The organism is Paenibacillus sp. MMO-58, assembly GCF_037146255.1.
Classification (GTDB): Bacteria; Bacillota; Bacilli; order Paenibacillales; family Paenibacillaceae; genus Pristimantibacillus.
In genome coordinates, this window is record NZ_JBBCVY010000003.1 from 115,343 (window position 1) to 346,028 (window position 230,686).

216 protein-coding genes, 5 pseudogenes, 1 riboswitch and 1 other annotated feature (2 of these 223 cut by a window edge) are annotated in these 230,686 nt (G+C 48.7%); of the genes and pseudogenes, 179 read left to right on the forward strand and 42 right to left on the reverse strand.

Translation table 11 applies throughout. From position 1 onward, the window contains the following. On the forward strand, positions 1-484 hold the 3' end of the coding sequence (locus WFJ73_RS11555; RefSeq protein WP_336773198.1) for a GerAB/ArcD/ProY family transporter. 626 nt of this gene lie to the left of the window's left edge; 484 of the gene's 1,110 nt are visible here — the last part of the coding sequence; its start codon lies off the left edge, out of view; the stop codon is at positions 482-484. Continuing rightward, positions 465-1,571, forward strand: coding sequence for a Ger(x)C family spore germination protein (locus tag WFJ73_RS11560; protein WP_336773199.1), 1,107 nt, complete (start codon positions 465-467; stop codon positions 1,569-1,571). Before WFJ73_RS11555 ends, WFJ73_RS11560 begins: the two co-directional genes overlap by 20 nt. A 73-nt stretch (positions 1,572-1,644) precedes the next feature. Here WFJ73_RS11560 and WFJ73_RS11565 read toward each other — a convergent pair whose 3' ends face one another. Continuing rightward, positions 1,645-2,070 carry a hypothetical protein gene (locus tag WFJ73_RS11565; RefSeq protein ID WP_336773200.1) on the reverse strand — a complete coding sequence of 142 codons (426 nt, stop codon included), beginning with the start codon at positions 2,068-2,070 and terminating at the stop codon, positions 1,645-1,647. A gap of 154 nt (positions 2,071-2,224) precedes the next feature. Between WFJ73_RS11565 and WFJ73_RS11570 the strand changes: the two genes are divergently transcribed. From WFJ73_RS11570 to WFJ73_RS11635, 14 genes and pseudogenes are all read left to right on the forward strand, one after another. Beyond that, positions 2,225-3,421, forward strand: coding sequence for an MFS transporter (locus WFJ73_RS11570; RefSeq protein WP_336773201.1), 1,197 nt, complete (start codon positions 2,225-2,227; stop codon positions 3,419-3,421). Positions 3,422-3,488: 67 nt separating this feature from the next. Then, positions 3,489-4,286 (forward strand): DUF2935 domain-containing protein, encoded by a 798-nt coding sequence (locus WFJ73_RS11575; protein WP_336773202.1) that lies wholly within the window; start codon positions 3,489-3,491, stop codon positions 4,284-4,286. A 121-nt stretch (positions 4,287-4,407) separates the two neighbouring features. Beyond that, positions 4,408-5,094, forward strand: coding sequence for a hypothetical protein (locus WFJ73_RS11580; protein ID WP_336773203.1), 687 nt, complete (start codon positions 4,408-4,410; stop codon positions 5,092-5,094). A gap of 12 nt (positions 5,095-5,106) precedes the next feature. Continuing rightward, positions 5,107-5,820, forward strand: a complete 714-nt coding sequence (locus WFJ73_RS11585; protein WP_336773204.1) for an AAA family ATPase — start codon at positions 5,107-5,109, stop codon at positions 5,818-5,820. Between the two features lie 26 nt (positions 5,821-5,846). Then, positions 5,847-6,392, forward strand: a complete 546-nt coding sequence (locus WFJ73_RS11590) for a GrpB family protein (protein WP_336773205.1) — start codon at positions 5,847-5,849, stop codon at positions 6,390-6,392. A 12-nt stretch (positions 6,393-6,404) separates the two neighbouring features. After that, the gene (locus WFJ73_RS11595; protein WP_336773206.1) at positions 6,405-6,803 is read left to right on the forward strand and encodes a hypothetical protein; all 399 of its coding nucleotides are present in this window, start codon (positions 6,405-6,407) and stop codon (positions 6,801-6,803) included. After that, positions 6,800-7,708, forward strand: a complete 909-nt coding sequence (locus tag WFJ73_RS11600) for a LysR family transcriptional regulator (RefSeq protein ID WP_336773207.1) — start codon at positions 6,800-6,802, stop codon at positions 7,706-7,708. Before WFJ73_RS11595 ends, WFJ73_RS11600 begins: the two co-directional genes overlap by 4 nt. A 101-nt stretch (positions 7,709-7,809) precedes the next feature. After that, positions 7,810-10,098, forward strand: a complete 2,289-nt coding sequence (metE, locus tag WFJ73_RS11605) for a 5-methyltetrahydropteroyltriglutamate--homocysteine S-methyltransferase (RefSeq protein ID WP_336773208.1) — start codon at positions 7,810-7,812, stop codon at positions 10,096-10,098. A gap of 178 nt (positions 10,099-10,276) precedes the next feature. After that, complete coding sequence (locus tag WFJ73_RS11610; protein WP_336773209.1) at positions 10,277-10,795, forward strand: sigma-70 family RNA polymerase sigma factor; 519 nt, start codon at positions 10,277-10,279, stop codon at positions 10,793-10,795. 28 nt (positions 10,796-10,823) lie between these two features. Continuing rightward, on the forward strand, positions 10,824-11,987 hold the full coding sequence (locus tag WFJ73_RS11615) for a hypothetical protein (RefSeq protein WP_336773210.1): 1,164 nt from the start codon (positions 10,824-10,826) through the stop codon (positions 11,985-11,987). Further along, on the forward strand, positions 11,984-12,946 hold the full coding sequence (locus WFJ73_RS11620; RefSeq protein WP_336773211.1) for an ABC transporter ATP-binding protein: 963 nt from the start codon (positions 11,984-11,986) through the stop codon (positions 12,944-12,946). The genes WFJ73_RS11615 and WFJ73_RS11620 overlap by 4 nt, the downstream gene beginning before the upstream one ends. Further along, positions 12,943-13,836: an ABC transporter permease gene (locus WFJ73_RS11625; RefSeq protein ID WP_336773212.1), complete on the forward strand. Its 894-nt coding sequence runs from the start codon at positions 12,943-12,945 to the stop codon at positions 13,834-13,836. Before WFJ73_RS11620 ends, WFJ73_RS11625 begins: the two co-directional genes overlap by 4 nt. 500 nt (positions 13,837-14,336) lie before the next feature. Further along, positions 14,337-14,435, forward strand: a pseudogene (locus WFJ73_RS33375) (family 1 glycosylhydrolase); the annotation flags it as partial. 115 nt (positions 14,436-14,550) lie between these two features. Next, positions 14,551-14,652, forward strand: a complete 102-nt coding sequence (locus WFJ73_RS11635) for a family 1 glycosylhydrolase (RefSeq protein ID WP_336773214.1) — start codon at positions 14,551-14,553, stop codon at positions 14,650-14,652. A 58-nt stretch (positions 14,653-14,710) separates the two neighbouring features. Here the strand turns inward: WFJ73_RS11635 and WFJ73_RS11640 are convergent, their stop codons facing one another. Next, positions 14,711-15,268, reverse strand: a complete 558-nt coding sequence (locus WFJ73_RS11640; protein WP_336773215.1) for a DUF420 domain-containing protein — start codon at positions 15,266-15,268, stop codon at positions 14,711-14,713. A 267-nt stretch (positions 15,269-15,535) separates the two neighbouring features. Between WFJ73_RS11640 and WFJ73_RS11645 the strand changes: the two genes are divergently transcribed. Beyond that, positions 15,536-16,081, forward strand: coding sequence for a hypothetical protein (locus tag WFJ73_RS11645; protein ID WP_336773216.1), 546 nt, complete (start codon positions 15,536-15,538; stop codon positions 16,079-16,081). Positions 16,082-16,417: 336 nt separating this feature from the next. After that, entirely contained in the window at positions 16,418-20,557 is a 4,140-nt protein-coding gene (locus WFJ73_RS11650; protein WP_336773217.1) for a carbohydrate-binding protein, read from the forward strand. 138 nt (positions 20,558-20,695) lie between these two features. Here WFJ73_RS11650 and WFJ73_RS11655 read toward each other — a convergent pair whose 3' ends face one another. Further along, positions 20,696-21,898, reverse strand: a complete 1,203-nt coding sequence (locus WFJ73_RS11655) for an MFS transporter (protein ID WP_336773218.1) — start codon at positions 21,896-21,898, stop codon at positions 20,696-20,698. A gap of 80 nt (positions 21,899-21,978) precedes the next feature. Continuing rightward, the gene (locus WFJ73_RS11660; RefSeq protein WP_336773219.1) at positions 21,979-22,260 is read right to left on the reverse strand and encodes an ArsR/SmtB family transcription factor; all 282 of its coding nucleotides are present in this window, start codon (positions 22,258-22,260) and stop codon (positions 21,979-21,981) included. Between the two features lie 268 nt (positions 22,261-22,528). On the opposite strand from WFJ73_RS11660, the gene WFJ73_RS11665 reads away from it, so the two are divergent. Further along, positions 22,529-23,545, forward strand: a complete 1,017-nt coding sequence (locus WFJ73_RS11665) for an aminoglycoside phosphotransferase family protein (RefSeq protein WP_336773220.1) — start codon at positions 22,529-22,531, stop codon at positions 23,543-23,545. A gap of 85 nt (positions 23,546-23,630) precedes the next feature. On the opposite strand, the gene WFJ73_RS11670 is transcribed toward WFJ73_RS11665, so the two are convergent. Continuing rightward, positions 23,631-24,605, reverse strand: coding sequence for a tRNA dihydrouridine synthase (locus WFJ73_RS11670; protein WP_336773576.1), 975 nt, complete (start codon positions 24,603-24,605; stop codon positions 23,631-23,633). 329 nt (positions 24,606-24,934) lie between these two features. Between WFJ73_RS11670 and WFJ73_RS11675 the strand changes: the two genes are divergently transcribed. Next, positions 24,935-25,252 carry an alcohol dehydrogenase catalytic domain-containing protein gene (locus WFJ73_RS11675; RefSeq protein WP_336773577.1) on the forward strand — a complete coding sequence of 106 codons (318 nt, stop codon included), beginning with the start codon at positions 24,935-24,937 and terminating at the stop codon, positions 25,250-25,252. Between the two features lie 92 nt (positions 25,253-25,344). Here the strand turns inward: WFJ73_RS11675 and rpmG are convergent, their stop codons facing one another. Beyond that, positions 25,345-25,494 (reverse strand): 50S ribosomal protein L33, encoded by a 150-nt coding sequence (gene rpmG / locus WFJ73_RS11680; protein WP_015844858.1) that lies wholly within the window; start codon positions 25,492-25,494, stop codon positions 25,345-25,347. 421 nt (positions 25,495-25,915) lie between these two features. On the opposite strand from rpmG, the gene WFJ73_RS11685 reads away from it, so the two are divergent. The 6 genes from WFJ73_RS11685 to WFJ73_RS11715 all read left to right on the forward strand — a co-directional run bounded on the left by WFJ73_RS11685 (position 25,916) and on the right by WFJ73_RS11715 (position 30,089). Further along, positions 25,916-26,368 (forward strand): hypothetical protein, encoded by a 453-nt coding sequence (locus WFJ73_RS11685; protein WP_336773221.1) that lies wholly within the window; start codon positions 25,916-25,918, stop codon positions 26,366-26,368. 135 nt (positions 26,369-26,503) lie between these two features. After that, on the forward strand, positions 26,504-26,764 hold the full coding sequence (locus WFJ73_RS11690; protein ID WP_336773222.1) for a hypothetical protein: 261 nt from the start codon (positions 26,504-26,506) through the stop codon (positions 26,762-26,764). Positions 26,765-27,540: 776 nt separating this feature from the next. Then, complete coding sequence (locus WFJ73_RS11695) at positions 27,541-27,717, forward strand: hypothetical protein (RefSeq protein WP_336773223.1); 177 nt, start codon at positions 27,541-27,543, stop codon at positions 27,715-27,717. A 246-nt stretch (positions 27,718-27,963) separates the two neighbouring features. Continuing rightward, a complete protein-coding gene (locus WFJ73_RS11700; RefSeq protein ID WP_336773224.1) occupies positions 27,964-28,425 on the forward strand; it encodes a GNAT family N-acetyltransferase in 462 nt (153 codons plus the stop codon). Between the two features lie 170 nt (positions 28,426-28,595). Further along, complete coding sequence (locus WFJ73_RS11705; RefSeq protein WP_336773225.1) at positions 28,596-29,135, forward strand: AAA family ATPase; 540 nt, start codon at positions 28,596-28,598, stop codon at positions 29,133-29,135. A gap of 573 nt (positions 29,136-29,708) precedes the next feature. Then, positions 29,709-30,089, forward strand: coding sequence for a hypothetical protein (locus WFJ73_RS11715; protein WP_336773226.1), 381 nt, complete (start codon positions 29,709-29,711; stop codon positions 30,087-30,089). A gap of 122 nt (positions 30,090-30,211) precedes the next feature. Here the strand turns inward: WFJ73_RS11715 and WFJ73_RS11720 are convergent, their stop codons facing one another. After that, the gene (locus WFJ73_RS11720) at positions 30,212-31,186 is read right to left on the reverse strand and encodes a LysM peptidoglycan-binding domain-containing protein (RefSeq protein WP_336773227.1); all 975 of its coding nucleotides are present in this window, start codon (positions 31,184-31,186) and stop codon (positions 30,212-30,214) included. A 397-nt stretch (positions 31,187-31,583) separates the two neighbouring features. Here WFJ73_RS11720 and WFJ73_RS11725 point away from each other — a divergent pair, with 397 nt between their 5' ends. The 12 genes from WFJ73_RS11725 to WFJ73_RS11780 all read left to right on the forward strand — a co-directional run bounded on the left by WFJ73_RS11725 (position 31,584) and on the right by WFJ73_RS11780 (position 44,260). Next, entirely contained in the window at positions 31,584-32,693 is a 1,110-nt protein-coding gene (locus WFJ73_RS11725; protein ID WP_336773228.1) for an N-acetylmuramoyl-L-alanine amidase, read from the forward strand. A 438-nt stretch (positions 32,694-33,131) separates the two neighbouring features. After that, on the forward strand, positions 33,132-35,210 hold the full coding sequence (locus tag WFJ73_RS11730; protein ID WP_336773229.1) for a serine hydrolase domain-containing protein: 2,079 nt from the start codon (positions 33,132-33,134) through the stop codon (positions 35,208-35,210). 923 nt (positions 35,211-36,133) lie between these two features. Beyond that, positions 36,134-36,649 (forward strand): hypothetical protein, encoded by a 516-nt coding sequence (locus WFJ73_RS11735; protein WP_336773230.1) that lies wholly within the window; start codon positions 36,134-36,136, stop codon positions 36,647-36,649. Positions 36,650-37,048: 399 nt separating this feature from the next. Further along, positions 37,049-38,083: a LacI family DNA-binding transcriptional regulator gene (locus WFJ73_RS11740; RefSeq protein WP_336773231.1), complete on the forward strand. Its 1,035-nt coding sequence runs from the start codon at positions 37,049-37,051 to the stop codon at positions 38,081-38,083. Between the two features lie 79 nt (positions 38,084-38,162). After that, positions 38,163-39,620, forward strand: coding sequence for an extracellular solute-binding protein (locus WFJ73_RS11745; protein ID WP_336773232.1), 1,458 nt, complete (start codon positions 38,163-38,165; stop codon positions 39,618-39,620). A 112-nt stretch (positions 39,621-39,732) separates the two neighbouring features. Then, entirely contained in the window at positions 39,733-40,608 is an 876-nt protein-coding gene (locus WFJ73_RS11750) for an ABC transporter permease subunit (protein ID WP_336773233.1), read from the forward strand. A 5-nt stretch (positions 40,609-40,613) separates the two neighbouring features. Continuing rightward, positions 40,614-41,483 (forward strand): carbohydrate ABC transporter permease, encoded by an 870-nt coding sequence (locus tag WFJ73_RS11755; RefSeq protein ID WP_336773234.1) that lies wholly within the window; start codon positions 40,614-40,616, stop codon positions 41,481-41,483. A gap of 11 nt (positions 41,484-41,494) precedes the next feature. Continuing rightward, a complete protein-coding gene (locus WFJ73_RS11760; RefSeq protein WP_336773235.1) occupies positions 41,495-42,988 on the forward strand; it encodes a CehA/McbA family metallohydrolase in 1,494 nt (497 codons plus the stop codon). Positions 42,989-43,112: 124 nt separating this feature from the next. Further along, entirely contained in the window at positions 43,113-43,364 is a 252-nt protein-coding gene (locus WFJ73_RS11765) for a DUF7667 family protein (protein ID WP_336773236.1), read from the forward strand. Positions 43,365-43,557: 193 nt separating this feature from the next. Continuing rightward, positions 43,558-43,782 (forward strand): hypothetical protein, encoded by a 225-nt coding sequence (locus WFJ73_RS11770; RefSeq protein ID WP_336773237.1) that lies wholly within the window; start codon positions 43,558-43,560, stop codon positions 43,780-43,782. A 32-nt stretch (positions 43,783-43,814) separates the two neighbouring features. After that, positions 43,815-43,967 (forward strand): hypothetical protein, encoded by a 153-nt coding sequence (locus tag WFJ73_RS11775; RefSeq protein ID WP_336773238.1) that lies wholly within the window; start codon positions 43,815-43,817, stop codon positions 43,965-43,967. 98 nt (positions 43,968-44,065) lie between these two features. Then, positions 44,066-44,260: a hypothetical protein gene (locus WFJ73_RS11780; RefSeq protein ID WP_336773239.1), complete on the forward strand. Its 195-nt coding sequence runs from the start codon at positions 44,066-44,068 to the stop codon at positions 44,258-44,260. 113 nt (positions 44,261-44,373) lie between these two features. Here the strand turns inward: WFJ73_RS11780 and WFJ73_RS11785 are convergent, their stop codons facing one another. Next, positions 44,374-45,084 (reverse strand): class I SAM-dependent methyltransferase, encoded by a 711-nt coding sequence (locus WFJ73_RS11785; RefSeq protein WP_336773240.1) that lies wholly within the window; start codon positions 45,082-45,084, stop codon positions 44,374-44,376. Positions 45,085-45,307: 223 nt separating this feature from the next. Between WFJ73_RS11785 and WFJ73_RS11790 the strand changes: the two genes are divergently transcribed. The 11 genes from WFJ73_RS11790 (at position 45,308) to WFJ73_RS11840 (ending at position 55,327) form a co-directional block, all read left to right on the forward strand. After that, positions 45,308-45,697, forward strand: a complete 390-nt coding sequence (locus tag WFJ73_RS11790; RefSeq protein ID WP_336773241.1) for a hypothetical protein — start codon at positions 45,308-45,310, stop codon at positions 45,695-45,697. A gap of 21 nt (positions 45,698-45,718) precedes the next feature. Continuing rightward, positions 45,719-46,228 (forward strand): hypothetical protein, encoded by a 510-nt coding sequence (locus WFJ73_RS11795; RefSeq protein ID WP_336773242.1) that lies wholly within the window; start codon positions 45,719-45,721, stop codon positions 46,226-46,228. A gap of 169 nt (positions 46,229-46,397) precedes the next feature. Next, positions 46,398-46,766, forward strand: coding sequence for a hypothetical protein (locus WFJ73_RS11800; RefSeq protein WP_336773243.1), 369 nt, complete (start codon positions 46,398-46,400; stop codon positions 46,764-46,766). Between the two features lie 122 nt (positions 46,767-46,888). After that, on the forward strand, positions 46,889-47,284 hold the full coding sequence (locus tag WFJ73_RS11805) for a VOC family protein (RefSeq protein WP_336773244.1): 396 nt from the start codon (positions 46,889-46,891) through the stop codon (positions 47,282-47,284). Positions 47,285-47,661: 377 nt separating this feature from the next. Further along, positions 47,662-48,390 (forward strand): amino acid ABC transporter ATP-binding protein, encoded by a 729-nt coding sequence (locus WFJ73_RS11810; protein WP_336773245.1) that lies wholly within the window; start codon positions 47,662-47,664, stop codon positions 48,388-48,390. 68 nt (positions 48,391-48,458) lie between these two features. Continuing rightward, positions 48,459-49,307 (forward strand): transporter substrate-binding domain-containing protein, encoded by an 849-nt coding sequence (locus WFJ73_RS11815; RefSeq protein WP_336773246.1) that lies wholly within the window; start codon positions 48,459-48,461, stop codon positions 49,305-49,307. Positions 49,308-49,382: 75 nt separating this feature from the next. Continuing rightward, positions 49,383-50,036, forward strand: coding sequence for an amino acid ABC transporter permease (locus tag WFJ73_RS11820; protein ID WP_336773247.1), 654 nt, complete (start codon positions 49,383-49,385; stop codon positions 50,034-50,036). 64 nt (positions 50,037-50,100) lie between these two features. Further along, positions 50,101-50,751 carry an amino acid ABC transporter permease gene (locus WFJ73_RS11825; protein WP_336773248.1) on the forward strand — a complete coding sequence of 217 codons (651 nt, stop codon included), beginning with the start codon at positions 50,101-50,103 and terminating at the stop codon, positions 50,749-50,751. Positions 50,752-50,828: 77 nt separating this feature from the next. Beyond that, entirely contained in the window at positions 50,829-52,082 is a 1,254-nt protein-coding gene (locus WFJ73_RS11830; RefSeq protein ID WP_336773249.1) for a sensor histidine kinase, read from the forward strand. A 5-nt stretch (positions 52,083-52,087) separates the two neighbouring features. After that, complete coding sequence (locus WFJ73_RS11835) at positions 52,088-52,987, forward strand: response regulator (RefSeq protein ID WP_336773250.1); 900 nt, start codon at positions 52,088-52,090, stop codon at positions 52,985-52,987. Between the two features lie 285 nt (positions 52,988-53,272). Then, positions 53,273-55,327: a hypothetical protein gene (locus WFJ73_RS11840; RefSeq protein ID WP_336773251.1), complete on the forward strand. Its 2,055-nt coding sequence runs from the start codon at positions 53,273-53,275 to the stop codon at positions 55,325-55,327. Positions 55,328-55,445: 118 nt separating this feature from the next. Here the strand turns inward: WFJ73_RS11840 and WFJ73_RS11845 are convergent, their stop codons facing one another. The 3 genes from WFJ73_RS11845 to WFJ73_RS11855 all read right to left on the reverse strand — a co-directional run bounded on the left by WFJ73_RS11845 (position 55,446) and on the right by WFJ73_RS11855 (position 58,543). Further along, positions 55,446-56,270, reverse strand: a complete 825-nt coding sequence (locus tag WFJ73_RS11845; RefSeq protein WP_336773252.1) for a carbohydrate ABC transporter permease — start codon at positions 56,268-56,270, stop codon at positions 55,446-55,448. A 14-nt stretch (positions 56,271-56,284) separates the two neighbouring features. Then, positions 56,285-57,199: a carbohydrate ABC transporter permease gene (locus WFJ73_RS11850; RefSeq protein WP_336773578.1), complete on the reverse strand. Its 915-nt coding sequence runs from the start codon at positions 57,197-57,199 to the stop codon at positions 56,285-56,287. 84 nt (positions 57,200-57,283) lie between these two features. Beyond that, positions 57,284-58,543, reverse strand: a complete 1,260-nt coding sequence (locus tag WFJ73_RS11855; RefSeq protein WP_336773253.1) for an ABC transporter substrate-binding protein — start codon at positions 58,541-58,543, stop codon at positions 57,284-57,286. A gap of 337 nt (positions 58,544-58,880) precedes the next feature. On the opposite strand from WFJ73_RS11855, the gene WFJ73_RS11860 reads away from it, so the two are divergent. Genes WFJ73_RS11860 through WFJ73_RS11870 form a run of 3 tightly spaced genes read left to right on the forward strand, consistent with a single transcriptional unit; the run spans position 58,881 to position 60,248 of the window. Next, a complete protein-coding gene (locus tag WFJ73_RS11860) occupies positions 58,881-59,267 on the forward strand; it encodes a DinB family protein (RefSeq protein ID WP_442955943.1) in 387 nt (128 codons plus the stop codon). Between the two features lie 24 nt (positions 59,268-59,291). Further along, complete coding sequence (locus WFJ73_RS11865; protein WP_336773254.1) at positions 59,292-59,852, forward strand: hypothetical protein; 561 nt, start codon at positions 59,292-59,294, stop codon at positions 59,850-59,852. A gap of 24 nt (positions 59,853-59,876) precedes the next feature. Then, a complete protein-coding gene (locus tag WFJ73_RS11870) occupies positions 59,877-60,248 on the forward strand; it encodes an NUDIX hydrolase (protein WP_336773255.1) in 372 nt (123 codons plus the stop codon). A 74-nt stretch (positions 60,249-60,322) separates the two neighbouring features. On the opposite strand, the gene WFJ73_RS11875 is transcribed toward WFJ73_RS11870, so the two are convergent. Together WFJ73_RS11875 and WFJ73_RS11880 are read right to left on the reverse strand one after the other, a co-directional pair. Continuing rightward, positions 60,323-61,414, reverse strand: a complete 1,092-nt coding sequence (locus WFJ73_RS11875; RefSeq protein WP_336773256.1) for a PRK06851 family protein — start codon at positions 61,412-61,414, stop codon at positions 60,323-60,325. 249 nt (positions 61,415-61,663) lie between these two features. Next, entirely contained in the window at positions 61,664-61,855 is a 192-nt protein-coding gene (locus WFJ73_RS11880) for a hypothetical protein (protein ID WP_336773257.1), read from the reverse strand. A 110-nt stretch (positions 61,856-61,965) separates the two neighbouring features. On the opposite strand from WFJ73_RS11880, the gene WFJ73_RS11885 reads away from it, so the two are divergent. From WFJ73_RS11885 to WFJ73_RS11960, 16 genes are all read left to right on the forward strand, one after another. After that, the gene (locus WFJ73_RS11885; RefSeq protein WP_336773258.1) at positions 61,966-62,376 is read left to right on the forward strand and encodes a MarR family winged helix-turn-helix transcriptional regulator; all 411 of its coding nucleotides are present in this window, start codon (positions 61,966-61,968) and stop codon (positions 62,374-62,376) included. A 372-nt stretch (positions 62,377-62,748) separates the two neighbouring features. Next, the gene (abc-f, locus tag WFJ73_RS11890) at positions 62,749-64,500 is read left to right on the forward strand and encodes a ribosomal protection-like ABC-F family protein (protein ID WP_336773259.1); all 1,752 of its coding nucleotides are present in this window, start codon (positions 62,749-62,751) and stop codon (positions 64,498-64,500) included. A gap of 190 nt (positions 64,501-64,690) precedes the next feature. Beyond that, positions 64,691-65,116, forward strand: a complete 426-nt coding sequence (locus WFJ73_RS11895) for a macro domain-containing protein (protein WP_336773260.1) — start codon at positions 64,691-64,693, stop codon at positions 65,114-65,116. A 76-nt stretch (positions 65,117-65,192) separates the two neighbouring features. Next, positions 65,193-65,678, forward strand: a complete 486-nt coding sequence (locus tag WFJ73_RS11900) for a DUF5412 family protein (protein WP_336773261.1) — start codon at positions 65,193-65,195, stop codon at positions 65,676-65,678. Positions 65,679-65,832: 154 nt separating this feature from the next. Next, positions 65,833-66,612 (forward strand): class I SAM-dependent methyltransferase, encoded by a 780-nt coding sequence (locus WFJ73_RS11905; RefSeq protein ID WP_336773262.1) that lies wholly within the window; start codon positions 65,833-65,835, stop codon positions 66,610-66,612. 286 nt (positions 66,613-66,898) lie between these two features. Then, positions 66,899-67,909, forward strand: coding sequence for a LacI family DNA-binding transcriptional regulator (locus tag WFJ73_RS11910; RefSeq protein WP_336773263.1), 1,011 nt, complete (start codon positions 66,899-66,901; stop codon positions 67,907-67,909). A gap of 35 nt (positions 67,910-67,944) precedes the next feature. After that, a complete protein-coding gene (locus WFJ73_RS11915; protein ID WP_336773264.1) occupies positions 67,945-68,769 on the forward strand; it encodes an ABC transporter permease in 825 nt (274 codons plus the stop codon). Positions 68,770-68,897: 128 nt separating this feature from the next. Next, positions 68,898-69,923, forward strand: coding sequence for an ABC transporter ATP-binding protein (locus WFJ73_RS11920; protein WP_336773579.1), 1,026 nt, complete (start codon positions 68,898-68,900; stop codon positions 69,921-69,923). A 54-nt stretch (positions 69,924-69,977) separates the two neighbouring features. Further along, positions 69,978-71,168: an extracellular solute-binding protein gene (locus tag WFJ73_RS11925; protein WP_336773265.1), complete on the forward strand. Its 1,191-nt coding sequence runs from the start codon at positions 69,978-69,980 to the stop codon at positions 71,166-71,168. Further along, entirely contained in the window at positions 71,168-72,010 is an 843-nt protein-coding gene (locus WFJ73_RS11930; RefSeq protein ID WP_336773580.1) for an ABC transporter permease, read from the forward strand. Before WFJ73_RS11925 ends, WFJ73_RS11930 begins: the two co-directional genes overlap by 1 nt. Beyond that, complete coding sequence (locus WFJ73_RS11935) at positions 72,010-72,474, forward strand: hypothetical protein (protein WP_336773266.1); 465 nt, start codon at positions 72,010-72,012, stop codon at positions 72,472-72,474. The genes WFJ73_RS11930 and WFJ73_RS11935 overlap by 1 nt, the downstream gene beginning before the upstream one ends. 4 nt (positions 72,475-72,478) lie before the next feature. Beyond that, a complete protein-coding gene (locus tag WFJ73_RS11940; protein WP_336773267.1) occupies positions 72,479-73,474 on the forward strand; it encodes a CehA/McbA family metallohydrolase in 996 nt (331 codons plus the stop codon). A gap of 42 nt (positions 73,475-73,516) precedes the next feature. Continuing rightward, complete coding sequence (locus tag WFJ73_RS11945; RefSeq protein WP_336773268.1) at positions 73,517-74,284, forward strand: glycerophosphodiester phosphodiesterase; 768 nt, start codon at positions 73,517-73,519, stop codon at positions 74,282-74,284. 104 nt (positions 74,285-74,388) lie between these two features. After that, positions 74,389-74,682 carry a thiamine pyrophosphate-binding protein gene (locus WFJ73_RS11950; protein WP_442955947.1) on the forward strand — a complete coding sequence of 98 codons (294 nt, stop codon included), beginning with the start codon at positions 74,389-74,391 and terminating at the stop codon, positions 74,680-74,682. A gap of 8 nt (positions 74,683-74,690) precedes the next feature. Continuing rightward, positions 74,691-74,855, forward strand: coding sequence for a hypothetical protein (locus WFJ73_RS11955; RefSeq protein ID WP_336773269.1), 165 nt, complete (start codon positions 74,691-74,693; stop codon positions 74,853-74,855). A 215-nt stretch (positions 74,856-75,070) separates the two neighbouring features. Then, positions 75,071-75,262: riboswitch (Lysine riboswitch) on the forward strand. A gap of 167 nt (positions 75,263-75,429) precedes the next feature. Then, the gene (locus tag WFJ73_RS11960) at positions 75,430-76,821 is read left to right on the forward strand and encodes an amino acid permease (RefSeq protein ID WP_336773581.1); all 1,392 of its coding nucleotides are present in this window, start codon (positions 75,430-75,432) and stop codon (positions 76,819-76,821) included. Positions 76,822-76,860: 39 nt separating this feature from the next. Here WFJ73_RS11960 and WFJ73_RS11965 read toward each other — a convergent pair whose 3' ends face one another. From WFJ73_RS11965 to WFJ73_RS11980, 4 genes are all read right to left on the reverse strand, one after another. Continuing rightward, complete coding sequence (locus tag WFJ73_RS11965) at positions 76,861-78,534, reverse strand: DUF11 domain-containing protein (protein WP_336773270.1); 1,674 nt, start codon at positions 78,532-78,534, stop codon at positions 76,861-76,863. Next, on the reverse strand, positions 78,531-85,244 hold the full coding sequence (locus tag WFJ73_RS11970) for a DUF7507 domain-containing protein (RefSeq protein WP_336773271.1): 6,714 nt from the start codon (positions 85,242-85,244) through the stop codon (positions 78,531-78,533). Before WFJ73_RS11970 ends, WFJ73_RS11965 begins: the two co-directional genes overlap by 4 nt. Before the next feature lie 161 nt (positions 85,245-85,405). Further along, positions 85,406-86,653 carry an MFS transporter gene (locus tag WFJ73_RS11975; RefSeq protein ID WP_336773272.1) on the reverse strand — a complete coding sequence of 416 codons (1,248 nt, stop codon included), beginning with the start codon at positions 86,651-86,653 and terminating at the stop codon, positions 85,406-85,408. Between the two features lie 98 nt (positions 86,654-86,751). Next, complete coding sequence (locus tag WFJ73_RS11980; RefSeq protein WP_336773273.1) at positions 86,752-87,621, reverse strand: AraC family transcriptional regulator; 870 nt, start codon at positions 87,619-87,621, stop codon at positions 86,752-86,754. A 137-nt stretch (positions 87,622-87,758) separates the two neighbouring features. On the opposite strand from WFJ73_RS11980, the gene WFJ73_RS11985 reads away from it, so the two are divergent. The 5 genes from WFJ73_RS11985 (at position 87,759) to WFJ73_RS12005 (ending at position 93,982) form a co-directional block, all read left to right on the forward strand. Beyond that, positions 87,759-89,054 carry a Gfo/Idh/MocA family protein gene (locus tag WFJ73_RS11985; protein ID WP_336773274.1) on the forward strand — a complete coding sequence of 432 codons (1,296 nt, stop codon included), beginning with the start codon at positions 87,759-87,761 and terminating at the stop codon, positions 89,052-89,054. 12 nt (positions 89,055-89,066) lie between these two features. Next, positions 89,067-90,518: a glucuronate isomerase gene (uxaC, locus tag WFJ73_RS11990; RefSeq protein WP_336773275.1), complete on the forward strand. Its 1,452-nt coding sequence runs from the start codon at positions 89,067-89,069 to the stop codon at positions 90,516-90,518. Then, positions 90,515-92,023 (forward strand): tagaturonate reductase, encoded by a 1,509-nt coding sequence (locus WFJ73_RS11995; RefSeq protein ID WP_336773276.1) that lies wholly within the window; start codon positions 90,515-90,517, stop codon positions 92,021-92,023. The genes uxaC and WFJ73_RS11995 overlap by 4 nt, the downstream gene beginning before the upstream one ends. Continuing rightward, the gene (locus WFJ73_RS12000) at positions 92,020-93,555 is read left to right on the forward strand and encodes a UxaA family hydrolase (RefSeq protein WP_336773277.1); all 1,536 of its coding nucleotides are present in this window, start codon (positions 92,020-92,022) and stop codon (positions 93,553-93,555) included. Before WFJ73_RS11995 ends, WFJ73_RS12000 begins: the two co-directional genes overlap by 4 nt. 118 nt (positions 93,556-93,673) lie before the next feature. After that, positions 93,674-93,982 carry a hypothetical protein gene (locus WFJ73_RS12005; RefSeq protein WP_336773278.1) on the forward strand — a complete coding sequence of 103 codons (309 nt, stop codon included), beginning with the start codon at positions 93,674-93,676 and terminating at the stop codon, positions 93,980-93,982. A 49-nt stretch (positions 93,983-94,031) separates the two neighbouring features. Here the strand turns inward: WFJ73_RS12005 and WFJ73_RS12010 are convergent, their stop codons facing one another. The 4 genes from WFJ73_RS12010 to WFJ73_RS12025 all read right to left on the reverse strand — a co-directional run bounded on the left by WFJ73_RS12010 (position 94,032) and on the right by WFJ73_RS12025 (position 97,531). Beyond that, complete coding sequence (locus WFJ73_RS12010) at positions 94,032-95,255, reverse strand: CynX/NimT family MFS transporter (protein ID WP_336773279.1); 1,224 nt, start codon at positions 95,253-95,255, stop codon at positions 94,032-94,034. After that, positions 95,218-95,955, reverse strand: a complete 738-nt coding sequence (locus WFJ73_RS12015; RefSeq protein WP_336773280.1) for a FadR/GntR family transcriptional regulator — start codon at positions 95,953-95,955, stop codon at positions 95,218-95,220. Before WFJ73_RS12015 ends, WFJ73_RS12010 begins: the two co-directional genes overlap by 38 nt. A 117-nt stretch (positions 95,956-96,072) precedes the next feature. Continuing rightward, complete coding sequence (locus WFJ73_RS12020) at positions 96,073-96,975, reverse strand: sigma-70 family RNA polymerase sigma factor (protein ID WP_336773281.1); 903 nt, start codon at positions 96,973-96,975, stop codon at positions 96,073-96,075. A gap of 106 nt (positions 96,976-97,081) precedes the next feature. Further along, on the reverse strand, positions 97,082-97,531 hold the full coding sequence (locus tag WFJ73_RS12025) for a carboxymuconolactone decarboxylase family protein (protein ID WP_336773282.1): 450 nt from the start codon (positions 97,529-97,531) through the stop codon (positions 97,082-97,084). Between the two features lie 480 nt (positions 97,532-98,011). Between WFJ73_RS12025 and WFJ73_RS12030 the strand changes: the two genes are divergently transcribed. Further along, on the forward strand, positions 98,012-99,199 hold the full coding sequence (locus tag WFJ73_RS12030; RefSeq protein ID WP_336773283.1) for an MFS transporter: 1,188 nt from the start codon (positions 98,012-98,014) through the stop codon (positions 99,197-99,199). Between the two features lie 79 nt (positions 99,200-99,278). Beyond that, entirely contained in the window at positions 99,279-100,808 is a 1,530-nt protein-coding gene (locus tag WFJ73_RS12035; RefSeq protein ID WP_336773284.1) for an FAD-dependent oxidoreductase, read from the forward strand. Between the two features lie 61 nt (positions 100,809-100,869). Here the strand turns inward: WFJ73_RS12035 and WFJ73_RS12040 are convergent, their stop codons facing one another. After that, the gene (locus WFJ73_RS12040) at positions 100,870-101,484 is read right to left on the reverse strand and encodes a TetR/AcrR family transcriptional regulator (RefSeq protein ID WP_336773285.1); all 615 of its coding nucleotides are present in this window, start codon (positions 101,482-101,484) and stop codon (positions 100,870-100,872) included. Positions 101,485-101,613: 129 nt separating this feature from the next. Between WFJ73_RS12040 and WFJ73_RS12045 the strand changes: the two genes are divergently transcribed. From WFJ73_RS12045 to WFJ73_RS12060, 4 genes are all read left to right on the forward strand, one after another. Next, the gene (locus tag WFJ73_RS12045) at positions 101,614-102,180 is read left to right on the forward strand and encodes a cysteine hydrolase family protein (protein ID WP_336773286.1); all 567 of its coding nucleotides are present in this window, start codon (positions 101,614-101,616) and stop codon (positions 102,178-102,180) included. Between the two features lie 38 nt (positions 102,181-102,218). Beyond that, positions 102,219-103,424 (forward strand): multidrug efflux MFS transporter, encoded by a 1,206-nt coding sequence (locus WFJ73_RS12050; protein ID WP_336773287.1) that lies wholly within the window; start codon positions 102,219-102,221, stop codon positions 103,422-103,424. Positions 103,425-103,481: 57 nt separating this feature from the next. After that, positions 103,482-103,746, forward strand: a binding site (T-box leader). A 118-nt stretch (positions 103,747-103,864) separates the two neighbouring features. Continuing rightward, complete coding sequence (asd, locus tag WFJ73_RS12055) at positions 103,865-104,950, forward strand: aspartate-semialdehyde dehydrogenase (protein WP_336773288.1); 1,086 nt, start codon at positions 103,865-103,867, stop codon at positions 104,948-104,950. 83 nt (positions 104,951-105,033) lie between these two features. After that, on the forward strand, positions 105,034-105,987 hold the full coding sequence (locus tag WFJ73_RS12060) for a D-2-hydroxyacid dehydrogenase family protein (protein ID WP_336773289.1): 954 nt from the start codon (positions 105,034-105,036) through the stop codon (positions 105,985-105,987). A 36-nt stretch (positions 105,988-106,023) separates the two neighbouring features. Here WFJ73_RS12060 and WFJ73_RS12065 read toward each other — a convergent pair whose 3' ends face one another. The 3 genes from WFJ73_RS12065 to WFJ73_RS12075 are packed head-to-tail and all read right to left on the reverse strand — an operon-like array spanning position 106,024 to position 107,708. Further along, a complete protein-coding gene (locus WFJ73_RS12065; protein WP_336773290.1) occupies positions 106,024-106,839 on the reverse strand; it encodes a DUF4097 family beta strand repeat-containing protein in 816 nt (271 codons plus the stop codon). Continuing rightward, a complete protein-coding gene (locus tag WFJ73_RS12070) occupies positions 106,829-107,392 on the reverse strand; it encodes an HAAS signaling domain-containing protein (protein ID WP_336773291.1) in 564 nt (187 codons plus the stop codon). Before WFJ73_RS12070 ends, WFJ73_RS12065 begins: the two co-directional genes overlap by 11 nt. Beyond that, a complete protein-coding gene (locus tag WFJ73_RS12075) occupies positions 107,379-107,708 on the reverse strand; it encodes a PadR family transcriptional regulator (RefSeq protein ID WP_336773292.1) in 330 nt (109 codons plus the stop codon). Before WFJ73_RS12075 ends, WFJ73_RS12070 begins: the two co-directional genes overlap by 14 nt. Before the next feature lie 221 nt (positions 107,709-107,929). On the opposite strand from WFJ73_RS12075, the gene WFJ73_RS12080 reads away from it, so the two are divergent. The 19 genes from WFJ73_RS12080 to helD all read left to right on the forward strand — a co-directional run bounded on the left by WFJ73_RS12080 (position 107,930) and on the right by helD (position 124,211). After that, positions 107,930-108,703 carry a gluconate 2-dehydrogenase subunit 3 family protein gene (locus WFJ73_RS12080; protein WP_336773293.1) on the forward strand — a complete coding sequence of 258 codons (774 nt, stop codon included), beginning with the start codon at positions 107,930-107,932 and terminating at the stop codon, positions 108,701-108,703. Positions 108,704-108,722: 19 nt separating this feature from the next. Beyond that, positions 108,723-110,444, forward strand: a complete 1,722-nt coding sequence (locus tag WFJ73_RS12085) for a GMC family oxidoreductase (protein ID WP_336773294.1) — start codon at positions 108,723-108,725, stop codon at positions 110,442-110,444. Beyond that, the gene (gene tatC, locus WFJ73_RS12090; protein WP_336773295.1) at positions 110,441-111,184 is read left to right on the forward strand and encodes a twin-arginine translocase subunit TatC; all 744 of its coding nucleotides are present in this window, start codon (positions 110,441-110,443) and stop codon (positions 111,182-111,184) included. The genes WFJ73_RS12085 and tatC overlap by 4 nt, the downstream gene beginning before the upstream one ends. Before the next feature lie 15 nt (positions 111,185-111,199). Continuing rightward, entirely contained in the window at positions 111,200-111,403 is a 204-nt protein-coding gene (gene tatA / locus WFJ73_RS12095; RefSeq protein WP_336773296.1) for a twin-arginine translocase TatA/TatE family subunit, read from the forward strand. Positions 111,404-111,425: 22 nt separating this feature from the next. Next, a complete protein-coding gene (locus WFJ73_RS12100) occupies positions 111,426-111,863 on the forward strand; it encodes a cupredoxin domain-containing protein (protein WP_336773297.1) in 438 nt (145 codons plus the stop codon). A gap of 92 nt (positions 111,864-111,955) precedes the next feature. Next, positions 111,956-112,522, forward strand: a complete 567-nt coding sequence (locus WFJ73_RS12105) for a methylated-DNA--[protein]-cysteine S-methyltransferase (RefSeq protein ID WP_336773298.1) — start codon at positions 111,956-111,958, stop codon at positions 112,520-112,522. A 32-nt stretch (positions 112,523-112,554) separates the two neighbouring features. Then, entirely contained in the window at positions 112,555-113,280 is a 726-nt protein-coding gene (locus tag WFJ73_RS12110) for a class I SAM-dependent methyltransferase (protein ID WP_336773299.1), read from the forward strand. A 101-nt stretch (positions 113,281-113,381) separates the two neighbouring features. Next, the gene (locus WFJ73_RS12115) at positions 113,382-113,654 is read left to right on the forward strand and encodes a hypothetical protein (protein ID WP_336773300.1); all 273 of its coding nucleotides are present in this window, start codon (positions 113,382-113,384) and stop codon (positions 113,652-113,654) included. A gap of 116 nt (positions 113,655-113,770) precedes the next feature. Continuing rightward, on the forward strand, positions 113,771-114,196 hold the full coding sequence (locus tag WFJ73_RS12120; RefSeq protein ID WP_336773301.1) for a DMT family transporter: 426 nt from the start codon (positions 113,771-113,773) through the stop codon (positions 114,194-114,196). A 38-nt stretch (positions 114,197-114,234) separates the two neighbouring features. Beyond that, entirely contained in the window at positions 114,235-114,939 is a 705-nt protein-coding gene (locus tag WFJ73_RS12125; RefSeq protein ID WP_336773302.1) for a Crp/Fnr family transcriptional regulator, read from the forward strand. Then, a complete protein-coding gene (locus WFJ73_RS12130) occupies positions 114,939-115,415 on the forward strand; it encodes a DMT family transporter (protein WP_336773582.1) in 477 nt (158 codons plus the stop codon). Before WFJ73_RS12125 ends, WFJ73_RS12130 begins: the two co-directional genes overlap by 1 nt. After that, complete coding sequence (locus WFJ73_RS12135) at positions 115,402-115,857, forward strand: GNAT family N-acetyltransferase (RefSeq protein WP_336773303.1); 456 nt, start codon at positions 115,402-115,404, stop codon at positions 115,855-115,857. Before WFJ73_RS12130 ends, WFJ73_RS12135 begins: the two co-directional genes overlap by 14 nt. 72 nt (positions 115,858-115,929) lie before the next feature. After that, positions 115,930-116,655 carry an AzlC family ABC transporter permease gene (locus tag WFJ73_RS12140; RefSeq protein ID WP_336773304.1) on the forward strand — a complete coding sequence of 242 codons (726 nt, stop codon included), beginning with the start codon at positions 115,930-115,932 and terminating at the stop codon, positions 116,653-116,655. Continuing rightward, a complete protein-coding gene (locus WFJ73_RS12145; protein WP_336773305.1) occupies positions 116,646-116,972 on the forward strand; it encodes an AzlD domain-containing protein in 327 nt (108 codons plus the stop codon). The genes WFJ73_RS12140 and WFJ73_RS12145 overlap by 10 nt, the downstream gene beginning before the upstream one ends. 134 nt (positions 116,973-117,106) lie before the next feature. Next, the gene (locus WFJ73_RS12150) at positions 117,107-117,775 is read left to right on the forward strand and encodes a transglycosylase domain-containing protein (protein ID WP_336773306.1); all 669 of its coding nucleotides are present in this window, start codon (positions 117,107-117,109) and stop codon (positions 117,773-117,775) included. Positions 117,776-117,780: 5 nt separating this feature from the next. Next, positions 117,781-119,139 (forward strand): transglycosylase domain-containing protein, encoded by a 1,359-nt coding sequence (locus WFJ73_RS12155; protein ID WP_336773307.1) that lies wholly within the window; start codon positions 117,781-117,783, stop codon positions 119,137-119,139. Further along, positions 119,126-119,731 carry a dienelactone hydrolase family protein gene (locus WFJ73_RS12160; RefSeq protein WP_336773308.1) on the forward strand — a complete coding sequence of 202 codons (606 nt, stop codon included), beginning with the start codon at positions 119,126-119,128 and terminating at the stop codon, positions 119,729-119,731. The genes WFJ73_RS12155 and WFJ73_RS12160 overlap by 14 nt, the downstream gene beginning before the upstream one ends. Before the next feature lie 281 nt (positions 119,732-120,012). Then, positions 120,013-121,491, forward strand: coding sequence for an Lsa family ABC-F type ribosomal protection protein (locus WFJ73_RS12165; RefSeq protein WP_336773309.1), 1,479 nt, complete (start codon positions 120,013-120,015; stop codon positions 121,489-121,491). A gap of 281 nt (positions 121,492-121,772) precedes the next feature. Next, on the forward strand, positions 121,773-124,211 hold the full coding sequence (gene helD / locus WFJ73_RS12170) for an RNA polymerase recycling motor HelD (RefSeq protein ID WP_336773310.1): 2,439 nt from the start codon (positions 121,773-121,775) through the stop codon (positions 124,209-124,211). On the opposite strand, the gene WFJ73_RS12175 is transcribed toward helD, so the two are convergent. Beyond that, positions 124,196-125,095 carry a LysR family transcriptional regulator gene (locus WFJ73_RS12175; protein ID WP_336773311.1) on the reverse strand — a complete coding sequence of 300 codons (900 nt, stop codon included), beginning with the start codon at positions 125,093-125,095 and terminating at the stop codon, positions 124,196-124,198. The genes helD and WFJ73_RS12175 overlap by 16 nt on opposite strands. A gap of 122 nt (positions 125,096-125,217) precedes the next feature. On the opposite strand from WFJ73_RS12175, the gene WFJ73_RS12180 reads away from it, so the two are divergent. The 4 genes from WFJ73_RS12180 (at position 125,218) to WFJ73_RS12195 (ending at position 129,095) form a co-directional block, all read left to right on the forward strand. Further along, on the forward strand, positions 125,218-126,687 hold the full coding sequence (locus tag WFJ73_RS12180; RefSeq protein ID WP_336773312.1) for a carboxylesterase/lipase family protein: 1,470 nt from the start codon (positions 125,218-125,220) through the stop codon (positions 126,685-126,687). A 3-nt stretch (positions 126,688-126,690) separates the two neighbouring features. Beyond that, the gene (locus WFJ73_RS12185; RefSeq protein WP_336773313.1) at positions 126,691-127,455 is read left to right on the forward strand and encodes a sulfite exporter TauE/SafE family protein; all 765 of its coding nucleotides are present in this window, start codon (positions 126,691-126,693) and stop codon (positions 127,453-127,455) included. A gap of 62 nt (positions 127,456-127,517) precedes the next feature. Then, complete coding sequence (locus tag WFJ73_RS12190; RefSeq protein WP_336773314.1) at positions 127,518-128,051, forward strand: cysteine hydrolase family protein; 534 nt, start codon at positions 127,518-127,520, stop codon at positions 128,049-128,051. Between the two features lie 78 nt (positions 128,052-128,129). Continuing rightward, positions 128,130-129,095 carry an acetylxylan esterase gene (locus WFJ73_RS12195; RefSeq protein WP_336773315.1) on the forward strand — a complete coding sequence of 322 codons (966 nt, stop codon included), beginning with the start codon at positions 128,130-128,132 and terminating at the stop codon, positions 129,093-129,095. A 56-nt stretch (positions 129,096-129,151) separates the two neighbouring features. On the opposite strand, the gene WFJ73_RS12200 is transcribed toward WFJ73_RS12195, so the two are convergent. Next, positions 129,152-130,900 carry a fibronectin type III domain-containing protein gene (locus tag WFJ73_RS12200; RefSeq protein WP_336773316.1) on the reverse strand — a complete coding sequence of 583 codons (1,749 nt, stop codon included), beginning with the start codon at positions 130,898-130,900 and terminating at the stop codon, positions 129,152-129,154. Positions 130,901-131,168: 268 nt separating this feature from the next. On the opposite strand from WFJ73_RS12200, the gene WFJ73_RS12205 reads away from it, so the two are divergent. The 7 genes from WFJ73_RS12205 (at position 131,169) to WFJ73_RS12235 (ending at position 137,072) form a co-directional block, all read left to right on the forward strand. Beyond that, positions 131,169-131,735, forward strand: a complete 567-nt coding sequence (locus tag WFJ73_RS12205) for a TetR/AcrR family transcriptional regulator (RefSeq protein WP_336773317.1) — start codon at positions 131,169-131,171, stop codon at positions 131,733-131,735. A 137-nt stretch (positions 131,736-131,872) separates the two neighbouring features. Next, on the forward strand, positions 131,873-132,478 hold the full coding sequence (locus WFJ73_RS12210) for a pentapeptide repeat-containing protein (RefSeq protein WP_336773318.1): 606 nt from the start codon (positions 131,873-131,875) through the stop codon (positions 132,476-132,478). Between the two features lie 233 nt (positions 132,479-132,711). Continuing rightward, entirely contained in the window at positions 132,712-133,095 is a 384-nt protein-coding gene (locus WFJ73_RS12215; protein ID WP_336773319.1) for an Rrf2 family transcriptional regulator, read from the forward strand. 111 nt (positions 133,096-133,206) lie between these two features. Beyond that, a complete protein-coding gene (locus WFJ73_RS12220; RefSeq protein ID WP_336773320.1) occupies positions 133,207-134,118 on the forward strand; it encodes an NAD(P)/FAD-dependent oxidoreductase in 912 nt (303 codons plus the stop codon). Positions 134,119-134,190: 72 nt separating this feature from the next. Continuing rightward, positions 134,191-135,216: an ion channel gene (locus tag WFJ73_RS12225; RefSeq protein WP_336773321.1), complete on the forward strand. Its 1,026-nt coding sequence runs from the start codon at positions 134,191-134,193 to the stop codon at positions 135,214-135,216. 12 nt (positions 135,217-135,228) lie between these two features. Next, a complete protein-coding gene (locus tag WFJ73_RS12230; protein WP_336773322.1) occupies positions 135,229-135,855 on the forward strand; it encodes a class I SAM-dependent methyltransferase in 627 nt (208 codons plus the stop codon). An 80-nt stretch (positions 135,856-135,935) separates the two neighbouring features. Beyond that, positions 135,936-137,072 carry an NAD(P)/FAD-dependent oxidoreductase gene (locus tag WFJ73_RS12235; RefSeq protein WP_336773323.1) on the forward strand — a complete coding sequence of 379 codons (1,137 nt, stop codon included), beginning with the start codon at positions 135,936-135,938 and terminating at the stop codon, positions 137,070-137,072. Positions 137,073-137,123: 51 nt separating this feature from the next. Here WFJ73_RS12235 and WFJ73_RS12240 read toward each other — a convergent pair whose 3' ends face one another. Then, positions 137,124-137,903, reverse strand: a complete 780-nt coding sequence (locus tag WFJ73_RS12240; protein ID WP_336773324.1) for a phytanoyl-CoA dioxygenase family protein — start codon at positions 137,901-137,903, stop codon at positions 137,124-137,126. 128 nt (positions 137,904-138,031) lie between these two features. On the opposite strand from WFJ73_RS12240, the gene WFJ73_RS12245 reads away from it, so the two are divergent. From WFJ73_RS12245 to WFJ73_RS12255, 3 genes are all read left to right on the forward strand, one after another. Further along, positions 138,032-138,919, forward strand: coding sequence for an AraC family transcriptional regulator (locus WFJ73_RS12245; protein ID WP_336773325.1), 888 nt, complete (start codon positions 138,032-138,034; stop codon positions 138,917-138,919). Positions 138,920-139,011: 92 nt separating this feature from the next. Next, positions 139,012-139,983 (forward strand): glycoside hydrolase family 43 protein, encoded by a 972-nt coding sequence (locus tag WFJ73_RS12250; protein ID WP_336773326.1) that lies wholly within the window; start codon positions 139,012-139,014, stop codon positions 139,981-139,983. A 38-nt stretch (positions 139,984-140,021) separates the two neighbouring features. Beyond that, the gene (locus WFJ73_RS12255) at positions 140,022-140,342 is read left to right on the forward strand and encodes a hypothetical protein (protein WP_336773327.1); all 321 of its coding nucleotides are present in this window, start codon (positions 140,022-140,024) and stop codon (positions 140,340-140,342) included. A 41-nt stretch (positions 140,343-140,383) separates the two neighbouring features. On the opposite strand, the gene WFJ73_RS12260 is transcribed toward WFJ73_RS12255, so the two are convergent. Then, positions 140,384-141,259 (reverse strand): AraC family transcriptional regulator, encoded by an 876-nt coding sequence (locus tag WFJ73_RS12260; RefSeq protein WP_336773328.1) that lies wholly within the window; start codon positions 141,257-141,259, stop codon positions 140,384-140,386. Between the two features lie 183 nt (positions 141,260-141,442). On the opposite strand from WFJ73_RS12260, the gene WFJ73_RS12265 reads away from it, so the two are divergent. Next, positions 141,443-144,130: a family 78 glycoside hydrolase catalytic domain gene (locus WFJ73_RS12265; RefSeq protein WP_336773329.1), complete on the forward strand. Its 2,688-nt coding sequence runs from the start codon at positions 141,443-141,445 to the stop codon at positions 144,128-144,130. A 49-nt stretch (positions 144,131-144,179) separates the two neighbouring features. Here the strand turns inward: WFJ73_RS12265 and WFJ73_RS12270 are convergent, their stop codons facing one another. Continuing rightward, positions 144,180-145,604: a catalase gene (locus WFJ73_RS12270; protein WP_336773330.1), complete on the reverse strand. Its 1,425-nt coding sequence runs from the start codon at positions 145,602-145,604 to the stop codon at positions 144,180-144,182. Between the two features lie 208 nt (positions 145,605-145,812). Between WFJ73_RS12270 and WFJ73_RS12275 the strand changes: the two genes are divergently transcribed. From WFJ73_RS12275 to WFJ73_RS12305, 7 genes are all read left to right on the forward strand, one after another. Further along, on the forward strand, positions 145,813-146,064 hold the full coding sequence (locus WFJ73_RS12275; protein WP_336773331.1) for a YolD-like family protein: 252 nt from the start codon (positions 145,813-145,815) through the stop codon (positions 146,062-146,064). Positions 146,065-146,082: 18 nt separating this feature from the next. After that, positions 146,083-146,976 (forward strand): LysR family transcriptional regulator, encoded by an 894-nt coding sequence (locus tag WFJ73_RS12280; protein WP_336773332.1) that lies wholly within the window; start codon positions 146,083-146,085, stop codon positions 146,974-146,976. Positions 146,977-147,146: 170 nt separating this feature from the next. Continuing rightward, positions 147,147-148,337, forward strand: coding sequence for a M20 family metallopeptidase (locus WFJ73_RS12285; protein ID WP_336773333.1), 1,191 nt, complete (start codon positions 147,147-147,149; stop codon positions 148,335-148,337). A gap of 4 nt (positions 148,338-148,341) precedes the next feature. Next, positions 148,342-149,751 carry a YfcC family protein gene (locus tag WFJ73_RS12290; RefSeq protein WP_336773334.1) on the forward strand — a complete coding sequence of 470 codons (1,410 nt, stop codon included), beginning with the start codon at positions 148,342-148,344 and terminating at the stop codon, positions 149,749-149,751. 161 nt (positions 149,752-149,912) lie between these two features. Then, positions 149,913-151,061, forward strand: coding sequence for a galactonate dehydratase (gene dgoD / locus WFJ73_RS12295; RefSeq protein WP_336773335.1), 1,149 nt, complete (start codon positions 149,913-149,915; stop codon positions 151,059-151,061). Then, positions 151,055-151,774, forward strand: coding sequence for an HAD family hydrolase (locus WFJ73_RS12300; protein WP_336773336.1), 720 nt, complete (start codon positions 151,055-151,057; stop codon positions 151,772-151,774). The genes dgoD and WFJ73_RS12300 overlap by 7 nt, the downstream gene beginning before the upstream one ends. Before the next feature lie 10 nt (positions 151,775-151,784). Next, complete coding sequence (locus tag WFJ73_RS12305) at positions 151,785-153,512, forward strand: right-handed parallel beta-helix repeat-containing protein (RefSeq protein ID WP_336773337.1); 1,728 nt, start codon at positions 151,785-151,787, stop codon at positions 153,510-153,512. Positions 153,513-153,555: 43 nt separating this feature from the next. Here the strand turns inward: WFJ73_RS12305 and WFJ73_RS12310 are convergent, their stop codons facing one another. Next, positions 153,556-155,274, reverse strand: coding sequence for a glycoside hydrolase family 2 TIM barrel-domain containing protein (locus tag WFJ73_RS12310; RefSeq protein WP_336773338.1), 1,719 nt, complete (start codon positions 155,272-155,274; stop codon positions 153,556-153,558). 162 nt (positions 155,275-155,436) lie between these two features. On the opposite strand from WFJ73_RS12310, the gene WFJ73_RS12315 reads away from it, so the two are divergent. Beyond that, a complete protein-coding gene (locus WFJ73_RS12315) occupies positions 155,437-156,303 on the forward strand; it encodes a helix-turn-helix transcriptional regulator (protein WP_336773339.1) in 867 nt (288 codons plus the stop codon). 290 nt (positions 156,304-156,593) lie between these two features. On the opposite strand, the gene WFJ73_RS12320 is transcribed toward WFJ73_RS12315, so the two are convergent. Continuing rightward, a complete protein-coding gene (locus tag WFJ73_RS12320; protein WP_336773340.1) occupies positions 156,594-161,726 on the reverse strand; it encodes a DUF7507 domain-containing protein in 5,133 nt (1,710 codons plus the stop codon). A 226-nt stretch (positions 161,727-161,952) separates the two neighbouring features. Between WFJ73_RS12320 and WFJ73_RS12325 the strand changes: the two genes are divergently transcribed. From WFJ73_RS12325 to WFJ73_RS12425, 21 genes are all read left to right on the forward strand, one after another. After that, positions 161,953-162,693 (forward strand): hypothetical protein, encoded by a 741-nt coding sequence (locus WFJ73_RS12325; protein WP_336773341.1) that lies wholly within the window; start codon positions 161,953-161,955, stop codon positions 162,691-162,693. A gap of 14 nt (positions 162,694-162,707) precedes the next feature. Continuing rightward, positions 162,708-162,932 carry a hypothetical protein gene (locus WFJ73_RS12330; RefSeq protein WP_336773342.1) on the forward strand — a complete coding sequence of 75 codons (225 nt, stop codon included), beginning with the start codon at positions 162,708-162,710 and terminating at the stop codon, positions 162,930-162,932. Positions 162,933-163,137: 205 nt separating this feature from the next. Beyond that, complete coding sequence (locus WFJ73_RS12335; RefSeq protein ID WP_336773343.1) at positions 163,138-164,910, forward strand: SgrR family transcriptional regulator; 1,773 nt, start codon at positions 163,138-163,140, stop codon at positions 164,908-164,910. A 149-nt stretch (positions 164,911-165,059) separates the two neighbouring features. Beyond that, on the forward strand, positions 165,060-165,923 hold the full coding sequence (locus WFJ73_RS12340) for an imm11 family protein (RefSeq protein ID WP_336773344.1): 864 nt from the start codon (positions 165,060-165,062) through the stop codon (positions 165,921-165,923). Continuing rightward, a complete protein-coding gene (locus WFJ73_RS12345) occupies positions 165,913-166,839 on the forward strand; it encodes a YwqG family protein (RefSeq protein WP_336773345.1) in 927 nt (308 codons plus the stop codon). The genes WFJ73_RS12340 and WFJ73_RS12345 overlap by 11 nt, the downstream gene beginning before the upstream one ends. A 232-nt stretch (positions 166,840-167,071) precedes the next feature. Further along, positions 167,072-168,112, forward strand: coding sequence for a phosphodiester glycosidase family protein (locus WFJ73_RS12350; protein ID WP_336773346.1), 1,041 nt, complete (start codon positions 167,072-167,074; stop codon positions 168,110-168,112). Between the two features lie 153 nt (positions 168,113-168,265). Continuing rightward, positions 168,266-168,730, forward strand: coding sequence for a DinB family protein (locus tag WFJ73_RS12355; RefSeq protein WP_336773347.1), 465 nt, complete (start codon positions 168,266-168,268; stop codon positions 168,728-168,730). 232 nt (positions 168,731-168,962) lie between these two features. After that, a complete protein-coding gene (locus tag WFJ73_RS12360) occupies positions 168,963-170,069 on the forward strand; it encodes a BMP family ABC transporter substrate-binding protein (RefSeq protein ID WP_336773348.1) in 1,107 nt (368 codons plus the stop codon). A 27-nt stretch (positions 170,070-170,096) separates the two neighbouring features. Next, complete coding sequence (locus WFJ73_RS12365; protein WP_336773349.1) at positions 170,097-171,074, forward strand: aromatic ring-hydroxylating dioxygenase subunit alpha; 978 nt, start codon at positions 170,097-170,099, stop codon at positions 171,072-171,074. Between the two features lie 154 nt (positions 171,075-171,228). Then, positions 171,229-171,921 (forward strand): response regulator transcription factor, encoded by a 693-nt coding sequence (locus tag WFJ73_RS12370; RefSeq protein WP_336773350.1) that lies wholly within the window; start codon positions 171,229-171,231, stop codon positions 171,919-171,921. Then, a complete protein-coding gene (locus WFJ73_RS12375) occupies positions 171,918-172,988 on the forward strand; it encodes a sensor histidine kinase (protein WP_336773351.1) in 1,071 nt (356 codons plus the stop codon). Before WFJ73_RS12370 ends, WFJ73_RS12375 begins: the two co-directional genes overlap by 4 nt. 107 nt (positions 172,989-173,095) lie before the next feature. Further along, entirely contained in the window at positions 173,096-173,641 is a 546-nt protein-coding gene (locus WFJ73_RS12380; protein WP_336773352.1) for a YdhK family protein, read from the forward strand. Positions 173,642-173,841: 200 nt separating this feature from the next. Next, complete coding sequence (locus tag WFJ73_RS12385; protein WP_336773353.1) at positions 173,842-174,870, forward strand: ROK family protein; 1,029 nt, start codon at positions 173,842-173,844, stop codon at positions 174,868-174,870. A gap of 60 nt (positions 174,871-174,930) precedes the next feature. Further along, complete coding sequence (locus WFJ73_RS12390) at positions 174,931-176,130, forward strand: MFS transporter (RefSeq protein WP_442955948.1); 1,200 nt, start codon at positions 174,931-174,933, stop codon at positions 176,128-176,130. A gap of 173 nt (positions 176,131-176,303) precedes the next feature. Continuing rightward, positions 176,304-177,056, forward strand: coding sequence for a hypothetical protein (locus WFJ73_RS12395; protein WP_336773355.1), 753 nt, complete (start codon positions 176,304-176,306; stop codon positions 177,054-177,056). 55 nt (positions 177,057-177,111) lie between these two features. Continuing rightward, positions 177,112-178,383, forward strand: a complete 1,272-nt coding sequence (locus WFJ73_RS12400; protein ID WP_336773356.1) for a metal-dependent hydrolase — start codon at positions 177,112-177,114, stop codon at positions 178,381-178,383. Positions 178,384-178,554: 171 nt separating this feature from the next. Beyond that, entirely contained in the window at positions 178,555-180,003 is a 1,449-nt protein-coding gene (locus WFJ73_RS12405) for an SWIM zinc finger family protein (RefSeq protein WP_336773357.1), read from the forward strand. 13 nt (positions 180,004-180,016) lie between these two features. Further along, complete coding sequence (locus WFJ73_RS12410) at positions 180,017-181,825, forward strand: hypothetical protein (RefSeq protein ID WP_336773358.1); 1,809 nt, start codon at positions 180,017-180,019, stop codon at positions 181,823-181,825. Next, entirely contained in the window at positions 181,801-182,895 is a 1,095-nt protein-coding gene (locus WFJ73_RS12415; RefSeq protein ID WP_336773359.1) for an AAA family ATPase, read from the forward strand. Before WFJ73_RS12410 ends, WFJ73_RS12415 begins: the two co-directional genes overlap by 25 nt. Next, a complete protein-coding gene (locus tag WFJ73_RS12420) occupies positions 182,853-185,192 on the forward strand; it encodes a DUF5682 family protein (protein WP_336773360.1) in 2,340 nt (779 codons plus the stop codon). Before WFJ73_RS12415 ends, WFJ73_RS12420 begins: the two co-directional genes overlap by 43 nt. Positions 185,193-185,195: 3 nt before the next feature. Continuing rightward, positions 185,196-186,431 carry a VWA domain-containing protein gene (locus WFJ73_RS12425; protein WP_336773361.1) on the forward strand — a complete coding sequence of 412 codons (1,236 nt, stop codon included), beginning with the start codon at positions 185,196-185,198 and terminating at the stop codon, positions 186,429-186,431. Positions 186,432-186,525: 94 nt separating this feature from the next. Here WFJ73_RS12425 and spoVB read toward each other — a convergent pair whose 3' ends face one another. Beyond that, the gene (gene spoVB, locus WFJ73_RS12430) at positions 186,526-188,073 is read right to left on the reverse strand and encodes a stage V sporulation protein B (protein ID WP_336773362.1); all 1,548 of its coding nucleotides are present in this window, start codon (positions 188,071-188,073) and stop codon (positions 186,526-186,528) included. 109 nt (positions 188,074-188,182) lie between these two features. Between spoVB and WFJ73_RS12435 the strand changes: the two genes are divergently transcribed. After that, positions 188,183-188,665, forward strand: coding sequence for a tetratricopeptide repeat protein (locus WFJ73_RS12435; RefSeq protein WP_336773363.1), 483 nt, complete (start codon positions 188,183-188,185; stop codon positions 188,663-188,665). Between the two features lie 96 nt (positions 188,666-188,761). Beyond that, entirely contained in the window at positions 188,762-189,742 is a 981-nt protein-coding gene (locus WFJ73_RS12440; RefSeq protein ID WP_336773364.1) for an aldo/keto reductase, read from the forward strand. Between the two features lie 51 nt (positions 189,743-189,793). Here the strand turns inward: WFJ73_RS12440 and WFJ73_RS12445 are convergent, their stop codons facing one another. After that, the gene (locus tag WFJ73_RS12445; RefSeq protein ID WP_442955944.1) at positions 189,794-192,142 is read right to left on the reverse strand and encodes a glycoside hydrolase; all 2,349 of its coding nucleotides are present in this window, start codon (positions 192,140-192,142) and stop codon (positions 189,794-189,796) included. Positions 192,143-192,318: 176 nt separating this feature from the next. On the opposite strand from WFJ73_RS12445, the gene WFJ73_RS12450 reads away from it, so the two are divergent. After that, complete coding sequence (locus tag WFJ73_RS12450) at positions 192,319-192,969, forward strand: response regulator transcription factor (RefSeq protein WP_336773365.1); 651 nt, start codon at positions 192,319-192,321, stop codon at positions 192,967-192,969. Further along, positions 192,962-194,347, forward strand: coding sequence for a sensor histidine kinase (locus tag WFJ73_RS12455; protein ID WP_336773366.1), 1,386 nt, complete (start codon positions 192,962-192,964; stop codon positions 194,345-194,347). Before WFJ73_RS12450 ends, WFJ73_RS12455 begins: the two co-directional genes overlap by 8 nt. Here WFJ73_RS12455 and ant(6) read toward each other — a convergent pair. Beyond that, positions 194,317-195,182, reverse strand: a pseudogene (ant(6), locus tag WFJ73_RS12460) (aminoglycoside 6-adenylyltransferase). The gene WFJ73_RS12455 and the pseudogene ant(6) overlap by 31 nt on opposite strands. An 82-nt stretch (positions 195,183-195,264) precedes the next feature. Here ant(6) and WFJ73_RS12465 point away from each other — a divergent pair. The 6 genes from WFJ73_RS12465 to WFJ73_RS12490 all read left to right on the forward strand — a co-directional run bounded on the left by WFJ73_RS12465 (position 195,265) and on the right by WFJ73_RS12490 (position 200,813). Continuing rightward, the gene (locus WFJ73_RS12465) at positions 195,265-195,939 is read left to right on the forward strand and encodes a hypothetical protein (RefSeq protein WP_336773367.1); all 675 of its coding nucleotides are present in this window, start codon (positions 195,265-195,267) and stop codon (positions 195,937-195,939) included. A gap of 1,052 nt (positions 195,940-196,991) precedes the next feature. After that, complete coding sequence (locus WFJ73_RS12470) at positions 196,992-197,168, forward strand: hypothetical protein (RefSeq protein ID WP_336773368.1); 177 nt, start codon at positions 196,992-196,994, stop codon at positions 197,166-197,168. A 210-nt stretch (positions 197,169-197,378) separates the two neighbouring features. Continuing rightward, positions 197,379-198,155: a DeoR/GlpR family DNA-binding transcription regulator gene (locus tag WFJ73_RS12475; protein ID WP_336773369.1), complete on the forward strand. Its 777-nt coding sequence runs from the start codon at positions 197,379-197,381 to the stop codon at positions 198,153-198,155. Then, complete coding sequence (locus WFJ73_RS12480; protein ID WP_336773370.1) at positions 198,148-198,957, forward strand: HAD family hydrolase; 810 nt, start codon at positions 198,148-198,150, stop codon at positions 198,955-198,957. Before WFJ73_RS12475 ends, WFJ73_RS12480 begins: the two co-directional genes overlap by 8 nt. 16 nt (positions 198,958-198,973) lie before the next feature. Next, positions 198,974-200,173: an MFS transporter gene (locus WFJ73_RS12485; RefSeq protein WP_336773371.1), complete on the forward strand. Its 1,200-nt coding sequence runs from the start codon at positions 198,974-198,976 to the stop codon at positions 200,171-200,173. Between the two features lie 271 nt (positions 200,174-200,444). Then, the gene (locus WFJ73_RS12490; protein ID WP_336773372.1) at positions 200,445-200,813 is read left to right on the forward strand and encodes a YrdB family protein; all 369 of its coding nucleotides are present in this window, start codon (positions 200,445-200,447) and stop codon (positions 200,811-200,813) included. A gap of 188 nt (positions 200,814-201,001) precedes the next feature. Here the strand turns inward: WFJ73_RS12490 and clpP are convergent, their stop codons facing one another. Then, positions 201,002-201,586 carry an ATP-dependent Clp endopeptidase proteolytic subunit ClpP gene (clpP, locus tag WFJ73_RS12495; RefSeq protein ID WP_336773373.1) on the reverse strand — a complete coding sequence of 195 codons (585 nt, stop codon included), beginning with the start codon at positions 201,584-201,586 and terminating at the stop codon, positions 201,002-201,004. Positions 201,587-201,752: 166 nt separating this feature from the next. Here clpP and WFJ73_RS12500 point away from each other — a divergent pair, with 166 nt between their 5' ends. Both WFJ73_RS12500 and WFJ73_RS12505 read left to right on the forward strand, forming a co-directional pair. After that, positions 201,753-202,472 (forward strand): RNA polymerase sigma factor, encoded by a 720-nt coding sequence (locus tag WFJ73_RS12500; protein WP_336773374.1) that lies wholly within the window; start codon positions 201,753-201,755, stop codon positions 202,470-202,472. 12 nt (positions 202,473-202,484) lie between these two features. Next, entirely contained in the window at positions 202,485-202,682 is a 198-nt protein-coding gene (locus tag WFJ73_RS12505; RefSeq protein ID WP_336773375.1) for a hypothetical protein, read from the forward strand. Here the strand turns inward: WFJ73_RS12505 and WFJ73_RS12510 are convergent, their stop codons facing one another. Beyond that, the gene (locus WFJ73_RS12510; protein ID WP_336773376.1) at positions 202,683-203,225 is read right to left on the reverse strand and encodes an NAD(P)H-dependent oxidoreductase; all 543 of its coding nucleotides are present in this window, start codon (positions 203,223-203,225) and stop codon (positions 202,683-202,685) included. Between the two features lie 169 nt (positions 203,226-203,394). On the opposite strand from WFJ73_RS12510, the gene WFJ73_RS12515 reads away from it, so the two are divergent. From WFJ73_RS12515 to WFJ73_RS12535, 5 genes are all read left to right on the forward strand, one after another. Then, positions 203,395-203,790, forward strand: a complete 396-nt coding sequence (locus WFJ73_RS12515; protein WP_336773377.1) for a winged helix-turn-helix transcriptional regulator — start codon at positions 203,395-203,397, stop codon at positions 203,788-203,790. 107 nt (positions 203,791-203,897) lie between these two features. Continuing rightward, entirely contained in the window at positions 203,898-204,371 is a 474-nt protein-coding gene (locus tag WFJ73_RS12520) for a hypothetical protein (RefSeq protein WP_336773378.1), read from the forward strand. Between the two features lie 173 nt (positions 204,372-204,544). After that, positions 204,545-205,243, forward strand: a complete 699-nt coding sequence (locus tag WFJ73_RS12525; RefSeq protein ID WP_336773379.1) for an FHA domain-containing protein — start codon at positions 204,545-204,547, stop codon at positions 205,241-205,243. A 21-nt stretch (positions 205,244-205,264) separates the two neighbouring features. Then, entirely contained in the window at positions 205,265-206,554 is a 1,290-nt protein-coding gene (murA, locus tag WFJ73_RS12530) for a UDP-N-acetylglucosamine 1-carboxyvinyltransferase (protein ID WP_336773380.1), read from the forward strand. An 83-nt stretch (positions 206,555-206,637) separates the two neighbouring features. Beyond that, on the forward strand, positions 206,638-207,258 hold the full coding sequence (locus WFJ73_RS12535) for a hypothetical protein (RefSeq protein WP_336773381.1): 621 nt from the start codon (positions 206,638-206,640) through the stop codon (positions 207,256-207,258). Between the two features lie 42 nt (positions 207,259-207,300). Here WFJ73_RS12535 and WFJ73_RS12540 read toward each other — a convergent pair whose 3' ends face one another. The 3 genes from WFJ73_RS12540 to WFJ73_RS12550 are packed head-to-tail and all read right to left on the reverse strand — an operon-like array spanning position 207,301 to position 210,768. After that, complete coding sequence (locus tag WFJ73_RS12540; protein WP_336773382.1) at positions 207,301-208,356, reverse strand: Ger(x)C family spore germination protein; 1,056 nt, start codon at positions 208,354-208,356, stop codon at positions 207,301-207,303. Next, positions 208,353-209,447, reverse strand: a complete 1,095-nt coding sequence (locus WFJ73_RS12545) for a GerAB/ArcD/ProY family transporter (protein ID WP_336773383.1) — start codon at positions 209,445-209,447, stop codon at positions 208,353-208,355. The genes WFJ73_RS12540 and WFJ73_RS12545 overlap by 4 nt, the downstream gene beginning before the upstream one ends. A 1-nt stretch (position 209,448) precedes the next feature. Further along, the gene (locus WFJ73_RS12550) at positions 209,449-210,768 is read right to left on the reverse strand and encodes a spore germination protein (protein ID WP_336773384.1); all 1,320 of its coding nucleotides are present in this window, start codon (positions 210,766-210,768) and stop codon (positions 209,449-209,451) included. Between the two features lie 133 nt (positions 210,769-210,901). Here WFJ73_RS12550 and WFJ73_RS12555 point away from each other — a divergent pair, with 133 nt between their 5' ends. From WFJ73_RS12555 to WFJ73_RS12580, 6 genes are all read left to right on the forward strand, one after another. Then, a complete protein-coding gene (locus WFJ73_RS12555) occupies positions 210,902-211,465 on the forward strand; it encodes a TetR/AcrR family transcriptional regulator (protein WP_336773385.1) in 564 nt (187 codons plus the stop codon). Positions 211,466-211,778: 313 nt separating this feature from the next. After that, positions 211,779-212,660, forward strand: coding sequence for an oxidoreductase (locus WFJ73_RS12560; RefSeq protein WP_336773386.1), 882 nt, complete (start codon positions 211,779-211,781; stop codon positions 212,658-212,660). A 50-nt stretch (positions 212,661-212,710) separates the two neighbouring features. Continuing rightward, positions 212,711-212,896 (forward strand): antibiotic biosynthesis monooxygenase, encoded by a 186-nt coding sequence (locus tag WFJ73_RS12565; protein ID WP_336773387.1) that lies wholly within the window; start codon positions 212,711-212,713, stop codon positions 212,894-212,896. 538 nt (positions 212,897-213,434) lie between these two features. Continuing rightward, positions 213,435-214,973, forward strand: a complete 1,539-nt coding sequence (locus tag WFJ73_RS12570; RefSeq protein WP_336773388.1) for an MDR family MFS transporter — start codon at positions 213,435-213,437, stop codon at positions 214,971-214,973. Between the two features lie 298 nt (positions 214,974-215,271). Continuing rightward, positions 215,272-215,409 carry a hypothetical protein gene (locus WFJ73_RS12575; RefSeq protein WP_336773389.1) on the forward strand — a complete coding sequence of 46 codons (138 nt, stop codon included), beginning with the start codon at positions 215,272-215,274 and terminating at the stop codon, positions 215,407-215,409. Positions 215,410-215,528: 119 nt separating this feature from the next. Continuing rightward, positions 215,529-216,446: a tyrosine-type recombinase/integrase gene (locus tag WFJ73_RS12580; protein ID WP_336773390.1), complete on the forward strand. Its 918-nt coding sequence runs from the start codon at positions 215,529-215,531 to the stop codon at positions 216,444-216,446. Here WFJ73_RS12580 and WFJ73_RS12585 read toward each other — a convergent pair. After that, positions 216,443-217,081 (reverse strand): cysteine hydrolase family protein, encoded by a 639-nt coding sequence (locus tag WFJ73_RS12585; RefSeq protein WP_336773391.1) that lies wholly within the window; start codon positions 217,079-217,081, stop codon positions 216,443-216,445. The two genes, WFJ73_RS12580 and WFJ73_RS12585, sit on opposite strands and share 4 nt — an antisense overlap. A 179-nt stretch (positions 217,082-217,260) precedes the next feature. Here WFJ73_RS12585 and WFJ73_RS12590 point away from each other — a divergent pair, with 179 nt between their 5' ends. The 7 genes and pseudogenes from WFJ73_RS12590 (at position 217,261) to WFJ73_RS12620 (ending at position 222,559) form a co-directional block, all read left to right on the forward strand. Beyond that, entirely contained in the window at positions 217,261-218,481 is a 1,221-nt protein-coding gene (locus WFJ73_RS12590; RefSeq protein WP_336773392.1) for an NAD(P)/FAD-dependent oxidoreductase, read from the forward strand. A gap of 189 nt (positions 218,482-218,670) precedes the next feature. Next, positions 218,671-219,373: pseudogene (locus WFJ73_RS12595) on the forward strand (metal ABC transporter ATP-binding protein). Beyond that, positions 219,358-219,474: pseudogene (locus WFJ73_RS12600) on the forward strand (GTP-binding protein); the annotation flags it as partial. The pseudogenes WFJ73_RS12595 and WFJ73_RS12600, both read left to right, overlap by 16 nt. A 114-nt stretch (positions 219,475-219,588) precedes the next feature. After that, positions 219,589-220,098, forward strand: a complete 510-nt coding sequence (locus tag WFJ73_RS12605) for a GNAT family N-acetyltransferase (protein WP_336773393.1) — start codon at positions 219,589-219,591, stop codon at positions 220,096-220,098. A gap of 16 nt (positions 220,099-220,114) precedes the next feature. Continuing rightward, entirely contained in the window at positions 220,115-220,576 is a 462-nt protein-coding gene (locus tag WFJ73_RS12610; protein ID WP_336773394.1) for an SRPBCC family protein, read from the forward strand. Between the two features lie 75 nt (positions 220,577-220,651). After that, positions 220,652-221,675: pseudogene (locus WFJ73_RS12615) on the forward strand (AraC family transcriptional regulator ligand-binding domain-containing protein). Positions 221,676-221,764: 89 nt separating this feature from the next. Next, the gene (locus tag WFJ73_RS12620) at positions 221,765-222,559 is read left to right on the forward strand and encodes an SDR family NAD(P)-dependent oxidoreductase (RefSeq protein WP_336773395.1); all 795 of its coding nucleotides are present in this window, start codon (positions 221,765-221,767) and stop codon (positions 222,557-222,559) included. A gap of 55 nt (positions 222,560-222,614) precedes the next feature. Here WFJ73_RS12620 and WFJ73_RS12625 read toward each other — a convergent pair whose 3' ends face one another. Continuing rightward, positions 222,615-222,872, reverse strand: a complete 258-nt coding sequence (locus WFJ73_RS12625) for a hypothetical protein (protein WP_336773396.1) — start codon at positions 222,870-222,872, stop codon at positions 222,615-222,617. A gap of 333 nt (positions 222,873-223,205) precedes the next feature. Here WFJ73_RS12625 and WFJ73_RS12630 point away from each other — a divergent pair, with 333 nt between their 5' ends. The 7 genes from WFJ73_RS12630 to WFJ73_RS12660 form a co-directional block, all read left to right on the forward strand. Beyond that, positions 223,206-224,192, forward strand: a complete 987-nt coding sequence (locus WFJ73_RS12630) for an ABC transporter substrate-binding protein (RefSeq protein ID WP_336773397.1) — start codon at positions 223,206-223,208, stop codon at positions 224,190-224,192. Next, on the forward strand, positions 224,185-225,834 hold the full coding sequence (locus WFJ73_RS12635; protein ID WP_336773398.1) for an AraC family transcriptional regulator: 1,650 nt from the start codon (positions 224,185-224,187) through the stop codon (positions 225,832-225,834). The genes WFJ73_RS12630 and WFJ73_RS12635 overlap by 8 nt, the downstream gene beginning before the upstream one ends. A gap of 89 nt (positions 225,835-225,923) precedes the next feature. Next, the gene (locus WFJ73_RS12640; RefSeq protein ID WP_336773399.1) at positions 225,924-226,481 is read left to right on the forward strand and encodes a DUF4062 domain-containing protein; all 558 of its coding nucleotides are present in this window, start codon (positions 225,924-225,926) and stop codon (positions 226,479-226,481) included. Continuing rightward, positions 226,472-227,110 (forward strand): hypothetical protein, encoded by a 639-nt coding sequence (locus WFJ73_RS12645; RefSeq protein ID WP_336773400.1) that lies wholly within the window; start codon positions 226,472-226,474, stop codon positions 227,108-227,110. The genes WFJ73_RS12640 and WFJ73_RS12645 overlap by 10 nt, the downstream gene beginning before the upstream one ends. Then, complete coding sequence (locus WFJ73_RS12650; protein WP_336773401.1) at positions 227,107-227,382, forward strand: hypothetical protein; 276 nt, start codon at positions 227,107-227,109, stop codon at positions 227,380-227,382. Before WFJ73_RS12645 ends, WFJ73_RS12650 begins: the two co-directional genes overlap by 4 nt. Positions 227,383-227,468: 86 nt before the next feature. Beyond that, positions 227,469-229,397 carry a PAS domain S-box protein gene (locus WFJ73_RS12655; protein WP_336773402.1) on the forward strand — a complete coding sequence of 643 codons (1,929 nt, stop codon included), beginning with the start codon at positions 227,469-227,471 and terminating at the stop codon, positions 229,395-229,397. Between the two features lie 193 nt (positions 229,398-229,590). Then, positions 229,591-230,686 carry the start of a glycoside hydrolase family 2 TIM barrel-domain containing protein gene (locus tag WFJ73_RS12660; protein ID WP_336773403.1) on the forward strand. Its footprint extends 1,709 nt past the window's final position, so 1,096 of the gene's 2,805 nt are visible here — the first part of the coding sequence; the start codon lies at positions 229,591-229,593; its stop codon lies off the right edge, out of view.

Genomic DNA, 230,686 nt, shown 5'->3' on the forward strand with positions numbered 1-230,686 from the left:
TCAGAGGACGAAATTTGTAAAGTCTGCTTTGATCGGCAACGGCATGACAACTTTGACTTATTTCTATCTCTCCATTGTTACATTTGGGATCTTTAGTCTCGAGCAGTTGAAAAACAAGGCTTTTCCCGTGCTGGAAATGTTAGCCTATATCCGGTTTCCCTTTATTGAAAGGATGGAAAATTTACTGTACGGTTTTATTCTGTTCACCGCCTTGTTCTCTATTGTTATGTATGAGTGGTGTGCATTGGAAATGGTCAAGCAATCCTTCCCGAAGCTGAAAGGCAATTTCCTTGCGTTTGTACTAGTGCTGACATGTTACCTGATCGCCTTCATACCGGACACGCTTAACGAAGTGGGGGATTGGCTCAGTACGTTAAGTTTGATTGAATGCGGCATTGCATTTGGCTTGCCGGTATTATTGCTTATAATACTTATGTTTCAGAATATGGGGAGTCGTCCTGCTCATGAAAAAAACGCAAATTAGGTTGCTGGCGTTGGTTATGCTTATTGTGCTTCCCGGCTGCGATTACCGGATCTTGGAGAGAATCGGCTTTACCTATGCAGCCAGCTATGACACCGCTGCGGAAGATCAGGTGGAGGTTACCATCAGTATACCGAGGGCGGAACCAACGGTTAAATTAAAGAGGGAAATCCATTCCGCGGTTGGCAGAAGCTCAAAGGATGCGAGAATCAAATTTTCCAACGAGACAGACTTGCTCCTTGTTAACGGTCAGATTCGCGTACTGCTTTATTCGGATGCCCTTGCACGCAAAGACTTGTCCAATGAAATCAACAGCGTCCTAAGGGATACGTCTATATCGCCGCTCGTTAAAATCACATTGGTAAGCGGCAGCGCAAAAGAGTTGCTGGGGAAGGACTACAAGCAGCATCTTTCCACGGACAAATATATTAACCGCCTATTGGAAAAAGAGAGCAGCAACCATCGTACTCCGAAAACAACGCTTTATGAGTTTGAAAGGGATTATTACGATGACGGGATTGATCCCGTTGCTCCCATTCTGAAGGAAGTTGGCAATGATATTTCGGTCGATGGCATCGGGTTATTTCGGGATTATAAATACGTTGCCAAAATCTCGAACAAGGATTCCTTGTTATTTGCTATTTTGCGGGGGAATTTAAAGAAAGGGGACATGAGCCTGGATCTCGGGAGCAGCGAAGAAGCAAGTTCACATGAATATATTATGTTTTCATCGGTTATAAGCGATCGGAAGGTTCACGTCGAACATAAAACAGGCGGGACCATTCATGTGACAATCGACGGTCATCTAAGAGGTTCTGTTCATGAATACATCGGGAACAAGAAGTTAAGCAATGATGCACAGCGGCATGAGGTGGAGAGCAAGGTTTCGGAAATTTTGTCGGCTAGAGCAAATCGACTGATCAAGCAGCTGCAGCAACATAAAGTGGATAGCCTAGGCATTGGCATTTCTGTTCGCAACAGCATGAAATACGAGGCGTGGAAGAAGCTGGACTGGCGCGAGGTATATCCCAAAGTCGAAGTTGACTGCAAAATCCATTTTAAAGCGAAGGATTATGGTAAAATAAGGTAGAATTAAGGTGTGTCCGCTAAAATAAACAGCAAACCCGCTGCAGGAACCAGCCTGCAGCGGGTTTTTTTGTGTCTTATTGCATCGAGCGGTATGGCGTCGAGTGCATGCCTTCGTTTTGGGAGTTGAAGTTCGAATAGGAATGTTGTGCCTGTTGCGATGCATATCCCGTGTTGTAGGACGGTGTATGGGTATTAAAGGATTGCGAAACCGAGGAGTTGAATTGCGTATGAATCATGCTCTCCACTTGTCTGCAAATTTGCGATACTTGCTGAAGCTGTTGAATAGCGGTTTGGTGGCCTTGAAGAGCTGTTTGGATGATTTGGGCTGCTTTTTGCTCGCGTGCCGCAAGTTCTTCAAGACGTTGCGCATTTTGCTGTTCTTGCTGAAGCAGCATTTGATAATTTTGGCTGGCTTGTTGCGTTTGGTTAACCAGCTGTTGAATCACTTGCTCACATTGATGAAGGGATTGGCTTGCTTGATTGTTATTTGCGAATTGCATGTTCTGAATTCCTCCTTTGATTTGACGAACACGTATAGAATCCCTTCCGGGACAATTACTATTCAATTTTTTCGTCCGTTATAAATTGAGCTGGAAGGGACATTCTAATAAGCGGTGCTCGACTTAATCCCGACTTGTTTACTTGGAGGAAGTAATGGAGAAGAAGAAGCAATTAGACCTGGCTTCCATCGCAACAATTCCTTTAACGATGACTTTAGCGAACTCGATTTTGATCCCTGTCCTTCCTTCCATGCAGAAAGCGATGGGAATAACCGCGGTGCAATCCAGTTTGTTGATTACGGCGTATGCGGCTGTAGCGATTTTGTTTATCCCGATTGCCGGTTATCTTTCAGACCGCATCGGCAGGAAAAAAGTGATTTTGCCCGGGCTGCTGCTGGTTGCGGCGGCAGGCGCCTTTTGCGGCTTTGCCGCTATATCGTTCAATAAACCTTATGCTCTTGTCATGACAGGGAGGTTGTTTCAGGGATTGGGTGCTGCAGGCTGTTTCCCGGTAGTGCTTCCGCTTGTCGGTGACTTATTCAAGAAGGAAGAGGATGTAAGCAATGGACTTGGCCTTGTCGAAACGGCCAATACGTTCGGCAAAGTGCTTGCCCCAATCATTGGATCTGCTTTGGCTATGTGGACCTGGTACATGCCGTTTTGGTTTATCCCGGTATTCAGCTTGATATCGTTTATTCTTGTAGCCATATGGGTTAAGGCTCCCAAAGATAAAAAGCCGGCTGTTCCTTTTGGCCAATTTGTTCGGGATGTCATCTCTTTGTTCCGAGAAAAGGGAAGATGGATATGGGGCGTGTACGTAGCGGGCGGAATCAATATGTTCGCTATTTTTGCCTCCTTGTTTTATTTATCGGAGATTCTGGAGGAACGGGGAAGTCACGGGATCCTGAAGGGATGTCTCGTTGCTATTCCGCTTGCAGCCTTATGCTCCACCTCATGGGCGATTGGCAAATGGATCGGCCAAAATAAAAAGCTGATGAAATGGATCAGCGTAATTGGCTTTATTGAAGCTGCGGGCAGCCTTATTTTTTTGGCATTTGGGGGAAGGGATTCTATTTGGTTCATTATTATCCTCCTCTTCGTTGGCTCTATTGGCCTTGGGGCCGCTTTGCCGAGTCTCGATGCCCTGTTGACCGAGGGAATCGAGAAGGAGCAGCGCGGCACGATCACTTCCATTTACAGCAGTATCCGATTCCTTGGTGTAGCGGCGGGACCTCCCTTATCCGCGTTGCTGATCGCGCATTCGAAATCTTCATTATTCTGGCTGTTAACCGCTTGCTGCGTTGCCGCCGCTCTCATAGCTCTGTTTACGATTAAGCCAAAGCAGGCTTAAAACGTTATATCCCGGCAGAACCCTTCATACCTTCTAAAAGAATGGAACCGGAGGAGGGATCAGCGTTTTGGCCAAGTCTGAATGGTATGAGCATCGCTTCTGGCTGCAGATTTTGGGAGATCATGGCAGATTTATTCTAAATACCTTGTCGCCTGTCGAGAGCAATGATATCAAGCTTGCCAATTATTTTATAACGGCCTTTGATCAGTTACTCGAGTATGCCAGACAGTCTTCATCGGAGACGGATTGTTTGTCCATCAGCAGACAGGCGCTTGATTTGACGATCGAGATGCGGTCATTCAAGCTGAGCTTGCTGGAGAGAGCCTTGTTAGGAAAAGTAAAAATCATGCTGACTCCGACTTTTCTGAACCATATGGTCAACGAGCTGGAGGAATATCTTCGTATATTGAAGGAACTTGTTGCAGGCAAGCCGGTTCCCGTATTTGATGCCCTTCACCATGACTTCTTATGGCTGCCGGATGCGGCCGGTCATGCGGCTGCTATTGGCAGTGACCTGGATTTTGTTGAGAAGCTGCTGATCAAGCAGACTCAAATATTCGAAGAACGCTTTAACCAGCTGTATTTGAAAAGTATCGAAATGGCGGGTTACATGAGAACGGAATTGAAGGATTTTCCCGCGTTTCGCAGGCTTCATAAAGAAGTGGATGTGGAGATGAAGCTGTTTGTAGCTTTCCTGAAAGAGCTCGAGGAGCTTGAGGTAACCGATGAGGTGCTTGACCGGATCAGCCCGTTAATGCCCGATCATATGATGCGGGAAGAGTGCTATTACCTTACGAAGCTGGCTCAGCTAGGACTTGTACCGAATCCGAACTGCCAGGCGGATAAACCGAGGGTTCAACCCTGACGATGCGATGACTATCTCGTGATGAGATAGTCATTTTTTTGTGGGGAATGAAACAAAGACAAAGCATGGCCCGTTTGAGGTATATGTTTTTATTTTCCATATGAAGGAGTCTGAAGGGCTAATGATGAAACAAATGATACTTGCTGCGGCGTTTGTTACGCTGTTAAGCGGCTGTGGTTCCAATAACGGGGATCATGCACAGAAAGTTCGTTATTCCATAGGTGATCAAGAGGTTATGCTCACAGGATTGCAGGATATCACGTTATCCGGCCAAAAAGAAGAAAACGGCTTATTTAATGAGATTTCGGTAAGCACCTTAACGGTATCCAAATCGTTCACTTGGTCCAATGTCACCAATCCTGCGTATTATCCGGCAATAGAGGTTGCTGATCTGAATGAGGACGGCGATAATGAAATTATAATTGTCTTGACGAAGGGGTATGGGACAGGCGTTAATGCGCAAGAGCTCCATATCTTAAATGAAGATGACCTGTCGGAGTTAACGGTCGAGAATCCCCTCTATTACATTATCAAGCATTCTCATTCCAGTATTCAGAGCATAGGCGATAAGGTAAGAGTCACGATTGAAGTTGACGGACAAACCTATTACAAGGACTATGCGAAGTCTATCGCCGGAACCTGGAATGATAAAATAGAGTTTGGAAACGTCTTGAATTATGCGGTGTTGGATAACAAGCTGGTCGCTTTGGTACCCGGTAACCTATCTCCTGCTGAATACCCGGTTACGGTTAAGCTTGAATACGGGAAGGATTTTAAGGTAGCGAAATCAAGGATAATAGAGCAGTAGGAGCTGAAGCTTGTGTTTCTAAGAAGCGTGGAGATCAGGCGGGACGAGCATAGAAACGAACGGGAATATCCGTTCACGATTCCGGCGATTAAGTCGATGGACAGGCTGCATTTCCGTTCAAACGTAACGTTTCTGGTTGGCGAGAACGGCTCGGGCAAGTCGACCTTGCTTGAAGCAATCGCTTATCAATGCGGCTTCCATACGGCTGGCGGGGGCAGGAACAACGCTTATGAGGTGGATGCTTCATCGGCGATACTGGGCAACGCCATCAGGCTGGCTTGGATGCCAAAGGTGACGAACGGGTTCTTCCTGCGTGCGGAAACCTTTTATCATTTTGCTTCTTATATCGACACGCTTGAACCCGATGTGTTAAGCAATTACGGAGGCCGCTCCTTGCACAAGCAATCGCATGGGGAAGCTTTCCTGTCGCTGTTTAAGCACCGGTTCGGCAAAAAAGCCATCTATCTTCTCGATGAACCCGAGGCGGCATTATCTCCGGCCAGGCAGTTGGCGCTTATGCGCGTTATTAAAGATTTATCGGGGGATGCCCAATTTATAATCGCAACGCATTCCCCGATTCTGCTCGGGTATCCCGAGGCGCAAATCTATAATTTTGACGAACAGCCCGTTGAGGAAATTGCTTACGAAGATACGCTGCATTATATTTTGACGCGCAGATTTCTCGAGAACCGAAAGACGGTGCTTAAAGAATTGTTTGAAGACTAAAGAACAGTAGGGGGAAGATTGCAATCGTGGAGGACCAATGGAGAATTGCTGAGCATAATCCGCTGTGGCCTGACATGTTCCAAAAAACAGCCGCAAGACTGCGTGCAGCCCTAGGCGATATCGCATTAAGAATTGATCATATCGGATCAACTTCGATCAGCGGTTTGGATGCAAAGCCTATTATCGATATTCAAATTTCTGTCTCCCGATTGGACGAGTTGGATGGCTATAAATCCAAGATAGAAGAGCTCGGATTCGTGTATAGGGAAGACAATCCCGACATGTCAAAGCGATACTTCAGAGAAACTCCCGGCAACCACAGAACCCATATTCACGTAAGGCAGGCAGGAAGCTTCTCGGAGCAGATGAACCTGTTGTTCCGGGATTATTTGCGGCAGCATCCGGAGGATCGCCTGCGTTACGGTCAAGAGAAGCACCGCTTGATGGAGCTGTACAAGCATGAACGGATCAAATATGTTGAAGGTAAAGGACCAATCGTATGGGACATTCTGCAAAAAGCGCATCTTTGGTCGCAAAGCGCCGGCTGGCAGCCGTGTTTGTCGGACATATAGAGGAGGGCTTTTTTGAAGTTATTTATTGGCTATATCACTTTAATATGCTCCTACGTACTAGCATCACTCATTTTAGGAGCAAGATTTGACGAGTTTGATTATTCCTATATAGTGGGATATGCCATCGTATTTCTAATTAGTTTTCCCAACGCCTATATATCGAGAAAGCATAATAAAACCTATTGCTTATGGTTAGGTTGTTCCATCATACCGGGCATATCATTCATGATTTATGCAAAGCTGCATGGGGATTCATCCGGCCTGATGATGCTCCCTTGGGACTGGGGGTTATTGGAGCTGTTCATTCCGGTCATTTTTATTGTGGCGCAAATTATTTTCTTTTTGGTTCAGCTAGGCATACGCGATAGGAAGAGATTAAGACTCAATAGAATTCGGGAGGAACAACATTGACCTTAACCCAACTGAAATACATCATTGAAGTCGCGAATCGCGGCTCCATCAATGAAGCGGCGAAGAGGCTGTTTATTTCGCAGCCAACGCTGTCTAACGCGATCAAGGATCTGGAAGAAGAACTGCAGCTGGCGATCTTCGAGCGTTCGAATAAAGGAATTTCACTTTCGAAGGAAGGAGTGGAGTTCCTCGGCTATGCCCGTCAAGTGGTGGAGCAGGCGGAGCTGCTGGAGGGCCGATACTTGAACAAAAAGCCGTCTCCGCAGCATTTTTCCGTATCCACGCAGCATTATGCTTTTGCCGTAAATGCTTTTGTTAGTCTGGTGCAGGAATACGGACAAGAGGAATATGAGCTGTCGCTTCGGGAGACGAAGACCTACGAAATTATCGAAGACGTAAAAAGCCTGCGAAGCGAGATTGGCATTCTTTATCTGAACGAATTCAACGGCAAAGTCATCAATAAGCTGCTGAAAGACTCGAACCTGCATTTCACGAGCCTGTTTACGGCCAAGCCGCATATTTTCATCAGCATTAAGAACCCTTTGGCGAAGCAAGCCAAGGTAACGATTGACCAGCTGGACGAATTTCCGTATCTGTCCTTTGACCAAGGGGAGTACAACTCCTTCCACTTCGCGGAGGAGATTCTCAGTACGTTATCGCATAAGAAAAGCATCCGGGTCAACGACCGCGCGACTTTGTTCAACCTGCTTATCGGCCTGAACGGATATACGATATCGACCGGCGTTCTAAGCGCGGACCTCAACGGAAACGAGATTATTCCGGTACCGCTCGATACGGACGAGACGATTAACGTAGGCTGGATTGCGCACCGGAGCACTGCGTTATCCAAGCTTGGAACCGCCTATATCGAAGCCCTGCATCAGGCGATACCGCCGGCTCCATGATATAGTTTTTGGCTATAGCTAGATATAGTATTTTCCAGTTACACTATAACTCGAAATCCGTGATATCTTTCTTGTAACAAATATTGAGGAGTTGTTGCAAGATGGCAAAGAGCAGTGTATTGGGGTACCCTCGAATCGGTGAAAACCGTGAATGGAAAAAAGCGCTTGAAGCATTCTGGGCAGGAAAACTGGAGGAATCCGAGCTTCACAAACAGCTGCAGGAAATTCGCTTGAACCATCTGCGCAAACAGCTGGACAAAGGCATCGACTTCATTCCGGTGAATGACTTCAGTTACTACGATCAAGTATTAGATACAGCCGCCATGTTCGGAATCGTTCCGAAGCGGTTTTCTTATAACGGCGGTCCGGTTCCGATTTCCGTCTATTACGGTATCGCCCGCGGCACGAAAGACGCTGCAGCAAGCGAAATGACGAAATGGTTCAACACGAATTATCATTACATTGTTCCGGAGTTTTATGGCGCTCAGCCGGCTCTCATGGAAAATAAACCGCTTATCGCTTACCGCGAAGCGAAAGAAAAGCTCGGCATCGAAGGCAAACCGGTTATTCTTGGACCGTTCTCTTTCCTCAAGCTGTCGAAAGGATACGGCCGTTCCGAGGTTGATTCCTGGCTCTCGATCCTTCTTAAGCTGTATGTTCAAGTTCTTCAAGAGCTTGAGGCGGAAGGCGTTCAATGGGTGCAAATCGATGAGCCCGTGCTTGTGACGAAGCTGAGTAATGATGATTTGGCCCGTCTGAGAACGGTATACGGCAAAATTGCCGAAGCAGTACCAGGGCTCAACATTATACTGCAGACTTACTTCGAATCGGTTGAGCAGTACAAGGAAATCGTTAACCTGCCTGTACAGGGTGTTGGCCTAGACTTCGTGCATGGTTTGAAAGGTAACCTGTCCGCGATTCGCCAATACGGCTTCCCGGCAGACAAAGTGCTTGGCGCCGGCGTGATTGACGGCCGCGGTATTTGGAAGGCACCGCTTGGGAAGAAGCTGGAGCTCTTGAAGGAGCTGCAAGGTCTTGTACCGGCTGACAAGCTGCTTGTTCAAACTTCCTGCAGCCTGCTGCATGTCCCTGTCACGACAAAGCCTGAGACCAAGCTTCAGCCTGAGCTGAAGAACGCGCTTGCCTTCGCGGATGAAAAGCTGGACGAGGTTGTTCTGCTTACCCAGGCCTTGAACAATGGCGAAGCATCCGTTGCTGAGGCGCTTCAGTTGAACCAGTCGGATGTTGGGGCTTTAGAGCAGTCCGCTTCCCGGAACCGTTCCGATGTTCAATCCGCGGTAGCGCGTATTGAAACGCAAGTACCGGCAAGAAAATCTCCGTTTGCGGCACGCAATACGGCTCAGCAGGAGAAATGGCAGCTGCCTTTGTTCCCGACTACAACAATCGGAAGCTTCCCTCAATCGACGGAAGTACGCAAGGCGCGCCAATCGTGGCGCAAAGGCGAATGGAACAACGAGCAGTATTCGAACTTTATTCAAGACCAGATTGATGCTTGGATCAGCTATCAGGAAGAAATCGGCCTTGATGTACTGGTACATGGCGAGTTTGAACGGACCGATATGGTTGAATTTTTCGGCGAGAAGCTTGAAGGCTTTGCGTTCACTCAAAACGGCTGGGTGCAATCCTACGGCTCCCGTTGCGTGAAGCCTCCGGTTATTTTCGGAGACGTCGCTTTCAAGGATGCGATGACGGTCGAAGAAACCGTGTATGCGCAATCCAAAACAAACCGTCCGGTAAAAGGCATGCTTACGGGTCCAATTACGATTATGAACTGGTCCTTCGTTCGTGACGATATCGAGCGCGAGCAAATTGCTTATCAGCTTGCTTATGCTCTCCGTCAGGAAGTGGAGGCGCTTGAGAATGCCGGCATCGGCATGATTCAGGTGGATGAGCCGGCAGTTCGGGAAGGTCTTCCTCTGAAGGAAGAGGAGCAGAAGCCCTATCTGGATTGGGCGGTTAAAGCGTTCCGCATGACAACCTGCACCGTTCAGGACACGACGCAAATTCACACTCATATGTGCTATTGCGAATTCCATGACATGATTGATTCCATCGAAGAGATGGATGCGGATGTCATCTCCATCGAGACTTCCCGCAGTCACGGCGAGCTGATCCATAGCTTTGAGGTGAATACGTACAAGCATGGCATCGGCCTTGGCGTTTACGATATTCATAGCCCTCGCGTACCGGATGTTCAGGAAATGACCACCATGATTGACCGCGCGCTTCAGGTTCTTGATCCTAAGCTGTTCTGGATTAACCCGGACTGCGGATTAAAGACACGAGGCAAGGAAGAAACCATCGCTTCGCTGCGCAACATGGTCGAAGCCACCAAGCTGGCGCGCGACAAGTTTACCGTTAAGGCATAAGTTAATTCCAGAGACTCTACCAGCTCGATTGGTAGAGTCTCTTTTTGTGTTATTTTATCTTTTTTTTCATATTTGGGCTTAAGGTGTTACAAAATAGAGTTGATAGCCGTCTTATACATGTCAACGTTAAGCCCGGGGCAAGCGTTAAGGCAATTGAATATCAGGGAGGCAATGGAGAATGAACATTTCCAATCCGGCGCCGGATTTGTTTAAAGATATCTTTCATAAGCATTATCCGTCGGTACTTCGAAAATTAATAGCACTCCTGCGGGATCAATCGGCAGCAGAGGATTTAGCCCAGGAAGTATTCCTGAAACTATACAAGAATCCGCCGTCAAGGCCGGAAGCCGTTGGGGCTTGGCTGCATCAGGTTCTTACAAGAAGCGCCTACGATTACTTGGATCAGAAGGCAAGAGAACGAATGCTGGTGCAGCGGCAGGAGAAGCAGCTGATGACAGAGCCGCAGTCTTTCCAATCCGGGGAGCAGGCCGTAATCAAGCAGGACGAGGAAGAGCAGGTCCAAGGCTGGCTGAACTCATTGCCTGAAAGGGAGAGAGATTTGCTGCTGCTTCGTTACTCGGGATACAGCTATTCGGAAATCGCTCAGGAATTAAATGTACAGCAGCCTCAAGTAGGCATGCTGCTGAAGCGGGCGGGGGAACGATTAAGAAAGCAAGCGCTAAAGCATGAAAATTAATGGTCGCATGAATAAGGAGAGAGAGCAGATGACAAATCATCCAATCGATGAACGGAAGCAAGCCGACTTGCGGGCTTCGGAAGAGACGAACGACGCTTGGGCAAAGCTTGAGCTTAAATTGAAAGAACAAGAAGGTTCTCCGGTGTGGGGAGCGTGGATGAAGGAAGGCGTTACTGCGGAGGATACAGAGCATAAAGCCGCTGGTCTAGCGCCCATGCTTGGAGAGGAACCCGACTCTTATAGAGAGAAAGTCGGGGAGAAGGAACGCCTCGTTGCGAAGCCGATACCTTCCCCTTATCGCAGCTGGTTGAAGAAGCATGGCATAAAGACAGGCGTCGCCGCTGCTGCCGTATTGATCTGCGCGGCAATCGCAATCCCGTCTACGAATGAAGCGCTGGCATCGATTCTCGGCAAGTTTAAGATGAATCAGGTTGCGGTTGTGCAGGAGGATGATCTCAATACGGCATTGGAGGGCTTCTTCGGAGCCAATGCGTCCGTGGAATCGAGCAACAAGTTTGGTCAATTCGAGCGCACCTTTTCCGGTGAAGACGCCTCCGATCTAACGGTTGCGCAAGTACGCGAGAAGTACGGGATCGAGCTTAAGGAGAAGCTGGACCTGCCGACGTACGGGAAGCAAGCCGAGCTACAAATTTACGCACAGCAAGGGCAGGCTATTACTCTTCGTTTAGACGTGGATAAAATAAACGATGTGATGAAAAAACTCGGAGCGCAGCAATTGCTGCCGGCGTCCGTTGACGGCAAAGCGATCACGCTGCGGATGGGCGAGGGAATAAACGCCGATTACAGCTTTGTGGATTCAAACGGTAAATCGCATTATGTGGGAGTCAACGTCATCCCTGTTCCGGTGGTCGAAATGGACCCGTCTATGGAGGCGAAGGACGCGTATGAAGCTTTGATCCGATTCCCCGTTCTGCCGACTAACTTGAAAAACGTATTGATGCAAAGTACCCGGATTTCCGAAGGAGAGGTTCCTTTCCCGATTATTACAAACGGCAATGTGACGAAGTCGATCATGAACGGTTCGGACGTCTATTTCGAGAACAGCAAAAACGTTTGGAATGGCTGGAACGCCACTTGGCTGAAGAACGGAAAAGTCACGCAAGTTCAAATGTATGATGCCGATTCGCGCGAAGAGGCCGAACAGATAGTGAAGGAATTGATTGCGCAATGAGTTATGCCATTGAAACATTCAGCTTGACGAAAAACTACGGGAACGGACGCGGCTGTCACGATGTCACGCTCCGCATTCCTGCCGGGGAAGCCTTTGGCTTCCTTGGCCCTAACGGGGCCGGCAAGAGCACTATTGTTAAGATGCTGGTAGGACTGACGACGCCAACGGAAGGGAAAGCCTTATTGTTTGGTCAACCTGCGGGATCCGTGGAAGCTAGGCGGAGAATTGGTTATTTGCCGGAATTATTCCGCTACCCGGGATGGCTAAGCGGAGAAGAGGCTATGCGTTTTCATGCCAAGCTGTGCGGTATGAAAGGCTCCGAAGTCAACCGCCGGATTAACCGATTGCTGGACGAGGTAGGAATCGGACAGCGAGGGAAGGATCGGATAAAAGGCTATTCCAAAGGGATGCAGCAGCGGCTGGGTCTCGCCTGCGCGTTGTTGGCCGATCCGGACATCGTATTTCTGGACGAGCCGGCATCCGCCTTGGATCCCGTTGGCCGTCATGAAGTACGCGAGCTGCTCCAGCGTTTGCGCAAGGAAGGAAAAACAATTTTCCTGAACTCCCATCTATTGGAGGATGTGGAGCTGTTATGCGATCATGTGGCACTGCTGAACAATGGCAGAATTCTGGCGGACGGGCGTGTATCGGATGTGCTCCGGGCTTCGACCCGCTGGCGCTTCCGGGTGGGGGGCATGACTCCGGAGCTGCTGGACTGGCTTCGCGAAACGATGATTGCACCGGTCGATATCATTCCTTGGGAGGGCAGCGAAACGCCTGCTTGGGGAGAGCATTGGCTGGAAGCCGAGCTTGCCGAAGACGAGCAGGTAGGCTATTTTAACCGTCTGCTGATGGAACAGGGACTGACTTTATACGAGACACGGAAAGTGAAGTCAAGCCTGGATGAATGGTTTTTGCAGGCAGTATCGGGATTGGAGCATAGGGGGGAAAACCGGTGATTGCCGTATGGATGTTAACCTGGAAAGAGCTGATACGCAAAAAAGTCACCTTGATGACTTTGCTGCTTACGGTTTTGTTTTGGATCGCTTTTTATTTTATCGCGCGAAGCGCGGGAGCTTCGGTATCGCATTACGAATCCGGCATCATAAGCCTGGATAATTTAATTGACCGCTTCAGGGGAAGCGCTATTTTACTTTGGATCGGCTTTTTCTTTGCTTCGTTCGCGACGGGCTTTCTTGCGATATTCAGCTCCGTGGCTGCCGTAACCGGCGAAGCGGAGCATGGGGTGCTGCAATCGGTATTCGCAAGACCGATTAAACGCACGCACTGGTACTTAGGCCGTTGGCTCGGTTTTGTTACGTTTTGTCTTGTTTATGCGCTTATTTTATTCATATCCATCATTGGTATCGTAACTTACGCGACGGGTGTTCACCCAGATTGGCAGGCAATCTGGCCGGCGCTTGCTTTGTTTGTTACCCCGGTATTGCTGATGGTTACCCTGACGATGCTCGCCTCCTGCTGGCTTGCTCCGCTTGGCAATGGGGTAGCGATGGTGATGCTCTTTGGGATGGGATGGCTTGGTACCATGCTCGACCGGGTTGTTGCAGCCGGCATGTTTGCATCCAATGATTCAACGAAAACATCCGATACCATGGAAACGGTGTCGGGTCTGATCCGTCTTCTTATTCCAACCGATGCTCTGCAGCAGCGAATGTTATCGGACTTATTCCAGGTCAAAGACCTGGGCCAGTCGTTCACCTCCAGAGATTCCTTGGGTTATTTTTCAATCGTAAATCCGCCGTCAGACGCTTTCCTATATTACACGGGCGTTTATTTCTTGTTTTTCCTTGCGGCCGGTTTGTACGCCATCCGAAGAAGAGACTTTTAAACAACCGTATAGGGGCAACAACGAATCGGAAGCCGCATACTCTGCGGTTTTTTTTTGCATGCGTTTAATGGTTAAACCGCGGGAGCAGAGGAAATTATTCTGGGAATGAAACGACAGATAGAAAGGAAGGTATCTACAGCGCTATGTATAGCATAACAACAACAGGATTTTTACTGGTTGACCCTTATAATGATTTTCTAGCAGAAGAGGGAAAGCTGTATCCCAGGACAACAGAAGTGTCGGAATCCGTTAACGCCATTCCTAACTTAAAAGCGATAGTTATCGGGGCTCGTAAGGCCGGAATACGTATTTTCTATGTGCCGCATCATAAATCCGAGCCTTCCAACCTCAAGCATAGGATATCATCGTTAAAGAGCATTGGGCTAGCAGCGGATTCGCAAACACGGATCTTGATCATCGGCTTAAATTCTCACTACGGAAGAGCTTCTAGCAAATCTTCAATATTTGAAAGCGGTTGCATAAAAAGAAGACTGGCGGCGATGTTTTCTCAGTTCGGAAAAGATTTTATATTTGGAACCGCTACAGCAGCTTATCAGATCGAGGGAGGTTGGAACGAGGACGGCAAGGGGCTGTCGATCGATCGGGGACAAGTTCGCCCATACTCCGGGCAAAATCCGAGACGGCACTACCGGGGATCTGGCTAGCAATGCGTATCATGACAATTTCGAATGGCATTCGGGTTTAGCTTGTCGTATGGGACTTATTCATGTCGATCATGCAACCCAGAAGCGGACCATTCGCGAGAGCGGCTACTGGCTGAGGGATCTGATCGCAAATCAGGAAAGCAGAAGATAAAACAAAGAGGGTTATTGAAGATTCGATCTTCAATAACCCTCTATTCGTTAAGATTGCCTTAATAATAGGGTGCCATCATTAGAAATACGACAACCCCGGTTAAGCTGACGTAAAGCCAGATCGGCATCGTCCAACGGGCGATTCTGCGATGTTTGCGCAGTTGGTTTGTCCATCCCCATACGAGAGTGAACAAGGCTAATGGCACGATGACGGCAGCCAGAATGCTGTGAGTGATCAGGATGAAGAAATAAATCGGCCGGACTACGCCTTCTCCGCCAAAACTCGCCGTCTCCGACGACAGGTAATGAAACGTTAGATAGGAGACAAGAAACAACAACGTTGAAGAGAAGGCGGCGAGAATGAACCCTTTGTGGAGCTTTACGTTTTTCCGCAGGATCGCGATCAACGCGGCTAGCAGGAAGATGAAGGTAAAGCTGTTCAACAACCCATTGATTCTGGGGAAGATGGTAAGGTCGAAATCGATATTCCCCTTGTAGCCAATCGGCGAGAAGAACAAGAGTAAAATAACGATATTTGCGATCAGCGAGATCGTGACGATAGCAGCCGTATAGTTTTTGTTGCTAGCTTGCTGCGTTATATTCTGTTTTTTGCTCATTAAACCGCAGAACTCCTTTCCAACCACATGGTAATGGCTTCATTATAGACGGGTTTGGCAGAACATTAATCAAGCTTTGATGTCGAAATAGCGAATTCTTATTGACTATTTCGAGGCGATAGAATTTGACCCTAAATTTCGCGGTCGTGAATGACGGAATATGGGGCAATGTCATAACGCAACAAGGAGTCGACCTTTTACGTCTATATGGCTGAATGAACTTGAACTGGAGAAACAACACAAACAGATGTTTTGGAGAGGATAATATTGAAACAAATATTAGCTATCATCCTATTAAGTATGATTTGCATAACGGGCTGTTCATTTGACAATGAAGCTAAAGGAATAAAGCCGATTCTATATAAGAAAACGGTTGGAGATTTGGCCTATGAAATTAAACTGGACAAAAACAGGTATGGAATGAATGATGATATTGTAGTGAAGACAAAAATAACAAACCAGGGAGAACATACGTTAACCTATGTTTCAGGCAGTTCTAGTTGTCCTAACCATGCAGTCGTGAATATCATACATGTGAAATCCAATAAAAGATTGGAAATTAAACCTTACGGGCCTTGCACGGCCGATTTAGGCAAATCGAAATTGAAGCCAGGTCTAACGGTCGAAGACACGGACAGTTATATGACGAAAATTTACGGGAAATCCGGACAAGAGAATGCACCGCTCGGAAAATACGATATAGAGGTAGCGTTGCTACCGGAAGATATAAGATCGACTGAAAATAATCATTCTGTTCCAATAGAACAACGTCAAAGTGTAAAAACGCAGATCGTTCTGGTTAAATTTACCTAGTTTCTTTCATTTGCTGACTAACGATTGTGGAGGAGCTGTCTCGGGCAGCTCCTTTTTATATTTGCTGCAGTCGCTCACCTAGCGATTCACTAACTCATAGTTAAATGAATAGTTACATAAATATTGTATCAAAAAGTGAAAAACCAAAAATTTCATTGAATGATTCAAAATAATTGAAATAAAACGTTGACTTCTTTTGGAAAATGCCGATATAATCTCGATATATTGGATTAAATGAATGAATTGAGGTGATTAGGACAACGGTGGCAATGGAAGATCATCACAGTCAGTCATTGTTGAAAGCGCTTTAATAAAATCGATGAGGTGATAAGTTTGATGTTGAAACGAAGTATAGCGGCTATGTTGTGCGTACTGCTATTGTTAGCCCCTCAGGCGGCATTCGCCTATAAGAATCCGACGTCGCTGCCGGACGAATGGGGACAATATGGGCTTGGCGACCCTTACGTACTGAAGTTTAACGGTAATTATTACTTATATGTTAGCACTAGAGATACAGATATCGGTGTAAAGGTGTGGAGCTCGCCAGACCTTGTCAATTGGAGCTATGGAGGATTGGCCGCAACCGATCCGGTTACGAAGGGGGCCTACGCTCCTGAAGTCGTTTATTGGAATGGATATTTCTATATGTATACCTCACCTGCCGGCAATGGCCATTACGTGCTGCGCAGCGAGAGTCCAACCGGTCCATTCACGGTGCAGACGGGTAATTTGGGCCATTCGATCGATGGAAATGTCTTCATCGACGATGATGGCAAGTGGTATTTCTATCATGCGAACGGAGCGGGAATTCTCGCGGCTACGATGCCTACCCCGACTACGATCGGCAACAGCGTAAATACAGGCGCAAACATGAACGGTTGGACGGAAGGTTCTACGTTGTTCAAGCGAAACGGAAAATACTATATGACGTATACCGGCAACCATGTATTCAGCAAAGGGTATCGGGTCGACTACGCAGTCAGCACAAACCCGCTAACGGGATTCGTGCCTGATATGGATAACCCGATTCTGATCAGTACGGAAGGCCCGACAGTTGGTCTCGGCCATAATACGGTAGTCGTTGGACCGAACCTGGATGCCCGCTATATCATCTACCATAATCTCGAAGGACCTGGCATTGTTGGACCTCTTCGCCATATGGGGATGGACCGGATCGTATTCAACGGGGATAAAATGTCGGTACTTGGACCAACGACATCCGAGCAGCCGGATCCGGAGATGCCGGATTTCGAGGACCGGTTCAATGGCGCGGAGCTCGGCACAGCTTGGACGAATACGGACGGTGGCAGTTGGAGCGTTGTTTCCGGTCTTCTGCGCCAGCAAGCCGTCGGTACGAGCAGACTGGTAACTACAGCTGTGGCAGAAAACAGCTATACGGCAGAATTTAATCTACAGCTGGCTGAGCCTAGCGATACCGACAGCACGCAGCTCGGGGTCGTATTTTCCTACAAAGGCGCTAACGATTTCGGCACAGCAATGTTAGATCCGGCGAGCAATTCGGTGAAGACGCAGTTCCGGGTGAAAGGCGCCGATCTGGGATGGGTTTCGAGCACGCTGCCGGAAGGGTACGATTATACGAAGCTGCACAATATCCGGGTTGAGAAAGCCGGAGACACGTTCAAGATCTATGTCGACGGCATGTTAAAGCAGACACGCAGCGTGATGCTAGGCGGTGGCAGTATCGGCTACGCCACGGAAAACGCGAAGGCTAATTTCGGTTATGCTGCTTTCAGCAACAACGTGAACGGCAGCAGCGACTTTGACGCTGCGAAACCGGTTCCGGGTCAAGTCGAGGCCGTTCATTACCTGTCCGGCGGCGAAGGAGCCGGTTATCACGACCAAACGCCGGATACAATCGGTGATTACCGAGGAGAAGGCATGGATACGGGCAAAGCAGATGATGGCACCTCGCATATCACCGCTTTCGAAAAAGGCGAATGGCTGCAATACCGGTTAAACATTTCGGAAGCAGGCAAATACGATATCGATCTTTCTTATGCGGATGCAGTCATGGGCAGCAAGGTACAGCTGACTCTGGATGGTGGACAACCGCTGGGCGAGTATGAATTGGCAGGAGACACTGATGCTGCTGATAAAGGATGGCAAACAGCACAGCTGAATGGGGTAGAACTGCCGGTAGGCGTGCATACCTTGAAGGTCGCTGCTTTATCAGGCACTGCGTCGATGGATAAGCTGGAATTCCACAAGCATGTGGACGTTCCGGTTCTCTATGATAACTTCGATGATGGCCAGGATGACGGCTGGAAACGGTATGAAGGTTTCTGGAGCGTAAAGAGCGACATTGCCGAAGAGGAGCAGCCTTACGACGCTTATCATCCGATTCCGGGCGCGATTGGTACGGTACACTATATCTCCGGCGGCGAAGGTGTCGGTTATCATGAGAATACACTCGAGAACATCGGCGGCCAGTACCGGGGAGATTCGGTCGACATTCGCTCCAATCCGGTTGGCGGCGGTTACAATGTCGGTTGGAATCAGACAGGCGAGTGGCTGAAGTTTAACATTGATGTGGCGGAAGCCGGATCTTATAACGCGGAATTCAAAGTAGCTACTACGCTGGATGGAGGTCAGATCCGGCTTTGGCTGGACGATACAACGGATCTTACCGGCATCGTAGACATTCCGAAGACCGGTGACTGGAACATCTGGAATGTGGTGCGTAAATCCGGTGTTACGCTGCCAGCAGGCAAGCATACCCTGAAAGCCGAGACGGTCCGCGGAGAATTTGATTTTGCAGGTATAGCGTTGACGAGGACGGATCAGCCAATACCAGTACCCGGAGTCATCGAAGCCGAGCATTACAAGCCCGGCGGTGAAGGCGTAGGCTATCATGATTTAACTCCTGCGAACATTGGAGGCAAATACCGCAGCGATCAGGTTGATATTCGATCTGCTGCATCCGGCGATCAGATCGTAGGCTGGAATCAAACAGGCGAATGGTTGAAGTATAACATTCACGTCGCGGAAGAAGGATTGTACGATCTCGACTTGTGGGCAGCCACGACCTTCACGGATGCGCAAGTCCGGTTATGGCTGGATGACACGACAGATTTAACAGGCGTACTGGGCGTTCCTGCTTCCGGCGATTGGAATAAGTGGAAGTCGGTTGCAAAGTCCGGTATTCAGCTGCCGGCTGGCGATCATGAATTGAAGGTCGAGATTGTCAAAGGCGAGTTCGACATGACGAGAATGTCGCTCACCCAATTCAATAAGCCGCACGTACTGCCCGGATTTGTCCAGGCTGTTGATTATAAGTCTGGCGGCGAAGGTACGGGCTACCATGATCTGACTCCCGCTAACATCGGCATGGAATACCGGAATGAAGCGGTCGACATCCGTCGCAATGCTGGTGGCAGCTACAATGTGGGGTGGAACGCTACAGGCGAATGGCTGGCCTACAACGTAGATATAACCGAGGCAGGCGTGTACAACGTCGATTTCGTGACAGCTACATCGATGGACGGTGCGAAAGTCCGGCTGTGGCTTGACGATGCAACCGATCTAACCGGTGAAGTCGATATCCCGAATTCCGTTACCTGGGAGAACTGGGCGACAACAACGAAGCAAGGCATCTATCTCCCGGCGGGCGAACATACCTTGAAGGTCGAAACCGTGAAAGGTGAATACGATTTCCAAGGAATACGGATTCATCAGAATCCGGTCGAGCCAAAAGTTGTTCATACCGGCGAATACCAGGCAGCGGTCGGCAGCTTCGCAAAGACGACAATCGGAGATGCCAACTGGTCGGATTATAGCGTGGAGTCCGATATCAAGCTGATTAACGATTCAGGTGACGGAGGTATTCTGTTCCGGGCGAATAACCCGGCTCACGGCAAGGAGCTGAATCAGAACAATGCGAACTTCGTGCAAGGATATGTCGCGTATCTGAATAAACAGGGCGTTCATCTTGGCAAGCTGAATTACAATTGGACCTATTTGACAGGAGTACCGCTCGATATAAAGACAGGCGAATGGAAGCATGTGAAAGTTGTTGCGCAGGGGGCACGTATCCAAGTATTTGTAGATGATATGAGCAAGCCGGTTATCGACTATACGGACACCAGCGGCAATCCTTTCACACACGGCAAGGTTGGCATGCGGACGTTCATGAATGAAACGAGCTACGATAATTTCACGGTTCTCCCAGCCCCTATTAACGCACCTGCTATCGGAAAGCTGCTGGATTGGTTTAGCTCAGCCGGACAGTTAGACGAGAAAACCATAAAGCAGCTGGAGAACGAGCTTGAGCATGCAGCTGATGCGGTTAGCAAGAAGAAGCCGGACTGGAAGCAGGGAATTAAGCATTTGGACAATTTGCTGAAGCAGTTGAATAAAGAGAAGAAGCAGGAAGAGGCTTCCGATCAAGCAAAGATAACACTCAATCGGAGCGTTAAGGCACTCATGGATGTGTGGAGCGAAAATCTGGGCAAGTAGCGGCAATGCCGCATCCTATTAACGAATAAAAACGTCCCTGTACCGAAGAAGCTTCGGTGCGGGGACGTTTTGCGTAATGGTATTCGGCTATCGCTATGTTACTTTACTTTATGCCCGATTGGCATGAATGGAATGACTCTATGCGCTGATCTTCTTTGCGCGAGCCTCCTTATCCGCTGCTCGGGAAGCTGCACCGACGCGGAAGTAACCGAAGGCTGCGGCTGATATGAGTGCGGCTATGGCGACGCCGGCAGCGCCGATCCAAGTGATGGCGGTCAGCGAAGCACCTTCCACGACGACGCCGCCGATACCCGCGCCGGCAGCCATGGCCAGCTGTATCACGGAGCTGTTAAGGCTAAGCATGATGCTGGTTGCTTCGGGAGCGAGTGAGATCAGATGGTATTGCTGCGTCGGGCCGGACGACCAGGCGGAGAAGGACCAGAGCATGAGCAGTGGGAACATCAGACCCGGGGAATGTGCGGCGAATGAAATCACGATCAGCCAAAGCGAGTGGAACAGCATGCCGGACACCAGAGTGCGCTTGAATCCCCAACGGTCGGTACTGAAGCCGCCCAGCTTGGAGCCGATAAGACTGGCTATACCGAACGCCAGCAGCGCGATGCTGACGAATTTCTCGCTCATGCCGGTAATATCAAGCAGGAAGGGGGAGATATACGTGTACGTTATGGAATAGCCGCCGAGCCAGAAAAACGTTATGCCAAGCGCGACGACAATTTTCGGATTCTTGAGCAGCTTTAGTTGGTCGCGCAGCGGTACAGGCTGCTCGCCATCCGTCTTTGGAATCGCTAAAGTAATAAGCAATAGCGCCAGCAGTCCAAGCAGTCCGATACCACCGAAGACCACTTTCCAGTCATAGGCGGAAGCGACAAGCCTCCCGAGTGGTACGCCGACGATCAGCGCGGTACTGAAGCCCATAACGAGCGTAGCGATAGCACTGCCCTGCTTCTCCGCAGGTGCAAGCTTTGCGGCGACCGTGAGCGCCGTGACGACGAATACGCCACTGCTGAGTGCAACGATAACGCGGGAGACGATGAGAGCAGTGAAGCCGGAGAAAAAGTAGGCCGCGACGTTGCCAACGATAAAGATCGAAAGAGCGTACAGCATCAGCCTTTTGCGGTCGACTTTGGCAGCCGCCGCCATCAAGAAAGGAGTTCCGAACCCGTAAGCAAGGGAAAACACGGTAATCAGCTGGCCTGCCGCTGCGACCGAGACGCCGATGTCGTCGGATACTTTATCCAGTATGCCGGCAATTATGAATTCGGACGTGCCGACGAGAAAGCTGACTAAAGCCAGCATATATATTTTTAAATTGTATGACAAACGTTCCATCTCCTTATCCGTATCTCTCTGTATCTTAATTTTATATTTCTAAATCTATCGAAATATAGCGTAAAAAAAGGCTACCCCAAAAGATACGGGGCGTATTTCAACGCGACTTCCTTATTGACACTGTAATAAATATACGTGCCGTCCTTGCGCAGTGTGAGCAGGCCGCATTCCGTAAGCTGCTTCAAGTGATGAGACAACGTGGAACCGGCAACGGACTCAAGCTTGCTACCGATGTCGGAGCAGCAGAGATTCTTCTCTTCCGTAAGAAGCATCGCTATTTTGATCCGGGTCGGCTCTCCGAGTGCTTTGTAGACTTTCACTGCCTGTTTAACTTCCTCGTTTTCCTCGACCATGGTTTCTCACCGCCTTTGCGAATGTATTTCGAAAACTATGGAAACAAGAATAACACAATTCTGCAGCCGTTGTAAATGGGCGATTCGGGCGAGCGTCATTCCGAGGACCTAAGGTTCAGGATTTATAAAGCCAAAGGGAAGTTAGTTATAACAAAACTCTTCCCAAAATAAGGGATTAGATTTGATATAATTATCAAAGTAGTTAATTAAAACGGCTGTCGTTTTCATAGATGGGTATCATCGACAAAAGTAGAAGATGGAGGAATTAATGAATATTAAACTAGAAAAGCTGATTTATGCCTTAAACCAACGGTTCAAGAAGGAAATCATCGCGGCCGACTACCAAGCTATGCCGTTACAGGGCGGAACCGTGGGAAATGTGTACCTGGTATTGGGGACCGCCGAAACCGCAGAAGGTGAAATATTGCCGTACCGTATTGTGCTGAAGATCCAAAAGAAATGGGAGCGTTACGGCGATCCGGGTTCATGGCGTCGGGAATATGATCTTTATTCGTCTGACTTGGGAACGATTTTCTCGGAAGCCCTCCGCTGGCCGACATGTTATCATGCCGAGTTCAATGTCGAAGTTAATGAATACCAGATGTGGCTGGAATTCATCGATGGTGTAACCGGATTAGACTTGACCAGTGAAATGTATGAAAAGGCGGCGGGGGAGTTAGGGCGCTTTCAAGGCAAGCTGTATGCGGAGCAACCCGCCGTGCTGCAGAGTTTGACCAACCTGAGCCATGCGAATCTCATGAAGAATACGTATTTGCATTACCGGTCATGGCCCGTCGTCTACGATTATATTCGATCGGAGGACTGCGAATTGCCGCTGCACTTACGTCAAATGCTCATCGACATCGATGAGCAAGCAGGCGAGATATTCGATCGTATTGAAAAATTGCCCCTTGTGCTGTGTCACAGGGACTTCTGGGTAACCAATCTTATCTATGCTGACGGGAATATTGCGCTCATCGATTGGGATACCAGCGGATGGGGCTATTTGGGCGAGGATCTCGCAAGCCTGATCGCGGATGAACCGGATATCGATCACATGGTCGAACACTATCAGCGATGCATCCCAGCGTATTACAAAGGCTTTTCGGAGTATGTGGATGTATTCCGAATAGCCGATCATTGTGTGTACGAGATGATCCTTCTTGTATTCGGGTACAGGCTTGTGGAGGGGTATCTCCACACAGAGACTGATGACGAGAAGACGAAGCATGTCCATACTCTCCAAAAAATCTATGAAATGAAGACCATACCCTTAAATCTATAGTGTAAAAAAGAGATACCTTTCAAGAGTTCATTGAACTTTTGAGAGGTATCTCTTTTTTTTGATGTACCCGTATTAATTTCGCAAACTATTCAATTTCTTGATCTAAAACAGTATTTACTAAACGACGAACTTCATCCGTTGATTTAGTTTCCATTAATTGAATTCTTAGTTCGTTTGCGCCTCTAAATCCACGAACATAGATTTTGAAAAAGCGAAGAAGCGGTTTAAATGAACGTGGCAGGATTTCTGTTGAATATTTATCGTGAAGATCCAACTGCAAAAGAAGTAAATGGAGAAAGTCCTTCGCACTATGTTCTTTAGGTTCTTTTTCAAAAGCGAATGGATTGGTGAAGATACCGCGGCCAATCATAACACCATCAACACCGTATTGTTCCACTAATTTCAATCCTGTTGCACGGTCAGGAATATCTCCATTAATCGTTAATAGCGTGTTTGGAGCAATTTCATCGCGTAATTTTTTTATTTCAGGGATTAGTTCCCAATGCGCATCTACTTTACTCATTTCTTTTTTTGTACGAAGATGAATAGAAAGATTTGCAATGCCTTGTTTCAATATATGTGTTAACCAACCGCGCCACTCATCAACCTCAGAGTAACCCAATCTTGTTTTAACACTAACCGGTAATCCACCTGCTTTGGCTGCTTGAATAATTTCTGCCGCAACTTCAGGATGTCGTATTAATCCAGCACCTTTTCCATTGGAAGCGACGTTTTGTACAGGGCATCCCATGTTTATATCGATACCACGAAAACCAAGCTTTTTCATATCAATACTCATCTGCTTAAACAATGCTGGCTTATTGCCCCAAAGATGAGCGACGATCGGTTGCTCATCTTCTGTGAACGTTAACCGACCACGAGTACTTTCTATTCCGACAGGGTTACAATAACTATCTGTACTTGTAAATTCTGTGAAAAATACGTCGGGTTTTGCAGCTGCACTAACGACGTGACGAAATACAACATCTGTGACATCTTCCATTGGAGCTAATATAAAAAATGGCCTGGGTAAATCAAGCCAAAAATTTTCGTTACTCATATAATCTCCTTCTTTTGCAGCATTTAAAATGATTAGGCTATTGTAAAGTTCTTTGCCCATCATACATAGTATCATTTTTTTTCGTTAAAGCAACAAAATCATCTGAGATTGTTTATCAGCGATGATTTCTTTTTTTAGTTTTTTCTTGTCGAACGCACAAACAAATTTTAAAAGGTGGGAATTGAATTGAAAGCAAATATAATGTATGCTGCTGGGGATGTTCGCGTCGAAGATTCCAGTTCCACAGCTGCAAAAACCGACTGATGCCATTTTGAAGGTTGGTTGTTGCCTGCATTTGCGGAAGCGACTTGCATCCTTATCGTAGCATTGTGCGCGCTCATGATCATGGTAGTGGAGAACCCATGGAGCATGAAGTAATTGGTACGATCGAAGAAATGGGTTCTGAAGTTTCCGGATTTAGAAAAGGTGAATTGGTCATCGTTTCGTTTGCTCATGGCGACAACACCTGTCCATTTTGCCGAAGCTTACGGGAGGCCCGACACCGACTCGTGCCTACATGGAAGAATTGCTGCCAGACATTACCGAGAAGCTCTCAAAGTATTAATCATACCTTAATGCTGCTGAGAATCGATATAGAAGAAAACGGCAGCCTAGATGATCGTCATGCTGATTCGAGCATACGGTAAGGTGTATGGCGAAGCGCCAACCGTAACGGCATGAGCGTTCTATGATGAATCGCAAGTGTCGGCAGATTGAACTTAGATGCTCCCTTCCTTACTTATCTTGTCTCTCGATGAAGCGTCATCTTTTTATGAGAAGGACAATATTTGCTAAGCTCCAGGCGGCTCGGATTATTTTTCTTGTTTTTCATTGTCGTGTAATTACGGGCACCGCATTCCGTACATGCTAAAGTAATGATCACTCGCATAATGAATATCACCTTCCTTTATCACCATGTTATGTATGAGCTCAACCACGTGATCAGCAAGAAATAAAGAATTTACCCGGATTCAATCATATTTTATTTTGGACATGAAAAAACATCAACTACTCAAATTTATGCCCAGCTGCGCGGGGAACGTAGAAGAGAGTTGTATCGTCGCTTTTTTAGCAAATGGTAAAGTAACGGCAATCTGGAAATTAAAATGTCGTTACTCAACGAACGGGAGTTTAGCGTAACGACAAAGGCGTCATGCAGTCAGCTAAATTTTTTATTTAACAAAAACTCTTTTTGCTTATGCGCGTCTATAATTTTGGTGGAACAAATTTACAAAATAAGTGTATATAGGTTACTAAAAGGTTCTTGAAAATAGGTATTCGATTTTAATTTCTGAGGAGTGTGCTGGGAATTGAAATGGACCGTTGGCATCATTACTATGTTGTTTTGTGTTATTTTTCTTAGCGGTTGTTCGAATAACTCGGATAAAACGGATTACTATGGCGGCATCAAAAAAACTGATTTTCCTGATTTAGATATTGTGCAAGAATTTAGAGGGCATGGTGACTATTGGGGTGTTGTTATGTTTGTTTATAAGGACTCTTCCACTAAATTAGGCTTTACAAGTTTCGCAATTTATAATGGTGAAGGCGAGAAGCCAACATCTATCGCTCTTGATTATGAAATAGGGAAGAACGTTGGAGGTTGGTCTTCAACATACAGCGATGGACCTCCTGAAGATGGCATATATCATTTGGTAGGTGGCAATATCGAACTGCCGAAAGATGGTAGTGATCCGACCCTTAAATTTAATGTGAAGAGTAATATTCACTCGGAATTCATTGAATTAAAAGCTGTAGATTAAGTAACTAATCTTCTTTTTTCTGCAAACCGATTATCATCGATAAATTCGACGGGATGCGAGTGAAATTCATCTACCGTCCTTATTGAAGTAAAGGGAGACTTTAGTACAAACTGTTGGAAAGCAAGGTGAACTAATATGTTGGAGGATACTTTTATCTGGGGAATATTTGTAACAGATAGTTCTAAGACATTCCCCAATTTCTTTCCTGTTGGACTATATACAACACGCGAATTAGCTATGCAACAACTTGAATCTATGTCCAAAGAATATAATTATCATCTTCTTAAAATGCCAATTAATAAGGACTTTTCTTATTACCATAGAAAGAGTGGTAAATTAGTTGGAATGGATGGTATTCACCACGAACATTATCATTTTCTAGACGAGTCCAAGTAAAAGGCTATTAAGCTAATGAGGAACATTAGTTCAGAGCCATCCAGGAGCAGCTGCAGCATTAAGCTATAAAGGTATTTATTAAGCCGCTTGGGTAAATTAACTAAAAAATGATGGAGGATTTACCGATGTGGTGGAGATGTTTCCTGCTAATTTGTATATTAGGTTTAGTTATGGATTGTGCGGAAGCTTACAGTGAAGATTCGCCAATTAAATATAATGACGATACTCAGCGAATGGCTTTGGAAGAAGTAAGTATATGAGAGTGCTTGATAAGAACTATGATGATTTTCTCATGGACAATGCTCACATCTTGCCAATGACGAAATCGCACTCATATCCTCAGAAAGAGTTTATTCTTACGGGAAGAGTACATGCGAAAGACTCCTTAGAGTTAGTCCAATTTACTTTTAAAGTTGGTCATGACGGATATAGAGTGAGTTGATTTAGCCATAAACCTTTGAACTAAGAGAACTATAGTTCAATTAATAAAGCAGCAGATTGGAGATCTACTGCAGTTTATCGTGAAGTCAGTTAGCATTGCGTAGGGTAGGCCGACGTTTTAGCGGGGATAAGATCGCCAATATTTGATTTTTACGAGATGAAACTAACCTAGCTGAGAATTACTAAATCACAAGAACCCGTTCATAAAACGAATGGGTCTTTATGGCATTGACACGCCTATTATATCCTAGCGCATAAGGGATTGGGTTATCGGAATAATAGTAAAGTGTTATTTATACAAAGGTACAAAGAAAGTCTAACCAGAGGAGTGTAAAATGAAAAAGAGTGGAAATAAAGTTATGCAATCTGAGGGACAAAACGGAATGAATGGTGATGAAGCAAGGATAATTCTGGACGGTAAGGCAACAATAAAGGCTCCAGAAGAGCCAAGTCTTATAGACCGAGCAAAAGAGGCAATGGAGAATATTGGGACCGAGATAAACGGCATATGAACCAGAAATAGAAGGCTGATTTTGGTTCCTGGCAGAGATATTAAGTGTATACCTGTCGGATGACTAAAACTTTATCTCATTAAAGACCGCGTTTATCGCGGTTTTTTTTTATTTTATGGGATAATGATTAATTAAGCTAAAGGGCACATTACTTCAATTACATATTGGATTTTTTGCAATTTTCTGTGTTGATGAAATTTCGGAAAAAATATATAGTTTCCGCAATAGAGAGAAGGAGTGAAGATAATGGAGAATGATGTTATTGTCCAACCAGAGGACCCCAATTCTATTGATGCTAAAGAGCTTATGGAGTTATTATCAGATAACCTACAGTCCATAACTGGTGATAGTGGAAAGAACTCCTTTGAGGTAACAGATGTTACTGTTCCCCGTTCAATATTTGTTATTGCACGCAATCAACAAGGAGAACCCATTGGTTGCGGTGCGATTCGTCCAATTGACACGAATATAGCAGAATTAAAAAGGATGTATGCAAAATCAAAATCTAATGGGGTTGGCACTGCTATTTTGACCTATCTTGAGGAACAGTCCCTGAACTTCGGTTATTCTCAAATATGGCTAGAAACACGTTTAGTGAATCAAAACGCTGTTTCGTTTTATGAAAATAAGGGATATATTCGAATAGACAATTATGGTAAATATCTAAACCGAGAAGAGTGTATTTGTCTCGGTAAGTTCTTAAGCTAACGAGAGACTATAGTTCAATCAATAAAGCTGTAGCAGATCAGAGGATCAGCTGCAGCTTTTGTTAAAGTAAGGGCAGAAGAGCGGAATAAATCAATTATGGCGAAATTCGCCCTTTGATCAGTTATTTCTTCCCTGTACAATTCAGGTAAAAAGAAAAGGATGATGCTCCTATGTTGTCGGAAAGTCCCAGCATTATTTTAATTACCGGGATAATGGCAAGTGGAAAATCAACAGTGGCGCAGCTACTCTCCGAACGATTTGAGAAATCGGTGCATTTGCGGGGAGATATTTTCCGAAGAATGATTGTGCATAATCGTAAAGAAGTCCGTCCAGACGCGGGAAGTGAGGAATTGGATCAGCTACGCCTACGATATCGGTTGGCTGCACAATCCGCGGAGACGTATCACGAAGCAGGGTTTACGGTTGTAGTTCAAGATGTGGTCATTGGACCTTTGCTGTATGATTTTATCTCTTATATCGAAAGCCGCCCTCTATATGTGGTGGTGCTTTGCCCGCACTCGTCGGTTGTTACGTTAAGGGAATCTATTCGTTCAAAGAAAGGTTATGGTGTTTGGACCGTTGAAGGGTTAGATAGTGTGCTACGAAATGAAACACCTCGAATTGGACTGTGGTTAGACTCATCTGAATTAACCCCTGAAAAAACCGTTGATGAAATTATCACGAGATTGCAGAATGAAGCGGTAATATAATAAGTGATTGAGCTAAACAATCCTGTAGAGCTTAAGAAATGAGCTTTGTAAAAAAAGGAGCTCCCCGGTATGATGGGTTTGTCGAGAACATATTAAGGAGGAGCTCTTACTATGAAGTTTAAGGAAATAGACGCACAAAATCAACACTACCTCGCATCTTGTAATAGGGATCGATATGGCGAAAGAAATACACGTCGCACAAGCTACAAATTTCCGCGGAATAGTGGTTTCGAAACGTCCCTTCAGAGAATGACCCAAAAGATGCACTGACCATTGCAGATTCCGTCAGCCGAGGTTTCACTACGAGTACACGCGTCAGTCACATGAGTTCCAGCGCTTGAAGACCGTGATGAGTGACCGAGAATTTTGGGTGACCAACAGTGTACGTCTGCAGAATCGAATCGTATGCTGGCCGCTGCCGGTTTGTTATTGAAGTGACAGGGAGGATAGTTTAATCACTACGCGAATACCTTACGCATGGGTAATTACGAAGTTTGCAAAGAAAAACGTTATCTTTAAGAGAGGTGAAGTACATTGAAGAATACAATAATCCGTGATATTAGATAATATAGCTTGGAAAAAAACCTCGAGTTTTCTCTTCAATATGGAGAGAGATATTCTGTTGATAAATCAATTCATTTTCTTAGTGATAGATATTCAAGAAAACTGAGAGAATTAGATTTTATTACTAGAGACTTTCATCATTTATATATTGTACAAACACCATTTTTGCCTGAGGGAGAAATTGTAGAGTCGGCACATAGACCAGAAAAATGGATGAAGTTTTATTATATAGGAGTTTCACCTGAGCTATATAATTTAAAATTCGAAGAAGAGAAAGAGAACTTTACAATTGAACTAATTACTAAAGTATTAAATTCAATTGCTATTTCAGCAGATCAACTTAAAATAGTTGATCAAGTAACTTCAGAATCAGGATATGGGGCTAATTGACTTTATCATCTCAGCCGAGCAAGCCTTCTTTAGAAGGAATAGGTCCGATGTTGGTTAAGCTATCGAGAAACTTCATCAAAGGCTCCGCTATGGCGGAGCCTTTTCTGTCAGGTTTCGATGACCTAAGCCTTTGGAATTTTCAGCACCGTGCCGGCTTTCACATCATCAATATTAACAATATGATTGTAATCAGCGATGAACATCACATATTTGTCGGAGCCGTAATAGATTTTGGAGATGCTGTAGAGCGTCTCGCCACTCTTTACGGTATGATCGGTTGTCTCGTAATCATCCGGCTTGTAGTTTTTCAGGGAAGGAATGATGAGGTTGGTGCCTGCTTTCAAGCCTAGATTTTTATCAAGATTATTTTCTTTCGCGATATAATCCACATATTCCACCGATTTGTAGAACATTCTGGAAACTCCTGACAGCGTGTCGCCTGCTTGGATTAGATAGGTAGCGGGCAAGTGTATTTTCGAATAGTCTTTAGTTCCTTGCCGGCCGCCATTTATCGAGCCGGTTGTTGATGAGAAGGCCGGGATCTTAAGAGTATCACCGGCTTTCATATCATTAATAAACAAGATATGGTTATACTCTGCAAGCAGCGTATAATACTCCTTAGATTGATAAAACTTTTCTGATATCAATCTTAGCGTATCGCCTTTTTGAACCACATAGGTGGTTGGAAGCTTCACAGTTTTAGCAGGGGCTTCCGTTGATTTATTGCCTGTCTGTGCAGGCTTAGGCGTCTCCGTTGGCTTATCGCTTTCTCTGACCGGTGTGTTGGATGCAAGAGGATCAGGTTCTTCTATCCGATCATTGTAATCCTCTGCAGGCTCTTGTTCCTCTTCACTGTTAACGGTTCCGGTGGGGATGGGGTCATCTGCCCATAGGTCGTTTCCGCCATTCCCATTATTAAGAGAATCCGAATCAGCTGGCTTGCCAATACTGTTCTGCCCATTGGCTTGCTCGGTATCCCCGGCAGCTAGCGGAAGTTTAGAATCAACTTTATTCGTATATTTGCCGTACAATACTCCGCAAATGCCAACAAGTATGATGACTATCGCCAGATAGATGATGAGATTTGTTTGTTTCAACGATACCAATCTGCCTTTGGAATGTTTGCTGCTGCGTGTGCTTCTCTTATTCAAAACGTAATCTTCTCCTTTGTTACGAATTTAAACCTATTCTATCGGACTTATTGAACTCTGTGGAATGGGCCTTAATAGCCAATTCATTCTCAACGGGCACTGCTAGAATTGAATAATTCATAGCCTCATGACTATGTTCATTCTGATTACTGTTTTACGCATAGCGTGGTGCAAATAGCCTGCTTAATGAATACCAATTGAACAGTAATCCTCTTTAGAAAATCTAGTTCTTTGGTGGCGCATGAGAATGCGGGTTAATATAGGTCTGCACGAATCTAGTTAATTCAGGTATAATAGTAAGCCTACATAACCTAAGTATATTAAAGGAGACTTATAGGCTTATATGAAAAAAATTGTATACCTGACAATTTTGATCTGTGGGTTGATTAGTATTTCCGGTTATATGCCAAACCGGGTGGAAGCAAGCGGTAGTTATACGGCAAAGGTATACACCGACTCATTGAATGTCCGCAGCGAGCCATCGCGTGATTCGTCGATCGTAGGCAGTTTGAAGAATGGCGAGATTGTCACCGTTTCAGCTGAAGAGTACGGCTGGCTGCGCATCAAGTCGGACCGCGTCTCCGGTTGGGCGGCAGGACATTATATGAAGAGAGTCGATGGCAATGCCGTTGCGGCACCAGCGAGGGATCAAGATGACAGCGTGCAGAAGAGCTCTGCAGCCTCCCGTGCGACTGTGCTGGCCGATGGGCTTCGGCTCAGGGCAGGCGCCGGATTAAATCATGAAATTCTGGGATATCTAACAAAAGGTGAGACTGTTACGATAATTGACAACCAGGAAGGATGGGTTCGGGTCCAGACCTTGGATAAGCAACTTGGCTGGGTTTCGGATCGTTATATCGCGAAAGGCGAAACACAAACCGCGGCGGTTGCATCGGGAAAATCGAAGAGCCTCAAGGGGAAAGTAATCGTAATCGACCCCGGTCACGGCGGAGACGATCCCGGAATGATCGGAACTACATATGAAACGATTGAGAAAAAGCTTAATTTGAGCACTTCCTTCTACCTAGAGAATGAGCTTCGGAGCCGCGGAGCGCGCGTCCTCATGACTAGAACGAAGAATGAGGAGAAGCCTGGGCTTTCCGATAGGGTCAGGATAAGCGAATCCGCCGGTGCGGACGCATTCGTCAGTATCCATTATAATTCTTCGAAGAAAAACACGTCCGGCATACTTACCTTCTATTATTCGGCTACAAAAGATCGGCCATTGGCCCGCGCAATAGAAAACAGGCTTGCGGACGGCATCGGTTTAAAGAGCAACGGGATTTCATACGGCAATCTTCACGTTTTGCGGGAAAATGATACGGTATCCGCACTCATAGAGCTTGGCTTCTTGTCCAACGCAAAAGATGAATCCATCGTCCGCGGCTCCGACTATCAGAAAATAGCAGCCAAAGCAATTGCGAATGGGCTGGAGGATTACTTCAGCAGGTAACAGAGTGGTTCGTATTCTACCGCTTCGTTCCTGCAGCGCTGGTTTATTTTCTACTTATGTATTTACAGAGATCATACTCAGTACGTTCAGCTCAGTGTCACTTCCACTTTTGATGCTCGAAGGTGATTACTACGGTAATCACACCGAATTGCCCGGCTATGGAAAAGCCGCAGCGAAATGCCGCTGCGGCTCTTTAGAATGCCCGCATGTTCGCTGCTTCGGCAACTAAATGAACAATCAGACCGGCCGAACTACTTGCGAGTTTGGTCGGTTGAAACGGTTAGTTGACTCGAGGTATTCACAAAAAAGGAACCTGTCGCTATGATGGGCAACAATCTAGCCCAATAGAATTTGATTTTTCCTAAATTTATTCCAAATTAAAGGAACTTTGGGAGAGTTTTAACGTAATACCTGTCACTATGATCTTAAGGAGGTATTATGAGAACTAAACGATTATTTCTAATGCTGGCTATTATGACATTGATGTTGTCGATGCTGGCGCCAATTGGCGTAGTGGCAGCCGCCCCGGGCGAGGGGGTACTTGCTTACAAGGATACCAAGAAGACCGCATCCGAGAAAGCCTCGCTCCTCACGGGCCAATACGGTACGACAAGCGTTCAATACGCGCTGATCGATCAAGGGAAGATCGTTGTCTCTGGTCATTCCGGTATTAACGATACTGCTGGTAAGAAGCCATTAACTTCTGGAACGATGTACGGTATCGGCTCGACAAGCAAAATGTTCACGGCGGCAGCAGTCATGAAGCTGGTGGACGCGGGCAAGATTGATCTGGATCGTCCCGTCACGGAATACGTCTCTGACTTTACAATGAAGGACAACCGATACAAGCAGATTACTCCCCGCATGCTGCTCAATCACTCGGCTGGCTTTGACGGGTCATCACTGACAAATGCATTCTTATTCTCGGATAACGATACTTACGCACACGATACGCTTCTTAAGCAATTGGCCGAACAGCAACTAAAAGCTGCGCCTGGCGCCTATTCGGTCTATTGTAATGACTGCTTTTCTCTAGCAGAAATTTTAGTTGAAAGAGTAAGCGGTACCGATTTTACGTCCTATATCCATCAGAATTTTACCGAGCCTCTGGGTATGAAGAATACGAAAACACCTCAGGATAACTTAAATACATCTCAGTTTGCTGCACTTTATTTCCCTAATTCTCAAACTCAACTGCCAAGAGAAACGGTAAACGCTATTGGAACGGGAGGAATCTACTCTACGGCGGAAGATATGGCGCGATTCTCTCAGATTTTTACCGGGCAAGCTCCAGGCATTCTATCATCTGGCTCGGTAGATGCGATGGCGCAAACCGAGTATAAGAAGGGCTTCTGGCCGGAGGATGCGGATACCGTGGTCAATTATGGATTGGGCTGGGACAGCGTCAACATGTTTCCGTTCGGCGACTATGGCATTCAGGCACTGACCAAAGGCGGAGACACGATTCTGTATCACGCGTCGCTTGTCGTTCTTCCCGGAGAAAACATGGCAGCGGCCGTGTTGTCATCGGGAGGCTCCAGCACAACCAATCAACTGCTGGCCAACCAGATTCTGCTACATGCCTTGAAGGAAAAAGGGACCATAGATGAAATTAAGACCGAGAAGTCATACGGAGCACCTGTTAAAGCTGACATGTCCGCGGAATTGCTGGATTCTGCAGGGGTGTATGGTGCAACGAATCAATTACTTACTGTTAACATTGCCAAGAACGGGGAGTTGTCGATTGCAACGCCTCAAGTTCCGAATTATCCAGCCGAGAAATACACGTATTCGGCAGATGGCTCATTTTTGAACTCGGACGGAAACGTGAAAATTAATTTCGTCAAGGAGGACAACGGCCGTACCTACTTGTGGACTCGACAATATCTATCATTACCGGGACTCGGACAACTAGCCCTATCGGAGTATGCTGCCGAGAAGCTCGAACCTAACGATGTCTCTGAAGAGGTACTTCATGCATGGAAGGAACGGGACGGCAAACGTTATTATGTCATTAACGAAAAATATACATCCGTCACCTTATTGAGCCTCGGCTCCATAAAAGTTCAATTGTTCAAGGAAGCACCTGGTTACGTTATAGACCAGAGAATTACGGGTCTGAATACAGCTGTCGCTGACCATCAGATTCCTACAACGGGCAGCAGAGACGTTACGCCGCTTGATTTCTACAAGCAGGATGGCATTGAGTACCTTCGTTATGGGGGAAGCCTATTAGTAAGCGAAGATGCCTTGAAGCCGATCTACACGGGCAAACACTCTTCAACGACCATTCAGGCAAGCGGTTATGCCAAGTGGTACTCGATTCCAGATCGTGCCGCTGGCAAGACCATGACGGTATCATCATCATCCAAGGGCTCATATGCCGTGTATGACGTGAACGGAGCATGCGTCGGTCTCGGTATCGTCAAACCAGGCAAAGCAACTGTACTTCCTAAGAATGGCACTATTATGTTCGCGGGCGAGGCAGGAACGAAGTTTGAAATTAATCTGAAATAAGGAAGCGGTGCAGGCGGCAATGCCTGCACCACTTTTTTTGGTTTTAGATCCATGCACCTTTTTTGAGCAAGTTACGGCAAATGAAAGACGAATAGCCTAGATGCTGCGTAGTTGCTATTCGAGGAGGAGGCATTTAATGAAGAATCAATTAAAAAGTAAAGTTGCTGTTATTCTAATAATAATAACTTGTTGTATCCTCTTGCTTTTATTTTGGTGGTTATTTAATATGGTCGATACTCCAAGTCCAATGGACCCGTGACCGATTGGCTTACTCTTGAAGGGAATTATAATAGGAACGATCATAACTTCCAAGGTTCGTTGAGTATTGGGGATAAAATCAAGCTTGATCATGTAATCATTTTGCACGGGGCATTATTGATATCTTACGAAGGCAGCATGCGGACATGCGTCGGTCCCGTGTATTTCGATCATGAACAGGTAAGAATCTCGGTTGAAATCACTGATCCTGGTTTATATAAGTTACTTGCCTCGGTAAATTATAATGATAAATCCAAGCTTGTGATCAGTTCACCTGCTGCTACTGCGCATGAGGCGAAAACAGTAACCGAGGATCTTATGCAGATTAAAACGATATTCGATAAATAATCGATACCCTTAATTTGCACTAGAGCATAACCATCAATTTTTTAGATGCTTTTAAAATAAAGGGAACTCAATTTGCAAGGAAACGCATAATATATAGGGAATATATGGGGCGAAAAATAACAGAAGGCATTATTTTCAAAGATGAAATATTTTACAATAAATCACCTTATATAGGAGGTAATATGCGTAAATATAGTCTTTGTTTAATGCTAATCTGGATACTTGTTTTTCTTCTTACCAGTTGCAGTCAGACTTCGATTCATGGTACGCCCGCGCCTATCAAAAATTTAAATTGGGGTATGAATGAGGAGGAGGTAATGAATGCTTTAAAAATATCTGAAAAAGATATTACAAAAATAAATACAGGACTTGCTCACAATGATCAAATTAATTTAAATTATCCAACCAAATTATATGGCCGCACTGCTGAAGTTAGCTTTACTTTCTCCTATCACATCTTAATTGGAATTACAGCACAATTTAAACCGGAGGATGTTGCATACGTTGAAAATGCGATAGCGAAAGAACGTGGAACAGGAATTTATAAATATAACGGCAAAAACGAGAAAAACGATGTAACCTGGCAAGACGACTTACTGGAAAATAATAAAACGTGGAAAGCTGCAGTGGAAGATATCTATAAAAATCTTGGAATCCAGGTTAGTGATGATCCGATGAAAGACGGAATATCCGTTGGTCAAAAGCCGATAACGTGGTGTAGGCTAACTATAGATAATAACAGCCCCCTATATGGGAATTTGTATTTTAACGGTGATGTCGCATCAATGCTAAATTATCCTGAAAAATATGCTCCAGAATTAATTCTTAAATAGGTACAATAACCCTCCTAATTAAGAAGGCGGTTTATAATTTTGGGGAGTTTATGAGGAGGCTCTACTTAATAACTTCGAAACGGCAGCCGGCGGCTGTCGTTTTTTTATTGAATCGAATGTTATAGTCTTATTCTCCGGCGTTTAAGCAGAAGCGCCTCGGTGAACTCCAATAACAATGCCTCGCATGCCGCTGAAAATCGTTCCCCTGTTAAAACGGTTTAATGCTACTTTTTTCCTAATTGCATGAGTTTTCACCTGAATTTCTGCAAATATATGTGACTATATGACGAAATATCGTTTTTTACAATAACTAATTATGATGTTGAAATAGATTTTACAAAACCGGTTTAAGCTTAACCTCGTGTCCGGTATAACGGAAGAAAGCGAGGTTTAACGATTTTGGCAACTATTGATGACGTCGCGAAAGCATCCGGCGTTTCCAAAGGAACGGTTTCAAGCGTGTTCAGCAAGAAACGCCCAATCAGCAAAGAAGTCACTGAGCGTGTTCTTTCTGCGGCTAAATCGCTGAACTACAAGCCGAACTATTGGGCGAGGAGCCTTGTGAACCGCTCCACGCGCATACTCGGATTGAATATCAGAGGTGAATCGCTTGAATTCGGCCAGTTTCACCATTCTCTGCTTAACGGCGTTCTTCGCGTCTGTTACGAGAACGGCTACCGCCTGCTGGTTAATGCGCTGTCGCCTGCTTATCTCAGTCAAGTCGAGAACATATCTTCGGACCCGGTGGACGGCGAAATCTTATTGGATCCTATAGAATCGGACGTCAGGATTGAAGAGCGGCTTCAGAGCGGCATGCCCATCGTCATTATCGGCCGTCCGCCTGAGCCTTACGAAGCGCAGGTCAGCTACGTTGATAACGATAATATCGGCATGTCCGCACAGGTCACAAGCTACTTGGTCGGTCTGGGGCATACGGAAATTCTGTTTCTAAATGCGCCGAAATCGAGAACGGTATCGGAGGATCGCAGTGCCGGATACAAAGCTGCTTTCAAGCAAGCCGGCATTCAGCCGAAGCCTGAGTTGATCTTGCACAAGCCGCTTAGGGGCGAGACCGCACATGCCTTTGGCTATGAGGCGGCGTTGGCAAAGCTAACGGCTTTGCCTGATATTACGGCGGTTATCGCCGATACGGACATGATGGCGCTTGGCGTATACAAGGCTGCGGAGCAGTTAGGACTGCGCATTCCGGAGCAGTTGTCGGTGTTCGCGTTTAGCGACGATACCGTGCTCTCCCCAGAATTATCGCCGCCGCTTACCGGCGTTCGGCTCCATGCCGACCGGCTTGGGGTGGAAGCGCTGCGGCTCCTGCTTGAGCAGTTGAACGCGACCCAGAAGAGCGCCAAACGGGTGCTTGTTCCGACGGAGCTTGCGATTCGCGGCTCTTGCGCTGCGCCTGGCGCACGAACTAAGTAGAGGTAGACTGTTGTGTTGTCGCTTAATCGCTCTGATTTAGAATACCAATTCGCTCGTGCATTTAGGAGGCTAACTACCTATGAAAAAAGTATTGTTAACGATGTCGACCGTTGCGGCTCTCGGAACGCTGCTTCTGTCCGGCTGCGGTTCGGAGAGTGGAACGAACAACACCGCAAATACGCCGGCAGCTGATAATACACAATCCGGCAATGGCGCGAACACACCGGCCAATACACCGGCGGCAGATATGAAGCTTCGGATCCTGGACGGTAACGTCGGCGGCAAGACACCGGAAGAGACTATGAAGTTCGCAGCCGAAATTACGCGACTGACCGGCATTGATACGACTATTGAGAAGCCGGCTAGCGATTACGATCAGAAGGTGTTGACGGCACTCGGCTCCGGCGAGAAATATGATCTGATCGAGCTCAGTGACCTCGGCAAGCTGGCTACCTTCGTGGATCAAGGCGTCGTCACGGACCTGACGGATTTCGTCAGCAGCTCCAAAGTGCTCTCGGACCCGACAGTCGTTCCAACAAGCGAATGGGAACAGCTGAAGGATAAGGACGGCAGAATTGTCGCCGTTTTCAACAAATTCCAAGGCGGCACGATGCCGATTGTACGCAAGGATTGGCTGGACAAGCTTGGTCTGAAGGAGCCGAAGACGCTTGACGAGTATTATAACGTGCTCAAGGCGTTTAAGGAGAAGGATCCTGACGGCAACGGAAAGAACGATACGTACGGTCTTAGCACGGCCGATATTTACGATATACAAGCCTTCATGAGCGCCGCCGGCGTTAAGGCGCATTACGTAATGAAGGATGGCAAGCGCACAATTCCGTACGCGACGGAAGCAGCAATCCCGATTTATGAATGGTTCGCCAAGCTGGTGAAGGAAGGTATCATGGATCCAAACTTTGTGACGAACGACACGGGCAAAATGCGCAATCTGTTCCTCACCGACCGCGTCGGAATGGTCACCTATTGGGATGCTTGGGTTGGCATGTTCAACAACACGCGCAAACAAGAGGATCCGAATACGACGTTTAATGCAGAAGCTCTTGAAAGTATCCCTGGCGCTGACGGCACCAAATTAATGCGACGTGGAGATCCGGATTTCTGGATCATTCCGTCCAATGCCGAGCATCCGGAAGCCGCGAAGAAGTTCCTGGAATTCTGGCATACGGAGCCGGGCATTATGCTTGGTAGCCTGGGCATCGAGAACGAGGATTACACCAAGGAAGGCGATGCGTATAAGCTGACGCAGACCGGCACCGAGCATAACATGGACCACGGTGTACCGTTCTGGTACAACCAAAACGTGGAGTATCCTTTCGGTAAACTGCCAGGGGTACAGGAAGCGCAAGATCTCGTGAATAGGGACGCAACGCTTGAATTGTCGTTGCCAGGTTGGCCTGACGCGGAAAAGATCGTCAAGAATTACGCGCTCAAAGCGATGTCAGGTCAAATGGACGCTGCTGAAGCCGTGAAGAAGATGCACGAAGAGCTGCTTGGAAAGAAACTGATCGACGAATAAACCCGATCCGAATGAATGGAATACAAGCAGGCAGGGGAGTATGGATTCCCCTGCTTGCGTGCTTTTCATCCGATAATGGTTCCCTTTACCAGATAAGGACGTGAATAAAAGGATGAGATTATTGAAGAAATACAGCGCCCTCTACGTCATGTTGGTGCCGGTGATCGCTTATTTTCTTGTTTTTGCCTATTACCCGCTCGTGAAAGGGCTTCAAACCAGCTTTCAGGACTACAAACTGATGGGTGACAGACCATACGTCGGATTCGCGAACTATTCCGCGGTGCTTCATGACTCGTTATTCTGGGAAGCGGTGATTAACACGCTGGTCATTGGAGGAGGCATTCTCTGCTTCAGCTTCGTTGCGCCTCTCGTGATCGCGCTGTCGCTTAACGAAGTGCTCAGGACCTGGTTCAAGAAGGCGGCGCAGATGATTTTGTACGTACCGCATCTGCTCTCGTGGGTCGTTGTCGGAGGGATCTGGATTTTCATGCTATCGCCCGACAGCGGGATCATTAATATGATACTTGTTCATGTGTTCCACATGAAGCCGATTAATTTCATGGCAGACTCCGGGTGGGCGCGCTGGATCTTGATTCTCCTTGCAACATGGAAGGAAATGGGCTATACCTGTATTCTTTTCCTGGCCGGGATTGTATCGATTAATCCGTCGCTCTACGAGGCGGCGCGCATGGATGGAGCGACGCGCTGGAAGCAATTGATCTACGTCACGATTCCGCAGCTCAGTAACACGATGAAGGTCGTCTTCCTGCTTAATACGCTTGGCATTCTGCGAATCTTCGACGAAGTCTTTATTTTGCGCAACCCTACGATCGCCGCGAAAGTGGACGTGCTCATGATGTACACGTTCCAGAAGGGGATTCTCGAAATTCAGCTTGGTCCTGCGGCGGCGGCCAGCTTCTTCGTACTGCTATTAACTCTTGCGATGACACTCGTCGTACGGCGAATCACGCGATTTGATGAGGTGTAAAAACAATGTCCGATCGATTTGAACGTCTCGGGTGGAAGAATAAAGCGTTCGACATGCTAAACGTCTTGTTTCTGTTCGGGCTCATGCTGACCATGATCATTCCGTTTATTAACGTACTGGCGTTGTCCTTCTCTTCGGGTATCGCTTCCATGAGGCCCGAAATCGTGCTGTGGCCAAAGCAGTTCAGCGCGGAGGGCTACTCCATTGTATGGAAAAGCCTAGACATCTGGCGCCCCCTGATGAACAGCGTCATCGTGACCGTGACCGGCACCGTACTGCACGTATTGCTGTCCAGCTTGGCCGGTTATGTTTTTATCTATCCTCGTCTTCCCGGCAGGAAGGTGATGCTGACGTTCATTCTGATTACGATGATGTTGCCGCAGGAAGCGATCATGATTCCGCTTTATGTGGTCAACAAAGACCTGCATCTGATCAATACGCTGAGCTCGCTCGTGCTGTCGGGTCTCGTGTCCGGCTTTTCGATCCTGCTTATGCGCAGCTTCTTCCTGAACGTCCCATACGAAATGTCGGAATCGGCCAAGATCGACGGCGCCGGAGAGTTCCGTATCTTCCTGACGATGTATATGCGTCTTGCGGCTGCGGGTCTTGCGACCGTTATACTGTTCGAGTTCGTTGGACGGTGGAACATGTTCACCGCGCCGGTCATGTTTATTAACGATTCCATGAAGTACACGCTTCAGGTTGCGCTAAAAGCGATGATCATTGACACGAGCAGCAATTCCGGTACCTATATGGTCACGACGAACGTGCGGATGGCAGGTATCGTCATCAGCATCCTTCCGCTGCTCGCGGTATATCCGTTTGTGCAGAAATATTTCATGAAGGGCATCCTGCTTGGTGCCAGCAAAGAGTAGGAGGAAGTAAAATGCAGATAAAGAAACAACAGCTAATGCTGCGAAGATGGATCGACAAAGACGAACAGCGATCTTATTTGGAGGTTCCTTTCGCGGTAGAAGGAGCTGTGGAGCGTATCGATATCGCTTACCGTTACGACCGCGGAAAAAACGGGGGAACCGTTGTTGATATCGGCCTACGCTCGCCGAAGCGGATCGTCGGCTGGAGCGGCGGCGCTCGCGAAGCTTTCTTCGTCGGCACAGATAAAGCAACTCCGGGCTATCTGGCTGAACCGATCGCCCAGGGTGAATGGGCTGTGCTGCTTGGAGCTTACAAAATTCCCGAGGGCGGCGCGGAGGTTATCGTTGAAGTGGAGTTGACCCGGCCGCACGGCCGCTGGATGAAGGGTGACCTTCATATGCACAGCGTGCATAGCGACGGGAGCTACACGATCGAGCAGGCGAAGGAATCGTGCAGAGCCCGCGGTCTGGAATTCATGGCGTTGACGGATCATAATACGTCCTCACAGAATCATGCGGCGCTTGTTCCCGACGAAGAGCTGCTGCTTATTCCCGGCGTTGAGATGACCAGCTATTTTGGCCATGCCAATGTCCTTGGCGTGTCGAACGCGCTTCAAGATTTTCGCGTGACGACGCCGGCACAAGCGGACTTGGTACTCAAGGAAGCACGCGAGAGAGGCGGCTTCGTGTCGCTGAATCATCCTTTCTGTCCGTCTTGTCCATGGGAACTCGGTTTTGACGTGCCTTATGATGCAATCGAGGTGTGGAACGGCCCGTGGCGCGGGCTGAATGAGCGTGCGCTTGCTTGGTGGCAGGGGCAGCTTGCAAAGGGTCGCCGCGTGATCGCCCTCGGAGGAAGCGATGCCCATCGGGAGGAAAGGTATGTGAAGCACGGACGACCGACGGCTTCAGTGTGGGCGGAAACCGACACGGTGCATGGTGTATTGGCCGGCATACGCCAAGGCCGCGTCGTGCTGCAGTTCGATCCTGACGAGACCTGCCTGGCCCTTTCCGCCGGTGAGTACGGCATTGGCGAGACTATTCCGCGTAAGGCAATCGAAGGGGAAGATGGCATCGTCGCGCTGACAATCGACGTCTGCGGTGCCAAGGGTGACCGCGTGCTCCTTTGGTCTGACCGCGGTATTGAAGCGGCATGGGACATTGCCGTTTTGCCGGCGTTCGTCGAAGCGAAGGAGTGGGAATCGGATGCCACGGAAGCCAGCGGCTGGACCGTGCAGCGGGAAATCGCCGAGATACTCGAATACGATGCGACGGACAATAAAGACTGCGCTCCGTGGGAGCCGGTAGCAGGTGAAGCCACGCCCCAATTGATAGAAACGGAGAACGGTCAGGTCCGCTTAGTATTCCTGGGCTCGAGCGACCGGTTGTTTTACCGGTTGGAAGCACGACGCAACGTGAAGGGGTTGAAGCAGTCGGCGGTGACTTGTCTGACAAATCCGATTTACATCGATCAAGACGGGCCTCTCGGAATCGATTCTATTTAAAAGCTCTTTTCCGGGAGAAAAAATTCCTCGTTTGTCCGGGTTGCCGTCCCAAACGCGCTTGGGAGCTTTCTTTTTGGGTCATACTGGCTAGTAGTGTGAGATGACAGAAGGAGGCGCAAAAAGCATGCCATTTTTGCCGATACATGAACGACTTGCGGAGTTGTGGATCATTCGCGGAGGCCGACAACTGACCGGGGAAGAGCAGGCAGACTTTGAGCACTGTCTAGCGGTAAATGCAATGCACATCAGACAAATCGCCAATTTGTACAATCTATCGCTGGCCGCGTCCATGTCCGGGGATGTGGAATGGCAGCACGAGATTTGCCAAAGGCTGGAGAAGCTGGGCGGCCGGCTGCCGGGCTCGCCCCAATTATAGCGAATCTCTGTCGCTAACCATGACCGAGCCTATTCGCATTTCATTTAAAAGCCGCGAAAATCGCGGTTTTTTTATTTGTACAGGCATTGATTCCTATGTAGTGATTTACATCTCGTTCACCCAGCAAAATCAAATCTTCATACATAATTATGCATGCATTTATCCAGTCTAAAATGAAGGATGGTGAACAGGAATGGAATCAAAATCACAGAATGAACCGACCGAGAGTGTTTTCAATAATATCGAATTAGACTCGGATGTGAATGAAGACCGTGGGCGTGAGCAGCAATTGGATGCTTCATTTGAAGACTGGTACCGGAATATCGGGTATTGGGAACAGCAAAAGTCAGAAATGACGCAAGTTCCGGAATCTAATGTTTTTGATGTCGCAGCCAATATGGATCAAGAACATGAATAAAAACAGTGTGCTGACGGCGAAGGGAGGATATCATGAAGGAACAAGAAGCATTTTCGCAACAAGAACAGAACCAGAAAGACAGTAGTAAATTCACTGAAACCTTTAACCACGAAAATAATGAAGTTGCCAAAGCTCAGAAACAAATCGCATCCCAAGAAACTACAGGAGTAATAGACCAAGCCTAAAATTCTGGTGGGATGCCAAGAAGAAATATGCTTTTATAAGCGTGAAACAGGGACATAATGATCTTATTAACTGTCAGCGAAAGTGAGGAACATAGTGTATGTCCAATAAAAAGAACTACTATTCATTTGAAGATCCATCCGGAACTACTTTTGAGTATCGAGCCACCAGTTTACAGCAAGCTATGGTGATTAAGAAAAAGTTGGCCTTAGAATTGGGGATCTCTAAGGAGGATTTTGAATTAACGAACATTAGCAAAAAACGAAATGCATCCAGTGAGAATTCTGACGAATGACAAGAAGATGCCGCATAACAGCGGCTTTATGTTTTTTTGTATATGGAATCAGTAGTTGAATGGAGACAAGGCAGACGATCAGAGATCGTCTGCCTTGTCTCCATTATATTCATTCAAGCTTTCCAAGCTGTAATTACAACACTGCCCATCACACCGGAGAATTTGCTCAACAGGCGTTCATTTTTCATCATCATGGCAATTACATCTGGTTTCGTGAATAGTTCGTGATCAATTACCCGTAAAGGGTCGTTATCGCCCGTCAGTTGTTTCATTTGCAAGAAATGTGACACGGAGTACTTATTAAACCTGGATGTACCCATCAGCTTCAGCCATTCCGGAACGGTTCGCAGATGATAAAGTCCGTAAAACGACTGGAGTTTATTCTTTTGCACCGTAGTTAATTTTATAGAAAATGCCAGCTCTCGATCGTATAGAATTCCTTTTGGCTTCAGCACTCGCCAGTATTCGCTTATAGCGGAGCTTCCTTTGGTGAATGCCGTTACCGACTCCGTAAAAACGGCATCAAACGTTTCATCCGGAAAAGGCATTGAAGTGGCATCTGCCTGTAAGATTCGGACGGGGAGTTCGCTTATCTTCGCACGGTAAGTCGCTTTTTGAATCATATTCTCGTTCCGGTCTATTGCTGTCACGTTGCAGCCTAAGCTGGCTAAATAACATGCCGTCCGGCCTGTTCCGCATCCTACCTCCAGCACTTTTGTGCCGCGCTGAAAGTTGATTTGTCCGATTAATTCTTTGGTTGCTTGGAAACCTCCCGGATGTGCACTGCCTTCGCCGAGCCGGGCTAATAATGAATGATAATCCAACGCCTCCTCACCTCTTCCGATATTCTATGCACATCCTCCTTTATGACTGCACCCATTCTTCGCTGCTTTTTGAATGCTCGCACCCTCATCTTTCATATTGTCATTGCTTGAGAGAATGGAGTACATCTCGTTTTTTTTCTAAATAGATGACAATCGTACAGACCTTATAGCAGACTTTTTCATAGTCTAGAATATACGAGCAGCAGGTTAGGGGGAATGAGTTATGCAGGAAGTTTATCCGATTAGCCATAATACGGTATATCCGTATATCGGACGGAGAGTTAGTGCGGTTACGCATGACGGAAGGCATTTTATAGGAACGATAAAGGGAGTAGAAGACGGAAAGTTAATAGTGGAGGATTGTACTTTTGACAGAAAGCCTTTGACTTTGTCATCCGTTCGGAGCGGAAAACCTTCAAAAAAACAAAAGCGTTCCACAACGCGTTCCAAGCATAAAGCAAGACTATCAAGTTATTATGACGGTTACGGTTATGACAGTTATGGTGGGGGTTATGGCGGTTACGGCGGGGGCTGCGGTTTTGGCGGCGATTGTTTCTTTTTTCCGTTTGCAATACTTGCTTCACTTTTTATTTTGCCTTTCTTCTTTATTTGATAGCGGAAAAGAGGGTTCACGATGGCATTCAGGAAAGCTCCTAAAAAAAGAAAACCTGAGGGAAGAGTTCTTGCGGTCAAAAAAGCAAACCGTTGTATCGGCCAGCCCGTTTGCGTGCTGTTAAATGACGGTAACTGTTATGTCGGAACGGTTCAAGCCATTCACGACCATCAGCTAATCCTTTCCGAAACCAGAAATTGCGGGAGAGTAAATCTTTCTGATCGTTCCAAGACACCGGAAATCCAAGTATCGGGACTGCTGGATACCTTGATAGGGGGAATCGGCGCGCTCAATTCATTTGGTTCAATGGCGACAGGCTTATTTAAGCCAATGTTATCCGGCCCTTCGGGTTTTTCAGGAGCGGGAGTACAAACAAAGCTAGAAGATACGAAAAGCCCTTCTTCAGGGCAAGCAGATGGAGGGCAGCAGAACCATTTTTTCGGCTCTTTTAAACAAATGATGCCGACTATCCAAGTCGGACTTAATATGGTGAAGTCGATTATGCCTTTAATGAACATGTTCAAAATTTGATGTTTTATTCCGTTTTGCCCAGCCTGCCGGGAATGCCCGAAAATTAGTTCAAAACAACTCGAAAGCAGCCGATCATCGGCTGCTTTTTTTCATTGAAGAAACGGTAGGATAATTTAATAATTAAGCGAATACTTCATATGATTAATCCATTAATGAAAGAGGGATGGAATTGAGTGAGGGCAGACAGAAGATCTTAATTTCAATCATTGCAATGTTTATCTCAGTTGTTGTACCAATAGCAATATTAAGGGCCTTCTTTTTACTATTTCCAGACTTTTATTCACAAGGATTCTTGACCGGTCTAGGCCAAATGCTTGTATGCGGAGTTATTATTATTTGTAACGCTATATTCTTCCCTAGTGCTACGGTATATTATTTTAACAAGTTTGTTCCTGCATTTGGAGTGAAAATAGGAAGGGATAGGTTAGTGAAACGAATAATACTTTTTTTAGTTGTTAGTGTAGTTATACAAATAGTTTTGAGTATCCTAGTTGAAAATCCTTTTAAAGCTCCGGAATTACCTGACTTTCCAATGTAATTTTGATAGAAGATGGGCTTGGAAAGCGACGACACCGCCCCCATATTAACATTGACAACGGTACGTGTGATTCGTATGATCAAACTAGAATTGTAAAAAAATGCAAATGGAATCGGAGGCGAATGGCGATAGCTGACTGGACGAACAAAATTACCGAAATCACATTGTTTGTAGAAGATTTGCATCGGTCGAAGGCATTCTATCAAGAGACATTCAAGCTTGCAATCATATATGAGGATGAAAGCTGCGCGGTGTTCGATTTTGGTAATATAAGCATTAATTTGTTAAATCAATCGAATGCACCCGAGTTGATTGAACCCGCGCAGGTTGGTAGCGGCGAAGATGGTGCGCGGTTTCAGTTCACGATCCAAGTGCCGGACGTTGACAAGGTATGCGACGAGCTGGACTTGCTAGGAATTAAGTTGTTGAACGGACCGATAACGCGCCCCTGGGGGCGACGGACGGCTTGTTTTGCCGATCCGGACGGGTATGTATGGGAGATTGCACAGGTGCTGTGATGAATGGGTATTAGCGGAAAGAGCCAACGTTGATATATTGAGGAATTATATTGAATCAAACGGCAGCAGATCTAAGATCTGCTGCCGTTTTTATTGAGTAATAGAGCGCGATGGTGCATCTATTTACTCAAGATTGCCAAAGCGTTTGGCGGCGACTGGGCGGAATGGCGCGAGAAAGCGGAGAGGCTCCCGGCGACGGGGGCTTTTTTGCCGTTGTGATTAGGATGGAATTGCACTCGTTTGTAAAAACTCGTCAATTTGATGTCGGATTCGTTAGGATTTCGTAGGTTTCCAATATAGTTGTCTACACAGTATGTTATCTAACCTGACACAGCCTGTCCATCAGAGAGGGCAAAGCAACGGAAAGGGGGATTGCGTTGATTGAATTTCAGCAAGTGGAGAAGCATTATGGCGATTTTCATGTGCTAAAAGGTATCGATCTTCGAGTCGCGCAGGGTGAGGTAGTTGTTGTAGTCGGGCCTTCCGGCTCGGGAAAGAGTACCCTCCTCCGCTGCATCAACCGGTTGGAGGCGATCACGAGCGGCCGTCTGAGAGTCAATGAGGTTGACGTTGCCGATAAGAAAACCGACATCAACAAGCTGCGCCGAGAAATCGGCATGGTGTTCCAGCACTTCAATCTATATCCTCATATGAAAGTGATCGACAATATTACGCTCGCTCCAATGAAGTCGCTTGGCGTGCCGAAGCCGCAAGCGATGGAAACAGCCAAGATGTATTTGGAGAAAGTCGGCATTGAGGACAAAGCGGGCGCGTTTCCTTCGCAGCTGTCCGGTGGACAACAACAGCGCGTGGCAATCGCCAGGGCACTCGCCATGAAGCCAAAGATTATGCTTTTCGATGAGCCTACCTCCGCGCTTGATCCGGAAATGGTAGGTGAGGTTCTGGACGTCATGAAGACCTTGGCGCAAGAAGGGATGACAATGGTCGTCGTTACGCACGAGATGGGTTTCGCGCGGGAAGTGGCGGACCGCGTCGTCTTTATGGACAAAGGGCAAATCGTCGAAATCTCTCCGCCGGAGGAATTCTTCGAGCAGCCTCGGGAAGAAAGAGCCCGTTTGTTTCTCAATCGCGTTCTGCGCCACTAATGTCTTGCGTTAGGGCGAGACGTATTGCCAAAACCATGCAATTCCATAACGGAGAGGGGTTTAAAGCTATGAAGAGAAGAAGTTGGATGACGCTTGGCATCGCACTTACATTTCTTGCCACTGTATTATTGACCGGATGCAGCAACAAAGAAGGAGGGGACGGCAACGGCGCAAACGGGGAGTCGGCATCCGGATCGGTTTCGGCGCTGGAGAGCATCAAGAACCGAGGGAAACTCGTTGTCGGCGTTAAGTATGACACGAAGCTGTTCGGCTTGAAGGATCCGGCGAGCGGCAACGTTGAAGGCTTCGACGTCGACATCGCAAAGGCGCTCGCCAAGGAGATTCTCGGCGACGAGACCAAGATCGAGCTGAAGGAGGTCACTTCCAAAACGCGTATTCCGATGTTGAACAACAACGATATCGATTTGATTGTCGCGACGATGACGATTACGGAAGAGCGCAAGAAAGAAGTCGATTTCTCCGATGTGTACTTTAAGGCTGGACAGTCCCTTCTGGTGAAGAAAGGAAGTCCGATCAAGAGCATTGATGATATTAAGAAAGGCACGAAAGTATTGGCCGTAAAAGGCTCGACCTCGGTCGACAACATCAAAGCGAAGACGCCGGACGCGGCCATCCTGGAGTTCGATAATTACCAGGACGCGTTCAGCGCGCTCAAAGCTGGTCAAGGCGACACTCTGACGACCGATAACGCGATTTTGTACGGCATGGCCGTTCAGGACCCGAACTACGAGGTTGTCGGGGAACCGTTCACCGACGAGCCTTACGGTATTGCGATCAAGAAAGGCGCAACCGATCTTCTGAATAGCGTAAACGCTGGATTGAAGAAGCTCCACGACAGCGGCGAGTACGACAAGATTTACGAGAAATGGATCGGCAAAGCCCCGTCCGGAGAATAGAGGTCTGTGAATAAGAGGATGGGTGGCCAATCGCTGCCCATCCTCTGCATATTGGGAATAGCGGGAGGGAGCAGCATGCCGGACTTATCGATTTTTACAGACAACTTCGAAATTTATATGAAAGGGTTTGGCAATACGATCTGGGCGAGCGTCATTGCATTGCTCGGCAGCTTCGCCCTTGGGACGATCATCGCCGTATTCCGTATTTCGTCCGTCAAGCCGCTCAGCTGGATCGGGACGGCTTACGTCGAGTTTGTTCGGAATATACCGCTGCTGCTAGTCGTTTTTGTGTTCTATTACGGCTTGCCTTCGCTAGGCGTGACGTTAAGCGGATTCATCTGCGGCACGGTCGGACTAACGGTATATACCGCTTCCTTTGTTGCCGAAGCAATCCGGGCGGGCATCATGAGCATTCCGACAGGACAGACGGAGGCGGCCAGAGCTTCGGGATTGACGTATATGCAGACGATGCGGCATGTCGTGCTTCCGCAGGCCATAAAAATCGTCATTCCGCCGCTCAGCAACCAATTCATAAACCTCGTGAAAAACTCGTCGATTCTTGGCGTCTTCGCCGGATTCGACTTGATGTATTACGGCGATCAAGTGGCAAGCAAGACGTACGCGACCTTTGATACTTATATCTTTGTTGCGGCGCTGTATCTCGTTCTGACCATTCCTTTAAGCTTTGCGGCGCTGAAGCTCGAACGAAGGTTGGCCAAGAACGGATAGAGTTCCGCATTATGCAACAGAAAGAACCGCAAAATTCGCAAATAACTTTTAGGAGGATCGGCGGATGGACATTGCTGGCGCTTTCTCATACCATAATCTCATCTTCATCATGAAAGGCTTCGGCATCACGCTCTGGGTTGCTTTCATCGCGATCGTGCTGAGCTTCGTGCTGGGCAGCATTACCGGAACGCTGCGCTATATGAGAGTTCCGGTCGTATCCCGCATCCTCGGCGTGATCGTCGAGTTTATCCGCAATTTGCCGCTGCTGTTGATTTTGTTTTTCACCTATTTCGCGATGCCGGACGTCGGTCTCAAGCTGGGGGTTATGAGCTCGGCCATCTTTGGGCTGGCAGTATTCGAAGCCGCCATGATCTCGGAAATCGTGCGCGGCGGACTAAGCTCCATCCCGAAAGGCCAGGTCGAAGCCGCCCGTTCGTCGGGTCTCACTTATGCGCAAACGGTATGGCATATCGTGCTCCCGCAGGGATTGAGGCGCATGGTACCGCCAATCGTAAGCCAGTTCATCTCCCTTCTCAAGGACACGTCGCTAGCCATCGTCATATCCCTGCCTGAGCTGATGCATAATTCCAAGATTGTCATCGCGCAAAATTTCAATTATACTCTTCCAATTCTCGCACTAGTGGCCGTCTTGTATTTTGCGGTGAATTACGCGCTGTCGCTTGCGGCCAGGCGCCTGGAAAATAAATGGGGCTAAGCATCCTCGGATTTTAGATCCCGATGGGGGTCATTCCTATAGCCATAACAAATTGGTCCAAATCCGAAAGCATGCAAATGACTGTCGTTGCCATCGTCGTAGCGGTTGCCGGGGAATTCAAAATCAACCCGTTCAGCGGCGAGGTCTTTCGCATCGGTCTTGGCAGCAGCGCCTTTCTGTTCCTGCTACTGTTGATGAGCCATCTGCCTTATTGGCGGACGGGGATCGCCGCGGGCGCGACGGTACTGCTGTTTCGGGTATCTTTTGACGGAGCTGCCTCTCCAGGCACATTCTATCTTCTGGGAAGCTTAAAGACGCACTTCTCCGCCATGCTCTATTACATTGTCTTCGCGGCCGGAATGGCCCTCATTCAACGCAGATTGCATCAATTGAATCCGCTTATTCTCGGCGCGTGCGTGTCGCTGATTGACTTTGTCTCCAATGAAGCGGAGCTGCTGATGCGAAGCGTAGCTTTCGGACTACCGTATTTTCAATCCAATCAGTGGTTATTGATTCCGGTCATCGCCGTGGTGCGCAGCTATTTTACGACGGGCATCTACAGCAGTATCGCCGTGCACCAAATGCGGACCGTTCACGCCGAACAGCAAAAACGGATCGAACAGATGATCAATGTCGGCAGCGGACTCTATGGCGAGGTATTTTATTTGCGCAAATCGATGGATGCAATTGAACGGATTACCGCAAAGAGCCATGATCTGTACGGTCAGCTGGTCAAAGAAGGGCTGAACGACTACGGCCGATCCGTTCTCGAGATTACCCAACAGATTCACGAGGTGAAGAAGGATTCGCAGCGAATACTGGCCGGACTGATGAAGCTCTCCGACTTGGAGAGCGCCCCGGAAATGACCTTGGCGGAGATCGTCGAGCTTGTGGTTAAGTCGAACGGCGAGTACAGCCGGATGCTGAAAAAAGAGGTGCGAATCAAGAAGGACGTCGGCATCGATTACCTGACAGCGCATTACATACCGCTAATCACCGTGCTTAACAATTTGGCGGCCAACTCGGTCGAAGCCATCGAGCGGCTTGGAACGATACGTATCCGCGTAATCGAACGAGAAGGAGAAACCTTGTTTATCGTCAGCGATACGGGTACGGGGATTGCCGAACAGGATAAAGATATGGTGTTTGAGCCCGGGTTTACAACCAAGTTTAACCAGGAAGGCGTCGCTGCGACCGGCATAGGCCTTTCGCATGTCCGAGATATCGTTGGCTCGTTCAAGGGCAGACTCCTCCTTATGGAACCGGGGCGGGACGCTGAAACCTCGTTCGTCGCGATTTTTCCGACCTTTAAGTTGAAGAAGGGAGTGTAGGGGCAATGCTGTCATTCTGTATTGTCGACGACGATGCGGTTAGCAGACGTATGCTGCAGACGATTATCGAGAAAGGCGGCGTCGGCGAGGTGCGCGGTATGGCGTCGGGCGGCGTTGAAGGGAAGCGGCTTGTACTGGACGAGAACCCCGATGTCGTGCTCATTGATCTATTGATGCCGGACCAGGACGGAATCGAAACGATCGCGCGGCTGAAACAGGAAGGGTACGAAGGCAAGTATGTCATGATTTCGCAGATCGAGAACAAAGAGATGATCAGCAAAGCGTATCAAGCGGGCATAGAATTTTATATCCGGAAGCCGATTAACCGGGTGGAAGTGAAAGCCGTGCTTGGTAAAGTAAGCGAGCAATGGCGAATGGCCCGTTACCTGAAGGAAATCAAACAGTCGATTGCGAAGCTGGATGATCTGAATTCGGAGCCTGCGGCCACGAGGAAGAAGCATGATGCCAAAGAAACCATGCGGATGATCTTGATGGACATGGGTATCGTCGGAGAGAGCGGTAGCCATGACATCATCGAGATGACTTCATGGTTGATTGGGCGGCATCAAGGCGGCGGCTTTCCGCCACTGAAATCGTTATACGAAGTCGGAGCCCGGGCGAGCAAGCCGGAAGGCGGCGATATTGAAAAGGAAGGGAAGGCGGTCGAGCAGCGCGTTCGCCGGACCGTCATTGCCGCTTTATCAAACTTGGCGAGCATTGGGCTCACGGATTACAGCCACCCGAAGTTCGAGCATTACGCGCCGCTTTATTTCGACTTCGAAGACGTGCGTCTCAAGATGAGAGAAATCGACGAGAAATGTCCGCAGGAGAAGCGCAAAGTTAATATCAAGAAATTTCTTCAAGTGCTCTACCTTGAAACGCTGGATAAAATGAAAAATCAGTAAGATAAAAGTCGCACAAACTGCGGCTTTTTTATTTTTTGTTAGGTTAAACGATTGTCGAATCTTGTCACTCGATCGTGCATCCGAATAGTCCCGCTGCCGTGACGATCTAGGCCCTGCAAAATAGTCCTTTTATATAGGGGCATCTCCCTATGTACGGGCCATGTTCGGACAGGCATAATAGTCTTGCGCAAGCAAAAGGAAATGTTTACCTGTTTTTGAGGGCTTCGTTTGCGGCGCTTTACATACAGGACTACGTTCCGAATGACAAGGAGGAAAAGTCAAAAAATGATGAATACGAACACCAGAATTAATCATGGAAGACAGCTCGCAAAAGCGGCGATGGCCGTCCTGCTGCTTCTCGGCCTCGTCTATATTCATGTTCAGCCTGTACGCGCCGCTTCGGTACCGCGACTTGTGGTAACGACTCCGGTGGTTGATTCCTTCGTTCAAGATCGCATCTTTGTCCGCGTTACGGTCAACTCTCAGGTGCCCATTGTCGAAACGAAGGCCACGGCGGCCAGCATGCCGGCGGTCAGCTTGAAGAAGCAGACTGACGTCTGCGGATCGTCCTGCGAATACACCGGCTGGGTCGACGTCTCTTCGCTTCCTTGGGGGAATTTCACCTTGACGCTTTCCGCGGTTGACGTTGATGGCATCTCCAGCGCTCCGCTCGCCATCGCGCTTAAGCACAACCAAAATCCTATGATTCATCCCGATACGCCGCTTCCGTTCGAAGTCGCTGACCCGAACCTGGCGCTCAACGTTTCTTGCACCGACGATAATCCTGGCTCGGGCTGCAGCAGCCTGAAGCTTAGCATCAACGGCAAGCTGTTGGCATCCGGCACGAACGCGATTGCCGAGACGATTTCCGCGGAGCAGTGGCTTGGTCAGCCGGCTACCGTACAGCTCAGCGCCACCGACGCAAGCGGTTTGACCAGCACGCAGTCCTATCCGATCTACGTAGAGGACGTCTCGAACCTGACGACCGTCTCGAAGGAAGCAGGTCTTGTGCTGGATACGGACGCTTCGCGCACGCTGCTATGGAATGCCTACGATCACCGTCTGCGCATTCGCCACCGGGATACGAACGAAGTGGAGACGCTGCCGCTGCTCGTAGCGGAACAAACTCAGCTGAACGTCCGCCTAATCCCCGGAGGCGCTATGGGCAGCGCGTTTGATGCAACCGGCTTAGACTTGCCCGACGGCTACTATCGGAAAGGTCTCGACCCGCTGGGTAACTATTCGCGTTTCGTATGGCGAAACGGTCAGCTGCAATCCCTTGCAGGAGACGATATTCGCGTGGACGGGGATTGGGCTGCCTACCATGCGCCGGGAGGAGGACTTCGAGAGCTGATGCTTGCGAACACCGCAACCGGTGAAACGGTCTCCGTCGGCTTCACCGACCGATTCGATTATGCGCTGGACGATGAGGGCACGCTTGTGTTTGCGCGAGAGGGCAAGCTATTCCGGTACGCGGACAGCGCGGCTGCGCAAATTACGCCAAACGACGGTTTCACATACCGCTCACCGGTTATGGACGGCGGCGTGCTGCTCTATGCACGGGATGACCAATCGACGAACAGCTCCAAGCTTGTTATCGATCGGAATGGCGTTACGGATGAGCTTGCTGGCGCATCTGCCGTGACGGGGGATTACCTGACGGCAGGCGGCTGGATTGCCTATACGGTATATACGGAGGCCGGGCAGAAGCAGCTATGGCTGCGGTCGCCTGCCGGAGAGGATGAGCGGTTGACGCCGACCAGCTCTGCCGACAGCCATTTCGTTGCGCTTTCGGCTGCTGGCGAAGCCTCTTACACCTATGACGGCGGCATCTGGCTGAGCCGTCTGCAAGAGGATGGCAGGCTGCCGTCCGAGCGGATCGTCACGGATAAAGCGAAGATACATTGGAAGGACGGGTGGCAGGTCTATCTCGGTACCGCTTGGTACGAGGTAACGGGCACCGATCCAGGAACGGATCCAGGAACGGACCCAGGCACGGATCCAGGCACGGATCCAGGTACGGACCCAGGCACGGATCCAGGCACGGATCCAGGCACGGACCCGGGTACGGATCCTGTACCGACGGCTGACCTTGACGGCAATGGCCAGGTCGATTGGAATGATGCGATCGAATTCCTGCGCGCGTACGGAACGAAGCGAGGACAGCTTCATTACGATCCCAGGGCCGATTTTGACGCAGATGGTGCTATCGGGAAAAAGGATCTGATCGCATTTTTGAGAGAGGGACATTTTGGCGCCAACTTGAACGCCGCCCTGCATAAGGCGATCGCCGAAATCACGGGCGGAAGCCACTGGACTCCGATTTCTCACCGGCATTAGCATGTTTATCCGAAGGAACGAAAAGAGCTATCCTCGAAGCTTCTGCTTCTTGGATAGCTCTTTGTCTTCTGGTGTTATTTTGAGGTATGCAACGTTGGGATTGATCATACGGTCATATTCAGCTTTTGATTGCGCCTGCCGCAATATCGGAAATAAACTGCTTGCTGACAAACAAGAACAGGACGATAAGCGGGATTACCGCCAGCAGCGTGCCCGCGACGACCATTGCATAATCGGTCACATAAATTCCGTTCAGGGAGGAGAGCGCCACCTGCAGCGTGAATTTACTTTCGTCATTAAGGATAATCAGTGGCCAGAGATAATCGTTCCAGGAACCGATGAAGGTAAATGCTCCCAGGAATGACAACGCCGGACGTAGGATAGGGATGGTGACGTTCCAGTAGAGCCGAAAGAATCCGCAACCGTCGATTCGTCCGGCATCCAGCAGTTCGGATGGGACGGCTTCCTGCGCGTATTGGCGAATCCAGAAGATGCCGAACGCATTGGCCATGCCGGGAATAATCAGCGCCTTGAATGAGCCTACCCATCCGAACTTCGCCATGATGACGAAGGAAGGAACGAGCGAGAGCTGCGACGGCGCCATCATTGTTGCGAGCAGAAGGACAAACAGCCACTTTTTGCCCGGGAAATTGAATTTAGCGAACGTAAACCCAGCCAAGGAATCGAAGAACAAGACCAGCAAGGTGCTGCAAGAAGCCACAAACAGCGTGTTGAGAAACGCGCCGAAGAAATCGACGTTGTCGAACACCCGAGTTATATTGCTAATAAAATGCGTCCCGAACCAAAACTTTGGCGGGAAGCTGTATATTTCCGCCGTCGTACGCGTGGCCATCACAGCCAGCCAGTAAAAAGGAAAGACGGAAATGACAAGTCCAATGATCAGCCCGAAATAGAGCAGGATGGCAGACTTCCTTTTAACCATGCGTATCACCCCGTTTATTCATCTTTGGCACCGCCGCCCTGTACTACCCGCCAGTTGAAGATCGAGAAGAGGGCAATCAATATGAACATGCCCCAGCCTACGGCGGAACCGTATCCGAAGTAATTGTTCACGAATGCCTCCCGGTACAGGTAGAGTACGATGGTCAGCCCTCCACCGCTAACGCCGCCGTCGTTACCGACGAGCACCTGCGATTCGGTGAAGACCTGCATGCCTCCGATGGTAGAAGTAATGACAGTGAAAAGAATAATCGGCCTCAAGTTCGGGATCGTAATGCGAAAGAAGGACTGGATGCCCGTGGCTCCGTCAATTTTGGCCGCCTCATAAAGGACGGTAGGAATGCTCTGGAGTCCTGCCAGATAAATGATGGCATTGTATCCGACCCAGCGCCAGATGACCATGATGGATACGGCCAGCTGGATGCCCCAAGTCTTGTTCAGCCATTCCACGGGGGAAAGTCCGAAGAGGGACAGGAAATAGTTCAGCAGTCCGTAATTATTGGAGAATACCGTGCTGAACACAATGGCAACCGCAACAAGCGAAGTGACGTTCGGCAAGAAGTAACCGATTCGGAAGAAGGTGCGGAACCTTGTGAACGAAGCATTCAGTAAAAACGCGATGGTAAGCGCGAAGAACAGCATCGGAATGGTCGAATAAATCCAGATCAGGATCGTATTGCCTACCGCTTTCCAGAATTCAGGATCGGTGACCATAAATTGATAATTGTTGAGTCCGTTATAGGTCATCACGCCGATGCCGTCCCATCTCTGGAACGAAAGATACATCGAGAACAGAATCGGAAATAAGCCGAAAACGGCAAATAAGATGTAAAAGGGAGAAATGGCCAGATATTCCTTCCGGTGCTTCCATATTTCAGACGCTAATCCTCGCTTCCGCTCCGAAAGCTGCATGGAGCTTCCGGGATCGAATTGAGTTCGTTTCTGTAAGGGTTGAGCCATCAGATTCTACCTCCATTGCCGGGATGGTATGATTCTTTAACGCAGCAGCTCCTTTTTAACTCTGGAAAGCGCATCATTCCAAGCCTTATCCGGGCTTTTGCCTTCAAGGGCAACCGATGACAGCTCACGGTTCACGATTCCGTTCAGGTTGGAGTATTTCGTCCCGAAATAGGAGGGCTTCACGTTGCGAGCGGACTCCGTAAAAATCTCACCGGTAGTTTGACCGCCGAAAAACTCCTCTTTCATCTTCATGACATCCGAGTCGAGCGCCTTGGAGGCGGAAGGGAACAGGTTGAGTTCCTTGAAGCTGGTCACCTGATTCTCGGAATTCAGCAGCCACTTCATCACCTCGAAGGATTCCTTCGGGTATTTGCTCGTTTTCATAATGGCAAGGAAAGAGCCGCCGTTATTGCCGTCTCCGCCCGGAGCTCTCGCGACTCGCCACTTGCCCGCCGTATCCGGAGCCGCGTCCATCAGGATTTGTTTACTCCATACGGCTCCCACGAAGGATGCGATCTTGCCGTTGTTCATCGCCGCGTTCCACTCGGTGGAGAACGTGCCTGCATTGGCAAGCAAGTCCATTTGCGAGGCTTTAACCGCCAAGTCCCACGCTTTTCTCATGGAAGAGGAGGGATCCTCGCCAATGAAATTTTCATTTTTATCAAAATAAATTTTATCCGACTGCGCATTGACCTGGTTATACACCTGTCCGATATTGTCAAGCAGCTTCACCTTGCCGCCAAGCGCCTTCTGAAGCTTCTCGCCTGCGGAAAAGTAGTCATCCCAAGTGCCCATCATCCGGTGAACCTCTTCCGGGTCGGTCGGGAGCCCCGCTTGTTTGAACAAGTCCGCGCGGTAAAATAAGGCGGTTGGGCCAGTGTCAATCGGCATGGCGATCATTTCGCCCTTCGGCGTGACCCCAAGCTGCCATTTCCAGTCGAGGTAGTCTCCCTCGATGTCCTTCGCTCCGAGCTCGTACAAATTGTAGAAGCGGTCGGCGCTTGGGAACAGCTCAGTGACCCAGTCGTTAAAGGCCACGATATCCGGGCCGCCTTTGCCGGCAGCGAGAGTCGTTTTCAGCTTGGATTTGAAGTCGCCCCCGATTTTCTGAGCGTTGATGCGAATTCCCGGAAACTGCTTCTGGACCCCGCTTATCAAGTTATCGTCCAGACTCCGGTTCCAGTACCAAAGGGTTAGCGTTTTCGTATTGCTGTTCGATGTGGTCCCGCTTGAACATCCGCTAATCATGAAAACCAGAAGCAATAAACACGTTAATAATGTTCGGTATTTTGCCATCGTTTTCGGCCTCCCATTGCGGCATTTTGGTACTGCAGCAGCATCACCACCACTCTTTAAATGCTTGAGACGCGTTCGTCTTACGAAACATTATAGACGCATCCAAATCAATTTTGAACACGCTTTCATGAATTGAGACAATGGTAGGACATCTCCTGGGAGCCATATTATTTCGTATGGGTTTATGGTCTTAAGGGATTGTCACGATTGTTATCGCATTCTGACGATAGGCTTAATTCCACCGTGAATTGGGTGGGATTCACCAGTAAAAGCTCGAAAATAGTCCATCTGTTTTTAGTTGTGATAAGAAAATTCCGTGTCAATCTAATATTTTTAGATGCATTGCGAACGTAAGTTCTGGTATAATGTAAAAATATATTTGAAGTCGAAAGGAAGCAGCTATGAATGCTATAGAAGCCACCTTGCCTTGTTGAATGAAGGAAGTCTAACCGCCTATGAATCCCCCTATGAAGCACGTGCTTTCACAACGCTCAGAGATGAACTCCAATTTTCAGAACCCTATCGAAATGAGTTTATGAATACAGTAAAATCTTATACGGAAGAGGATCTAACAAGAATCCAGATTGATAGAAAAGACGTAGGGTACATTCGTTCATTAGGAGACATGCTGATGAGAATTGCATACCATGAAGCCGTCCATTCAGGTCAACTTTTAGATTATTTAAGAACGGCCGGGGTAAAACGGCCTAAGGTTTGGGATTGACGAATAGTTAAGAGAGGTGCAAATATGAGTGAATTTACATATGGCAATATCATTCGAATGGCTGATAAGCCTAAGCTCTATGAGCTCTTGCCTACAGGAACACCAACTATGAAGTTGAACGAGGATTGGTTAGCATTTTTTACACCGGAGGATGGAGAATTTGCAGCATCGGAGCTACCAAAGAATTTATCCGAATGTTGTCCAATATTGTACTTTACCCATTTGGAAGATCACGGATGGGGATTTGAACTCTTTCAAGAGGGCCAAGTTATATCAAGCCTTCAGGTGCTGTATGAATTAATGGACGAAGAGTTCGAAGAAATGATGGATGAATATGACGAAGAAGAAGCCTCGCTTTTTGAAGGATATATGAAGCAAAACCCTGATGCAGATGCTTTTAAGGTATTCGGATTGAATAACGAACAGATAAAATCGATTGAAGAACTACTTGCCGGTAATCTAGGATTTGATGATGGGGAGGAGTTTGTCGCTGTAGAGAAGTTTAAGGAGTTGCTCGGTATTGAAGAAATGAGTTGGATTCGTTACGATCGTACAGTTGACCGAGAAGAGATTGAATACGTCTAAATTATTATAGAGGGTGTTGTTTTAGTGATTGCCGAAGCAATTATTATTCAAAATGACTCTGTGCTAATGGTTAAACAATACGTTGAACGGGGAGATATAGTTTGGAATTTTCCTGGAGGCGGAATTGAAGAAGGGGAGAGTCCCGAACAAGCGTGTATACGGGAAGTTCATGAAGAGACGGGATTCGATATTCAATTGAAGGCATTGTTACACGAGCGGAACGAGAAGTTTAGTTTCATAGGAGAAGTTGTTGGGGGAGAATTGTATCTCGACAATGATAACCAAGATAACCTTGACATCATAGAAATTGCATGGATTCCGTTAATTGAACTTGAAAAATTTGATTCCGTAACCTTACCGATGCTTGAGCTGGCAAAAGAGCAATTGAATTTATAAGATTGAGGAAAGATAGCATAACGACGCAATAGGCCATCCTAAAAGGATGGCCCTAAACGATTTTTCACCTATTGCTATAGGATGTGGTTCATTAGTTCTGACTGCAGCTGAAGTCTCAGTTTCTCGACAATTGAAAAATTCGTCGCAGCCGTATAAAAGGATTTAATCTGTGAATCGAAGGCTTCCGCTGACGCCAAATGGGAAGTGGCTTCCTTCATTTTCGCCGAATAACGTTCTTTAATTGCAGCTATTTCTACTGCATAGGTTTCATCCGTCCCTGGGATCATGGTACGTTCATACATATCCAAGATCTCATCCCCGTTCCGATCCGGGAAGTATTCGTGAGGAGCGGTGCTGTCGAAAATAGCTGTGCTCAGCTTAGGGAAGATCAGCATATCTAGGCTGTTTGGATCAAAACCGCAATGGAACACTTGAACTTCGATGCCATTCCTCTCGGCCGCAGCGGCAAGCTTTTTAAGAAGAGTGGATTTACCGGAACCGGGTCTTCCTTTGATAAAGATCCTTCTGTTCAATTGAGCCGTCAAGCTTTGAATAAAATCAAAAGCACCCTTCGGAGTCGCTGCGCCGAAAAATAAATGGCGTCCAGTGGTTGGTGTTCCGTTGTCATGACCAGCGTACAATTCCTCAATCAGTTCCTGCGTGACTTGATCTGCTTTATCGAATTCCATGCTTTCGATATAAAATTTTTCCCATTCATCATGAATTCGTAAAGCGGTTGCAAAGGATTCATAAGCTTTGGAATAAGCATCGCTAAGCTTTCCTTTGAGCTCTTCGATCATTTCAATAGCATTCGTGGAAATACTTCTGTGATCAAGCGCCACACCGAAATCGATCTCAATAACCCCACCTGCTCCGCCCTCTATGTTCCACTCGCAAGCCAGCCCATCGACAATACCAACCTTTAATTCGGTTGCAATAATGCCGTCCAGCTCATTCGGTCGAAGCGGGGAGTGAAAGCATTGCACGTGCTGCCCGCTGTCCAACAGACTATCCGCTAATTTACGAATGATTGTGGATTTACCCGTACCACGGGGACCAACTAGGACGAGAATTCGATCAAGCCCTTGGAAAGCTGATTTATACAGAAAATGAGCTCCGTGTGCCGTATTGCCGCGGGCAAAATAGTGGGATGTTTTTTCAACCAACCTGAACACTCCTTTGTGCGCCTATCCTGTGATATAAGCGCATATGGGATAGATGCCTATGGTTCAGCGTATTCCGGTTAGCGCACAGAGGTGTTTATAATGTTGAAAGGTAAAACATTTTACGACTCACTACAGCGGCAGCCGATCGGAAAATCAGCTTCAATGTGTGGATGTAAAGAGTACATTATCGAAATAGAGTGGCGCATATCATATAGGGAGTGAAGGCTTTCTTAAAATAAGGCTTATCAACTATTCTTCCTTATCTTTTTTCTTTCTCGGAAACATGAACAATAGTGACGATGTCTCCAGCCATTCGTAATTCTCAGTGACGCCGTACATATCTGCTAAACTAAATACGACTAAGAATGGTAAAAGACCAAGAGCAAATACAGCAATCAATATTCCGATGGAAATGGATTTGAAAATCTCCATTGCTTTCATAAATTCATCCCCAATCTAAAATTTATTCCAAATAACTTCATTGGTTACAGACTTATCATTTTAGAAAATGTATCGTATTACGATATAAATATGTAGAGGAGCATGTATTAATGTCAAATCCGGTTGTTACAAAAACCTTGTACGAGCGATTGGCTAGCTTCAGATACAAGTTACGGGTATTTATGCATTTTAGTGAAAGCGTTGCAAAGGAAGTGGGTTTAACTCCTCAGCAACACCAACTGCTTCTAGCCATACAAGGTTATCCAGGACGCGATTACGCGACTATTTCGGAGGCGGCCGAGAAACTGCAAATAACGCATCATGCTTGCGTCGGATTAGTATCCCGCTGTCAGAAGTCCGGGCTTATAAAGCGCCGGCCGAACCCGGATGATGCGAGAAGTATTCTGATTTCACTAACGGATAAAGGACTCGAACTATTGGAGCATATATCCGAAGTTCACCTAAAACAGCTGCAAGATCTACAGATTGACCTTGCATTTTTTGAAACAACCATCAAATAATTTTATTTTTTTATTTTCCAAATAAAGGCATGCGAGTGAGAGGTTATCATGCTATAATGGGTTAACTTGAAAGCTATTGGAGGTATCTAATTAGACATCATGTGGACCTAATTCCTGTCGATCATGATTTTCGAAAATGACGATAAGCGATAAGAGCTCAGCCTATGCGCGGAGCGGATTAGGATACGTGTGTCTATTGGAGAGGACTCCTTTCACCTTGGTTGATGCCATTTATTGGCGTCTGTTTAGGGTGTTTTCACGCTATTTCTATATCCGCATATCCTTAGCCGCAGGCGCGTCCTGCGGTTTTTTTGTCTTCGACAATCATAACCCCTTGTCAGTTGTTCAACTAAACTAGAAGCGGTGATTGCAATGACAATATTAACCTTACGCGGAATTAAAAAAAGCTTTGGCGACACGAATGTGCTCGTGAACGTAGAAGCCGATCTGGCAAGCCGAGAGCGGATTGGCTTGGTCGGGATGAACGGGGCAGGCAAAACAACGCTCGCCAACCTGATCTTTGGTACGATTCTACCTGACAACGGCAAGATCACTTTCCACAAGGATCAACTTCGAATCGGTTATTTGCTGCAGTCGACTTCGTATACCGTTAATACCTTCAGCAACATGATGGACCATTCCGATGAGTCCCATGAAACCGAGCAGTTTCTAAAGACAACAAGTCATTTCGGCTTGCAAAAGGTGAAGGAGTGGGACGGAGCGCGTTTAGCGGGATTGAGCGGAGGAGAGAAGACGAAATTGGCAATTGCTCATATTTTGTCCTCAAAGCCAGATATACTCTTGCTTGATGAACCGACGAATCATTTGGATTTTGAAGGCGTCGATTGCCTCGTTAAAGAACTTGGGCGGTATAGCGGCACGACAATTGTAATATCGCATGACCGTTATTTTCTCGATCAAACGGTGGACCGGATTATTGAGCTGCAAGATGGCGTTTCGACGTCTTTTCCGGGCAATTACACGTTCTATCGGGAGGAGAAATCCCGCCGTTTTCAGAGCCAACTTCATCAGTATGAAGAACAGCAGAAATACGAGCAGAAGATTGAAGCAGAAATCAAACAGTTGAAGAATTGGTCAGAGAAAGCGCATCGCGAAGCAGGCAAGGTTGGAAAAATGGCTGAGATGCGTGCTGGCGTGAAGGAATTCTACCGCAGCAAAGCCAAAAGCATGGATAAGCAAATCAAATCCCGCATTCACCGTCTGGAAAAGATTGAGATAGAAGGCGTGAAGAAGCCCAATGAGGAAGCAAAGGTGTCCTTTGGCTGGGATCACCCGGACAAACGCGGCCGGCGAATCGTAGAAGCGCAGGAGATTAGCAAGTCGTATGGCAAGCGCTCCTTGTTTAAGAAAAGCTCTTTTTATTTGCAACGCGGGGAGAAGATCGGCTTGCTTGGGCCTAACGGTTGCGGAAAAACAACGCTTATTCAAATGCTGCTTGGGAAAAAATCGGTCGACTCCGGACAGCTATGGATTAGTCCAACTGCCAAAGTCGCGTATTTAACGCAGGATGTATCGGACCTCAATCAGCAGCAAACCGTTCTCGAGCTTTTGCAGGAGAGTTATGAAGTCCGCAGCGATATTGGGAAAGCACGGACACTGCTGGCCAATATGGGGTTCGATGCGTCTATGCTCCGAAAGCCCATCTCTCAGCTAAGCCTTGGCGAACGCACGCGAATCAAGCTATTGCTGCTTATGATGCGAGAGCAGGATTTGCTCATATTGGATGAGCCAACCAACCATCTCGATCTGGCAAGCCGCGAGCAGCTTGAGGAGACATTATCGGAGTATCGCGGAACGCTTATTGTTGTCTCGCATGATAGATATCTGATGGATAAGATCTGCACGAAGCTGCTTGTTTTTGAGGACGGTAATATAAAGCGGATTGAATCCGGCTATGAAACGTTTCGAGAGCGGGCGCAGAGTATGCTTGCTTCAGGTGACAAGAACGAACAGCAGTTGGAAGAGGAGAAGCTGGTTATTGCGAATCGAATCGTTTTTGTGCTTGCGGAACTCAGCATGCTGAAACCAACAGACATCCGGTACGCGGAGCTCGATGAAGAGTATAAGCAATTGCTCGCTTTGAAGAAGCAGCTAAGTACTTGAAAAGCTAGCGAAATAGAGTGGAAATGGCAGTTGATTAGAGGATCAGCTGCCATTTTTATGGAGATAAGGGTCAGCTATGTACCAATATGTGGTAGCATATAAATGGTTGTATGGTTCGAAGGATCGTTGATGTAACTGATTAAATGATTGAGTTTCCGAGTTGAATTCATATTAAGGAAGAAGGCATGTTGTGGATTTTAAAGAAATAAAGAAAGATCTGTTCACTATGACGGAGGATTATCACTTAGCGCATTGCATTTCTGCGGATGCAAAAATGGGTGCAGGAATTGCAGTTGAGTTTAGAAAGCGGTTTAAGCTTAAATCTCTTCAAGATATGGCAAACAAGAGTCCATTAGAAATAGGGAAATGCTATAAGGTGGGAAGAGCCTTGAATCTAATTACGAAATCGAAATACTGGCAAAAACCCACATACGAATCTTTGACCCAAGCTGTTATATCCACGAGAGAGCTGTGCTTATCTGAAGGAATAACCAAGCTTGCTATGCCGCAAATAGGATGCGGCCTTGATAAGCTTCAATGGGGAAAAGTAAGAGAAATTATTAATGAAGTTTTTGAAGATACGGAAGTTGAAATTATAGTATGTCACTATCGATAGCAAGGAGGTAAGGGGTAAAGAAGGAAACAAATCACTTTGGCGCATACTTCGAGTTGTTTGTTGACGGAGGGACTGCATGAAAAAAAGGTATATGATCATCCTTGTACTGATATTCGGCATTTTAATGTTAATTGGCTATAATAGGTATTTTTATAAGTTCAAGAGCCTTGATAACGCAACATTATTTCTAGGTCCAATTGAATCGCCGGATGGTAAATATGAAGCTAGTTCGTATTATTTAAATTATGGTGGTGCAGCAGGCGGGGTAATGTATATCGTTGAGGTTAAACAAACCCAGTCCGAAGAAAAGAAAAAGGTATATTCGAGTAACCATAAAAATGATTTTTCAATGTTTTGGAAAGCATCAGACATCCTGTCTATAAAAAACGAGAGCCCTAGATATAATGAATACAGGAACATAGATTTAAATGTAAATACGGATATTTACGAAGAGTCAGGTGCTGCATGTCGAAGTCTTTTGCTTAAAGAAAAAAAATTTAAAAACTGCTATAAAGCGGAGGACCTTAAGGAGCCTTTTATTTTTAAGCTGCTTGGTTTTTAATTAACTAACTCGAATCGTAAAAGTAGGTTACATATAGCTGGACAGTTGAGTTAAAAGAAAAAAATCCATTGTTCAGAATTTCCCTCCCGCTTAATATGGTATTTGATGACGCACTTGTTTTCGAAAAATCCATATCCTCGGAGGAAAAGCACATATGTCTTTCAGTTATTATGGTGAACTTTGCACAGAGGTCTATGACCTTACTAAAAAAGTCGGGCAATCCTTCAGCGGAGATATAGAGTATTATCGCGAAAAACTGAAGCACTGCAAAGGACGTATTCTGGAGGCCATGGTAGGCTCTGGACGTGTGATCATTCCTCTCATTGAATCAGGATTAATCGTCGACGGGGTTGATTATTCCACGCAAATGCTTGCTTCTTGCCGGTATCGCTGCGAAGCACGTGGACTAGCTCCGGACTTGTATCAAGCAAATTTGCAGGAGCTTTCTTTGCCGCATAAGTATGAAGCGATCATTATACCAGGGGGTTCGTTTTTGTTGATTGAACAACGAGAGGAATCGATACAGGTATTAAATCGGCTATATGAACATTTGGAACCAGGTGGAAAGCTGATCCTTGATCTGTTTTTGCCCGACAACAATTACAACAGTTCGGAATTAGGGCATTGGGACGGTACGGCAACTTATCACTTGCCTAATGGTGATCTCATTACGATGGAAGGCAAGAATGTGGAAGTTGATTTGTTCTTCAATCAATACCGTGTCAGCTATTTGAAATATGAAAAGTTGCGAAAAGGGGTATTGATCCAAACGGAATTACAACGTTTCGCCATGCGCTGGTACGGGGTAGAAGAGTTCAAATTGATTCTAGAGGGTATTGGTTTCTCTGACGTAACGGTTTGCGCTGATTTTGAGGATGGGAAAAAACCTTCAAACGGCAATCAGAAGTTTGTTTATCAAGCTACGAAAATATAAAATGAATTTGTCCAAAAGATGACCTGGCTACCCCCGCAGCCAGGTCATTTGCATTTTCCCCGCAAAAAGTAAGTTCATCGTTTTCCAAGGGACGTTTACATTTTACACAAAACCACCGAAATCATGACATGATTCGGTGGTTTTCCATTTTTCTGGACATTTTTAGCGCTAGATTTACAATTCCTTAGGTTCGGTTTAACGCAGAAGAAACATCCGCTCCTTAATCTATACGTATGGGAACGATCCCATATGGGAACGGTCTCACAGCTGTGAAAGGGAGTGCTTCGTGGATAATCCGACCATCAAAGAAATCGCCCGGCGTGCCGGGGTGTCCAAATCTACCGTTTCGCGGATTATTTCCGGGAATGGATATTCCAGTCCGGAAGCGCGCGATAAGGTTCTTGGGCTAGTCGAGGAATTGCAATATAAACCCAATGCGGTCGCGAGGGCAATGGTATCGCAACGGACGCATAACATCGGGGTGCTCTTGTATAGGAGAGATCTTCCGATTGCCTCGCATCCCTTCTACGGAAAAATCGTCGATGCCGTCTTGTTGGAAGCAGCAAGGTTGAATTATTCGATATTCGTTACAACGGATCACGACATGTCGTATCGTTCGGCCGACTTCATGATCGAGAAGCGGGTGGACGGGCTTATTCTCATCAGCCGGCTCCAACAGAACGTGATTGATCACATCACGAGCTTCGGCATCCCATTCGTTATGGTGAACGGCTCGACGGACGTGGATGGCGTTATCCATATCGTCAATCAGGACGAAGAAGGCGGCAGGATGGTCGCCGAGTTTTTGACGCAATCCGGACATAAGCAAATATTCGTTGTCGCGGGGCCGCAAAGTCATCGCAGTCATCATTTGCGATTGAAGGGATTTATGACTTCAATTATACAGGCTGGTATCCAAGAAGCCGATGCGGCAATCCAATCTGCGGCGACTTCAACTTTTGCAGAAGGATACGAGATTATGAACCGGGAGTGGGAGCAATTCCGGGAGGGTGGATATACGGCGCTCTTCGCCACCAATGACATGCTTGCCATGGGCGCGATGAAATTTCTGCTTGAGCAGTCGGTGCGGATTCCCGAGCAAGTGTCGGTCGTAGGATTCGATGACGTCGATTTCGCGGCGATGTTCTCGCCATCCTTGACGACAGTCAAGGTGGATGCGGGGGATATGGGCACGCAATCTGTCAGGCTCTTGGACCAATTGATCCGGCAGGAACAAAATGTTGTGCATCCCAACCAACTGGTGCCACGTCTGATCGTCAGACAGTCTGCCAGATAACTATATTTCCATATCGAAAGGAGCGATAACCCTTCATGCGCTGGTATTTAAAAGCAATTGGAACAAGGAAAATCATTGAATTTATCGTGCTTGTCATCTTTGTCATCTTCTTTTTAGGACCACTGCTGAACTTGGCTATTCTAGCTTTCACCGGAAAATGGAACTATCCGGACGTTTTACCGACGGAGTGGTCCATGAAATGGTGGGCCTTCGTCTTCAAACAGGAGGATATCCCTCAGTCGATCGGCTTGTCCTTCATGATCGCGGCGATTGTAACAGGGCTGTCTATTGTACTGTGCATCCCGGCAGCCTATGCGTTCGCCCGCATACGGTTCCCGTTCAGCCGATTCTTCCTGTTCTCGTTTCTGCTGACCCATGCCTTCCCTAAGATGGGGCTGTATGTCTCGATCGCGGTGCTCTTCTACAAGCTTGGACTCATGAATACGCTGCTTGGCGTTGTCTTGATCCATATGATCAACGTGCTTATGTTTATGACTTGGATTCCGACGGCCGCCTTCCGGAATGTGCATCAAGCACAGGAGGAATCGGCTAGAGACGTGGGAGCGGGTCCGTTCCGCGTATTTCTTAAAATCACCTTGCCGATGGCACTGCCAGGCATCATCGTCGCTTCCATCTTCACTTTCCTTAACTCGCTTGACGAAGCGCAGGGCACGTTCCTGGTTGGCATCCCGAATTACAAAACGATGCCGATCGTCATGTATTCGATCATCAGCGATTATCCTGCTTTTGCTGGCGCTGTGTTTTCCATCATTTTGACGGCACCAACGATTATTCTTCTGCTCGCTGCCAAACGTTTCGTTAGCGCGGATGTCATGTCCAGCGGGTTTACGTTGAAGTAACGGGACAACTATCGCAAGACAAAGGAGGCCATTTGGGTATGGTTCAAGGTATTCAAGGTGTTCAAGAAAATCAAGGCATTCAAGTTCATCAGGGCAAGCAAGAAATCCAGGTTCGGGACAGTCGGGAAATCCAGCTATCCGTGCAACAGCTTTCGAAACGTTACCGCACCGGCGAAGGTGTCACTTCGATCTCGCTTGATGTGCATAAGGGTGAACTCGTTACGCTGCTTGGTCCTTCCGGCTGCGGCAAAACGACGGTGCTGCGCAGCATCGGCGGATTTCTCGAACCGGACTCCGGCGATATTCTCATCGAAGGGGTGAGCGTGCTCAAATCGCCGCCGGAGAAACGTCCGACCTCAATGGTGTTCCAAGGCTACAATCTATGGCCGCATATGACAGTGTTCGATAACCTGGCATTTGGTCTTAAAATACGCAAGGTGAAAAAAGCCGATATCCGCAAACAAGTTACGGAAGTGTTAAAGCTCGTACGTTTGCCGGATGCCGAGAATAAATTCCCCGGCCAGCTTTCGGGCGGCCAACAGCAGCGTATTGCGCTAGCCCGCTCACTGCTCTTGAAACCCGCCGTTCTATTGCTCGATGAGCCGTTCTCGGCGCTTGACGCCAAGCTGCGGCATGAGATGCGGGAGGAGCTGCGGGAGATTCAGGCGGAGACCGGACTAACGATGGTATTCGTCACGCATGACCAGGAAGAAGCGCTGTCGATCTCCGACCGGATTGTCGTTATGAATCACGGCAATATTGAGCAAATCGCATCGCCGCAAGAGATTTACGATCAACCGAACACACTGTATGTCGCCCAATTTATCGGCAAAATGAACTTTTTGAAAGGGGTGGTTTCGGAAGGTCACGTATTGGTAGGGAAGTTGAGGTATCCCCATTCGAAATCGTTGTCCGGCGGAGTATGGCTGGCAATCCGGCCAGAAGATGTCATGCTGTCGAGTCAAGACCAAGAGGGTTTGCCAGGCGTCGTCAAACAGATTATGGTTCTAGGCCATTATGCCGAAGTATCGATCCAATTACCGGAGTATGGCGTTATCCGGGCATTTCAGCCGCGGGATGCCGTCAAGGAGCTGAATTCAGGCGACCCGATTTCTGTCAGCTTCAAAAAAGTCATTACGTATCCGGAAGTTTAAGCAAACCGAATCTCGAACGAAAACAAAATTCCAATGCCAAGGAGGCAAATTAGCATGTTAAGCAAAAAATCGACCCTTACTTTACTTACTGTAACAACCGTTACCGCAGCTCTTCTCGCGGGTTGCGGGAACTCGAATAAATCGGATGCCGCGAACGCTGGCGCAACAAACGCCGGAGCGACGAATACGGCCTCAGCGGATCCGTCTGCTCAGCAAGTCGAATTCAGCTTCTACTTCACAGGCTCCGAGAACGTAAAGAATCTATGGGATACGATTATACCGATGTTCGAAAAGGACCATCCGAACATCAAGGTTAAAGAGGTGTATATTCCATCAGGCACCGGCGCGCAGCCGACATACGATCGTATTCTCGCGGCGAAGCAGGCGGGTAAAGGCTCCGGCGGTATCGATTTGTACGAGGACGGGCTGAGTAACGTAACCCAAGGACAAAAGGACGATTTGTGGGAAACGCTTGATCCTGCTAAAATCGGCAACCTTGCTTCCGTTGACGCGAATACGATGAAGGACGTATCCAACCTGGCCATCCCGTATCGTTCGTCTGCCGTGGTGCTTGCTTACAACAGCGAGAAGGTGCCGACGCCTCCGAAGACGCTGGACGAGCTGTTCGCTTGGATTAAAGCGAATCCGGAACGCTTCGCTTACAACGATCCTTCCACAGGCGGCGCAGGCAGCTCGTTTGTGACAACTACGTTATACGATAAGCTTCCAGAAGATGCGATTCATAACTCTGATGCGAGCATTGAGAAGGAATGGGACAAAGGATTCGATACGCTGAAAGAACTAGGCAAATACGTGTACGGCAAAGGTATTTATCCGAAGAAAAACCAAGGCACGCTGGATCTGCTCATCAGCGGCGAAGTAGACATGATCCCGGCATGGTCGGACATGGCTCTTGAACAAATCGGTAACGGCCAGCTGCCGGCTACGACGAAAATCGCGCAAATTACCCCGGGCTTCAACGGCGGTCCGACCTACTTGATGGTACCGAAGCTGTCCGATAAGAAAGACGCGGTTAACGAGTTTCTGAACTTCGTCTTGTCGCCGGAAGCGCAAGCGGTTGTTGTGACCAAAATGCACGGCTTCCCCGGCATCGAGCTGTCGAACATGCCGCAGGACATTCAGGATTCCTTTAAAGGCGTGGCTGAAGGCTTCCGCACCTTCAACATCGGCGACTTGGGCAATGAAATCAACAAACGCTGGCAAAGCGACGTAGCGGCGCAATGATGAGCAAACAAGTGAAAATGGGGATACTGGGATTGCTTCTGGTCATCCCCTCTTTTCTGCTGCTGTTCCTCACGGTCGTCATCCCCATCGCGGTTTCGTTTAAAGAAAGTCTGACCAACAAAGAGGGCGGCATGGACCTGTCGAATTACAAGTTCTTGTTCACCGACAAGCTCATGCGCTCCAATATCGTATTTTCGCTTGAAGTGACGGTTATATCGGTCGTTATCGTGCTTATCGTTAGTTACGCGCTGGCGGCTTACATGCGCTTTAACAAAGGCAAATTGGTAGCTTGGATCCGGAATATGTACATGATTCCGATGTTTATTCCTTCCGTCATTGCGACGTACGGCTTGATTCAGCTGTTAGGCAACCACGGCTGGGTAGCCCGGTGGGTGCTGCTGTTTGGCGGCAGCGGAATTCCGCGCATTATTTTCGATATGAAAGGCATTATTATCGCTAATCTGTGGTTCAACATTCCGTTCACGACCATGCTGCTTGGCTCTGCCTTGGCTGGTATTCCGGATTCGGTAATGGAAAGCGCGAAGGACGTAGGTGCGGGGAGACTCCGTATCTTTACCCGGTTTATCGTGCCGCTTACGTACAAAACGCTGCTTGTTGCGGTCACCTTCGTCTTTATGGGCGTAATTGGTTCATTCACCGCGCCGTTCCTGCTTGGACCTAACGCACCGCAAATGCTTGGCGTATCGATGGAGCAAATATTCGGCGTGTTTCAGGAGAAAGAGCAGGCTTCCGCACTTGCGTTCTTCACCTTCCTGCTATGCTCGTTCATGGGCTACTTCTACATTCGCAGCATGATTAAGGAAGAGGGGGCGCGTTCTTAATGAAACGTCTTGTTCTGGAAGCGGAGGGCCAGGTGACTCCGGTATGCTCCAAGACGCATATTGCCTACAGCTTTCATCTGGATCGTCAGGGAGGCAAGCTTTGGATCGACTACGCTTACGGACCAAAAAATCTCGAGGACCGCGAGCAGGCTCATCCGTTAATCGAGGCCGGCATCAACAAGTATACAGAGCAGGCGCAGCGCGCTCGATTACTGGAAAAGTGGGAATCTTTTCTTCCGCTTAAAAATCTGATTACCGTTTCGGTCGACGACCCCAAGCGGCACCGCGGAGCCGGTCATCGGCACGATCCGGAGCAGCTTCTATTCATCGGAAGCGAGGAGGCGTCTCCGGGGTTCGTCAGCGGCGAATTAAGCGAAGGGCTGTGGCGAGTTACGTTAAGTCTTCACGAGATTGTAACGGACAATTGCCGATACCGCCTGCGAATTCACCATGAGGAGGCTTAATAGAATGCGCTGGATGGCATGCGAGCTGCACAGTCATACGAATCATAGCGACGGCAAGCAGTCTCTGCTGGAGCTTGCGCAAGGAGCCAAGGCCCTTGGCTTTGATTGCGTGGCGCTGACCGACCATAATACGATGACGGGTTTGAGCAACAGAGAGAGCGTCGAGCAGGAGACGGGCTTGACCATTATTTCAGGCATGGAATGGACGACGTTTTACGGGCATATGGTGACGATCGGCCTGACTGAATTCGTGGACTGGCGTCCCGCGGGTCCGGGCGATATTCACGAGGGGATCGAACAGGTTCATGCGTTTGGCGGGATTGCCGGCATGGCGCATCCTTATCGCATCGGTAATCCGATGTGCACGGGCTGCTTCTGGGAATTTGAGATTCGGGACTGGAACCAGCTGGATTATATCGAGGTGTGGTCGGGTACGTTTCCTTCGATTAAGACGGACAATACCCGGGCATTTCGTCTATGGACTGAGCGGTTGAACGATGGCTTCCGAATTGCGGCAACATCGGGACGGGATTGGCATGCGCAGGAACAGACGGATGATCCTTTATCGGTTACGTATTTGCAGCTCGACGAAAGCGAAGGCAGCGTAACGGAACAAGCCGTTCGTGCGCTTGCCACAGGGAGAGCCTCGGTGACAATGGGGCCGTTAGTGATGCTGGAGCTGCGTTCCGGAAATATGATTTACGCGATCGGCGATTGCGTGCCTGCGCAGGAACGAAGCCATAGCTACGAGGCTGTTGCGGAAATTGATTTTCAGGTTAGAGCAGGCCAATGGGCATTTCCCGAAGCCCGATATTCGATCACGCTGATGAGCAACCTCGGCGTTATAGGCGAGCAGCAGGCGAGCTCGGAGCAGGAACAATATCGCTTCGAGATTACCGCCAAAGGATTAAAGTGGGTTCGGGCAGAGCTTAAAGGAAACGTACGCGGTGTGCGTACGATGATTGCTTTTACGAATGCGATTTACGCGGAATGCGAATAAGCTTATGATGAACTAAACACGGTAGTTAGGAGTGTGACAAGAATGACGCGAAGCTTTCCGCTGATTACGGCTCACGCGGGCAGCATGAACACGGAAGCGCACACGCTTCAATCGGTTCAAGTGGGGCTTGCTCTCGGCGCAGACGTGGTGGAAGAGGATATCCGGGTGACCAGGGACGGGATTCCCGTGCTGGCACATGACGATGAATGGCTTACCGTTGAACGGTTTCATGGGAATATAGCTCAAATGACGTATGCGGAGCTAGCCGCATCGCATGCCGAGCTTGAGAAAGATAAAGTGCCGCAGCTGCTTAAGCTGGAGGATATTTTGCCTCTCGTAAAAGCTTCCGGCACTATCATAAACCTGGACTTGAAGGTAGATGCGGCGATTGAGCCTGCCGCGGCCCTGGTCCGCAAATTCGCCTTAACGCAGCAAGCTTTCTTCTCGGGCCTTGAACTGGAACGTGCGCTGCTCGCGGAGCGACTGCAGCCGGAAATGAGCAAGCTGCTAAACGTCAACGTCGAGTTATTCAAGACGATGCCATACCGGGAAGCGATGCTGCAAACCTGTGCGGACGCCAGGGAAGCCTCTTGCATGGGAATAAATATTTATCACGGAATTCTGCGGCAAGAGTTAGTGGAGTATGCCGCAGGGCAAGGTCTGCCCGTATACGCGTGGACGGTTGAGGATGAAGCGCTCATGCGCCAATACGCGGAGTGGGGAGTTCATTCCATCACGACCCGTAATGTTTCATTGTTAATGCAGGTGAAGAAGGTATTTTCAGCATCAGCAGCCTTCGGTCTAACGTAGTCCTACCGAACCGCCCTTGTTCAGGGCGGTTTTTTTATATTCGAAAGGAAACGAACGATTAATTCTATCTATCATTACGATAGAAACGACGATATTGGGGCGCCATACATGCTGCGGACGGTTATGCAAAGTTGGCGTCTGTTTTGCGACATCGGGTCCCGGGGGCTACAAATCTGGTGACAGGAATTGCTACAGCCAATATGGATTCGGTTCCATTAGTTGTGATTACAGGAAATGTCTCTTCGTCTTTGCTCGGTACGGATGCGTTTCAGGAAGCGGATATTGTCGGAATAACGATGCCGATTACGAAGCACAGTTATTTGGTTCGGGATATCGCGGAATTGCCCCGGATCATTCATGAGGCGTTTTATATCGCATCGCTTCTTGGTGGGGGGTAAGCTTCCCGATGGCGGCGCTTAGCAATGCGGCTATAAAATACGCGCTATATACGGATTCATGGCCGTTAACCGCGATTGCCGTAATCGTTCTGGCTTTACTGAGTATCGTATTGCTAGTGCTCTTTGTTCGCACGTTGAATATTCTGTTTAACGGAAAACTTCTTAAAGGTTAGTGGGAAGCCAGCGGCAGCCAACTAAATGGCTGTCGTTTTTCATTGGTTTGATTATCAAAGTGAAATTTTGTAAACTGCCTGCCGACTCATCCCGCGTATCCCTTAAGATTTTGTTCAAAATCGGAAATTGGTTCGTTTATCCATTGATTTCTCGGACGGAGGTCATTAATATAAGACAATGTCAGTCAAATTAAATAGTAAATCCTCATCCAATTCGATGAGGTAGAGGTCGCGTAGTTGATCAGTAGATCAGGGGGAGGTCCAGTAAGACCGCCGATCCCGATTGAAAGGCAGCATCGCCGAAGCCGTCCGGTATACTGACCGTGGCAGGCTGGGGCCGTCTCCGAACAGGAACGGAACTGTCATATTGCTTGTAATCAACGGCAATATGTTGTGCTATCTTGATAGTTGGAAGTGAGGAAGATGAAGCGGTCTTTCTTGTTTTGTGAAGAAGGGCGGCTTTTTTGCGTTTATTAGGCTGCTATTTATGGGACATTATTGGAAACGTAGATAAGGGGAGTACGAGTTCGTGAAAGAAGAGAACAAATTACGCAGAGGCCTGAAGTCCAGGCATATGGCGATGATTTCCCTAGGAGGGTCTATCGGGACGGGGTTGTTTCTGGCGAGCGGAGGAGCGATTCATGACGCCGGTCCGGGCGGCGCATTGCTTGGTTATTTCATAATTGGCATTATGGTATACTTCCTTGTCACTAGCCTTGGCGAAATGGCGACCTACATGCCGGTATCCGGTACTTTCAGTACGTATGCAACAAGATTCGTAGATCCATCCCTTGGCTTTGCGCTTGGCTGGAACTACTGGTATAACTGGGCCATTACGATTGCGGCAGAGCTGTCCGCCGCAACCTTGATTATCAAATTCTGGCTTCCGAACAGTCCTTCCTTCTTATGGAGTGCGCTGTTCCTGGCTTTAATGGTTGGTCTTAACCTGTTGTCCGTCAAAGGCTATGGGGAATCCGAATACTGGTTCGCCATGATTAAGATCGTTACCGTCATTGTATTTATAGGTATCGGCTTATTAATGATCGTTGGGATCTGGAAAGGCGACGCGGTTGGCTTCAGCAACTTTACGGCCGGCGATGCCCCGATCTCGGGAGGATGGCTTGCGGTTCTGGGGATCTGTATGGCTGCAGGATTCTCGTTCCAAGGAACGGAGCTTGTAGGTATTGCGGCAGGGGAATCCGAGAATCCCCGCGAGAACGTTCCGCGCGCAATCCGCAGCGTATTCTGGAGAATTCTGTTGTTCTACATCCTGGCGATCTTTATTGTAGGCATGTTGATTCCATACTCGACAGACACGCTTGCGGATGACAGCGTAGCGGCTAGTCCTTTCACTATTATTTTTGAAAAAGCAGGCCTCAGCATCGCCGCTTCCGTCATGAACGCGGTCATTCTAAGTTCGGTATTGTCGGCAGGCAACTCGGGCATGTATGCTTCGACCCGTATGTTATGGGTACTCGCGAAAGAAGGCAAAGCTCCGAAAATCTTCGCGAGGCTGAACAAACGCGGCATCCCGGTTTATGCCTTGCTTGCTACGGCAGCGATTGGCATGCTGGCCTTCCTGGCCTCCTTCTTCGGCGACGGACAAGTATATATCTGGCTGCTTAACGCATCCGGTATGTCGGGCTTTATCGCATGGCTTGGCATCGCCATCAGCCATTACCGGTTCCGCAAAGCTTATGTGGCGCAAGGCCGTAAAGTTGAAGATCTGCCGTATCGTTCTCTCTGGTATCCGTTTGGTCCGATTCTGGCAGGCGTCATGTGCATGATCGTGATTATCGGTCAAAGCTTCAGCGCCTTTTCGGACGGCAAGGTAGACTGGACGTTTATGCTTGCTTCTTATATCGGAATTCCGTTCTTCCTTGCGATTTGGCTCGGATACAAATGGAAGTACAAAACCAAAGTGTTAAAGCTTGAAGAATGTAATGTCGATCCTACAGCGGAATAACAAAAGAAAAAGCAGAGGCTGCCGAAGCCTCTGCTTTTTTTATTCGATATCATGATCAACCGGCAGGATCAGCTCATTCGATAGACTCTCGCCGCTGCAGGTACTGTCTTCATAGGTATAGTTGAAACGGGCGGTATATCGCGTAGCGACTTGGGTAAGGGATTCGTTCTCGATTTCCTCCGAGTCGGACACATAAATCCAGTAACTGGCCTTAACCGTTTGACCGGGTGCAATTAAGCCAAGATTCAAGCCCTCCGTAACCGTAAAGGAAGGAACCTGACTATCGTTAATTTGCGGATCCAACAGATAGAAGCCCTTCGGATAATCAGTACGGTATAAGGTGACTTCGCCTGCGAGATTCCCCGTATTTTGCACGTAAGCTGTAAAATGGACCGAGCGCTCTGCCTCGTAATATTTGGGCTCGGCATTTGCTTGAACCGAAATAACCGCCGCAAAGATATCGGTAACTACAGGGTTGGACACCGCATTTTGACGGACTAACCGTCCGTCGGTCAGTCTATAGGTGTAGATGGCCTCTACTTGATTCGGAATTTGAGAATTTGCCGTCCGTATTGTGACCCGATAAGTTATGACGGCAGTTGATCCGGCTAATAGTGTACCCAGCGAGAGACCCGATGCCGGATTGGTTCCCTTGCGGGGCTCACCGTCGATCATAATGCTATCGGGAAGAAACACCGTTCCTTGCGGAATAAGTCGGATCAGAAAGGCATCTACGGCAAAATTGTTCTCGTTGTTCACCGTAATCGTATACGTCAGTCTGGAGCATGCCGATGCCTTGACAGGATCTACAGCTAAGCTAACGGTTAAGGAAGGGTCGGTAATGTTCAAGATAAGCAGATTAGCCAGCGTTCGGTACACCGTACCGTTAACGGTATACTCGATTATCGCCTGGAACGGAACACGCGTCTCGGCAGGCAACGCGGCCAGTCGGACAGCTACCCGAATGGTTACAGTAGCGCCTGGCGCCAGGTATCCGATATAAATGCCGGAGGCCGGATCAATCCAGGGCACAAGCACGCCGTCGATAACCACACTGCCCGGTACAAATTCAAATCCTTCGGGCAGCGGCAGATATACGATTACGTTTTCCATCGGAAGCAAGCCGCCGTTTCGAACGATCAAGTCATAGAAGACGACATCACCAAGAAAGGTGACCGGCGTACTCAAGCTGGCGTGCGCATCCAGTTGGTACGGCACAACCTCAAGCGTAATTTTATTGGATACCACGGAATCCGATATGGCTCTGCCGTCCGGGGTAGAGAATGTGTAGAGTACTGCCGCTTCATTTTGGAATACATGCGAATCGGGTATGAAAACGACAATAGCTTGAAAAACAACCTGGATGGTGCTGCCAACCTGTATCGTTCCTAGCGAAATACCTGTCAACGGCGAGGCTCCCGGAAGAGGGGAGCCATCCAGCAGAACGCTATTCGGAATAAAAGACAATCCGGCCGGCAACAAGTCCTGCAGCTGCAGTTCCGCAGAACGGTTGCCGGTGTTGGAAATAAGAATGGTAAAAGTGACGGTTTGATTCCGGTTCAGCTTCTGCGGGGAAGCAGACTTATTCGCCGTAATAATGGGACCGATAAGCGGCGTCTGCACCGTATTGGAATAGGCGACTCCATCATAATTGCCGCTGCTGAACCGGACATGCGTCTGGTTCAACAGCCTGAAGTCATTTGGCGGGGTCATATCGTGACCACCTGTACATTGAAGGTTACGGTTGCCGTAGCGCCATTTGCAATCGTTCCGACGGAAATGCCGGAATTCGGATTACCCGCAGGCACCGGAGTGCCGTTCACCGTAACGCTGCCTGTCACAAATACGGTACCTGTCGGAACAGGGTCGACCAGTATGACGTTGTTGACAGGGCTTATGCCAAGATTGGATACGACAATCGTATACGTAATAACGTCACCAACAACGGCATCGATTGCGGTAGTGCTCTTCACAACGGATACATCCGGAGAAGATACCGGGATCGACAACGTATTGGAATTGACCGATCCGGTGATCGTTCTGCCGTCCGGCGCCGTATACGAAAAGTCGCCGCTAGCCGTATTGATGAGCTGCTGGGAAGGCGGCAGCGTCTGGATAACCACCTCATATGATACGGACACCACAACGGACTGACCCGGGTTAACGGTACCGATGGAGAAGCCGGAAGAAGGATTAGCGCCAGGCTGCGGTACGCCGTTAACAAGCACGCTGTTTGGTACAAAAGCGCCGCCGGTTGGAGACGGGTCCGTAATCGTAACCTGTGCCGGCAGGTTCCCGGTATTGGATACAACCAGATTGTAGTTAACGGTATCGCCAACCGTTGCGTTCGTTGTATTGGCTGATTTCTGAATTCCAATAATGGCTTGATACACCGGAAGGACCACGGTATTGGAGAACGCTGATCCGGAGAAAGCGCCGGAAGTAAAGGTTGCGCTCGCTTGATTGCTTAGCTGAGCCGGGGTAGGCAGGGATGTTATCGTCAGATTAAAGGTGACGGTAGACGTTACACCTGGAGCAATGGTGTTAAGCGAAATACCGGCTGCCGGCGATGCTCCAGGACGCGGAATTCCGTCTACCGTTACGCTGTTAGCGACAAAAATGGCACCTGTCGGAATAGGGTCGACCACAATAACGTTATTCACATTCTCGATACCGTTATTGGTAACCGCAATCGAATAGGTGACGGTATCGCCAACAACGGCGGTTGTGACCGGCACCGATTTGGCCACGGCAACGTTAGGCACAGATACTTGAATAACCAATGTATTCGAAGTTAGGGATCCGTTTAATGTGCGGCCGTCCGGCAATGTATACGAATAGGTTGCACTCGCTTGGTTCGTAAGCTGTTGTCCCGGCGGAAGCGACTGGATAATCACGGAGAAGGATACTGTTGCCGATGTTGTCACATTGCTGACCGGAATTCCGGTAGACGGATCAGCGCCCGGTACCGGTTGATTGTTAACGATTACGCTGTTGGGAACAAAGACGGCTCCTGTTGGTATCGTATCCGTCAATGTGATGTCTGCGCCATAGTTGCCGGTATTAGAGATTGCTATGGTGTAAGTAACCGTATCGCCAACCGTAGCATTTGCGGTGCTGCCGGATTTTACTGCGTTAAGAACAGGGTCATAGACAGGCGTTGTCACGATATTGGAGAACGTAACTCCCGAGAACGTCCCGGATGAGAAAGTGACGGATGACTGGTTGTTCAGCACGGCCGGCGAAGGCAGCGATGTTACAAGGACATTAAATACAATCGTTGTAGTAGCCGCCGGGCTGATCGCATCAATAATAACGCCCGTTGCCGGATTAGCCGCCGGCCTTGCCGCGCCGTCAACCGTAAGGGATCCGGGTACAAAGCTGGAGCCTGCAGGGATAGGGTCGGTGAACAGGACGTTCGTAATCGTCGCGATGCCGCTGTTCGTAATTGTAGTCGTATAAGTCACCGTATCGCCGACCGATACGGCGGTAGACGGTGTGCTTTTCACAACCGTAGCGTTTGGCGCGGAGACCGGGAAGGTTACCGTATTGGATACGGCCGTCTGATTAAAGACCCTGCCGTCCGGAAGCGTATAGGTAATTCCTGCGGTACCTGTATTGGACAGCTGTTGAGGCGTAGGCAGCGAATTGATAACAACCGAGAACATGACGTTGACGGATGCTCCGGCTGCTACGGAGCCAACCGGAATTCCGCTTATCGGATCGGCACCTGGTACGGGAGCGCCTCCCACTAGAGCGCTGTTAGGCACAAAGGAGGTACCTGCAGGAATATTATCGGTTATGGTTACGTTAGCCGGATAATTGCCCGTATTTGTTACTGCCAAAGTGTACGTAACCGTCTGGCCAACGGAGGCGTTAGACGTGCTGGAGCTTTTTACGACCGAAATAACAGGCAGATCAACCGGCGTCGATACCGTGTTGGAGAAAGCCGTCCCCGAGAATGCACCGGAAGTAAAGGTAACGGATGCCGAGTTGTTCAGAACAGGAGGGGTCGGAACGAAATTGACACTGTTGTTATACGTAATGGTCGCGGTGCCGCCTGAAGGGATGGAGCCGACCTGAATTCCGCCAACCGGACTCGCGCCCGGTACCGGCGTACCATTAACCGTAACTGTCCCTGGGATAAAGGAAGTTCCCGGAGAGGCAGGATCGCTATACTGCACATTGTTAACTGTTTCAATTCCGTTGTTCGTGATGACGGCGGTATACACGAGGATATCTCCTATGGTTACGACGGTGTAGTTGGCGCTTAGAACAACCCCGACATTCGGAGCCGACACCGGAAAGGTGACCGTATTGGAGTTGACGGAACCGCTCAGAGTCCGTCCGTCCGCCGGCGTATAGGTGTAGGACGCCGTTCCCGTATTGCTTAACGATTGCGGTGACGGGAGGGAGGTAACCACTACGCCAAAGGTAACCGTAGTGGTTGCGCCTGGAGCCAGGGAGCCGATATCAATCCCGGTAACCGGGGAAATACCCGGCATCGGTATTCCGTTAACGATGACGCTGTTCGCCGTAAAAGTTGTGCCGGCAGGAATGTTATCCGTAACGATCGTCGCCGCTGCCAGATTGCCGGTATTGGAGACGGCTAACGTGTAAATAATGGAGTCGCCAATTGTGGCGTTGCTGGTGCTTGCGCTTTTGACAACTGCGATTTGCGGCTGTGTGACCGGTGTAACCGTCGTGTTGGATGCGGATGTTGCCGAGAAGGTGCCTGAAGTAAAGCTGGCCGTCGATTGGTTCGTAATCTGTGAAGGGATTGCCATCGTTATCATCACCTCGAATGATACGGTAACCGATGCTCCTGGCGCCAGGCTACCGAGTGATATGCCGGCATCGGGAGAGGCTGCCGGTTGGGAAACATTTTGAACCAACACACTTCCAGGAACAAAAACCGCATTTGACTGAAGCGGATCACGCAGAACAGTGTTATTCACCGCTGCAATGCCGTTATTCGTCAGAACGGATGTGAAGGTCATCGTATCGCCGGATACGACAACGGTTCGGCTGGCGTTTTTCACAAGGGAAACATTCGGCAGCGCAACCTGAACCGTAACCGAATTGGACAATACCGAACGGTTAATGACGCGTCCGTTGGCAAGCGTGAACGTATAGGCAGCGCTAGCCTGATTGACCAGCTGCCGGCTGGGCGGATAAGAGACAATGTTCACGACATAGCTGACGGTGGCAGATCCTCCGGCTGGAATAACGCCAACCGGTATACCTGTTGCAGGACCGACGTTTGGAGCGGGTACTCCGTTAATAAGCACGCTGTTGTCAATAAATACCGCTCCGCTCGGAACCGTATCCGACAAGGTAACGTTTGCGGCAGCATTCCCCGTGTTGGTCAAGGTAAAGCTGTAGGAGAACGTATCGCCAACGGTTGCATTGGCGTTACTGGCTGATTTGCTTAACGCTACAACGGCTTGCGAGACCGGCGTCGTAACGGTATTCGAAGTGGAGCTGCTGGTAAAGGCGCCGGAGGTAAAAGCGGCGCTTGCCGCATTGCTCAGACTGCCGGATGAAGGAAGCGATGTGACGCGAATCTGAAAAGCCACCGTAACGGTAGCCCCGGCACTAATAGTGCCTAACGAAATACCTGCGTTTGGATTGGCGAGAGATGAAGGCGCTCCATTAATGGTAACGCTGCCTGAAACAAAGGCTGCTCCTTGCGGTATGGGGTCGGACAATACGACGTTTGTTACCGGTGCAATCCCGTTATTCTTAACAAGTATGGTATAAGTGAGAACATCTTGTACGGCTGCAGCCGTATCGCTGACCGATTTGGTTACGGTGACATTTGGCGAAGAAGCGGTTATGGAAACGGTGTTCGAGCTGCTGCTTCCGTTTAAGGTCCTTCCGCTTGGCAAGGTATAAGAGTAGGTTGATGTTGCCTGGTCATTCAAAACGGGCGGAGACGGCAAGGTACTCAGAAGCGTCTGGAACGTGACGGTGGCCTGGGCGCTAGGCGCCAGATTGCCGATGGCAATACCGGTAATCGGCGAAGAAGCGGGGCTCGCCGTCCCGTTTATTGTCACGGAGCCCGGTATAAAGCTTGAACCGGCAGGGATATTGTCAAACAAAGTTACGGTTGCTGCCAGATTGCCAGTATTTCTTGCAAGGATCGTGTATGTTATGGTATCGCCAACCGTAGCCGCGGTTGTACTTGCCGATTTGGTCAGCGGAATGACGGGCTGGTAGACAGGCGTTGCTGTATTATTGGAAGCGGCTGTGCCCGAGAAGGTCCCCACCGTGTAAGAAACGTTGGAACGATTGACCAACTGCGCGCTTGCCGGCATAGAACTGACTAATGCTTGCAAGGTAACGGTAACTGAACTGTTGGCCGCCACGGTTCCGACGGCGATCCCGGTTGCGGGGTTCGCCGTTGAATTAGGCGTGCCGCCGATCGTTACGCTGCCCGTAACAAAGGTAGCTCCCACGGGAAGCGCATCCGTTAGCGTTACATTCGTGAAGGCTTCGGAGCCGGTATTCGCTATGACCGACGTGTAGGTAAGCGTCTCGCCTACGGCAATATCCGTTACATTTACAGACTTGGCGAGGGTAATGCTTGGCAGCGATACGGGCAGCGTCAACGTATTGGATGCAGCTGAACCGGATAGGGTACGGCCATCCGGCGGCGTAAACGTATATGTCGCCGTGCCTTGGTCCACGAATTGCGGCGGAGAAGGCAGGGAGTTTACCTGAACCAGAAAGGTGACGGTAGAAGTGGCGCCTGCTGCAACGGAACCGATGGCGACGCCCGCTGCGGGATTGGCGCCGGCTATGACATTGCCATTAACCCGGAACGTTCCGGTTACAAAGGAGCTTCCCGTTGGAATGTTATCCGTCAGTGTTACATTTGCGGCAATATTACCCGTATTTGCGACAAGCAAGGTATAAGTGACCGTGCTGCCTACTGTAGCGGTCGTCCGGTTCGAGCTTTTCGTAATGCCGATAATCGGTGAGTAGACGGGCACGGATACCGTATTGGAAGGAATAACCCCGGTAATATTGTCGCCGCCCGCCACCATCTGGAATGTAAAAGCTGCTTTAGCGCTGTTTGGAAGCAAGAAAGTGCTCGGCAGCGAGCTGACGACTGCCCGGTAAGTAACAACAACGGAGCTGTTGATGTTCAAGGCTCCGAGCGGTGCGCCTGCAATGATATCGTAGGTAGGACGCGCTACTCCTCCAACCGTTACGCTCCCGCTTACGAAAGTAAGCCCGCTTGGAAGGGCATCCGTTAGAACAACGCTTGCGGCATTGGCCGTACCCGTGTTGCTGACCGTAACCGTATACGTAATGGTATCGCCGACCACTGCGCCGGCGATGCTTGCGCTTTTTACAACGTTTATGGTAGGCGAGTTGATATTAATCTGAATGGCATTCCCATTAACGACATAGGCGTCGCCTGAGGTAGTCAATGTAAGGACGGCAGAAGATTGGTTATTGACGAGGCGCGCGGAGACGTCGACGTTCGTAATATCCCAGCCTTGCCGGCCGCCGATAATATTCGTGCCCGGAGCGCCGTTCGTCTGGTTGCGGCTGCCGAAGGTGCCCGTTGTGTTCAGGTTGCCTGTATCGTTGTTGATCTGCGATGCAAAAAAGTTGTTCGCAAAGTTGTTCGGGCCGGATAAGGCGACAGTTGTTGCTGAAGTCGGACCAAATAATGCCTGGTCGCCGGTCCGGTTGGCGTCGCCTTCCTGGGCGCTGAATAAAGCTCTTCCGCCCAGCGTACCGGAGATTGGGGTTGCAAATCCGGTCAAGGTGGTGGAGACCGGCCCGGAATCGGCCTGCACAAGCACGGCGCCTGCACGCAGCGACATGTTGCGGAAAGGCAGGGACGGATTCTGATATATAACGCCTAACGTCCAGCCGCAATGATTGGCGGTAGAATCACCTGTAATGACAATAGTGCCTACAACATTACCGGTCGTATACGTTCCCGCGCCGCCTTGCGAGATAAGCGAAGTTACATTGTTTGACCGAACATAAGCAGAGGCGCCGTTGCCTAAGTTAACCTGATTGCTGGTTGCGGCATCCGGCGAGACCGAAAACGTTCCGGCTGGCGTTGTGAAGGTTACCGGGTTATTAATGAACGCGCTTAGGTCCGTCGTTCCGTTAATATACGAGCCGCCCCAGATCAGCTCGGCGTACAAGATGGTACTGCCCGTCGGCAGAGTCAAGATAGCAGAGGCGCTGTTGCTGGCAAAAGCGCTTGTTGTACCCGCTGGATATGTACCGAAAACAGATGCGGTATTTATTGTGGAAAAAGCACCTATACTATCCTGCGTTCCCGGAACGCCAGCCGTATCGGAACGGCTTAAACCTAGCGTGTTCCCGGTAAAGGTAATCGCCCCGGTTGCGTTAAAGGTCGCACGAGTGACAAGAGGAATTGGTATCACCCCCTCGAGAAAGTATCATTTTAGTAATAATGAGGGCAGAAACAATGGATTTTATGACCGCATTGTTCATACATATGAGCAAAACTCACGGTTAAACTACGTTTCTTTAAAAAAATAGTAATTAAAAAAGGCATGAACCGTTGCAGGTTCATGCCTTTTTCTCAGGATGCGCTTATGCTTCTCGATTGCGCGGCACTTGCAGATGCCCGATTCTTCTTGTTGACCAAAGAATGAATCAGGAAGGAGCCGACCGATACCGCCGCCGTAATAACCGCAAGCCAAGCGACCGGAGTTAGTCCGCCGCCGTCATAAAGCCCGCCCATCATGTACGGACCGATAACCCGTCCAGCCGAACCGATCCCGCCGGTCAAGCCTAGATAGAATGGGGCGTTTTTTCCGCTGTTCTCGCTTAGGAAGGCCGGAATGGCAGGCGCGATCAGCATTTCGCCTAGCGTAGTCAGGATCATGCCTAGCACCATGCCAGAGAAGCTGTGCATGATCAAAATCACGGTATAACCGCTCATGTACAAAACGGCGCTTGCCGTCAGTTGGGCTTTGATCGAGCTGGCAGCCACTCGCTTGATCAGATTGGTCACGGGCTGGGCTACAAAGATCAGAATGCCGTTAAGTGTCCAAAGATAGCCGAACATTTGCTTCGACATGCCGTGCTCGATAATAAACGGAGATACGCCGGTATTCCAGATGCTGTTGCCGAGGTTGATCAGCATTCCTCCCAGCGCCATAAACAAATAGAGACGGACATCGGTGACAAGATGCCATAGGCTTGCGCCGCTGGCATCGCGTTTTTTTCGCATCGGCTCCGCTGAATGATCCCCGCCGGCTGTACCAACCCGCTGCAGATAGAAGAGGAAGAACAAGGCGAATACGCCGGATGTAACGCCGTTAAGCACAAAGCTAAGCGAATAGGAGACATCGGCCAAAAAGCCGCTTAACGCCGTGCCTACCGCCACGCCGATATTGTTGGCGATATAGACGATATTGAAGAGCTCTCCGCGCTGCTTGGCAAATCGGAAGCCGATAAAGGCCTGGATAGCAGGCATGGATAAGGCATTAAACAGTCCGATGAGGCCCATCATGACGATAAATACGGTCCAAGCATGACTTAAAGCCGGCAGAAGCAGCAGTCCCGCGGCATTTAAGGCGAGTGCGCCGATAATAAGCTTTTTTACGCCAACCCGGTGATAAAGCGCGCCTCCAAGCAGTTGTCCGGCAATCCCGCCGATAGACTGCACGAGAATGACGAGTCCGGCGTCGGACATGGAGCGTCCAAGCTGGTCGAAGACGAACATCGTAACAAGCGGCCACATCAGCGCGCTGCCAATGGCATTAATAAGACTGGCGATAAGGAACACTTTCATTTCTTTTGGATATTGCGATAATGATTTCATCGATGCTTTAGACTCCCGGATGTTAAATCGTGATGCAAGGCTTCTATTATACCTTAAGGCAAGCAGAAAAGACGAAGGATATTTTTGTGCTAAACCAATTATCCCTTCTGGCCGTATTGGTTCCGGTAGTCGCGGGGCGAGAGCCGGATATGGGTCTTGAATACGCGCTCGAATTGCGACAAGCTTTCGAACCCGACATCCGCCGCGATTTCGGTAATTCGTTCATCCGTCTCGCGAAGCTGCTGCTGTGCCTCCTTCACCCGGGTAATCCCGATATATTCCGTTAACCCAAAGCCGGTGTACTTCTTGAATGTGCGGCTCAAATAACTGGTACTGAGATGGAATTGCCGGCTTAAGCTGTCAAGCGTCAGCGGCTCGCGGAAATGATCGGCGATATAGCTGGCAATCTCCATCGCTTTGGCTGCAGCCGGGGAAGCGGGGCCGGTACCGTCGCTTGCATCCGGTTTGTTTTGTATCGCATGGCGCGCGGCAAACAGCAGAGCTTCGGCAACGGCATGACGAATCGGCATTTCATGTCCAGGCGGACGCTCCTGCACCTCCTGCAGAAGCCCGTACAACAGCTGCTCAAAGCGAAGTCGCTCCTGATGGGCAAGGCGGAAGACCCTGCGCGTGCCAAGGAAAGGGGATAGAAGCAGCTCGGCTTCTTCCTTGCCGTAATGCTCGAAATATTTTTCGTTGTAATAGAGGACAATCCTGGTATGGTTCGGAACGCCGGTATCCGAGGTTTTGTGCAGCTCATTAGCCGGAATAAGCACCAGATCTCCTGCAGCAATCGGATATTTGCGGTCTTTAATGAAATACTGCCGTTCCCCGCTAAACAAATAATAGAGCTCGTATTGCCCGTGGATATGCTCGACGGACATCGTGAAATGCCCCTTGCGCTTGTTATATTCCAGAAAGAAGAGATCCTCCGAATCCCCATAGAATAGTTCATTGCTCAAATTCATGATGAAAAACCCCCGAATGACAAAATATGCGGTATAGAACTAATTCTAGCATATATTGCGGAGATATTGAGCAGATATTGCTGTACATTTTGAATATAAGAAATCCAATACCAGCCAATAAGGAGATGTACCAACCAATGTCTAACAAGAAAACGTATGTGCAAGTCGGAACCGGAGGTCGGGCGGAATTTTTCTATGGAGCGATTGCCACAACCTACCGTGAAACATCGGAGCTGCTTGCCTTTTGCGATATTAACCAGACCCGCATGGACTACGCGAACAAGCTTCTGCAGGACAAGTACGATTACCCGGCCGTGAAGACGTACAAGAGCGACGAATTCGAACGCATGATCGAGGAGATCAAGCCGCAATTTGTAATCGTTACGACGGTTGACCGCACGCATCATCAATATATTATCCGTGCTCTCGAGTTAGGCTGCGATGTGATTACGGAGAAACCGATGACGGTAGACGAAGAGAAATGCCAAGAAATTTTGGACGCGGTTGAGCGGACGGGCAGACAGGTGCGCGTAACGTTTAACTACCGTTATGCTCCGCATCATACCAAAGCCCGTGAGCTTATTGAAAACGGTACCATCGGCGATGTAACCTCGGTTCACTTCGAATGGCTGCTGAATACGCAGCACGGCGCGGACTACTTCCGCAGATGGCACCGCGATAAACGCAACAGCGGCGGACTCCTTGTCCACAAATCGACGCATCACTTCGATCTTGTAAACTTCTGGATTGGTTCGGAGCCGGATACGGTGTTCGCGATGGGCGACCTGCTGTTCTATGGCCGGGAAAATGCCGAAAAGCGCGGCGTTACGAAATTCTATGACCGTGCGACCGGCAATCCAAACGCGGAGAATGATCCGTTTGCGCTTCCGCTCGACAACAACGAGCATCTGAAAGCGATGTATTACGACGCGGAGAAAGAAGACGGCTACCGCCGCGATCAAAGCGTATTTGGCGACGGTATCTCCATCGAAGACACAATGAGCGTGATGGTCCGCTATAAGAACAAAGCTTTGCTGACGTACTCGCTTAATGCTTACCTGCCTTGGGAAGGCTACCGGATTGCGTTCAACGGTACAAAAGGCCGTATCGAAATGACGGTAATCGAACAATCCTACGTCAACTCCGGCGGCGATAAAGCCTTGGAAGGTGCCGTTCAAGGCGTCAATATTATCGTATTTCCGATGTTTGGCGAAGCCTATACGGCAGAGTTCGAAGAGGGAGAAGGCGGTCATGGCGGCGGCGATCCGGTTCTGCTGAACGATATTTTCGGCGTACCGGTTGAAGACCGCTTCAAGCGCGCGGCTAACCATATAGACGGCGCTCGTTCAATCCTGACAGGCATTGCAGCCAATAAATCGATCCGTACGGGCCAATCGGTGAAAGTCGATGACCTGGTACGCTTTTACGAATAGGAGGAATTTCGGATGAAGGCGTTTATGGATGATAAATTTCTATTGAACAGCGATACCGCTGCCTTGTTATACGAGCAGTTCGCGAAGCCGATGCCCAATAGCGACTATCATTGCCATCTCGATCCGAAAGCGATCTACGAGAATAAGCCGTTCCGCAACCTGACCGAGGTATGGCTGTATGGCGATCACTACAAATGGCGCGCGATGCGGGCTAACGGCATTGCGGAGGAGTATGTAACCGGCGGTGAAGGCGTCAGCGATTATGACCGGTTCCTCGCTTATGCGCGTACCGTTCCGATGGCGGTCGGCAATCCATTGTATCACTGGTCCCATCTGGAGCTTAAGCGGTTGTTCGGCATTGACGAAGTTATTAACGAGAAGAATGCTCCGGTTATCTGGGAGAAAGCGAATAAAATATTTGAAGGCAACGGGATGACGCCGCAGGAGCTGGTGCGCGTATCGAATGTCCGCGTCGTATGCACGACGGATGACCCGGCTGATTCACTGGAGTATCACATCAAGCTGATGGAGGAAGACCTTCACGGCTTCCAGGTACGGCCTTCATTCCGTCCGGATAAGGCGCTTGAGATTAATCGCGCGACATTCCTGCCGTGGATCAACCGTCTGGAGGAAGCTAGCGGTTATAAAGTATCCGACTACAGCCTGCTGCTGAAAGCGCTGAAGGAGAGAGTGGAGTTCTTCCACAAGACCGGTTGTCTGCTGTCCGACCATGCCATCGATACGGTTCTGTATGCGGATGCGACGGAAGAGCAGGCGGCGGGAATCTTTGCGAAAGCTCTCCGCGGCGAACCGGTAAGCCTGGAAGAGGAAGCACAATACAAGACCTTTACACTGGTCTATCTGTCCCGATTGTATGCCGATCATGGCTGGGCGATGCAGCTTCATATTCATGCCCATCGCAACAACAATGCTGCAATGATGAGACGTCTAGGTCCGGATACGGGTTATGACTCCATTAACACGGGTTCATTGGCAGGACCGCTTGTCCGGCTGCTCGACAGCATGGAAAATAACGGCGGTCTGCCTCGTACGATTCTGTATTCCTTGAATGCTTCGGATAATGACGTGCTTGCTTCCATTATCGGCAGTTTCCAGGACGGCACGATTCCGGGTAAAATCCAGCTTGGCTCGGCATGGTGGTTCAACGATACGATTGACGGCATGCTGGCCCAGATGAAATCTCTTGCGAATATGGGCTTGATCAGCCGGTTTGTCGGCATGCTGACCGATTCGCGGAGCTTCCTGTCTTATCCACGCCACGAATACTTCCGCCGGATTTTGTGCAATTTGCTTGGCGACTGGGTGGAATCCGGCCAAGTTCCCGCGGATACGGAGCTGCTTGGCTCTATCGTAGAAGGCATCTGCTACCGTAACGCAGAGCAATACTTCCGCTTTGGATCAGAATCGGCGAGCATTAAGGTTCAGGCGGAGGTTGCCCAATGAGCTCTTTGACGAATAATCTGCCTATTTTGAATTATGCCAGCCTGCGGGAAGGAGAGGCTTCATCCTATAATCGGATGAAGTCTTATCCGGTTAAGGTACTGCAAATTGGAGAAGGCAATTTCCTCCGCGGCTTTGTGGATTGGATGATTCACCGTTGCAATGAGCAAGGGCTTTTTAACGGCAGCATTGCGGTATCCCAGCCTCGTCCAACGGGCGCAGCGAAGCTGCAGGAGCTTAAAGAGCAGGACGGTCTGTATTATCAATGGATCAGAGGCCTGCATGAAGGGGAGCTTGTCGATCGGCGCGAGCTGATCTCGGTATTCTCCGCTTTTATCGATCCATATCAGGAATGGGAACGTTTCCTTGCGCAAGCGGCAAATCCGGAGTTGGAGCTGGTTGTGTCCAATACGACGGAAGCGGGTCTCGTCTATCAGGCATCCGAATGGGCGCCGGATCAGCCGATTCTATCATACCCGGGGAAGCTGACGCTGCTCCTGTTCCGTCGGTTCGAGCATTTTGGCGGCGATCCGGGCAAAGGTTTGCTCCTCCTCCCATGCGAGCTTGTTGAGCGTAACGGCGATAAGCTTCGCGATATAGTGCTGCGGCATGCTTCGGATTGGAATTTGCCGGAAACATTCGCGGACTGGATTCGGGAGCATAACCGGTTCCTGAATTCGTTGGTAGACCGGATTGTCACGGGCTTCCCGGCCGAAGAAGCGAATGAGCGTTATGCGGAATGGGGAATCCAGGACCGTCTCTTGAATGCGGCTGAGCCCTATCATATTTGGGCGATCGAAGGGGAAGAGGCGCTTGATGAACGGCTTCCGTTCGCGAAGGCCGGATTAAACGTCGTTTGGACAAATGATCTGCAGTCTTATCAGCTCCGCAAGGTAAGGATCCTAAATGGGGCGCATACCTGGATGGCGGCTTACGGGCTGCTGAACGGATTAAATGAAGTTCGTGAAGTCGTTGAGCACCCGGTTTACGGAGCGCATTTGCGAGAAGTTGTTTTTAATGAGATTGTGCCATCCGTTCCTCTTCCGGAAGCGGAAATGAAGGCGTATGCGGAACAGGTTATCGAACGATTCGCCAATCCGTATGTGCGGCACAAGCTGACCGATATTGCAATGAACAGTTTGTCCAAATTCAAGGTGCGCCTGCTGCCTACTCTAAGGGCTTATTATGAGCGCACAGGCGATTTGCCGCCTTTTATTGTGACTGCGTTTGCTTCCTTGCTTAAGCTGTACCGCGTGAAGGAAACGGAGGAAGGCGCCTACGCCGGTAAACGTTTGGACGGAAGTCAGCTGCTCATTCGGGACGATGCGGTTATGCTGGCGGAGCTTGCCTCCCTTTGGAACAAAGCGGATAACGGCGAGCTCAGCTTGAAGGAGCTGCTGGCGGATATTCTCGGACGCGACGCATGGTGGGGAACAGATCTAAACGGAATAGCGGGCCTGGCGGACCGGTTAATGGCCAAGTTTACGCATTTGGAGGAACAAGCATGAGAAATGCAACGATTACAAACGCAACGCTGCTTCACCCGCAAGACGATGTCGTAATCGCTCTGCGGGATATCGAACCGGGCGAGATCGTCAGATGGCCTTCGGCCGATGGAAGCGAGCAGTCGGTTACGGTGGATAGAGCGGTACCTCGCGGCCATAAAATTATGATTCATTCCGTTGCGGCCGGCGTGCATGTTCATAAATTCGGCTATTCGATCGGGGTTGCCAAGGAAGATATAACGCCAGGCAGCTGGGTTCATACTCATAATCTCCGTACCGGATTAGGAGAGGTTCTGGAGTATGAATACAAGCCTAAAACAAATACGGCTTCAACCGGAACGGAGGTCAGTACGGCTTGGCCCGCAACCTTCCAAGGTTATGTCCGGGAAGATGGGGAGATCGGGATCCGGAATGAAATCTGGATTATCAATACGGTTGGCTGCATTAACAAGACCTGCGAAACGCTTGCCAAGCTTGCCGGACGACAGTTCGAAGGTCAAGGAATTGACGGAGTATACCATTTCCCGCATCCGTATGGCTGCTCCCAGCTTGGCGATGATTTGACAGCGACACAGAAACTGCTCTCCGCGCTTGTCCGGCACGGAAATGCGGCCGGCGTGCTCGTTATCGGGCTTGGCTGCGAGAATAATCAAATCGAAGCCTTCAAGATAGCGATTGGCGATTATAATCCGAATCGCGTGAAATTCCTGAAATCGCAAGAGGTGGAGGATGAGCTGGAGGAAGGGTTGAAGCTGATCGAAGAGCTGGTCGAATATGCCGGCGGATTTAAGCGTCAGGAGCTGCCTCTTGCGAAGCTGCGTATTGGCTTGAAATGCGGCGGTTCGGACGGTTTTTCCGGCATTACGGCTAACCCTCTCGTGGGCCGTATCGCGGATGCGATTACGGCTTCAGGCGGTACGGCGCTTCTGACGGAAGTGCCGGAGATGTTCGGCGCGGAGACGATTCTGATGGACCGCGCGGCGGATGAGCAGGTTTTTAACGGGATAGTTAATCTCGTTAATGACTTTAAAGGCTATTTTATCCGCCACGGACAGGAGATCTACGAGAATCCATCCCCAGGCAACAAGGACGGCGGAATTACGACGCTTGAGGAAAAGTCGCTTGGGTGCACGCAAAAGGGCGGCCATGCAACGGTAACCGACGTTCTTCCGTACGGGGAACCGTCGAGAAAACCGGGCCTCAACCTTGTTCAAGCACCGGGCAACGACTTGGTGTCGGTTACGGCTTTATCGGCTGCCGGTGCCCATATCGTATTATTTACGACGGGGCGTGGAACGCCTTTTGGAGGTCCGGTTCCAACGGTCAAGATCGCGACAAATACGCAGCTGGCGGAACGGAAAAAGAACTGGATCGATTACAACGCGGGTCAGTTGATTGAAGGAAAGAGGATGGAGGAGCTTCAGGAAGAGCTACTTCATCAGATCGTTGAGCTTGCTTCAGGCAAAAGGGAGACGAACAACGAACGTAACGGATTCCGCGAGATTGCGATTTTTAAAGACGGCGTAATTCTATAGTTATTTATGAACCGGGCTGCCTCCGCTAAAGCGGTAGCCCGGTTTTCGTTTTGAAGGCGGGTCGGAAGTCATGTATACTAGTAGGCACTTGCATATGATTATTGGGAGGCCTATTACGATGAGTCAGCGTTACCGCATTACTAGATCTTTAAAGGAAACAGGCAATGTTCAGGATATGACGTTGGACGAGTGCAAGCAACTATTTGCGTCCAAGCCGGATTTCGAATACACCTCGGTCTTTACCGTAAAAGGCCCGGAGAGCACGATGTCCATCGAAGGCGATTTCTTTATGTGGAGCTATGGGGAACTTAAGATTCCTTTCCGGCTATACAGCGGCGATCTCTACGTGGCAGTAAGCAATGAGGCGGTAGTTCCGAAAATGATCGAAATTGCAAGCGAGCTTGAAGCGGATATTGTGGAAGGTTAAAAGAGCTAGCAAAAAAACCAACTCCGGTGCGGAGTTGGTTTTTTTTGATTCAAGCTTGCTCATCGCCGACATAACGGTTCCGCGCAGCTCCCATGCCAAAAATAAAGATAAGTAAACTTGCGGCGATCAGCATACCGATCGACACCGTCCAGTGATGGGTCATGTCGTGGATCAACCCAAAGACGAGCGGGCCGATCGCCGCCAGCAGGTAACCGACCGACTGCGCCATTCCGGATAGCTGCGCCGCGGCATGTGAAGTGCGGGTACGCAAGGTGAAAAACAGCATCGCTAGACTAAACGAGCCCGCGCCGGCAATCCCGATTAGCACCGACCATAACGGAACCAAGCCATTCCCGTCCAGCAGCAAACCGCCTATGCCAATCAGGTAAAGAACGGTTGTGATGATCACGAGTATCCGTTGGCTTTTCATCCGGCTTGCAATTATGGGGATAACGAACGTAAACGGCAGCATCGAGAACTGGATAAGCGAGAGCATCCAGCCGGCCGTATCGTCCGTCATGCCTCGGCTATTCAAGATTTCCGGTAGCCAAGCGACAAGATTGTAGAAGATAAAGGATTGCAGTCCCATAAATAAAGTAACCTGCCAGGCAAGAGAAGAACGCCAAGGCTTGGCTTCATCCGCAGACGTATTCACATGGGACACGACTGCAGCAGTTTGACGAGTTTGGCTCATTCGAGGCACCCAGAAGATGATGCCAACGGCGGTCAATACGAGCCAGCAGCTTAAAGCGCCTTGCCAGCCAAAGCCTGCGTCGCGGGCAAGCGGTACGCTAATGCCGGAGGCAAGAGCGCCGCAAAGGTTCATCGATACCGAATAAATCCCGGTCATTAAGCCGATTTTGCTTGAGAAATCTCTTTTTACAAGGCTGGGAATAAGAACGTTGCAGAAGGCAATGGATAACCCGATTAGGATCGTCCCTCCAAACAGGGCAACGGAGCTGGAAATCGAGCGCCATAAGGTACCGATCCCGATAAAAATCAAAGCGATAAAAATGACGCGTTCGACTCCGTAACGCCGGGCGAGCTGCGGGGCGAAGGGAGACATGAACGTAAAGGCGAGCAAAGGTACGGTTGTCAGAAGCCCGGCAACGGAATTGGAAATTCCGGTCGATTCGCGGATGTAACTGACTAACGGTCCAACCGACGTGATAGGCGCCCTAAGATTGGCGGCTACGAAAATAATGCTTAAAGCGAGAAGCAGACCGGATGCTTTCTTAAGATCTGCTTTCGCTATTTTGCTGATTTGTTCCATGTTGGTCTAGGCCTCCGGTGAAGTCTTCATTCTGAAAATGCTGCTGCGTTTCTCCAATGTACTGCTGAACCATCTCTACTGCTTTGGCGCTGTCCTGCTCACTAATCGCTTCCATCAGCCGTACGTGGTTATCATGGAAGCCGTGGAACCGGTCCTTGTTGAACATGTCCACAAGAATAGGCGGCACGCTGTCGTAAATATAATCGTACAGCTCGATAAGCAGCCCGTTGCGGGAGGAAGCGAATACGGCCAGATGGAACTCCATATCCCAGTGGGCATAACCGTCGGCATCCGCTTTTTGAATAGCCTCTTTACTTTGATCCAGGCAATAAGCCATCCGCGCCAGATCCTCCTCATCCCGCCGCTGGGCGGAAAGACTTGCAGCTTCCTTTTCCAAGGCATGCCGAACCTCTAGCGTCTCCAGCCAGCTGGATCGTTGGATCCGCTTCTTTAGTACGGGTCCAAGCGCGCTGGAAGAGCTGACATACGTACCGTCTCCTTGTCTTGTTTTCAGCAATCCGGCATGGGTTAAGGCGCGGATCGCTTCCCGCAAGGTGTTGCGGCTGACTTGAAGCTGCTCCATCAGTTCAGGCTCCGGGGGGACTTTTGTGCCAACCGCCCATTGACCCGAAGCAATCAGGCCCTCTATCTGCTCCGCCACTTGTTCAACCAGTGTTAGCCGTTTTGTTTGCTTTAGCATAGCGTTTCTCCTTTCCAAACGTTCAAACGTAGGATGTTTGGTTATTTTACCCCGAAAGAGGTTCATTTGCAACAAAAAAAGACCATTTCCCGGTTTTGCGGAAACGGTCTGGTAGTTTTAATGAATCCTTGTAAGCTTCTCCGGATTGGAGATAGAGTAGACGGAACGAATTTTACCGGTTTGTTCATCGGGCTCGAAGAGATAGACTTTAACGGGCTTGTTATCCTGAATTTGCATCAAGCCTTGTTGTCCGCTGACGAATATAGGCTGCCAGCTTCCTTCAAAGGCACCCTTCCTCGCAATACCCTCCAAAAAGGCGATAATTCTGTGCGGACCAATGATCGGATTAAACGCAGAGCGTACGATGCCGCCGCCATCCGTCAACATAACCGCATCGTCGGTAAGAAGGTGGATGAAGCTTTCCAGACGTCCGGTGTAGATCGCTTCGGAGAAGGACTGCACAAAGCGGGTCATGGACTCATCCAGCGTAGCCTTATTGTCCCCGGCAAGAGTAGAAGAGTGCCCAATCTTGGCTGACGCGCGGCTGAAAATTTTCCGGCAAGCCGCTTCGGATTTATCCAGCATGGCCGCGATCTCCGAATATTCATAGCCGAAGGATTCCCGCAGGACAAATACGGCACGCTCGGGCGGCGTACAGTTCTGAAGCAGAACGAGAAGGGCATAGCCTAGTTGTTCATGCTGAATAACATTGTCGAGCGGCGAAGATTCCGTAGCTCCTTCACTAACCGGCTCGGGCAGCCATTGTCCCGGGTAGCTTTCGCGTTTGCGCGGAGCCGACTTCATCACGTTTAAGACACGGTTGGTGAGCAGTTTGACCAGATACGCCTTTGGGTGAGAGATCTCGATGCCATGAAGCCTGCTGACGGTAACGAACACATCCTGAACCGCGTCTTCCGCTTCGCTCATCGACCCGAGCATCCGGTAGGCGATGGAAGTAAGCAGCGATTTATATTCCCGGTAAAGCTGTTCAATATCCAAAGCTGTATCGCTTGCCGTCAAGATCTATCGACCTCCAAAATTTAACTATTATGATCATACCGTAACGAACAGCAAGAAACCACCCTCATCCCGAGGAGTGGTTTCTTTGTCTATAGAAGGGCGGTGCTTAATTCTCGAAACAGCCGGGGAACATGCCGGTTGCAATCGCTACGCGATTCCAGCTGTTGATTGCGTTAATGGCCAAGATAAGCCCCACATAATCTTCTTCGGTAAAATGCTTGCGGACCTCTTCGTAGACGTCCTGCGGCACACCTGTATTCGAAATAAGCGTTACAGCTTCTGTAAGCGCAAGCGCGGCACGTTCCCGTTCCGTGAATTGCGGAGCTTCCTTCCACACCGCAACCAGGTTGATCCGCTGCTCCGATTCGCCTAGCTTACGGGCATCGGCCGTGTGCATGTCGAGGCAGAAGGCGCAGCCGTTTAATTGGGAAGCGCGGATTTTAATGAGTTCATATAGCGTTTTATCGGGATTTAACTGTTTAGAGACACCTTCAAGCTTCAGCAATGCTTGGAATGCGGCAGGGTTAGCGGTGCGGTAATCCAAACGGATTTTCATCGTATGATTCCTCCATTTATCTCGTATGTTTTTCGGTTTCGTTATCTAAGACAATGCAGCAGCCGGATTTGTGACAGGGGAGAAGAAAAAGATTTATTTATTTTGATCCTCACAAATAAGAGGAAAAAACCTTGGTGCAGACGAGGGATCGCTAGCGGGAATAAGGAGTGAGTGCGCCCTTTTGCGGCTCTTCAATAAAAAATGCATTGACTTACGTCACTAATCCGGATTACACTAGCACCAGTTATTTAGTAAATTAGTAAATTAGTAAATGAGTAAGCTATACAGCCGATTAATTAAATCCATGAGGAAATTTAGAGTGAAGTTTGGTGATTTCAATTAGGTGGCTTCATTAGCATCAATCATACCGAAAGAGGTGAGGACAGCAGCTCCGTTATATCGCCGCAATGACACTGCGAGATCGTGACAACGTTCTTGCCGCCAAAATAAAAAAATCTTACTAATCACGAGGTACTTATTATGTTATCCAATCGTTATGTACGAACGATCATTTGTTCCCGGGTGCTGCTGCACCTAGGAATTTGGATCCGGAATTACGCGGTATTGCTGTATGTTACGGATCTGACCCACAACGATCCGGTTTACGTCTCGCTTATTTCGGTGGCGGAATTTGCGCCGATTTTCCTGTTCGCCTTAATTGGCGGCACCTTCGCCGATAGATGGCGGCCGAAGCGGACGATGGTAGGGAGCGATCTGCTCTCGGCGATCTCCGTTGCAGGCGTACTGCTTGCACTCATTAACGGCGGATGGATAGCTCTGCTGATCGGGTCTTTTATATCAGCGAGCCTGTCCCAATTTTCCCAACCATCCGCAATGAAGCTATACAAACGCCATGTACCCGGCGAACAGCTGCAGGGCGTGATGGCGATGTCCCAAACGCTTGTCGCGGTCTTTATGGTTCTTGGGCCGGTTATCGGCACTCTTATTTTTCTTAAGCTTGGCATTCATGTTTCCCTTATTTTGACGGCCGTCTTATTCCTGGGCTCCTCGCTTATTCTGGCAACGCTGCCCCGGGACGTCAGCGAACAGCATTCCGATCTCAAATCCAGCTTTATGAGCGAGCTTACAGCCGGTATCCGATACGTCTGGTTGAATCAGGCTCTTCGAACCTTATGCCTTAGCTTTGCGGTTGTCGGATTTGCTTCCGGTCTAACGCAGCCGCTTCAAATCTTTATTGTGCTCGAGCAGCTTGGACAATCGAAAAGCTTTCTGCAATGGCTTGTCATGACAAACGGTGCAGCCATGCTGATTGGAGGAGTCGCAATTATGGGCGTAGCGAAAAAAATACCGCCGCAGCGTCTATTCGTAGCGGGGCTGCTCATTACGGCGATCTGCACGACCGGGATCGGCGCATCTACGATGATTTGGCTAACCATTCTCTTATTGATCATCAGCGGGTTTGTATATCCAGCCATTCAAGGAGGCATTCAAACGCTCATCGTCCGGAACACGGAGATGGCTTATATGGGCCGCGTATCCGGAGCGATTATGCCAGTGTTTATGGGAATGATGGTTATCGGCATGTCTCTGTCGGGCTATTTGAAAGGTGCATTATCGTTATTCGCCGTCTATGGCTTAAGCGGTCTCCTCATCATGGCTGGCGTTCTAATTCTGCTGAAGCTCCGGGAACGCCAAGCGAACAAATAGGGCAGACCTGCACATAAATTCCTTCCAATCGTGCAAATTAAGGAAATCCAATTGCCGTTGAGAGGGGTACCGTAGAACCATGTCATACCATAAAGATCTGCCGCAGTTTCCCGAGTCTTATTGGACTGCATCCCAGCATGAAAAGGGTAAATTTCCGAAGCTTGCGCAGGACTCGGAAGCCGATGTAGTTGTAGTAGGCGGCGGGATATCCGGTATATCAACAGCGTATCTGTTGAGTCAGGAAGGTCTTCGAGTCGTGCTGCTCGAAGCGGGAGAAATTCTGAATGGAACTACCGCTCACACGACCGCAAAAATCACAGCGCAGCATGATCTGATCTTTGACGAGCTTATTCGTTCGGAAGGCAAGGAAAAGGCTTCGCTTTATTACGAAGCCGCGAAAGAAGCCATGAATTTCATCCAGGAGACGATTGGCAAGCATCAGATTGAATGCGGTTATACGGAGCAGGATGCTTATGTTTACACCCATCACGTGGACTACGTCGTCAAGGTGGAAAATGAAGCAAAAGCCTATCAAGAGCTTGGCATTCCAGGCGCCTATCTGGACAAAATTCCGCTTAACCTGCCGCTCTTTGGAGCTGTCCGGATGGACGGACAAGCACAGTTTCACCCGCTCAATTATTTATTGAAGCTGGTTGAGGAATTTTTGAAGGCTGGCGGCAAAATCTATGAACAGACAACGGCCGTAGACGTGGAGCATGTAGACGATACGCCAAAAGTCATGACCGGCGATGGGCATCGGATTGGCTGCAAATACGTGGTTTCCTGTACCCATTTTCCGTTTTACGACGGTCAAGGCTTTTATTTTGCAAGAATGCATGCGGATCGTTCCTATGTACTTGGCTTACAGGTGGAGGACGAATACCCGGGCGGGATGTATCTGAGTGCCGAGGACCCCAAGCGTTCCGTGCGTTATGCTCCGCTCGATGACGGGAATAAGCTGATTATACTAGGCGGGCAGAGCCATAAGACGGGACAAGGGATCTGCACGATCAACCATTACGACGAGCTGCGGAAGTTTGCGGAGAATCAATTCAAGATAAAAGAAATCTCCTACAGATGGTCCGCGCAGGACCTTGTTACGGGAGACAAAATACCGTTTATCGGGCGGATTACGGCGGCTCATCCCGACGTCTTTATCGCAACGGGCTTCCGCAAATGGGGGATGACGAACGGTACCGCGGCTGCCCTTATTATCCGGGATCTTATTCTGGAAAGGGATAATCCGTATGCGGAGCTGTTTACGCCTTCCCGTTCTCTGTCATGGAAAACCGTTGGCAAGCTGATCTCGGATAACGCGGATGTTGCGAAGCACTTGATTTCCGGCAAGCTGGAATATGTCAAGAAACGTCCGGAGCATCTTGAGAAGGACGAAGGCAGTGTTGTTCAAATTCACGGTCGCCGGGCAGGAGGATACCGGGATAAAGACGGTCAACTCTTTCTTGTCGATACGACCTGCACCCATATGGGCTGCGAAGTGGAATGGAATAACGGGGAACGAACCTGGGATTGCCCTTGCCACGGCTCGCGCTTCTCGATTACCGGCGAAGTGATTGAAGGTCCAGCGGAAAAGCCTTTAGTACGCTTGTAAAACAAACGAAAACCAGCTCATATTCCTTCTCCAGGGGATAGGGCTGGTTTTTTCGCGTTGTCTATTTGTCTGCGATAAAAGTAGCGCAAAGATGCTCGAGAATCACTTCCGGCGAATAACCGCGGACCTCCCGCTGGAATAGATAGGATTCGCTGCTTACGCCATTGAGCAGCATATCGGCACGGAATACGCTGTTTGGTTCAGACTTTCCTGAAGCGGTAAGCATCTCGTCAAACAGCTGAACAAGAATTTCGTGCAGCTCATGGTAGAGAGGACCCTTTTGCCGGGTGCTCGGCCGGTTGGCTTGCGAAGAATCCTCAACGCCGCGCAGCAGCTGGGATTTTTTTTCCCGAAACTTGATGAACAAGCCAAGAATTCCTTTCAGTCTGGAGCTTGGAGAGTCAGCATGGTTATCTTCCAGGTAGGCGTAAATATCCTCAAACAGAATGACCAGATTGTCTTTCATGAGGTCCAGACACAACTCGCTCTTATTGCGGTACCTGCGGTATAGAGTGCCCGGTCCGATCTGGGCTTCGGCCGCTATCTGATTCATGCTGACCTGTTCCACGCCATGCTGTTCGAACAATTGGAGAGCGGCGTTAAGTATACGCTGGCGGTTCTCGGCAGCATCCCGGCGCTCGGGCTTTGGCGGAGGAGCTGTTAAATCTTCATTCATGACCGGATCACTTCCTATCTTCAAAGCATGTTTTTAGGTTTGGTTGACAAACGGAGAGTTCTCCGCTTAATATCAAGAGGAGAGTTCTCCGCTTAATATTATCATAACCGTAAGGAGTGTGTACAACCGATGTTGAACACGAAAAGATCCGCATTCGTAATCATGGACTTGCAGAACGGCATTGTATCCCGTTTTGCGAATAACCCGGAGGTTATTCAACCTTTTCGGAAGGCTTTAGATGCTGCGCGCAAGCACGAGATCCCGGTTATTTTTGTCCGCGTTGGATTTAATGAAGGATATCCGGAAGTTAGCCCCCGCAATAAGTCCTTTTCGGTGGTTGGGCAGCACGGCGGCATGACCATCCATGACGAAGCCACGCAGATTCACGAGTCGGTGAAGCCAATGCCAGGGGAACCGGTTGTAACGAAATTCCGGATCAGCGCTTTTGCCGGCAGCAATCTGGAGGTTATTCTTCGCGCGAAGCAAGTCGAGAATCTTATTCTCTGCGGCATTTCGACAAGCGGAGTTGTATTGTCCACGGTGCGCGAGTCGGCAGACAAGGATTATGCAATTACCGTATTGAAGGATGCCTGCCTGGATGCGGATCCCGAAGTGCACCGCGTCCTTACCGAGAAGGTGTTCCCGCGCCAGGCGGACGTAAAAACGGTGGATGACTGGATTGCAACCTTAGCTTAGAGCACCCAGAAGCAACAGAATGAAGGAGGATGACAGGTATGCCGATATGGAAAAGAAACCTGTTCGTCTGTTGGTTTGGCGTATTCGTCGCAAGCATCGGCATGAGCCAGATCGCCCCGGTATTGCCTTTGTACATCAATCATCTGGGCGTTACCGATACCCGAATGGTAGAGCAGTATTCCGGTTTAGCGTTTGGAATTACTTTTATACTGTCAGCTGTGTTTTCTCCGATATGGGGAATCGCCGCGGATAAATACGGACGGAAGCCGATGCTGCTCCGGGCCAGTCTGGGAATGGCAATCGTCATTTTCAGCATGGGCTTTGCCCAGAATGTGTATGAGCTGATTGGCCTTCGCCTGCTGCAGGGGATTATTACCGGATACGCCTCCGCTTGCACGGCGCTTATCGCTACGCAGACCGAGAAAGCTCACGCCGGGTGGGCGCTCGGAACCTTGTCTACGGCGGGAATTGCGGGTTCCTTGTTAGGTCCGTCGATCGGGGGTTTTATTGAATTGCATTTCGGTATGCGGAATGTGTTTTTTATTACCGGAGTACTGTTATTGTTCGCTTTTATTACAACCTTGCTGTTTGTGAAAGAAAATCTCACCCGCGTAGATAAAAAAGCGCAGAAAATGAAGGAAGTATGGGGCAATATCCCCGAGAAGAACCTGACGATCACTTTGTTTGTGACGTATTTTGCCTTAACGCTTGCCATGTATTCCATAGAACCGGTCTTAACGGTGTATGTCACTAGCTTAACGAGTAGTACCGAGCATGTTGCTTTGCTTGCCGGGTTTATATTCTCCGCCTCCGGACTAGCTAACATGATCGCCGCGCCAAGGCTCGGCAGGCTGTCTGATAAGATTGGGGCGCACAAGGTGATGCTTATCGCGTTGATTGTTGCGGGGCTGTTGTTTATTCCGCAGGCCTTGGTGCATCAGCCTTGGGAGCTTATGGTGCTCCGATTCCTTCTTGGGCTGGCGGCAGGGGGACTTAATCCGTCGGTTAATATTCTGCTCAAAAAAATTACGCCGGATGCTCTCACGGGCAGAGTGTTTGGTTTTACGATGTCGGCGGGTTACCTCGGCATCTTTATCGGATCGATTCTAGGCGGGCAAATATCGGCTTGGATAGGCATCCGGGCGGTCTTCTTAACAACGGGAGCTATCCTTCTGCTGAACGCTTTGTGGGTCTACACGAAAGTGTATAAGAAGCTTAACCTCAAAGCGGCTGAAAGCCATTAATTTTTTTGCGAAAATGGGTTTACCTCGGATTCGTTTTTTGTTATTATAACTGCAATATGAAATGCAATGACGAGACGAGTAGGTAAATCAATTCTTTTCCAGAGAGCTCCGGTATGCTGAAAAGGAGCAAAGAGTTATTTATTGAAGAAAGACTCTGAGCAGCGCATCGGAACCGGTCTGGCCGGGGATGGTGTGACAGGAGCTCCTGTTATAGAGCTAGAGTATAAGCATTCGATTGCAATGCCGTACTTGAAGAGGCTGATATGGCGACATATCCGCGAATTTAGGGTGGTACCACGAGTATTCAAATCTCGTCCCTGAGACTACGGTCTTGGGGGTGGGATTTTTTTATTTTCGCAGCAAGCAAAGGGATTTATACCGCATACATGTAAGGTATAGGGTCGGCATACAAAATCAGACTGAGAGGATTTGAAGAACAAATGTCACAAAAACTTAAAGTTGGTATTGTTGGTGGAACAGGCATGGTTGGCCAGCGCTTCGTACAATTGCTGGATCAGCATCCTTGGTTTGAAGTAACGGCTATTGCCGCAAGCGCAGGCTCGGCAGGCAAAACGTACGTTGAATCTGTTCAGAACAGATGGAAGCTTGACACTCCAATCCCTGAAGCGGTTAAAAATATCGTGGTGCAGGACGCTTCGAAGGTCGAAGAGGTTGCTGCTGGCGTTGATTTTGTTTTCTGTGCGGTGGATATGCCTAAGAAAGAAATTCAGGCGCTCGAAGAGGCTTACGCAAAAACAGGTACGCCGGTCGTGTCCAACAACTCGGCGCATCGCTGGACGGCGGACGTTCCTATGGTTATTCCCGAGATCAATCCGGAGCATCTTGAAGTTATTGAGGCTCAAAGAAAACGTCTGGGTACAACAACCGGCTTTATCGCGGTAAAACCGAACTGCTCGATTCAAAGCTATGTACCTGCTCTTCATGCTTTGCGCGAATTCAAACCTACGACGGTTGTAGCTTCGACGTATCAAGCGATCTCCGGTGCCGGCAAGAACTTTACGGACTGGCCGGATATGCTGGATAACGTTATTCCTTACATCGGCGGCGAAGAAGAGAAGAGCGAGCAAGAGCCGCTCCGCATTTGGGGCAGCGTTGAGAACGGCGAAGTCGTGAAAGCAAGCGCTCCGCTGATCACAACGCAATGCATCCGCGTTCCGGTAACGGACGGACACCTTGCAACGGTGTTCGTGAACTTCGAGAACAAACCTTCGAAGGAAGAGATTCTTGCGCGCTGGTCCGAATACAAAGGCCGTCCGCAAGAGCTGGGTCTGCCAAGCGCGCCTAAGCAATTCATTACGTACTTCGAAGAAGAGAACAGACCGCAAACGAAGCTTGACCGCGACATTGAAAAAGGCATGGGCGTATCGGCCGGCCGTCTGCGCGAAGATTCCCTGTACGATTTCAAATTCGTGGGGCTGTCGCATAACACGCTTCGCGGTGCAGCCGGCGGTGCCGTATTGATCGCCGAACTGCTCAAAGCGGAAGGTTATATCCAACCGAAATAATTGAGATGATTGCAGCAAGCTCCCCCCGAATAGCGGGTACGGAGCTTGCTGTTTTGCTTTCTGAGATAAGGAGGAGAACAGTTATGAAATGTGCCGTATTGGATGATTACCAGAACGTTGCCTTAAGCATGGCCGACTGGTCGTCCCTTCTGAATCATATTGAGATTCAAGTGTATAATCATCATTTCGAGGATCAGGAAGAGCTAATCGCTGCCATACAGGATTGCGAGATTGTTGTCATCATGCGGGAAAGAACGCCATTCCGCAAGGAGCTATTGCAACGGCTGCCTAACCTGAAGCTGCTCGTAACAACCGGTAAACGCAACGCTTCCATTGATCTGGCTGCGGCTGCGGAACAGGGGATAACGGTATGCGGCACAAAGGGAGGAGGCGAAGGAACCACCGAGCTGACCTGGGCGCTTATTCTTGGTCTCGCCAGAAAGCTGGTGGCGGAGAATGAAGCGGTCAGAAGCGGTGGCTGGCAGAGCACGATCGGAGTTGACCTTCACGGCAAGAGGCTTGGATTGCTGGGACTTGGCCATATCGGATCGAATGTGGCAAGGATCGGACAAGCCTTTGGCATGGAGGTGATGGCGTGGAGCCAGAACCTGACCGCCGAGAAAGCAGCGGCAGCCGGCGTTACGCTGGCTAGTTCCAAGGAGGAGCTGCTGGAGAGCAGCGATATTGTATCCATACACTTGGTGTTAGGAGATCGTACGCGGGGCCTGATTGGTGCGAGAGAGCTAGAGCGGATGAGGCCGACCTCATTTCTCATTAACACTTCGCGCAGCCCTATCGTTGATCGTGATGCCTTGCTGGATGCTCTTAGCAGCGGAACCATCGCCGGAGCCGGGATTGACGTATTCGAGCAGGAGCCGCTGCCTCAAGACGATCCGTTCCGCTCACTCCCAAACGTGCTTGCAACTCCTCATATCGGTTACGTAACGGAAGCGGCATACCGCGGTTTCTATAAGGGTATCGTAGAAGATATCGAAGCGTATTTGGCCGATTCGCCGGTGAATGTGCTCAGTAAATGAAAGAAGGCCGCTTCTTCCGAAAGGGAAGGAGCGGCTTTATCCGTTATTATTGTTTTTTACCGTAATGCTGCCATTGTCGGCCGTGAGCTTCACTTGTATGCTCCCATCGCCAACAACGGTATTGCCCTTGTACTTATCGAAGAGATTAACTCTTCCGTTATCAACGTGAGTGTAAAAGGTGACGCCTGCAGGTTCCTTCTCCGTTTGCAGCAGTATTCTGCCATTGTTCGTATTAAGCGTGATGTTCTGGTTAATTTCTTTGGTGAGCAACGTAATGGAGCCATTGCTCGTTTTTTCGTCCAAAGTCCCCGTGACATGATCTAATGTGATTTTTCCGTTATCGGCCCGCACCTTTACCGTCTGTGAGGCGGTATCGCTGAATTCAATCCTGCCATTATCGGTTGTTGCTTGAATCGAAGCGACATTAAGCTGCTTGGCAAGAATATAGCCGTTATTATTCGAAATCTTTAATTCATTATATTGCTTTAGCGGCAAATAAACTTTTAACGCTAAAGAATCTTCTCGGATATTGAAGGTAAACCACTTGTGCCGGTTCGTATCCATTGTGATCGACAAGGTCGAATCTTCTGCTTTAACGTCCAATTGCGGCTTTTCTTCGGACATTGTGCTTCCGTCTAATTGAATCTTTATATCTTGCTCGGATGATGGCAATAGCTCGATGCGGGTATTGTCCGAACGGAGGTTAAGAGCTGTAATCTGCGAGCCTGCAATCGTTTTTTGCTCGAATACTTCGGTAACGGTATTTTCGTAAAAGTAAGTGATCAGGCTTCCTGCAAGACCAATAACGATAAGTACTGTCGCTATCGCAGCTAATTTTTTCTTAGTTGTCATGCTTCAGCCCTCCTTTAACAAGAGCTGCATTGTATTTCAGATAACCGATTGCAGCTTTTTTCGCCAGCTTGGTCACGTACAGCATACCCAGTCCGATCAGGATGCCTAATCCGCACATGAAGAGCGAGAAGAATAGATCGAATAGAATAAAGGAAGCAGGGTGGAAAACCGTATCGATAACAACTAGGAGGGGAGAAACAAGCAAGGTCAGAGATACGGCCCAACAGGCGAGAATGACTGCGGCTGCGCCAATCGCAGGACCAAGTACAACCACCAGGTTGAAAAAGCTTAATCCAACGACGGCCCAGGTTGCCCGGATAATACTTCCGGCAGTCGAGTTTGCCGAAGCCCGTTTCAAATGATAACCCGCAAGAAGCTCTTTTGCGATTTGAGCAGGAGAGCCAAGCGCCATCGCAATTTCCTCTTCCGATTTTCCTGCCTCCAGCCCGAATATAAAATGCTCTTCGTAATCATGCAAAATATCCGCGCGCTCTACCGCCGGAATGGCCTTTAACTCGGCCTCTAATTGCTGCAAGAAATTATTTTTCGTCATTATTCACACCTTCCTTAATCAAATGATTGACTCCACTCGCGAATTCAGTCCATTCGGATATCAGCTCATAGAGATAGGTTCTTCCTTTATCGGTAAGCCTGTAATATTTTCTCGATGGTCCTTCGGTAGATTCCTGCAGATAGGTAGTGAAGCATTCTTCGCTTGTCAACCGCCGGAGAATCGGATAGATGGAGCCTTCCGAGATTTCGATTTGACTGGATATTTTTTGAACCAACTCGTATCCATAGCGGTCTTGCTTATCCAGCATGACAAGAACGCAAAGTTCCAAAACGCCTTTTTTAAATTGGACATTCAACGTGGAAACACCTCGATTTGTTTATGGCTTAGTACAATACATTGAACAGTACCTGTTAATAACTATGGATGATGCCAATACAAAATACCATTCAGTATTGTTTATTGAAAGGTACTGAATTAAAAATAGTCAACGAATCTGACAAGTTTTCTGCATAATATTTCACCTATTGGAAGAAAATTAGAAAACCTACTAAATCGGGTAGCAAGGAGAGAATGATTATGGCGAATGACAAACCGAATCAGCCGCAGGACGAATCGCGCAGAAGGTTCCTTAAATATTCCGGTACGGCTCTTGGCGGGGTAGTGCTTGGCGGGGTCATCGGAGGACTTGTAGGCTCGAATCTGAAACAGACGGAGAAGGAAGTTACTCCGGAACCCGGCAAGTCGGGGACCGCACCGGAGGATAGAGACTATAATCAGGCTTTAATGTTCTTCAACCAAAATCAGTTCCTTACGGCGGAAGCTGCTGCCGAGCGGCTGTTTCCTAAAGATGATCTGGGTCCCGGCGCGAAAGAACTCGGGGTAGCTTTTTATATCGACCACCAGATGGCAAGTGCCTACGGCACCAATGCCAGGGACTACATGCAGCCGCCTTATTATAAAGCGGAAGCCACGCAGGGCTATCAGCTGGTTTTTAAACGCAGAGAGCTTATTGCGCTTGGGCTTGACGCAATGAATGACTACAGCTTTACGAAACATCAGAAGCCATTTGCGGAAATCACACCGGAAGAGCAGGATGCGGTGCTGACGGCTTTTGAAACGGATAAGACGGAGATCAAAGACGTTCCTTCCTCCAATTTTTTCGCTATGTTCCTTAATCTGACGCTCGAGGGAGCTTATTCTGACCCGCTTTACGGCGGCAATCGGAATATGGCGGGCTGGAAGATGAGAAATTTCCCTGGCAACCAGATGAGCTATACCGATCACATCGAAAAAGAAGAGTTTGTAAAAATGGAACCATTAAGCTTGCATGATCATCTTGAGCTTGGGTAGATAAGGGGTGAAGTAAAAAATGGCAACTAAACTTCCAAAGGTTCCCGTTGTAATTGTCGGGATGGGCTGGGTTGGCGGCATTATCGCTTCCGAGCTGACGAAAGCCGGTATTTCCGTTGTAGGTCTGGAACGGGGCAAAAGCCGGGATACGCAAGATTATTACCATGTTCACGACGAGCTCCGCTATGCATCGCGTTATGAGCTGATGCAGGATTTGTCCAAAGAAACGGTCTCCTTCCGCAACACAATAAAAATGAGAGCGTTGCCGATGCGGACGTACGGTTCGTTCTTGCTGGGCGAAGGTTTGGGTGGCGCAGGGGTTCACTGGAACGGTCAATACTACCGGTTCTTGCCATACGATTTTGAAATTTACAGCAAGACGGTTGAGCGATACGGCAAGAAGAAGATTCCGGAGAACATGACAATTCGGGATTGGGGCATTACGTATGAGGAGCTTGAGCCGTATTTCGTGAAATACGAGCAGATGGCGGGCATATCCGGAGAGGCCGAATTACCTCCGAATATTGGCAAGATGTCCAAAGCATTTGCTACGGGTCCGATGAAAAAATCTCCGGGCATGAAGCTGTTTGAAAATGCAGCCAAAAAGCTTGGCTACCATCCATATGTTATTCCTTCGGCCAACTTGTCCGAGCCTTACAAAAATCCGGACGGTGTCGAGAGAGCGCCATGCCAGTATTGCGGGTACTGCGAACGGTTTGGCTGCGAATATGGAGCAAAAGCGGATCCGGTTGTTACCGTTCTTCCGGTTGCAAAACAAACGGGCAAGTTTGATCTGCGCATACACTCCAACGTGACACAAATCATTCATGACGGCAAGAAAGCTACCGGTGTCACCTATGTACATACACCTACCGGAGAAGAGTACACACAGCCGGCTGATGTCGTTATTCTCGCAGGTTACCTGTTTACCAATGTCAGGCTTTTGCTGCTTTCCAAGCTGGGCAAGCCTTATGATCCCGATACGGATACCGGCGCAGTCGGCCGGAACTATGCGTATCAGGTGAACGGTGCCAGCACCAGCGTGTACTACGAGGACCGAGAATTTAACCTGGCAATGGGAGCCGGGGCACTCGGAAGCAGTATTGACGATTTCAACGGCGATAACTTCGACCATAGCGATCTGAAATTTTTGCACGGCGCAAATATCCGATTCACGCAGACGGGGCTCCGTCCGATTCAGTATCAGCCGGTTCCGGCAGGCACGCCGAAATGGGGCGCAGAGTTCAAGAAAGCAACGATCCATAACTCGAACCGCGTGTTATCGGTTACGGGACAAGGCGCAAGCATGCCGAACCGATATCATTATCTGGATCTTGATCCGGAGTACAAAGACGCTTTTGGCCTGCCGCTTATCCGGATGACCTTCGATTTCGAAGATCAGGACCGCGAGCTCGTGAAGTTTATTGCTCAGAAGACGAAGGAAATCGCCGATCAAATGGGTGGAACCAAGACGGAGATCCATGACTCGATCAAGCAATACAACATCGTTCCTTATCAGTCTACCCATAACACGGGCGGAACGATTATGGGATCCGATCCCAAGATTTCTGTCGTTAATAACTATCTGCAAATGTGGGATGCGGAAAATGTTTTCATCTGCGGCGCTTCGAACTTCCCGCATAACAGCGGCTATAATCCGACGGCAACAGTTGGCGCACTGGCATACCGGACGGCTGAAGGCGTGCAGAAATATATGCAAAAAGGCGGTTCACTCGTGTGAACAAACAGACCGATACGATCGAAAGCGATCTAATCAGTCATTTGTCCGAGCTCCGCAAACGCCTCATTTATGTGGCCGGCTGGTTTCTGGCATCCTTGTGCGTGGGGCTGTATGCAGCGCCTAAAATTTTGACTTTCGTCAAAGGACATCTGGGTGCCATTGAAGTAGAGTGGAGCGTATTTGCGCTTTCGGACGGCATAGCGGTGTATATGAAATGCGCGCTGCTCGTCGGGATTATTCTAACGCTTCCGTTCCTCATGTACCATCTGTGGGCATTTGCAAGACCGGGCATGACGGATGCCGAAGCAAAAAGCACCCTGGTCTATGTGCCGACCTCGTCCTTGCTGTTCGTAAGCGGTGTGTTGTTCGGTTATACCGTAGCTCTGCCGATGATGATCCGGTTCATGATTAAGCTGAACCAATCGATGGGAGCTCAAGAGGTATACGGGATCCAGCATTACATGTCATTTCTGATCAGCTTCCTGCTGCCTATGGGGGTTGCTTTCGAAATGCCGCTGGTTATGACTTTTCTGACCCGAATCGGGATGCTGACTCCAGGCAAAATGAAGCAGGTTCGAAAATTTGCGTATGTAGGTCTGGCGGTTGTGGGAACACTTATCTCACCTCCGGATTTTGTATCCCATTTGTCCGTGACCGTACCACTCATTCTGCTCTTCGAGATCAGCGCATTTATCTCGGCGCGTTACTATAGGCGGAAGTTTGCCGTACAAACGACTTAATTGTGGAGGGATAATATGTTTAACAACGTAGGAATTTCAGGGCTGATCATTATTCTGGCTATCGCTTTGATTGTATTCGGACCGGCAAAGCTGCCTCAGCTTGGACGTGCCTTTGGCGATACGCTGCGCGAGTTCCGGAATTCAACAAAAGGCATTGCCGATGATGAACCGGAAGTTAAATCAAACATTATCGAGCTGGAACAAACTAAAAATAATTGAAGATCAAAAGGAGACAGCTGCTATGAAGATCAATAAGCTGCTTATGATCGCTGCCCTGGCCGTAACCGTAATGGGTACGACTGCAGGCTGCGGATCAAGCTCGAAGAACAACAATAATGCCAATACAGGCGCAACCAATAACGCGGGTACAAACGCAGGGACCAATGCTGGCAATAATGCTGCAAGCGGTGGCGGTGCAAAAGCCATTACCGTTAAAGCGAAGAACTTTGAATTTGATCAACCGGAAATTCGTGTTAAGCAAGGCGATAAAGTGACAATTACATTAAATAACACAGAGGGCTTCCATGGCTTCGCGATTCCGGATTATAACGTCGATATCAAGGAAAATAACGGCACTGCGACATTTACAGCCGACAAAGCCGGCGAGCATGAATTCCATTGCTCGGTAGTGTGCGGCGCAGGCCACAGCAAGATGGTAGGCAAGCTCATCGTTGAATAAAGGTATTGACCGAAAGCCGCGATTTCGCGGCTTTTTGTTTTTGTTTTGTTTGAGGAATGGTAAGATTGTTTTATTTGAATGAGGTGAATGAAATGAAGGGTTTACAATCAACAACGGTTTATTGGGATATGTTGCTGCATCCCGTGTTACATAATCGGCCTATTTATCTGGTTGCAACGGACAACGGATTAGCGCAAGTTACTTTGCCCCATGAGTCCACAATGGAGAAGGTTGAGGCATGGGTGAAGAAAAAAATACCGAATGCGATATTGATGAGGGATTCGGCTCAAGTCGCTCCGTACAAGCAGCAGCTTCAGGAATATTTGGACGGCAGCCGAAGGATCTTTACGTTCGCTTTGGATTTTCGCGGCACCGCGTTTCAAAACTCCGTCTGGCAGGCTTTGTTCGAAATTCCATACGGAGAGATGAGAAGCTACGCGGAAATCGCGGAACGAGTAGGGAATCCGAAGGCTGTTCGAGCGGTAGGCACGGCAAACGGCATGAATCCCATCCCGATCGTTGTCCCATGTCACCGGGTAATCGGCAAGAATAATACGCTCACCGGCTTCAGAGGCGGACTTCAAATGAAAGAGGAGCTGCTTCATCTCGAAGGCGTTCAAGCTTTCGTGAATAAAGGACACGAGAGATACCGCTTCTAAAAAAGCAAGGTCCAAGAGAGGATGTGACATAAATGAATGAAAAAGTCTCGAAGGCGTTTGATCGACTGGCCATCGCGTATGAGCAGTCCGTTGATCATAGCAGCGGACATAACGCCTTTTATGAACGGCCGGCGATGATGAAGCTACTGCCTGATGATATGTCCGGTATGACTGTTCTGGATGCGGGCTGTGCCGCAGGCTGGTACACTTTGCAATTCGCTGAGCGGGGAGCGCAAGTGACGGCTATAGATCTCAGCCCGGAGATGGTGGCGGCTTGCAGAAGAAGAGTAGGGGATAAAGCAAACGTTTTGGTCTGTGAGCTTGGCAAGACGCTGCCGTTTGAGGATGAATCGTTTGACCTTATTGTCAGCTCGCTTACCCTGCATTACATCGAGGATTGGGGAACCGTCTTCCGCGAGCTGCGACGAGTGCTGAAGCCAGGCGGTACCTTGCAATTCTCCGTTCATCATCCGTTTATGGTGTTCAAGCAGTATGATCGCACGGACTATTTCGCCCATGAATTATTAACGGATATATGGAATAAGAAGGAGACGGGACCTGTAGAGGTAACCTTTTATCATAAATCCATGATGGATATTGTTAACGCAACGACGGAACATTTTACATTGGATCAGATGATCGAACCGCAGCCGGCCAAGGAATATATGGAGCATACCGGAGCGGCTGACTGGTATAAGAGCTGGTATGAACGTTTAATGACTAATCCATGGTTCTTGATCGTAAAAGCACGGAAATAACATTTGGTTCGAAAATTAATGTTCATCTAACATTGAATAAATATATCCTTAATACAGCTCCTTTATTATAACCGTAGAACAAAGACAAAGGAGCCAATGAAATGATAAAAGCACAAAAAACAGAACCGGCGAGAATGCCTGAATACCGGATCAGCGAAAGCGAATCGATGCAATACAAGCTGCTTTACCAGATTCGAATGGGGAACATGAGCGCAAGCGAGCTGGATAAGCTGCAATTCCTTTGCAAAAGCGAGCTTCATCAGCTGCGCAGCGAGCTGGATACGATGCTGCAAGAGCTTCGCGACATGAACAAGCAAATGCAAGGCAAGAAGGAAGATCATACGGAAAAAGATAAGGAAAGCATCGCTGCTTAAGAGGCAATGATGCTTTTTTTATTTGCCTTTTTAGGATTCAGGACATATGTCCTTTTTGTTTTCGACCTTCCGTCGTTTAATTAGAAGAGCGAAATGAACGAGGAGGATGACGAGGAATGAAAGGCATTTTATATGCTGTGCTGGGCGGCGTATTTCTGACCTTGCAAGGGACGGCAAATGCAGCGATTGGCGAGCATCTCGGAACCTGGCAGGCCGCGGTGCTGACGCAAGGGACGGGTTTTGCCGCCGCGCTGCTAATCGTATGGATGACAGGCGACCGTTCGTGGAAACAGCTCAAACAGGTGAAGCTGCGCTACCGGTTTGGCGGAGCTTTTGCAGCGTTTATCATATTCAGCAATATTACGGCTTTTCACCATAACGGAGCAGCCATTACGGTATCGTCCGTGCTGATCGCCCAAATTCTGGTGACTTTAGGGATGGAGAAAGCCGGTTGGTTCGGTAATGCGCCAATCAGGTTAAGAGCTCCGCAATGGATCGGCATTGCCCTTATGATAACCGGGATCTTATGTTTATCGTTCTGACAGGATAAAATATCCATTAGAAGGGGGATGCAGTCAAGTTGAGAGAAATTTTGGATGATGCCCGGATCGATCAATATCTGGCCCAATACGCGTTAGACGATGTATTCCCAAGCTCGCTAAGGCAGCATTTGTCGTTATACCGGTTCGAGCCGGGCGATACGTTATGCAAGCAAGGCGAAATACCGGAGTATATCTTTTTACTCATGCGCGGAAAAGTGAAGGTGTACACCACCTCCGCAGACGGGAAGACGCTGCTTGTTAATTTCACGTCCCCGCTAGGCGTGCTAGGCGAGATCGAATGCCTGAACGAGTTGGAAAATTTGAATACCGTTTCGGCCGTGACGCCGGTGGAGACTGTTGCTTTTCACAAGCGTTGGCTGAAGCTGTATCGGGAAGAAGTTCCGTTCCTGCAATTTATGCTGCATCTTGTCACTGAAAAGTTCTATAACAAATCGGTGTCGCTCAGCTTTAATCTCTTGTACCCGGTAGAAGTCCGGCTTGCAAGTTATTTGCTGTCCGTAACGACCCCGGAGGATGCAAGGGTCAGCACGGCTCATTTGAAGGACATGGCGAATCTTATCGGCACTAGCTACCGGCACTTGAACCGGATTATTCTTAGCTTCACCAGCGCAAACTTGATCGAGCGCAGCCGGGGAACGCTTGTCGTGAAAGACCGCAAGGGGCTTGAAGAGGCTGCTGGAAGAAATATTTACGAGAATGGAGACCGGAAGGAGCAGAAATGATGTTAACAGGCATATTACTGGCATTGATGGCAGGATCGCTGGTCAGCGTACAGAACTTGTTCAACAATAAAGTTAATGCGGCTGCGAACTCCCACACCACAACGGCTCTGGTGCTTGGAATGGGCTTTATGGCTTCGTTATTCATGGGGCTGCTGTTTGAGGGAGCGGATATGCTGAGCTGGAAGGCGATGCCCGTATGGTTCTGGTTCAGCGGCTTGCTTGGCATCGGCGTCGTCACTTGCGTCGTTAAAGGGGTACGGCTCTTGGGCCCAAGCTATGGGACAACCTTCGTAATGGCTTCCCAGCTGCTCTGCGCCTTATGGTGGGATTCGGCAGGTTGGTTTGGACTCGAGCAAGTGCCTTTCACTCCGCAGAAAGCGATTGGAGTAGCGGCGCTTCTGGCAGGAATTCTCTTGTTCAAGTCGAAGCCTAAAGAGAATAAACAGCTTAGAGAGGTGCGGCATGAACTATCGTAAAGCAGTTATTGAGGATATTGAGGCATTAATGGCATTGAGAAAGCAACAATTAATGGATGAAGGAATTGCTCCAGACCAAGACATTGATGAGGAGCTCCGAACCTTTTTCGCAAGCAAGTTAACGGACGGTTCGCTTATTGAATGGGTTGTAGAAGCAGACTCGGGAATAGTCGCAACCGCGGCCGTGATCTTTTATGATTTTCCTCCGTCATATACGAATAAAAGCGGTAAAAAAGCTTATGTCACAAATATGTATACGGATATTCGTTATCGCGGGCGCGGTATCGCTACCCAGCTGTTGAATCGTTTGGTTGAGGAAGTTAAATCAGCCGGAGTACAGACCATTTGGCTTGCGGCTTCTCAACTTGGCAGACCGGTTTATAAGAAATTTGGATTTCAGGAAGCTAACGATTGGATGGAAATGCATCTCAAGAAGGATTAGTGAAGCCGCGTTCTGCGGCTTCTTTTTGTGCTAAGATATGAGGATAGCTTTAATGGTAGGAGAGGGAAGTACATGCAGCAAGAGAACGTACAGCTTAGATTGGACAGAGATGAGAACAGCTTCATTCAAGGGGTGAAGGACTGCGTACCAACGTTGCTCGGGTATTTAAGCATCGGGTTCGCGGCAGGAGTGGTTGGCCATACTTCGGGGTTAAGCGTGCTGGAGATTACCCTAATGTCGATCCTTATTTACGCGGGCTCGGCGCAGTTTATTATCGCGGGAATGGTAGCCGCGCAGGGCTCCATAGCAGCAATCGTGTTTACCGTATTTATCGTAAATCTTCGGCATCTGCTGCTTAGCGCGGCATTATCCCCCTATTTCCGTCATTTGACGGCTTTTAAGACCATGATGATTGGCACGCTTCTGACGGACGAGACTTTTGGAGTAGCGATTAACAGAGCGGCCAATACAAAAACGCTCAGCGAATCATGGATGAACGGATTAAATGTAACGGCTTATCTCAATTGGATTCTTGCTACGATGGCGGGAGCATTTCTAGGACAATGGATCACGAATCCGGAGAAGTTTGGACTGGATTTTGCCTTGTCCGCCATGTTTATTGGGCTGCTGGTCTTGCAATTATTGGGACGCCAGAAGCTGTTCAGAGATTTAATTGTTGTCGTAAGCGCGGTCATTATCGTTGTTGGAGCAAGCATGGTGACTTCGGGTAGCGTGGCGGTCATTATCGCAACCGTAAGTGCGGCAACAATAGGAGTGTTGATTGAAAGATGGAAATAAGATGGGATATTCTTGCAATTATAATAGGTGCTTCAATCGCTACTTTTCTTCCGCGGGTGCTGCCGCTTGTTGTGCTCAGCCGCTTGCAAATTCCCGATCTGGCGATGCGTTGGCTAAGCTATATACCCGTTGCGGTTATGGCAGCCTTATTAGGCAATGAATTGCTGATGACCGATGGAAAGCTTACGGCATTGAAGGATAATATCGAATTGATTGCCGCGCTGCCTACCTTCCTGGTAGCGATCTTTACGCGCAGTTTGCTTGGGACGATCATCACGGGCGTAGTAACCGTCATGCTGCTTAGGTTGATTATGTAGGGTCTGCGTATATCGCAGACTTTTTTTCATAATGACATTCAATTAGGTCCTACGTACAGAAAACGGGTCTCGTCTGCGAATTATTATCCAAGACAAAAGTAACGGGTTGTTGCAACAAGCTTGGAGGAAGTTGTATGAGATCAGAGATTCATCATCAGAAAGCAAAAAAGCGGGGACTATGGAAGAAGCTTGTCCTTCTTGTTATGATTGCCTGCGTTTTTATCGCCGTAGTGGGAGTAATTGCATTTAAATTCATGGTTGCGAGGCAGGATGTGTCCTTGCTGGAGGAGCCGCTGCCGGCCGTCACGATCATTTACGATCAGAACAACGAAGAAGTGCTTCGCATTTCGCCGAAAAAAGCCGAAGCCGTCAGCTATGACAGCCTACCGGAGCAGCTTATCGAAGCGGTCGTCGCCGTAGAAGACAAACGTTTCTTCGAGCATAAAGGCACGGATTTGCAAGGGATTGGCCGTGCGATGGTAACCAATCTGACAAACGGCAAGACGGTTCAGGGGGCAAGCACCATTACCCAGCAGCTGGCGAAAAACGTGTTTCTCAGCCAGGAACGGACCTGGACCCGGAAGTGGAAAGAGCTTCTGCTCGCCGAGAAAATCGAGAAAAATTACGATAAACAGCAGATTATAACCTTTTACTTGAACCAGATTTATTTTGGCGAAGGGGCTTGGGGGATTAAGAAGGCTTCCGATGTGTACTTTGGCATTCCGGTGAACGAACTGTCGCTTACGCAATCGGCACTGCTTGCCGGAATGATCAAAGCGCCTTCGGCACTCTCGCCATACTGAAGCTTATGAAGGATCAGGGCAAGATTGATCAATCGACTTATGAGGCTTCGGTAAAGGAGCCGCTTCATATTCAAAGCTCGAAGCCAAGCAGCAGTGACGCCATTAAATACCCGTATTTCATCGATCAGGTCATTCGCGAGGCAAGCCAGAAATATGGAATAACGGAAAATGAAGTGCTTCACGGAGGATTCCGGATCTATACGACTCTGGATAGGAAGATGCAGGAAGCTGGAGAGCAAGTCTATTCGCAGGACAGCCTCTTTCCGTCGGGCAGCTCGGATCAGCTTATTCAAAGCGGGGCTGTGCTTGTAGATCCTAGAGACGGCGGGATACGGGCTCTCATTGGGGGCAGAGGCGAGCAGCCGTTCCGCGGTTTTAACCGGGCGGTACAGTTGAAACGCCAGCCGGGCTCTACGATGAAACCGATATCGGTGTATACGCCCGCTTTGGAGCGTGGTTATACTCCGGATAGTACTTTAATGGATGAACCGGTTAATTTCGGAGGTTATCAACCTAAAAATGCGGGCGGCAGTTATCATGGCGAAGTATCGATCTATGAAGCCCTTATTCATTCGTATAACGTGCCTGCGGTTTCGCTGCTTAACGAGATGGGGATTGATGCAGGGATGGAAGCCGCTAAGCGGTTCGGTATCGAGCTTACGGACGCTGACCGGACATTGGGACTTGCGTTAGGCGGCTTGCAGGAAGGAGTCTCGCCGCTGGATATGGCTGAAGCTTTTGGCGTATTCGCGAATGACGGAACACGGATTCCGGCACATTCCATTACTCGGATCGAGTCGGCTGAAGGGGAGACAACAGCCGAATTCGATTCCAACGGCAGCGTGAAAGTAACGGAGCCTGCCGTTGCCCGGACGATGACGGCGATGCTTGAAGGAGTAGTCAAGGAAGGTACCGGCGACGCAGCAGCACTCGGTGATCGACCGGTAGCCGGTAAGACGGGCACAACCGAAATGCCTGGAACCGGCGGAGGGATGAAAGACAATTGGTTTGTCGGGTATACGCCGCAGCTGGTTGGAGCGGTATGGCTAGGCTATGACCATACGGATAGCAGCCATTACTTAACGACAACCTCAAAGGCCGCAGCAGCCGTATTCCAGAAGCTGATGGGTGAAGCTCTTCAAGACGAACCGGTCAAGGCATTCGCTAACGTGCCGTCGATTGCCAAGAAGCCAAAGGACACCGAAAAAGCAAAGGAAGAAAAAGAAGAGAAGAAGGACAAGGAAAAGGACAAAGAAAAGAAAAAATCGGAGAAAGAAAAAAAGAAAGAAGAGAAGAAGAAAAAGCGGGATGAAGAGCATCGAGGCAAAGGGAAAGGAAAAAAAGATAAGAATGACGATGATTGAGATCAAGCAGCAATCGGATAAGGCGATTATCGTAGCCCATGAAATTTACGGTTTGAATTCACATATTTCGTCTGTATGCACGGAATTGGCGGCACAGGGCTTTGATGTGTATGCACCGGAATTGCTTAATCGGCAGGAGCCTTTTGGTTATGAGCAAGAGGAAGAGGCTTACGGAAATTTTATGGAGCATGTCGGATTCGAACAAGCCTCTGCAGCCATACTAAGATTAGCGGGTGAGCTAAAAAAGCAATACCGCAAAGTATTCCTGGTTGGTTTCAGCGTTGGGGCAACCGTGTCCTGGCTGTGCAGCATCAGCCCCGATATCTCGGCGGTGGTGGGCTACTATGGCTCCCGTATCCGCAGCTACACGGAACGGAATCCTGCCTGTCCAGTGTTATTGTTTTATCCGGAGACCGAGCCTTCATTTGACGTGGACCAAGTAATGGCTGAACTGAGGGTCAAGAAACAGGTTATAACCCGCAAATTCAGCGGAAACCATGGCTTCGGCGATCCATATTCCAAGCGGTACGTCCAAGCGTCGGCAGACGAAGCTTTTGGTCAAATGGTGGATTTTCTCAAATCCATTGGTTGAAATTCAAAAATGGCTATGTTAAGATACCTGTAATTTAAGGATTGGGGATGAAAAAGATATGTAGGATTTTCTTGCGACGGTATACAAGAATAAAACGAACGATAACGATCTGTTTCGATTGTTTTATTTTTCTATGCGCAAGAGAGTTACTACATCTTTTTCACTCAGGCGAATATCCCTTCCGACCCGTTGGATAATCCAAGGGCCGGATTTGCCATATTCATTTGAGCTGCGAGAAAGGTAACTTTCTTGCAGCTCTTTTTGATTACGGGGGAATTCAAATGTCATTGATTAATGTATCGAACCTTACGTTTGCCTATGACGGCAGCTACGATAATATATTTGAGAACGTAAGCTTTCAGCTTGATACGAGCTGGAAGCTGGGCTTTACCGGTCGCAACGGCCGGGGAAAAACAACCTTTATGAATCTGCTGCTTGGCAAATACGAGTATAGCGGTCATATTTCGGCTAACGTAACGTTTGACTACTTTCCGTTCCGGGTCGAGCATCCGGAATATTTGACGACGGATGTCGTCGAGGAGATTTACCCGGATTACCAGCAATGGGAGCTGATGCGCGAATTGACGCTGCTTCAGGTATCCGATGATGTATTGTATCGGCCGTTTAATACGTTGTCGAACGGGGAGCAAACGAAGGTGCTGCTTGCCGCCTTGTTCCTGAAGGAAGACAGCTTTCTGCTTATCGACGAACCGACCAACCATCTGGATATGAACGCGAGGAGGCTGGTCAGCCAATATTTAAACGGCAAAAGCGGATTTATTCTCGTCTCCCATGACCGTACCTTCCTGGATCATTGCGTTGACCATATTCTGTCCATCAACCGAACGAATATCGAAGTTCAGAAGGGTAATTTCTCGGAATGGTGGGAGAACAAAGAGCGGCAGGATCAATACGAGCTGGCGGAGAATGATAAGCTGAAGAAAGACATTAAGCGGTTGTCCGATGCGGCGAAACGTACGAATAACTGGTCTCATGAAGTCGAGAAGACAAAGAACGGCACAAGAAACTCCGGCTCCAAGGTAGACAAAGGTTATATCGGACATAAAGCAGCCAAAATGATGAAGCGCTCGAAGTCGATGGAGCAGCGTCAGCAATCGGCAATCGACGAGAAATCCACGCTGTTGAAAAACATCGAGTCTTCCGACAGCCTGAAGCTCGAGCAGCTGACTTACCACAAACCCCAGCTTGTGGAGCTGGAGCGGGTCTCGGTCTATTACGGCGATAAGGAAGTATGCTCGGACATTAGCTTTACGATCGAGCAGGGGGAACGTATCGCGCTTTCCGGCCGGAACGGCTCCGGCAAATCCAGTCTTCTTAAGCTGATCATCGGAGAGGACCTGACCTACACCGGGACATTCCGCAAAGGAAGCAACCTCAAGATCTCTTATGTGTCCCAGGATACCTCCCACCTGCGGGGCAAATTGACGGATTACGCGAGAGAGCACGGAATCGACGAAAGTCTCTTCAAGGCTATTCTGCGCAAGCTGGATTTCTCCAGAATTCAGTTCGAGAAGGATATTTCCGCATTCAGCGGAGGCCAGAAGAAGAAGGTTCTGATCGCGAAAAGCTTAAGCGAGAAAGCGCATCTTCATATATGGGATGAACCGTTGAACTTTATCGATGTTATCTCCCGCATGCAGATTGAAGAGCTCCTGCTGGAGCATTCGCCAACCATTCTGTTTGTCGAGCATGACCGGGCTTTCTGCGAGAATATCGCGACAAAAATCGTTGAGCTGTAACGGAATAAGAAACAAGGCCGTCCTTCGGTTAAGAAGGGCGGCCTTGTTTGATGACGGATAAAAACAAAAGCCCCGTATGGACAACGGGAGGGATTTTACGATTGCTTATCAAAAAGAATCATGCTATAGTAATAAAACCTCTGCATGAATGATTTATGTGATGGCATAGTTAGAACATCTTATCTACACTTATATAATATCATGCGGCGGATGCGGTTGTCAAATGTCAAACGTTTATTTTCGAGATTTTTTTAAAATCGAGAAGGAGTGTGTTTATAGTTATGATGCAGAAAGAATGGGACCAGGAGCAAAATCGTCTTCATGAAGTGAAAGTGAAGCTGAAAGAGAAAATTACGGAGCTTGAACCGGAAGTGGATCAGCTGTACGGTCAAGCCTCGAATATACGCAGGCACTTCTGGGAGGAAGTGACCGTCAACACAAGCTCGGATGAGGATTTTGAAGAAACGTTCTTCAGCATCAATCAGCAGGCCGCGCTGTTATCGGAGCGTGAGCGGACTCACGAGAAACGGCGCCAGCAATGGAAAAGCCTGAAACGGCTTCAACAGTCTCCTTATTTCGGACGCATTGATTTTAAAGAGAACGGCATGAATGAGGTGGAACAGGTCTATATCGGCTTGTCATCCTTCTTGGCTTCGGACGGAATGAACTTCCTGGTCTATGATTGGCGGACGCCAATCGCCAGCCTTTATTACGATTACTCTCCGGGTCCGGCTTCCTACGCGACGCCCGGCGGACAAATTGAAGGAAATATGGAGCTTAAAAGGCAGTACCAGATAAAAGACGGCAAGCTCCTTAATTTCTTTGATGCGAGCGTAACGATAGGCGATTCGATGCTGCAGCAGGTGCTTGGCCAAGGCGCCAATAACCAGATGAAAAGCATCGTGGCGACGATTCAGAAGGAACAAAACGCGATTATCCGCAATGATACCAGCCTGATGCTGATCGTGCAGGGTGTCGCCGGAAGCGGGAAAACCTCGGCAGCCCTTCAGCGGGCGGCGTATTTGCTTTATAAACACAGGGAGCGGCTGACGGCTGACCAGATCGTTCTTTTCTCGCCGAATCCGATGTTCAATAGTTATGTATCTACCGTTCTTCCCGAGCTTGGCGAGGAGAACATGCAGCAGACGACCTTCCAGGAATATCTGGACTACTGGCTTGGTGCTGCCATGAAGGTGGAGGATCCGTTCGAACAAATCGAATATGTGCTGACGCAGGAATCGGCGGCTGGTTACGAAGCGCGGGTAGACGGTATCCGGTACAAAGCATCGGAAGCTTTCCTGCATGCGCTGCAGAAGTACGCGGGGTGGTTAAGCAAGGAAGGCATGTTGTTTAAGAGTATACGTTTCCGGGACCGCGAACTGATCACTTCGAAGCAATTATACGAGCAATTTTACGGTTATGATGCTTCCGTCCGCCTGGCTAACCGGGTTATCCTGCTGCAGGAATGGATATTGAAGGAGCTGCGTAAATTTGCGCGCAATGAACTGGCGGCGGAGTGGGTAGATAAAGAGCTCGATTATCTTGATAATGACCAATACGTCGAGGCATACAGCGAGATCTTGAAGAAGTTCCAGCGCGACGAAGAGCTGTTTGATGTTTCCGAACGTTATGCGAAAGCGATGGATCGCGCCAACAAGTTTATGAATCAAGGCGAGGATCAAATCTTCGACTTCTCCGAACAGCAGGAAGACCTGCTGCGCCAAATGATCGTGAAGGAGCATTTCAAGCCTTTGCGCCGGATGGTGAAGAAAATGAAGTTCGTCGATGTAAACGGTCTTTACGCGCAGCTGTTCGTCGAAGAGGAATCAGCCTACAGCCAAATGACCGAAGATGCCGATGTGCCTGCTAACTGGCCGGAGATTTGCAGGCAAACGAAGGAGAAGCTTGGCAATCAAGAGTTGTTCTATGAAGACGCAACGCCTTATCTGTTCTTGAAGGAGTTAATTGAAGGCTCCCGGATGAATACGATTGTCCGCCATATCTTCGTGGATGAAGGCCAGGATTATTCGCCATTCCAGTATGCTTTCCTTAAGAAACTGTTCCCGAATGCCCGCATGACCGTGCTTGGCGATTTCGGGCAGGCGATCTTTACTCAATCTTCCAAGCTGGGAGGAGGAGATTCTCCGCTGCTTAAGTTATACGGGGAAGAAAACTCCACTCTCATTCCGCTCTTGCAAAGCTACCGGTCGACAAAAGAAATCGTGGAGTTCACGCGGCTCATGCTCCCAGGCGGCGAAGAGATTATTCCGTTCGAGCGTCATGGCAAAAAGCCGTTGATCACAACGGCTAGGAGCCGCGAAGCGCTGCTTCGCCAGCTTGTTCATGATCTTGAATCGCTCAAGGCGGAAGGTAACCGTTCGATTGCGGTTATTGCGAAAAACGCTGCCGAAAGCAAGGAGGCTTACGAGGCGTTGACCTCATACGGGATGGAAGATATTCGCCTGGTAACGACGGATACCTTAACCTTCGAGTCCGGAATTATGGTTATCCCGGCTTATCTAGCGAAAGGCGTGGAGTTTGACGCCGTCGCGATCTACGACGCATCGTCGAAGTCTTATAACCGTGAAAGCGAAAGAAAGCTGTTCTATACGGCGTGCACTCGCGCGATGCATCGGCTCCACCTCTACATTTGCGGAGATTGGGCGCCATATCTGAAATCCTTGAGCAGTGAGCTATACGAGCTTCAGGCTTTGGAATAAGCCTCGGCCAGTTCCGAGAAGTATCGGGTGGTACAATCTCGAAACGATGCGGCAGCTTGAGTCAGGTACCGTCCCTTGGGCCAATGAAGAGAGATGGATCGTTCGCAATATCCTTCCTTCAAAGGGATGGTAACCACATCGGGCCCGGTTGAACCTCCCCAGGTGATAGCCGGAAGAAATGCAAGGCCTTGACCGGCCCGAATAAGACCGCGGACAGTGGCCGGATCGTCGCTTTCGAATTGAATGTGCGGCGTAAATCCGGCGAGCCGGCAGAAAGCATCCGTAGTCTCGCGCAGCGATTTGCCGGGAGGCAGGCTGATGAATCGTTCCTCTTTCAACTCCTCCAGGCTGATCCGTTCTCGCTTGGCAAGACGATGCTCGGAAGGCAGCGCTACGACAATCTTTTCCCGCAGCAAGGCGACCGAATGGCAGCCGGACGGAGGAACAGCGCCGTCTGACAGGCATAAATCAAAGTCGAAAGCGTGTTCGCTTGGCAACGCATGCTGAAGCAAATGGAATTGCGTATCAGGCTTACTCTTGCGATATTCGGCTAGGAGACCCGGGAGGAGATGAGAGGAGACGCGTACATCAAGCGTAATGTATTCGGAAGGAGATTCAACCGAATCCTGCAGCTCTCGTTTTCCATCCTCCAACGCTTGAAGGGCGATATCCACCTTGCTTAGAAAATGAATGCCATGCTCGTTAAGCCGGATTGATTTGTTGGTGCGCTCGAACAGCTTTACTCCCAGCTCCGCTTCGAGGGAAGCGATCGTTTTGCTAAGAGCAGGCTGAGAAATATGCAAGTGACGTGCTGCTTGCGTCATATGCTGTAAACGCGCCGTCGTCTGAAAATATTTTAATTGAAGGAGCTCCAATGGACTCACCTGGGCTTTCTTAATCGTTATAACCTGTAGTTTATAGTTGCTATGCCTAAATATATATTAGAGTTCATGGATTCTCAAGACTATAATGGTCACATCACAATACGGATGGGAGAATTGCTCTAGTGATTATTCATACGTCATCTGGACAGGTAAAAGGCGTTCAATTAAACGGATGTTATGTATATAGAGGGATTCCGTATGCGCAAGCTCCGGTCGGAGAGCTGAGGTTCAAGCCTCCTCATGCCCCTCCGGCATGGGAGGGAGTTCGGGACTGCGGTTCTTTTGGGCCAATCGCCTATCAGAATGTTGATCCTAACCGTACTTTCCCGGAGCTTGCGTATTCGGAGGACTGTCTGAATCTGAATGTCTGGACGACCGGTCCTGCGGAGCAGCTTCGTCCTGTTCTTGTTTATATCCATGGCGGCGGATTTATGGGAGGGAAAGGTGCGGACTGCGACGGCAGCCGTTATGCCGCGGAAGAAGACTTTGTATTCGTCTCGCTGAATTACCGGCTTGGAGCATTAGGTTTTCTTGCCTTGGAAGAGAGTCTTGGCGAGAGATACGCGACATCCGGAAATAACGGCATGCTGGACATTATCGCGGCGCTGCGTTGGGTACAGACCAATATTGCTGCCTTTGGCGGAGATCCTGCCCGCGTGACCGTGATGGGGAATTCCGCCGGTGCCAAGTGTACGGCAACCTTGTATACGATGAAGGCTGCTGAAGGACTGTTCCAGCGGGCGGTTGCCCAAAGCGGCGCGACACAATCCATAAGGGACAAGAAGACGGCCGCCTTAACGGCAAGGCGGCTTCTTCATGCGTTAGCGCTGAAGCCGGAGGAAGCGGAGCGGCTTCTCGAACTGCCGGCTGAGCAGCTGATCCAGGCTCAGATGAAGGTAGGACCTGACACGGCCGGCAATCTGCATATGTTTGGGCCCGTGGCGGACGGCCTTCTTATTCCTATTGACCCCATCCGGTATCTCAAAGAAGCAGAGAATCTGCCGCCGCTCTTGATCGGATCAAACGAGGACGAAGCGGCATCGTTCATCTTTTACGATCCGGGCTTGCAGAAGCCTAATGCAGACACGCTGAATAGACTGTTTGGCGAGAATCAGCAGGAGGTATGGCATTCCTTCTTCCGCCATTCCGAGACGATTCCCGTGGAAAAGGCATGGAGCAAAGCGTTGACCGAGCATTTGTATGCGATTGGCTGCATGCAGCTCGCGCAAGCGGTTGCGGGTTCGGGTACGCCGGTATGGATGTACAGGCTAACGTACGGAGGTTGGCTAGGAGCCATTCACGGTTACGAAGGAAGCTTGATTAACTTTGCGGATAACCCAAAGCGTGATCTCTCCAATGAAGCAAACGATCCTTATTTCATTGCGGATGAAGCCGCAGGCCTGGCTGCCGGCATGCGAGCAGGGTGGAATGCGTTCATCCGCTGCGGTGACCCGAATACCCCTGAGCTGCCGGCATGGCCGGAGTACGGCCCTAATCAATCCGTAATGATGCTTCAGCTGGATAGCTTTGTTCAAGAGAACTTAACGCCGCCAATCGGGATTTCCGTGCAGCATCAGGTTTGGAGGACGTAAGAGATGATATTTGTCGAAGTGACAGCTGCAATGCTGCTTCTAGGGCTACTACTTGGATTTGTTGGGGCAGGGGGATCGGGCTTTATTATTGCGATCTTAACGGTTGCATTTGGTTATCCGATTCATACGGCGCTTGGCACGGCTCTTGCGGCTATGTTCTTTTCTTCGTTATCCGGGTCTGTCAGCCATTACCGCGAAGGTAATATGATCCTGAAGACCGGCGCCATTGTTGGCCTGGCAGGCGCGGTAGGCGCCTGGGTCAGCTCGGGCTGGTCTTCCTTTATTCCGGAGGACAAGTTAGGCTGGATGACCTCGGGTATGCTGTTCAGCTCCGGTCTGGCTCTATGGTTCAGAATGGCCTATCAAGCTAAGAATGGCGGGAAAAGCTCCTCCGCTCCAATGCAAACCATCGGCATGAAGTTCTATGCGTCTGCTGCCTCAATCGGTTTAGTTACAGGGGCATTGTCCGGACTGTTCGGAATTGGCTCTACGCCTTTTATCCAGCTTGGACTTATGCTGATTCTTGGCATGTCCATGCGTTTCGCGGCAGGAACGACTATGCTCGTTATCATGCCTATCGCATTAGCGGGAGGAGCCGGATATTACTCAGTCGGCTATCTGGATATTCAATTGCTTATCGCCGTTGTGATCGGTACGATGCTTGGCTCTTATATCGGCGCGAAATTTACGAAGCGCGTGCCGGCGGTTATGCTCAAAACCTGCATGGTGTTGACGCCGATGCTTGGCGCTACGATTTTGCTCCTTTAAAAAGGATACCCGATGCTTAACAGCGAACTCCTTACTATCCTAATGCGATTGAAGGAGGCTGAATGGAAGTGAGCAAGGATACTGCGTTAATGGTTATTGATGTTCAGAACGGCATGTTTCTGGAAGAGTACCCCATCCACGAAGATGAAAAGCTGTTAAACCGTATTAACCTGCTCCTCGCCAAAGCGCGGGAAAGTCAGATTCCGGTTATCTATGTGCAGCATAATGAGGAAAAGGGAACTCCGCTGGAGACTCATACTCCGGGATGGGAGATTCATTCTGCCATCGCGCCGGCCCCTCAAGATCTTATCATTCAGAAGTACGTGCCTGATTCTTTCCACGAGACTAATCTTCAGGATGAGCTGGCCGGCAGAGGGATTAAAAAGCTGGTCCTGTCCGGTCTGCAGACGGACTGCTGCATTGACGCGACCTGTCGGCGGGCAGTTGAGCTGGGTTATGAGGTTACGGTAGTGAAGGATGCACATAGCACATACGGACAAGACTCCCGCAGCGCGGAACAGATCATTAACGAGTACAACCAGTCATTTGCCGAACGGGTCAATCTCCTTGAAGCATCAGAGGTTGAATTTAATTAACTCCATTAATTATAGGTTGAATTTAATTAATGGAGTTAATTATTAATCACACGAATAACGAAGGAGTCTGCCGAACAGATGGGTTATATCGAAGAAGTAACCAAGGACTTATATCAATACCTTCCTCCATTAACGGGCAAGGATGACCTGGATTCGTTCTGGAGCGCTACGATTGAACACGCGAAGTCTGTGCCGCTTGAGCCGGAACGAACCGAGATTCCTTATTCCAGCAAGCATGTTAAGGTTTACGATATCTCGTTTAACGGCTTGGATGAGACAAGAATCCGCGGCTGGCTAATTGTCCCCGCCTTTCTGAAGCAAGAAAAATATCCGTGCCTTATCCATTACCATGGCTTCTCGGGAAGCCGGGGAGAGCCTGCCGGCCATATGCATTGGGTGATGATGGGCATGGCTGTTCTTGCGGTGGATTGCCGGGACCAGGGAGGCCCAACGGGCAACGGCGCGAGCTATACGCATGGCTTCCTCTCGAATGTCGCCAGCAAAGGCGTACATAACAAATGGGAATATTATTACCGGTATGCTTATATGGACTGTCTGAAAGCCATCGATTTTGCATGCGCGCAGGCGGATATTGATGCCGACAAAATTATCATCGAAGGCGGAAGTCAAGGCGGAGCGTTAGGTATGGCGGTCGTTGCGCTGGATAACCGTCCGAAGCTGGCTATGGTGGATGTTCCGAGCAACAGCAATCTGATAGCCCGCATTGAAGGAAATCATGGGGCGTTTGGGGCGGTTGCCGAATATTTGAAGCGTCATCCGGAACAAACCGATCTCGTCATGGACAACTTAAGCTATTTCGATACGATGAATCTGGCCCACCGGATTGCTTGCCCGGTGCTTGCCTCGGTTGCGCTTAAGGACGAGACTTGCCCGGCCCAAATGTATTTTGCCACCTACAATCGCATTCAAACGGAGAAAGAGATCGTCATTTATCCGTTTAACGGGCATGAAGGCGGAGGCGGCAGGCAGACCGAAGTAAAACTGGCCTATCTAGCCGAGCATTTCAGCGAATGGTTTGAATAAGGAAAAACAAAAGGAGCTTATGACCAACGATATTGTTGGCATAAGCTCCTTTTTGTTTATGGCAAAGTCGCGAGATACGGCTTCACGGTTCTGGCCAATAAATAACTGCTTGATGCGTCCCAGTTAATCGACCAGGTCATCGCGCCGCGGAAATCCGGATATTTCGCAACCGGCTTATACGTGCCGCAATCGCTTCCGGTAGCCAGACATTTAACCGCCTGGTTCACAACCGCGGGAGCGACGTAACCGCCGCCTGCCGCCGATGTCGTAGCCGGTACGCCAATACCTAGCTGCGATGGAACAACCCATTGCAGCGTAAGGTCGGAAAGGGCGGTCAGGAAATCAACGGTGCCTTGGGAATAACATTTGCCGTCACGGCCCAGCATGCAGCCGGAGTTATAGTACTGAACATTAATGACCGAAGTGATATCCTTCAGGTTATTATAAAGCTGCATATAAGAGGTATTCGCATTTTGCATGTCAATGGTTTGCGGCGCCATGGTCAGAACAAAGCTGGAGCCTACTTTTTGCTGAAGCTGACGGACTGCGGAGGTAAGATTCGCTACATTCATGCCGTTCTCCAAGTCGATATCGATGCCGTCGAAACCAAACTGGGTGATGAGACCGTACATGCTGTCTACAAAGTTAGTTACGTTTGGCGAAGAGCTGTTCAAGTTAATATTACCCTTCTCGCCGCCAACGGACAAAATGACTTTTTTGCCTTGCGCATGCTTCTGGCTGATGTCGCTAATAAGATTGGCGTTAGTATAACCTCCTAACGCCGAAGATAAGCCCGAATCCACGCTGAACGTTACTCCGCCAGGTTTGGCTTGGTCCATATCGGCAAAGGAGACAACGATAATATCGTATTCGCTTGGCACATCGCCAAGCTTTACGTTAGTCGCGCCATTCACGAAGTTCTGCCAGTAACCGGTCAACGTATGCTTCGGCAGACTGCCGCCGCCCGTATTCGCTGGACTTGTAGTGACGCTTAACGTATTGCTGGCGGCGGATACATTGCCGGCTGCGTCTTTTGCTTTGACCGTAAAGCTATAAGCCGTAGAAGCGGTAAGTCCCGTGACCGTAGCCGTTGTGCCTGTTACGGAAAGGGCGAGCGTAGTTCCTCTATAGACATCATAGCCGGTTACGCCAACGTTATCGGTGGAAGCATTCCAAGCAAGCGATACGCTGTTTGAAGTTGTTGCCGTTGAACGCAAGCTAGCAGGGGCGGAAGGGGCTGTCTGGTCGGATGCCGGGGCTGAAGTTGTGGCATTGACCGCCGTACTGGCTGCCGAGACGTTACCGGCTGCATCCTTTGCTTTTACGGTATAGGAGTAAGAAGTATTGGCATTAAGCCCCGTATTAGTAAAAGTAAGAGTGCTGCCGTTCGTGCTGCCTGCAAGCGCGGATCCGCGATAGACATCGTAGCCGGTTACAGCTACGTTATCGGTTGATGCATTCCACGCTATCGTTATGCTGGATGAGGTTGTTGCCGTAACACTGACATTGCTTGGTACGCTTGGAGAGGTAGTGTCTCCGCCGCCTCCGCCTTGCACGGGGCTCCATAAAGCCGGTACAACGGGCGGTTCCCATCCTGTGAGGGAAGTGTGGCTTTGAATGCATTTGTAAGCCGTGCCGTTGTATGTAACGGTGTCGTTTACGGCATAGGACACATTTGGTGCCCAGGTTCCCCGGTCTGCCGCGGTTGCCGCTGTGGGAATAAACGTCAGCAGCAGGGCGAGGGCTAAAACAAAGGATAGTAGTCTGCGGGTGAAAGCGTGATGAGGGTAGGCCTTCTTCATCATTAATTCCTCCTATTCAAACTGAACTATCTTGCAGGACTATTATTAAATGGCAAATGGTTTCTCTCAAGGAGGAAAAATCTGTGATCGCGGGATACAATTTCATTCGCGGAGTGACGCGATATGCTTACCCCGTATTAGCGTCAGCTCTTCTTATTTGACAAATTGTGTATTATCCGTTAGGTTTGCAACTTTTTTTCTGCTCAGATGATGCTATACTAATAGGACTGGAAAATGCGATAAACCGACAGTCATGAGGTGTAGTAGGATAATGAACGAGAATGATCTAAGAATTATAAAGACGAAGAGGGCTTTGCACGAGGCTTTGCTTGCCTTGCTCAAAAACCAGACATTGGAGTCCATCTCCGTCTCCGTGCTGTGTCGCGAGGCCGGCGTCAATCGGGGAACCTTTTATTTGCATTACAACGATGTAGGCGCATTATTCGACGAGCATCTGAATAACTTGCTCAAGGATCTGGAGGAGTCTTATTACGAGCCTTACCGGCATGTGAGCGAACTCAATCACAGCATGCTCGACCCTGGAACCATCCGGATTTTCCACCATGTGAAGAAGTACCAGCCCTTCTATGAAATCGTGTTTGACAAAAGATCTTCCATTTCCTACTACTACTCCTTATTCGAGAAGATTAAGGCACTTATCATTGAAAGCACCGGGCTCAGCGGACAGAGCAATTCGTTTATTGTTGCCTATCAGGTAAATGCAATCATGGGACTACTAATTCAATGGAATGAAGAAGGCTTCAGCCAGACGCCCGAGCATATGAGCGAGCAGTTGAGTTATATCTTCAAAACGATGTATCAAGCCCCAGCCCATTAAAAAGAAACCGCGCACGCGTTTTTTTTATTTTACTTCGCATAGAAAAATAAATCGCTTGACTTTCCGCCGCGTTCTTACGGGGGCTTGACAACCGTGTGCTATAGTAAGAAGCGATGAACGTTTCATGGGAGGGAAAAATGTTCCAATATAATGATCAAACCTATACAAGCGTTAATTTTGGCACGCAAGATTTAAGATTCGGCGAGCTGATCAACTGTACGTTCGTCCGCTGCTCGTTCGCCAATGGATCTTTGGAAGAACTGAGCTCCGTAAACTGCCGATTCGTGGAATGCGATTTCCGCGGCGCTATGCTAAACGGCTCGATTCATAAGGAATCCGCGTTCGAGAATTGCAATTTTAACGGGGCAAATCTGTTTGTCGTAAAATTTGACTCATGCAAGATGACGGGCTCGGATTTCACGAACTCCACGATGGACGGGATCAGCATTATCATGGGAGATTGGTCATACACCAACCTTCGTCATGCGCGGCTAGTGAAGCAGGATCTGAGGGGAATCAAGTTTCATGAGGCGGATATGTCCGGCGCGAACTTGGAGAAAGCCGATCTGCGGGACTCTGATCTGTCGATGGCCATGCTGGCCAAAGCGAAGCTGCAGGATACCGATGTAAGAGGGGCGAAGATGGAAGGTGTGGACTTCAAATCCATCTCGGTTGCCGGATTGCGAATGGACCGTGAGCAAACCGTCTTATTTGCGATGTCGCACGGGGCAAAGATAAAGTAAGGCAGGCCGATTTTTCCGGGGAGAGGTAGAGATGAAGAGAACAACCGTTTCCAAAATGCTCGTAATTGCCTTAACGCTTAGTATGGTAGGCATCATGCTAAGCGTATTTGCTTTGGGCTATTTGCTCAGTACAATTTAAAATTTGTTTGCAGACGAATAGAAAACCGCTTGACGGTTCATTCTAATCGAAGCTATTATAGACACATGAAGTCTGTGATTAGGAGCTTATCATCATGAAATATTCAAAAGCGACGAACTACGCCTTGCACACCATGGCCTTTCTCATTGCCGCTGCACCGGACCGACCGGTTGGGGTTCAACAGCTTGCGGATAAGCAAGGCTTATCACCTACGTACCTTTCGAAGATTCTGACCAAGCTTGTTAAAGCAGGGCTGATTGAGTCGGCTTCCGGAGCAAATGGCGGTTACCGTGCGAGAGGGAAGAAGGAAGACATTTCTTTCCTGGACGTCATTCAAGCGATTGAAGGGACCACTTCGATCTTTGAATGCTGCCACAGCGAGAATCCGGAATGCCGCATCCATCGGGTGATGCTGTCGGCTGAAGATGCCATGGATCAGCATTTGAGAAATACGAAGCTTGCGGATTTGATGAAATAAAGCTGCATTGCCTTGGCTTTTATCGAGGCAATGTCCTTTATTTATCTTAATTACAGACATTATGAGTCTATAAAGTCTATGAAAGTCATTAACAAGGAGGCTTATTCATTTATGAGATACGATGTTGCCATTATCGGAGGCGGGCCGGCTGGCCTAAACGCAGCACTTGTGCTGGGCAGGGCAAGAAAAACGGTTGCCATATTCGACAACGCGCAGCCAAGGAATAGAGTAACGCATGCTTCCCATGGATTTATTACGAGGGACGGGGTTAAACCTGCGGAATTCCGTCGTATTGCGTATGAGGAAGTGCTTGGTTATCCGACGGTTAAGCATTGGGAGATTGCGGTAACGGATATCCGGAGGTCGAAAGATGGATTTGTCATTGACACTTCGGCAGGAGAAGAGGTACAAGCGGGCAAAATCATCTTGTCGGGAGGACTAAGAGAGGAACTGCCCGAGATTAAAGACATCAATGATTATTACGGGAAAAGCTTGTTCGCCTGCCCCTTCTGCGACGGTTGGGAGTTAAGAGATCAAGCGTTGGTTATCATCTCGGATCAACCGCATGCCTTCCATAAAGTTAAGTTGCTTCAGAACTGGAGCCGCGACTGTATCGTATGCACGAACGGTACGGCAGCAGCTCTGGATGCTGAACAGCGTGAGCAGCTTGCAGCCAGAGGCATTACCGTTATCGATACGCCAATCTCGTCTTTGTCCGGCCCAAACGGCATGCTGGAGCGGGTTCATTTTGCTGATGGTACTTCGGTTGAACGAAGCGGGGGCTTTATTGATCCGGCTCAGATTCCAAACCTCGACTTTAGAGAGGCATTAGGATATGAGACGAGTGACACCGGAGCGATTATTACGAATGAGATGGGAAAAACGACTGCTGAAGGCGTATATGCCGCGGGGGATACCGCTTATGTGATGCCTTCCCAATTAATTTATGCCGCTGCTTCGGGCAGCAAGGCGGCTATGGCCGTAATGGCGGATCTCACGGAAGAGAATTGGAAGCAGCTGTAAAGGGATTTTTGTTCTCCTTGCCGAATACTTTCGGGATAACGATAACCAATTAATCCGGAGGAGGACTGCGTTTTGCCTTTCTTTTTGAGGACAATGATGAAGGTGTTGCGGGTACCCAAACGAACTATCTTCATCGTGGTCATCGCTTTTGTATTCGGCAGCGCTACCATTGCATACGCCATTGAGCCAGCGACCTTTCATACTTGGTTTAACGCGCTTTATTGGGTTATGACCACGATGGCGACGGTTGGGTACGGCGATTATTTCGCGAAAACCGTATGGGGTAAAATTTTTACTTTGTTCATTTACGTGTTCGGCATCGGTTTGCTCAGCTTGGTTATCGGCAAAATTATCGATCTCTTATCAACGGTATATAAACATTGGGAGGCAGGGAAATTGAATTTTCACGGGAAAGATCACATCATCCTCATTAATTGGAGCAAGAAGGCCCAATATGCGATTGAAGAAATTTTGTCCTTCTCGCCAGCCTCTCATATCGTTGTAATCGATGAATCCGATAAACATCCCGTTACAGGCCGCCCCGAGATTCATTTTATTAGCGGAGACCCTTCCTCTGAAGAAATACTGGAGAAGGCGATGCTCAAACAGGCGAAGGCCGTTATTATATTTGCGGATACGCGGATCGACGAACCGGCGCTTGCGGACGGCAAGACGCTCTTGATCGCTTCCAGCATTGAACGGCTGCATCCCGCCATCCATACAACGGTAGAGATAACGCAGGAGAAGAATACGAAAAATTTTCGGCATGTACATGTCAATGATTTCGTCCTGTCCTACGATGCCGTCTCCAGGCTGGCTGTCCGGGCTGCGCTTCAGCAAGGAAGCTCGGAAATTATAAACCAGTTAATCCGGCGTGAAGTGGGAGACGATATTTATGAAATTCCCGTGAGACCGGAATGGAAAACCTATAAGGATGCCTTCCGGGGTGCATTGGAGTATGGAGCAACGCTCTTGTCCGATCGGGGGGATCTTGGCATTAACCGTAAACTAAATGATCCGATTCCCGAGGATGCCAGATTATTCGTCGTATCGGATGAGCAGACATACCGGAGGCTGCTGACAACCCAGGAGCTATAAGGAGATTGAGGAATGACGGAATTTTGGGAAGCAAGCTTTGTTGAGAATCAGACGATGTGGGGCTATGAACCTTCCGACTCTTCCATCCTGACCAAGGATTTTTTTCTTGAAAAGAACGTGAAGGATATCTTAATACCCGGTATCGGGTATGGAAGAAACGCAAAGATTTTTACGGACAATGGCATACAGGTAACGGGGATCGAGATTTCCGGAACGGCCATTAACCTGGCAAAAGAAGCCGGATTGCCCATTCCGATCTTTCATGGTTCAGTAGCGGAAATGCCTTTTGATAACAAGCTATATGACGGGGTATACAGTTATGCGCTTATCCATTTGTTGAGTAGTGGGGAGCGAGAAAAGTTTATCAAGGATTGCTACAACCAGTTGAAACCGGGCGGTTGTATGGTTTTCACTACGATATCCAAGGATGCTCCGATGTTCGGAAAGGGTAAACAGCTGGACAAGGACTATTATGAGATCATGGAAGGTCTCAAGATGTTCTTTTACGATACTGACTCGATTCGGCAAGAGTTTGGGCATTACGGATTGTTCGAGATATTAGAAATTGAAGAGCCTAACAAACACGCTCCGAATAAACCTTCCTTCCATTTTCTGATGATAAAATGTCAAAAACGTTAATTAACGTACGGAACGGCAGCCTTCGCTGTCGTTTTTATTTTGCAGACCGTTATAATAGATAAGGTGGAAGGAGTGTATTTATGAAGGTTATCGTTATAGGAGCGGGAATTCTTGGCGCATCGACGGCTTACCAATTGGCAAAGTCCGGCGCCGAGGTTCTGATTATAGATCGCAAAGACAAGGGACAAGCTACGGATGCCGCGGCCGGCATCATCTGTCCATGGCTGTCGCAAAGACGGAATAAAGCCTGGTACGAGCTGGTCAAAGGCGGAGCGCGTTATTACCCGGCGTTAATTGCGGAATTGGAGGCAGAAGGGGAGACCGATACCGGCTACGCCCGGGTAGGTGCCCTCAGCATACATACGGATCCGGATAAAATCGCAAAAATGTCGGAGCGCGCTTACGCCAAGCGGCAAGACGCGCCTGAAATCGGCAGTATAACCTCGCTTGACGAGAACGCAACAAGGGTGCGGTTCCCGCTGCTGGCGGAAGGCTATTCTTCCGTTCATATTGGCGGAGCTGCGCGGGTGGACGGCCGGGCGCTTCGCGATGCGCTTATCCGGTCGGCGATTCGTAACGGGGCGGAATTTATTTTCGGCGACGCTAGGATTGCTTATGAGACGAACAGGGTGATAGGCGTAACGATAGATTCGATCTTCTATGTGGCAGACAAGGTTGTCGTATGCGCCGGAGCTTGGGCGGGGACTTTGCTGCAGCCTCTTGGGCTGGATTTCCAAGTCAGTTATCAGAAAGCCCAAATCATGCATGTGGAGCTGCATAACAAAGAGGATCGGACCGGCAGCTGGCCTGTTATTATGCCGCCTACGGATCAGTACCTTCTTGCCTTTGACGAGCAGCGAATCGTCATTGGAGCGACTCACGAAAATGACATTTCCGGTTACGATACGCGGGTAACGCCTGGAGGTATGCAAGAGGTATTAAATAAGGGTTTAACCCTTGCTCCGGAGCTTGCAAACAGTACATTCCTGGAGATGCGCGTGGGCTTCCGGCCGTTTACGGCAGATTTCCTGCCGGTGTTTGGTGCCGTTCCGGGTTGGGATAATCTGCTGGCGGGCAACGGATTAGGCGCTTCCGGCTTAACGGCCGGTCCGTTTATCGGCAGCCAGCTTGCGAAGCTCGCTTTGGGTATGGAACTAGAAATCGATCCGGCACTTTATGAGGTGCGTAAAGCGTTGGGAGAGCCTAGCGCCGAATAGGGGGGAAAGAGGAAAGGCAGCCCGAGGGACTGCCCTTTTTGCGTTATATTATTATTTCGCTTGAAGAGTATGGTTCGCGTGATATTCGCGGTAGGTCGGATTTTCGCCGCATATCATAAGGCCTTGTCCCCAGTTGACATGCGTGTCTATAGTTGGGACATCCATCGGATCGCGGTATTGGAAAAGAACGTTGCGGCGGTTGCGGGTACTGCGGTTAACGTCCGAGCCGTGAACCGTCAAATAGTTGAAGAAGAGAACATCGCCGGCTTTTGCAGGGCAAGGCGTCGCCATCGAGATCGGATATTCCCGGTGGTCGAGATAATGGCGTCCGACATGCGGCATCATGCCGTTCTTATGCGTGCCCGGAATAACGCAGAGACAGCCATTTTCCATATCGGCGTCGTCCAAGTGAACGCTTGCCGCCAGCATGGTGTGGCTTGCATGCGGGAAGTAAGGCGCATCCTGATGCAGAGGGAAGGCTGCACCGTTTTCAGGCGGCTTAACAAGCATTTTGCTATGGTGCAGTTGAACGTTAGGGCCAATCAATTGGGACAAAACAGCAGCCATATTCGGATGAATAGCCGCGCGCATGAATGCCGCATCATGGTATTGCACGTCATGGAAGCCTTTCAAGACAAGCTTCTTCAGCTGCTCCGGAGGGAGATATTCTCCTTGCCAGGTATGGTTGGTATCAAACTTGGATTGAGCGGCACGGTTCAGTATGCCGTCAATGGCCTTTCTCATGTCTTCAACCTCTTGCTGCGAGAATAAACCTTGGACCAACAGGTAACCATTTTCTTTGTAAAATTCTACATCGTTTTGAGTAATCAATTTTATTCGCTCCTCTGCTTGATTGATTGGTAAGCGATTACTTATACTCTGATTATAGGATTGTTGGCATCAGATGTATTTAGCTAAAAAAGCCATCCTTTTAAGAATTTACGCCAGGATGTGACGAGATGAATATAGAGGCCATTGAAAACGGCATCCGTTTTTTAAACGAAATGCTCACGAAATGCAAGGCAAGCGGACTTGCCTATAAGGTCCACTACTGGGACTTGCGACCGCAGCATTACAGCAACCACATCCATAAGCATTCTTACTATGAAGTCTGCTACGTGTTGTCGGGCGAAGGCGAATACCAGGATGAGGATACCGTTTACGGGCTTGAGGCGGGGACGTTGTTCGTATCCCGGCCCGGTGTCTGGCATCAGATTCGCAGCGAGAACGGGATGGGGCTCATGTATGTGGCTTACGAGCTTGATCCGGAGGGATCGCGCGAAGAAGCTTTCCTCCGCTATGGTACTAATCTGGAGTCGGGCAATGTGGTATTTAAAAATGCGGATTATACGAGGTCTATCCATTATTGGCTTGGGTTGTATCATCATGCTTCTTGCCAGCCATACAGCGAAATTGAGGATCTGACCATGATGGCCGGCATCCTGCTTACGAGTCTGGTCCAGCCGTTTGGTCAGGATGGCAATGTCTCCGCTCCAAGCCCGGCTAGGTCGACGGATTCAACCCGTTATGCGGTTCTTCGTCAGTCCAAGCAATACATTAGAGATAATCTCTCCCGGCCGCTCAAGATTGAGGAGGTTGCGGATTATATGAATCTGTCGACCAGGCAGCTATCCCGCTTGTTTCAGATGGACGGGGGAGACACGTTCCTAACTTATTTGCGTAATGAGCGTTTAAAGCATGCGGAGATTCTATTAAAAACCTCTATTGCTTCGCTGAAGGAAATAGCGGCGGATTCCGGGTTTCAATCCGTTCATTATTTTACGAACGTATTTACGGAGCAGATGGGGATGCCGCCAGGCGAATACAGGAAACGGCATCTGGACTAAATTTCGAGAAAACTTGGGTCCCGTTAAAGGAATAGACGGTGCAAGACAGAATTGTTCATAGGGATTACAACCAATAGGAAGGGATTGTTGATATGAACGCGTATAACGCGGCTTCAGACATTGCAAACCCAAGTACTGGTCACTCGCTTGCCGATATACCGGCACATGACCCGTTTATAGTAGCGGATAAGACTACGGAAACCTATTATTTGTATACGGGCGGCGGCCCGAGAATTCATGGGATGGACCGTTATGGCGTACTTACTTATAAAAGCAAGGATCTCGTCAACTGGGAAGGTCCGTACGTAGTGTTTACGATTCCGGACGGAATCTGGGCGAATCCGAAGCATGGTGCGTGGGCGCCGGAGGTTCATGCTTACAAAGGCCGATATTATCTCTTTGTTACTTTACATAATAACGACAAGAAGCTGGAAGGACGGGGGAACGGCGGTTATCCGCTTCAATGGCGCGGGTCCGTAATCGCCGTATCCGATTCTTTGGAGGGGCCATTCGAGATCATCAAGCGGGATGCTCCGGTTCCGCCTGAAGAGCATATGACGCTTGACGGCTCCTTGTATATAGACGAAGAAGGGAAGCCCTGGATGGTCTACTGTCATGAGTGGGTGCAGACGGCGGACGGAACCGTTGAAGCGGTGCGGTTAACCGATGATCTATCCGACCGGGCATCGGATCCAATCCATTTATTTAACGGCTCGGAAGCTCTGTGGGATAATGGCGAGCATAAGGATGACGGTTCGAGTTCCGTCTATGTGACGGACGGCTGTCAGTTGTACCGAACTAAGGAAAAACGTCTCGTCATGTTATGGTCGACTTATGATAAAGGCAGCTACGTCCAGACAATTGCAAGGTCGACAACCGGCAAGTTGGAAGGACCATGGGAGCAGCTGGAGCCGCTTGTTTTCGATGACAGCGGGCATGGCATGTTCTTCCAGACGTGTGATGGGGAATGGAAGCTGATCCTTCACTCTCCGTTCAAGATGCCCGATTCCCGCTGCAAGCTGTATGATGCGGTGGATGACGGGGATTCGTTCCGGATTAAGTAAGCATTCGTCAATTAATTGATAGAATTAAAGGTGTGCAGATGATGGCTGATATAGAAGCTCTTATTACAATTCTTCGTGCGAATGGAAACATCGGCAAAAATAGACCGGTTTCTTCGGGATACCGGCCTGCCCATCTGGTAAGACCTGATTATTTGACGACAGGCATACACCAATATGAGACCGATATCGTTGAACCAGGCGAGACAGTAAAGGGGACAATTACCTTTATAACGCCAGAAGCGTATCCGGAAAGTCTTTGGATCGGGAAAATGATTAACCTCCAGGAAGGATCCCGATTAATCGGCTATGCGGAAGTGACTGAAATTGATAATGAGCTTTTAAGGAGGAAAGAAATTTGAAGCGGCAATCCTTATAAAACCGCCGCTTTAATAACAGGAGCTTACTTATTCAGCATAGCATCGCGATACTGCCGGGGGGTAACCCCGGTTTTTTTCTTGAACAGACGATAGAAGAACTTCATGTCCGCATAACCGACGGCACCTGCGATATCTTCAACGCTGCTATGACCGGAGGTCAAGAGACGGCAAGCCGCATCCATGCGGATGCCCTGCACGTATTCGATCAGGCTCATGCCGGTATGCCGGCGGAACAATCGGCTGAACTGCCTTTCGCTAAGCTTGGCTTGGGCAGCGAGCTCGCCAAGCTTAAGCTCGGACGCATAATTACAGTCAATATAAGTGATGGCTTCGTCTACGCTTAACCATTGCGGCCGGTCGCCGGCCGGGGCAATAATCTGCAGCTTATGTCGATAGAGTCCCGTTAGTATTCGAATTACAAGCGAGGTAAGCACAGCCATATAAGCAGGCGGCTTGGCGGCAAACTCTTGATAAAGCTCGCGGAACATCGCATGATATTCCCCCGTAGAGTCTTTGACTGAAAACCAGGACAAGTCCTCATCCTTGAAAAAGTCCAAAATCTCAGTGGCAAAAGGGAAACCATCCCTTAATTCACTCAAATAAAAGGCCGGCAGCAAGCAGTTGTAGACGATAAGAGGCCGGTCTTTTTTAGGCGTTTTCGGACGGAATACGTGGCTTTGCCCGACAGGGATAAAAAACAACGTTCCATGCTCAACCGGAACGGCTTCGCCGGCAATATAATGAACGCCGGCACCTTCGCTGACGTACGTAATCTCGACAAATTCATGCGAATGCTCATCCATGTCAAAGCTTTCGTAGGCTCGGTTTACATAGAGCGGCACCCCGGGCTCGAAAAAAGACGATGCCGACATGACATAGGTGCTTCGTTTAATGCTCATCGTCCATACTCCTTCCAACGTAACTAAAACGATCTGTCTCTATCGTACGAAACCGTTTGCAAGATGTCCAGATCCACCTATGAAAATGTCCGGATCATCCCCTGAATCTCGTTCTCTCTTGCCATACAATCAAGTTAATGATGCTGCTTAGCATACTAGATTGCCGGAAGGGGAAATTCGTATATGTCTTTGTTGCAAGTAAACCATTTGCGTTGTGAATATCAGCATAATCCAATCGGACTCGGAGTTACGTCGCCGCGTATCAGCTGGCAGCTTCAATCGGATGATGTCCATGTGATGCAGCTCGCTTATCAGATTCAGGTATCCTGCGGATTGGACGGGTTTGATGAGCTGGAGCTGGTCTGGGATACCGGCCGCGTGGAATCGGAGCAATCGACGCTGATCGAATACGGCGGGCAGTCGCTGCAGGCGCGAAGCCGATACTATTACCGGGTGAAGGTATGGGATAACAAAGGCAACGAATCGGAATGGAGCGAGATTGCTTTTTGGGAAATGGGACTTCTTCACACCGCTGATTGGACAGCGGATTGGATTACGCCAGATGCGACGGCTATCGATCCGCAGTCGGAAGAGATTTTTATGCTCCGCAAAAGCTTTGCGGCACGCAGCAACATCAGCCGCGCAACCTTGTACGCGACTTCGCTTGGACTATACGAACTGGAGCTGAACGGCAAGCGGGTTGGCGATTGGGAATATACGCCGGGCTGGACGAGTTACTCCAGCAGACTCCAAGTACAGGCCTACGATGTGACGCAGCAGCTTGCGGCGGGGAGCAATGCAATCGGAGCTTATCTCGCGAACGGATGGTACAAAGGCGACTTGGCTTGGAACAATCAGAAAAGCATTTACGGCAACATTCGTGCGTTGCTCCTTCAGCTTCATATCGACTATGACGATGGAACGTCGGAGGTAGTCGTCAGCGACACGTCTTGGCGTGCGGCTACCGGTCCAATCCTCATGTCGGAGCTGTATCATGGCGAAACCTATGATGCCCGGTTGGAAATTCAGGGCTGGTCGGAGCCAGACTTCAATGATCAGGCCTGGACTGGCGTAACGGAACTTTCCCAATCGAATGATATCCTGGTCATGCAGGAAAACGAACCTGTCCGCATAACCGAGAAGCTCAAGCCTATCGCTCTTATTCATACCCCTTCCGGCGAAACGGTGCTGGATATGGGTCAAAACATGGTCGGACGCCTGCATTTCCGCATCGAGCTGCCGGCAGGTACGGAGCTGTCGATCCAGCATGCCGAGGTATTGGACAGGGAAGGCAACTTCTATATTGGCAATCTTCGCAAAGCGAAGCAGACGGTTCGTTATATTTGCAAAGGCGGGGAAGAGGAATACGAGCCGCATTTCTCGTTCCAAGGCTTCCGTTATGTGAAAATTGAAGGCTGGCCGCAGGATGTTGCGCTGAACCTGGATCAGTTCACCGGGCATGTCCTTCATACGGATATGGAGGCTTCGGGTGCTTTCGAGTGCTCTCATCCTCTATTAAACAAGCTTCAGCAAAATATTATCTGGGGACAACGCGGCAATTTCCTCGATGTTCCGACGGACTGCCCGCAGCGCGATGAACGTCTTGGCTGGACGGGAGACGCTCAGGTCTTCATCCGTACGGCTGCATTCAATTATGGTGTTGCACCGTTTTTCGCCAAATGGCTGCGCGACCTGAAGGCAGACCAGCGCAGTGACGGGGGAGTGCCGTTCGTTATCCCGCATGTGCTGGACGAGAACTCTCATTCTTCCGCAGCTTGGGGCGATGCCGCCGTCATCTGTCCATGGACGGTATACCTCAGTTACGGAGATAAGCGCGTGCTTGAAGAGCAATATGACAGCATGAAGGCATGGGTCGAGTACATTCGCAAGCAAGGCAGCGACGAATATCTCTGGAATACCGGCTTCCACTTCGGTGATTGGCTAGGCTTGGACGCCAAAGAAGGGGATTATGTCGGAGCAACGCCTAGAGATCTGATCGCAACCTGCTATTATGCCTATTCCACGGAACTCTTCGTCAAAACCGCCGAGGTGCTCGGCCGCACGGACGATGCGGAGCACTATCGCGAGCTGTACAACCAGATTGTAGCAGCCTTCGAGCGCGAATTCCTTACGCCTAACGGAAGGCTTGCCGCTCATACGCAGACCGCTCACGTTCTGCCGCTTATGTTCGGACTTGTCAAAGGCTCGGTGCGTGACCGACTGGCCAAAACGCTGGCAGACTACGTAACGGAGCAAAAGTTCCATCTGACGACAGGCTTTGTAGGGACGCCTTACCTGAGCCATGTGTTATCCGATAACGGCTATCACGATGTGGCGGTTAAGCTGGTGCAGCAGGAGGACTATCCGTCCTGGCTTTATTCCATTCACCAAGGGGCAACAACGATTTGGGAGCATTGGGACGGCATTAAAGCCGACGGCTCCTTCTGGAGCGACGATATGAACTCCTATAACCATTACGCTTACGGCTCTATTGGGGAATGGCTGTACAGGGTTGTAGCCGGACTTGATCTGGACGAATCTCAGCCGGGCTATAAGCATATTATTTTCCGTCCGCGCACGGATTCCGGCCTTACTTACGCCAAAGCCTCTTATAAATCCGTTTATGGATTGATCCGCAGCGGATGGAGTTCAGGCGTGGACGGGGCTGTGAGCTACGAGTTTGAGCTTCCTCCCAACACAACGGCGGAAGTGAGTTTGCAAGGCGCGTTGCCTGATGCCATCTCGGTCAATGGCGACGATCTTCGCTCGGCTCCTGGCGTTATTGATTTCCGGGAGGAAGGCGGATTGCTAGTGCTTTCCCTCGGGTCAGGCATCTACCGTATTCATGCCGCAGCCAAAGTAACCGTTTGAGAAAAAAAACCGTTCCCTTTTTCCGGGAACGGTTTTTTGCATGTAAAAGTCAGCCTTTTTGAGCGTGAATTTGCTTGGCAACGCGTTCCCCTAATTCGGTTGAAGCTTTTCTCAGGTAACCGAGTACAATAGCTTGGGTTTCTACGCATGCTGCGGAGAGATCACCGGCCAGATTGTTGACGAGATGATCCTTCTGTACCGGCTGCAGACGATCGTAATATTGACCGGCTTGCGTGAAATCATCGGACTTTGGAATTTCGGACCTCACAAGATGCCCTGCCACGTACCGGCCATTGCCGCTGGTTTGCATGGAGCCAGGAGTCCAGTTCGCCTGATGATTGACCGGCACCTTGCGGAAATCCGGTCCAATTCGGTGACGCTGCGAATCTGCGTATATATTCGAACGTCCTTGCAGCATTTTATCATCCGACAGCTCGGCGCCTTCCAGCAGATTGGAAGGGGAGAAGGCAAGCTTCTCCACCTGCTCCTGATAATCGTCCGGGTTCTGGTTCAGAACAAGCTTGCCGACCGGCAGGAGAGGGAACTGATCCTCATCCCAAATTTTCGTATCGTCGAGAGGGTCATAAGGAAGACTCGCCTCATCCGCTGGATCCATAAGTTGAACGTATAAGCCGTACTCTACCGTTTTTCCGCAGGCAAGCGTATCGTACAGGTCCTGACCGGCGTAATCCGGATTCTTGCAGCTGAGTTCGGCAGATTCCTCGGCGTCAATCGTTTGGACACCCGCATACGGAATCCAGTGATACTTAACGTAGGTGCAGATGCCTTGCGCATTCCTCCAGACATACGTATTTACGCTATGTCCGGGGATGTGGCGAAGACTCTTGACCGTTCCGGCGTCGGAATACAACCATACGATAAAGTGAGTCGATTCAGGCGCTCTTGCGATAAAGCTCCAGAACCTCTCGGGGTCAATTAAATTATTGATAGGCGAAGGCAAGAAGGCCTGTATGGATTCCGGGAAACGAATAGGGTCTCTGATCAGAAAGACGGGAATATGATTGAAAACCAGGTCGAAGACACCTTCGTCGGTATAAAATTTGGTCGCGAATCCGCGTACGTTGCGTGAAGTATCCGGGGTTCCCTTGTTGCTGACCGCGAGGGAGAACCTGACCGTAACGGGGACTTGATAACCAGGCTGCTGCAAGAAGCAAAGCTTCGTATGGGCAGCCATGGAATGTACGGTCTGGAAGTAGCCAAAAGCGCCCCAGCCTTTGACATGAACGGGTCTTTCGAGAATTTTGTTATGTATGAAGGTCTCCATCGTCTCGTGCAGCACGCTGTCTTGTTCGAGAATGGGGCCGCGGGCGCCTACGGTTTGCGAATGGAGTGCGGCCGGACTGTCGATCGCGCTCCATTGCGACGGTGATAAGCCATGGTGATGCTCTTTTTTAGTTGATTTCTGCTTAGGCATCGGGGCATTATTCTCCAAAGAACCTTGATTATTGTCCATCTATACACCTCCATCATTAATCTCTTGCCACCTTTATGTCTATTCTCGCGAGCGAAGTAAAATGCGTTTGGAATATTGTCTATTATCCGATCCTATCGGACGGAGGCCGGATGGAAGATTTTTTTCGCCTCAATCGGACATTAATACTCCCGGGATATGTTATGATTGGACAACAAGCGGAAAGGCTTATTGGAGGTAATAGACAAATATGGCGAAAGCAAAGGTGCCAAAGCGTCCAACGAGGGACGAGTTTGTATTAGAAGAGATAGGGAATCAGTTAAGCGAAGCTTTCCATGAAACATCTACGATCGTCCTCACCGTATGGGGCAGGGAAGAACCTGTTCAAGGCGTTATTACGGCGATGGATTCAAGGACAGGCAAAGTTCATGTCGAGACTTCATCGGGATTGGATAAAGTCCCGTTTATGGATATTATGAATGTCAGTTATCCAAGGAATTAAAAAGGAGCTTGTTAAGGATTGGACGATAAAGACGCGGTTATTCTGCAATACGTAGCCGAGGAACATAGCTTGACGAAAGCGGCGGAAAAGCTCTATATGACGCAGCCTGCCTTAACGTACCGGATTCAGCAGATGGAGCGGGAATTCGGCGTTCCGCTTATTGTCAAGCATGCGAAAGGCACGTATTTAACGCCGGAAGGCGAGGCGCTGGCCACGTTTGCCAGGAAGATGCGCGACGAGATGGCAGCGATGAAGGATTATCTTCTTAATATGAGGAGTCACGTAAAAGGCACGCTTCGTCTAGGAGTAGCCAGCTATTACGGCTTATACAAGCTGCCGCCTCTGCTTAGCAAGTTCAAGGATCTGTATCCCGAAGTGCAATTTCATGTCACCTGCGCTTTAAGCTCGGAGATTCTCGATTTGTTAACCGAGCAGGAGATTCATATAGGAATCGTGCGCGGGAATTACGAGTGGCAGGAAGCGAAGGAGCTGCTTCATGACGAGCCCATCTGTCTGATTTCCCATGAACCAATCGATCTTGATCGGCTTCCGGAGCTGCCGCATATCCATTACAACGACCCCAAGTCCAAGACGGTACGCGCATCCGCATCGACATTGGGCAATACCATTCAGAAATGGTGGCATGAGCATTATCAGGTACCTCCAAACATAGCCATGCAGGTTGATGCCTACGAGACTTGCAAGGAAATGGTCAAGCAAGGGCTTGGCTTTTCGATCGTGCCTGGCGTATTTGTATCACCGGAGGACGGTTTGCATTCGCTTGAACTAAAGCTGAAGAACGGTGAGCCGATCCGCAGAAATACATGGATGTTCTACCGGAATCAGACGCGCGAGCTGGCAATAGTAGATAGATTCGTTGATTTTATGACGAACGAGCATTTAAGCACATGAAGTCCTGCATGAGAGCATGCGGGGCTTTTTTATTTTCCCAAGACCCATAAAAAAAGTTATGCGCATCCCCAAAAAACAATTAATTGTACTTATCAGGCAGGTTTCCTTATTATTTGATACATACTGATGCATAAATATACGGATTTTTTAGAACAGGTGGGAACGACTTGATGAGCAACAAAGAATCCAAACAACGGATTGCGCAGGCGGTAGATACGCGTGATGCGCAGCTGCGTGAGCTGTCTCTTCGCATTCATGCGAATCCGGAGCTTAGCTTTCACGAGCATAAAGCGCAGCAATGGCTAACGGAGCCGCTGATTGAAGCGGGTTTTGCGGTGGAAAAGGGGATTTCGGGTCTTGATACTTCGTTCCGGGCAACTTGGGAAGGGACAACGGGCGGACCTACAATAGCGCTGCTGGCCGAATACGATGCGCTTCCGGGACTTGGCCACGGCTGCGGCCACAGCTTGATCGGAACGGCGGCGGTTGGCGCAGCTCTCGCGCTAAAAAGTACTTTCCCGGAGCTGCCCGGTAAAATCATCGTACTTGGCACGCCTGCCGAAGAGGAAGGCGGCGGCAAAATCATCATGTGCAACGACGGGGTGTTTGACGAGGTAGACGCGGCCATGATGGTGCATCCGCAGAACAAAACGATGGTGCTGCGCGGCGCGCTTGCATGCGTGGATGCTACGTTTACTTTCCACGGGAGACAGGCCCATGCGTCCTCTTCGCCGGAAAAAGGAATAAGCGCCCTGGATGCTCTTGTCAACGCCTATGTGGCAATTAACTCCTTGCGCCAGTTTATGAAGGAGGATGTCCGGATCCACGGTATTATTACGAAGGGCGGAGACGCGCCTAACGTTGTGCCCGAGCTGACCGAAATGGTGTTTATTTTGCGAGCGTCCACCGTGGAGGAACTGGAGATCGTCAGGGAAAAAGTATACCGAGCCGTCCGCTGCGCGGCAGAGGGCGTAGGGGCAGCGGTCGAGATTAAGGAAGGTCTGATCTATGCCGAGCGGAACAATAATAAAGCATTAGCAGGCTTATTCGCCCGCAATCTGGAGGAAGAGCTTGGCCTTGAGGTAAACGATCCTCCGCAGAAGGGCGGCGTTGGTTCCTCGGACATTGGCAACGTCAGTCAAATGACGGCAGTTATCCATCCTTATATCCGGCTTGGGGAAGCTACGACGCATACGCCGGAATTCGCGCGTCTTGCCGGTTCGGAGGAAGGAATGATTCTACTGAACCAAGCGGCGAAAGCTCTGGCTATGACCGCTTATGATCTCTGTTCGGATCGTGACGCATTAAGGCTCGTCCGCGCAGAGTTTGAAGAGTGGAGCAATTCTAAAAATGGGGGATAAAACAATGAAAGATCCGACTAAATCGACATCCCGGCAATGGTTTAAGATGCCTCATACGTATGTCATTCTTATTTTTCTCGTATTTGTTGCGGCCGCTTTGACTTACGTGGTTCCGGCAGGCGAATTCGAACGGGCCGAAGATCAGGCAACGGGCAAAACGCTGGTTGTGCCGAATTCCTATCATGAAGTTGATGCCAGCCCAGTAAGCCTGGTAAGCATCCCTAAAGCCATCGTTCACGGACTTGTTGATTCCGCTGACGTCGTCTTTTTCATCCTTATTATTGGCGGCACGTTCGAGATCATCTCTTCGACGGGGACGATTGAAGCCATTACGGGCAGGGTTGCTAGAAACTTCGCCAATAAAGGCAGATGGGTCATCCCGATCTTTATTATGCTGTTCTCGGTTGCCGGATTTACGATGGGCATGTCGACGGAAGTCATGGTATTCGTGCCGATCGGAATTGCCGTTGCGAGAGCTCTTGGCTTTGATGCGCTTACCGGAACGGCAATGGTCTCGCTGGGTGCCGCAAGCGGTTTTACGGCAGGGATTCTTAATCCGTTTAATGTAGGACTTGCGCAAGCCATTGCCGAGGTTCCGTTATTCTCGGGGGCATGGCTAAGGATTATCCTTCTGCTCTGTCTCATTACGGTAACAAGCTTGTATATCGTACGCTATGCCGGCAAGGTTCGTTCGAATCCGGAGAAAAGCCTTGTCAGCGAGCTTGAAAAGGAAGTCGAGACGAAAGAGCTAGATCTGAACAAGCTTCCCCGCATGCAGCTTAAGCATTATCTGACTTTGGCGGTTGTCATCGCAGGCTTTGCTACTCTGATCTGGGGAGTATCGAAGAAGGACTGGTGGATGGAGGAGCTTGCCGCCTTGTTCTTGACGATGGGTGTCGTCAGCGGATTTTGCGCGGGATACGGACCAAGCCGTATTGCTTCGGAATTCGTAAAAGGCGCAAAGGCGATTACTTACGGAGCGTTAATTATCGGTTTTGCCCGCGGGATTATGGTTGTATTGGATCAAGGCAGCGTTATCGATTCCCTTGTATACGGCTTATCAACTCTGGTTGGCGAGCTGCCGGGTCCGGTGCAGGTGCTTGGCATGTACTTGTTCCAGAACGTCATGAACATCTTTATTACATCGGGGACCGGGATGGCCGTAACTACAATGCCAATCATGGTACCGCTAGCGGATCTCATCGGAGTGACGCGCCAGACGACCGTACTTGCCTTCCAGCTTGGCGACGGCTTCTCGAATATGATCCTGCCGACCTCTTCGGCACTCATGGGAAGTCTGGCGGTGTCCGGCATTCCGTATCAGAAGTGGGTAAAATTCTTCTGGCCGCTGATGTGTATGTGGATCGTAATCGGAGCGGTTCTGATGGTTATTGCCCATATGATTCATTATTAAACGCGAAACGTGCCGTCCTGTTGGATGAGCACGTTTTTCTTTTTGGCTGAAGGGGGAATTGCCACACCGGTGAAGAATAAGATAGCTGAAGCTGTTTCAACGATATTGTGACCGCTTTCACAACTGCTGAATTTCAATCACTCACTTTCCGGGAGGACATTATGAAAATCCAAAGCTATGAGTTGTTTCAAGTTCCGCCGCGTTGGCTGTTCCTGAAGATTGAAACGGATGAAGGAATTACGGGATGGGGCGAACCAATCGTAGAAGGCCGTGCCGAAACGGTAAAAGCTTGCGTTCACGAGCTGATGGAATATTTGATCGGCAAAGATCCGATGCGGATTGAAGATCATTGGTCGATGATGTATCGTTCGGGATTTTATCGGGGAGGCCCAATTCTGATGAGTGCGATCTCCGGAATCGACCAAGCCCTGTGGGATATAAAAGGGAAATTCTATAACGCTCCAATCTATCAGTTGCTGGGGGGTGCCTGTCGCGATACCATGCGCGTATATTCCTGGATTGGCGGAGACCGTCCGGCCGAGGTGGCTGAAGAAGCGAAAAGAATCGTTGCCGCCGGATTTACCGCCGTGAAGATGAATGGTACGGAGGAGCTTCAATATATTGATTCCTATGACAAAATCGATGAGGCCGTTGCCCGAATTGCAGCCGTGCGGGATGCGGTTGGATCGTCCATTGGGATCGGAATCGATTTCCATGGGCGTGTCCATAAGCCGATGGCCAAGATTCTGGCCAAGGAATTAGAGCCGTACCGTCCGATGTTTATCGAAGAGCCGGTGTTGCCGGAAAATAATGAAGCTCTCAAGGAACTTACCAAGCATACGTCTATTCCGATTGCGACCGGCGAGCGGATGTTCTCGCGTTGGGACTTTAAGCAGCTGCTCAGCGATGGGGCAGTGGATATTATCCAGCCGGATCTGTCGCATGCAGGCGGAATTACCGAATGCAAAAAAATCGCCTCGATGGCGGAAGCCTACGATGTGGCGCTCGCGCCTCACTGTCCGCTTGGACCAATCGCATTGGCCGCTTGTCTACAGGTGGATGCGACCTCCCATAACGCTTTTATCCAAGAACAAAGCCTTGGCATTCATTATAACGAGACGGGAGATTTACTTGATTATCTGAAGGATCCGGCCGTATTCGAATATCAAGACGGTCATGTGACAATCCCCCAAGGCCCTGGCCTCGGAATTGAAATTAACGAAGAGCATGTAAGACAAATGGCCGCTGTCGGGCATAATTGGAGAAATCCGGTGTGGCGCCACCGTGACGGCAGCATTGCGGAATGGTAAATCAGGACGCTTCTATGTATAAAGCGATTATTTTCGATCTGGATAATACCTTATTGGACTATACCTATAGCGAAGCGGAATGCATGAGAAGGACGGTTCGCGAACATCATCTGAATCTGGACGATGAAGCGAGCTGGAATACATTTTGGCCAACGTATCTGGGACACAACTTCAAGCATTGGATGGACTTCGTTCATAAGCGGGGACCCCATCGAACAATTGAAGACGTGCTTATTCATTCGTTCCGCGATACGATTAGCCTTCATGATTCAGCCTATGAGAAGCTATCTTCCACCTATTGGAACCACTTTTGCAATACTTGTTATTTTGAACCTGATGCGGAAGAGGTGCTTCAACAGGTTCATGCGACGCATAAGCTGGGCATTATCTCGAATGGATTAGGCTTGGCACAACGGAAGAGACTCGCTGCCGGTCAAATCTATGAAAAATTTCATTCCATCATCGTCTCGGATGAAGCGGGCGTACGGAAACCGGGAAAAGAAATCTTTGATCTGTCTCTAGAGGAGCTAAAGCTGTCAAATCGCGAGGTTCTCTTTGTAGGAGATTCGTTAAGCGACGATTACCACGGAGCTCAAAACGCCGGAATCGACTTCTGCTTCTATAATCGCAGGGCAGTATCCGTCTCGGACGAGATTAAACCCACCTATACAATAGGGACGTTAAGGGATCTCATTCCGGTAATTAAAAGTTAGGGGTATAGGCATGACGATACACGAAAATTCGAATTTAGCTTCCGTTAAGGTGATTTCTCTGGGGGACTTTGGCGACGCTGAGCATTTGCGAGAGAACGCGGGTAGCATTTTACGGCTTGCGCTTGAGGCAGCGGGCGCTCAAGATGGCCCAATCGTTCTGGAGGTGCCTTTCGGAACCTATCATTTTTATCCGGAGCATGCAGACAAAGCCGCTTATTATATTACCAATACAGCCAGCGAAGAAGAGAATCCCGATATCACGCGAACCGTCGCCTTGTGGATGAAAGGTCTTCGCAACTTTACGCTGGAGGGGAACGGCTCCCTGTTTGTTATCCACGGCAAACAAACGATGCTGCTGCTGGATGGCTGCGAGAATATGGAGATTAGCAATTTGCGCTTCGATTATGCCCGGCCGACCGTGACCGAGATGACAGTGGAGCGGTGCGGAGAATACGAGGTCGACGTTCGCGTGCATCCGGACTCGCATTACAAATTGGAGGACGGACAGCTTACTTGGGTGGGGGAAGGCTGGACTTTTCGTGAGGGACCGGTTCAGCACTGCGACATAGTCGCAAACCGTACCTGGAGGGTGGACGATTGGCCTTCACAGGCAGAGCACGTTGAGGAACTCGGCAGTCGTCGCCTCAGATACCATTTTGCTGAAAATGCCTTACCGGATGTCCTGCCCGGGATAACCGTTCAAATGCGCGATGGCATACGCGATCAGGTTGGCGTTCTGATTGCAGGCTGCAGGCGGGTTCGCCTGAACGGCCTGGGAATTCATTTTATGCATGGATTAGGCGTTGTTGGCCAGTTCAGCGAAGAATTGACCTTTACGAATCTGGAATTGGCGCCGCGCCTTGAGAGTGGAAGAACGGTAACGGGATTCGCCGATTTTATCCATTTATCCGGCTGCCGGGGGCTTATTTCCATTACGGACAGCAGGTTTGCAGGTGCCCATGACGATGCGATCAACATTCATGGTACTTATTTGCGTATTGTCGGCCAACCGGCACCGGATCAAGTACAGGTAAGATTCATGCATCCGCAAACGTATGGATTTCAGGCTTTCTTCCCCGGTGACGAAGTCGCTTTTGTCAGCGCGGACAGTCTTGCATCCTATGCTGCCGGAAGGGTTGCCGCGGTAGAGAGGCTTAATCCGCGCGAGCTCCTCCTGACCTTGGAACAGCCGGCTCCCATCCTGCATGGGGAGCAAGATGTTATTGAGAATCTGACGTGGACCCCGGAGATCGTAATTGAGAGGAACCATTTTGCCCGCATTCCGACCCGCGGCATATTGGTAACGTCGCCAAGAAAGACGATTGTTCGGGATAACAGGTTCGAAGGCATACACATGAACGGTATCCTGGTCGCGGCCGATGCGAATTCATGGTATGAATCGGGTGCGGTTAATGATTTGCTGATTACGGGGAATCATTTTGAGGACAGCGGCGGGATAGAGCATCCGATTATCCTAGTCGCTCCCGAGAACGAGTTTTCGATGGCAGAAGTACCGGTGCACCGAAACATCAGAATAGAGGGTAATCGGTTTGAAGTCTCACGAACTGCGCTGCTTTCGGCGCGGAGTACGGAAGGGCTTGTTTTCCGCCGAAACGAGGTTCTGGTCGACCAGTTAGGCGAAAGCGTAGAAGAGCCGGATTCCAGCGGGCTTTTCATGCTAGAAAGCTGCAGCGGCGTTGAAATAGAAGGAAACACGTTCCGTATGCAGAAATCGTAAATTAACAGAAGAGACAGCCGGCTCCGGCTGTCTCTTTTGCTTTCTATTGATCCTGCTCGCTCCAAGCCCGGTAGATGCGGCGCACTTCGCGGAAAGACTGTTTTGGCTTGCGGTATTCGTTGACCAGACCTTTGTTATTAAAGCTGCGCGCCCGGTCGCGGAAATGCCTGCCGCTGCTCTTCAGATCACCCCGGATATCCGCAAATTGCCAAATATAAGTGCCTCCTATGCGAGGATCCTCTCTAAAAATGCCAAGCGCTTCAGTAACGATATGCGCCTGGTAATCCTCGCTGAACAGCCTTGGCTCCCAGCCGACATCGCCAAAGATCCCGGCGCCGCCGAATTCGGTCATTAATATTGGCTTATCTCCCGCACCCAATTGTTCCGCACGCTTATGGAACTGTTGAAGCATATCCTTAAAGCCTTCAACCTGGCCTTCATACCAGCCATAATATTTGTTGATGCCGATGACGTCAAAGAGCGGAAGCAGGACATCCTCCAGCGGATGCATGGTGGCATAGGTAACGAGTCTGCTGGAGTCCAGCTTCCTCACGAGCTCAACCATCCTCTTGGTCAGCTCGTAAGCGTCTTGCGTTCTTGAATCGATCTCGTTATGAACGGACCAGAATACAACAGAGGGGTGATGGATATGCATATGGACCATCTCTTCCATCATCGTTAACGCACGATTCTGAAATAGAGGTTCGCAGACGGTCTCGTTCGGCAGCATAGCTCCCCAAATCGGAATCTCGCTCCAGAAAATGATCCCGTTCTCATCCAGCATATCCAGCCAATACGGACTTTGAGGATAATGGGAGCCGCGAACCGTATTGCAGCCAAGCTCAAGAATGATATCCAGATCCTTCTGCATAAGCTTGGGAGGGAAGGCGAAGCCCCATTCCGGGTGCTCCTCATGCCGATTAATGCCTCTTAGATAGACGGGAGCACCATTGATTAATATTCGGTGATCCTTTGTTTCGATTTTGCGGAAACCAATCCGTTCATATTTGTCGTCTTGTTCGATGCCAGCCCGGAAAAGATAGAGCTCCGGCCGTCCAGGGTTCCATAACCGGACGTCAATCCATTGGAATTCGAATTCAAGCTCTTCCGTTTGTCCGGCTCCCACGCGAACTTGTTCCGAGCGAATCAACTGATTGCCTTCGGATAACGTGAAAAGAGCGGATTCATCGGTTTGAGATAGTGAGCAGAAACGGACTTGAATCTTTATGTCGGCAGCAGCTCCATCCAGCAAATAATTTATCGCGAATTTATCGATATAGATATCCGGTAAGGTCTGTAGCTCAACCGAGCGAATAATACCGCCGTAATGGAACCAGTCGACTACTTCGGTCGGAATGGTCAAGCGGTCGAGCGTGCTGTCTGTCCGGACAATCAGCTCATGCTCCCCGGCAGGCAGGGAGGGGAGAATAAATTCGAACGGCGTATATCCGCCATAATGGTAACCAAGATGTTGTCCATCGAGATAGACATCGGCATGGCCTAATACGGCATGGAATATAAGCCGGACATGCTGAGTATCTTCGGTCCGCAGCTTTTTCCTGTACCAGGCGATACCCTCGTAATCATACAAATGAAGTTCGTTATTCCAGCAGGAAGGCACATAGAGAGATTTCCCGGCATGTGGAAATCGCTCGAACCACTTCTTTTGCTGTCCCGTATTTTCGGGATCTTTGACAAAGTCCCATGGCCCGTCTAACAGCATTGTTTTACGAATATGATGCTCCGGAAAAGTACGAATCAATGCGGATCCTCCTTAAGCTTCAGCTATTCATAGCCGGTGTGGTAATCGTCTGATAATATGGATAATATAGCATGTCGGTTCGGGCAGCTGAATGGAAGAAACCGAGAATCGCATGTCATTTTCGAGCCTGTTTATCTACTGATCGATTCTAGGAGGTTATGCATGATGACAGACCTTAGCCAAACAACTAAACATCTTGTTATCCATATCCACCTCATTCTCGATAAATCAACGTATCCCGGCTGGAAGGATATTCGAAACCTTGTGAATGTGCATAGCTTCTATTGGATACATGAGGGGAGAGGGACCTTCCTGACGAACACCGAGCATCAAGTTGAGGCGGGCATGCTGGCGTATTTAAGGCCGGGATTGGAGATGTCCATGCGCTCGGATCCGGAGGCGCCGCTTCGTATGACCATGGTGTTGTTCGATTGCGCGGAGCTTGTATACGAGGCGGTATGGAAGAATGCGATGCCGGTTGGTAAATTGAGCTTCCCTTTTCTAAGTCGATACGGAGATCCGCAAGCCGAAGAGCTTGGCGCGTGGTTCCGAGAAATCAATCAGAGCTGGGCTGCGCGAATAGCGGATGGCTCCAGCGTTCCCGAATCCCAGCTGCTGCTGTTACTGAACAAATTGCAGCACAGCAAGGAGCCGGATTGGAATATCGACGAGTCGGGCGTTTTTGCTTCTTATGAGAAGATTAAACAAACCCTGGAAAGCAGCTACAAAGAAAATTTGCGAATCGAACAATTGGCCAAAGCATACAGCATTTCTCCTTCGTATCTTCGCAAGATGTTCCTGAAGCATACGGGGATGGGACCCAAACCATATTTGGATCATATACGCAACCGGCAGGCATGCGGTTATCTTGTCTTTACCGATTATCCTATCAATCAAGTGGCCAAGCTGTGCGGGTATTACGAGGAATACCATTTCAGCAAAATGTTCAAACAGCATAACGGCATGTCGCCAAGCCATTATCGGATAACGAAGAGGGCGGAGGCCGGTACGATCAACGAAGAAACATAGCCGATAGTTGTGAAAGGTTCCCGGTGGCCTGCCCAATCATCGGCGTTATGATTTTTAACGAAACTATAGCCTTAATTGCCTGAATGCGGCTGCCTCTGGAATCTAACGAAACTTCATAACGTTATACGACCATTTTCAGGCATCATAGCGCTTATTCGCGGTAAATAGTGATATCAGGCTTCGTTAGATTTCCCTCACAGCCAGTTTCGGGCAAATAGATTAACATAGTTTCGTTAGCCTCGCATCAAAAAATAACGCCATCAGTATTACCCGATGGCGTTATAGTCCTCTTACTCCTCCTCTTGTTCCACGCGTAATACAAGAAGATTGGAACGTATGGTAAGCCGCCGCAATAAATCGTCTATTCTGAAGCTGACGGAGGCTTGGTTCTCGACCTGCTCATCAGGCGGCAGGAGCGACTGCTCGGCTCTGAATCTGACGGTCAGGGACTGGCCGGAAGACAGATTGCCTAGCGGTATGCCCTGTGCCGGATCCGCATTGCTTACGCTTCTGCCGTTAATATCCACGCTGTTTGGTATAAATAGGGTTCCCTCTTGAAGTACATCATGTAGAGTCACATCGTTAATCGGCAAATCGCTCACATTCGTCACCGTTATCGTAAATCTCACCTTATCGCCTACAAAAATCGTAGTGGAATCGGCATTTTTTGTTACGACAAGAGGTGCTCCAATGACCCGCAGGACTGCATCTGCGCGTACCAGTCCAATTTGGGACGATTCCGCCAATATCGTATTCACGATCGGAGTACCTGGGACTGCATTTTCCGGAACTGTGAAAGGGAAGATAAGCGTCAACGCTTCGCCAACGTCCTGTGATACGACGGTGCCAAAAATCCCAAGCAACGGATCGGAGACCCGGATGTTTGTTAAAGGAACATTACCCGTGTTTTGTCCGCGCATACGGAAAAAGACGGTTTCTCCAGGCAATGCGATTGGAGGAAATACGGTCTTGGCGATCTCCAGTTTCGGATCCGCCGGGATGGTCACATTGGCGGATGCGGTAACAGGAGGAGTCTCATTCGAACTTAGAACGGCTGTGTTGGTGAGAACGGTCCCGCCGCGGGTACCTGCAGGAATGGTAAATGTCCGGGATAGCTGAATAGAGAATCCGGGTGGGATTGTATCCGCAGTTTCGTTTATTCCCAGTAATTCATCTACGAAGCGCAAGTTTGTGAGCGATGTGTTTGAATTATTTTGGATAAAAAAGGTGAAGGTGACCGTGTCTCCGGCCAAAGCGACCGAGGGCTCGACACTTTTGGTCAGGTTAAGCACAAAATCAGGCTGTACGATAAGCGTTGCAGTCGAAGAAGACTCTCCCGTCTCGGTTGATGTTGCGATTGCCGTATTGGACAGCACGGTTCCAGCCGGAGCGATTGGCACGATAAACGGAAGAGGAATGATATAGACCGAACCAACGGGCAGTGTTGGAATAGTTGAGTTAAAACCGAGAATAGCGTCCGTTACGATGACATTGGTTAATTCTACATTCCCCGTATTTTGAACGCGGATGGCGGCTGTTACCGTCTGACCTGGCGGTGCCTCGGCTGGCTCAAATATTTTACTGATTTGAAGCGATGCGGTCGGATCTACGGTAACCGTAGAGATTCCTTCTTCGGGATTGGTCTGATCGGACGTGGCAACTGCTGTATTCACAATGACTGTACCCGGCAGAATGCTTGAAGGCACAACGTAAGGGAACGCAAGCGTCCGGCTTTCACCAGGGTTAAGAGTACCGATAGCACTCGCTACCCCAATGGTATCATCCCTGAGTTCAACACCTGTCAATACAACCGTCCCCGCATTAGCAACCGTAATCGTATAAGTAACGGTGTCGCCGGGGGAAACAATTTCCCTGTCCGGTGTTTTGGTAACGGTCAAAACCGGAGGCAAAGGGTCTACAAGCACATTTGCGGTAGTATCTGTCGTATCGGTCTGATCGGAAGCGGCCGTACTGCGATTTTGAATAACCGAGCCAATTGGCGTACCTACCGGAATGACGAATGAAGGCGTAAAGGATTCAGATGTTCCTATCCCGAGAGTGGGGATAACGACACTCAGCCCCAGTAAAGCATCCTGGACTAAAACATTGGTCAGCGGAACATTGCCAGTATTCGCAACCGTTATGGTATAGATGACTGTAGCGCCAGGAAGCGCGTTTTCCACGCTTGGTGTTTTCGTAATCGAGAGCTCGGGAACTCCCACTACCGTTACATTGACGGATTCTTCTTGAGGCGCGGTTTCTGTTGAAGTGACTATTACTGTATTATTGATGATTGTTCCGGCCGCAGCGGTTGGAGGAATCAGGAATGGAACGGTCTCGGTTACGGACACACCAGGCTCAAGGAATTCAATGGTATTCACATAACCAAGCAGCGGATCAGAAATAACCACATTGGAGAGCGTGGAGTTTCCGGTATTTGTCACGGTGAACGTAAAATGTACCGTACTGCCAGCAATCGCTTGAATCTGGTCGACGGATTTGTCAACCGCAATGGAAGGTGCTTGATTTAATATTTCCAGGGAAGCGTCATCGATGTCCGATACGGTTAGAGTCTCAAACGTACCCGATACGGCAGCTGCGTTTACGAACGGGTTTACGGACAACTCCGGGACGATAAACGGGAAGCTGACCGTTCGCTGATCTCCAATTCCCAAAGTGCCAATCACTTCGTCTAATCCAATCAAAGGATCGGATAACCGTACATCGGACAAAACGGTATTACCGGTATTTGCAACGACCAAAGTGTACGTAACTTGATCCCCTCGCGCAGCCTGCGGAGGTGAAACCGATTTGGAGAGCGAGATATCCGGCTGTCCCAGCACTTTCACAACGGCATCCGACTGGGCAGGTCCAATCTGGTCCGTCGTAACGGATGCGATATTCACAATGGTCTCGCCTTGCAGGGCATTGTCCGGAATGACAAAAGGAACCGTAATGATGATCGAGTCTCCAGGATCTATCGCCTCGTAAATCTGGTCAACATTCAGTACGGGATCGGTGATGCGGATATTCGTAAGTCTATCATTACCCGCATTCGTTACGTTTATCGTATAGATAACGGTTTCTCCCGGAGCGGCAACCTGAGGATTAACCGATTTGACCAGATAAATTTCCAGAACTGGCGGAACGACTATCGTTGCGGTATCGGATACAGGCGGCGCTTCATTGGAAGTAGCAACCGTCAGGTTATTGAAGACGGTGCCTGCTAAAGTGCCGGCAGGAACAAGGAACAGTACATTAAAGGAGCGGGATTCGCCGGCGGCAAGCGAGGGGATTACATCCGTAAAGCCAACAAGATCATCCTTAACGACAATATTGGTAACTGGAGCATTGGATAAGTTGGTGACGACAATCTGATAGGTAACCGTATCGCCGGGAGGGACGGTGAGACGGTCAGACGATTTTGTAATAGATAACTGGTAATCAGGGAGCACGATAACTTCGGCTTGATCCTGAACAGGGAGGGTTTGATCCGATATCGCCAATACCGTATTAACGATAATGGAGCCAGCTGGAGTACCGGGCGGAATGACATAAGTGGCGTGCAGTTCGACAGTCGATTCAGGAGGAAGGAAAGAGATAATATCGACCAGACCAAGAAGCGAATCTTCAATGTGAACGTTGGTAAGCGGGAAAGGCGCCGGATTTTTGATCGAGAAAGTATAGGTGATGACCTGCCCGGGCAATGCTTCCATTGGCTCAACGGTTTTGTTAATAAAGATTTCAACAGCCTTCTGGACAAAAACAATATAATCCTCAACTTCCCCGTCTGTAGCCGGGCCCAAGCTTCGGGTATCTGCAAGCTGTCCCGGCGGATTCGCATTCACCAGCGTATCGGTTGTTAGACGTATTCTAACAAAGGTGTGGTCCGAGCTAGGAGTCACGCCAAAAGCAGGGAAGAAATGAAGCTCATAGGTTTGAGTGCCGGGAATCGAAGGTATCGTCAATACAGGAGAAGCCTCTTCCTCTTGGAAAATGCCATCCCCGTTAAAATCTACCCACGCATACAGATTAGCCGATATACCTGTCGTATTAGTAACGGTCACGGGGAAGGAATAGAATCCTAAAGTTGCAATCAAAATGGGCAAAGGCAAAACCACGCCATCGTCTTGAATGCCTTGCGTCAAATCATCGCCGGTTGCATCAAAGTTTTGATGGGCATCCGTCTCAGCCGTAACTCTGGTGCCCAGAAACAGATTGTTAACGAGTCCGTGACGAGGACCATCGGAGGAAAGCAACGTAGAATAGTTGTCCGGTCCATTGCCCGCAGCAACATCCGGCGCATCGCCAAAGTCCAGATTAATAGTAGCTAGTGCGCACATAGTAGCATCGTTGAAGGAAGAAGAGACCGTTGAAGAGAACCGGCTTGCGGCAGATGTATTGCCGGAAATGGTATAACGGTATATATTCCCGTCGTTATTCGAAATGGCATAAATCGTACCTGTTGCATCAAGGGCAACCGCTCCAAAAGGCCCCGTATTTAAAGGCGTAGTTGTTATATTCGTAATTGTCCCCGTGGTTGGCGCAATTCGCTGCATTAGCCCAGCTGGCGTTATGGCATACAAATTGCCGTCCTGCGGCCGGTATACCCAGTCGCTGGAGTTGAGTGCGCGGCTCAAAGCTACTCCAAAGTTGCTAGTCTGCTCCAGAAAGCCGTTAGCCGGATTGACAAGCTTCATGAACGTCGCGGAATTCGGTCGAAGATCAACGACATAAAATCTTGTCTCATTATTAACGAACAGATACAGGAATCCGTTCAAATCGAATGTTCCGACATTGTAAGTGTCTACGGGCAGGCCAGGCGGAAGAGGAGACAGGGTGATGACATTTCCGTTGTTGTCTACGCGGACGATACGGTTATTTAATTGATCATAGCCATAGATGTAATTATCAAGCGAATTATAGCCAATGCCGTTAATATCGACAGGCGGGCTGACGGTTCCTTGAACAACGGCAGAGCCCGTAACGATATTAATGTTGTACCAGATAGAAGGACGACCGGAAAATTGAATCATACTCGTGGTGCAGCCTAACGGGTTATTAATCGTGTCATGACTGAAGTTATTGCCGCTGAGCACGGCGTTCCCCGTAACCTGAGCCGCTGTAACGGTTAACGTTAACTTGCGAGGTCCATTGGACATGGTAAAACCTGCAGGCTGGGAAAAAGCAACCGGGGGACAGGTTGAACCGGGATTGCCAACGGTCTCATACACCGTATACGTCCCTGCTGCGGTGATCGAAAAGCTGTAACTGCCCGCCGCATCGGTTTGCACAGGCGTGCAGGTACCGCCGGTACTGCTAAACAAGACGACGAATGCACCTGGTATTCCGGGTTCTCCGACGGTAAATATCCCGTCATGGTTCAAATCGTTAAAAACAATTCCCGTAATTGTAGCTGGCATTGCGAGTGTGGATACCTCCTTTTTATAGGGAATTAATCCGAAAGGTTATCTTAAAAACCAACATTGTATATAAATATTCTTTAAGCCTGGCCGTTAGAAGAATTTTCGACAGAGTTCTTGCTTGTCCGATTGCAGTCGATTATTCGAAATTTAAGTGTGGAAATTAAAGGGGTTAGCTTTTGGTTTGCCGAATATAGTGTGAAGAGATACAGCCGGAGGAACGTTGATGAAGCTTAAAATGAGTATACTGGTAGGGCTAGCCGTATGGCTTACGGCATGCTCTGTTCAAACGGAGAAAGCGGTAATCCCGCAAATTACTCCGTCAGCCGGTGCAGCTGAAGGGTCTGTAGAATCAGATAACCCGGAAAATACGGATACGGTCAAGAAAGATCTCTCGGTAAGAGCGGTGGCTTCCCATCAGGCAGGCACACTAATGATACAACCAAAAAGTCAAGCGACGGTAGCTGTGCTAGGTGCTCCTAGCTGCTACGGGCTCGAAACCGATTTAAGCTGGACGGGGGATTATGAGGCAATTTGGAAACCTGCAGCCGGGGGGACTCCCGTGAATGTATTGTCTTTTCCTGAAGACCTGGAGATTATTGAGCCAACCGACGAAACGATTAATCTGCAAATGCTCACAATCGGAGATACCGATTTTTTTACGTACTATCCGCGTTATACGGATTGCCATGCGCTTGAAGCTTATCTTTTTGGAGTGGAGGACGGGCAGGTTTTTCCCGTTACCTTCGAAGATGAGACGGGACAGCTCACGAACAGCTTCTTCCAGCATCCGCATTATCCGCTGCAGGTGTCCGGCAATAATGAGCTTGTCATTACGGGCGGCGAAGGCGGAGGGCAGGCGTTTATCGAGGTGTGGCATTACGACTATGATTCCGGGCAGCATAGGATGAAGTTAAGCAAGACTGAGCAAGTGCAGCCTCGAGATCTCTTACCGTTCACCAATTAAAGGGGGGATTAACCATGAAGGAGAAGGAAGAATTAAAGAAGGAGGAATCAACGACTACATCCTCCGTCGTATCCTTTAATGAAGCTACGGATCATTATCAGAAGATTATGGGGCTTCCGAATCAACGGGCGGATTTAAAAAGCATGCCAAAGGCATTGCGGTGGTTCTCTTATTTCTTCTACGCGGTTATCATTCTTGGCGCATTGCTTTTTCTAGTCTCCTGGTTCATTCATAGGTAAGTTCTTTTAAGCGGAGCTGCGAGGCTCATTCTAGATTGTGCCAACAGCTAGCTCAAATAAAATTTAAAGGAAGCCGCCGATCAGCGGCTTTTTTCCTGTTACAGCTCTGTAAGGAATGCGAGCTTCATGCTACCCAAACGCTTGAAAGAAGTGTATACTTGCCCCAACTTCTTATCCTGAATGAAAGCTAGGGAGGGCTGCAGACATGTTGCTGGATGAGAGATATCTTACGTTATATGAACGCTTCGGAGGCGAAGCGGAGCCTGTCGAGGTTGCTCTTGAGGAATTATCCGAAATGTTATACTGCACGCCGCGTAACGCCAAGCTTATTCTCAAGAAACTGCAAAGCGAGCAGCTGATTGATTGGCTCCCGGGAGTAGGCAGAGGCCACCGGTCCAAAATCGTATTTCATGCCGCCAAAGAACCCTATCTATTGGAGTTTGCCACACATACATCGGAACAAGGGGATTACAAGCGCGCTTTTGATCTTATTACACAATACGGCAACGGTACGAATGCCAGAATCAAGTTTCTGGAATGGCTCGACAATCAGTTCGGCTATAAGAAAGAAGAGACGGGAGAAGGTGAGCAATGTCGGGATTCACTGATCTTCCCCGTATTAAAAGCACCCCTGACGCTTGATCCAGCCGATCTGCTTTACTCCTTTGATTCCCACCTGATTCGCCAGATTTTTGACCGACTGTTAAGGTTTGACGAGCAACTGGGGAAGATTGTGCCAATGCTCGCCCACTCCTGGAGTTCAAATCCGGATGCCACGGAGTGGACGTTTTATCTCCGTAAAGGCGTCCGTTTCCATAACGGCCAGGAGCTAACCTCAAGAGACGCGCAGTTTACTTTCCAACGACTTCAGGGGGAAACGGCGAATAGCTGGCTATTGCGAGAGGTTAAAAGCATAGAGACGATTGGTTCTCGCGTGCTACGGATCAAGCTTAACCGAGAGAACCGGATCTTCGATCGATTTATGTGCTCAGCTGCTACGGGTATTATTCCATTCGAATTTGCCGGCATGGAAGAGGAGAAGTTTTGGAATCAGCCGATTGGGACGGGTCCTTTCCAGCTCACGAAGTGGATGAACGGTCGAATTAGGCTGGATGCCCATGATGCTTATTTTCAGGGCAGACCTTATCTGGATGAAGTGGAAGTCGTTATCATGCCGGAGGACTGCAGTCAAGAGATCGATAAGCTTGCGAAGGTGCATCATAGTCTGGATACGATGAGGATGGACCGGGAAAGCACGAAGGAAGAGTGGCAGGAGATTGAGAAGATCTGCCAAGGCTGCGTTCTTCTGAATTGGAACGTTGCTGCCCAAGGGCCACAGCAGTCCGAGCCCTTCCGCCAGGCTGTACGCCGGATACTGCACCCGCAGGAGATGATCGACGAGCTTGGCGGCGAAAGGGCGATCCCCGCGTTTGGCTTTAGGCCGGAGCAGAATGACTCGCAGGAGCTTGAGCCAGTCCAGCCAGAGCAGATTCGCATTCTTTTGCATGAATCGGGTTACGGCGGAGAGAGTTTACGCTTTGCTTTTCATCCGAAGTACGAGGAGGACGGCGCTTGGGTGATGAACCGTTTGGCCGATTGGGGAATTCGGACGGAGAAGCTGCCTTACGATTGTTTAATGCAAGCAGACTTCTGCATCTCGGGGCTCGTATTTCCGGAGGATGAAGTATGCGAAATCGAAGCTTACGAGCATCGCGATTGCGTGATGAAGAACTTTTTTGATTCGGAGAGGAAAGAGTGGATAATCAGCCGGATCGATATTGCCGTAGCAGTCGAGTCCATGAATGAACGACGCCGGATACTTAAAGAAATAGAAGAGCGACTCCGGCAGGAAGCGGTGGTATCCTTCCTGCACCACAGACGTTTAAGCACGTATTTGCATCCTTCCGTACGCGGGGTGAACTTGAACCCTTTAGGTTGGATTGACTTCAAGGATGTTTGGCTGGAGGAGCATGACTAATAGTTTTGAGATAACGGCAGCCGGCAAGCTGCCGTTTTACGTTATTCCAACATTCACAATAGATGAAAGCAGCAGGGATATAATGTTAAACATTCCTTAATCCGATACTAATTAGAGTATTTGATTAGATAAATGGGAGTGTTTTAACTTTGAAAATTTGGCTGTTAGATTATCATCCATCCTATAATCACTTTAAAATTAGCAACATGGATGATTACGAACGATTAACATTCAATGGAACACCGTTAAGTGAGCAATGGAAAGCTCCGGAAGTGATTTTGCATGAGAATGGCAAACCAAGTGACATTATGGGCTGTCATAAGGGGGCTCTTCTTATCAATCAACGAGCAAAGGATGTGTTTGAAACCACCATTCATACCGGAGAAGCAGAATTCCTTCCTTTGGAAATTGAAGGAGCTGCGTACTACTTCATGCACGTGCTTAACCACGTATCCTGCATTGACGCCGAGAATAGTCTGATTAAGAGGTTAAACGGAAGTAATATCATTTCGGAATACACGGAATATGCCTTTTATGAGGAGCTTGTTAAGCCGCATAACATTATGCGTGTAAAATTTCACGAGGGTGATAGAGTCGTAAATTATCCTTTTGTCAGCGACCATATTCATGAAGCTATTATCAACTCAGAGCTGAAAGGTTATCAGCTTATTGAGATATGGGATTCTGCCTTCAGTTGGCAAGACAAACAAAAGAAGTTCAATGCTATGGTCCAGCAAAGCAACCTGGAGCGTATAAAGACGTTTAATTATCCAACAGCCAGAAAATATGTGGAGAAAAGAAAAATAACCGCATATAGCGATCGATGGGCAATGCGATTGGATGATCATGGACGTTTTCAACTTGGCGAGCTGCTCCTTGATGGAACCTATTCATGGATATATCCTATCTTCATCCCTCCAGTATTGCTTGGTCAAGTGTGGGGAATCAAAGAGCAAGACCAGTCTGGTCTATTGAACAGGGTTGTGAAGGCGATATTTAAAAATGAAAGATAAGGTTATGAGGTTTTTCACCATTGTTGTTTTAGGAATAATAATGATTTTTTCAGCGGCATCATGTTCAAAGGAGAATACAGAAAAGGAAACCAGCCATATAACTAATTACGAGGATAAGTGGTTCAATCCAACCTTAGACGAAATTGGCTTATTGGCAGATCAAGCGGGTTTAGGTTCTTACTGGACTATTATAAAGCAACAAATTAAACCAGGATTCTATATGGTTCCTAAAATGGTAGATGAAGAACAGATCGGTATTGGAACCAGTAAAATCGGCGGGCATCCAGATGTTCCGTCCTCGTTCATTTGGCCTTCCTGGGAAGGGCATCCCATGTCATTTCTGGCACAAATCAATTTGGAAGAGTTTCCTATGGAATCTGTGAATCCGGAATATCCAGCAAGCGGGATTTTGTATTTCTTCTACGTCTATGATTATGAATTATGGTATGATAACCCGAAATTTGATTCTCAAAAAAGGAAAAACAATCTGGTATATTATACTGCGGATACTTCGCAATTAACTAGAATGGATCCACCCGAAGCATTAACGGAAGAACAGGTATTCAAGTCGGGAATTATCGAAAAAAAACTCGAATTAACGATTCCGGATGGAGATTATTTGCAACAAAATAAGATTCTTAAAAAGAAAGATGTTCTGGATAAATATTCACTTGTTTTTAAAGCTAAGTTTCAAGAAACATATGATGTTGAAATTGGTTATCGCTTTTTAGGGCATATGACAGCTCTGCAATACGGAGGTTATCCCCAAAAAGATATTTTATTATTTCAAGCAGATTCGAACATTGAATTGGGGATGGAATGGGATTTGTCCGGACTTCTATACTTCTTTATTAATGAGGATGATTTCAAAAAGTTGTCGTTCAAAAACGTCTACACGGAACGGGTAGGAACATAAAGCTGTTTCGCTAAGCAGTCTCGATACATGAGGCTGCTTTTTGTTATGGGAAAAATTTCAACAAAAAATTTGCGAAAAACTGCACATATTTATCGATTTGTTACGTCTGATAGATGTGGATGTCATCTTAATGGTTGTACTGAAAATATTTACTTCTAGTATTTACGCAGCTGTTGCATTTATAATGGGCTATCATCGAAAGGGTGAAGTCCGCAAAGAAAGGATGGAACTTGTGAAGAAATTTTTTGGTATTATAGGTGTCTTTATTCTCGTTTGGGCAATTATCTCGGGTATCTTTATGTTCTTTACAGATTCCGGATACCGTCTTCGGGCGATGGCGGCGGAGACCATATTATCGTCACAACACCGGCAGTGGGCGAAGTACACTTTTTTACCGCAAACTGACTTGGACGCTATGCTGGAAAATATAAATAATCCGAATTACGTGAACAGCGCATCGGGATCAGGCGATTTAGGCGGCATGGTGAACGTAAAGTCGGATAAGGATTTGCACGTGCATGTGGAGTCGATTGAAAGTTATACCAATCCCACGCATTATTACAAAGGTAAAGTCATCACCATATCCAATCCGAATCGGGTAAAGCTGGTAAGCTCGAAGCTTAGTGACCATGGCGAGCAAATCTTTGTGATCGCGAAGCGGGCAAAAGCACTTGCCGCCATTAACGCGAGTGGCTTTGTCGACTTGGATGGACACGGCAACGGCGGAGCTTCTACCGGTGTCGTTATTGAAGACGGCGTTATTAAAAGCCAGAATAAGAATACAAAAGAATTTGTTGCCGGCATAACCAAAGATGGCGTAATGATTACCGGCAAGTATAGCGCGAATGAGTTGGTTAACTTAGGGGTACAATATGCAGCAGGCTTCAAACCGCAGCTTATCGTAAACGGTCAAAAGATGGTTGACGGTGACGGCGGTTGGGGTTGGGGTCCCCGAACGGCAATTGGCCAAAAAGCCGATGGCAGCATCATCTTTGTCGTGATTGACGGCCGTCAGACTCGTTCGGTTGGCGCTAGTATCAAGGAAGTGCAGGATTTGCTCTACGAGCGTGGAGCTGTAAATGCCATGTGCATGGATGGCGGTTCTTCCTCTTCGATGTATTTTAACGGCGATAACATTACGATTCCTTCTTCCCGCAATAATATTCCCCGTTATCTGCCGAATATTTGGGCTTTGATTCCGCAAGCCGGCGATACCCTTCACGTTGACGTGGATGGGAAAGACGTAACTTCGTTTGAAGGTCTTGGCTTGTAAGATTTAGTGCAAAACCTCCCGTTGGAATGGCAACATTCCTTCGGGAGGTTTTTTATTATCGAAATCCTTGAAGCTAACCATCAAATACTCTCCATAATCGTCTTGAACGATTGTTGCTATAATGAAACAACTACGGGAGAAGGAGCGATAAGGATGATCACACATACCGTTGCGCAACTCGGGAGATACGTTGAATCGATACCTTTGCAATTAAGAGCTTGGTCTGAAGAGAGGATGACAACGCCGCGAGGCATTGGAAAATGGTCCAGTCTTCAAATTCTCGGACATCTTTGCGATTCGGCGATCAATAATTGCAGAAGAATCGTTGAGGCTACGACTGCCGCAGGACCATATGTTATTACTCCATATAACCAGGACAAATGGGTTGAAGCGCAGCAATATGCATCGGCGCCTGCCGAAGAAATTATTGCCTTATGGGAAAGCCTGAACCAAGCGATAGTGAGAGTGATCTCGGCAGTGCCCATTGATACGTTAACGACCTGCCGCATTCAACTGCCTAACGGCGAGACGCATACGCTGGAATGGTTGATAAAAGATTACCTTGAGCATTTGGAGCATCATCTTAAGCAAATCTCTCCCGATTTATTATTAGGGTAACTCCTCCTTCATGAGGAGTTTTTTTATGCAGTTAAAAGAGCTTTAAAAGTACATAACCTAACGTGAAAATACAGGAATGTGCATCAAGCACAATTTATCGCTCCTCATTTAGTATCTCTTCTATATTTGATGTTAGAAATATTGACGTAAAATTAACAATGACCTATATTACCTCTAAGCTTTCCGAAATGATAGGTTGCATTCGTTCGGCAAATTGGGGGAGGGTCTTGGCATGAAGAAGCTCATTATGGTTGCAGCGGCAGCATTGCTTGTCTTTACGGCTGCTTGCTCGAAGGAAACAAAGACGAATTCAACGGAAGAAGGCGCTGTCGCAAGCGGTGACCAGACAAAACCTAGAGTCGCTTTTGTCTACCTTGGCGTTCCGGGGGACGGAGGCTGGACTTACGAGCATGATCAAGGCCGCAAGATGATGGAGAAAGAGCTTGGCCTTACGGCAACTACGGTTGAGAACGTACCGGAAGGGGCAGACGCGGAGCGCGTATTCGAAGAGCTTGCCGAGAAGAACGATATTATCTTTGGCACAAGCTTTGGCTACATGGATGCGATGGTTGCCGTAGCCAAGAAGCATCCCAATGTGAAGTTCCTACACGCAAGCGGCTACAAAACAGCCGACAATCTTGGCACCTACCTGGGCAAGGAATACCAAAGCGCTTATCTCGTAGGGATGGCAGCAGGCAAAATGACGAAAAACAATCACCTCGGCTATGTTGGTGCTTATCCGATTCCGGAGGTGATTTATACGATCAACGCGTTTGCGCTAGGCGTGCAAAGCGTTAACCCGGAAGCGAAGGTAGACGTCGTGTGGAGCAATACGTGGTTCGATCCAACAGCCGAGCGTCAAGCGGCGACAAGCTTGCTCGACAAAGGCGTAGACGTCTTGGCCGCTTACCAGGATTCGCCGGCAAGCATTCAGGCCGCTGCCGAACGCGGAGTATGGGGAATCGGCAACGACTCGGATATGAGCAAATACGCGCCGGATTATTACATTTCCAATCCGAAATGGAACTGGGGCCCTTATTACGTACAGACCGTAAAAGCCGTTATGGACGGCACCTGGAAGTCCGACAGCTATTTCGGTTCGATGAAGGACGGCATTACGGATATCGCTCCGTTCGGCAAGAACGTTCCGCAGGATGTCAAAGATCTGGTTGAAGCGAAGAAGAAAGAGATTCTAGGCGGAAGCTTCGATGTGTTTAACGGCCCTATAGCCGATCAGAGCGGAACAGAAAAAGTGCCGCAAGGCAAAGAGATGACCGTAGACGAGATTTTGAACATGAACTGGTTCGTCAAAGGCATTGAAGGGACCATACCGCAATAGTCCAAGACAGAAGGGGAAGTGGCTGGCATGATTAGAAAAGATCCCGTACTCGAGCATGAATGGCATCCGGTAGCGATTGCCTCCGATGTCAGCGACACTCCCAAGCAGGTTATTGTCCTGGGAGAGAAGGTCGTCATCTTCCGTACGAAGCAAGGCGTTAAAGCCATGAAGGACCTTTGTATTCACCGCGGTGTTCCGCTGTCGCTTGGTCGCGTGGACAACGACGAGATCGTCTGCGCTTACCATGGCTGGCGGTATGACGGTGAAGGGCGATGCGTCTGCATCCCGGCCCTGCCTAAATCGCAGGCGATTCCGCTCAAAGCGAAAACGCAAACTTATTTGTGCCAGGAACGGTACGGTTTTGTCTGGGTCTGCCTAGGAGAGCCAAGAGAGGATTACCCGCCGCTTGAAGGAAAAGTGGAGGAGGAGCTTCTGCCAATCTGGATGGGACCTTACCCGGTTCAAGCATCCGCTCCGCGTGTCATCGAGAATTTCCTGGATGTCTCGCATCTGATGTTTGTGCATGAAGGTCTGCTTGGCGACAGTGAATTTGCCGAAATTAATGACTATAATGTACATCAGGTAGATGGAGCGCTTGTTACGGATGAGATCGTCGTCTACCAGCCCGACCCTGACGGACGCGGAATCGGCGTCGACAACCGGTATATCTACGAGATCTATACGCCATGCTGCGTCAAGCTGGTGAAGGGTAGTGTTGGCTCTGACGAGATCTTTCATTTGTTCTTGATTGTACTCCCGGAGACGGAAACGACCTGTACGGCGTTTATGCTGCAGCTCCGCAACTATGCGCCGGACGTTCCGGATCAGGTATTTATCGATTTCCAGAATACGCTGCTCGAGCAGGACAAACGAATTGTCGAAGAGCAAAAGCCGGAGCTGCTGCCGCTTGATCTGCAGGCGGAGCTGCATCTCAAATGCGACCGCGTCGCCATTGCTTACCGGCGCAGATTGAAGGAATTAGGCGTAACGATCGGAACCGAATAAGTTTAAAGAAACGCCAATATCCATGCTTCGGGGCTGGATATTGGTTTTTTTTATTTAAGGCGACCACAAAGTTCTTGATAATAGGATATAAAGAGTTTAATATACCCGTGGGGGGTATGTTGTTTTAATCCGTATTTTTCTTTGGAGGTAAAAGATGAAAACAGTCATGGTAGTGGAGGATGAAGTCAAAATCCGGGATGTTATCCTATCTTATTTGAAAAAAGAGGGCTTTAAGACGCTGGAAGCTGCCACAGGAAGCGATGCATTAGAAGCGCTGCGGAATAGCTCGGTTGATCTCGTTATACTGGATCTAATGCTACCGGATATGGACGGAGAGCAGGTTTGCTTAGCAATAAGGAGGATGAACTCAATGCCTATTCTTATGCTTAGCGCAAGGGCGTCGGATAATCATCGTATTAAAGGGTTGTCGATTGGTGCGGACGATTATTTGACTAAGCCCTTTGACCCGCGCGAAGTCGTGGCACGGATCCGGGCAATATTGCGCCGAACGGACGACAGTCAGCTGCTTGCCGACCGTTCATCCTTTAATCAAGGACATCTGGAAATCGATTCGCTAAAACAAATGGTATTTTGCCATGGGGAACCGATTAACTTAACGCCAAACGAATATAAGCTGCTTCTAACGTTGGCCAAATATCCGCAGCGTCATTTTACGCGTAATGAATTGGTGGATAAAGTGCTTGGCTATGATTATGAAGGCGATATCCGCGCCATTGATCAACATGTGAAGAACATCCGCTACAAAATCGAACCGGATCCGAAAAATCCTCTATATATCCGAACCGTCTACGGTTCGGGCTATCGTTTTGCTGGGAGCGGAAGATGAGCAAACGACTTCATAACCGCCTCGCTGCCATTATTATCGGAACTGCCGCGTGTATCTTGTTCATTTCGACGCTAAGCACCATGTTGGCCACGCATTACCATCTTTCGATGTACCATGAGATAGAGGGGGTGACCCATGATTTACCCCGATTGGATTATCACTTGGAGAAAGCCTTGTTGCAATCGATTGCCTGGACGTTTGCGGGTTCCTCAATACTTGCGATTTTGATTGGATTCTATATCGCCAAACGAATATCTAGACCGCTTGTGAAAATGAAACAGGCAGCTGAACGCATGTCGGATGGGAATCTTGATGTTCGGGTTGTCACAAGCGGCAACGATGAGCTTGCGGATCTTGGCACTTCGCTTAATGAATTAGCTTCACAGCTTTATCGGCAAGAGCAGCTAAGAATCAACATGATAGAAGACATTGCCCATGAACTAAGAACTCCGCTTGCCACATTAAAAAGCCACATGCGTGCCTTTGAAGACCGGATATGGGAACCAACTCCCGAGCGTATACATGCTTACTATGAAGAGATTGATCGGCTGGTAAATATGGTTGCTGAATTGGAAGACTTGACCTATATAGACTCGCCTTCGTTTCGCCTGGAACTTAAGCAAGAATCCTTGCATGCCCTGATCCAACAGGGAGTGGAGCTTGTTGCTGCAGCCTATCTGGAAAAAAAGGTTAGCCTTACTTATCAAGCCGGTCCAGATATCCATGTTATTGTTGACCGCAACCGCATGATTCAAGTTCTGGTCAATCTGCTCAGTAATGCTCTAAACTATACTCCCGCAAACGGACAAGTAGTCATTGAAGTTGTTGAAGTAGCACAAGAAGCGCAGATTCGCATTGTTGATACGGGCAAAGGAATTAACAGAGAGGATTTGCCTTATATCTTTGAGCGGTTTTATCGTGCAGACAAATCACGGAACGGGAGAAGCGGCGGCAGAGGCCTAGGTTTAGCGATAGTGAAAAAGCTGGTAGCCTCCCACGGAGGACGGGTATGGGCGGAAAGTAGCCACGGAACCGCGATAATGATTCGTCTCCCTAAACAGATATAGTCCCGAAAAGAATATGATTCGTTCTTCTACACAAGATCTACATAAGTATGGGCTAAACTTATAAACATCGAGATCGTAAAAAATTAATTATAGGAGGCCACGCAAAAATGAAGAGAATTGGGATATTAATCCTAACGGTTGTGATCCTATCGCTCTTAAGCGCATGCGGGGATAACGCAGCGGAAACCAGTAGCAATATGGAGCATTCGGGTATGAATCATTCAGGATCAAATGAAGTGCCGGCAGGTTTGAAAGAAGCTGAAAGCCCTACTTTTAAGCCTGGTAGTAAAGCTATTATGCAAGATGACCACATGAAGGGTATGAAAGGGGCAGTTGCGACGATAGTTGGAGCTTACCAAACAATAGCATATGCTGTTAATTACACACCAACAACTGGCGGGGAAAAAGTAATGAACCATAAATGGGTCATTCAACAAGAGATTAAAGATAATGGCGATAAAATCTTGAAACCCGGTACGAAGGTTATGCTGGAAGCTGATCATATGACGGGCATGAAAGGGGCGACGGCTGAAATTGTCTCCGCTGAGCAAACGACCGTTTATATGGTTGATTACACGCCAACGACTGGTGAAGCACCTGTGAAAAATCATAAGTGGGTAACGGAAAGCGAGCTTTCGCCTTCAAAATCATGATGGGCCGTAATGATATATGAAAATGCTTTTCTTTAAAGATCAGTTGAATAGAGGAGTCCCATGAGTCATGAAAATGAGGATGGGACTCCTCTACTTTTTTATTCGTCTATTCAGATTCCCTGTTGACTTATGGGGCAGAGGACTTTATACTCCACTTATTAAAAATGTTTTAAAAAGTATTTGCTAAAAGGAGTGGGAGCATGTCATCTCACACGCATAATACGATTCAAGTGAAAAAGATGAACGTAGAACTGGTCAAAAACGCCTTGAAGGCTCAAGGGATTGCGACAAAAGCATCGATTGCCGGACTAACCAAGTTAAGCGTGGCTACTTGCGGGACGATTCTGAATGAGCTGCTTGCCATCGGCGAGATCATTGAACTGGAGCCGGATGGGGCAAACGGCGGAAGACCAGCCAAGCAGTACAGATACAATGCTAATTATGGCTGCGTTATTTGTCTGCTTGTCAGGACGGAAGGCGGCATCCATTCCATTGGCTACAGTATAGTGAATTTGCTTGGCGAGACGATTAACGAGACAACATTGGAGCTGCCTCGCATCGACACGGATGTTATTGATCGGTTAATTGAAGGCCTAATCAACGACAATGAGAATGTGCAGGCCATCGGCATCGGAATTCCTGGCGTTGTTCACCGGGGAGTTATAGGAGTATGCGATGTACCTGCACTTGCCGGACAGCCTGTAGGACCTTATCTGGAAGACAAGTACGGGATCCCGATTACGGTCGAAAATGACATGAACATGACGGTCTACGGCTTCTACCATCATCAAAATTTTGAGGAAGACAAGACGTTTGCGGTGGTGACGTTTCCGAAGAATCACTTTCCGGGAGCCGGCTTTATCGTGGACGGCCGGATTTTGTCGGGTAACACGACATTTGGCGGCGAGGTTTCGTTCCTGCCATTCGGTATTGCGCGAGAGGAGCAACTGCGGCAGCTGCATACGGAGGAAGGCTTTATCCGGCTGGCGGTTATGACGTTAACCTCCATTATTGCCATCATTAATCCGGTAACCATCGCGATAACGGGCGAGCTGCCGCGCGAGTCGCAGCTGAAGGAGCTGCATGAGGGCTGTCTGAAGGATATTCCGGAGGAGCATATGCCGCAGCTTCTTATTCAGAACAACACGCATCGGGAGTACATGACGGGACTTGTTACGGCTACGCTGGAAAGCCTTACCTACCGGCTTCAGGTCACGGAGAAAAGATAACAGGTTAGGAGCAAGCGAAGAGTGGAAAAAAGTATAGGCAAGTTCAACAAGATTTACGCCATGCAGCTGGCAACCATATTTATCGGATTCATCATTTTCGGTTTTTCGGAGAATATTAAGGGCCCGGCAATACCGCGCATTCAATTCGACTATATGCTGAATGAGTCCCAGCTTGGCACCTTATTATCTTTAAACGCCTTGGGTTATTTGATTGCCTGTTCGTTTACGGCCTATTTGACGAAAATATGGGGGATCAAATGGGTTACCGTTGCCGCATTCGCCTCAATGGCCTTTTCCGGCATTCTTATCTTCTTCTCCCATCATTATTCGATGTTCTCGGCTTCGTATTTCCTTATGTACATCGGCAATGGGATGCTGGAGATTGGCCTCGCTATTCTAAGCGCCCGGATTTTCGTCAGAAATACCGGTACAATGATGAACATGACGCATGGCTTCTACGGCTTAAGCTCTACGGTTGCGCCGCTGATCGCAACCGGCCTGATGAAAGTGACAATTGCCGGGCATACGCTGGACTGGCGCGGAATGTATCTGGTGATGTTGATGTTGTCCGTGATTCCGATTGTCATTGCTATGCTCAGTAAGTTCCCCGGTGATGACATCTCGCATGAAGACCGTGTTCCTTTAAAGACTCTGTTGAAAGACCGGGTACTGTGGTTAATGGTGCTTGTGCTGACGTTTGGAGTTGTATCGGAGCTTGCCGTTGGCGGCTGGCTCGTTAACTTCCTGGAGAAAGCTTATAACTGGGATACCGTGAATGCTTCCGGCATGTTGTCTATTTTCTTCTTATGCTTTGCGCTGGCGCGTCTGCTGCTTGGTCCGCTGACGGACCGGATTGGCTTCGTGTTATCTCTCATCATCTTTTCCGGGTTTTCGGCATTATGCACCTTTACCGCTATCGCTGGCGGCGAGAACGTTGCGTTCCTGTTTGCCGCTTCCGGTGTCGGGATTGCGATGATCTATCCGACGGTAATGGCGTTTATCGCAAAGCGCTATCCGAAAGGCAGCGATACGGCGATCACCTTTACCGTCACGATGATGGGATTAGGCAGCGTAATCGGCAATTACCTGATTGGCGGAGTTACCGAGCTCGTCAAGCACATAGTCGGCGAAAATTCGCCAAACAGCTTGCTTCGCGGTCTTCAAGCCGGCTACGGCTTCATTGGATTATGCGCGGCATTATGCGCAATTACCGGAATTATTCTTTATATTCATTTGTCCAAAAGGAAAGAAATCATTTAAGATAGAAAATTTAAGATAGAAACGCCAATATCCAAGCCAATAAGGCAGGAGATTGGCGTTATTTTATGTATGGAATCGCAGCTGCACACTTGTTTAGAATAAAAGAAGATCTTTTACACATGATCTTGATACGCGCGGTTAGCCATAAATGAATAGAGAGGGGATATAGCCTCGTGATAATCAATTCGAATCTTGAAAAGTATGAAGCTTTTATTCGCGGATTGCCGCTTAAGCCCCGATACTCGCCTGATGACTTGCTGGTTCCGGAATTATGCGTGTTACGGGAAGGGCCGATAGAGATGTATTATGCCCCGCACAACGATTACAGCAATCCCTTAGCCAGAATAATGATCGTTGGCCTCACTCCAGGCTGGAATCAAATGGAGATCGCTATACGAACAGCGAAGCTGGCTATGCTTGAAAACAAATCCGCGCAAGAAATATGCAAAGAAGCAAAAATGGCTGCGCGATTTGCCGGGTCCATGCGAAGCAACCTGATCCAAATGCTGAATGAATTGAGTTTGCATACGTATTACGGCCTTGCGGACAGCAAAGCATTGTTTGAAGATAATTCCCCTCTGCTTCAGACAACTTCCTTGCTTCGTTATCCCGTCTTTGTGAACAAGAAAAATTACAGCGGTCATAACCCCGAGCTTTCAAAAAACGCCTTGCTCTACAACTATGCCTATCAATTAATTAACAGCGAGCTTCACGCCTTGTACCATACTCCGCTTATTATCCCATTAGGGAAAGCGGTGGAAATGGTATTTAAGCGATTGCTTGGCGAAAAAAAGATCGGCGAGAAGCAAGTTTTATGGGGATTTCCTCATCCATCCGGCGCGAACGGTAATCGTCTGCGACAATTTGAGCAATCAAAAATGGAAATGGAGAAGATGATTAGAAATTTTGTACGGCTGCAACAATAGCTCACGTTAATCCGTTTACATATTAAGGAAATCATTCGGATAATGGGGGAGTATTTTGGATCTAATCTTACATACGTTAATTCATGCCGCAGCAGGTGCCAGCACCGCGTATTTGATTAGCAGAGCATTCAAGGACTCGATTGGAAGGCGTTCCCTTTTGCTCCTGTTTGGTGCGATTGCCGGGCTGGCGCCGGATTTTACGAAGTTTTTTGGCGATTTGTTATTTCACTCCGTCTTTTTGGTTCCGCTCATCGGTTGGATATTGGCTTACGTTTATTCCGTGTTCCAAAAGGAACTCTCGTTCAAGCGGATATGGCTGATGTTTATGATTAGTGCAGGCACTCATTTGCTGATCGATTATATAGGCAACGGGGTAGCTTTATTTTATCCGATAATTGATCATGAATACGAATTTAGCGTTATCGATCGAGATGATCCATTTGTTTTATTTCCGATGCTGCTATCCGTGATTATCGGGCTATGGTTTCGGAAGGGCAGGTATTTGGTACTTGCCGGCGTTCTGACTTCCATTGTATATATTGGAACGCTGACCTATTCCAAGCTAGATCTGGAGCACAGCTTGAAGGAACGGTACAAACAAGATCATATGGAGTTCTTGCTGACTTATCCGGATCCTTCGAGCAGGCGTTGGAGGTTTATGCTACGGACGGAGTCGGCTGCCGTGTTTGGCCGCGCATCCCTACTGGGAAACCGGATTGAAGTTGATAACGAATCCAGCTTCAGCAATCTGCGCGCGGAGAAAACAGAAGCTGACGCCTCATCCGTAACCGTCACCGGGACAATGACGTTATCCAAAAACGATATGTTTACGATTATGCAAAAGCCTTATTTTATCGATATTGAGCTAGTTAACGGGACTTACTCCGAGGATTGGTCTCCGGGACCGTTTATGGGACCGAATTGGAGCGGAGAATTTCACCTTGTATTGAGAGATGATATCGGCAATGAGCTGAACCGAGTGGCTTTAAATGATTTTTATACGGATCCGCTGCTGTTCAACTCTACATTTGATCTTTCGTTTGATGATTATAACGGTGACGGAAACCCGGATTTTACGATAGGACAGTATGGAACAAGCAACGGGAATTACTATAAGCTATTTACTCTGACCGGCAGCGACGAGTTTAAGGAATTAGACGCGGGAGGAAGGGATGGCATGTTTATAAGCGCGGACGATTCCATGTATTCCACCCATTTGCATAAGATAGACGATTCTTCGTTCCAAACCACTTACTATGATAATTCTACGGGGCATTATGTGAAAAACACATTTACATGGAGTGGAGAAGGATTTGTGAAACATTGAGAGATCGCGAGATCGGGAGGCATAGCAATGCCTCCTTTTCTTTTCGGCCGGAGAATGCTCTATCATAATTGAAATCATAGGCTCATACATTAGTTGGTGGTTTCCTCAAACAGGAAATTGAGCCAATTTTGTCGAAGTTACTAGAATTCCTTAAAGTCTGAGAGGTAGATTATGACGTCATTAACGGAAGCTTATGTGGATAGCTTGGCTCCTAATGCGGGAGCTATGAAGAATGGCCGAGACCTGGTCAAAAAGAACAGCTTCCCGGTGCTTCGAAGAACGGAAGATGGGACTCTGCTGTTCGGCGAATGCAAAGGAAGCGGCAAGGAACCGTATCGCTGCTCGGTTGATTTTGTTCAGCCGGATAGTCCGGTGTCGCGCTGCTCTTGTCCAAGCCGGCAGTTCCCCTGCAAGCATACGCTTGGCTTAATGTATGCTTACGCGCTTGGTAAGCCGTTCGAGCAGGCAGAGCTGCCTCCGGATATCGCGGAGAAACGGGACAAAGCGGAGAAGCGGGAAGAGAAGAAGAAAGAAACCGAAGCAGCAGTGGCAAGCGGTGCGGCTCCAGCCAAACGCAAGGTTAACAAGTCGGCGCTGGCCAAGAAAATCAACGCACAGCTGGAAGGCCTTCAACTAGTAGAGAAAATGGTGCTGCAAACCGTTCAAGGCGGACTCGGCAGCTTGAGCAAAAAGAATATCCAGCTTCTGGAGGATCAAGCAAAGGAACTGGGCAATTACTATATACCCGGCGTGCAGGCGGAGTTAAGGGAGCTCATCCTGCTATTTGGCGAAGAAGTGAACCGTGAAGCGATTTATTCCCAGGCTATCGAGCAGCTGATCCGTATCCATTCGTTGGCGAAGAAGGGAAAAGCGTATCTGGAGCGGCGTTTAGCGGAACCGGATATGCCGTTAGACACGGAATCAACGCTTGAGGAACAGCTTGGCCACGCTTGGCAGTTAGCCGAACTGAAAGAGTATGGCCGCGCGCGGCAAGCATCCGAGCTGCTGCAGCTTTCCTTCTTGTCGTATACCGATCAGGCAAGGGGAGAATACGTCGATGCCGGATGGTGGGCCGACCTGCGGGACGGGACGGTTCATGCCACTCGCAATCTCCGTCCGTTCCGGGCGGCCAAGCAGATTAAAGAAGAGGATACCGTGCACGCCGTTGTTCAAACGGATGAGTTGTACCAGTATCCAGGCGAGATCAATGCCCGCGTAAGGTGGGAAAAGGGAACGTTCCGCGAGACAGCCGCGCACGATTACAAGGCGGTAAAAGGAGCAGCTAACGGATCCTTCCCGGATGTGATCAAACAAGTGAAGAACATCATTAAGAATCCTCTCGCTAACCGCAATCCGGTTGTGCTAATCGCCTACCATACCATCGAGAAGTCCGGAGAAGGTTACTTGTTCCGGGATAAGCAAGGCAAGCCGATTCCGGTGACATCGGATATGATTGCTACGCCTGCACGACTCGAGACGGTTGTGCCGTTATTGCAAGAAGAGGAGCTGCGGGATCAAGCCGCGCTGGTCATGTTCCAACATGACGTGGACAGCGGACGTCTGTCGGCGCAGCCGATGAGCATCATCACGGATAGCCGAATTATTCGGCTGTTGTATTAGAGGAGTGACTTCCATGAGCGTAGATCTGTTGCTTGACCTTCAGGTTGAGGTTCGAAGATTATTTATTGCCGGCAGCAGCCTGGCCGAGGGGGATATCCGGTTATCGAAGCTGCTGCCTTCCTTGCAGAAAGCCGGGGAAGCCGCACCCGTATTCAAACGATTGGCAGATACAACGGAAGGACTTATTCAAGCCCCCCGTGCCGAAAGCGCTTTGAAGCTGCTGGAGCTGGCCACGCTGCTCAGCGCCGTCCTGCACACGCAGGGCAAAACCGATATTGCGGGAGAGACACAGCCTGTGGGCAGCGTAGGACTGTCGCTTCCCACGGAGGTAACCTTCCGGAGATTGCATCCGCTGCTCGAAGCCTTAACGACGAAGGGCTCGGGCAGGCTGGAGCAGATCCGTCAGGCTTACGAAGACAGGAGCTTCCTGGATCTTCGGGCACTGCCCGCTTTGTGCAGCGCGCTGGACGATGTTTATTCCGAAATTCCGGAGTTCATTCAGCAAAAAATACTGCCGGAGTTCGGTCAAGCGGCTGTTCCTTTACTTCAGAGTCAGCTAAATCTGCAGGGCGGCAAAGGGGATGCAAGACGTCTTCAGATGCTTCACCTCCTGCAAGGCGAATCCGCGCTGGAGCTCGTTCAGGAAGCCGGTGCATCGGGCGCGCCGGAATTGAAGATTACGGCGATCGAGCTGCTCAGCGGCTACGAAGGCCAAGAGGGCTTCCTGCTTGAGCAAAGCCGGGAAAAAAGGAAAGAAGTCCGCGAAGCGGCCTATTATGCTCTTGCGCGGCTTGCATCCATTCCATGCCAGGACCGCTTGTTTGAAGCCGTCACATCCAAGGATGCGGAGCTTGTTATATACCCGATTCGCAAATGTTCGGCGCTTACGCTTCATAAGCGAATCATCGCGCACGCGGAAGAACAGCTGGACCGTTATTCGGCAAGCGAAGGCAAGGCGAGAGAAGCAGCACTGCAGCAGCTCTATACCGATCTGCGCTGCTTGAATAGCCATGCGCATAAGCTCGCCGAGGCAGCCTTCCCGATGCTCGGCAGACTGCTGGCAACCGATGAATTCATGACCGCCGACGCGGGTAGCGTGCAGGACACGGCGGCAGAGCTTCTGCTGGCGCTGGAATCGGAAACGGCTGACCGGTTTGCGATTGGTCTGCATTCCGCCTATAAAGGCAAATTTATCGGATACAGCTTCCGCGCTGCCTTTAGGCAATTGACTCCGGCTGAGCTCTTCGACCGGTATGCGGATGCCATCAAGGGACGTTCAGCATCGGCGAAGCTGCTGCAGCAAGCGATTCAACAAATCGTTCACGAACAGCTGGCAGGCAGAGACGAACATGCCGAAGCCGTTCCGGAAGAGGCTTGGGACCGGCGCTGGGTGAAGGCACTTGCCGATCAGGACTTGACGGATCTGGTCTGCGCATTTGCGCATCGGAATGACCGGGACGTGACGTCCTATCTTGTATCTAAGCTGAAGGACGGCTCAAGAGTTAACGATTACCGGACGCAAAATGTGCTGCTGACGTTATTCCGCATTGGGTTTAAGGATGCTCCCGAGCTCTTCATGGGGCTTCTTGAGAACAAAACCTCCCGCAGCTTCTATTACATAGACTGGCGGATGAAGCAGTTGTTTGCATCAATGCCGAAGGCTCATGCGCCTCGTCTTCGCGCTTTTGCGGAAGCACTTGCGTACGAATCGGTTAAAAATGAATTGCTGGAGATTGTTGAAGCATTGGAAGCGATGCCGGATGATCAAGCAGGGGAGAGTGGAAAAGGAGTATGGGCATGGATCAAAAACAAAATGTATTAAGATTGCCGGCGGAGCAGCTGTATGCGCATGAGCTTGAAGCGCTGAAAGCGGCCGATAAAAATAACGAGAAGCCTGTCGGCTGGCAGCTGTCTCCCAAAGCGGTGCTAACCTTCATTACCGGCGGCCAGGCCGGGAAGACCCCGATTACTCCGAAATATATCGGCAATAAGCGTCTGGTCGAGATGGCGATTGCTACTCTTCTGACGGATCGGGCGCTGCTCTTGATCGGCGAGCCGGGGACGGCAAAATCCTGGCTGTCTGAAAATTTGACCGCCGCGATTCACGGTGACTCGTCCAAGGTTGTGCAAGGAACGGCTGGCACAAGCGAGGAGCATGTCCGTTATTCCTGGAACTATGCGCTTCTGCTTGCGCAGGGTCCGTCGGATCAAGCGCTGATCCGCAGCCCGATTCTGCGTGCCATGGAAGGCGGAGGAATCGCCCGCTTTGAAGAGATTTCCCGCTGCGCGTCCGAAGTGCAGGACGCTTTGATCTCTATCCTGTCGGAGAAGACAATAGCCATTCCCGAGCTTGGCAGGGAAGTTCCCGCTGAACGCGGCTTCTCCATTATTGCTACGGCAAATACAAGGGACCGCGGCGTAAACGAGATGTCGGCTGCCTTGAAGCGGCGCTTTAATATTTTGGTACTGCCGGCACCTTCAAGCATGGATACCGAAATCGATATCGTGCGCCGCCGGGTAAGCGAAATATCCGCGAACTACGAGCTGCGCGCCTCGCAGCCGGATGACGAAGCGATTCGCAAGGTTGTGACGATTTTCCGCGAGCTTCGCAGCGGCCTGACGCTTGACGGCAAAGAGAAGGTGAAGTCTCCCAGCGGCGTAATTTCGACGGCCGAAGCGATTTCGCTGCTTACGGGCAGCATGGCGCTTGCCGGAAGCTTCGGCACCGGAGAACTGACCGACGAGGATATCGCAGCCGGGCTGCAAGGGGCTATCGTGAAGGATGATGCGAAGGATCAGCAGGTATGGAAGGAATATCTCGATAACGTGATGAAAAAACGGGGGGCGTCATGGCGAAGCCTGTACAACGCGTGCGCGGAGATGAACGGTTGAGCGGACCGCATTATTTCGGCATCAGGCATTTGTCGCCGGCAGGCTCCTATCATCTCCTCGCCCTGCTCGGGGAGGTGAAGCCGACTGCGGTATTAATCGAGGGTCCAAGCGACGCGGGTATTCTTGCCGAGCAGCTGACCGCCCGCGGCGTAGTCCCGCCGGTAGCCATGCTCGCTTATACGGACCGGCTGCCCGTACGCACGCTGCTGTATCCGTTCGCCGACTATTCCCCGGAATATCAGGCTTTGTTATGGGCTAGCAACCATAACTGCCATACGGAGTTTATCGATTTGCCGACGGAGGTATCCCTTGCCCTCGCGGATGCAAGGAGGGATACGTCACCGGATCTGTCGGATGGCAGCGTTCAGGAAGCCGAAGCTCCTGCGGATCTCTATAGCAGAATTGCCGAGTTGTCCGGCGAACCGGATTATGAAGCGTATTGGGAGCGGCATTTCGAGCATCGTTTGCAGCCGGACAGCTACCGAAGCGCGATCCGAACGTATGCGGAGGAGATGCGGGAGCTAACGGATCAGGATGAACAGATATTGACACCGCGAGGTTACGCCTATAACGAGATTCGGGAAGCTTTCATGCGCCGTAAAATTCAAGATACGATTAAGGCCGGTCATAAACGGGATAAAATCGTAGTGGTCAGCGGCGCCCATCATACATCAGCTCTCAATTTGGATCTGCCGGCAATGACGGATGCGGAGATCAAGAAGCTGCCTCGAGTGCCATCCAAGATGACGTTAATGCCTTATTCCTACTATAAATTATCTTCGCATTCCGGTTATGGGGCGGGGAATCAGGCGCCAGCCTACTATTCGCTGCTGTGGCAATGCATGAAGCAAGGGAAGATGAAGGAATTGCCGGCCTTATACCTGTCCTCCGTTGCCATGCAAATGCGGGAGCAAGGAACATGGCGTTCTACGGCTTCGGTCATCGAGGCAGTGAGAATGGCAGATGCGCTGGCATTTATGCATGACGGCGTGCTGCCGACCTGGAAGGACCTGCGGGACGCGGCCACCGTACTTTTCGGCTTTGGGGAGTTTTCATCTGTCGCAGAAGCGCTTGCGAGAGTGGATATCGGAACGGTAATCGGCAGCTTGCCGGAAGGCGTAAGCCAGACACCCGTGCAGGATGATTTGAACCGCGAGCTCAAACGGCTGAAGCTGGACAAATACAAGACGCTTGTTGCCGCTGGCCTGGAGCTGGATCTGAGGGAAAACAGGCGGGTGAAATCCGAGGAATCCGCATTCCTTGATTTGAACCGTTCGATTTTTCTGCACCGGCTTGCCGTGCTGGGAATCCGTTTTGCCCGCAAGCAGCGGGTTAGTCAGACGGACGCGACCTGGGCGGAGCATTGGGTGCTGCAGTGGTCGCCGGAGGCCGAGATTGAGACGGTCGAATCCACCCTAAAAGGCGAGACGGTCGAGCTTGCAGCCGCTTATGTTATTCATGAAGAGCTGCTGGCCTGCACAAACATCGCCGATGCAGCCAAGCTGATCCGCAAATCCTGCGAATGCGGGCTGCCGCAAGTAATGGGGCAGGCGACCGGCGCATTGCAGCGGCTTGCCGTCGATGCCGGCAGCTTCGAGCAAATTGCCGAGACGGTGCAAGAGCTGTCCGTATTACTGCAGTACGGCTCCATTCGCCGGATCGAGACGGAGACTTTGGTGCCCATTATGCAGCAGCTGTTCCTGCGCGGTACCCTTATGCTGCAGGATGCAGCCGGCTGCAATGACGATGCGGCGGCTGGGATGGTAACCGCCATTCAAGCGATGGATGCGGCGGCGGAAGAGCATTACCAGCTCGTGGACGGGGCGCTTTGGATGAACAAGCTGAAGGAGCTTGCGGCCAGGGATGACCGCAACGCCAAGCTGTCCGGTTTCGCCTTTGCGATCGTACTCGAGAAGAACGAAGCCGGCGAAGAGGATTGCTCGAGGGAAGTATCGCGCCGTCTGTCGCCCGGTATTCCGGCGGACATTGGATCCGGCTGGTTCGAAGGCATGTCGATGCGCAACCGTTACGCGTTATTGTCGAGAGATTATTTATGGCGTCAGCTGGATGAATACGTGAATTCGCTGGAGGAAGAGCCGTTCAAGCGCTCGCTTGTGTTTCTGAGGCGCGCATTCGGAGGCTTCGAGCCTAGGGAGAAAGCGGCAATTGCCGAGCTGCTCGGCGATTTGTGGGGAAGCGGAGCGGAACCAACCGGCGAAGCCCTTCAACGTCCGCTTAACGATGAAGAGAAGGAGCAGCTGGATGAACTTAACGACTTTGACTTTGGAGATATATAGCCTATGACGACAATGGATCCGGAACAAGTCAGACGCTGGAGGCTTATATTAGGAGCTTCTGCCGAACAAAAGCTGCAGGGAGCAGGCAGTCCGCAAGGAAGACCTCTATTAAGCGATGAGGATCTGCTGATGGATGAAGCCCTTGCGGCTATTTATGAAGGAGAAGGGACGGGTTCGGGAGCCGGGCTTAGCGGCCAGGCCAACGGCAATACTTCCAGATCCCGATCTGCCGGTCTGGGGGCATCGTCTCCCAAGTTAGCCAAATGGCTTGGCGATGTGCGGCATTTTTTTCCGCCGGATGTTGTGTCCGTCATTCAGGCCGATGCCGTGGAACGCAAGGGGCTTACCCAGCTGCTATTCGAACCGGAGCTGTTGTCCCAGGTTAAGCCCGATATCGGGATGGTCGCCACCTTAATGTCGCTTCGCGGCCAAATTCCGGAGCGTACGAAAGAGACTGCGCGGGCACTCGTGCGGGAAGTCGTGGAAGATATCATGAAGCGCCTCGAGCAGGATCTTACCCGCGCGGTTACCGGAGCTTTGAACCGGAGGCAGCATTCTCCGCTGCCTTCCTTAAGCGGTCTCGACTGGGGGGCGACAATCCGCAAGAACCTGAAGCATTACGATCAGGAACGCGGGCTGCTTATTCCGGAGAAGGTTTATTTCTTCGACCGCGCGCGGAAAAGCAAGGAATGGACCGTCATTCTCGATATCGATCAAAGCGGCTCAATGGCGAATTCCGTCATCTATGCGTCGCTTGTTGGTTCCATCTTTGCGAGTATGCCATCGCTGGAGACGAAGGTGGTTGCCTTTGATACCGAGGTGGTGGATTTAAGCGAGCAGTGTGCGAGCGATCCGGTGGATATGCTGTTCGGCATTCAGCTTGGCGGCGGGACCGATATCAATAAGTCGCTCCAATATTGCGAGCCGTTTATTACCGAACCGAAGAAATCGATCTTTATCCTAGTCTCCGACCTGTATGAGGGCGGCAACCGGACCGAGATGATCAGGCGGCTGAAGGAGATGCATGAGTCCGGCGTAAAAACCGTTTGCCTGCTTGCCCTGTCGGATGACGGCGTACCGTCTTATGACGAATCAGTCGCGAAAAAGCTGGCGCAATACGGCATTCCTTGCTTCGGCTGCACGCCGGATAAGCTGGCGGAGCTGATCGAAGGCGCTTTGAAGGGAATGGACCTGCAGCAGCTTGCCGACCGGATGGGACAGTCCGCAAAAGGAAAATAATTATACGAAGACAAAAAGCCTGCAGCTCGATTGCAGGCTTTTTCATGTCAATTTTATTGATTTACATAACGCATATTACGGTAACTTATATGAATTAAGGCAGCGGAATCGCACGCCGAAAGCTTTTCCAACTAATCGTATTCGTCAGCATAAGGGTTATGAAATAGAAGAGAGTGGAGACGACAATGGAGGCTACCATGCTCCATAACATCGACCAGCCTTCATAGGTGAAGAAAGCCATGGACCAACGGCCGAAGAGCGCCATGAGCACCATGCACAAGCCTACTTTAATGTAGGGCTCTACCGGCCAATAGAAGCCGATCGAGCTGGAGATGGAGAAGAAATTAAGCATCATCTGCAGAACCATGCCAATCCCGATGCCAAACGCAACTCCAACAATGCCGAATTGGCTGCCGAATACAAAGATGGAGACGGCCTTGAAGGCGGTGGAGATGATAAAGTTCCACAATGCGGCATTCGTCCGGCCAAGCCCTAGCAGAATGGCATGCAGAGGTGCGTCAAAATAATGGAAGAAGAACATCGGAGCCAGGATCTGCAGCAGCATTCCCGCATCGGGAGCCCCATAAATGACGGACGTTAATGGCGTTGCCCACTGAAATAAAATAACGGTTGCCGGCGCGCCGATTAAGAGGCCAACAATCATGGCTTGGTTCATCCGCTCGTGAATGAGCAAAGTGTTCTTGCTGACCGCCGCTTCGCTGATGGCAGGAACTAGCGCAGTTGAGAGAGAATTGGTTATAAAGCTGGGCATAAACAACAAGGGGAATGTGTAACCAGCCAGCAAACCAAACTGCTTCGTCGCCATAGCCGTGCCGATACCAGCCATTGCTAGACTGGTGGTAATTAGCAAAGGCTGAAATGCGCTGTATAACGAATGAATAACGCCTTGACCTGCCGTTGGCATTCCCAGGTTAAGTAGCTCGTTAAGCGTGCTTCTTCCGTGCTTGAGATGGTTCCTCCACGTTTCCCCCTCGGCTTTCCGCTCGCCGTAAAGCTTATAGCTGGCAGCAAGAAAGAGAAGACTGATCATCTCGCTAATGACGGAAGCGGCCATAGCGCCTGCCGCCGCATAGGCAACGCCATAAGGCAGAAGCAAGTGGACAAGCGCCAATACGCAGGCGATTTGCACCGTATGCTCAAGGACATCGGATGCGGCAATAGCCTTCATCTGCTGCATGCCGCGGAAATAGCCTTTCAAGACGGCGGAGATCGCTACAATCGGAGCAATTGGCGTGATCGCGAGCATCGCTAGATAAGCTCGCTGGTCGCTTAACAGAATCGAAGAAATCCACTCCGAGAAAATAAGCGAGAAGGTCGTCAGCGTTATGCTGAGTACGGATGTAATCGCAAGAGAGACATTCAGAATTCGCCTGATCTTAGCTCGGTCGCCTTGCTCATTGGCTTCAGCGACCAGCTTGGAGATGGCAACGGGAAGTCCCAGCTCCGTAATCGTAATGACCAGCGGTACAAGAGGATGAGCCATCATAAGCAGACCAATGCCTTCCGCGCCAAGCGCGCGGGCGATGTACATGCCGCTGATAAAGCCGAGAATCCGGTTAATGAAAGCGGCAGCCGACAAGACTAACGTACCTTTTACGAATGACGATTTAGGATGTGCCATACTTTCCTCCTGAAAAAACGCTTGAATACTTAAGTGTATTCACCGTTTGGAAAAGCATGCGAACAAGCTGCTTGCATGGCGGGAGGCTTTTTTGGAAGGAGCAATAACCTTGAATGAAATGGAAATCGCCATACAACTAAGAGAATCGGGACAATTAGAGGAATCCAGATCCATGCTGCTGGCGCTCACTGAACGATATCCCGCTAATCCGTCCGTCTGGTATCAATGCGCATGGGTGCATGATTCGATGGGACTGGAGAGGGAAGCCGTCCCTTTTTATCAAAAATCAATAGAGCTTGGCCTTAGCGGCGAGGAGCGGCAAGGCGCTTATTTGGGACTGGGAAGCACTTACCGGACATTGGGAATGTATGCCGAAGCACAGTCTGTTTTTCGGGAAGCGATAGAAGAATATCCGGATAATAGGGAGTTTCAGGTCTTTTATGCGATGGTGCTTTATAACCTTGAGGAGCATAGCGCGGCTATGGAAATTTTGCTGAAGCAACTAGCAGAGACAAGCGGAGACCAAGGTATACAATCCTATCGAAAAGCTTTACTTTTCTATGCGGATAAATTAGACCAGCGGTGGGATTAGGGAATACACATTCGAATTTTTGCTAGACGAGCCTTGACTTGGAGTTAACTCCAAGTGAGATAATAGGATCGACTAAAAGGAAAGCAGGGGATATGGATGGAATACGTGAAATTGGGGAATACGGGATTGGATGTTTCACGCCTTTGTCTTGGCTGCATGAGCTTTGGTGACGTGGAACGCTGGAATCATCCGTGGATTCTTGATGAAGAGAACAGCCGGCCGATTATTAAGAAAGCTTTGGATTTGGGAATCAATTTCTTTGATACGGCGAATGCTTATTCGACCGGAGCAAGCGAAGAAATTGTCGGTCGTGCCTTGAAGGATTACGCCAACCGGGATGAAGTCGTTATTGCATCGAAGGTATTCTTCCGCATGCAGCCGGGCCCGAACGGCGCGGGGCTTTCCCGTAAAGCGATTATGAACGAAATCGATAATAGCCTGAAGCGACTGGGAACTGACTATGTGGACTTGTACCAGATTCACCGCTGGGACTACAACACCCCGATTGAAGAGACGATGGAAGCTTTGCATGATGTGGTAAAAGCAGGCAAGGCTAGATACATAGGGGCTTCAGCCATGTATGCCTGGCAGTTCCAGAAGGCGCTGCATGTTGCGGAACAAAATGGCTGGACCCGCTTTGTCGCGATGCAGAATCATCTTAACCTCATGTACCGGGAGGAAGAACGCGAGATGATGCCTCTGCTCAAAGAGGAGAAGATTGGCGCAATTCCTTACAGTCCTCTTGCATCCGGCAGATTGGTCCGCGACTGGGGTAACGTCACGCACCGCTCCGAAACCGATCAGGCGCAAAAGATGAAATACGACGCATTCGCCGAGCAGGATCGCGTTATCGCCGAGAGGGTTGCGGAAATTGCGAATAAACGCGGCGTTCCCCGAGTTCAGGTTGCCCTGGCATGGCTGCTGCAAAAGGAACAGGTTACGGCTCCGATTATCGGCGTAACAAGCATGGCTCAGCTCGAAGAAACAATCGGATCGATCGATCTTACGTTAACGCCGGACGAGATTAAATACCTCGAGGAACAGTATGTTCCGCACCGCGTTGTTGGAGCCTTGTAAGTGTAAAGGAGAAAAAGCTGGTTCCTTATCGGAGCCAGCTTTTTTGCGTGACTATTTCGCCGTTAATAGCTTTGCATTAGCCTGAGCATCAAAAACCGTGGTTTTTCCGTCTTCGGTAATAACGGCCGATTTGGCTTTTACCGTTTGACCATGCGCGGCGAAATCTTTATCGGAGAAATTGACGGTAACCTTTAATTGATCGCCGTACTCGGCGCTCTGCACGAGACGGTCATCGGACAATACCGAAAATTTCGTCAGTTCTTGCGTGACGGCCTTACTGTGGAACGGTGACCATACCTTCAGGAAGCCGGTAATGCTGGCTTGCTGCCGCTTCCATGCCGCCTCGTCCAAATGGTAAAGGGGAGGAGCGTTGTACAAGAGCTCATACAGCATCCGTTCCGCTTCGGCATATTTGATTTTGTAACTGCTCCATTCCCAATGATTGGTTGTAATAACGGAGTTGTTGTAAACCAGCTTGTAGAGGGGCAGAGAATAGGTTGGATCCAGATACACTTTATCGTACAACGGTTTTACCGGCACGGCTTTGCCGTAGCGTTCCGGAATCCCCAACATGGCATAATAACCGCCAACGTAATATTCGCTGTCTTTGTTATCGCGCATATCGGGATCTCCCCAGGCGATAATCGGACTTTCTATCCCTTGCGCGTAGGCGATGACGCCGCTGGCATAATCGTTACCGCCTTCGGAGCCAACGACCATCTGCATGTCTTTCGCGTAATAACTTAGCCTTTGAAGCCGTGCGTCCAGATCCTGCGACTGCGTCGTCGGATGGGCAGGGGAGTAATCGTCAAAGATTTCACCCGTCGCATCGCAGTCGACAAACCAGGAATTAAAGGCAATCCCTTCCTTCAGAATGCTCTCGGCGCGCTGCTTGACACTTGGCAAGGCTAATGTAGGATTAAGCTTACGGCCCCGGTTAAGGAAACCGGCTACCTTCGAGCCGTCTTTCCGGGTAATGGTAGCTTCCTCGTAGAGAGTTGAATCCGGGAAGGAAGCCGTATTCCAGGATGGATCCGGCTTCTCCTGAATGGAATGGTAGGAATCATAAGGGGCGATAAGATAACCGTCGCTTGCCGCTTCGTTCACCATGGCCGGATTGATCAAGCCGTCCGCCCAATTCGAGAGACCAATCCAGGCTTTATCGATACCGGAGTCGTGCATGGCTTTGATCAAGTCGGTCGAGCCGGCTTGTCCCCAATCCTTCAAATCGGCTGCCGCGTCACCTAGGCTGTCTTTTAACAGCAGCTTGTTCAGCTCATACAGCTTTTGTTCGCTTAGGCTGGACACGCCTTGTTGAATAAGGGCGGTTGCTTCTTTGCCCGTATCCGGAAACATCTCGGCCGAGTAGAAGTCTTTCATTCGGACGGCCTGATTAAGCGCGCTTAACACAACCTTTTTTTGATAATTATCCATATCATCCTGGCCGGACACCTGCTTAAGCGTATCGGTGAGCTCGCTGCTGCCGTCCGCGGTTTCATCCATCAGATGCTTAAGCCATGCGCCTAGCTTGCCATTAAGTACGGTTCTCATTTTCGGCCAATTTACATTCTCGTCGGTCAAAATATTTGGACTCCACAAGTAGATTTGCGGCGCTCCGTAAAGCTTCCGGATATTCGGATTTTGATCGGCTTTCTGCTCCAAGGTCACGAAATTGCCGCTTTCGATCACATTGTTTTTATAGGGCTGAACGACCTGCTGGGGATCATTGCCCGTTACATAAAGGCGGAAGCCGTATCTTTTGTCCGGGTTAATCGTAGGAAAGTCATGCGAGAATTGCATTTGCACCGAAGGATCCGTGTCGAAGTGAACCTCGTCGTTAAATTTGTTGTTGACCAGATAAACCATCGAGAACGACTTATTGTTTAAGGCGAAGAAATCCATCGAGAACGACTCGCTGAACGTGTAGGTCTGATCGTGAAGAAATGTCTTCCAATCCTTGTCATCCGCGGGAATTCGCTTGCCTTCCCCAAGAGGCAGCATGTAGCTGTCCGCTTGAACAATCGGCCACTCGAAGGATTCGGCGCCGATGGATTCCAGCTGAATATCGAGATAATGATCCATCTTGGTGATCGAGATGTTCATTTTGCCGGGATAGGTCCAGGATACCGAGTTGCCGTTCTTGATCAAATTCGTTACCTGCGACTTTGGAAGCGGCAGAGATGCTTGTTCTCTTACTCCGTCTTTGATAATGGTAAGCGCGAAGGTATCGGGGTCTACCTCGAACTCAAAGGGCTCGCCACCGGGAAGCGGTGTTTTCTGAATGGGAACTAGCGTCCCTGTTTCTTTCGGCGGGGTCTGGTTGTTGCCGCTGTTGGCGCATCCGGCTAATAACGCGGTTAACAGAGTAGTGGTGACCATCCACGTCAATTTTGATTTCAAGCTTTATTCCTCCATTTCTCATTTGCGAAATCGAGGTCAGTCTACGGGATGAATGTTACAGCAATGTGCCAAATGCCAGGCGTGGCGGTTCGTCACATTCGCGTCACCTGATTTTTATATAGTAGAAAACAAAGCCGATGAATGGGCAAGACTGATATCTGGAGAGTGGGTGACCTATGAACTTGCTGCTGGCCGATGACGAGCCGATGATGCTGCAAATTTTAAAAAGCTATTTTATGAAAGAAGGATTTAACGTGCTGACGTCCGGGGATGGCGAAGAAGCGCTGGAGTTGTTTTACGAGCATCGGGTGGATCTTGCCGTGTTGGACTGGATGATGCCGAAGGTGAACGGGGTAGAGGTATGCAAGGAGATCAAGAAGGTCAGCCGGACTAAGGTTTTGCTCCTCACGGCGAAAGGCGAACCGGAAGACGAACTCTATGCTCTAAATGCCGGTGCGGACGACTATGTGCGCAAGCCATTTGATCCCCGAGTGTTAATCGCCCGTGCTTGTAAATTGTTGAATTGGGACTCTCAGCTGCGTTCAGGCGATTTGGTGGTGGATATGGAGGCTCAGAAAATATACCGTAACGGCAACGATGTGCAGGCAACCTTGAAGGAGTTCCAGTTAATGAAGTATCTCATCCACAACAAGGGTCAGATCGTCCCCCGTAAAATGCTGCTGGATCAGGTATGGGGATTCGACTATTACGGGGATGACCGGACGGTGGATACCCATATCCGCAGGCTGCGGGAGAAGATCGGGGAGACCCGGATCAAGACGTTCCGGGGTTTAGGGTATAGTCTGGAGGAGCATCCGGATGAGTAAGCTCGGCTATAAGCTGATTACCCGTATTACCCTGGCGCTGCTGGCGGTATTTATTTTGACTTTTGCGATGAATACTTATTTTCTGCCGAAATATTTTTTATATCAGAAGAAAGAGAAGCTGGCATCCCTGACGGACGAGCTGTCCAGTGTGCCGGCTGATGCGCTCGACTCGACGATCCCGAAGCTGGAGCAGGCGAGAGACGTGACGATAGTCTATACAAGCTTGGCTCAGAACACGGATGACCTAAACGACCGGATTCTGCGGCAGTTGAACCTGAAGGGAATTACGTTAAGCAAATTCTGGTTAAGCGAAGAAAATATCGCTTTGCTGCGGGCGGGCAGCCGGGTTAACAAGCTCTATGATCAAGCTAAGCTGAAATCCAGCTTCCTGGTTAATTTCCTGCCTTCCGGCGGCAACGTACTGGCGGTAGGAGAGTCGATCTCCTATTCGAAGGAGACCATTGGGATCGTGAACCGGTTTAATCTGTATATTTGGGCAAGCATGCTGCTGCTGTTGATCGTCCTGTCAACCTTGTATACGGCAAGGATCGTGAAACCGCTGGCGAAGCTGAACGATACGGCTAAATCCATTGCCGAATTATCCTTCACTCATGCGGAAATCCGGACAGGGGATGAGATTGAGTCTTTGGCAGGCAGCATCAACCGGATGAGCGACAAGCTGAAAGCTTCGCAGCAGTCGCTGGAGGCAAGAAACGCGAATCTGCGGACGTTTATAGCCGATATCTCGCATGAGCTGAAAACTCCGTTGTCCTTGATTCAAGCCTATGCGGCGGGTATTCAGGACGGGCTTGACGATGGTACGTACGCCGAAGTCATCGGACGCCAAACGAAGCATATGGCAGGGATGATCGATCAGCTGCTCGAACTGTCCAGGCTTCAGACGGAAGTTTACGAGCTTATGCCAACGGAGTTCCACCGGCTGCTGACAACAACGATTGATGATTACCGCGCAGCCTTTCGTCATAAGAATATGGAGCTGATTCTGGACGATAAGCTTCCCGAGGAAGCTTGGGTCATGGCGGACAGCCGCAAGCTCGAATCCGTTCTGCGCAATCTGCTCTCCAATGCATTGAAATATGCCGAGGGGGAGTGGGTCCGCGTTGCCGCGGAAGTCCAATCGTCCGCCGTTCATTTCAACATTTTGAATGAAACGGATACAAGCCAGGAAGCGAAGTGGGGGCAGGTATGGGAGCCTTTCTTCGTCTTGGAAGAATCCCGCAGCAAACAATTGAGCGGCACAGGACTTGGTCTGTCCATCACCGCATCCATACTGCAGAAGCATCATGCGAATTACGGACATGTGGCGCAGGATGGAACAGTGGAGTTTTATTTTTCGTTGGGTGTGATGGAGTTATAAATTTCCCCCGCGTAAGTCGATATCGCTTCGTCATAATCCGGGTAGGGATAACCGAGAGCAGCAGCTACGGACATCGAGTATTTACGAAATAACGCATAACATGTAAATAAAGAATTCCACATATCCGGATAGCTGCTTTGAGAATAGGTTGTAAGGAGAGCCAACCAGTCATCCGCCGGGAGATACCGGTTAATGAACTTGTAATTTTCCCCGCGCTAAACGTATAGCCACGCTCAACGCCAATCTGCCATGCCATCATTCTGAGCAGATTAGGCCGAGCAATCTCATGAAGATGATCGGCGGCAAATAAAATTTCCCTTCGCGCCAGCCCCTTTACGATGTAAGTGGAGACCATCCAAAACTCATTGCAGCAATCGTCAAATTCCCTTGCAGTCGGCCGTTTAATCCAATATTGCTGGTCCGTTGCAATGACATCCTCCCGGATGCGTTTATCCTTATCGAGCAGTACCTCGACCAAGCCATCGCTTTTGGCAAAATACTCTTCCAATTCATCAACGGGAATCAAAGTGAGGTCTAGCTTGTTCCCATCCTCAAATAGAATGAGATAAGAGAACCAATTGCCAAGCACCGCCGGGAATAATTCCATGTCTTCGGGCTTTTGCATTAGAAGGCGTTTGCCGAAGGTATCCAGCCATTGGTCATTCTCCTTAAACGCATCCATGTCCGTTACAAAGAAGGAAATATCATAATCTTGAAACAAATCAGGGGGGATGTTCTTGTTCGTTCGGGAGCCTTCCAGCGTAACTATTCGGATCTTTTTATGATTCGCTGCAAAATCCACAAACATCTTCATCATATCCTGTTCACTTCTCATCCATCTATCTTCCTTTCGTCAAGCGTTATCGCATAAAATAAAAATGACTGGGAAACTCGGGTAAAAGGTGGTGGGGACGAACATGAAGATCCAGATCCGGAACTTAAATAGCAGTTCGACGCCAACGATTTTCCATCAGCATTCGATGATCGACTCCATTCGGGATTTCAATCTAACCATTGAACCCGGCAAAATTTATGGATTAGTTGGGTCCCTTGGCAGCGGAGGTTGGCTCCTCAGTTATTTTCTAGCCGGAAGAGAGGAGCTGCTGTCGGAATGTCTGGATATGTCCCACTCGATCATAACCTTGGATGATAACCCCGTAAACAATGATATCTTAAAACAAATTTCTTGTTACGTAGGCGAAGGGGTTGCCGAGTTTCCGTATCGCAAGTACAATACCTATCCCGGTCCGCTTACATGGCAAATAAGAAGGGTTCGTTCTGTCGCTGACCAGATCAACGAGGGGATTAAGCGGAGCGGGAACCCGTTAAACCTAGAGCAAATCGCCGGGTTGTTCGAGTTATCCGGATTAGACAAACCAAAGCGTTATCAGGGCAAAATTTATCGTCCCCTTGAATTCAACAGCAGCGAGCGATGGAGAGCTTCTATGGCGATTGGTTATGCAGAAAAAGCTATATTGCGTTCCTTGGATCGAACCTCATGGTCTCTATTATCTTCTAGGGCAGTTGGGCAGGAAGTTGCTTGGCGTTCTAAGAGAATCCGGTGCGTCAGTGATCGTACCCGTAAGCGATGAGAAATATATAGCGGGTTTGGCCGATGAGATTGTGTATTTGAAACCCTATGACCTGTGGAAAGACAATCAAACGGATGAAAATGCCATAAGGTTATCGGAATGATCTGGAAGCCGCACGGGAAGTGCGGCTTATTTGGCATAGGCAGAGGATTACCGCTCGGCATCTATTCTACGAAGAAGAATAGTATTGAGATAGGAAGTCATTTCAGTGAGGTGAAGCGGCGGATCAAACGCTCAAGACATCGAAGCGGCCAACGCTGCCGTTCAAACACTCGCGGATAGGCTCGATGGATGCATACCAATGAGGAATTAAAGCTCCTCTCCTTGATGGAGGGGAGCTTTTTGAGATTCAATGAGAATGAAGACTAACAGGATGATCTCCGTCAATCGTGTGAAATAAGATGGTGTTCTCAGAAATCCAGGTAGGGGCGGTAAGTTGTAAGGCGTTATCTATGGAAGGAGAGCTGCTAATAAGATGCAGTTCCTCCGCATTCAATCTTTTGATGATTAAACCATTCAAGTAGGGTTCGCTTTCGTAAAAGTTATAGAAGTAATTAGTCTCGCCTAAGGTTGCCGTTCTTTGTTCGATATAAATTTTATTCGTTCCTTGCGGTGAAGTAAGCGAATAATACTCATAACTCCATAGCTTGTGAAAAAACAAATATCCCAAGAATAGAACTAAGAGGAGGAATGCTGTTAGAATCGTCAGCCATCTTAACCTGGGTAAAAGGAAAATGAATATGAGCATAACAGCTAAATTGATAAGTAGCGGATAGGTAACGCCAGTGGTGAGAAACATGGAGAATTTATAGTTATACGTATAAAGAAGATAGATGAGCAGATCCGCCATAATCATAAGAGTAAGGATTATTATAGCAAATCGAGTTTTAATGGAAAGCAATATTAATCAACTCCCATAGTTCATCGGTTAATGAATAACTTTATAGACGGAATAATATGATAAAGGTTTCCATTCGGAAAAAATAAGGAAAAAATATCCTCATTTGTGTTAAGCTTGAGGCATCATAAGTTTAAAAATCAGGAGGATATAAATGTCTAGTGAAAGCGTCTTTTCCATGTTTGCTATTCTGCCAATGATTTTAGTTGTCGTATATGGGTTGTTTATCCTTATGGGATTATACGCTCTTTATCTTATTATTAAATTCTTGATTCGGGGAATTGCGGCATTAGATATTTATCTGGACGAAAAGCGAAGCGGAAGATTGTGATAGGATGAAGGCGTGGTGCAATAGGGTTATTAAAGAAAGACAACATCCGATCAATCGGCTGTTGTCTTTTCTTTTACGCAAAGTTAAGTCGTTATCGTGCGTTTTTAATAAAATGTTGCATAAAAGACGACTAAGTCATACAATGACTTATATAATGTTGCATGACGGCTTAGGTGTTTGAGAAAATCCGGAAGAGGTGGTAAAGAGGTTATGTTTCAGGAAGAACGAATCAATGCCATTATGGAGCATTTGAATCAGCACAAGCGGATCGATATCAAAGACATGTGCCAGAAGTTCGACGTATCCCGCGATACGGCACGCCGGGATCTGCTGAGGATGGAGGAGCTAGGTCTTATTCTCAGAACGCATGGGGGAGCGGTACTGCCAAAGAAGTCGAGGGAGGTATTCGAGTACAAGGATCGGCTTGTCAAAGATTCCGACGTCAAGCGCGATATCGGACGCCTTGCCGCATCGCTTGTAAAAGATGGCGACTATATTATGATGGACGCTTCAACAACCGTACAGTTCACCGCCGAGCACATTACGGCAGAAAGAGTGGTTGCCGTTACGAATTCCATTGACATTGCAGATGCCTTGTCGCGGAAAAATGCCGTAAGGACGTATCTGCTGGGCGGGGAGCTGAATATTAAACACCGCTTTCTGTTTGGCCAGGCGACGATCGATAATTTGGCGGATTACCAAGTGGATAAATTATTCCTTGGCGCATGCGGAATAACGGCAAACGGTTTATCTTATCCCGATGTGGAGGATGGGGTGGTTAAACGCGAGATGATGAAGAAAGCGAATCAGGTCATTCTTTTGGCGGATCATACAAAGTTCGGCGAACAGATGTTTTATAAAATCGGGGGCTTAGACGCCATTGATCTCCTGATTACAGATCAGCAGCCTGACCGGGATATGATGGAGAAGCTTGCGGAGCATCATGTAGAACTACGCGTCGTATCGGAGGAGGATTTGGATGATTAAACTTATTGTCAGTGATTTGGACGGCACGCTCTTGGATAAAAGCAAACAAATTAACGAGCGGGATCGCCACGCGATAAGAAAAGCTTATGAAAGTGGTCTCGATTTATGTATCGCATCCGGCCGGATGAATGCCGAGATTACCGTCATTATGCGGCCATTCCCGAATAAATATCATGCTGTTGGTCAAAACGGGGCAACCGTCCGGCTGAATAACGAGCGCCTGCTTGGTGCGATGGATTTTGCGCCCGAATTATCTTTGCAGTTGCTTCAAGCGATCCCTAGCGAGGAATTCATAAGCTTCGTTCATTGCACGGACGACTCTTACTATGCGAGGGTGGATAATGAAGTTTCCCGTTCCGTCGAGAAACGTATTATGTCGGAAAGCTCTGTTCATAAAGAACTGGAGGAAGCTCTGGCAAACGATGAGTTCCGTTGCAGTAAGCTCGCTTGCTTCGGAGAATTGGGTAAGCTGAGCAAGCTGGAAGCCCAATTGAACCGCCAGTTTGCCGGGCAGATTGAGACATTTATCAGCGATAAAGATTGTTTGGATATTATGCCGCTTAACGTCTCCAAAGGCACGGGTATATCGCTCCTGATTCGGGAACTGGGAATTGCCCCGGATGAAATCGCATGCATCGGCGACTCATTTAACGATCTTTCGATGTTTGCCTTAACACCGCACAGCTTTGCAATGATCGAAAGCCATAATGAAATCCGCGAACAGGCGAGTTCGGTTGTTCAATCCGTTGCTGAAGCTATCGATCATATCATTGCCTACAACACCATGTCGATCGCGAACTAGGACAGGGGATGAGAGCATGAAACGAATCGTTTGGTTAAGCTGTTTAGCGTACTTCCTGGTGGGGCTGGCAACTGTTGCTTTTGGCGCCTTGCTTCCCGAACTGCTTCAGGTCTACGATAAAAGCTACAGCAGCGGCGGACAGCTCGTATTCGCGCAATTCGCCGGCTTTTTCCTCGGAGTTGTCCTGACTCCTAGACTAACCGTACTTTTCGGATACCCGAGAACGATTTGGCTGGGAATGCTTTTTCTCGTCATGGCGCAAGCTTCGCTTTTCTTTAGTCCGATATGGGCATTGGTTATTATACTCGCCGTGCTGAATGGCTGCGGGTTCGGAATGACTCAGACGGCGTTAGGCACTTATTTACTGGAGATTAGCGATCAAGCAGCGGTAACGATGAGTCGTCTGGAGGTTGCTTTTGGAGTTGGCGCTTTATTCATGCCTATGATCTCGAGCGTATTAATTGCGCAAGCCGGCTGGGAGTGGTCGTTTGGCGTAATTGCAGTTCTAGGTCTGGTCAATCTCCTGTTCTGGAGCAGAAAAGCAATGAACGCTCCGGGAATGGATTCTTCATCCATCCATTCATCGCTTACAATAGACGTTACTCCAAAGTCGAAAAAAACTCCGATTCCCTTAGCCTCGCTAGTTTATTTTATCTTGTTTGTATTCCTTTACGTAGGCCTGGAAACAAGCCTCGTTAATTTCCTGCCGTCGATCTTCTCCAAGCATTTCTCCATTCATGCGTCTAACGCAAGCCTTTCGGTTACCTTATTTTGGGTCGCTATGATTATCGGGAGATTCTTCTCCGGTTATCTTGCCGAGAGAGTTCGGTACAACCGTTTCTTGCTCCTCAGTGCAATAGGTGCCGGGTTATGCCTCGTTTGCATGCCGGCTGTAAAACATCCAATCCACGCGTTTGCACTTGTTTTATTAACCGGCCTCTTCTTATCGGGGATCTTCGCGATTCTGATTGTATATGCAAATAGTGTTTTCGAGGGGAATACGAAGCAGATCACCAGCATTCTGATTGCGTCGGGAGGAATTGGCGGGGCTATTCTGCCACTCTTTATCGGGTGGTGTATGGACCGGATATCAACATCCAGCACGTTGATTATCGTTGCTGCCTGCTCGTTCCTGCTGCTGGGGTGTCTTTACATGATTAGAAGGAATGCGCAAACGAAAGCAGCTCAAATAGCGATTAAAAATTTAAGTTCATAGTGGATTAATAAAGGTTGCCTGATAAACAGCTCGAACGTCTTTCAGGTAACCTTTTCTTTTTCCATAAGAACATAAATGCGGGCACAACTACTGGAGCGTTTTCAATGCGGGAGTAAAGACGGGGATACCGTAATCGTAATCGGTTGCGGGCCGGTGGGGTTGATAAAGCCGCATTTTCCGGTTTTTTTTGTTCCAATTTTACATACAGGTGATAGAATGACTATAGCAAATGGAAAAACAAGGTAGTTTTTTTCTAAAAGGTGGGGATGTAATGAAAGGGTTAAGTACGGGCATTTTGCTTGCGGCATTTTTTCTGCTCGAGCTTGCCACGTTTGTCGTGTTTGGTTATTGGGGTTATCATCTGCAGTCCGTTAGCGTCTTTAGTATCTTATTAGCAGTGGCAGCGCCACTTGTTCTCGCGGTTCTCTGGGGAAAGTTCCTATCGCCAAAAGCATCTGTGGCCATTTTCTCCTACCCGGTAAGAACGGCCCTGAAACTGGTCGTCTTCTTAGCAGCTTCGGCTGCATTATACTTAACCGGGCACGAGAAGCTGGGTCTTGCCTTTCTGATCGTTGCCATCGTTATCATCTCAGCCGTCTTCCTTTTGAATTTGCATAAGGTAGATGGAACTTCAGAATAATCTTCAAATCCCTTTCAATTTTGTCGATAAAGTAAAGGATTCCCAGAATTAATAAAAGAAGCGGTGGTATCAGAAATGGAAAAGTTAGGACTTCAAGACGAACTGAATCGTATGAACGCAAGAGAAGAATGGTAAACCAAGGTTCTAAAATATAGGAGGCTGCCGTTTATGGCAGCCTTTTCACATCCTCAAATCGTATGGACAACCTGATCGATAATCCCGTAGTCAAGCGCTTCCTGGGCGGAGAGGAAATAATCGCGATCCATGTCCTTCTCGATTTTCTCAAGAGGCTGACCGGTACGGTCGGCAGCGATCCGATTCAACCGGGCTCTCGTATCGAGGATCCGCTTGGCGCTGATTGCGATATCGCTGGCTTGGCCTTGAGCGCCGCCATGCGGCTGGTGGATCATGACCTCGCTGCTAGGCAGGGCAAACCGTTTGCCTTTGGCACCGCTTAGAAGCAGAATAGCCGCAAACGAAGCAGCCATCCCTACGCAAATCGTATGAACCTCGGGTTTTATATACTGCATCGTGTCATAGATCGCAAAGCCAGCTGTTGTTGAGCCCCCGGGAGAGTTAATGTACAGGCTGATTTCTTTATCCGGGTCCTCGGCGGCAAGAAATAAGAGCTGTGCTACAATACTGTTCGCAACTTGGTCATCGATGGCTGAGCCCAGGAAGACAATCCGGTCCTTCAGAAGCCGGGAATAAATATCATACGAACGTTCTCCGCGATTGGACTGTTCGACTACATAGGGGATAAAGCTGCTCATCGTAATCCCTCTTTCCTTTGTTTGATGTCTTACAATTCGGCAAACGAAAAGGGGATACGAAAAGATACGATGTAAAATTTATTTTATTAAGGCGTATCTTTTTCGCGAGCTCACTCGTTTACTGAATTAAGGATGCGTATAATAAGAAAGAGCGGAGGTGTCCGATATGACTGAAGCAACAATGGATAAAGAGCATATAGAATTGGAAAGGCTGCAACAAGTACTCGGCCGCTATTGCCTGTCTTTAACCAAATCCCGTATGGAAGCAGAAGATTTATCGCAGACGGCATGGGTTAAAGTCATGGAATCGGCGCAGCTGAAGGAGCATGCCAATCCTGAAGCTTATTTGCTTCGCATTGCGCGTAATACCTGGATTGACCGAATAAGACGGCAGACGACACATGCACGGATGTTGGAAACCGTCCGAGGATCGGCGGTGCATTATACCATGCCGGATGAGAGCCGGATCGGAACGGAACTGGTCATGCAGGCGCTTATGACATTTCTGTCTCCGCTTCAACGGGCTGTCTTTTTGTTGCGGGATGTTATGGGGTACTCGGCTCAAGAGACGGCATTACGATTAGGTCTAACACCGGGCGCAGTGAAAGCTGCCTTGCACCGGGCCCGTGCCGCGTTGCCGTCAGTCAAGCGGGCTGTTGAGGCAGGTTCGCTGCCTGTTCCGAACGAGGAAGGGCTGCGGGATGTCTTGCGTGCGCTTGCTATTGCCTATGAAGGCGGCGATATTGAAGCAATGCTTACGTTGGTGCAGCAAGGAGAGCTGGAACCGGCGCCGGCTATTGCGGTGCTGCAAGGCAGAAGACTTCGGGCAGCCTCGAATCAAGCTCGCCGTGGCGATTCCGTACCGTCAATGATGCAGGCAGCCTAATGAAATATAGGAATGAATGTACGAAGAAGCACTGCCTACACAGGCAATGCTTCTTTTTTATTACGAATAACGCCTGCCAACTTACTTGGTCTGCTTGATTTCGCGAACTTTGTTTGGATCAAGTATATCTTCCCGATATTTATCGTAGGCCTTCCGATTGTCTTCCTGCTCGCAAGCATGATCCGCAAACGAAGGCTTGCCGCATCTTGATTAATGCGCTAGCACAGGCATAGGGGTTCGAATATGCTCGGCATAACGGATCGCTTCCTGTTCCAGCCATTCGTCCATTGAAGCATCAACGGCATAACTTACGAAGGCAGGGAGATAAATACCGCTGCATTTGGTAATGGTACGTTCGATCGGACGCAAAAGCTCGCTGATTGTGAACTGATTGTCTCCGCCTGAGCGGTAAGAATTATCCGTTCCGCCGGTAGTTGTGGCGATTAGAAACTCTTTGCCAACCAGACGGTTACCCCCTGTGCCATATGCCCAGCCTGGTTTCATTACATCGTCGAACCATTTTTTCAATAACGGCGGACAGCTGTACCAATAGAAGGGAAATTGAAGAACAACACGGTCGTGTTGCAGCAGGAGTGCTTGTTCCTTCTCCGTGTCTATATTCCAATCCGGGTAGAGCTCATAGAGCTTGTGAATATGAATATTTTCTCGATTCTTATTAAGCCTCTGCAATAAAGCTTTATTGGCTCGGGAGGTAGTCAGCTCGGGATGAGCAACGATAACCAAAATGTTCATGAGAATCTTCCTTTCAAGTGGAGTATCCCCATTATTGAGCATGATGGCGAAGCTGAAAAGTACGCTCTTTTTCCGTACTTAGTACGGTTTACCGTACCATATTGCCGTTGCGGAAGGCTCTGCTATAATAAAAATACCATCTGAGAGCTAAGCAGAACGGGGGAGATTAATGAACCGGGACAGCCAAAGGCCTGCCTCCACGGAAGGAATAATGGCAACCCTTCAAGCTATTGGAGGGAAGTGGAAGCCGTTAATCTTGTTTATTTTGTTGTACGAAGGTACGAAGAGGTTCGGAGAGCTAAGACGGTTGCTGCCGAATGTGACGCAAGGGATGCTGACCAATCAGCTTCGGGAAATGGAGAGAGACGGACTTATTGTCCGGAAGGTGTATCAGGAGGTTCCGCCCAAAGTGGAGTACCATTTATCCGTTCATGGGGAGTCTTTAGGTTCCGTCTTGACCGATATGTGCGGATGGGGCTTCAAGCATCTTGCCTTTATGAATGAGCATAAGGAAGAAGACCAGCAAAAGGAGCTACCTTCCTATTTATCGCAAGCGGATACCTGACGGTATCCGTTTTTTGTTTATGGGGAGGATATACCGGAAGTCTTGTGGAATTTATTGGATGGAGCAAATGGCAAAAATCAGCTATGCATCATAGAGGAGGAACGGCATTGAATGTTACGCATTCTGTGAAAAACCCAACCAGGCTAAAAAATATTATCGTATTTTCAGTGGCGTGTCTAATTTGGTTGTTTATAATTATCCACTACTGGAGGGATTATTCAAGTAGAGACAGGACGGATTTCCTACTCTTTAACTCGAACTCTCTTATATTTTTATTTTACTTTGTCCTATTAATTCTAACCGTAGTTAGAGCTTTAAGAAAACCTACCGAGTTATCCATAAATGAAGATACAATTCTGGTGAATGGTCATGTCTTAACAGCTCAAGATATCAAAGTAATCATGAAAATGGGTTATTTCAATCCGGTTATAGGGATAAAGCCAAAAGGGAAGAGGATTGTGCCCCTTCGTTGGTGCTTCAGTTTCGCGGTGAATGAAGATCAGGGTATAATGGATGTGAAAGAGTGGGCAGCAGCTAACAACATAAAGATGGTCAATAAAGATTTTATGTCGTGGTTGTAAGGGTTAGAGTCGCTCGGGCAGCGGCTCTTTTTTGCTTCACTGACTCCTGCATCATTACTGAAAAATAAGCGGAGCGTCAGTGTGAGGAGGTTTTAATCATGCCCGGTTTGAGTTACGATATCTAATGGAGTCACTACCGATGGCAGTCCGCCATCCCATACGGAGGAACACAAGTGGAGAACTTTGCATGCTTATATATTATTCGCGGTGAGCCCTACAAGTCGGGAACCATCGTGAATCTGGAAGAGAACGAAACGACGGTTGGCCGCTTATCCAATCAGTTGACTCCGGATATAGCCTTTACCAATCCGTTTATTTCGCGGCAGCATATCGTTATAAGGAAAGAAAATGATAAAGCCGTGCTGTATGATAAAGGGAGCTTGCACGGAACGGAGATCAACGGGGAACGCGTGAAGCCTCACCGTCCGTATCCATTGAACAATTTCGACATTATCAAGCTTGCGAACGGGATGAGCGTCCTTCACTTTTCCTATGTGTTCGCCGATCAGACTCTGGAGCTTGAGCCCCTTAGCATTACGAGACAACTGGAAATCCCGGGTATGCCGCTTACGATTCATTGGGAGAAGCGGGAATGCGTAGTGGATGGACAGCGTATTGCGATGTCGGAAAAGGAATATCTACTGATTCGTCTCCTTCACGAGAACGCGAATCGGCTTGTACCGCTTGACGTCATTAAAACTACGGTATGGCCAGAACGGCTTGCGGGAGAAGAAGGTATCCCGGATGTTACGCTGGATGAATTAAATGCTCTAATCTACCGGGTACGCAAAAAATACGGCAAAGACACCTTCCTGATCAGCGCAGTGCGTGGCAGCGGCTACGTACTCGAATCGGAGATTGTATCTTCTTGACGAAAGTAGGAGAATTCCTTCATGAAATATATACAGACAGAGTATTCAGGACCGCTAAACGGAAACGTACATATTCCTGGAGCGAAAAACAGTTCTCTTGCGCTGCTTGCCGCAGCATGTTTGGCGGATGACATAGTCAAGCTAGAGGGAATTCCCCTCATTGATGATATACGGATGATTGAGGGAATAAGCCAGGATATCGGTATGGAGCTGAAGCAAGAGGGAGGGGTCATGATCCTTGATCCCCGCTGGATTCACAGTGCCGTTATTGATCCGGGCAAATCCTCGAGCTACCGGGCATCGTATTATTTTGCGGGTGCTTTGCTGGCTAAGTTTGGCAGAGTAACGATCGGATTCCCGGGAGGCGATAATTTCGTCTCCAGGCCGATTGATCAGCATATTAAAGTGTTCCAGGCGCTTGGTGCCCAGGTTCACATGTTCCAGGATTACTACGTTGTAGAAGGCACCGAGCTGAAAGGCGCGGACATCTATTTCGATATGGTTACGTCCGGCGCAACGATTAACGCGATACTGGCAGCTTGCCGGGCAAAAGGGCGTACGATTCTGCATAATGCTGCCGTAGATCCTGAGGTTGTGGATACGGCGGCTTTCCTGAATAGCCTTGGCGCGAAAATTTACGGTGCGGGGACGAATCGGATCCGTATCGAAGGCGTGTCTTACTTAAATGGAGGAAGGCATACGGTAATTCCTGACCGTTTAATTGCCGGAGCCTTTCTTATGGCTGCGGGTATTAACGGCGGACTGGTTACCGTGGAGGATGTCATTCCTGAACATCTGGGTTCCTGTCTTTCCAAGCTGGAAGAAATAGGTCTGGATATCGAATGCGGCGAGAACCATATTACGGCTTATAGCTCCAGTTCATTAAGAGCAACGCGCATCCGGACAGGCATGTATCCCGGCTTTGCGACGGATCTGCAGCAGCCGATGACGGCCCTTCTGTTGCAGGCCAGAGGCAAGAGCATCATTACGGAACGCGTCTACCCGATGCGGTTCGCTCATGTCCCGCAGTTAAGGCGGCTTGGCGCGGATATCGAGCTGCGTAAGGAAAGTGCTTTTATCCGCGGAGGAAACCCTCTGCAAGGCGGCTGGGTGCACGCTACCGATGTGCGTGCCGGTACTTGCCTGCTGCTTGCCGGTTTAGCAGCAGAGGGAAGCACCTACATTACGGGCGTTGAGCATATCGAACGCGGCTATGAAGACGTAATTGGCAGCTTCCGGGCTATCGGGGCGAAGGTTTCCATTCATGACCGGCCGGATACGGTCATCTCTGAAGACAGAATCCTGAGCTAATAAATGACAACACAGAAGCCTCTAACGAATTCGAGTTAGAGGCTTTTTTTATACGAGCTATAGAAGAAAAGGAGTGAATGAGAATGGGGTCCCGAATGATGCATTATTGTATTACATCCGAAATCAACAAACATATTTATTCGTCGCAAGAATCCCGCATTCATCTGGGAGGTCTCGCTCCCGACTTGACTCATCCCGTTCACGCGCCTAAATCAGTCACTCATTTTGTGCGTATCAACAGCGAAGGCAAGAAGAAGACGGATTACGAGCTTTTTGCTCAGATATACAGCGGGAACTTCCATGATTCGTTTTATGTCGGCTATTTAAGCCATCTTGTAGCCGATCATATCTGGTACGAGACCATGTACCTGAAGTTGATCAAGTCTCTTCCGGAGGAAAATAGACAAGCCGCGATTGACAAGGGCTACCGTGATTTTAGAAGACTAAACAAACTTTTGTTACGCGATTACCCCTTGTCTCCTCCCACGGGAATCCCTGTCATTGACAATGTCATGATCGAGGGCTTGTATCCGGAGTATTTGCCGGTTATTACGCAGCAGCTCATTAAAGACTTCCATATCGAGGAACCCTACACTCCGGACGATCTTGAAATCTATAGCTTCGATGCGATCCTGGAGTATATCCGGTTATCCATCGAGGAAACGCTCAAGGTACTCCGTACCAAAGTGTTGATTCAACGATAAAAACTAGCTGCATTAAGCCGTACGGAGTTCGAACGGTACGGCTTAACGCAGCTTGAGATTGCCCGTATTCCGGATCGTGGTTTTAACCTCAAGATTGATTTTGGCCTCGGGCAAATATTTGGTGCGCCATTGCGCCAGTTCCGTTCGAGGCAGATCATCCCGATAGTGCTGACCGATACCGAAGATATCCGCATTAACTCTCTCGATTTTTATGAAAATTTGATTTAATATGCGCTGCAGAAGGCTTTGCAGTTCCATCTTGATAGCTTCCATCGTAGGCTCTCCTTTGACGTCCAGGATAATGACTTTCAGTGAAAGCCGGCTGTTTAATATAGGCTGGTTGTTGACAAATTTACTTTTATTATGGATCCGGGTGCTTACAATCTGAACGGTAGCTTTCCCCATAACTTCAATCTTTCCATCCAGGCTATTCCCGTCAAATACGTTATACAACAGGGTTTGTTCATTATTTAAACGACCTACCATTTTCCCGTTTTTAATAATTCCGGCTCCCTTGCTTTGGATAGCGGTTGTATCACCGGATAGAATAATAGGCAATACAACGTCATTGGTATACGAGTGGATGCTTCTGAACACTTTCCATAGCGGCGTATAGGCAATTTCAGGATTCCAACCGGCATTTTTCTGGAAAAAGTCGTAGATCTCCTTGCCATCCCCGCTATTTGGATTGTTAATCTTTTTAAAAAATTGATCAAGCGGTTCATCGCAAATGGAAATGACGGTTTTCGGAGAAACATGACGGGATCGGATGAAACTGGCTGTTACCTCGTTTAATCCATGTAAGGCGAATGCTTTATTCACAAGAATGACCTTCAGATGGAGCAAATCCACCTGACTCTCCATGTTCATGCTGATCTGATCAAACGCTGAACTAATGGAGGAACCCTTCGCCGTAATCATTTGAATGCCCTCGTCTTTCTCGCTGACCTTAGGGATATCCAGGTAAACCTCATAACTGCCTTGTTCATAGGCTATTCCCATTGCTATCGGTAGTGCCCTGTGGTTAATATCCTTATTATCCCAGCAGCCGCTAAGCAATCCAATAAAGATAACGCCAATCATAATCCGGGGCTTCATGAGCTCTTCAACCCAGGCTTCATTTTACTCGCATGCAACCATCCCAGGCATAATAGAATGCTTGGCGTAGTAATCGCAACGTACAGCCGTAAGCCCGTATTCCATTGGAAGAAGCTGTCGACTTCTTTCCAATCCGGAATCGTTAAGCAGGTAATATATGTGATACAGATGACGCTTGGAATCAGGACATTAGAGCTAAGTTCCTTAATGCCCTGTTGGAAGATGCAAATAATTTGCCAAATGGTAACGGCTACAAACAACATGCAGAAAGCAACGATAGTAAGTAATAAGAAGACATTGACCCGCTCAAACATGAGCCAGTTAATTTCAACCGTGTCTACTGCAAAAATATAAGGAAATTGCAGTTGACGAGCCGTTTCTTCGCCTAGCTTAAGAACAGGGATATAGACCGATATCAAATAAACGGGCAGGAGTATGAGGCTTGCCCAAAATATGGATTTTGGTTTGAAAGCCGCGGTGGGAGGCAGAAATCCAAGCATCAGGAACCCTCCTGTGTAAGCAAACAAGCTTTTATAGAAAGCAGGATGGCCGAGAAAAGTCAACGCGTTGGTCTCTGGCCAGATCGGAAATAAATAATGCCAGTCAACATTTTGAAAAGAAGAGACTAGTACAAAAACCATGGGTACGGCAAACAGTACGCTAAATAGAACCGATAATCTTAACAGTCCTCCAATCTTTCCGTGCAATGTCATATAACCGGAAATAGCAAGCAGGAGCAGCATAAGAATCCAGAGCGGCGTATTGGACAAAAAGGCGATAGAGATAACCTCAGCCAATGCCCTAATACATAAGACGATAATCCACATCAAATAAATCAGCAGAGGCAATAAGGCTAACCAAGCCAACCATTTATTCTTTTTCATGAGTATACTTACAATACTCTCTCCTTTGAAATAACTTAAGCCCTTGAGGTAGATAGAAATCATTAAAATATGAAACAGATAACCGGCAAGTACCGGTATCCAATGTGCTTCATTAGCGCATTCAATTACATCTAGAGGATACAAGAAAAAAATCAGCCCCATATGCATGATGATATAGGTAGAGGAAACCTGCAGATTTTTTGACATGTTATTCTCCTTTAGTTCGTCTCAGTTGTAAATAGGGAACATCAAGTGTGCGAATGCCCGCGAGATAAGTACATAGAATTACAAGCCCCGATAATAGTCCGAGTACTCCGAGGAACGCTGACAGGATCAGCAGCAGATATTTAAATACGCGAATGGAATAGGAATTCCGAAATCCTACTACAGTAGCGTTCGCTATGGTTGCGGCGGCAATTACAATGATAAGCAGATTGCTTACCAACTTGGCATCAACCGCTGCTTGTCCAAGTACAATGCCTCCAACCATCGTCACCGTTGGTCCGATACTGGACGGGAGTCTTATAATAGCCTCCATGATCAATTCCATTATGACTAATAGAAGCAGAGCCTCAACAATAGCGGGGTAGGGGACATCAAGCCGGCTTCTTGCAATAGAATGAGCCAGCTCAAATCGTAATACATCGGGGTTAACTGAGACGAGCGCTACGTATAATCCGGGTACAATTAATGTCGTTAATATTCCGATAAGACGCAGGATTCTAAGCAACCAGGTATAAACCGGCGGATGGTTCATGTCATCTTCCGTAACGAATAGATCCGAGATCAGGTTTGGTAATACGATGGAAAACGGAAGCCTTTCCTGAAATAAAACGGCTTTACCGTCTTTTAAAGCTTTTGCCGCGTTTTGAGGCAGCTCATAGGTCATATAACGGGTAATCATTGAAAATTTCGAAAACCCTAAGATCGACGAAAGGTTTTGAATATTGGAAATATCCTTAGCCTGACCGGACTCAAGCTTCTGCGTTAGCGAGCTTAGCAGCTCCATATCGGTACAGGAATCCAAATAACATAAAATCACTCTGGTCTTCACATGACTGCCAAATGTATAGGTCTTCAATTGGAGGTCTTTCGTATTCAAATGGGAACGAAGCAAAGTAATATTGGATTCCAGGTTCTCATTAAACGCACTGTTTGATCCGCCTACGTTATTTTCCATGATTGGCATCGCGATTGACCTGCTGTTCGGTTGAGGAACAGGGTATATACTGACCCACTGGCCGGAGACATGATGTACAGCGACAAGCATTCCGTCCGTGATTTCTGAAATTAATCGATTGGATTCGCCCGGAATGATCTGGCCAAGTCCAGCAAATACATCTATAAGCTTCAGCCGGTTAAGAGATGCCGTCAGCAGCGAATCCCTAACCATGTAGACCGTTTGAGGGAAGTTTATCAATGATTTTAAACCGGTAATGGTGAAGGTTTCAGACGCAATTTGCAATTGCTGGTTTACGTAATCCGGATAGGAAGAAAAGTGGGCTCTTACTTCATCTAATGCATCCATATTTAGCCATTCTCCTCGAAAGTATAAGTTCAAAATCATTATGCCCTAATTTTCCATTGTTACTCTTGGATGAAGCCGTATCCTTGACATCCTACTCGGAAACATACTAATGTTATTGCAAGAGGTGGAATACATGAGCAAGAAGCAGGATATTATGGCGGCAACGCTCGACTTGATTCATGAAGAGGGACTACAATCCGTAACCTTCTCCAAACTATTCAAGCGTGCCAATGTCGGAGCGGGAACGATCTATAATTATTTTGCCAACAAAGAAGAACTCGTTAACGCGGTATATAAGGAAGCTCGAATTCTTATGGGCGAGCATTTGCTTCAAGGTTATGACCCGGAAGCGAGCCTGTATGAAAGGTTCAAGCGCTTGCAGCTGAACCGGCTGAACTTCGGGATCCGGTATCCGAAGGAATTTTTGTTTATTGACAGTTTTTCGTTCTCCCCGTATATTTCGCCTGAGCTGCGCAACATGGAGGATGCCCGCCATTCCAGCGAGGTCGTGCTTTCCTTAATTGTGGAGGGGCAGAAGCAGGGGATTGTCAAGGAAATGGACTCGCATCTATGCCATCAGCTTATTCACGGTATAATTTCGTCTATTCTGAAAGGCTATTACATTGATAAATACCCTTTGAGCGATGTTCAGGTTCAACAGATTTTGGAAGCGTCATGGAAAGCCATATTAGTGTAGCGACAGCCATTTGGATTGCATTTGGATCCGGGGCTGTTTTTTATTTTGTTTCGAATGGAACGTTTATTCCGAAAGTGATTCGGAGATACATCATTACAGGAGTTGCTTTCTTAGTTGATAAAGAGCTTAATTTGAAGAAATCGCGTACATTCTATACAAGAAAATAGCTTTAAAATAAGGTGGTTTTTAGTTTGTTAATAAATGGTTGGAATAAACATTCCGAAAAACTATTGATTTCATGAACTAGCAGGACTATACTTGCAGTGGAATGAATATTCCAAATCATGATCACACATTCAGGAGGTGTTTTTATATGTCTAAAGTATGGTTCATTACGGGAAGCTCCCGTGGATTCGGACGCAGTCTAGCTGAAGCAGTATTGGCGAAGGGGGATCAGCTGGTGGCAACGGCACGCAGACCGGAACAGCTTGCCGATCTGGAAGCGCGTTACGGAAGCCGGGTTCTTCTCTTGCCATTGGACGTTACGAACTATGAGCAAGCTGAAGCTGCTGTTCGGACTGCCATTGAAACATTCGGACGTTTGGATGTTCTGGTCAATAATGCGGGTTACGGCAACGTTTCCTCCATTGAAGAAACGCCTATGGAGGATTTTCGAGCCCAAGTGGAAACAAACCTGTGGGGTGTCGTTAATGTAACCAAAGCCGCACTCCCTGTGCTTAGAGAACAAGGACATGGCCATATCGTTCAGTTCTCCTCCATTGGAGGACGTACAGGCGCGCCGGGTCTTGGACCTTATCAAATGGCCAAATGGGCAGTAGAAGGTTTTTCCGAAGTGTTATCCAAAGAGGTTAGTTCTCTTGGTTTGAAGGTTACCCTAATCGAACCAGGCGGCTTCCGGACCGATTGGGCGGGTTCTTCCATGCAGCATATCGAACCTCGCGACGAATACAAAGATACGGTTGGCGGACTGCTGAAGCATTTGCGCGAGGTGACCGGCAAGGAGAACGGAGATCCGGAGAAAGCTGCTCAAGCTATTATTGCAATCGCAAACGAGGAGAATCCGCCGCTTCGTCTGCTGCTGGGCAGCGATGCTGTGGCCATCGCGAATGCTGTCGATACCGGCAAGCTGGCCGAAACAAAACGCTGGGAAAAACTGAGTGTTTCAACCGACTACGAAGCAAAAGAACTGGATCCGCAAGTAACCCGTATGTATGACGAGTTTGAAGAGCAGTAATATTCGGATTAAAGCATGCAGATAATAATGAAATAGAAGGAGTGTTATTCATGACGCACATTTCGGCAGAGCAATCTGTTCTAGCCTTTATTAATGTGTTTACGGTAAATCCTGAGAACCAGGACCGTCTTGTTGAGCTTCTGACGAGTGCAACGGATGTTTCCGTCCGGTATGCTCCCGGATTTATCTCATCCAGTCTGCATCGGAGCACGGATGGCACAAAAGTTACGATGTAAAGCTTGGAGGACTATCAGGCGATGAGGGATGACCCGAAACCTTTGCCGTATTTGCAGGAAGCGTTAAAGATTGCAACCTTCGAGCCAGGCATGTACGAGGTTGTGAGAACATTCGAGCCCGTTCAAGCATAAACGTATAAACCCCAGGGAGAAAATCTCCTTGGGGTTTAATTAGTTTACATAAATATTATTATGTAAACTAATTGCATGGAAATTTATAAGCAGTAAAAATAGGAGTGTAGGACTTTAGAAAAAAGAATTGACACGAGAACACCTGTTCCTTATTATATTGATGTATATTTTGCTAATTCCTTGAAGGATGATCAGAAGGATGGGCTAAGTGGAATAATATTTAATTGGAATCAAAAATTCTGGACTATGCAACGAAACAATGTTATGTTACGATGTCATACGTAGGAAGCAAGGGTTTTATATCGATTTTCTACTGTTCGAAGCGGATTGGATCCAGTTGAACGAAACATTGTTTTAACGATGTTAAAAAAAGAACTCATGTTAGGGAAGAAAGGTTGCGTGTAAATTGGCAGCAAACAAAAAGAGCAACGTAGGGCTTGTTATCGCTGGTCTGTTGCTTAGCATTCTGATGGCGTCGATGGATAATACGATCGTCGCTACCGCGATGGGCAACATTGTCGCCGAACTAGGCGGGCTCGACAAGTTCGTATGGGTGACATCCGCTTATATGGTGGCGGAAATGGCAGGGATGCCGATCTTCGGCAAGTTGTCCGACATGTATGGCCGGAAACGATTCTTCCTATTCGGCATTATTATGTTTATGGCGGGTTCCGTATTATGCGGAACAGCCAGCTCGATTACCGAACTCGCTTTATTCCGCGCGGTTCAGGGGATTGGGGCAGGGGCTATGATGCCCGTAGCCTTTACGATTATGTTTGACGCCGTGCCTTTGGAAAGCCGGGGCAAAATGGGCGGCATGTTCGGAGCGGTGTTCGGGATGTCCTCCATATTCGGACCGCTGATCGGCGCGTATATTACGGACAATTTTGCATGGGAATGGGTATTCTACATCAATCTCCCGCTTGGCATTATCGCGCTTTGCATGATTGGTTTCTTCTACAAGGAATCGATGGAGCACTCGAAGCAGCCGATCGACTGGTATGGAGCGGCCACCTTAATCGGTGCCATTGTCTGCCTGATGTTCGCGCTTGAGCTTGGCGGCAAGACATACGCATGGGATTCCGTTCAAATTCTCGGCATGTTTGCAGGATTTGTCGTCCTGCTAATTACATTCCTGATCGTAGAGACAAAGGTTAAAGAGCCGATTATCTCTTATGCACTCTTTAAAAACCGGCTATATTCGACCAGTATCTTAAGCGCGTTATTCAGCGGCGCAGCGTTTATTGTCGCTTCCGTATTTATACCGATCTTTATCCAAGGGGTACTCGGCGGTTCGGCAACGAACTCGGGACTTGTTTTGCTGCCCATGATGCTTGGAACGGTAGTAACCGCTACTTCCGGCGGTTTCTTGATGACCAAGATACCATATCGCAATATAATGGTGGCGACGTTTATTATCCTGGTTATCGGCTCGATCATGACGACTACGCTTACTGCGGATTCATCGCGATTTATCGTAACCATCTATATGATTCTGATTGGTCTTGGCATTGGCGCATCCTTCTCGGTACTCGGCAATACAGCCATTCATGGATTGCCTGCCAGACAGCGGGGGACGGCTAGCTCGACGCTTAACTTCATCCGTTCGCTTGGCATGACAATCGGTATCACGATTTACGGGATTATACAAAGTAATCTGTTTACAAGCAAAATGACCGGTGCCTTTGCAGCCGGCGGTCAAGCCGCTCCGGAAGGCGGCATGCAATTCAAAGATCCGCGCGAGATTCTAACTCCGGAAGCTCGGGATCAAATTCCGCCTGAAGTATTGGACAAAATCGTCCACTCTTTGGCAGATTCGATCGTCGGAACCTTCGCATGGGCGATTATTCCGGCTGTGCTCGCTTTGATCGTATCGTTCTTTATGGGTCGCAGTAAGCTTGATCCTAATGCGGACATGGAACAGCAAAGCTATGGCGGACATTAATTTGTAGTTTGAGAAGAGGGCAGTCGCATTTGCGGCTGCTTTTTTAGTTAGCTTCCTATTTTGCCAATTTAGTTAACATAAAATTAATTACGTAATCTTTGAGCTGCAGAGTCCAAACAACATCGGTACTTGGCATGACTTTTGGCATAGAAGCATGAAAATTCTCATGGTTCAGTTCCAAAGGGAATGCCTTTTTTCATTCACGTTCATTACTTCTCGCAGACTCGATTGAATTTGCTTGTTGTTATACTAATCTCAAGAAAGGATGCTTCAACTAACTGATAGGGAGGAACGGAAGATGATCTTGAGAGAGTTTTTTCAATATATGGTGGAGAAATTAATGACAAAGCTGAATCAACCTCTGAAAGGGAACACCGAACAAACGATTGGCGATCTGATTTATGATTCTTCGGTTTATATGGACGGAGATTGTTAAAGGCAAGAAGAGAGCATCTTTTTCCCCAATTTCATGCTATAATTAAGTGCGCAAAATCAGGGTTTTGCGCACTTTCGTTTGAGAGCCATTTTTTTATACATAAGGTAGGGGAATGTGGGTTGAAAAAGCAGCATGAATTGGAAGATTTGTACGGTAAGCTCACTCAAGCCTTTCGTATCTGGATGAAGCAAGCCGGATATACGGATACCACGCAAAAAGAATATATGAGAGAGGCTTATGCCTATTTGGAATCTCTCGAAGGAGCAGCTGCCGAACAAGCCGGGAAGATGCATGTTATTTCGTTTCTTATTTCGAAGCAGCAAGGAGCAGGTGACCGTGCGAGGAACCGAACGTTATCGGCGATTCGATCTTTCTATACGGCATTGATCGATTTCGAGATGACCACTCGTAATCCCGCAATGGAAGTAAAGAAATCGAAGACGGAGAAAAACAAGAAGCCGGTCTACCTCGAGGAGGATGAACTGGCAGCAAGCTTGTCCTGTATAGAAGGGAGATACCGCGCACGTAATGTTGCCATTTTTTTGCTGATGAGTTACTGCGGTCTTCGGGTTGGCGAGGTCCACCGTTTGAACCGGAGCGATTTTAATCCCGTGAGAGGAACGATTGAAGTATTCGGAAAAGGGCGGAAGTGGAATGAGATCCCGGTACCGGAAGAGCTGGCTGCCGTTCTTTCGGAAGTTGCCCAGGACCGCATCACGCCTTACAAAGAGCAGGAGGATGCTTTCTTCGTTTCGCAGAAGGGAAGAAGATTGTCGATCCGTCAAATTCAGAAGATTGCCGGTCAAACCTTTGAAGCTTTCAAGAGCATCAATCCCCATGCGGCGAATAAAAAGCTCTCCTGCCATAAATTACGCCATACCTTTGCTACTATTCTGCTTAAGAATGGAGTAGATATCCGTGTAGTCAAAGAGCTGCTTGGACATGCCTCCATTGAAACAACGATGATCTATACCCACGTGAACGACGATCAGAAGAAGGAAGCGATGGCGACAATCCGACTGCCGGTGAACTTTTAGCTTTGCAGCTGCGTCGCCCGTGTGGCATGGTGCTGCCAGTAGGTAATGACGTCCTTTGTAGTTGCGGCCATGCCGAAAAACGTATCAACGGTCTTAACCGTCATGTCATGCTCTTCCTGGGAAAAGGCTGCGCAGGCATCTTTCATAAGAATAATATGATAATCCCGCATAAACCCGTCTCTTGCCGTGGATTCGACGCAAAGATTTGTACTTACGCCCGTCATAACGAGAGTCTCAATCTTTAAGGTCTGCAGGACGGACTCCAGGCGGGTATGAATAAAGCCGCTATACCGGTGTTTTTTTACGATAATGTCACTCTCGGATGGGGAGACATTGAAAAACTCGGCGCCCCAGCTGCCGGTATGGCAAATCGGGTTTACGCCATCCTCGAACCGCGACACCCATACCTCGGAATCCGTCGCTTTTTCGTGATTCGTCTGCAGGAAGATGACGGGGATTCCATGTTTCCGGGCAGAGTCCAATAAAGCTTGCAAGTCGGGAATCATTTTGCCAGCGGCGCTAACATCAATACCGGTTTTGGCGATAGCTCCATCAGGGTGGCAGTAATCGTTCTGGACATCCACTACAATAACGGCGGTATTTTTCCCATCAAGTCTTTGCTTTAACTTATCCATTGTTTACACACCTGCTTATCATTTTTTGGATAAATTAGTTTTCCGGGGAAAGAACATTTCTATCCATTCGCATACAAAACACATGAACAAAGAGCCGCTAATTAGCGGCTCTTTGTCTATTAAGAACATAACTTCCGGGAAATAATAATTTCCAGTCTAACCGAAACAGGGGGAACTACATGAATTTACAATCGGGTACGTATTATTGGCCAACAACCTTGCCGGATGCCCCGGCTTATCCGTCGATTCAAGAGGATACGGAATGCGATGTTGCGATTATCGGGGGAGGGAGTTCAGCCGCGCAATGCGCATATTATCTGGCTGAGCGGGGTTTGAAAACCGTTGTGCTTGAAAAAGGGAGGATTGGCGCAGGCAGCACAAGCACCAATACGGCCATTATTCAATATTCAGGGGAGAAGATGTTTACTTCTCTGGTCAACACCTTTGGAGAAACATATATTGCAGAGCATCTGACGCTATTGAAACAAGCGATTGACGATATTGAAGAAGCCTCTCGGCGCGTAGAACTGGATTGTGAATTCCGTCGACGCGATACGCTTTATTCCGCGAGCTGTCCCGAGGATGTTGATCGATTGCGGAACGAATATGAATTCATCAAGCGTCATGGCGCGGAAGTGGATTTCTGGTCGAAAGAAAAGATTGAAGCCCATTATCCGTTCAGCCGGGAGGCGGCGATCTACTCATACGGGGACGGTGAACTGAATCCGTATAAATTCACTCATGCCTTATTCCAGTATGCTGCGGAACGGGGAGTTAAGGTGTATGAGCATACGGAAATGAACGGTCATCACTATGACAAAGATCTTCAGCGCATGATGATTTCCACCAAAAACGGATATAACATTCAAGCGCGTCATGTTATTTTTGCTGCGGGATACGAGAATATGGATATTCGAAAAGAGAAGCAAGCTTCGTTCGTAAGTACCTATACGGTAACGACGCAGCCGGTAATCGATTTCTCAACCTGGCATGACCGGACTTTGCTTTGGGAGACGGCACGACCTTATATTTACATCCGCACAACGGCAGATAATCGAGTAATAATAGGCGGTCTCGACGAAAATACGATGTATCCGGACGACAGAGACAGCAAGCTGATTCATAAAACTTCTATGTTGCTCGAGGAATTTAACCGCAGGTTCCCGGCTATTCCCGTGGAGTCCGCTTATTCCTGTGCGGCATTTTATGGCGGGATGGTCGATGGTCTTCCTATCATAGGGAAGTACGATGAATTCCCGAATAGCTACTTCCTGCTTGCATATGGCGACAATGGGGCGGTATATAGTCAGCTTTTATCCAAAATCATCGAACAGGAGATTGCGGAAGGGCATAGTCCGGATATGGAACGTTATTTGCAAGATCGACCGCTTCTTAAATAATCGACTATTAAAAAGGAACAGAACTTTTCTTAATCGTAATATTGACATTAAGAAAAGTTCTGTTATTCTTGCTTATGCGTAATGATTACGTTCAACACGCGCTGTTGAACTTTTTATTCGGGATATAATCGTAATGATTACGAAATAAAACGCTGAAGTATGTTTAGATACATAGAAAGGATGATTATATTGCTGCTTGCCTCTCTTCAGGATGTGAGCTTCGGGTACGGAGATGTTCCTTGCCTGGAAATGGCGAACATGGAAGTTCACTCGGGAGAATTCATTGCGGTTACCGGTCAGAACGGTGCCTCCAAATCGACCTTGCTTAAGCTTGCTTTACGACTGCTTCACCCTTGGCAGGGGAATGTGAGCTTATCCCGAACGAACGTTAACGGATGACAAGCTTGCTGTGGCGTATGTGCCGCAGCAGATAGCCGCATTTAACAGCGGGTTCCCTAGTCAAGTGACCGAGTTTGTCCGCTCTGGCCTTTACTCGCAAAGCCGAAACTGGCTCAGAAAGTTAAGCGCGGACGACAAGCAAGCCGCGGACGAAGCGATGAAAAGCATGGGCGTATGGGAGCTACGCAATCGCCGGATCGGAGAGCTTTCGGGCGGACAAAAGCAAAGAATTTGTATCGCAAGGGCTCTGGCTATGTCGCCTGATTTGTTTGTTCTGGATGAACCGACAACCGTTATGGACAAAGAAAGCCGGAAAAATTTCTATAAGCTTATGCGCGAGCAAATCGATCAATATGGCAAGACGGTCGTAATTGTAACCCATAACTTGTCTGAAATGGACGGCATGCTTGACCGGATCATATCACTTGAGAGAAGAGAGGAGGGTGGCTGGAAATGCTGCACTACGACTTCACGTCTCATCCAGGAAGATTGAAGAAATGGCTTAAAAACTGGCCGGAGGAAGTAGTGCGGGCCAAAGGGGTCATGTGGGTTGCTTCCAGGAACAATGTCGGACAAAATATAAGCCAAGCGGGTTGTAATGGCTGGCTTTTTTAATTAAAAGATCAGCGAACATGAATGGAGAACGCATGAATTTGAAGAGTGGATAGGGTAAAATGGAATGATAACGCGGAAAAGGCAGGTACTTAGATGAAGATAGAGTTTACGAAGGTCCATACAACAGATCAAATTACGGAGGTTGCTCGCTTGGCGGAGCAAATCTGGCGTGAGCATTACGTATCCATGATTACTATCGAGCAAATTGATTATATGATTGAGAAGTTTCAATCCGTACCTGCGATTACCGATCAGATTCAAAATCAAGGATACGAATATTACTTGCTGCAGCAACAAGACGGCTCTGCAGCCGGCTATTTGTCCATTCGAGTAGATAACGGGAAGCTGTTCTTAAGCAAGTTTTACGTATCGAAGGAACACCGCGGTCACGGCTATGCCAGTCAAGCTATGGCGTTTATTGAGCAGCTGTGCAAAGAGCGCGCGTTAAGCCATATTTGGCTTACGGTTAATCGGGATAACGCATCCAGCATCGCGGTTTACGAGAAAAAAGGCTTTGTTAACGTGCGTGAGCAAGTAGCGGACATTGGCAATGGCTACGTTATGGACGATTTTATTATGGAAAAGGAAATTGCATTCGTGTAAGATCGGAGGTTTTCATTTGCCCGTTATCGTACAAACTCTATTTATCAATGCGCCAATTGAAGTTTGCTTTGATTTTTCCCGCAGCATTGAGATTCATATGGCGTCCACTTCTCAAACTAGGGAACGAGCGGTGAGGGGCCGGACAAGCGGCTTAATCGAAAAAGGGGAGACCGTAACTTGGGAAGCTACTCATTTCGGAATTCGCCAACAGCTTACGGCAGTGATTTCGGAATACGAGCGGCCATATCGGTTTGTGGATGAAATGGTCAGCGGAGCATTTAAACGGTTCAAGCATGAGCATCGCTTTGAGTCGCGTGATGGCGGAACGCTTATGACGGATATTTTCGACTATACTTCACCGCTTGGGCTGCTTGGCAGGGTAGCGGATGTCCTTTTTTTGCGCTCTTATATGGAACGATTTCTAATGCAACGGAACGAGTGTATCAAGCTGCATGCCGAAAAACATAGAGCTCAATAATTTGGATTACAGAAAATATATTATGTAAACTAATGAGTTATACGAACATAGAAACCCATAAGGGGGTTACGCAACATGACATCTCATGACCGGATTAGAATTCCGCCGGGATTCTGGACGGGGTTGCGCGAAATAGGCTTTTCCGTGCAAGAGATTACGGCTAAGGCACAGCTGACCTTAGACCAAATCGAGAGGCCGGAAGGAGTTACTTCGACGCAATATTTCGCGATATGGCAGGCTTATTCAGAGCTTGTTGGCGATATCGCCAAGGCTGTTGTCAAGCTTTCAACCGCTTATCAAACAAGGCAATACCCGCCGTCTATGTTGGCAACCTACCATGCCAGGGACTATCGTGATGCCCTAAAGCGCATGGCAAAATATAAACGGCTTTGTCCACCCGAAAGTTTGCATATCTCGGAAGAGGGTGAAGATTGTCTCATTCAACTAAGCTGGTCAGATCAACAGCAGTCCGGTCCGCCGATGCTTGTGGCGATTACGTTAGCGACACTTGTGGAACTTGGCCGGAGAGGTACAGGCCAGACGATCAACGCCAAGCTTGTTGAATTTTCATTTCCGCTTAAGAATGACGGTACGCTTGAAGCATACTTTGGCTGCCCCGTCCGTTTTGGTGCGGATAATAACCGACTGACGCTTAGGCGTTGCGACTTGGACCTGCCTTTTCTCTCTTATTAATGAAGAATTGCTCGACATTCTGACGCCTGCGCTGGAGCGCAGCTTAGATGAACGGAAAAACCATTTCTCCATCGTTCAAATCGTCGAAAGTATAGTAAAACGCGATCTGGCTGGCAGTCGTCCTGATATGCTGATCGTCGCGAGGGATCTTGGCATGAGCGAACGAACGCTTCAGCGCAGGCTAACGGAAGAAGGGACGAGCTTTAAGAAAATTATGTCCCAAGTCAGACATGAAATGGCGTTAACCTACTTGAAGGATCCCTGTCTTGAGATTCATGAGGTGGCCTTCTTAATCGGATATGAAGATCAGAACTCGTTCTATCGGGCATTCCGCTTATGGGAAGGGGAGACGCCAGCGAATTGGCGTGGCAAACATAACGGTACGTCCTGTTCTTTGGCGCGTTAAGCAAGAAAATTGGCGCGGTGAACTAGTTACCTATCGCTCCGGACAAGGTACTATATTCTCTATCCCAAGTAACAAAGGAGACAGAGAATATGGATATGCGTTTAACGAACAAGACAGCGTTGGTGACAGGTTCAACCAAAGGAATTGGCAAAGCTATTGCTATAGAGCTAGCCCGGGAAGGCGTTCATGTGTTGATTAACAGCCGTGACATGGAAGAGACAGAGAAAACCGTACAGGAGATTAAAGCGTTATTCCCTGCAACCACTCCGCAAAACGCGGCAGCCGATCTTACGGATAGGATGCAGCTTGAAGCCTTGTTTGAGAAGCATCCGCAAGTGGATATCGTGGTGAACAATGCGGGCGTTTACGAAATTATGGCTTACGAAGACGTGAGTCATGAAGTCTGGGAGCGATACTTCCATACGAATGTACTCGCAGCCAATGATTTATGCCAATACTATATGCCTACAATGCTGAACAACGGCTTTGGCCGCATTCTATTTATTGCTAGCGAAGAAGCGCTTATGCCATCCGGCCAAATGCCGCAATATGCGATGACCAAATCGATGTTATTGTCCTTATCCAAAAGCTTATCCAAATTAACCGTAGGTACGGAAGTAACGGTGAATTCTATTTTGCCCGGGCCAACGCTTTCCGAGAACGTGCAACAGATTATCGAGCATCTTTATTCGGATGAAGCTATTCCTTTTGCGGAAAAAGAGAAAAGATTCATGGCCGCAAATCTTCCCCAATCGGAAATTCAGAGATTCATCAGGCCAAGCGAGATCGGCAGATTAGCTGCTTTCGTATGCAGCCCGGATGCTTCTGCCTTTAAAGGTTCGCCTATCCGGATGGATGGGGGAATGGTGCCGACTATTTTCTAAGTTAAGTTAAACAAAAAAACGGCTGCTGCAAGTGAGTACTTGGGCAGCCGCTTTTTTATGCTTTTGGTTCGCTGATGTTATATTTTACTTTCTCTTCATCGCTTAACGTATAGAAATGCGTCACGCTGCGGAGAAACGTTGTACCGTCCGCAATTTTGACCATATCGTCATTATAGCCAATAATCGGAAGAGGCGGTCTTAACCGCATCCGGTCCTGATAGACGATAACAGGCTCTTTGGAAGCCATCACTTTACGGATTTCCTCATCCGTTTTTAGCTCATTCGCAGCTGTAATATGAGGGGTTTCAATCATGGATTATTATCCTCCTAAAGTTTACTTCGCAAGCCTTCCTCGCAACATTCGTTAATCAGACATTGAGTACTAGCATGTCCCTTTGATGGTAAGAACATTCCTGAATAACCGAAAAAAGCTAGTTTTCCTTAGCCTGTTCTGCTCTTTGGTCTTGGATTTGTGCGTCAAAAATGCGAAAACAGCGCATCAATCCTCTTAAACGGATTGTAAAACAGAAAAAATGCGGTGATTTTTGAAAAAACCGCACAAATCATGATTCACAAGCCGTGTCGAAGCTACTATACTTATTCCTAGATAATGATAATCAATTTCAATTATAGGAGTTAGTCAAACATGAAAAAAATGACACGCTTTACACAACTGGCAATTATTCTAATGCTGGTTGCCCTCTTGGCCGCATGCGGCAGCAACAATAACGGAAATAACTCGGCTGCAGAAGCAACAACGCCTTCGGCCAACGCTTCTTCGGCGAATTTGTCCGAACAGCCTGCTGACGAAAATGCAGTGCGTACTCTGAAGGATGCGATGGGTCATGAAGTTCAAGTGCCTGCTCATCCGAAAAAGGTGCTGGCACCGTTTCTGGAAGACCCGCTTACCGCGCTAGCCTTGAAGCCAGTGGCTCAATGGGGCGCTGCCGGCGTTCCGCAGCAATATTTGCAGGACCAGCTTAAAGACGTCCCCGTGTTGAATATGGAAGGCGGAATGAAGCCGGAAGAGGCACTGTCCTACGGCCCTGATCTGATCATCTTCCTGGCGCCGACTTATCTGGCGGACGGCAGCTACGAGCAATTTGCCAAAATTGCCCCAACTTATGTCCTGTCCGACAACGAGGCGGACTGGAGGGGGAATCTCGAAAAGCTGGGCACATTGCTCAATGAAGAAGATGCCGTAAAGACAGCACTCGAGAAGTTCGACAAGAAGGTAGAGGATGCGAAGGCGCAGTTAGGCACTCTTCCTTCCGAGAAGACTGCTGTCCTGCTGCAAGCGGACGGAGAGAAGGGCTTTAAGCTGTTTGGACCCAACTTCTACGGAGGCGAGACGCTTTACAAAACGCTTGGTTTCAAGCAGCCTGCCATTGTAACGGGCGATTACGATACGTTCTCGATTGAGAAGCTTGCAGATTTGAAGGATGTTGATTATATCTTCGTCATCTCGGGTCCGGGTCGCGGCAAGCCTCCGGTAGACAATTCCTTATGGAAGTCTTTGCAGGCGGTTCAGAACAATCAAGTATTCGATGCGGATTCCGGTCATTGGTTTAACGCCAACATTATCGCTAACGGTCTGATCATCGACGATATATTAAAGGATATCCATGAATAATAAACGAACCGGTCCTGGCCAGCAATCTATGATTGCGGCCAGGCTTTGTTATCGGCTGCTCGACGTACAGGTGCTGCGGGATGATCCGCAAGCGCCTGTTTCCGATCGTTCCTTTATCATAACAAATTCCCAAGTGCTTCTCCTGTCAAATTCAAGCGATGGGCGGCTTATTATCGACGGGAGGCTGCATCTGTTGAAGCCGGGCTGGATGTATGTCTGCGCGCCTGGTCAATTAATCGAATGGACCAATTATATCGCTCAGCCGTTAGAGCTGCTTATGCTTGAATTCGATATTTATGAACGAACGGCAGTATCCCATGAGCTTCAAGCCACTGTTCGGGTATCAGGCACCGGGCCGCTGTTCCCGTTCCCGAGCGAGCCTGTCATATCTCCCGCTGCTGTGACAGGCCGGTTATACGACTCGATCCGGGATAGCTGGAAGCAGGGTACGGCATCTGCCAGGCTTCGATCTGAGGCGGGGCTGCTCGAGTTGCTTAGTCTCGTGTTATCCAATCAGGAGCGGCAGACGGAAATGGCACTAGAGATGGCACGATTAGAGCTTGAACGGCATTATACGAGTGAGATTGCCATTGACTCGCTTGCGCGGATTGCCGGACATAGTCGGTTTCACTTCATGAGGTTGTTCAAGGAGCGCTATGGCAAAGGGGTAGCCGAGTATAGAACGGAGCTAAGAATTAGGAAAGCGAAGCGCCTCATGAGCGACGAGAATTTGACGCTTGCCGAAATCGTTGAGCGGATCGGCTACAAGAACGAAAGTTATTTCAGTAGCCTGTTCAAGAAGCATACGGGTTTCGCACCGGTTGTTTACCAGCGTAACAGGCAGCAAAGGATAGCCGCGTATAGTTGGATTAACCTCGGACAGCTGTTGGCGCTGCAGATGATTCCGGTTGCGGCGCCGCTCGATCAATATTGGACGGACCGGTACCGGAATAGATACGATTTTGAAGTACTAACGCCGCTTAGTCATCACTATGAATTCAATCTGAATGCGCTTCGTCAAGCCGAACCCGACCGGATTGTGGCGATTGAAGAGTTTATCCCGCCGGAAGAACAGGAAAAGCTACAGGAGCTTGCGCCTGTCTTATTTCTTAGCTGGAGGGATAATTGGCGAACCCATCTGACGAAGTTAGCCCGATTCTTGAACCGTGAAGAGGATGCCGAGGCATGGCTTAGAAGGTATGATCGGGATGTCATTGCCGTCAAGAAAAGAATAGCACCGCTTCTCAGCGGGAAAACCGTTCTCGTGCTTGCTGTCGGCAATAACAGCATATCGGTATGGGGTCATCTAGCAGGCACCGTCCTTTACGATGATCTGGATATCGGTATGCCTGAGGCTGTTCGGGATATTAAATGGCTCGAACAGGTTACTCCTTCCGAATTATCAGGCTTTCAAGCTGATCGGATTCTTGTCCATGTTGAAGGGGGCAGAGCCGCGGAGGAGAGATGGGCGTTGCTTTCCCGTAGCCTGGAATGGCATTCGCTGCCGGTTGTCCAGGCCGGAGCTTTTCATGTCGTTTTCGGGTACGGATGCTTTGAGAGACCATGGAATGAATATGCGGCTGAACCTATCGGGCGATTGCTGAATGATATTCCGGCGTTATTTGGTCTTGCGGAGGAATAGGATCAGGTACGGGGACTCTATTAGTAAACCATACTCTATATGGTATAATAGAGGAATATTTCCTATCTTAACGAGGAGCCTTTGAACTGATGCCTAATCTTACAAAGCTATTTATCAGCTCCGTTGCTCAGGATGCGCTGACACCGCTAAGAAACCGGACATTTGAAGAATTTACCTTGCTGGGCCACCAGCCGGAAATGTATGAGCGAACTTTCGGGCCATGGCCGATGGATATAAGCGGGGTAGAGCACTGCTTGAACATGGTCAGGGAATCCGATATTTTTTGCTTGTTCCTCTATAATAAAGGCGGCAGTATGACCGACACCGGTTACACCGTCACTCATCGGGAGTTCTTATCGGCTCTTAACGCAGGAAAAACGTTGTTTCTCTATGCGGAGCCTACCATTACGAAGAAGTATTTTATGTCCGTCCGCCGGGTTATGTACAGCTTTATTGAGCGATTCAAGCAGAGTCATCGCAGAGAGCCGTCCAATCGCGAGTTAATGGATTATCTCGAATTGACAGCGGAAGCTCAGCCTTCCGATATTCCAAGCAAATACGAAGTGGATCTGTATATTTGGGTCATGCTCTATGACATTATCGACAGACACGGAAAATATCTGCTGGACATGCCGATTTGGGAGTAGGCATTGATTGGAAGCCTGTTCTTAGCGATATTCTAAGAGAAGGAGCTTCTTATTTTCCGAAAAAAGCGGAATACATGGAAAGTATCGATACGCTTGCGGCGTTAGCGGAGTTCTCCGAATTTGTTCAGAAGGTTGTAAAGGACCATTTGATCATTCGTGAGCTGTCACAGCTAAGGCTGTTATTGGCACGACTTCAAGGTATTATTAAAGGGGCGGAGATCAAGCAGCTGCGTATTCATGACCTTACGCTTGGCAAGCTTCGAAACTGTACGGCGATCTGTCTGTTTCAGCATAGCAATGACGTATTGTCGTGCATCGAGGCAGCAGGGGATACGGCCGGCGGCTATTCGTTTCATGTGAGCGATCCTAACTCTTACGTATCTTTCACCTACAATACAAGAGCTGAAGGAGAGCCGGTATTGTTTTATACGGAGGCCAAACGGATGTTTTACCTGCTGTATAAGCTGGGTGAGTACGTGATCTCTTACCATTTTCCCGAGGAAACAAAATGGAACCAAAATATGTACGTGGACTACACGGATGATATAAAAAATGGTATACTGATGGCACATTCCAATGTAATGATTTTTGATTTCATCCATTCCGCCTTAAGGGGGTTGCAAAAATGAGCTTGAACAAAATTAAGATGCGACGGGTTCAGAACACGAACCATCCCAAATATACGATCCATCCTGACTTTAACCCTGCAACCAAGGTCGTAATCGTGAACAAAGGGATTACGATTGGCCTAACGGGAAGCAAATTGCCCGAGCTGCCGAAGGATTCCGTTTTGTTTGTCGATACGAATCGTACAGACACCTACACTTCCCGCAACAAGCTGCAGCGGATGAAAGAACTTAATCAGTCTTTAAAGAGCTCAATCCTCGTATCGGAGGCTTAATAGGAAATTTAACTGAAGACCCGCAGCTTGCGGGTTTTTTGCGTAAATATCGGGTAATAACATTCTGAACAAGGAGGCGACAAACCGTGGAAGAAGTTACCTTTAACCAACAGAACATGTTCGCGCATGTTTTTAAATATGCTCCAATCGGAATCGCATTGATCTCGCTGGATCGCAAGTGGATTGACGTCAATCCCGCTGCATGCAAGATCCTCGGACATGAAAGGCCAGAGCTGATGATGCTTGATCCGGCCGATCTGATTTTCTCGTCTAGACGCGAGAACCTGAGCAGAAAATTCAAGCAACTGCTAGAGGGGAAAATCTCGACCTTAAATCTCGAAAAAAGATATCTGCTGAAAAACAACGCTACCGTATGGGTGTCCCTGCATATCTCGTTAGTTAGAGACGGTTCGGACGGGAAGCCTTGGTACTATATTGCCCAGATCGTTGATATCACCGCAACCAAGATGACCGAGCAGAAGCTGCAGGAATCGGTAGAGCGCTATACGTCACTTAAGAAATACAATCACGATACGATCATCTCCTTCGACCTGCAGGGCAAGATTATCGGCGGTAACGTGATGGCGGAAAAGCTGACCGGACGTCAGGTATCGGAATTAATCGGGACAAGCATTGCCAGCGTTATCGGCGAGGACAATCTGGCGCGCATACTGGCCGATAATGAACCGTATACCGAGATTGAAAGCTCGATCAACCATCTTCTGCATGTGGATGGATCTTATTTAGAGGTTCTCGTTACGATCGCGCCTATTATCGTAAATAACCGAAGTATCGGCTTCTATTTGCTGATCAAAGACATTACCGAACAGAAAAAGCTGCTGATCGAGAAGGAAACGGCCGTACGAACAAATGAGGTAAAAAGTGAATTTATGGCGATGATGAGCCACGAAATACGTACTCCGATGAACGGAGTGATCGGCATGACGGATTTGCTTCTCGATACGCCGCTGGATGACGAGCAGAAGGAGTATGTGTCGATAATCCGTAAGAGCGGGGATACGTTGCTTGGCATTATTAACGATATTCTTGATTTTTCAAAAGTGGAATCGGGCAATGCGGAATTAACGGTGGAGCCTTTTAATTTAAACGAGGCGATCGCGGAAACCTTTGATACCTTAATGCCCAAAGCATTGGAAAAAAACCTGGAATTGAAAGTATGCATCAGTCCCGGAATTCCGCAAAATGTGATTGGCGACTCGCTCAAGATTCGTCAGATAATGCTGAACTTGATCAGCAATGCCATCAAATTTACGCCAAGAGGCTCTATCGGCGTCTCCGTAGACAAAGCCGAGGCCGAAGGCGAGTACGTCAGACTTCATTTTGCCGTGAAGGATACAGGGATAGGAGTTCCGGAGGACAAGGTGCCTTATTTGTTCGAGCCGTTCTATCAAGCCGATCATTTTATGGTGAGGCAGGAGGGCGGAACCGGTCTAGGGCTTGCCATTACGCGTAAGCTCATTCAATTAATGGACGGTCAGATTTACTGCGAGCCCAATCCTGGAGGAGGAACGATATTCAGGTTCCATATTCTGATCCAAGCCGAGCTGCTGCCGGCAATTCCCTTACATGAATCCATTACGGAAAAAGCACCGCAGCCGGAGGAAGAGCTGTCCATTCTGATCGCGGAAGATAACGAGGTTAACCGGCTTGTCTTAATCCGCATGCTGGAAAAGCTTGGCTATCGTCCAAAAGCGGTATCCAACGGTGCCGAAGTTGTGGAAGAGGTCCGCAGGAAGAAATACGATATCGTATTTATGGATATACAGATGCCGGTTATGAACGGAATGGAAGCATCGAGAATTCTGCGCAGGACCATTGAACCGGGTAATCTGCCGTACATCGTTGCCGTTACGGCTAACGCGCTAGTTGGAGACCGGGAGCGGTACATGAGTGCGGGGATGAACGAATATATAAGCAAGCCCCTGCACAGCTCGGCTGTTCTTACCGTGATTCAGAAATGCTTGGAAGGCAAGCGCAGGAAAGTAACGAGTTAACTGTATAATAAGGATAAGCCGCGCGGGAGCGCGGTTTTTTGCTGCTTCTTTTAGGGGAGAGCATCGTTGTGCCTGAGCGTAATACCGGTGTAAATCTGCTATGAAAACGTTACTAATTTATGAGGTATTTCAGGCAGACTGGTTGTGCTATAGTTGTCGCATTCGAGCAGATAGGTATGGAGGATGTGTAACGATGATTACAAAAATCAACTTGGAAGGCACTTGGGAGCTTCAGCTGGACGAAGAGAAAACAGGCTTGAAGGAGCTCTTTAACGATACCATTACTTTACCAGGAACAACATCGCATGCAAGAAAAGGAAAGCGAAATCAAAGCGTAAATGTAGATTGCCTCACCGATGAGTATGCGTTTGAGGGATGGGCTTGGTTCTCCCGTAAATTCGATATTCCGGCAAATCTTGACGGAGCCAGAGTTAAGCTGTACCTTGAGCGCACGCGCGTAACAACGGTCTGGATCGACGGGGAGGAGCTGGGAACGCAGAACAGCTTAAGCACGCCGCATCTGTATGAATTAACAAAGCCGCTGACAGAGGGCTGTCATACGATGACGGTTCGGGTGGATAATACGAGCTATCCGACCAAAGGCGGGCATATGACGTCGCGGGACACGCAGACCAACTGGAACGGGATAACGGGTCGCTTGGAACTGCAGTTTTACGGTACGGCATTCCTGGAGGATGTGCGGACTTACCCTAATGTTCAGGATCGGTCGGTAACCGTTAAGGCCAAGCTGGTGGGCGCATCTGCAGGAACGATCAGCGTCTCGGCGGTAGGCGTAAACGGTGTTATTCGGCATGAAGCGGAGGCCAGAACTTACGATGTCTCTGGCGGGGATTTCGAGCTTTGTTATCCGCTTGGTGAAGCAGCGCTTCTCTGGAGCGAATGGTCGCCGAATCTGTATAACCTGAAGCTCGAATTACAGCAGAATGACGTGACAACGGACGTACATGAGTCGACCTTTGGCTTGCGGTCATTCCGAGCAGAGGGCAGTTCCTTTACGATTAACGGCGCAAAAACTTTTTTGCGGGGCAAGCATGACGGTTTGATTTTCCCACTGACCGGCTTTGCTCCAACAACGGTAGAAGAATGGCTTCAGGTACTTGAGACAGCCAAGTCATATGGGATCAACCACTATCGGTTCCACACTGCTTGTCCGCCAGAAGCGGCTTTTGAAGCCGCGGATTTGCTCGGTATTTACATGGAGCCGGAGCTGCCGTTCTGGGGCACCGTAACGGACGAGACGTATGACAATCATAATGCGGAAGAACAGC

Coding starts and splice junctions, on each gene's coding strand:
- WFJ73_RS12005 (WP_336773278.1), top strand. CDS start 93,674: ATGAGTCAGCGTTACCGCATTACTAGATCTTTAAAGGAAACAGGCAAT.
- WFJ73_RS12605 (WP_336773393.1), top strand. CDS start 219,589: ATGAAGATAGAGTTTACGAAGGTCCATACAACAGATCAAATTACGGAG.
- WFJ73_RS12045 (WP_336773286.1), top strand. CDS start 101,614: ATGTTGAACACGAAAAGATCCGCATTCGTAATCATGGACTTGCAGAAC.
- WFJ73_RS12015 (WP_336773280.1), bottom strand. CDS start 95,955: ATGCTAAAGCAAACAAAACGGCTAACACTGGTTGAACAAGTGGCGGAG.
- WFJ73_RS11825 (WP_336773248.1), top strand. CDS start 50,101: ATGGACATTGCTGGCGCTTTCTCATACCATAATCTCATCTTCATCATG.
- helD (WP_336773310.1), top strand. CDS start 121,773: ATGATGCAGAAAGAATGGGACCAGGAGCAAAATCGTCTTCATGAAGTG.
- uxaC (WP_336773275.1), top strand. CDS start 89,067: ATGAAGGCGTTTATGGATGATAAATTTCTATTGAACAGCGATACCGCT.
- WFJ73_RS12370 (WP_336773350.1), top strand. CDS start 171,229: ATGAAAACAGTCATGGTAGTGGAGGATGAAGTCAAAATCCGGGATGTT.
- tatA (WP_336773296.1), top strand. CDS start 111,200: ATGTTTAACAACGTAGGAATTTCAGGGCTGATCATTATTCTGGCTATC.
- WFJ73_RS12115 (WP_336773300.1), top strand. CDS start 113,382: ATGATAAAAGCACAAAAAACAGAACCGGCGAGAATGCCTGAATACCGG.
- WFJ73_RS11790 (WP_336773241.1), top strand. CDS start 45,308: ATGCAGGAAGTTTATCCGATTAGCCATAATACGGTATATCCGTATATC.
- murA (WP_336773380.1), top strand. CDS start 205,265: ATGAAATATATACAGACAGAGTATTCAGGACCGCTAAACGGAAACGTA.
- WFJ73_RS12330 (WP_336773342.1), top strand. CDS start 162,708: ATGAAGGAGAAGGAAGAATTAAAGAAGGAGGAATCAACGACTACATCC.
- WFJ73_RS11985 (WP_336773274.1), top strand. CDS start 87,759: ATGTCTAACAAGAAAACGTATGTGCAAGTCGGAACCGGAGGTCGGGCG.
- WFJ73_RS12145 (WP_336773305.1), top strand. CDS start 116,646: ATGGAAATAAGATGGGATATTCTTGCAATTATAATAGGTGCTTCAATC.
- WFJ73_RS12535 (WP_336773381.1), top strand. CDS start 206,638: ATGGGGTCCCGAATGATGCATTATTGTATTACATCCGAAATCAACAAA.
- WFJ73_RS11835 (WP_336773250.1), top strand. CDS start 52,088: ATGCTGTCATTCTGTATTGTCGACGACGATGCGGTTAGCAGACGTATG.
- WFJ73_RS12315 (WP_336773339.1), top strand. CDS start 155,437: ATGATGACAGACCTTAGCCAAACAACTAAACATCTTGTTATCCATATC.
- WFJ73_RS12555 (WP_336773385.1), top strand. CDS start 210,902: ATGAGCAAGAAGCAGGATATTATGGCGGCAACGCTCGACTTGATTCAT.
- WFJ73_RS11615 (WP_336773210.1), top strand. CDS start 10,824: ATGACAAATCATCCAATCGATGAACGGAAGCAAGCCGACTTGCGGGCT.
- WFJ73_RS11840 (WP_336773251.1), top strand. CDS start 53,273: ATGATGAATACGAACACCAGAATTAATCATGGAAGACAGCTCGCAAAA.
- WFJ73_RS12220 (WP_336773320.1), top strand. CDS start 133,207: ATGAGATACGATGTTGCCATTATCGGAGGCGGGCCGGCTGGCCTAAAC.
- WFJ73_RS12405 (WP_336773357.1), top strand. CDS start 178,555: ATGACGTCATTAACGGAAGCTTATGTGGATAGCTTGGCTCCTAATGCG.
- WFJ73_RS12210 (WP_336773318.1), top strand. CDS start 131,873: ATGTTCCAATATAATGATCAAACCTATACAAGCGTTAATTTTGGCACG.
- WFJ73_RS11830 (WP_336773249.1), top strand. CDS start 50,829: ATGACTGTCGTTGCCATCGTCGTAGCGGTTGCCGGGGAATTCAAAATC.
- WFJ73_RS11820 (WP_336773247.1), top strand. CDS start 49,383: ATGCCGGACTTATCGATTTTTACAGACAACTTCGAAATTTATATGAAA.
- WFJ73_RS11795 (WP_336773242.1), top strand. CDS start 45,719: ATGGCATTCAGGAAAGCTCCTAAAAAAAGAAAACCTGAGGGAAGAGTT.
- WFJ73_RS11560 (WP_336773199.1), top strand. CDS start 465: ATGAAAAAAACGCAAATTAGGTTGCTGGCGTTGGTTATGCTTATTGTG.
- WFJ73_RS12185 (WP_336773313.1), top strand. CDS start 126,691: ATGATATTTGTCGAAGTGACAGCTGCAATGCTGCTTCTAGGGCTACTA.
- WFJ73_RS12565 (WP_336773387.1), top strand. CDS start 212,711: ATGACGCACATTTCGGCAGAGCAATCTGTTCTAGCCTTTATTAATGTG.
- WFJ73_RS12110 (WP_336773299.1), top strand. CDS start 112,555: ATGAATGAAAAAGTCTCGAAGGCGTTTGATCGACTGGCCATCGCGTAT.
- WFJ73_RS11570 (WP_336773201.1), top strand. CDS start 2,225: ATGGAGAAGAAGAAGCAATTAGACCTGGCTTCCATCGCAACAATTCCT.
- WFJ73_RS12245 (WP_336773325.1), top strand. CDS start 138,032: ATGAATATAGAGGCCATTGAAAACGGCATCCGTTTTTTAAACGAAATG.
- WFJ73_RS12050 (WP_336773287.1), top strand. CDS start 102,219: ATGCCGATATGGAAAAGAAACCTGTTCGTCTGTTGGTTTGGCGTATTC.
- WFJ73_RS12355 (WP_336773347.1), top strand. CDS start 168,266: ATGATCACACATACCGTTGCGCAACTCGGGAGATACGTTGAATCGATA.
- WFJ73_RS11700 (WP_336773224.1), top strand. CDS start 27,964: ATGGAGAATGATGTTATTGTCCAACCAGAGGACCCCAATTCTATTGAT.
- WFJ73_RS11930 (WP_336773580.1), top strand. CDS start 71,168: ATGAGCAAACAAGTGAAAATGGGGATACTGGGATTGCTTCTGGTCATC.
- WFJ73_RS11565 (WP_336773200.1), bottom strand. CDS start 2,070: ATGCAATTCGCAAATAACAATCAAGCAAGCCAATCCCTTCATCAATGT.
- WFJ73_RS11650 (WP_336773217.1), top strand. CDS start 16,418: ATGTTGAAACGAAGTATAGCGGCTATGTTGTGCGTACTGCTATTGTTA.
- WFJ73_RS11880 (WP_336773257.1), bottom strand. CDS start 61,855: ATGAAAGCAATGGAGATTTTCAAATCCATTTCCATCGGAATATTGATT.
- WFJ73_RS11705 (WP_336773225.1), top strand. CDS start 28,596: ATGTTGTCGGAAAGTCCCAGCATTATTTTAATTACCGGGATAATGGCA.
- WFJ73_RS12485 (WP_336773371.1), top strand. CDS start 198,974: ATGAAACGAATCGTTTGGTTAAGCTGTTTAGCGTACTTCCTGGTGGGG.
- WFJ73_RS12540 (WP_336773382.1), bottom strand. CDS start 208,356: ATGAAGCCCCGGATTATGATTGGCGTTATCTTTATTGGATTGCTTAGC.
- WFJ73_RS12505 (WP_336773375.1), top strand. CDS start 202,485: ATGAATGTACGAAGAAGCACTGCCTACACAGGCAATGCTTCTTTTTTA.
- WFJ73_RS12165 (WP_336773309.1), top strand. CDS start 120,013: ATGTCATTGATTAATGTATCGAACCTTACGTTTGCCTATGACGGCAGC.
- spoVB (WP_336773362.1), bottom strand. CDS start 188,073: ATGGCACATCCTAAATCGTCATTCGTAAAAGGTACGTTAGTCTTGTCG.
- WFJ73_RS12275 (WP_336773331.1), top strand. CDS start 145,813: ATGGCGAAAGCAAAGGTGCCAAAGCGTCCAACGAGGGACGAGTTTGTA.
- WFJ73_RS11640 (WP_336773215.1), bottom strand. CDS start 15,268: ATGAGCAAAAAACAGAATATAACGCAGCAAGCTAGCAACAAAAACTAT.
- WFJ73_RS11660 (WP_336773219.1), bottom strand. CDS start 22,260: ATGGTCGAGGAAAACGAGGAAGTTAAACAGGCAGTGAAAGTCTACAAA.
- WFJ73_RS11855 (WP_336773253.1), bottom strand. CDS start 58,543: ATGGCAAAATACCGAACATTATTAACGTGTTTATTGCTTCTGGTTTTC.
- dgoD (WP_336773335.1), top strand. CDS start 149,913: ATGAAAATCCAAAGCTATGAGTTGTTTCAAGTTCCGCCGCGTTGGCTG.
- WFJ73_RS12035 (WP_336773284.1), top strand. CDS start 99,279: ATGTCATACCATAAAGATCTGCCGCAGTTTCCCGAGTCTTATTGGACT.
- WFJ73_RS11620 (WP_336773211.1), top strand. CDS start 11,984: ATGAGTTATGCCATTGAAACATTCAGCTTGACGAAAAACTACGGGAAC.
- WFJ73_RS12200 (WP_336773316.1), bottom strand. CDS start 130,900: ATGATGAAGAAGGCCTACCCTCATCACGCTTTCACCCGCAGACTACTA.
- WFJ73_RS12450 (WP_336773365.1), top strand. CDS start 192,319: ATGAACTTGCTGCTGGCCGATGACGAGCCGATGATGCTGCAAATTTTA.
- WFJ73_RS12130 (WP_336773582.1), top strand. CDS start 114,939: ATGTTAACAGGCATATTACTGGCATTGATGGCAGGATCGCTGGTCAGC.
- WFJ73_RS12390 (WP_442955948.1), top strand. CDS start 174,931: ATGCAGCTGGCAACCATATTTATCGGATTCATCATTTTCGGTTTTTCG.
- WFJ73_RS12100 (WP_336773297.1), top strand. CDS start 111,426: ATGAAGATCAATAAGCTGCTTATGATCGCTGCCCTGGCCGTAACCGTA.
- WFJ73_RS11610 (WP_336773209.1), top strand. CDS start 10,277: ATGAACATTTCCAATCCGGCGCCGGATTTGTTTAAAGATATCTTTCAT.
- WFJ73_RS11775 (WP_336773238.1), top strand. CDS start 43,815: ATGAAGGAACAAGAAGCATTTTCGCAACAAGAACAGAACCAGAAAGAC.
- WFJ73_RS12250 (WP_336773326.1), top strand. CDS start 139,012: ATGAACGCGTATAACGCGGCTTCAGACATTGCAAACCCAAGTACTGGT.
- WFJ73_RS11635 (WP_336773214.1), top strand. CDS start 14,551: ATGGGACTTATTCATGTCGATCATGCAACCCAGAAGCGGACCATTCGC.
- WFJ73_RS12215 (WP_336773319.1), top strand. CDS start 132,712: ATGAAATATTCAAAAGCGACGAACTACGCCTTGCACACCATGGCCTTT.
- WFJ73_RS11665 (WP_336773220.1), top strand. CDS start 22,529: ATGAATATTAAACTAGAAAAGCTGATTTATGCCTTAAACCAACGGTTC.
- WFJ73_RS11805 (WP_336773244.1), top strand. CDS start 46,889: ATGGCGATAGCTGACTGGACGAACAAAATTACCGAAATCACATTGTTT.
- WFJ73_RS11850 (WP_336773578.1), bottom strand. CDS start 57,199: ATGCAGCTTTCGGAGCGGAAGCGAGGATTAGCGTCTGAAATATGGAAG.
- WFJ73_RS12060 (WP_336773289.1), top strand. CDS start 105,034: ATGAAATGTGCCGTATTGGATGATTACCAGAACGTTGCCTTAAGCATG.
- WFJ73_RS12500 (WP_336773374.1), top strand. CDS start 201,753: ATGACTGAAGCAACAATGGATAAAGAGCATATAGAATTGGAAAGGCTG.
- WFJ73_RS12630 (WP_336773397.1), top strand. CDS start 223,206: ATGAAAAAAATGACACGCTTTACACAACTGGCAATTATTCTAATGCTG.
- WFJ73_RS12440 (WP_336773364.1), top strand. CDS start 188,762: ATGGAATACGTGAAATTGGGGAATACGGGATTGGATGTTTCACGCCTT.
- WFJ73_RS11670 (WP_336773576.1), bottom strand. CDS start 24,605: ATGAGTAACGAAAATTTTTGGCTTGATTTACCCAGGCCATTTTTTATA.
- WFJ73_RS12380 (WP_336773352.1), top strand. CDS start 173,096: ATGAAGAGAATTGGGATATTAATCCTAACGGTTGTGATCCTATCGCTC.
- WFJ73_RS12590 (WP_336773392.1), top strand. CDS start 217,261: ATGAATTTACAATCGGGTACGTATTATTGGCCAACAACCTTGCCGGAT.
- WFJ73_RS12120 (WP_336773301.1), top strand. CDS start 113,771: ATGAAAGGCATTTTATATGCTGTGCTGGGCGGCGTATTTCTGACCTTG.
- WFJ73_RS12010 (WP_336773279.1), bottom strand. CDS start 95,255: ATGGAACAAATCAGCAAAATAGCGAAAGCAGATCTTAAGAAAGCATCC.
- WFJ73_RS12585 (WP_336773391.1), bottom strand. CDS start 217,081: ATGGATAAGTTAAAGCAAAGACTTGATGGGAAAAATACCGCCGTTATT.
- WFJ73_RS11755 (WP_336773234.1), top strand. CDS start 40,614: ATGTCCGATCGATTTGAACGTCTCGGGTGGAAGAATAAAGCGTTCGAC.
- WFJ73_RS11980 (WP_336773273.1), bottom strand. CDS start 87,621: ATGAATTTGAGCAATGAACTATTCTATGGGGATTCGGAGGATCTCTTC.
- WFJ73_RS11865 (WP_336773254.1), top strand. CDS start 59,292: ATGAGTGAATTTACATATGGCAATATCATTCGAATGGCTGATAAGCCT.
- WFJ73_RS12135 (WP_336773303.1), top strand. CDS start 115,402: ATGAACTATCGTAAAGCAGTTATTGAGGATATTGAGGCATTAATGGCA.
- WFJ73_RS11925 (WP_336773265.1), top strand. CDS start 69,978: ATGTTAAGCAAAAAATCGACCCTTACTTTACTTACTGTAACAACCGTT.
- WFJ73_RS12635 (WP_336773398.1), top strand. CDS start 224,185: ATGAATAATAAACGAACCGGTCCTGGCCAGCAATCTATGATTGCGGCC.
- WFJ73_RS12320 (WP_336773340.1), bottom strand. CDS start 161,726: ATGCCAGCTACAATTACGGGAATTGTTTTTAACGATTTGAACCATGAC.
- asd (WP_336773288.1), top strand. CDS start 103,865: ATGTCACAAAAACTTAAAGTTGGTATTGTTGGTGGAACAGGCATGGTT.
- WFJ73_RS11730 (WP_336773229.1), top strand. CDS start 33,132: ATGAGAACTAAACGATTATTTCTAATGCTGGCTATTATGACATTGATG.
- WFJ73_RS12070 (WP_336773291.1), bottom strand. CDS start 107,392: ATGACGAAAAATAATTTCTTGCAGCAATTAGAGGCCGAGTTAAAGGCC.
- WFJ73_RS11690 (WP_336773222.1), top strand. CDS start 26,504: ATGTTGGAGGATACTTTTATCTGGGGAATATTTGTAACAGATAGTTCT.
- WFJ73_RS11765 (WP_336773236.1), top strand. CDS start 43,113: ATGCCATTTTTGCCGATACATGAACGACTTGCGGAGTTGTGGATCATT.
- WFJ73_RS11900 (WP_336773261.1), top strand. CDS start 65,193: ATGAAAAAAAGGTATATGATCATCCTTGTACTGATATTCGGCATTTTA.
- WFJ73_RS11695 (WP_336773223.1), top strand. CDS start 27,541: ATGAAAAAGAGTGGAAATAAAGTTATGCAATCTGAGGGACAAAACGGA.
- WFJ73_RS11965 (WP_336773270.1), bottom strand. CDS start 78,534: ATGACCCCGCCAAATGACTTCAGGCTGTTGAACCAGACGCATGTCCGG.
- WFJ73_RS12560 (WP_336773386.1), top strand. CDS start 211,779: ATGTCTAAAGTATGGTTCATTACGGGAAGCTCCCGTGGATTCGGACGC.
- WFJ73_RS12625 (WP_336773396.1), bottom strand. CDS start 222,872: ATGATTGAAACCCCTCATATTACAGCTGCGAATGAGCTAAAAACGGAT.
- WFJ73_RS12575 (WP_336773389.1), top strand. CDS start 215,272: ATGATCTTGAGAGAGTTTTTTCAATATATGGTGGAGAAATTAATGACA.
- WFJ73_RS12235 (WP_336773323.1), top strand. CDS start 135,936: ATGAAGGTTATCGTTATAGGAGCGGGAATTCTTGGCGCATCGACGGCT.
- WFJ73_RS12290 (WP_336773334.1), top strand. CDS start 148,342: ATGAAAGATCCGACTAAATCGACATCCCGGCAATGGTTTAAGATGCCT.
- WFJ73_RS11905 (WP_336773262.1), top strand. CDS start 65,833: ATGTCTTTCAGTTATTATGGTGAACTTTGCACAGAGGTCTATGACCTT.
- WFJ73_RS12365 (WP_336773349.1), top strand. CDS start 170,097: ATGATTAGAAAAGATCCCGTACTCGAGCATGAATGGCATCCGGTAGCG.
- WFJ73_RS11955 (WP_336773269.1), top strand. CDS start 74,691: ATGGCGGCGCTTAGCAATGCGGCTATAAAATACGCGCTATATACGGAT.
- WFJ73_RS12205 (WP_336773317.1), top strand. CDS start 131,169: ATGAACGAGAATGATCTAAGAATTATAAAGACGAAGAGGGCTTTGCAC.
- WFJ73_RS12300 (WP_336773336.1), top strand. CDS start 151,055: ATGGTAAATCAGGACGCTTCTATGTATAAAGCGATTATTTTCGATCTG.
- WFJ73_RS12160 (WP_336773308.1), top strand. CDS start 119,126: ATGACGATGATTGAGATCAAGCAGCAATCGGATAAGGCGATTATCGTA.
- WFJ73_RS12085 (WP_336773294.1), top strand. CDS start 108,723: ATGGCAACTAAACTTCCAAAGGTTCCCGTTGTAATTGTCGGGATGGGC.
- WFJ73_RS12385 (WP_336773353.1), top strand. CDS start 173,842: ATGTCATCTCACACGCATAATACGATTCAAGTGAAAAAGATGAACGTA.
- WFJ73_RS12195 (WP_336773315.1), top strand. CDS start 128,130: ATGGGTTATATCGAAGAAGTAACCAAGGACTTATATCAATACCTTCCT.
- WFJ73_RS12255 (WP_336773327.1), top strand. CDS start 140,022: ATGATGGCTGATATAGAAGCTCTTATTACAATTCTTCGTGCGAATGGA.
- WFJ73_RS11735 (WP_336773230.1), top strand. CDS start 36,134: ATGAATGCTTTAAAAATATCTGAAAAAGATATTACAAAAATAAATACA.
- WFJ73_RS11995 (WP_336773276.1), top strand. CDS start 90,515: ATGAGCTCTTTGACGAATAATCTGCCTATTTTGAATTATGCCAGCCTG.
- WFJ73_RS11580 (WP_336773203.1), top strand. CDS start 4,408: ATGATGAAACAAATGATACTTGCTGCGGCGTTTGTTACGCTGTTAAGC.
- WFJ73_RS12305 (WP_336773337.1), top strand. CDS start 151,785: ATGACGATACACGAAAATTCGAATTTAGCTTCCGTTAAGGTGATTTCT.
- WFJ73_RS11845 (WP_336773252.1), bottom strand. CDS start 56,270: ATGGTTAAAAGGAAGTCTGCCATCCTGCTCTATTTCGGGCTGATCATT.
- WFJ73_RS11745 (WP_336773232.1), top strand. CDS start 38,163: ATGAAAAAAGTATTGTTAACGATGTCGACCGTTGCGGCTCTCGGAACG.
- WFJ73_RS12415 (WP_336773359.1), top strand. CDS start 181,801: ATGGATCAAAAACAAAATGTATTAAGATTGCCGGCGGAGCAGCTGTAT.
- WFJ73_RS11860 (WP_442955943.1), top strand. CDS start 58,881: ATGCATTGCGAACGTAAGTTCTGGTATAATGTAAAAATATATTTGAAG.
- WFJ73_RS12420 (WP_336773360.1), top strand. CDS start 182,853: ATGGCGAAGCCTGTACAACGCGTGCGCGGAGATGAACGGTTGAGCGGA.
- WFJ73_RS12230 (WP_336773322.1), top strand. CDS start 135,229: ATGACGGAATTTTGGGAAGCAAGCTTTGTTGAGAATCAGACGATGTGG.
- WFJ73_RS11725 (WP_336773228.1), top strand. CDS start 31,584: ATGAAAAAAATTGTATACCTGACAATTTTGATCTGTGGGTTGATTAGT.
- WFJ73_RS12470 (WP_336773368.1), top strand. CDS start 196,992: ATGTCTAGTGAAAGCGTCTTTTCCATGTTTGCTATTCTGCCAATGATT.
- WFJ73_RS12515 (WP_336773377.1), top strand. CDS start 203,395: ATGAACCGGGACAGCCAAAGGCCTGCCTCCACGGAAGGAATAATGGCA.
- WFJ73_RS12260 (WP_336773328.1), bottom strand. CDS start 141,259: ATGAGCATTAAACGAAGCACCTATGTCATGTCGGCATCGTCTTTTTTC.
- WFJ73_RS12545 (WP_336773383.1), bottom strand. CDS start 209,447: ATGTCAAAAAATCTGCAGGTTTCCTCTACCTATATCATCATGCATATG.
- rpmG (WP_015844858.1), bottom strand. CDS start 25,494: ATGCGAGTGATCATTACTTTAGCATGTACGGAATGCGGTGCCCGTAAT.
- WFJ73_RS12455 (WP_336773366.1), top strand. CDS start 192,962: ATGAGTAAGCTCGGCTATAAGCTGATTACCCGTATTACCCTGGCGCTG.
- WFJ73_RS12065 (WP_336773290.1), bottom strand. CDS start 106,839: ATGACAACTAAGAAAAAATTAGCTGCGATAGCGACAGTACTTATCGTT.
- WFJ73_RS12025 (WP_336773282.1), bottom strand. CDS start 97,531: ATGAAAATCCGTTTGGATTACCGCACCGCTAACCCTGCCGCATTCCAA.
- WFJ73_RS12475 (WP_336773369.1), top strand. CDS start 197,379: ATGTTTCAGGAAGAACGAATCAATGCCATTATGGAGCATTTGAATCAG.
- WFJ73_RS12105 (WP_336773298.1), top strand. CDS start 111,956: ATGAAGGGTTTACAATCAACAACGGTTTATTGGGATATGTTGCTGCAT.
- WFJ73_RS12510 (WP_336773376.1), bottom strand. CDS start 203,225: ATGAACATTTTGGTTATCGTTGCTCATCCCGAGCTGACTACCTCCCGA.
- WFJ73_RS12620 (WP_336773395.1), top strand. CDS start 221,765: ATGGATATGCGTTTAACGAACAAGACAGCGTTGGTGACAGGTTCAACC.
- WFJ73_RS11750 (WP_336773233.1), top strand. CDS start 39,733: ATGAGATTATTGAAGAAATACAGCGCCCTCTACGTCATGTTGGTGCCG.
- clpP (WP_336773373.1), bottom strand. CDS start 201,586: ATGAGCAGCTTTATCCCCTATGTAGTCGAACAGTCCAATCGCGGAGAA.
- WFJ73_RS12640 (WP_336773399.1), top strand. CDS start 225,924: ATGCCTAATCTTACAAAGCTATTTATCAGCTCCGTTGCTCAGGATGCG.
- WFJ73_RS11815 (WP_336773246.1), top strand. CDS start 48,459: ATGAAGAGAAGAAGTTGGATGACGCTTGGCATCGCACTTACATTTCTT.
- abc-f (WP_336773259.1), top strand. CDS start 62,749: ATGACAATATTAACCTTACGCGGAATTAAAAAAAGCTTTGGCGACACG.
- WFJ73_RS11935 (WP_336773266.1), top strand. CDS start 72,010: ATGAAACGTCTTGTTCTGGAAGCGGAGGGCCAGGTGACTCCGGTATGC.
- WFJ73_RS12000 (WP_336773277.1), top strand. CDS start 92,020: ATGAGAAATGCAACGATTACAAACGCAACGCTGCTTCACCCGCAAGAC.
- WFJ73_RS11940 (WP_336773267.1), top strand. CDS start 72,479: ATGCGCTGGATGGCATGCGAGCTGCACAGTCATACGAATCATAGCGAC.
- WFJ73_RS12140 (WP_336773304.1), top strand. CDS start 115,930: ATGCAGCAAGAGAACGTACAGCTTAGATTGGACAGAGATGAGAACAGC.
- WFJ73_RS12425 (WP_336773361.1), top strand. CDS start 185,196: ATGACGACAATGGATCCGGAACAAGTCAGACGCTGGAGGCTTATATTA.
- WFJ73_RS12550 (WP_336773384.1), bottom strand. CDS start 210,768: ATGGATGCATTAGATGAAGTAAGAGCCCACTTTTCTTCCTATCCGGAT.
- WFJ73_RS12150 (WP_336773306.1), top strand. CDS start 117,107: ATGAGATCAGAGATTCATCATCAGAAAGCAAAAAAGCGGGGACTATGG.
- metE (WP_336773208.1), top strand. CDS start 7,810: ATGGCAAAGAGCAGTGTATTGGGGTACCCTCGAATCGGTGAAAACCGT.
- WFJ73_RS12265 (WP_336773329.1), top strand. CDS start 141,443: ATGTCTTTGTTGCAAGTAAACCATTTGCGTTGTGAATATCAGCATAAT.
- WFJ73_RS12270 (WP_336773330.1), bottom strand. CDS start 145,604: ATGGACAATAATCAAGGTTCTTTGGAGAATAATGCCCCGATGCCTAAG.
- WFJ73_RS12375 (WP_336773351.1), top strand. CDS start 171,918: ATGAGCAAACGACTTCATAACCGCCTCGCTGCCATTATTATCGGAACT.
- WFJ73_RS12080 (WP_336773293.1), top strand. CDS start 107,930: ATGGCGAATGACAAACCGAATCAGCCGCAGGACGAATCGCGCAGAAGG.
- WFJ73_RS12040 (WP_336773285.1), bottom strand. CDS start 101,484: ATGAATGAAGATTTAACAGCTCCTCCGCCAAAGCCCGAGCGCCGGGAT.
- WFJ73_RS11915 (WP_336773264.1), top strand. CDS start 67,945: ATGCGCTGGTATTTAAAAGCAATTGGAACAAGGAAAATCATTGAATTT.
- WFJ73_RS11780 (WP_336773239.1), top strand. CDS start 44,066: ATGTCCAATAAAAAGAACTACTATTCATTTGAAGATCCATCCGGAACT.
- WFJ73_RS12360 (WP_336773348.1), top strand. CDS start 168,963: ATGAAGAAGCTCATTATGGTTGCAGCGGCAGCATTGCTTGTCTTTACG.
- WFJ73_RS11975 (WP_336773272.1), bottom strand. CDS start 86,653: ATGAAATCATTATCGCAATATCCAAAAGAAATGAAAGTGTTCCTTATC.
- WFJ73_RS12650 (WP_336773401.1), top strand. CDS start 227,107: ATGAGCTTGAACAAAATTAAGATGCGACGGGTTCAGAACACGAACCAT.
- WFJ73_RS11770 (WP_336773237.1), top strand. CDS start 43,558: ATGGAATCAAAATCACAGAATGAACCGACCGAGAGTGTTTTCAATAAT.
- WFJ73_RS11760 (WP_336773235.1), top strand. CDS start 41,495: ATGCAGATAAAGAAACAACAGCTAATGCTGCGAAGATGGATCGACAAA.
- WFJ73_RS12410 (WP_336773358.1), top strand. CDS start 180,017: ATGAGCGTAGATCTGTTGCTTGACCTTCAGGTTGAGGTTCGAAGATTA.
- WFJ73_RS12285 (WP_336773333.1), top strand. CDS start 147,147: ATGAGCAACAAAGAATCCAAACAACGGATTGCGCAGGCGGTAGATACG.
- WFJ73_RS12480 (WP_336773370.1), top strand. CDS start 198,148: ATGATTAAACTTATTGTCAGTGATTTGGACGGCACGCTCTTGGATAAA.
- WFJ73_RS12030 (WP_336773283.1), top strand. CDS start 98,012: ATGTTATCCAATCGTTATGTACGAACGATCATTTGTTCCCGGGTGCTG.
- WFJ73_RS12335 (WP_336773343.1), top strand. CDS start 163,138: ATGTTGCTGGATGAGAGATATCTTACGTTATATGAACGCTTCGGAGGC.
- WFJ73_RS11945 (WP_336773268.1), top strand. CDS start 73,517: ATGACGCGAAGCTTTCCGCTGATTACGGCTCACGCGGGCAGCATGAAC.
- WFJ73_RS12190 (WP_336773314.1), top strand. CDS start 127,518: ATGGAAGTGAGCAAGGATACTGCGTTAATGGTTATTGATGTTCAGAAC.
- WFJ73_RS12465 (WP_336773367.1), top strand. CDS start 195,265: ATGAAGATCCAGATCCGGAACTTAAATAGCAGTTCGACGCCAACGATT.
- WFJ73_RS11960 (WP_336773581.1), top strand. CDS start 75,430: ATGGCGATGATTTCCCTAGGAGGGTCTATCGGGACGGGGTTGTTTCTG.
- WFJ73_RS11885 (WP_336773258.1), top strand. CDS start 61,966: ATGTCAAATCCGGTTGTTACAAAAACCTTGTACGAGCGATTGGCTAGC.
- WFJ73_RS12155 (WP_336773307.1), top strand. CDS start 117,781: ATGAAGGATCAGGGCAAGATTGATCAATCGACTTATGAGGCTTCGGTA.
- WFJ73_RS12490 (WP_336773372.1), top strand. CDS start 200,445: ATGAAAGGGTTAAGTACGGGCATTTTGCTTGCGGCATTTTTTCTGCTC.
- WFJ73_RS12345 (WP_336773345.1), top strand. CDS start 165,913: ATGAAAGATAAGGTTATGAGGTTTTTCACCATTGTTGTTTTAGGAATA.
- WFJ73_RS12325 (WP_336773341.1), top strand. CDS start 161,953: ATGAAGCTTAAAATGAGTATACTGGTAGGGCTAGCCGTATGGCTTACG.